General features: G+C 69.7%; 202 protein-coding genes, 6 pseudogenes and 1 riboswitch (1 of these 209 only partly in view). Of the genes and pseudogenes, 93 read left to right on the top strand and 115 right to left on the bottom strand.

The window, feature by feature from the left end:
• Together BLR21_RS11760 and BLR21_RS11765 are read right to left on the bottom strand one after the other, a co-directional pair.
• Positions 1-496, bottom strand: partial view of a hypothetical protein gene (locus BLR21_RS11760; protein ID WP_256334638.1) — the 5' portion only. The gene continues 323 nt to the left of window position 1, outside the view; 496 of the gene's 819 nt are visible here — the first part of the coding sequence; it begins with the start codon at positions 494-496; the stop codon falls past the left edge of the window.
• Positions 497-510: 14 nt separating this feature from the next.
• Positions 511-930, bottom strand: coding sequence for a MarR family winged helix-turn-helix transcriptional regulator (locus tag BLR21_RS11765; protein WP_090005859.1), 420 nt, complete (start codon positions 928-930; stop codon positions 511-513).
• A gap of 77 nt (positions 931-1,007) precedes the next feature.
• On the opposite strand from BLR21_RS11765, the gene BLR21_RS11770 reads away from it, so the two are divergent.
• A complete protein-coding gene (locus BLR21_RS11770) occupies positions 1,008-1,616 on the top strand; it encodes a maleylpyruvate isomerase family mycothiol-dependent enzyme (protein ID WP_090005860.1) in 609 nt (202 codons plus the stop codon).
• Here BLR21_RS11770 and BLR21_RS11775 read toward each other — a convergent pair.
• Positions 1,606-2,199, bottom strand: coding sequence for a GNAT family N-acetyltransferase (locus BLR21_RS11775; RefSeq protein ID WP_218130854.1), 594 nt, complete (start codon positions 2,197-2,199; stop codon positions 1,606-1,608). The two genes, BLR21_RS11770 and BLR21_RS11775, sit on opposite strands and share 11 nt — an antisense overlap.
• Positions 2,200-2,362: 163 nt before the next feature.
• Between BLR21_RS11775 and BLR21_RS11780 the strand changes: the two genes are divergently transcribed.
• From BLR21_RS11780 to BLR21_RS11790, 3 genes and pseudogenes are all read left to right on the top strand, one after another.
• Positions 2,363-2,878 carry a PadR family transcriptional regulator gene (locus BLR21_RS11780; RefSeq protein ID WP_090005862.1) on the top strand — a complete coding sequence of 172 codons (516 nt, stop codon included), beginning with the start codon at positions 2,363-2,365 and terminating at the stop codon, positions 2,876-2,878.
• A gap of 40 nt (positions 2,879-2,918) precedes the next feature.
• Positions 2,919-3,164: pseudogene (locus BLR21_RS44400) on the top strand (ATP-binding cassette domain-containing protein); the annotation flags it as partial.
• On the top strand, positions 3,161-3,793 hold the full coding sequence (locus BLR21_RS11790; protein ID WP_090005863.1) for an alpha/beta fold hydrolase: 633 nt from the start codon (positions 3,161-3,163) through the stop codon (positions 3,791-3,793). The pseudogene BLR21_RS44400 and the gene BLR21_RS11790, both read left to right, overlap by 4 nt.
• A gap of 468 nt (positions 3,794-4,261) precedes the next feature.
• Here BLR21_RS11790 and prcA read toward each other — a convergent pair whose 3' ends face one another.
• The 5 genes from prcA to BLR21_RS11815 form a co-directional block, all read right to left on the bottom strand.
• The gene (gene prcA, locus BLR21_RS11795) at positions 4,262-5,026 is read right to left on the bottom strand and encodes a proteasome subunit alpha (RefSeq protein WP_090005864.1); all 765 of its coding nucleotides are present in this window, start codon (positions 5,024-5,026) and stop codon (positions 4,262-4,264) included.
• Between the two features lie 34 nt (positions 5,027-5,060).
• Positions 5,061-5,909 (bottom strand): proteasome subunit beta, encoded by an 849-nt coding sequence (gene prcB, locus BLR21_RS11800; protein WP_090005865.1) that lies wholly within the window; start codon positions 5,907-5,909, stop codon positions 5,061-5,063.
• Positions 5,910-5,957: 48 nt separating this feature from the next.
• A complete protein-coding gene (locus tag BLR21_RS11805) occupies positions 5,958-6,152 on the bottom strand; it encodes a ubiquitin-like protein Pup (protein WP_030477124.1) in 195 nt (64 codons plus the stop codon).
• Positions 6,153-6,231: 79 nt separating this feature from the next.
• Complete coding sequence (gene dop / locus BLR21_RS11810) at positions 6,232-7,725, bottom strand: depupylase/deamidase Dop (protein ID WP_090006055.1); 1,494 nt, start codon at positions 7,723-7,725, stop codon at positions 6,232-6,234.
• Positions 7,726-7,821: 96 nt separating this feature from the next.
• Positions 7,822-10,212 carry an FtsX-like permease family protein gene (locus BLR21_RS11815; protein WP_090005866.1) on the bottom strand — a complete coding sequence of 797 codons (2,391 nt, stop codon included), beginning with the start codon at positions 10,210-10,212 and terminating at the stop codon, positions 7,822-7,824.
• Between the two features lie 107 nt (positions 10,213-10,319).
• On the opposite strand from BLR21_RS11815, the gene BLR21_RS11820 reads away from it, so the two are divergent.
• On the top strand, positions 10,320-10,817 hold the full coding sequence (locus BLR21_RS11820; protein ID WP_090005867.1) for an NUDIX hydrolase: 498 nt from the start codon (positions 10,320-10,322) through the stop codon (positions 10,815-10,817).
• Here BLR21_RS11820 and BLR21_RS11825 read toward each other — a convergent pair.
• The 5 genes and pseudogenes from BLR21_RS11825 to BLR21_RS11845 all read right to left on the bottom strand — a co-directional run.
• Positions 10,804-11,682 (bottom strand): aldo/keto reductase, encoded by an 879-nt coding sequence (locus BLR21_RS11825; RefSeq protein ID WP_090005868.1) that lies wholly within the window; start codon positions 11,680-11,682, stop codon positions 10,804-10,806. The genes BLR21_RS11820 and BLR21_RS11825 overlap by 14 nt on opposite strands.
• Before the next feature lie 15 nt (positions 11,683-11,697).
• A complete protein-coding gene (locus tag BLR21_RS11830) occupies positions 11,698-12,735 on the bottom strand; it encodes a glycoside hydrolase family 5 protein (RefSeq protein WP_090005869.1) in 1,038 nt (345 codons plus the stop codon).
• Between the two features lie 175 nt (positions 12,736-12,910).
• Positions 12,911-13,966 carry a glycoside hydrolase family 5 protein gene (locus BLR21_RS11835; protein ID WP_090005870.1) on the bottom strand — a complete coding sequence of 352 codons (1,056 nt, stop codon included), beginning with the start codon at positions 13,964-13,966 and terminating at the stop codon, positions 12,911-12,913.
• 96 nt (positions 13,967-14,062) lie between these two features.
• Positions 14,063-14,818, bottom strand: a complete 756-nt coding sequence (locus tag BLR21_RS11840; RefSeq protein WP_090005871.1) for a hypothetical protein — start codon at positions 14,816-14,818, stop codon at positions 14,063-14,065.
• 56 nt (positions 14,819-14,874) lie between these two features.
• Positions 14,875-15,516 (bottom strand): annotated as a pseudogene (locus BLR21_RS11845) (ABC transporter ATP-binding protein); the annotation flags it as partial.
• Between the two features lie 111 nt (positions 15,517-15,627).
• Here BLR21_RS11845 and BLR21_RS11850 point away from each other — a divergent pair.
• A complete protein-coding gene (locus tag BLR21_RS11850; protein WP_256334639.1) occupies positions 15,628-16,695 on the top strand; it encodes a sensor histidine kinase in 1,068 nt (355 codons plus the stop codon).
• Positions 16,692-17,318, top strand: coding sequence for a response regulator (locus BLR21_RS11855; protein ID WP_090005873.1), 627 nt, complete (start codon positions 16,692-16,694; stop codon positions 17,316-17,318). The genes BLR21_RS11850 and BLR21_RS11855 overlap by 4 nt, the downstream gene beginning before the upstream one ends.
• A 57-nt stretch (positions 17,319-17,375) precedes the next feature.
• Here BLR21_RS11855 and arc read toward each other — a convergent pair whose 3' ends face one another.
• Complete coding sequence (gene arc, locus BLR21_RS11860) at positions 17,376-19,175, bottom strand: proteasome ATPase (protein WP_090005874.1); 1,800 nt, start codon at positions 19,173-19,175, stop codon at positions 17,376-17,378.
• A gap of 725 nt (positions 19,176-19,900) precedes the next feature.
• On the opposite strand from arc, the gene BLR21_RS11865 reads away from it, so the two are divergent.
• Together BLR21_RS11865 and BLR21_RS11870 are read left to right on the top strand one after the other, a co-directional pair.
• Positions 19,901-20,737 (top strand): Rv0361 family membrane protein, encoded by an 837-nt coding sequence (locus tag BLR21_RS11865; protein ID WP_090005875.1) that lies wholly within the window; start codon positions 19,901-19,903, stop codon positions 20,735-20,737.
• Positions 20,738-20,780: 43 nt separating this feature from the next.
• Positions 20,781-21,527, top strand: coding sequence for a hypothetical protein (locus BLR21_RS11870; RefSeq protein WP_090005876.1), 747 nt, complete (start codon positions 20,781-20,783; stop codon positions 21,525-21,527).
• Positions 21,528-21,579: 52 nt separating this feature from the next.
• On the opposite strand, the gene BLR21_RS11875 is transcribed toward BLR21_RS11870, so the two are convergent.
• Positions 21,580-22,407 (bottom strand): tRNA (adenine-N1)-methyltransferase, encoded by an 828-nt coding sequence (locus BLR21_RS11875; protein WP_090005877.1) that lies wholly within the window; start codon positions 22,405-22,407, stop codon positions 21,580-21,582.
• 12 nt (positions 22,408-22,419) lie between these two features.
• Complete coding sequence (locus BLR21_RS11880; RefSeq protein WP_090005878.1) at positions 22,420-23,538, bottom strand: site-2 protease family protein; 1,119 nt, start codon at positions 23,536-23,538, stop codon at positions 22,420-22,422.
• Between the two features lie 143 nt (positions 23,539-23,681).
• Here BLR21_RS11880 and BLR21_RS11885 point away from each other — a divergent pair, with 143 nt between their 5' ends.
• Both BLR21_RS11885 and BLR21_RS11890 read left to right on the top strand, forming a co-directional pair.
• Positions 23,682-24,527, top strand: coding sequence for a RecB family exonuclease (locus BLR21_RS11885; RefSeq protein ID WP_090005879.1), 846 nt, complete (start codon positions 23,682-23,684; stop codon positions 24,525-24,527).
• Positions 24,527-25,300, top strand: a complete 774-nt coding sequence (locus tag BLR21_RS11890; protein ID WP_090005880.1) for a thioesterase family protein — start codon at positions 24,527-24,529, stop codon at positions 25,298-25,300. Before BLR21_RS11885 ends, BLR21_RS11890 begins: the two co-directional genes overlap by 1 nt.
• Before the next feature lies 1 nt (position 25,301).
• Here the strand turns inward: BLR21_RS11890 and BLR21_RS11895 are convergent, their stop codons facing one another.
• Both BLR21_RS11895 and BLR21_RS11900 read right to left on the bottom strand, forming a co-directional pair.
• Entirely contained in the window at positions 25,302-26,132 is an 831-nt protein-coding gene (locus BLR21_RS11895; protein WP_090005881.1) for a hypothetical protein, read from the bottom strand.
• Positions 26,129-26,821 carry a hypothetical protein gene (locus BLR21_RS11900; RefSeq protein WP_143027688.1) on the bottom strand — a complete coding sequence of 231 codons (693 nt, stop codon included), beginning with the start codon at positions 26,819-26,821 and terminating at the stop codon, positions 26,129-26,131. Before BLR21_RS11900 ends, BLR21_RS11895 begins: the two co-directional genes overlap by 4 nt.
• A 148-nt stretch (positions 26,822-26,969) precedes the next feature.
• On the opposite strand from BLR21_RS11900, the gene BLR21_RS11905 reads away from it, so the two are divergent.
• Positions 26,970-27,584 carry a phosphoribosyltransferase gene (locus BLR21_RS11905; RefSeq protein ID WP_090005883.1) on the top strand — a complete coding sequence of 205 codons (615 nt, stop codon included), beginning with the start codon at positions 26,970-26,972 and terminating at the stop codon, positions 27,582-27,584.
• On the opposite strand, the gene BLR21_RS11910 is transcribed toward BLR21_RS11905, so the two are convergent.
• Genes BLR21_RS11910 through BLR21_RS11920 form a run of 3 tightly spaced genes read right to left on the bottom strand, consistent with a single transcriptional unit; the run spans position 27,545 to position 28,991 of the window.
• Positions 27,545-27,856 carry an antibiotic biosynthesis monooxygenase family protein gene (locus tag BLR21_RS11910; protein WP_090005884.1) on the bottom strand — a complete coding sequence of 104 codons (312 nt, stop codon included), beginning with the start codon at positions 27,854-27,856 and terminating at the stop codon, positions 27,545-27,547. The genes BLR21_RS11905 and BLR21_RS11910 overlap by 40 nt on opposite strands.
• Entirely contained in the window at positions 27,853-28,713 is an 861-nt protein-coding gene (gene hisG / locus BLR21_RS11915) for an ATP phosphoribosyltransferase (RefSeq protein WP_090005885.1), read from the bottom strand. Before hisG ends, BLR21_RS11910 begins: the two co-directional genes overlap by 4 nt.
• A 14-nt stretch (positions 28,714-28,727) precedes the next feature.
• Positions 28,728-28,991: a phosphoribosyl-ATP diphosphatase gene (locus BLR21_RS11920; RefSeq protein ID WP_090005886.1), complete on the bottom strand. Its 264-nt coding sequence runs from the start codon at positions 28,989-28,991 to the stop codon at positions 28,728-28,730.
• Between the two features lie 108 nt (positions 28,992-29,099).
• Between BLR21_RS11920 and BLR21_RS11925 the strand changes: the two genes are divergently transcribed.
• From BLR21_RS11925 to BLR21_RS11935, 3 genes are all read left to right on the top strand, one after another.
• On the top strand, positions 29,100-29,750 hold the full coding sequence (locus tag BLR21_RS11925; protein WP_090005887.1) for a (2Fe-2S)-binding protein: 651 nt from the start codon (positions 29,100-29,102) through the stop codon (positions 29,748-29,750).
• Positions 29,751-29,798: 48 nt separating this feature from the next.
• Positions 29,799-29,973, top strand: a riboswitch (cobalamin riboswitch).
• 33 nt (positions 29,974-30,006) lie between these two features.
• Positions 30,007-30,195, top strand: a complete 189-nt coding sequence (locus BLR21_RS11930; protein WP_090006057.1) for a CbtB domain-containing protein — start codon at positions 30,007-30,009, stop codon at positions 30,193-30,195.
• A 21-nt stretch (positions 30,196-30,216) separates the two neighbouring features.
• The gene (locus BLR21_RS11935) at positions 30,217-30,957 is read left to right on the top strand and encodes a CbtA family protein (protein ID WP_090005888.1); all 741 of its coding nucleotides are present in this window, start codon (positions 30,217-30,219) and stop codon (positions 30,955-30,957) included.
• A 42-nt stretch (positions 30,958-30,999) separates the two neighbouring features.
• On the opposite strand, the gene BLR21_RS11940 is transcribed toward BLR21_RS11935, so the two are convergent.
• Both BLR21_RS11940 and metH read right to left on the bottom strand, forming a co-directional pair.
• Positions 31,000-31,671 carry an HAD family hydrolase gene (locus BLR21_RS11940; protein WP_176929596.1) on the bottom strand — a complete coding sequence of 224 codons (672 nt, stop codon included), beginning with the start codon at positions 31,669-31,671 and terminating at the stop codon, positions 31,000-31,002.
• Positions 31,664-35,203 (bottom strand): methionine synthase, encoded by a 3,540-nt coding sequence (gene metH, locus BLR21_RS11945; RefSeq protein ID WP_090005889.1) that lies wholly within the window; start codon positions 35,201-35,203, stop codon positions 31,664-31,666. Before metH ends, BLR21_RS11940 begins: the two co-directional genes overlap by 8 nt.
• A gap of 48 nt (positions 35,204-35,251) precedes the next feature.
• Here metH and BLR21_RS11950 point away from each other — a divergent pair, with 48 nt between their 5' ends.
• Together BLR21_RS11950 and BLR21_RS11955 are read left to right on the top strand one after the other, a co-directional pair.
• A complete protein-coding gene (locus tag BLR21_RS11950) occupies positions 35,252-36,151 on the top strand; it encodes a PAC2 family protein (protein ID WP_030477092.1) in 900 nt (299 codons plus the stop codon).
• A gap of 319 nt (positions 36,152-36,470) precedes the next feature.
• The gene (locus BLR21_RS11955; RefSeq protein WP_256334640.1) at positions 36,471-37,631 is read left to right on the top strand and encodes an MFS transporter; all 1,161 of its coding nucleotides are present in this window, start codon (positions 36,471-36,473) and stop codon (positions 37,629-37,631) included.
• Here BLR21_RS11955 and BLR21_RS11960 read toward each other — a convergent pair.
• Entirely contained in the window at positions 37,561-39,144 is a 1,584-nt protein-coding gene (locus tag BLR21_RS11960; protein WP_090005891.1) for an ABC transporter permease, read from the bottom strand. The two genes, BLR21_RS11955 and BLR21_RS11960, sit on opposite strands and share 71 nt — an antisense overlap.
• Entirely contained in the window at positions 39,141-40,028 is an 888-nt protein-coding gene (locus BLR21_RS11965; RefSeq protein ID WP_090005892.1) for an ABC transporter ATP-binding protein, read from the bottom strand. Before BLR21_RS11965 ends, BLR21_RS11960 begins: the two co-directional genes overlap by 4 nt.
• A gap of 82 nt (positions 40,029-40,110) precedes the next feature.
• Between BLR21_RS11965 and BLR21_RS11970 the strand changes: the two genes are divergently transcribed.
• Positions 40,111-40,608: a GbsR/MarR family transcriptional regulator gene (locus tag BLR21_RS11970; RefSeq protein WP_256334641.1), complete on the top strand. Its 498-nt coding sequence runs from the start codon at positions 40,111-40,113 to the stop codon at positions 40,606-40,608.
• Positions 40,609-40,659: 51 nt separating this feature from the next.
• Here the strand turns inward: BLR21_RS11970 and BLR21_RS11975 are convergent, their stop codons facing one another.
• Complete coding sequence (locus BLR21_RS11975; RefSeq protein ID WP_090005894.1) at positions 40,660-41,760, bottom strand: S1 family peptidase; 1,101 nt, start codon at positions 41,758-41,760, stop codon at positions 40,660-40,662.
• 534 nt (positions 41,761-42,294) lie between these two features.
• Between BLR21_RS11975 and BLR21_RS11980 the strand changes: the two genes are divergently transcribed.
• Positions 42,295-43,959: a S8 family serine peptidase gene (locus BLR21_RS11980; RefSeq protein WP_256334642.1), complete on the top strand. Its 1,665-nt coding sequence runs from the start codon at positions 42,295-42,297 to the stop codon at positions 43,957-43,959.
• A gap of 58 nt (positions 43,960-44,017) precedes the next feature.
• Here the strand turns inward: BLR21_RS11980 and BLR21_RS42410 are convergent, their stop codons facing one another.
• Positions 44,018-44,395 (bottom strand): hypothetical protein, encoded by a 378-nt coding sequence (locus BLR21_RS42410; protein WP_090005896.1) that lies wholly within the window; start codon positions 44,393-44,395, stop codon positions 44,018-44,020.
• An 85-nt stretch (positions 44,396-44,480) separates the two neighbouring features.
• Between BLR21_RS42410 and BLR21_RS42415 the strand changes: the two genes are divergently transcribed.
• The 4 genes from BLR21_RS42415 (at position 44,481) to BLR21_RS11995 (ending at position 45,998) form a co-directional block, all read left to right on the top strand.
• Positions 44,481-44,618, top strand: a complete 138-nt coding sequence (locus tag BLR21_RS42415) for an ATP-dependent Clp protease adaptor ClpS (RefSeq protein WP_176929598.1) — start codon at positions 44,481-44,483, stop codon at positions 44,616-44,618.
• 118 nt (positions 44,619-44,736) lie between these two features.
• Positions 44,737-45,240, top strand: a complete 504-nt coding sequence (locus BLR21_RS41625; RefSeq protein ID WP_143027690.1) for a hypothetical protein — start codon at positions 44,737-44,739, stop codon at positions 45,238-45,240.
• 25 nt (positions 45,241-45,265) lie between these two features.
• Positions 45,266-45,508, top strand: coding sequence for an ATP-dependent Clp protease adaptor ClpS (locus BLR21_RS11990; protein ID WP_176929599.1), 243 nt, complete (start codon positions 45,266-45,268; stop codon positions 45,506-45,508).
• A gap of 1 nt (position 45,509) precedes the next feature.
• Positions 45,510-45,998, top strand: coding sequence for a DUF2017 family protein (locus tag BLR21_RS11995; protein ID WP_090005898.1), 489 nt, complete (start codon positions 45,510-45,512; stop codon positions 45,996-45,998).
• Here the strand turns inward: BLR21_RS11995 and mshC are convergent.
• Positions 45,995-47,233 carry a cysteine--1-D-myo-inosityl 2-amino-2-deoxy-alpha-D-glucopyranoside ligase gene (mshC, locus tag BLR21_RS12000; protein WP_090005899.1) on the bottom strand — a complete coding sequence of 413 codons (1,239 nt, stop codon included), beginning with the start codon at positions 47,231-47,233 and terminating at the stop codon, positions 45,995-45,997. The two genes, BLR21_RS11995 and mshC, sit on opposite strands and share 4 nt — an antisense overlap.
• Positions 47,234-47,401: 168 nt before the next feature.
• Here mshC and BLR21_RS12005 point away from each other — a divergent pair, with 168 nt between their 5' ends.
• The 4 genes from BLR21_RS12005 to ctaD all read left to right on the top strand — a co-directional run bounded on the left by BLR21_RS12005 (position 47,402) and on the right by ctaD (position 55,269).
• Positions 47,402-48,181, top strand: a complete 780-nt coding sequence (locus BLR21_RS12005) for a slipin family protein (RefSeq protein ID WP_090005900.1) — start codon at positions 47,402-47,404, stop codon at positions 48,179-48,181.
• Between the two features lie 67 nt (positions 48,182-48,248).
• Entirely contained in the window at positions 48,249-52,145 is a 3,897-nt protein-coding gene (locus BLR21_RS12010) for a caspase family protein (protein ID WP_090005901.1), read from the top strand.
• Entirely contained in the window at positions 52,145-53,470 is a 1,326-nt protein-coding gene (locus tag BLR21_RS12015) for an esterase/lipase family protein (protein ID WP_090005902.1), read from the top strand. Before BLR21_RS12010 ends, BLR21_RS12015 begins: the two co-directional genes overlap by 1 nt.
• Before the next feature lie 38 nt (positions 53,471-53,508).
• Positions 53,509-55,269, top strand: a complete 1,761-nt coding sequence (ctaD, locus tag BLR21_RS12020) for an aa3-type cytochrome oxidase subunit I (RefSeq protein ID WP_090005903.1) — start codon at positions 53,509-53,511, stop codon at positions 55,267-55,269.
• Positions 55,270-55,271: 2 nt separating this feature from the next.
• Here the strand turns inward: ctaD and BLR21_RS12025 are convergent, their stop codons facing one another.
• Positions 55,272-56,084: an SCO6745 family protein gene (locus tag BLR21_RS12025; RefSeq protein ID WP_090005904.1), complete on the bottom strand. Its 813-nt coding sequence runs from the start codon at positions 56,082-56,084 to the stop codon at positions 55,272-55,274.
• Between the two features lie 238 nt (positions 56,085-56,322).
• Between BLR21_RS12025 and BLR21_RS12030 the strand changes: the two genes are divergently transcribed.
• On the top strand, positions 56,323-56,859 hold the full coding sequence (locus BLR21_RS12030; RefSeq protein WP_090005905.1) for a DUF4240 domain-containing protein: 537 nt from the start codon (positions 56,323-56,325) through the stop codon (positions 56,857-56,859).
• Here the strand turns inward: BLR21_RS12030 and BLR21_RS12035 are convergent.
• From BLR21_RS12035 to BLR21_RS12045, 3 genes are read right to left on the bottom strand one after another with little or no spacing between them, the layout of a single operon-like run.
• Positions 56,847-57,194, bottom strand: coding sequence for a hypothetical protein (locus BLR21_RS12035; RefSeq protein WP_090005906.1), 348 nt, complete (start codon positions 57,192-57,194; stop codon positions 56,847-56,849). The genes BLR21_RS12030 and BLR21_RS12035 overlap by 13 nt on opposite strands.
• Positions 57,194-59,122: a vWA domain-containing protein gene (locus BLR21_RS12040; RefSeq protein WP_090005907.1), complete on the bottom strand. Its 1,929-nt coding sequence runs from the start codon at positions 59,120-59,122 to the stop codon at positions 57,194-57,196. Before BLR21_RS12040 ends, BLR21_RS12035 begins: the two co-directional genes overlap by 1 nt.
• A complete protein-coding gene (locus BLR21_RS12045) occupies positions 59,119-60,510 on the bottom strand; it encodes a sigma 54-interacting transcriptional regulator (protein ID WP_256334643.1) in 1,392 nt (463 codons plus the stop codon). The genes BLR21_RS12040 and BLR21_RS12045 overlap by 4 nt, the downstream gene beginning before the upstream one ends.
• Before the next feature lie 284 nt (positions 60,511-60,794).
• Here BLR21_RS12045 and BLR21_RS12050 point away from each other — a divergent pair, with 284 nt between their 5' ends.
• The 4 genes from BLR21_RS12050 (at position 60,795) to BLR21_RS12065 (ending at position 65,330) form a co-directional block, all read left to right on the top strand.
• On the top strand, positions 60,795-61,220 hold the full coding sequence (locus tag BLR21_RS12050; RefSeq protein ID WP_090005909.1) for a protein Asterix: 426 nt from the start codon (positions 60,795-60,797) through the stop codon (positions 61,218-61,220).
• A gap of 58 nt (positions 61,221-61,278) precedes the next feature.
• A complete protein-coding gene (locus tag BLR21_RS12055; protein WP_090005910.1) occupies positions 61,279-62,076 on the top strand; it encodes a hypothetical protein in 798 nt (265 codons plus the stop codon).
• Positions 62,077-62,205: 129 nt separating this feature from the next.
• Positions 62,206-64,008, top strand: coding sequence for a vWA domain-containing protein (locus BLR21_RS12060; protein ID WP_090005911.1), 1,803 nt, complete (start codon positions 62,206-62,208; stop codon positions 64,006-64,008).
• Positions 64,005-65,330 carry an extracellular solute-binding protein gene (locus BLR21_RS12065; protein WP_090005912.1) on the top strand — a complete coding sequence of 442 codons (1,326 nt, stop codon included), beginning with the start codon at positions 64,005-64,007 and terminating at the stop codon, positions 65,328-65,330. The genes BLR21_RS12060 and BLR21_RS12065 overlap by 4 nt, the downstream gene beginning before the upstream one ends.
• Here the strand turns inward: BLR21_RS12065 and BLR21_RS12070 are convergent.
• From BLR21_RS12070 to fabG, 3 genes are read right to left on the bottom strand one after another with little or no spacing between them, the layout of a single operon-like run.
• Entirely contained in the window at positions 65,327-66,352 is a 1,026-nt protein-coding gene (locus BLR21_RS12070; RefSeq protein ID WP_090005913.1) for a ferrochelatase, read from the bottom strand. The two genes, BLR21_RS12065 and BLR21_RS12070, sit on opposite strands and share 4 nt — an antisense overlap.
• Positions 66,353-66,404: 52 nt before the next feature.
• Positions 66,405-67,172 carry an enoyl-ACP reductase FabI gene (gene fabI, locus BLR21_RS12075; RefSeq protein ID WP_030481837.1) on the bottom strand — a complete coding sequence of 256 codons (768 nt, stop codon included), beginning with the start codon at positions 67,170-67,172 and terminating at the stop codon, positions 66,405-66,407.
• Between the two features lie 49 nt (positions 67,173-67,221).
• Entirely contained in the window at positions 67,222-67,926 is a 705-nt protein-coding gene (gene fabG / locus BLR21_RS12080; RefSeq protein WP_090005914.1) for a beta-ketoacyl-ACP reductase, read from the bottom strand.
• A 108-nt stretch (positions 67,927-68,034) separates the two neighbouring features.
• Here fabG and BLR21_RS12085 point away from each other — a divergent pair, with 108 nt between their 5' ends.
• The 6 genes from BLR21_RS12085 to BLR21_RS12110 all read left to right on the top strand — a co-directional run bounded on the left by BLR21_RS12085 (position 68,035) and on the right by BLR21_RS12110 (position 74,583).
• Positions 68,035-70,617: an FAD-binding and (Fe-S)-binding domain-containing protein gene (locus BLR21_RS12085; RefSeq protein WP_090005915.1), complete on the top strand. Its 2,583-nt coding sequence runs from the start codon at positions 68,035-68,037 to the stop codon at positions 70,615-70,617.
• A 28-nt stretch (positions 70,618-70,645) separates the two neighbouring features.
• The gene (locus tag BLR21_RS12090) at positions 70,646-71,077 is read left to right on the top strand and encodes a hypothetical protein (RefSeq protein WP_143027691.1); all 432 of its coding nucleotides are present in this window, start codon (positions 70,646-70,648) and stop codon (positions 71,075-71,077) included.
• A 151-nt stretch (positions 71,078-71,228) separates the two neighbouring features.
• The gene (locus BLR21_RS12095; RefSeq protein ID WP_090005917.1) at positions 71,229-71,888 is read left to right on the top strand and encodes a response regulator transcription factor; all 660 of its coding nucleotides are present in this window, start codon (positions 71,229-71,231) and stop codon (positions 71,886-71,888) included.
• Positions 71,889-73,193 (top strand): sensor histidine kinase, encoded by a 1,305-nt coding sequence (locus tag BLR21_RS12100; RefSeq protein WP_090005918.1) that lies wholly within the window; start codon positions 71,889-71,891, stop codon positions 73,191-73,193.
• Complete coding sequence (locus tag BLR21_RS12105; RefSeq protein WP_090005919.1) at positions 73,190-74,053, top strand: TAXI family TRAP transporter solute-binding subunit; 864 nt, start codon at positions 73,190-73,192, stop codon at positions 74,051-74,053. The genes BLR21_RS12100 and BLR21_RS12105 overlap by 4 nt, the downstream gene beginning before the upstream one ends.
• Positions 74,050-74,583 carry a dihydrofolate reductase family protein gene (locus BLR21_RS12110; RefSeq protein ID WP_090005920.1) on the top strand — a complete coding sequence of 178 codons (534 nt, stop codon included), beginning with the start codon at positions 74,050-74,052 and terminating at the stop codon, positions 74,581-74,583. Before BLR21_RS12105 ends, BLR21_RS12110 begins: the two co-directional genes overlap by 4 nt.
• Here the strand turns inward: BLR21_RS12110 and BLR21_RS12115 are convergent.
• The 5 genes from BLR21_RS12115 to BLR21_RS12135 form a co-directional block, all read right to left on the bottom strand.
• Positions 74,568-75,533 (bottom strand): VWA domain-containing protein, encoded by a 966-nt coding sequence (locus tag BLR21_RS12115; RefSeq protein ID WP_090005921.1) that lies wholly within the window; start codon positions 75,531-75,533, stop codon positions 74,568-74,570. The genes BLR21_RS12110 and BLR21_RS12115 overlap by 16 nt on opposite strands.
• Entirely contained in the window at positions 75,530-76,411 is an 882-nt protein-coding gene (locus tag BLR21_RS12120; RefSeq protein ID WP_090006059.1) for a DUF58 domain-containing protein, read from the bottom strand. Before BLR21_RS12120 ends, BLR21_RS12115 begins: the two co-directional genes overlap by 4 nt.
• A 62-nt stretch (positions 76,412-76,473) precedes the next feature.
• Positions 76,474-77,523 (bottom strand): AAA family ATPase, encoded by a 1,050-nt coding sequence (locus BLR21_RS12125; protein ID WP_030481847.1) that lies wholly within the window; start codon positions 77,521-77,523, stop codon positions 76,474-76,476.
• 61 nt (positions 77,524-77,584) lie between these two features.
• Complete coding sequence (gene mobA / locus BLR21_RS12130; RefSeq protein WP_090005922.1) at positions 77,585-78,115, bottom strand: molybdenum cofactor guanylyltransferase; 531 nt, start codon at positions 78,113-78,115, stop codon at positions 77,585-77,587.
• Complete coding sequence (locus BLR21_RS12135; protein ID WP_090005923.1) at positions 78,112-78,795, bottom strand: TetR/AcrR family transcriptional regulator; 684 nt, start codon at positions 78,793-78,795, stop codon at positions 78,112-78,114. Before BLR21_RS12135 ends, mobA begins: the two co-directional genes overlap by 4 nt.
• Positions 78,796-78,871: 76 nt before the next feature.
• Between BLR21_RS12135 and BLR21_RS12140 the strand changes: the two genes are divergently transcribed.
• Both BLR21_RS12140 and BLR21_RS12145 read left to right on the top strand, forming a co-directional pair.
• The gene (locus tag BLR21_RS12140) at positions 78,872-79,780 is read left to right on the top strand and encodes an ATP-binding cassette domain-containing protein (RefSeq protein WP_090005924.1); all 909 of its coding nucleotides are present in this window, start codon (positions 78,872-78,874) and stop codon (positions 79,778-79,780) included.
• Complete coding sequence (locus BLR21_RS12145; protein ID WP_090005925.1) at positions 79,777-80,520, top strand: ABC transporter permease; 744 nt, start codon at positions 79,777-79,779, stop codon at positions 80,518-80,520. The genes BLR21_RS12140 and BLR21_RS12145 overlap by 4 nt, the downstream gene beginning before the upstream one ends.
• On the opposite strand, the gene BLR21_RS12150 is transcribed toward BLR21_RS12145, so the two are convergent.
• Positions 80,507-81,379, bottom strand: coding sequence for an oxidoreductase (locus BLR21_RS12150; RefSeq protein WP_090005926.1), 873 nt, complete (start codon positions 81,377-81,379; stop codon positions 80,507-80,509). The genes BLR21_RS12145 and BLR21_RS12150 overlap by 14 nt on opposite strands.
• Positions 81,380-81,406: 27 nt before the next feature.
• On the opposite strand from BLR21_RS12150, the gene BLR21_RS12155 reads away from it, so the two are divergent.
• The 4 genes from BLR21_RS12155 (at position 81,407) to BLR21_RS12170 (ending at position 83,878) form a co-directional block, all read left to right on the top strand.
• Entirely contained in the window at positions 81,407-81,748 is a 342-nt protein-coding gene (locus tag BLR21_RS12155) for a DUF2203 domain-containing protein (protein WP_090005927.1), read from the top strand.
• Between the two features lie 83 nt (positions 81,749-81,831).
• Entirely contained in the window at positions 81,832-82,380 is a 549-nt protein-coding gene (locus tag BLR21_RS12160) for a cysteine hydrolase family protein (protein ID WP_090005928.1), read from the top strand.
• Positions 82,377-83,279 (top strand): GlxA family transcriptional regulator, encoded by a 903-nt coding sequence (locus tag BLR21_RS12165; protein WP_090005929.1) that lies wholly within the window; start codon positions 82,377-82,379, stop codon positions 83,277-83,279. The genes BLR21_RS12160 and BLR21_RS12165 overlap by 4 nt, the downstream gene beginning before the upstream one ends.
• Positions 83,280-83,320: 41 nt before the next feature.
• Positions 83,321-83,878 (top strand): isochorismatase family protein, encoded by a 558-nt coding sequence (locus tag BLR21_RS12170; protein WP_090005930.1) that lies wholly within the window; start codon positions 83,321-83,323, stop codon positions 83,876-83,878.
• A gap of 49 nt (positions 83,879-83,927) precedes the next feature.
• On the opposite strand, the gene BLR21_RS12175 is transcribed toward BLR21_RS12170, so the two are convergent.
• On the bottom strand, positions 83,928-84,461 hold the full coding sequence (locus BLR21_RS12175) for a TetR/AcrR family transcriptional regulator (RefSeq protein ID WP_090005931.1): 534 nt from the start codon (positions 84,459-84,461) through the stop codon (positions 83,928-83,930).
• 47 nt (positions 84,462-84,508) lie between these two features.
• Between BLR21_RS12175 and BLR21_RS12180 the strand changes: the two genes are divergently transcribed.
• A complete protein-coding gene (locus tag BLR21_RS12180) occupies positions 84,509-84,985 on the top strand; it encodes a GNAT family N-acetyltransferase (RefSeq protein WP_090006060.1) in 477 nt (158 codons plus the stop codon).
• A gap of 16 nt (positions 84,986-85,001) precedes the next feature.
• Here BLR21_RS12180 and BLR21_RS12185 read toward each other — a convergent pair whose 3' ends face one another.
• The 3 genes from BLR21_RS12185 to BLR21_RS12195 all read right to left on the bottom strand — a co-directional run bounded on the left by BLR21_RS12185 (position 85,002) and on the right by BLR21_RS12195 (position 88,791).
• Positions 85,002-86,312, bottom strand: a complete 1,311-nt coding sequence (locus BLR21_RS12185) for an NlpC/P60 family protein (protein ID WP_256334644.1) — start codon at positions 86,310-86,312, stop codon at positions 85,002-85,004.
• A gap of 144 nt (positions 86,313-86,456) precedes the next feature.
• Positions 86,457-87,971, bottom strand: a complete 1,515-nt coding sequence (locus BLR21_RS12190) for an AMP-binding protein (RefSeq protein WP_090005932.1) — start codon at positions 87,969-87,971, stop codon at positions 86,457-86,459.
• A 10-nt stretch (positions 87,972-87,981) separates the two neighbouring features.
• On the bottom strand, positions 87,982-88,791 hold the full coding sequence (locus tag BLR21_RS12195; RefSeq protein WP_090005933.1) for an SIR2 family NAD-dependent protein deacylase: 810 nt from the start codon (positions 88,789-88,791) through the stop codon (positions 87,982-87,984).
• A 17-nt stretch (positions 88,792-88,808) separates the two neighbouring features.
• Here BLR21_RS12195 and BLR21_RS12200 point away from each other — a divergent pair, with 17 nt between their 5' ends.
• From BLR21_RS12200 to BLR21_RS12210, 3 genes are all read left to right on the top strand, one after another.
• Complete coding sequence (locus tag BLR21_RS12200) at positions 88,809-89,261, top strand: hypothetical protein (RefSeq protein ID WP_143027692.1); 453 nt, start codon at positions 88,809-88,811, stop codon at positions 89,259-89,261.
• Positions 89,258-90,739, top strand: a complete 1,482-nt coding sequence (locus BLR21_RS42420; protein WP_176929600.1) for a flagellar basal body protein FliL — start codon at positions 89,258-89,260, stop codon at positions 90,737-90,739. The genes BLR21_RS12200 and BLR21_RS42420 overlap by 4 nt, the downstream gene beginning before the upstream one ends.
• Positions 90,740-90,823: 84 nt before the next feature.
• Complete coding sequence (locus BLR21_RS12210; RefSeq protein ID WP_090006062.1) at positions 90,824-92,131, top strand: FAD-dependent monooxygenase; 1,308 nt, start codon at positions 90,824-90,826, stop codon at positions 92,129-92,131.
• On the opposite strand, the gene BLR21_RS12215 is transcribed toward BLR21_RS12210, so the two are convergent.
• The 3 genes from BLR21_RS12215 to BLR21_RS12225 are packed head-to-tail and all read right to left on the bottom strand — an operon-like array spanning position 92,051 to position 96,179.
• Complete coding sequence (locus BLR21_RS12215; RefSeq protein WP_090005935.1) at positions 92,051-94,840, bottom strand: AfsR/SARP family transcriptional regulator; 2,790 nt, start codon at positions 94,838-94,840, stop codon at positions 92,051-92,053. The two genes, BLR21_RS12210 and BLR21_RS12215, sit on opposite strands and share 81 nt — an antisense overlap.
• Entirely contained in the window at positions 94,840-95,472 is a 633-nt protein-coding gene (locus BLR21_RS12220; protein ID WP_090005936.1) for a hypothetical protein, read from the bottom strand. Before BLR21_RS12220 ends, BLR21_RS12215 begins: the two co-directional genes overlap by 1 nt.
• On the bottom strand, positions 95,469-96,179 hold the full coding sequence (locus BLR21_RS12225; RefSeq protein ID WP_090006063.1) for an ATP-binding cassette domain-containing protein: 711 nt from the start codon (positions 96,177-96,179) through the stop codon (positions 95,469-95,471). The genes BLR21_RS12220 and BLR21_RS12225 overlap by 4 nt, the downstream gene beginning before the upstream one ends.
• Positions 96,180-96,435: 256 nt before the next feature.
• Here BLR21_RS12225 and BLR21_RS12230 point away from each other — a divergent pair, with 256 nt between their 5' ends.
• Positions 96,436-99,252, top strand: a complete 2,817-nt coding sequence (locus BLR21_RS12230) for an aconitate hydratase (RefSeq protein ID WP_276526489.1) — start codon at positions 96,436-96,438, stop codon at positions 99,250-99,252.
• Positions 99,253-99,376: 124 nt separating this feature from the next.
• The gene (locus BLR21_RS12235; protein ID WP_176929601.1) at positions 99,377-99,802 is read left to right on the top strand and encodes a DUF1761 domain-containing protein; all 426 of its coding nucleotides are present in this window, start codon (positions 99,377-99,379) and stop codon (positions 99,800-99,802) included.
• Here BLR21_RS12235 and BLR21_RS12240 read toward each other — a convergent pair.
• The 13 genes from BLR21_RS12240 to BLR21_RS42425 all read right to left on the bottom strand — a co-directional run bounded on the left by BLR21_RS12240 (position 99,799) and on the right by BLR21_RS42425 (position 110,559).
• Entirely contained in the window at positions 99,799-101,823 is a 2,025-nt protein-coding gene (locus BLR21_RS12240; protein ID WP_143027693.1) for an ATP-binding protein, read from the bottom strand. The genes BLR21_RS12235 and BLR21_RS12240 overlap by 4 nt on opposite strands.
• Before the next feature lie 51 nt (positions 101,824-101,874).
• On the bottom strand, positions 101,875-102,312 hold the full coding sequence (locus BLR21_RS12245; protein WP_090005940.1) for a PH domain-containing protein: 438 nt from the start codon (positions 102,310-102,312) through the stop codon (positions 101,875-101,877).
• The gene (gene ribH / locus BLR21_RS12250) at positions 102,312-102,809 is read right to left on the bottom strand and encodes a 6,7-dimethyl-8-ribityllumazine synthase (protein WP_030481873.1); all 498 of its coding nucleotides are present in this window, start codon (positions 102,807-102,809) and stop codon (positions 102,312-102,314) included. The genes BLR21_RS12245 and ribH overlap by 1 nt, the downstream gene beginning before the upstream one ends.
• A complete protein-coding gene (locus BLR21_RS12255) occupies positions 102,806-104,068 on the bottom strand; it encodes a bifunctional 3,4-dihydroxy-2-butanone-4-phosphate synthase/GTP cyclohydrolase II (RefSeq protein ID WP_090005941.1) in 1,263 nt (420 codons plus the stop codon). The genes ribH and BLR21_RS12255 overlap by 4 nt, the downstream gene beginning before the upstream one ends.
• On the bottom strand, positions 104,065-104,685 hold the full coding sequence (locus BLR21_RS12260; RefSeq protein ID WP_090005942.1) for a riboflavin synthase: 621 nt from the start codon (positions 104,683-104,685) through the stop codon (positions 104,065-104,067). Before BLR21_RS12260 ends, BLR21_RS12255 begins: the two co-directional genes overlap by 4 nt.
• A gap of 8 nt (positions 104,686-104,693) precedes the next feature.
• On the bottom strand, positions 104,694-105,695 hold the full coding sequence (ribD, locus tag BLR21_RS12265; protein ID WP_090005943.1) for a bifunctional diaminohydroxyphosphoribosylaminopyrimidine deaminase/5-amino-6-(5-phosphoribosylamino)uracil reductase RibD: 1,002 nt from the start codon (positions 105,693-105,695) through the stop codon (positions 104,694-104,696).
• A complete protein-coding gene (rpe, locus tag BLR21_RS12270) occupies positions 105,692-106,342 on the bottom strand; it encodes a ribulose-phosphate 3-epimerase (RefSeq protein ID WP_030481877.1) in 651 nt (216 codons plus the stop codon). The genes ribD and rpe overlap by 4 nt, the downstream gene beginning before the upstream one ends.
• Positions 106,343-106,368: 26 nt before the next feature.
• Positions 106,369-106,866, bottom strand: a complete 498-nt coding sequence (locus BLR21_RS12275) for a flavoprotein (RefSeq protein ID WP_090005944.1) — start codon at positions 106,864-106,866, stop codon at positions 106,369-106,371.
• Positions 106,863-107,324, bottom strand: coding sequence for a shikimate kinase (locus BLR21_RS12280; RefSeq protein WP_256334645.1), 462 nt, complete (start codon positions 107,322-107,324; stop codon positions 106,863-106,865). The genes BLR21_RS12275 and BLR21_RS12280 overlap by 4 nt, the downstream gene beginning before the upstream one ends.
• 128 nt (positions 107,325-107,452) lie before the next feature.
• Positions 107,453-108,889 carry an RsmB/NOP family class I SAM-dependent RNA methyltransferase gene (locus tag BLR21_RS12285; protein ID WP_090005945.1) on the bottom strand — a complete coding sequence of 479 codons (1,437 nt, stop codon included), beginning with the start codon at positions 108,887-108,889 and terminating at the stop codon, positions 107,453-107,455.
• Positions 108,886-109,812 carry a methionyl-tRNA formyltransferase gene (gene fmt, locus BLR21_RS12290; protein WP_090005946.1) on the bottom strand — a complete coding sequence of 309 codons (927 nt, stop codon included), beginning with the start codon at positions 109,810-109,812 and terminating at the stop codon, positions 108,886-108,888. The genes BLR21_RS12285 and fmt overlap by 4 nt, the downstream gene beginning before the upstream one ends.
• A 2-nt stretch (positions 109,813-109,814) precedes the next feature.
• Entirely contained in the window at positions 109,815-110,363 is a 549-nt protein-coding gene (def, locus tag BLR21_RS12295; RefSeq protein ID WP_030481882.1) for a peptide deformylase, read from the bottom strand.
• A gap of 46 nt (positions 110,364-110,409) precedes the next feature.
• On the bottom strand, positions 110,410-110,559 hold the full coding sequence (locus BLR21_RS42425; protein WP_176929602.1) for a hypothetical protein: 150 nt from the start codon (positions 110,557-110,559) through the stop codon (positions 110,410-110,412).
• Between the two features lie 142 nt (positions 110,560-110,701).
• Here BLR21_RS42425 and BLR21_RS12300 point away from each other — a divergent pair, with 142 nt between their 5' ends.
• Complete coding sequence (locus tag BLR21_RS12300; RefSeq protein ID WP_090005947.1) at positions 110,702-111,220, top strand: DinB family protein; 519 nt, start codon at positions 110,702-110,704, stop codon at positions 111,218-111,220.
• Between the two features lie 188 nt (positions 111,221-111,408).
• Here the strand turns inward: BLR21_RS12300 and ggt are convergent, their stop codons facing one another.
• The gene (ggt, locus tag BLR21_RS12305) at positions 111,409-113,178 is read right to left on the bottom strand and encodes a gamma-glutamyltransferase (RefSeq protein WP_090005948.1); all 1,770 of its coding nucleotides are present in this window, start codon (positions 113,176-113,178) and stop codon (positions 111,409-111,411) included.
• 65 nt (positions 113,179-113,243) lie between these two features.
• Here ggt and BLR21_RS12310 point away from each other — a divergent pair, with 65 nt between their 5' ends.
• A complete protein-coding gene (locus BLR21_RS12310; RefSeq protein WP_090005949.1) occupies positions 113,244-113,711 on the top strand; it encodes a hypothetical protein in 468 nt (155 codons plus the stop codon).
• Positions 113,712-113,840: 129 nt separating this feature from the next.
• On the opposite strand, the gene BLR21_RS12315 is transcribed toward BLR21_RS12310, so the two are convergent.
• From BLR21_RS12315 to pyrR, 16 genes are all read right to left on the bottom strand, one after another.
• The gene (locus tag BLR21_RS12315; protein ID WP_090005950.1) at positions 113,841-115,901 is read right to left on the bottom strand and encodes a primosomal protein N'; all 2,061 of its coding nucleotides are present in this window, start codon (positions 115,899-115,901) and stop codon (positions 113,841-113,843) included.
• A gap of 30 nt (positions 115,902-115,931) precedes the next feature.
• Positions 115,932-117,137 carry a hypothetical protein gene (locus BLR21_RS12320; protein WP_090005951.1) on the bottom strand — a complete coding sequence of 402 codons (1,206 nt, stop codon included), beginning with the start codon at positions 117,135-117,137 and terminating at the stop codon, positions 115,932-115,934.
• 9 nt (positions 117,138-117,146) lie between these two features.
• Complete coding sequence (locus BLR21_RS12325; RefSeq protein ID WP_090005952.1) at positions 117,147-119,093, bottom strand: phosphocholine-specific phospholipase C; 1,947 nt, start codon at positions 119,091-119,093, stop codon at positions 117,147-117,149.
• A gap of 140 nt (positions 119,094-119,233) precedes the next feature.
• A complete protein-coding gene (locus BLR21_RS12330; protein WP_256334646.1) occupies positions 119,234-120,226 on the bottom strand; it encodes a hypothetical protein in 993 nt (330 codons plus the stop codon).
• A 293-nt stretch (positions 120,227-120,519) separates the two neighbouring features.
• Complete coding sequence (gene metK / locus BLR21_RS12335; RefSeq protein ID WP_176929603.1) at positions 120,520-121,722, bottom strand: methionine adenosyltransferase; 1,203 nt, start codon at positions 121,720-121,722, stop codon at positions 120,520-120,522.
• Between the two features lie 38 nt (positions 121,723-121,760).
• Entirely contained in the window at positions 121,761-123,014 is a 1,254-nt protein-coding gene (coaBC, locus tag BLR21_RS12340) for a bifunctional phosphopantothenoylcysteine decarboxylase/phosphopantothenate--cysteine ligase CoaBC (protein WP_084401951.1), read from the bottom strand.
• Positions 123,015-123,624: 610 nt separating this feature from the next.
• Positions 123,625-123,909: a DNA-directed RNA polymerase subunit omega gene (gene rpoZ, locus BLR21_RS12345; protein WP_051771754.1), complete on the bottom strand. Its 285-nt coding sequence runs from the start codon at positions 123,907-123,909 to the stop codon at positions 123,625-123,627.
• 3 nt (positions 123,910-123,912) lie between these two features.
• Positions 123,913-124,509, bottom strand: a complete 597-nt coding sequence (gene gmk / locus BLR21_RS12350; protein ID WP_420843876.1) for a guanylate kinase — start codon at positions 124,507-124,509, stop codon at positions 123,913-123,915.
• Complete coding sequence (gene mihF, locus BLR21_RS12355) at positions 124,506-124,823, bottom strand: integration host factor, actinobacterial type (RefSeq protein ID WP_030481817.1); 318 nt, start codon at positions 124,821-124,823, stop codon at positions 124,506-124,508. The genes gmk and mihF overlap by 4 nt, the downstream gene beginning before the upstream one ends.
• 297 nt (positions 124,824-125,120) lie before the next feature.
• Positions 125,121-125,933 (bottom strand): orotidine-5'-phosphate decarboxylase, encoded by an 813-nt coding sequence (gene pyrF, locus BLR21_RS12360; protein ID WP_090005953.1) that lies wholly within the window; start codon positions 125,931-125,933, stop codon positions 125,121-125,123.
• Positions 125,930-129,232 carry a carbamoyl-phosphate synthase large subunit gene (carB, locus tag BLR21_RS12365; RefSeq protein ID WP_090005954.1) on the bottom strand — a complete coding sequence of 1,101 codons (3,303 nt, stop codon included), beginning with the start codon at positions 129,230-129,232 and terminating at the stop codon, positions 125,930-125,932. Before carB ends, pyrF begins: the two co-directional genes overlap by 4 nt.
• Positions 129,232-130,374: a glutamine-hydrolyzing carbamoyl-phosphate synthase small subunit gene (gene carA, locus BLR21_RS12370; RefSeq protein ID WP_090005955.1), complete on the bottom strand. Its 1,143-nt coding sequence runs from the start codon at positions 130,372-130,374 to the stop codon at positions 129,232-129,234. The genes carB and carA overlap by 1 nt, the downstream gene beginning before the upstream one ends.
• Positions 130,341-130,829, bottom strand: coding sequence for a PH-like domain-containing protein (locus BLR21_RS12375; RefSeq protein WP_090005956.1), 489 nt, complete (start codon positions 130,827-130,829; stop codon positions 130,341-130,343). The genes carA and BLR21_RS12375 overlap by 34 nt, the downstream gene beginning before the upstream one ends.
• Complete coding sequence (locus BLR21_RS12380) at positions 130,826-132,106, bottom strand: dihydroorotase (protein WP_090005957.1); 1,281 nt, start codon at positions 132,104-132,106, stop codon at positions 130,826-130,828. The genes BLR21_RS12375 and BLR21_RS12380 overlap by 4 nt, the downstream gene beginning before the upstream one ends.
• The gene (locus BLR21_RS12385) at positions 132,103-133,035 is read right to left on the bottom strand and encodes an aspartate carbamoyltransferase catalytic subunit (protein ID WP_090005958.1); all 933 of its coding nucleotides are present in this window, start codon (positions 133,033-133,035) and stop codon (positions 132,103-132,105) included. The genes BLR21_RS12380 and BLR21_RS12385 overlap by 4 nt, the downstream gene beginning before the upstream one ends.
• The gene (gene pyrR, locus BLR21_RS12390; RefSeq protein ID WP_030481810.1) at positions 133,032-133,604 is read right to left on the bottom strand and encodes a bifunctional pyr operon transcriptional regulator/uracil phosphoribosyltransferase PyrR; all 573 of its coding nucleotides are present in this window, start codon (positions 133,602-133,604) and stop codon (positions 133,032-133,034) included. The genes BLR21_RS12385 and pyrR overlap by 4 nt, the downstream gene beginning before the upstream one ends.
• Before the next feature lie 257 nt (positions 133,605-133,861).
• Here pyrR and bldD point away from each other — a divergent pair, with 257 nt between their 5' ends.
• Entirely contained in the window at positions 133,862-134,350 is a 489-nt protein-coding gene (bldD, locus tag BLR21_RS12395) for a transcriptional regulator BldD (protein WP_030471611.1), read from the top strand.
• Positions 134,351-134,465: 115 nt separating this feature from the next.
• Here the strand turns inward: bldD and BLR21_RS12400 are convergent, their stop codons facing one another.
• Positions 134,466-135,275 carry a sigma-70 family RNA polymerase sigma factor gene (locus BLR21_RS12400; RefSeq protein ID WP_276526490.1) on the bottom strand — a complete coding sequence of 270 codons (810 nt, stop codon included), beginning with the start codon at positions 135,273-135,275 and terminating at the stop codon, positions 134,466-134,468.
• Positions 135,276-135,363: 88 nt separating this feature from the next.
• Between BLR21_RS12400 and BLR21_RS12405 the strand changes: the two genes are divergently transcribed.
• The gene (locus BLR21_RS12405; RefSeq protein ID WP_090005960.1) at positions 135,364-136,065 is read left to right on the top strand and encodes an SDR family oxidoreductase; all 702 of its coding nucleotides are present in this window, start codon (positions 135,364-135,366) and stop codon (positions 136,063-136,065) included.
• A 12-nt stretch (positions 136,066-136,077) separates the two neighbouring features.
• Positions 136,078-136,707, top strand: a complete 630-nt coding sequence (locus BLR21_RS12410) for an HD domain-containing protein (protein ID WP_090005961.1) — start codon at positions 136,078-136,080, stop codon at positions 136,705-136,707.
• A 51-nt stretch (positions 136,708-136,758) separates the two neighbouring features.
• On the opposite strand, the gene nusB is transcribed toward BLR21_RS12410, so the two are convergent.
• From nusB to BLR21_RS12425, 3 genes are read right to left on the bottom strand one after another with little or no spacing between them, the layout of a single operon-like run.
• Complete coding sequence (nusB, locus tag BLR21_RS12415) at positions 136,759-137,178, bottom strand: transcription antitermination factor NusB (RefSeq protein WP_090005962.1); 420 nt, start codon at positions 137,176-137,178, stop codon at positions 136,759-136,761.
• Complete coding sequence (gene efp / locus BLR21_RS12420) at positions 137,178-137,747, bottom strand: elongation factor P (RefSeq protein ID WP_030481806.1); 570 nt, start codon at positions 137,745-137,747, stop codon at positions 137,178-137,180. Before efp ends, nusB begins: the two co-directional genes overlap by 1 nt.
• A 31-nt stretch (positions 137,748-137,778) precedes the next feature.
• Positions 137,779-138,855 carry a M24 family metallopeptidase gene (locus BLR21_RS12425; RefSeq protein WP_090005963.1) on the bottom strand — a complete coding sequence of 359 codons (1,077 nt, stop codon included), beginning with the start codon at positions 138,853-138,855 and terminating at the stop codon, positions 137,779-137,781.
• 35 nt (positions 138,856-138,890) lie between these two features.
• Between BLR21_RS12425 and BLR21_RS12430 the strand changes: the two genes are divergently transcribed.
• Positions 138,891-139,301 (top strand): B-4DMT family transporter, encoded by a 411-nt coding sequence (locus tag BLR21_RS12430; protein WP_143027694.1) that lies wholly within the window; start codon positions 138,891-138,893, stop codon positions 139,299-139,301.
• Positions 139,302-139,314: 13 nt separating this feature from the next.
• Here the strand turns inward: BLR21_RS12430 and BLR21_RS12435 are convergent, their stop codons facing one another.
• The 8 genes from BLR21_RS12435 to BLR21_RS12470 all read right to left on the bottom strand — a co-directional run bounded on the left by BLR21_RS12435 (position 139,315) and on the right by BLR21_RS12470 (position 144,404).
• Positions 139,315-139,680 carry a VOC family protein gene (locus BLR21_RS12435; RefSeq protein WP_256334647.1) on the bottom strand — a complete coding sequence of 122 codons (366 nt, stop codon included), beginning with the start codon at positions 139,678-139,680 and terminating at the stop codon, positions 139,315-139,317.
• Between the two features lie 86 nt (positions 139,681-139,766).
• Positions 139,767-140,195 (bottom strand): type II 3-dehydroquinate dehydratase, encoded by a 429-nt coding sequence (gene aroQ, locus BLR21_RS12440; RefSeq protein WP_030481801.1) that lies wholly within the window; start codon positions 140,193-140,195, stop codon positions 139,767-139,769.
• Positions 140,192-141,301: a 3-dehydroquinate synthase gene (gene aroB / locus BLR21_RS12445; RefSeq protein ID WP_090005966.1), complete on the bottom strand. Its 1,110-nt coding sequence runs from the start codon at positions 141,299-141,301 to the stop codon at positions 140,192-140,194. Before aroB ends, aroQ begins: the two co-directional genes overlap by 4 nt.
• Positions 141,298-141,804: a shikimate kinase gene (locus BLR21_RS12450; protein WP_090005967.1), complete on the bottom strand. Its 507-nt coding sequence runs from the start codon at positions 141,802-141,804 to the stop codon at positions 141,298-141,300. The genes aroB and BLR21_RS12450 overlap by 4 nt, the downstream gene beginning before the upstream one ends.
• Positions 141,801-143,000 (bottom strand): chorismate synthase, encoded by a 1,200-nt coding sequence (aroC, locus tag BLR21_RS12455; protein ID WP_090006067.1) that lies wholly within the window; start codon positions 142,998-143,000, stop codon positions 141,801-141,803. Before aroC ends, BLR21_RS12450 begins: the two co-directional genes overlap by 4 nt.
• Positions 143,001-143,013: 13 nt before the next feature.
• Positions 143,014-143,466, bottom strand: a complete 453-nt coding sequence (locus tag BLR21_RS12460) for a prepilin peptidase (RefSeq protein WP_090006068.1) — start codon at positions 143,464-143,466, stop codon at positions 143,014-143,016.
• A gap of 249 nt (positions 143,467-143,715) precedes the next feature.
• Positions 143,716-144,171: a PTS sugar transporter subunit IIA gene (locus BLR21_RS12465; protein ID WP_090005968.1), complete on the bottom strand. Its 456-nt coding sequence runs from the start codon at positions 144,169-144,171 to the stop codon at positions 143,716-143,718.
• Positions 144,168-144,404: a PTS sugar transporter subunit IIB gene (locus BLR21_RS12470; protein ID WP_090005969.1), complete on the bottom strand. Its 237-nt coding sequence runs from the start codon at positions 144,402-144,404 to the stop codon at positions 144,168-144,170. The genes BLR21_RS12465 and BLR21_RS12470 overlap by 4 nt, the downstream gene beginning before the upstream one ends.
• A 111-nt stretch (positions 144,405-144,515) precedes the next feature.
• Between BLR21_RS12470 and BLR21_RS12475 the strand changes: the two genes are divergently transcribed.
• The 3 genes from BLR21_RS12475 to BLR21_RS42430 are packed head-to-tail and all read left to right on the top strand — an operon-like array spanning position 144,516 to position 146,865.
• Positions 144,516-145,271 carry a GntR family transcriptional regulator gene (locus BLR21_RS12475; RefSeq protein ID WP_090005970.1) on the top strand — a complete coding sequence of 252 codons (756 nt, stop codon included), beginning with the start codon at positions 144,516-144,518 and terminating at the stop codon, positions 145,269-145,271.
• Positions 145,268-146,569, top strand: a complete 1,302-nt coding sequence (locus tag BLR21_RS12480; RefSeq protein WP_090005971.1) for a PTS transporter subunit EIIC — start codon at positions 145,268-145,270, stop codon at positions 146,567-146,569. Before BLR21_RS12475 ends, BLR21_RS12480 begins: the two co-directional genes overlap by 4 nt.
• Positions 146,570-146,598: 29 nt before the next feature.
• Positions 146,599-146,865, top strand: coding sequence for an HPr family phosphocarrier protein (locus BLR21_RS42430; protein ID WP_159460507.1), 267 nt, complete (start codon positions 146,599-146,601; stop codon positions 146,863-146,865).
• 195 nt (positions 146,866-147,060) lie between these two features.
• Here BLR21_RS42430 and BLR21_RS43730 read toward each other — a convergent pair.
• Positions 147,061-147,600, bottom strand: a pseudogene (locus BLR21_RS43730) (phosphatase PAP2 family protein); the annotation flags it as partial.
• Between the two features lie 57 nt (positions 147,601-147,657).
• Here BLR21_RS43730 and BLR21_RS12490 point away from each other — a divergent pair.
• Genes BLR21_RS12490 through BLR21_RS12500 form a run of 3 tightly spaced genes read left to right on the top strand, consistent with a single transcriptional unit; the run spans position 147,658 to position 150,067 of the window.
• Positions 147,658-148,332 (top strand): response regulator transcription factor, encoded by a 675-nt coding sequence (locus BLR21_RS12490; protein WP_090006069.1) that lies wholly within the window; start codon positions 147,658-147,660, stop codon positions 148,330-148,332.
• Positions 148,329-149,675 (top strand): sensor histidine kinase, encoded by a 1,347-nt coding sequence (locus BLR21_RS12495; protein ID WP_090005973.1) that lies wholly within the window; start codon positions 148,329-148,331, stop codon positions 149,673-149,675. The genes BLR21_RS12490 and BLR21_RS12495 overlap by 4 nt, the downstream gene beginning before the upstream one ends.
• Positions 149,672-150,067 carry a hypothetical protein gene (locus BLR21_RS12500; RefSeq protein WP_090005974.1) on the top strand — a complete coding sequence of 132 codons (396 nt, stop codon included), beginning with the start codon at positions 149,672-149,674 and terminating at the stop codon, positions 150,065-150,067. Before BLR21_RS12495 ends, BLR21_RS12500 begins: the two co-directional genes overlap by 4 nt.
• 246 nt (positions 150,068-150,313) lie before the next feature.
• On the opposite strand, the gene BLR21_RS12505 is transcribed toward BLR21_RS12500, so the two are convergent.
• The 7 genes from BLR21_RS12505 to BLR21_RS12535 form a co-directional block, all read right to left on the bottom strand.
• Complete coding sequence (locus BLR21_RS12505) at positions 150,314-151,135, bottom strand: shikimate dehydrogenase (RefSeq protein ID WP_256334648.1); 822 nt, start codon at positions 151,133-151,135, stop codon at positions 150,314-150,316.
• The gene (mltG, locus tag BLR21_RS12510; RefSeq protein ID WP_090005975.1) at positions 151,135-152,358 is read right to left on the bottom strand and encodes an endolytic transglycosylase MltG; all 1,224 of its coding nucleotides are present in this window, start codon (positions 152,356-152,358) and stop codon (positions 151,135-151,137) included. The genes BLR21_RS12505 and mltG overlap by 1 nt, the downstream gene beginning before the upstream one ends.
• Positions 152,355-152,843 (bottom strand): Holliday junction resolvase RuvX, encoded by a 489-nt coding sequence (gene ruvX, locus BLR21_RS12515; RefSeq protein ID WP_090005976.1) that lies wholly within the window; start codon positions 152,841-152,843, stop codon positions 152,355-152,357. Before ruvX ends, mltG begins: the two co-directional genes overlap by 4 nt.
• Positions 152,830-155,499 (bottom strand): alanine--tRNA ligase, encoded by a 2,670-nt coding sequence (gene alaS / locus BLR21_RS12520; RefSeq protein WP_090005977.1) that lies wholly within the window; start codon positions 155,497-155,499, stop codon positions 152,830-152,832. Before alaS ends, ruvX begins: the two co-directional genes overlap by 14 nt.
• A gap of 58 nt (positions 155,500-155,557) precedes the next feature.
• Positions 155,558-155,827, bottom strand: coding sequence for a hypothetical protein (locus BLR21_RS12525; RefSeq protein ID WP_090005978.1), 270 nt, complete (start codon positions 155,825-155,827; stop codon positions 155,558-155,560).
• Complete coding sequence (locus BLR21_RS12530) at positions 155,824-156,216, bottom strand: DUF948 domain-containing protein (protein WP_090005979.1); 393 nt, start codon at positions 156,214-156,216, stop codon at positions 155,824-155,826. Before BLR21_RS12530 ends, BLR21_RS12525 begins: the two co-directional genes overlap by 4 nt.
• A 93-nt stretch (positions 156,217-156,309) precedes the next feature.
• Positions 156,310-156,804 carry a DinB family protein gene (locus BLR21_RS12535; protein ID WP_090005980.1) on the bottom strand — a complete coding sequence of 165 codons (495 nt, stop codon included), beginning with the start codon at positions 156,802-156,804 and terminating at the stop codon, positions 156,310-156,312.
• Positions 156,805-156,933: 129 nt separating this feature from the next.
• On the opposite strand from BLR21_RS12535, the gene BLR21_RS12540 reads away from it, so the two are divergent.
• Positions 156,934-157,512 (top strand): GNAT family N-acetyltransferase, encoded by a 579-nt coding sequence (locus BLR21_RS12540; RefSeq protein WP_218130856.1) that lies wholly within the window; start codon positions 156,934-156,936, stop codon positions 157,510-157,512.
• On the opposite strand, the gene BLR21_RS12545 is transcribed toward BLR21_RS12540, so the two are convergent.
• The gene (locus BLR21_RS12545) at positions 157,509-158,144 is read right to left on the bottom strand and encodes a maleylpyruvate isomerase N-terminal domain-containing protein (protein ID WP_090005981.1); all 636 of its coding nucleotides are present in this window, start codon (positions 158,142-158,144) and stop codon (positions 157,509-157,511) included. The genes BLR21_RS12540 and BLR21_RS12545 overlap by 4 nt on opposite strands.
• 22 nt (positions 158,145-158,166) lie before the next feature.
• Positions 158,167-159,516, bottom strand: coding sequence for a replication-associated recombination protein A (locus BLR21_RS12550; RefSeq protein ID WP_090005982.1), 1,350 nt, complete (start codon positions 159,514-159,516; stop codon positions 158,167-158,169).
• A 37-nt stretch (positions 159,517-159,553) separates the two neighbouring features.
• Here BLR21_RS12550 and BLR21_RS12555 point away from each other — a divergent pair, with 37 nt between their 5' ends.
• The 6 genes from BLR21_RS12555 to BLR21_RS12580 all read left to right on the top strand — a co-directional run bounded on the left by BLR21_RS12555 (position 159,554) and on the right by BLR21_RS12580 (position 165,059).
• Positions 159,554-160,132 (top strand): uridine kinase family protein, encoded by a 579-nt coding sequence (locus BLR21_RS12555; protein WP_256334649.1) that lies wholly within the window; start codon positions 159,554-159,556, stop codon positions 160,130-160,132.
• A gap of 70 nt (positions 160,133-160,202) precedes the next feature.
• The gene (locus BLR21_RS12560; protein WP_090005984.1) at positions 160,203-161,195 is read left to right on the top strand and encodes a DUF7847 domain-containing protein; all 993 of its coding nucleotides are present in this window, start codon (positions 160,203-160,205) and stop codon (positions 161,193-161,195) included.
• Complete coding sequence (locus BLR21_RS12565) at positions 161,182-161,781, top strand: DUF4129 domain-containing protein (RefSeq protein WP_090005985.1); 600 nt, start codon at positions 161,182-161,184, stop codon at positions 161,779-161,781. The genes BLR21_RS12560 and BLR21_RS12565 overlap by 14 nt, the downstream gene beginning before the upstream one ends.
• Positions 161,778-162,809 carry a DUF4350 domain-containing protein gene (locus tag BLR21_RS12570; protein WP_090005986.1) on the top strand — a complete coding sequence of 344 codons (1,032 nt, stop codon included), beginning with the start codon at positions 161,778-161,780 and terminating at the stop codon, positions 162,807-162,809. Before BLR21_RS12565 ends, BLR21_RS12570 begins: the two co-directional genes overlap by 4 nt.
• Positions 162,806-163,768, top strand: a complete 963-nt coding sequence (locus BLR21_RS12575; protein WP_090005987.1) for an AAA family ATPase — start codon at positions 162,806-162,808, stop codon at positions 163,766-163,768. The genes BLR21_RS12570 and BLR21_RS12575 overlap by 4 nt, the downstream gene beginning before the upstream one ends.
• Position 163,769: 1 nt before the next feature.
• On the top strand, positions 163,770-165,059 hold the full coding sequence (locus BLR21_RS12580) for a DUF58 domain-containing protein (protein WP_090005988.1): 1,290 nt from the start codon (positions 163,770-163,772) through the stop codon (positions 165,057-165,059).
• Here the strand turns inward: BLR21_RS12580 and BLR21_RS12585 are convergent.
• Positions 165,056-166,063, bottom strand: coding sequence for a stage II sporulation protein M (locus tag BLR21_RS12585; protein WP_090005989.1), 1,008 nt, complete (start codon positions 166,061-166,063; stop codon positions 165,056-165,058). The genes BLR21_RS12580 and BLR21_RS12585 overlap by 4 nt on opposite strands.
• Before the next feature lie 19 nt (positions 166,064-166,082).
• On the opposite strand from BLR21_RS12585, the gene BLR21_RS12590 reads away from it, so the two are divergent.
• Positions 166,083-166,814 (top strand): RDD family protein, encoded by a 732-nt coding sequence (locus BLR21_RS12590; RefSeq protein ID WP_176929604.1) that lies wholly within the window; start codon positions 166,083-166,085, stop codon positions 166,812-166,814.
• A gap of 187 nt (positions 166,815-167,001) precedes the next feature.
• Here the strand turns inward: BLR21_RS12590 and BLR21_RS43185 are convergent, their stop codons facing one another.
• From BLR21_RS43185 to BLR21_RS12605, 4 genes and pseudogenes are all read right to left on the bottom strand, one after another.
• Positions 167,002-167,790, bottom strand: coding sequence for an energy-coupling factor ABC transporter ATP-binding protein (locus BLR21_RS43185; RefSeq protein WP_090006073.1), 789 nt, complete (start codon positions 167,788-167,790; stop codon positions 167,002-167,004).
• Positions 167,779-168,414 (bottom strand): annotated as a pseudogene (cbiQ, locus tag BLR21_RS43190) (cobalt ECF transporter T component CbiQ); the annotation flags it as partial. The pseudogene cbiQ and the gene BLR21_RS43185, both read right to left, overlap by 12 nt.
• Positions 168,414-168,695 carry a PDGLE domain-containing protein gene (locus tag BLR21_RS12600; RefSeq protein ID WP_030481767.1) on the bottom strand — a complete coding sequence of 94 codons (282 nt, stop codon included), beginning with the start codon at positions 168,693-168,695 and terminating at the stop codon, positions 168,414-168,416. The pseudogene cbiQ and the gene BLR21_RS12600, both read right to left, overlap by 1 nt.
• A complete protein-coding gene (locus BLR21_RS12605; protein WP_090005990.1) occupies positions 168,692-169,378 on the bottom strand; it encodes an energy-coupling factor ABC transporter permease in 687 nt (228 codons plus the stop codon). Before BLR21_RS12605 ends, BLR21_RS12600 begins: the two co-directional genes overlap by 4 nt.
• Positions 169,379-169,677: 299 nt before the next feature.
• Here BLR21_RS12605 and BLR21_RS12610 point away from each other — a divergent pair, with 299 nt between their 5' ends.
• Together BLR21_RS12610 and BLR21_RS12615 are read left to right on the top strand one after the other, a co-directional pair.
• Positions 169,678-171,774, top strand: a complete 2,097-nt coding sequence (locus BLR21_RS12610; protein WP_256334650.1) for a glycosyl hydrolase family 95 catalytic domain-containing protein — start codon at positions 169,678-169,680, stop codon at positions 171,772-171,774.
• A 50-nt stretch (positions 171,775-171,824) separates the two neighbouring features.
• A complete protein-coding gene (locus BLR21_RS12615; protein ID WP_090005992.1) occupies positions 171,825-173,174 on the top strand; it encodes a pyridoxal phosphate-dependent decarboxylase family protein in 1,350 nt (449 codons plus the stop codon).
• An 83-nt stretch (positions 173,175-173,257) separates the two neighbouring features.
• Here the strand turns inward: BLR21_RS12615 and BLR21_RS12620 are convergent, their stop codons facing one another.
• The gene (locus BLR21_RS12620) at positions 173,258-173,773 is read right to left on the bottom strand and encodes a MarR family winged helix-turn-helix transcriptional regulator (RefSeq protein ID WP_237047954.1); all 516 of its coding nucleotides are present in this window, start codon (positions 173,771-173,773) and stop codon (positions 173,258-173,260) included.
• A 362-nt stretch (positions 173,774-174,135) separates the two neighbouring features.
• Here BLR21_RS12620 and BLR21_RS12625 point away from each other — a divergent pair, with 362 nt between their 5' ends.
• Both BLR21_RS12625 and BLR21_RS12630 read left to right on the top strand, forming a co-directional pair.
• Positions 174,136-175,485 carry a glutamine synthetase family protein gene (locus BLR21_RS12625; RefSeq protein ID WP_090005993.1) on the top strand — a complete coding sequence of 450 codons (1,350 nt, stop codon included), beginning with the start codon at positions 174,136-174,138 and terminating at the stop codon, positions 175,483-175,485.
• Between the two features lie 10 nt (positions 175,486-175,495).
• A complete protein-coding gene (locus BLR21_RS12630) occupies positions 175,496-177,982 on the top strand; it encodes a DEAD/DEAH box helicase (protein ID WP_090005994.1) in 2,487 nt (828 codons plus the stop codon).
• A gap of 1 nt (position 177,983) precedes the next feature.
• Here the strand turns inward: BLR21_RS12630 and BLR21_RS12635 are convergent.
• A pseudogene (locus BLR21_RS12635) lies at positions 177,984-179,330 on the bottom strand (aspartate aminotransferase family protein); the annotation flags it as partial.
• Between the two features lie 42 nt (positions 179,331-179,372).
• On the opposite strand from BLR21_RS12635, the gene BLR21_RS12640 reads away from it, so the two are divergent.
• On the top strand, positions 179,373-180,791 hold the full coding sequence (locus BLR21_RS12640) for a gamma-aminobutyraldehyde dehydrogenase (RefSeq protein ID WP_090005995.1): 1,419 nt from the start codon (positions 179,373-179,375) through the stop codon (positions 180,789-180,791).
• A gap of 6 nt (positions 180,792-180,797) precedes the next feature.
• On the opposite strand, the gene BLR21_RS12645 is transcribed toward BLR21_RS12640, so the two are convergent.
• On the bottom strand, positions 180,798-181,253 hold the full coding sequence (locus BLR21_RS12645) for an Lrp/AsnC family transcriptional regulator (protein WP_256334652.1): 456 nt from the start codon (positions 181,251-181,253) through the stop codon (positions 180,798-180,800).
• Between the two features lie 10 nt (positions 181,254-181,263).
• Positions 181,264-182,166, bottom strand: a complete 903-nt coding sequence (locus BLR21_RS12650) for a MurR/RpiR family transcriptional regulator (RefSeq protein ID WP_090005996.1) — start codon at positions 182,164-182,166, stop codon at positions 181,264-181,266.
• A 107-nt stretch (positions 182,167-182,273) separates the two neighbouring features.
• On the opposite strand from BLR21_RS12650, the gene BLR21_RS12655 reads away from it, so the two are divergent.
• The 11 genes from BLR21_RS12655 (at position 182,274) to BLR21_RS12705 (ending at position 193,777) form a co-directional block, all read left to right on the top strand.
• Entirely contained in the window at positions 182,274-183,416 is a 1,143-nt protein-coding gene (locus BLR21_RS12655; RefSeq protein WP_090005997.1) for a C45 family autoproteolytic acyltransferase/hydrolase, read from the top strand.
• A gap of 46 nt (positions 183,417-183,462) precedes the next feature.
• Entirely contained in the window at positions 183,463-185,076 is a 1,614-nt protein-coding gene (locus BLR21_RS12660; RefSeq protein ID WP_090005998.1) for an ABC transporter substrate-binding protein, read from the top strand.
• Positions 185,077-185,078: 2 nt separating this feature from the next.
• Positions 185,079-186,032: an ABC transporter permease gene (locus BLR21_RS12665; protein ID WP_090005999.1), complete on the top strand. Its 954-nt coding sequence runs from the start codon at positions 185,079-185,081 to the stop codon at positions 186,030-186,032.
• A complete protein-coding gene (locus BLR21_RS12670) occupies positions 186,029-186,868 on the top strand; it encodes an ABC transporter permease (protein ID WP_090006000.1) in 840 nt (279 codons plus the stop codon). Before BLR21_RS12665 ends, BLR21_RS12670 begins: the two co-directional genes overlap by 4 nt.
• A 1-nt stretch (position 186,869) precedes the next feature.
• Positions 186,870-187,820 (top strand): ABC transporter ATP-binding protein, encoded by a 951-nt coding sequence (locus tag BLR21_RS12675; protein ID WP_090006001.1) that lies wholly within the window; start codon positions 186,870-186,872, stop codon positions 187,818-187,820.
• The gene (locus BLR21_RS12680) at positions 187,820-188,566 is read left to right on the top strand and encodes an ABC transporter ATP-binding protein (RefSeq protein ID WP_090006076.1); all 747 of its coding nucleotides are present in this window, start codon (positions 187,820-187,822) and stop codon (positions 188,564-188,566) included. The genes BLR21_RS12675 and BLR21_RS12680 overlap by 1 nt, the downstream gene beginning before the upstream one ends.
• A gap of 341 nt (positions 188,567-188,907) precedes the next feature.
• Entirely contained in the window at positions 188,908-189,195 is a 288-nt protein-coding gene (locus tag BLR21_RS12685) for a hypothetical protein (RefSeq protein ID WP_090006002.1), read from the top strand.
• A gap of 349 nt (positions 189,196-189,544) precedes the next feature.
• Positions 189,545-190,450: a LytR/AlgR family response regulator transcription factor gene (locus BLR21_RS12690; protein WP_090006003.1), complete on the top strand. Its 906-nt coding sequence runs from the start codon at positions 189,545-189,547 to the stop codon at positions 190,448-190,450.
• On the top strand, positions 190,447-190,848 hold the full coding sequence (locus tag BLR21_RS12695; RefSeq protein ID WP_090006004.1) for a hypothetical protein: 402 nt from the start codon (positions 190,447-190,449) through the stop codon (positions 190,846-190,848). The genes BLR21_RS12690 and BLR21_RS12695 overlap by 4 nt, the downstream gene beginning before the upstream one ends.
• Positions 190,845-192,587: a sodium/solute symporter gene (locus tag BLR21_RS12700; RefSeq protein ID WP_090006005.1), complete on the top strand. Its 1,743-nt coding sequence runs from the start codon at positions 190,845-190,847 to the stop codon at positions 192,585-192,587. Before BLR21_RS12695 ends, BLR21_RS12700 begins: the two co-directional genes overlap by 4 nt.
• A gap of 14 nt (positions 192,588-192,601) precedes the next feature.
• Positions 192,602-193,777, top strand: coding sequence for a sensor histidine kinase (locus BLR21_RS12705; RefSeq protein ID WP_090006006.1), 1,176 nt, complete (start codon positions 192,602-192,604; stop codon positions 193,775-193,777).
• A 449-nt stretch (positions 193,778-194,226) separates the two neighbouring features.
• Here the strand turns inward: BLR21_RS12705 and BLR21_RS43735 are convergent.
• Positions 194,227-194,616: pseudogene (locus BLR21_RS43735) on the bottom strand (transposase); the annotation flags it as partial.
• A 684-nt stretch (positions 194,617-195,300) separates the two neighbouring features.
• On the opposite strand from BLR21_RS43735, the gene BLR21_RS12715 reads away from it, so the two are divergent.
• From BLR21_RS12715 to BLR21_RS12725, 3 genes are all read left to right on the top strand, one after another.
• A complete protein-coding gene (locus BLR21_RS12715) occupies positions 195,301-196,119 on the top strand; it encodes a metallophosphoesterase family protein (RefSeq protein ID WP_090006008.1) in 819 nt (272 codons plus the stop codon).
• Positions 196,120-196,764 (top strand): 4'-phosphopantetheinyl transferase family protein, encoded by a 645-nt coding sequence (locus BLR21_RS12720; RefSeq protein WP_090006009.1) that lies wholly within the window; start codon positions 196,120-196,122, stop codon positions 196,762-196,764.
• An 82-nt stretch (positions 196,765-196,846) separates the two neighbouring features.
• Entirely contained in the window at positions 196,847-198,325 is a 1,479-nt protein-coding gene (locus tag BLR21_RS12725) for a glutamate-cysteine ligase family protein (RefSeq protein ID WP_090006010.1), read from the top strand.
• A gap of 43 nt (positions 198,326-198,368) precedes the next feature.
• Here BLR21_RS12725 and BLR21_RS44405 read toward each other — a convergent pair whose 3' ends face one another.
• Complete coding sequence (locus tag BLR21_RS44405) at positions 198,369-200,054, bottom strand: cellulase family glycosylhydrolase (protein WP_276526491.1); 1,686 nt, start codon at positions 200,052-200,054, stop codon at positions 198,369-198,371.
• Positions 200,055-200,209: 155 nt separating this feature from the next.
• On the opposite strand from BLR21_RS44405, the gene BLR21_RS12735 reads away from it, so the two are divergent.
• From BLR21_RS12735 to BLR21_RS12750, 4 genes are read left to right on the top strand one after another with little or no spacing between them, the layout of a single operon-like run.
• Positions 200,210-201,271, top strand: coding sequence for an ATP-binding protein (locus BLR21_RS12735; protein ID WP_090006011.1), 1,062 nt, complete (start codon positions 200,210-200,212; stop codon positions 201,269-201,271).
• Positions 201,268-202,881: a vWA domain-containing protein gene (locus BLR21_RS12740; RefSeq protein ID WP_090006012.1), complete on the top strand. Its 1,614-nt coding sequence runs from the start codon at positions 201,268-201,270 to the stop codon at positions 202,879-202,881. The genes BLR21_RS12735 and BLR21_RS12740 overlap by 4 nt, the downstream gene beginning before the upstream one ends.
• Positions 202,881-203,549: a DUF3800 domain-containing protein gene (locus BLR21_RS12745; protein ID WP_090006013.1), complete on the top strand. Its 669-nt coding sequence runs from the start codon at positions 202,881-202,883 to the stop codon at positions 203,547-203,549. The genes BLR21_RS12740 and BLR21_RS12745 overlap by 1 nt, the downstream gene beginning before the upstream one ends.
• Entirely contained in the window at positions 203,542-204,240 is a 699-nt protein-coding gene (locus tag BLR21_RS12750) for a class I SAM-dependent DNA methyltransferase (RefSeq protein ID WP_090006014.1), read from the top strand. Before BLR21_RS12745 ends, BLR21_RS12750 begins: the two co-directional genes overlap by 8 nt.
• 343 nt (positions 204,241-204,583) lie before the next feature.
• Here BLR21_RS12750 and BLR21_RS12760 read toward each other — a convergent pair whose 3' ends face one another.
• Genes BLR21_RS12760 through BLR21_RS12775 form a run of 4 tightly spaced genes read right to left on the bottom strand, consistent with a single transcriptional unit; the run spans position 204,584 to position 207,001 of the window.
• A complete protein-coding gene (locus BLR21_RS12760) occupies positions 204,584-205,150 on the bottom strand; it encodes a TIGR03086 family metal-binding protein (protein WP_090006016.1) in 567 nt (188 codons plus the stop codon).
• Entirely contained in the window at positions 205,150-205,560 is a 411-nt protein-coding gene (locus BLR21_RS12765; protein ID WP_090006017.1) for a type III secretion system chaperone family protein, read from the bottom strand. The genes BLR21_RS12760 and BLR21_RS12765 overlap by 1 nt, the downstream gene beginning before the upstream one ends.
• On the bottom strand, positions 205,485-206,294 hold the full coding sequence (locus BLR21_RS12770; protein WP_256334653.1) for a DUF998 domain-containing protein: 810 nt from the start codon (positions 206,292-206,294) through the stop codon (positions 205,485-205,487). The genes BLR21_RS12765 and BLR21_RS12770 overlap by 76 nt, the downstream gene beginning before the upstream one ends.
• The gene (locus tag BLR21_RS12775; RefSeq protein WP_090006079.1) at positions 206,273-207,001 is read right to left on the bottom strand and encodes an SDR family NAD(P)-dependent oxidoreductase; all 729 of its coding nucleotides are present in this window, start codon (positions 206,999-207,001) and stop codon (positions 206,273-206,275) included. Before BLR21_RS12775 ends, BLR21_RS12770 begins: the two co-directional genes overlap by 22 nt.
• Between the last annotated feature and the right edge of the window lie 394 nt (positions 207,002-207,395).

Genomic DNA, 207,395 nt, shown 5'->3' on the forward strand with positions numbered 1-207,395 from the left:
GGCACGCGTCGTTGTGCCCGGTCGCCTGCGGCAGGGCCTCCAGCCGCGCCAGCAGTTCAGGAATCCGGCGGGCGAGCGGCGAGCAGTCCGGCCGCAGGAACGCCTCCCTGACCAGCCTTCCCTCGTACAGCACCCGCAACGCCCTGCCCGGCGCGCCGCCGAACCTGCGCCCCGCCCACCGGCCGAGCGCCAGCGCGGCCCGCCGAAATCTCGGCAGGTCCCACTCCACGTCCGCGCAGCGCACGTCCTCCAGCCACAACGCGATCCGGTCGCCGAGGTCGTCCACCCGCAGCACGCGCGGCCGGCGGAAACCGGGCGGCAAGGCGAAGTCCGACAGCAGGAAGTCCGCCTCGTCGCGCCACGGGAAGTCGCCGACCACGTCGCTCAGCTCCGCCGGGATGTGCGGCCGTCGCAGAACCTTCACGAACGTCGACTCCCCCGCCGACACCACCCGGTAGACCGCCGCCGTCGTCAGTGCGACCGGGTCGAACGCCACCGGCACCACCCGGGTCAGCGGTACGGGTCGGTGATCTCGCCGAGCATCTCCAGCGCCTCGCGCAGCTGTGCCATGCGGCGCTTGCCGATGTGCTGTTCCCACTCCGCCTCCATCCTGGCCATCTCCTCGTTCGCGACGGGTACCGCGAACTTCGCCTTCTCCGTCACGCGCACCAGCCGCGCCCTGCCGTCCGTCGGGTCGGGGACCCGTTCCAGGTAGCCGGCCTGCTCCAGCTGGTCCACCAGGAAACCGGCGGTCTGCTTCGTCACCTGGGCCGCCTCCGCGAGCTCCGTGAGCCGCGTTCCCTCCGGGCCGACGCGCATGAGCACCCGTGCCTGCGCCTGCGTCACCTCGAAGCCCGCGTTGACGACGGCGGCCAGCATGCGGTTCTCCACATAGCGGTTCGGAATGAAGAGCAGCAGACCGATGTTCACTCTCGCGCCCCTTGTTTTAGTCAGATTCTCTGATTAAAGTAGTCAGTCACTCGAACTAAAACAAGAGGAGGACGGCCATGGACGACACCCAGATTTGGCAGACGATCGACTCCGAGCGCGCGGCGACGGCGGACCTGCTCGCCGGACTCACCGACGTCGAGTGGACCTACCCGTCGCTCTGTGAGGGCTGGACGGTGCGCGAGGTCGCCGCCCACCTGTCGCTCGCGCACCGGATCAACGTCGGCAAGGCGTTCAAGGCGTTCGTCCGGGCTCGCGGGAGCTTCAACCGCATGATCGACCAGACCGCGCGCGACGAGGCACGCAGACCGGCCGCCGAACTCGTCGCGGAACTGCGCGGCGCAGTCGGGCACCACCGGCTCGCGCCCGGCCAGACCCTCAAGAACGCGCTGATGGACACCATGGTCCACACCCAGGACATGGCGCTGCCGCTCGGCATCGAACGCCACATGCCCCTCGACGCCGCCGTGGTCGCGGCGGACGACGTGTGGCGGATCGGGTTCCCGTTCCACGCGCGCCGCAGGCTGGCCGGGCACCGGCTCGTCGCCACCGACGCCGACTGGGCCGTCGGCGAGGGTGCCGAGATCAGCGGGCCGATCGAGGCACTCCTGATGCTCCTCGCCGGGCGCACCGCGACGATCCCGCGACTGACCGGCATCAAGGCCTGAGTTCGCGCACCATCCTGCGGCACACATGGACGCGCTCGAACCGTTGGCGCATCTCAGCTTCCCGCTCGATCCGGGCGTGCAGCAACGCCCCGGCCGGCACCAGCCCGTGCCTCGCGGTGAGCACCGTGCCGAGCTCGTCGGCGGACGCGTGCACGTGCAGGTAGCGCTCCGACTCCGTGAAACCGTTGCGCGCGAACCAGTCCAGCGCAGGCCCGTCCTCCCGGGTCCAGGCGTCGAGTGTCCGCACCCCGCACCGCTCCAGCCGCGGCACCGCCTCCGCGAGCAGCGCCGTCGCGATCCCCTCGCCCTGGCGGTCGGGATGCACCACCACCGTGTCGATGGTGGCGCCCGCGCCGGGCACCGACACGTCCAGGATTCCAGCGATCACGTCGCCGTCGAGCGCGACGAGCTCCAGGTCCGTCCGGCGCTTGGCCTGCCAGACATCGTCGAAGTGGTTCGTCGCGAGGAATCCGAGCACCCGGCACCTCAGCCAGGACGCCTCGTCGCCCGGTTCGTAGTTCCTGACCTCCACGGGCCGCCCCGGCGTGCCCCTGGACCTGCCCGACGCCCCCAGCAAGCGCACTTCCCCAGGTCGCCCCGGCGCGGCGTCCACCACTAGTCCCCCAGTCCACTACCCGCCGGACGTCTCCGACACAGTCCAGCGTTCCTGATGCCCGACCCGCACGCACGCCTGTTTCCGCGTCACCGTTTGCCAGGTACATACCCAGTATGCATACTCAGTACGCATGTCGGTCAAACACGGTCTGCTAGCGCTCCTGGAGCGCGCCCCCATGTACGGCTACCAGCTGCGGACGGCGTTCGACTCGGCCACCGGCGGCACCTGGCCGTTGAACATCGGGCAGGTCTACACGACGTTGTCCCGCCTGGAACGCGACGATCTGGTGGCCGCCCTCCCCGAGAACGAGGGCCAGCGGCCCTACAAGATCACCCCGCACGGCCGGAACGAGCTAAAAAAGTGGTTCGCCACACCCGTCCAACGCAGCGACCGCCCCCGTGACGAGGTGGCGATCAAACTCGCCCTAGCCATCACCACACCGGGCGTAGACGTCGCCAAGGTAGTGATGACCCAGCGCACAGCCACCATGCGCACACTGCAGGAGTACACGAGACTCAAGACCCAGCCGGGCGACCTGCCGTGGCTGCTAGTACTAGACGCGATGATCTTCCAGGGCGAGGCCGAACTGCGCTGGCTAGACCACTGCGAGGCAAGCCTGCTGCGCTACGTCCCCGGTACCAGCTAGACAGCGGTCAACACCCACGACGGCCACGCCGACAGATTCCCCAGGGGAAACGTCCGGCGGCCAGCAGCAACGGGCGGGCATCGCCCGCGCCCTGACCGGCGAACACCACCTCGTCCTCGCCGACGAACCGACCTCAACTCCCGCACCGGCGAGACGACGGTGCTCCGCCCGCTCCGCTCCAAGGCGGACGCACCACCGTCCCGTTCACGCACGACGCCCGCCACGCCGCACCTTCTTCCCCGTTCCCGCCTGCAGATCGAGCGCCGCGCCTAGGCTCGACCCATGACCACCTTCGCCATAGCGCACGGAGGGGGCGACGTCGGCTGGTCGTGGCACCTGGTAGCAGAAGCCTTGCAGGCCAAGGGCCACACAGTCGTCGCCCCCGACCTCCCCATCGAAGACGAGTCGAAAGACCTCACAGACTGGGCACGAACGCTGACCGACGCCCTACCGTCCACAGAGGACGTAATAGTGGTGGGCCACTCTTTCGGCGGCTTCGTGGCCCCGCTGGCCGCGGCCACCATCAACGCCAAGGCCCTGATCTACGTAACGGCAATGCTTCCCACCCCAGGCGAAGCGCCAGGCGACTGGTGGGACAACACCGGCCACACCGACTCGGGCCTGGAGGACAAGTTCTTCCACGACGTCCCCGCTGACCTGGCCGCGGAGGCGCAGAAGCGGGAACGCGGCATGTCCGAGAACTCGATGGCCAAGCCCTGGCCGTTGGACAAGATGCCGGACGTACCCACGCACTTCATCCTGTGCACGGAAGACCGGTTCTTCACCCCGGACTTCATGCGCAAGGTGGTGGCCGACCGGCTGGGCATCGAGCCGGTGGAACTGGCCGCAGGCCACTGCGCGTCACTGAGCAAGCCACAAGAACTAGCAGACCTACTAACAACCTACGCGAGATAACAACACAGCAGCCCACAAACCCGCGACGCCGCAGGCGAGCCGTCCTCCCCACGCGAGGCCGCAGGCGAGCCGTCCTCCCCCGCGAGGCCGAAGGCGAGCCGTCCTTACCAAACGGGCCAGGCGGTGGGGTCCCATCACGAGTCGCGCCATAGCTCTTGCTGCATGTGAGAAGGGGTGTCAACTCGACACGCTTTTCGTCGAGTTGACACCCCTTCTCACATGTGGCCCGCTCTTGGCTCGGCTCGTGATGGGACCCCACCGCCAACGCAACTCTCTAAGCACCAGGCAGCCGCCCAAACCAACCGGCGTGCCATCAACCCGCAGGCGGCGCTACCCCCTGATCAGATTGCCGGGGTCTGGGGCAGAGCCCCAGAAAACGCACGCAACCGCAACCCACCAAAGCAACAGGCCCCCAGCACCAGCCAGGGGCCAATCGCGGCAAAAACCTACTTGGACTCGTCGTCCGACCTACTTGGACTCGTCGTCCGACGGCAGCTCAACATCCTCAACAGCCTTGCCACCCTTGGTAGGCGCAGGCATCAACCCATCCAAAGCAGCCCCAGCGATCCGCCGGAACGCCCGCCGAGGCCGAGCCCTCTCCAGCACCGCGACCTCGAGCTTAGCGGCGGGAAGGATCTCAGCGGCCCCGTTCTGAGTGGACGGAGACCCGGCAGACAAGGCCCGAACAGCAACCGGAACGGCCTCAGCCAGCGAAAGCCCGTCGGCGAAGGCTTCCTTCAACGCCGTGTTGGCGGCGTCGACGGTGCCACCCATCACGATGTACTGCGGCTCGTCCACGATGGACCCGTCGTACGTCAGCCGGTACAACGTGTCCGTGGCGGAGGTGTCGCCCACCTCGGCGACGGCGATCTCCACCTCGAAGGGCTTGATCTGCTCGGTGAAGTAGGTGCCGAGCGTGGTGGCGTAGACGTTCGCCAGCGAACGGGAAGTGACGTCGCGCGGGTCGTTCTGGTACCCGCGGACGTCGGCGAACCGGATTCCGGCCTGGCGGAGGTTCTCGAACTCGCTGTAGCGGCCCACCGCGGCGAAGCCGATGCGGTCGTAGATCTCCGAGACCTTGTGCAGCGTGCTGGAGGGATTTTCCGCGACGAAGAGAATGCCGTCGGCGTACTTGAGCACGATGACGCTGCGACCCCTGGCGATGCCCTTGCGGGCGTACTCCGAGCGGTCGCGCATCACCTGCTCCGCCGATGCGTACAGCGGCATCGTCATGGGTGGTGCTCCTGACGTCGAACCTGTGGGGGACTCAGCCTGCGGGGCGGGACCGGCGGCCTTCGACGACCGTGTTGGCGATCGTGGCGACCTGGGGTTCCGGCACCTCGACGGCACCGTCGGCGCCGTTGATGGTGACCACGATCGGGTAGAGACGGCGGACCGGGTCCGGGCCACCTGTCGCCGAGTCGTCGTCCGCCGCGTCGTAGAGGGCTTCGACGACGGAACGGATCGCGGCTTCGACGTCCGCGTCCGGATCGTAGAGCTTCTTGAGCGCCGACTTCGCGAACAGCGAGCCCGAGCCGACGGCCTGGTAGCCCTGCGACTCCTCGTAGCGGCCGCCGGTGACGTCGTAGGACACGATGCGGCCGGCGCGGTCCGAGTCGGTGGCCGAGGTGTCGTACCCGGCGAAGAGGGGCACCACGGCGAGGCCGGCCATGGCCGCGTCGAGGTTGCCCCTGATCATCGCCGAGAGGCGGTTCGCCTTGCCGTCCAGCGACAGCGGCACGCCCTCGATCTTCTCGTAGTGGCGCAGCTCCACCGTGTACAGGCGCACGATCTCGATCGCGATGCCGGCCGTGCCCGCGATGCCGACGGCCGAGTGGTCGTCGGTCACGAAGACCTTCTTCATGTCGCGCTGGGCGATCACGTTGCCCATCGTCGCGCGCCGGTCGCCGGCGATCACGACACCACCCTTGTAGGTGGCCGCGACGATCGTCGTCCCGTGCGGGGCCTGGACGGTCCCCTCCGGGAGCTTCCGGCCACTAGGCAGCATGTCGGGTGCCTGTGCCCGCAGGAAGTCCGTGAACGACGACGAGCCCGGCGTGAGGTACGCCGAGGGCAGCGCCGCGGCCGGGTAACGCCCGGTCGAGCTGTTGTCCATGTGTTGGTTGTTCTCCCGTCCCGAGTTGGTCAACAGGCCCCCGAAGGCCTACTGACCACCCTTTTGCACGTATGCGCGGACGAAGTCCTCCGCGTTCTCCTCGAGCACGTCGTCGATCTCGTCGAGGATCGCGTCCACGTCCTCGCCGAGCTTCTCGCGGCGTTCCTGACCTGCGCCGGCGGCGTCATCCGCGCCGTCGTCGCCGTCGCCACCACCCTGGTGCTGCTTCTGTTCCTGGGACATCTCGGCCTCCCACTGACTCGCCTGACAAGAACACTACCCAGCGGCACCGACAAAAATCCTGAGCCACTCGGGTAGACGATCACCCGCGAGTCAGCGCGTCCACCAGTTGCTCGGCGGTGTCAGAGGCCTCCAGAAGGGCTCCGACGTGCGCTTTCGTCCCGCGCAGCGGTTCCAGCGTCGGAATTCGCACGAGGGATTCTCGACCGAGATCAAAGATCACCGAGTCCCACGACGCGGCCGCGACCGAGGTCGGGTAGCGCTCCAGGCACCGGCCGCGGAAGTACGCACGCGTGTCCTCGGGCGGCGCGGTGATGGCCGCGCGGACCTCTTCCTCGCTCACGAGCCGCTTCATCGAGCCGCGCGCGACCAGGCGGTTGTAGAGGCCCTTGTCGAGGCGGACGTCGGAGTACTGCAGGTCGACCAGGTTGAGCCGGGCCGCGCCCCACTCCAGGCCGTCACGCTGCCGGTAGCCCTCGAGCAACCGCAGCTTCGCGACCCAGTCGAGCCGGTCGGCGCACTCCGCCGGGTCGCGGGCCAGCGCGTCGAGCACCTCGCCCCAGATCCGCAGGACCTCGCGGTCGCCGACGCCCTCCTTGTCGACGAACGCCAGCGCCCGCTCGTGGTAGGCGAACTGCACGTCGAGGCCGGTGAACTTGCGCCCGCCGGTCATCTCGACCTTGGTCTTCAGGGTCGGGTCGTGGCTGATCTGGTGCACCGCGCGCACCGGGTCGACCATGCGCAGGTCGTCGAACCGCTGCCCGGCCTCGATCATGTCGAGCACCAGGGACGCGGTGCCGACCTTGAGGAACGTGGAGTACTCGGCCAGGTTCGCGTCGCCGATGATGACGTGCAGGCGGCGGTACTTGTCCGCGTCCGCGTGCGGCTCGTCGCGGGTGTTGATGATGCCGCGCTTGAGCGTCGTCTCCAGGCCGACCTCGACCTCGATGTAGTCGGAGCGCTGCGAGAGCTGGAAGCCGGGCTCCTCACCGGACTGCCCGATGCCCACGCGGCCGGACCCCGTGATGACCTGGCGTGACACGAAGAACGGCGTGAGGCCCGCGATGACGGCCGTGAACGGCGTCGAGCGCTGCATCAGGTAGTTCTCGTGCGTGCCGTACGACGCGCCCTTGCCGTCGACGTTGTTCTTGTACAGCTGCAGGCGGGGCTGGCCGGGCACGGACGCGGCCTTGATCGCGGCCTCCTCCATGATCCGCTCCCCCGCTTTGTCCCAGATCACCGCGTCACGCGCGTTGGTGACCTCGGGTGCGGAGTACTCGGGGTGCGCGTGGTCGACGTAGAGCCGCGCGCCGTTGGTGAGGATGACGTTCGCCGCGCCCAGGTCCTCGACGTCGGAGTCGGCAGGGTGCCCGCCGGGCGATCCCAGGTCGAACCCGCGCGCGTCGCGCAACGGTGACTCCACCTCGTAGTCCCAGCGCGCCCGCCTGGCGCGCGGTATGTCCGCCGCCGCCGCGTACGCGAGCACCACCTGTGTCGAAGTGAGCACCGGGTTCGCGGTCGCGTCACCCGGCACTGAGATGCCGTACTCGACCTCGGTTCCCATGATCCGCCGCATGCGCAACACCTTATGACCTGACCCCGGCACCAGCGTGGGGGGAGCCTCGCGTTGAAGCTCCCCCCACCCTATTCACCCGGATGCCCGATCCGGGGGTCAGCCGGAGGCGAGTCCGGCGGCCGGACGGATCCGGGACGCGCCGCGGGACGGCCCGAACGCCGCCAGCACCGCGAGCACCACGACCGCCGCCGCACCGATGACCAGCGGCAACACGACCTTCAGGCCGGGCAGCGACATGTCGATGCCGGTCGAGAGGATCGCGATCTCCGCGTAGCCGAACCCGAGCACGCCGCCACCGATCACGCCGACCAGGGCCAGCATGATCGCTTCGGCGATGACTCCGCCCTGCAGTCCGCCCCTAGTGACACCCAGGGCGCGCCTTAGTGCGAGCTCCTTGCGGCGTTCCTGCACGGAGATGGTCAGCGCGGTGCCGATGCCGGTCACCGCGACCGCCACGGACAGTCCGAGCAGGACCATCATCAGCACGGTGCCGAGGTGCATGTACCGGTCCGCCTCGGCGCGTTCGTCCGCGTCGGTCTGCACGATCACGGTCGGGTTGTTCGGCAGCGCGGCCTGCAGTCCCGCCCGGAACCGGGCCGGGTCGACGCCGGGCTTCAACGCGACGAGCACCTTCTCGGCGGGTCCCGAGGTAGGGCCGGCGATGATCGGCGTGTAGCCGGTGATGCTGCCGGGGATCGTGCCCACGACCTGGTACTGCTTGCCGCCCGCCTCGACGAACGGCCGGTCCTCCCAGTGCGGCGGCACGATCGCGGTCCCGGCGGTGAGCTGCTCGGCACCGGACACGTTCTGCGCCTTCAGCCAGGCCTTGAACTCCTCGGGGTCGACGCTCGCGGCGCCGTCCGGGGTCTTGTGCAGCACGACGCTCGCGGCCACGTCCGGCTGCGCGGGGATCGCCGGCAACGGCCGGTCGCCCGCGTCCACGACGGTCGCGTCCGGGCGTTCCTCGTTGGCGTACTGGTACGTCATCTCCTGCGCTCCACCCAGCAGGACCAGGAAGAACGTCACCATCGAACTGGCCAGCAGCAACGGCAGCGCCACGGACGCCGACCGCTGCGGCATCCGGCGCACTTCAGCGCCCGCGAGCTTCCATTGCGTGCCACCGATCTTGCCGAACAGCCGGGCGATGAACGGCACCGTGACGGGGCCCAGGATCCAGAACAGCCCGGTCACGGCGGCGATCGCGGAGAACGTCACGGCGAGAGGAGCCGCGACGGTGCCCTTGGCGGCGATGGCCATCATCGCGAGCAGCGCGGCACCACCGGTGAACAGAACACCGAACACGAGCCGAAGGCGGCGAACGGACCGAGGCGGCATCTCGCTGTCCGCGTCACGCAGTGCGGCCAGCGGCGACACACGCGCGGCGTTGATCGCGGGACGAACGGCCGCCATCACGCTCAGCAGAGCGGCGACGACGACTCCGAGGATCACGTAGCCGAGCGACGGCAGCAGCTCAGGACTGAGCTCCACCGCGCCGAACAGCACCGAGATGCCGGTGGCGTCGAACGTCCGCGCCAGCAGCCACGCCATCGGCCCGCCGAGCAACGCGCCACCGACACCCGCCGCCGCACCCGTCACGAACGCCTCGAACAGGCTCCTGCGCACCAACGGCCCGCGCTGGGCACCGATGCACCGCAGCAACGCCGTCTGCCGCTGCCGTTGCGCGTAGACCGCGCGGAACGTGGCCGCCGCGACGAAGACCGCCGTGGCCAGCGCGAGCACGCTGAACGGCAGCAGGATGTACCTCAGGTCGTTGCCGATGCTGCCGGCGTCCGGCGCCGCGTCCCCCACGACGTACGAGGCACCCGCCGCCGCCTTGACGGCGTCCCGCGCACCGCCGAGCACCCAGATCTCCTTGGTGAACGGCTCCGGGTCGAGAGCGCGCGCCAGGTCCGGACCGGCGACCAGGATCGGCCGCGCGTCCATCCCGCCCTTCTTCATGACCCCGCTGACGGTCACCTCGACCGGCTTGCCGTCCGCGGCGGCGAGCTTGATCCTGTCGCCGGGCTTCAGGCCCCGCTCGTAGGCGGTGATCTTGTCGACGGCGACCTCGCCGTTCGCCGCCGGCGCCTTGCCCTGGGCCAGTGGCCAGCGCACCAGGTCCGGCTGCTGGACGTGCACCTCGGCCCGGTGTTGCCCCGCACGGCCGTTCGCGTCGAGCAGGTCGGCCTGCGCCACCTGCACCGGCACCGCCCTGCCGACGGCGGAGAGCCTGGCCAGCACCGCGTCGTCCAGCTTCGGCCGGTTCGCCTCGGCGGTGCCGTACTCGGCGGGTTTGGTGTCCACCACGTGACTCACCGACGATGGTGTGAGGGGCGCGCCCTCGTCGACCGACCGGGTGAGCGCGTCGCTCAGCACCAGGGCGGCCAGCAGGCAGGCCACGCCGACGACGAGCGCGACGCCGGGCAGCAGCGCGCGGCCCGGCCGGGCGCGGAACTCGGCGACGCCGAGCCGCAGGGAAGTGGACACGAATCCTCCTCGGTGACGTCTGACGTTCACGAAGGTAGGAAGGAAGGCGATCAGCGGGCGTCGGACTGGGGTAGCAAGCTCGCGTACGACCACAGGAGGACACGGGGATGATCAACCTCTACGACGAGGCCGCGAACGTGGTCGGCGAGGTGACCCGCGAGCGGATGCGCGCGGAGAACCTCTGGCACGGCTGCGCCACGATCGTCGTGCTGTCCCTGAACGGCGAGCGCGTCTACGTACACCGCCGCACCGACATCAAGGACATCTTCCCCGGCCTCTACGACTGCACGGCCGGCGGTGTGATCGACGCGGGCGAGACCCCCGGGGAGGCGGCGGTCCGCGAGCTGCGCGAGGAACTGGGCGCCGAGACACCGCTCACGTTCCTCTTCCAGACCACCTACGTCGACGAGCGGACGCGCTACCACGCGTGGATCTACGAGACGCGCTCCGACGGCCCGTTCACCCACCAGCCGGAGGAGGTCGCCTGGGGCGGGTGGATGAGCCTGGACGAGCTACGCGGCAAGATCGAGGATCCTGGCTGGCCGCTCGTCCCGGACGGCCGGGTCGTGGCCCAGGAGTGGTTGCGCCGCACTAGTTCCAGGTAAGTCCGGAACGGATCTTCCAGTACTGCTCGGCGGGCTCGGCCAGGTCCGGCAGGTCCACATCGACGCGCAAAGCATCCACATTGGACCGCAGCTGCTCCGGACTCGCCGCGCCGGACAGCACGACGTCCGCCCACGGCTGCCGCACGATCGCCGCCAGCGCGACCGCGTCCGGTCCGACACCCAGCGCCTTCGCCTGTGCCGCAACCGCTTGCGGCGGCTCCACGACGAGCCGTCCGTTGGCCACGCCCTCCTTGACGATCACCCGCAGCCCGGCGTCGTGCGCCTCCCGCAGCGCCTCCCCGGCCGAGGTCTCCAGCAGGTTCCAGGTGGACTGGACGGAACGGAAGATGCCGAGGTCCACGGCTTTGCGGATGGCGTCGGCCTGCCGCGGCCCGGACGTCGAGAACCCCAGCGGCACACCGATCCCGGCCATCGCCTCCTGCAGCGCGCGGTCGGCGAACAACGGGCTGTCGACCGTCAGCGAGTGCACCTGGTAGAGATCGACTCGGGGCAGCAGGGCCGAGGTCTCCTGCCACTGCCGGGCGAACCGGGCGAGCGAGTGCTCCTTGACCTCGTGCACCTCGGCGTCGGGCCGCCAGTCCGCGGTGTAGGCGTAACCCCACTTGCTGGAGACCGTCACGTCGTCGTGGCCGGGCAGCCACGACGACAGGAAGGCCTCCGACAGTCCGTACGAACGGGCCGCGTCGACCCAGCGGATGCCCAGTTCGTAGGCCGCGTCGAGCACGAGGTGGCACTGCGCGCGCATGGACTCGACATCGCGCACGACCGGCAACGCGCCCTCTCGGCCGAGGTTGATGTACGCGGGACGACCGAGGGACGCGAGACCGAGCGCTAGTTGAGCCATGCCGTCAAAGGTAGGTCACCACTGGTCGGGCGACCGCACGACGTTCCGCATCCAGACGCCGGCCGGCTTGAGCCTGCTCGTGCCGCTGAACGACGTGCCCGAGCAGGTGCCGGCCTTGAACACCGCACCCGAACGCTTGTCGTCCGAGAAGTTCCAGTTCGCCCACGAGATCTTCTTGCGGGCCATCAGGTCGACGTACTTCTTCGACATGGTGAAGTCGTTCGGGCCGTCACCGCTGGCGTCCTGCGTGCCGAACTCCGTCACGAAGACCGGGACCTGGCTGGACACGCGGTCCAGGACCGCGAGGTGCGAGTCCCTGTGCTCGTTCGCGTAGAAGTGGAACGAGTACATGAAGTTCGTCGCCTTGACCCTGTTGTTCAGCACCACGGCCGGATCCTGCTGTTCGGAATGCCCGAACGTCGACCAGCTGTTCGTGCCGGAGATGATCAGGCTGTCCGGGTCCTCCGCGCGGATGACCGGGATCATCTGCTCGGCGTAGGACTTGATCCTCGCCCACGACACGTGGTTCGGTTCGTTCGCGATGTCGTAGATGATGTTCGTCTTGTTCTTGTGCCGCTGCGCGATCTCCTTGAAGAACGTCTTCGCCTTGGCCGTGTAGACGTTCGGGTCGCCGGGGTTGAGCTGGTGCCAGTCGACCAGGACGTAGAGACCGCGCCTGGTCGCTTCCTCGATGTAGCTGTGCATCAGGTCCGTGAACTTGCGCGGGTTGGTCTCGTAGCCGCCCTCGCCTTTCGCGACGTACATCGCGACGCGGACGAAGTCGGCCTTCCAGTCGTTCTGCAGCGCGTCCCACCACTGGGACTTGTTGCAGCCGTTGAACCACTGGATGCCGTGCGTGCTCATGCCGCGCAGCTGGATCTGGTTGCCGTTCTTGTTGCACAGCTTGACGCCACAGACCTTCAGCTGACCGTTGACCGCCGCGGGCGAACCCGGCGGCAGCGCGGCCGCGGCGGTGGTGGCACCCACCGCGAGACCGCTCAACGGGAGCGCGACCGCCGCTGCGAGCGCCAGGACAGACTTCTGCCAAGCCATTCGTGCATCCCCTCTAGACCACTTCGGCGGCGATGCACGAAAACTCCCCCACCCGAGCGTGGATGGTCAACATACGGCGCTTGAAATGCCCCAAAGGGCAAGCGGTACAACGAAGAACGGCGGCCCCGGAGGACCGCCGTCCCACTGGCCCGCCGGGGCCGGTCGATCAGGCAGATCAGAAGTCGTCCGCCGTGCGGATGTGGTTGCGCACCCACTTGCCGGAGTCCTTCAGGCGACCCTCACCGGAGAAGCTGCTCCCGGAGCACGTGCCGCTCTTGAACACCGCGCCCGTGCGGTGGTCGTCGGAGAAGTTCCAGTTGGTCCAGGAGATCTTCGCCTCCTTCATGAACGAGATGAACTTGTTCGCCATGGTGAAGTCGTTGGGACCGTCACCGGAGGCCTCCTGCGAACCGAACTCGGTGACGAAGACCGGCACCTGGCGCGAGACCGTGCGCAACGCGTTGAGGTACGAGTCGCGGTGGTCCTTCGCGTAGAAGTGGAACGTGTACATCAGGTTCGAGGCGTTGACCCTGTTCTGGCTGACCTCGTTGATGTTCCTGCCGTCGGACAGGCCGAACGTCGACCAGCCGTGCGTGCCGACGAGCACGAGGCTGTCCGGGTCCTCCGCGCGGATCGTCGGGATGACGGCCTCCGCGTAGCTCTTGACCCGCGACCACGTCACGCCGTTCGGCTCGTTGGCGATGTCGTAGATGATGTTCGTCTTGTTCTTGTGCCGCTGCGCGATCTCCTTGAAGAAGGTCTTGGCGCGCGCGGTGTTGTGGTTCGGGTCGCCCGGCGAGAGCTGGTGCCAGTCGACGAGCGCGTACAGGCCGCGCTTCGTGGCCTCCTCGATGTAGCCGTGCACCATGTCGGTGAACTTGCGAGGGTTGCTCTCGTAGCCACCTTCCTGGATGTACATCGAGATGCGGAGGACGTCCGCCTTCCAGTCGCCTGCAAGCGCGTCCAGGGACGCGGTCTTCACGCACTGGGAGTACCACTGGATGCCGTGCGTGCTCATGCCGCGCAACTGGATCTGCTTGCCGTTCTTGTTGCACAGCTTGACGCCACAGACCTTGAGCTGACCGTTGACCGCCGCGGGCGAACCCGGCGGCAGCGCGGCAGCGGCGAAGTCGCCCTCGGGAGCGGCGGCGACCGAACTACCCGCCATCACACCGGTCAGCGGGAGCACGACTGCCGCGGCGAGCGCCACCACAGACTTCTGCCAAGACATACAGCGTCTCCTCTCGGACTGCTGGCGGCGGATTAGTTAGGTAAGTTTCCTTACCGTTAAAGGTATAGATGACCATAGGGCCGCCCCCAGAGCGAGTCAAGCGTCTTGTCGCAGAAGAGTCACTGTTCCGGTACCCAGAGTCACCAGTGCGTAAAGTGCCAAAACTGCAACGGCGGCCGATGGACCCAGCGGCGCGTCGTCGATGACGCCCGCGACCTCCCACACCAGGTACGGGACCATCACCGCGGACGCGTCCATGTTCCACGGCTCCGGCAGCATCGGCGTGATCGCGGGCAGACCCCACAGCAGCACGCCCACCACGACGATCGTGACGGCCGTCGACCTCACCGCGAGACCGATCCCGAGGCCGGCCAGACCCGTCACCAGGATCGACAGCACGGCGGCACCGGCCCACGGCAGCACGTCACCCAGGGCGTCCCAGGGCGCGATCGGTGGCGGCCGGTCCCCCATGATCAGCCGGCTGCCGCCCAGGCTGAGGGCGAGCGTGACGACGCCGATCACCACGGACACGGCGGCGACGAGCGCGGTCTTGGCGGTCAGCAGGCGTTTGCGGTCCGGCACCGCGGTCAGCGCGGTCAGCCTCGGATCGGAGGTGGCGACCAGGGCACCGAGCGCGGCGACGAGGAACTGGACGACCGGCGTGATCACCACGCTGTTGTCGGCGGACGCGAACCGCACCTGCTCAGCGGCCGGGGACGTGTCGTAGTCCTGGACGATCAGCCACGACAGCAGCGCGCCGGCGACCACCATCAGGCCGACGGAACCGGCCAGCCCGTACGACGCGCGGACGGTCCGGAGTTTCAGCCACTCCGCGGCGAGCGCGTTCTTCACAGTCCCCTCCCGGAGGTGAGTTCGAGGTAGGCATCCTCCAGTGAACCGTTGCGGGTCAACGCCTCCATCGGCGTCTCCTTGACCAGCTGTCCTCTCGCGACGATCACGACGTGGTCCGCGGTCAGGGCCATCTCGCTCATCAGGTGGCTGGAGACGAAGACCGTGCGGCCCTCCTTCGCGAGCCCGCGCATCAGGTCGCGGATCCACCGCACGCCCTCGGGGTCGAGGCCGTTCACCGGCTCGTCGAACATCAGCACCGCGGGGTCGCCGAGCAGTGCCGCCGCGACGCCCAGCCGTTGCTTCATGCCGAGCGACAACGCCCTGATCCGCTTGTGCCGCACGCCTCCCAGGCCGACCTGTTCCAGCAGCTCGACCGCGCGCTCGCCGCCGATGCCGTTGCTCGCGGCGAGCCAGCGCAGGTGGTCGAGCGCCTTGCGGCCGTGGTGCACGGCGGCGGGGTCGAGCAACGCGCCGACGTGCCGCAACGGCCGGTCCAGGTCCTGGTAACGCCGGCCGGCGATCAGGGCCTCACCGCCCGTGGGCCGGTCCAGGCCGAGGATCATCCGCATCGTCGTGGACTTGCCGGCGCCGTTCGGGCCGAGGAAGCCCGTCACCAGTCCGGGGTGGACGGTGAACGACAGGTCCTCGACCGCCGTCGTGTCCCCGTATCTCTTCGTCAGGTTCCGTACCTCGATCATGTGGAAGAGAGTCGGCCGAATCCTGCGGGAAGAGATCGGCCCGTGCTCCGATCCCGGCAATCGGACCGTGGTCCGAGGCGGTTCGGACGCACGCTCGTTACCGTCGGCGTCGTGATCGCAAGACTGCACCTCTACCTGGTCGACGTCACCGCGGCGGTGGTGATCGGCGTTCTCGTGGGCTACGCGATGCTGGAGCACCAGGAGCAGCCGTGGTGGCTCGTCGTCCCCGGCGCCCTCCTCGTCGCGCTGCCCGTCGCGGTCCGCCGGATCTGGCCCGTGACCGCCCTGGTGGTCACCACGGTCGCCACGGCGGCGGTGGTGATCGCCCGGGTGCTGCCGGCGGAGGCGCTCGGCGCCCCGGTAGGAGCCGTGTGCTTCGCGCTCTACACCGTGGCCGTCGACCGTTCCCGGACCTGGTCGCTCGCCGGACTCACGGGCGCCGTGGTCGCGATCGCCGGCGTCTCCGGCGGCGAACCGGAGAACGTGCTGGTCGTCCTCGCGGCGATGAGCGCGGTCTGGGTCATCGGCTACACGACCCGGATGCGGCGGTCGTTCCTCGCGCGGGAAACCGCGCAACAGGCCGAACAGGCCCTCTCCGACGAACGCCTGCGCATCGCCCGCGAACTGCACGACGTGGTGGCGCACAACCTGTCCCTGATCACCGTGCAGGCCGCGAACGCCGCACACGTGCGGTCAACCGAGCACGCGTACGAGGCGTTGCAGGTGATCTCGGAGACCAGCCGGGCGGCGCTCACCGAGATGCGCGGCCTGCTGGGCGTGCTGCGCTCCGACGCCGACCTGGCACCCTCCCCCGGCCTCGGCGGGCTCGCCGGCCTGGCCGACCGCGCGTCACTCGCGGGCGTGCGCGTCACGCTGGACGTGCGTGGTGATGCCGCTGTGCCGGAAGGCCTCGGGTTGTCGGCGTACCGGATCGTGCAGGAGGCGCTGACGAACGTCGTGAAGCACGCGGCGCCCGCGTCGTGCACGGTGCTGGTAGACGTGACACCGGAAGCCGTCCGCGTCGAGGTGGCGGACGACGGGCCTGGGGTGAAGGAGCTCGGAGTGGGGCACGGGTTGATCGGCATGCGCGAACGCGTGGCCGTCTACGGCGGCACGTTCAGCGCGGGCCCCGGTCCCGCCGGTGGTTTCCGGGTCGTCGCGGAACTCCCGCGACGATGACCCGCGTGCTGATCGCCGACGACCAGGCGTTGCTGCGCGCCAGCTTCCGGATGCTGGTCGACCACGAACCGGACCTCACCGTGGTGGGCGAGGCCGGCACCGGCGCGGAGGCCGTCGCGCTGGCGTCCGAACTGGAACCGGACGTCGTGCTGATGGACATCCGCATGCCCGAGATGGACGGCATCGAGGCCACCCGGCTGCTCGACGGGCCGCGCGTGCTCGTGTTGACGACGTTCGACCTCGACGAGTACGTCTTCGGGGCGCTGCGGGCCGGCGCCTCGGGCTTCCTGCTCAAGGACACGCCACCGGCCGAGCTGCTCGCCGCGATCCGCGTGGTGGCGTCCGGCGAGTCGCTGCTGTCGCCGACGGTCACACGCCGGCTCATCTCGGAGTTCGTCCGGCGGCCCTCCTCGCCGGTGGTGCGCGGACTGGAGCGCCTGACCGAGCGGGAGAAGGAGGTGCTGCTGCTGATCGCCCGCGGGCGGTCCAACGCGGAGATCATGGCCGAGCTGCACGTCAGCACCGGCACCGTGAAGACGCACATCGGGAACCTGCTGGCGAAGCTGCACGCCCGCGACCGCGCCCAGCTCGTGATCGCGGCCTACGAGTCCGGCCTGGTGTGAACGCGGAACCGCCCCGGCCGTGTGCAGCGACCGGGGCGGTTCCTTCGACAGAGCTGGTTACAGATACGTGCCGGTGTTCGTGGCCGTGTCGATCGCGCGGCCGGCGTCCTGGTTCTTCCCGGTGACGAGCGTGCGGATGTAGACGATCCGCTCGCCCTTCTTGCCCGAGATGCGAGCCCAGTCGTCCGGGTTCGTCGTGTTCGGCAGGTCCTCGTTCTCGGCGAACTCGTCGAGGATGGCGCCCTGCAGGTGCCGGACGGAGAGTCCGGGCTGCTTGGTGTCCAGCAACGACTTGATCGCCGCCTTCTTCGCCCTGTCGACGATGTTCTGGATCATGGCGCCGGAGTTGAAGTCCCGGAAGTACAGGACCTCCTTGTCACCGTTGGCGTAGGTGACCTCCAGGAACCGGTTGTCCTCGGACTCCTCGTACATGCGCTCCACGGTGTGCTGCACCATGCCCTCGATGCAGGCCTTCGGGTCCCCGCCGAACTCGGCGAGGTCGTCGGCGTGCAGCGGGAGGTTGGGCGTCAGGTACTTGTTGAAGATGTCCTTCGCGCCCTCGGCGTCCGGTCGCTCGATCTTGATCTTCACGTCGAGCCGGCCGGGGCGGAGGATCGCCGGGTCGATCATGTCCTCGCGGTTGGAGGCGCCGATGACGATGACGTTCTCCAGGCCCTCGACGCCGTCGATCTCGGCGAGGAGCTGGGGCACGATCGTCGTCTCGACGTCGGACGACACACCCGAACCACGGGTGCGGAAGATCGAGTCCATCTCGTCGAAGAACACGATCACGGGGGTGCCGTCGGACGCCTTCTCACGAGCCCGCTGGAAGATCAGGCGGATGTGCCGCTCGGTCTCACCGACGAACTTGTTGAGGAGCTCGGGGCCCTTGATGTTGAGGAAGTAGGACTTGGCCTGCTTGTCGGTCTCGCCGCGGATCTCCCGCACCTTCTTGGCCAGGGAGTTCGCCACCGCCTTGGCGATGAGCGTCTTGCCGCAGCCGGGAGGGCCGTAGAGCAGCACTCCCTTGGGCGGGCGCAGCTCGTACTCGCGGAACAGGTCGGCGTGCAGGAACGGCAGCTCCACGGCGTCGCGGATCTGCTCGATCTGCCTGGAGAGGCCACCGATGTCGCTGTAGTCGATGTCCGGGACCTCCTCGAGCACGAGGTCCTCGACCTCGGCCTTGGGGACCCGTTCGTAGGCGAAACCCGCCTTCGAGTCGACCAGCAGCGAGTCGCCGGGCTTCAGCGGCGAGTCGAGCAGCGGCTGGGCGAGCCAGACCACCCTCTCCTCGTCCGCGTGGCCGACGACCAGCGCGCGGGAAATGGTGTCCAGACCGTCGTCGTCGGTCAGCACCTCCCGCAGAGAGCAGACCTCGCCGGAACGCTCGAACCCGCCGGCCTCGACGACCGTCAGCGCCTCGTTGAGACGCACGGACTGGCCGTAGGCGATCTTCTCCGGCTCGACCGCGGGGGACACGGCTACGCGCATCCTGCGGCCGGACGTGAAGACGTCCACGGTCCCGTCGTCGAAACGTGCCATGAAGACGCCGTACCCGCTGGGCGGTTGCGCCAGCCGGTCGACTTCCTCACGCAGCGCGAGCAGCTGGCTTCGTGCTTCGCGGAGGGTGTCTATGAGCTTCGTGTTTCGCTCGGTCAGCTGGCTGACGCGCTCTGTCGCCTCAGCCAAGCGCTGCTCGAGCAACCGCGTGTGCCGCGGCGACTCGGTCAGCTTGCGACGCAACGACGCGATCTCGTCCTCGAGGAACCTGATCTGCGCAGTCAGCTCAGCAGAATTGTTGCCTTGGTTCAGCTCGCCACCCTCATCGGGTTGGCTGCCGGGATGACCGTGCTGCATGTCGGCACCCTCCTCCCGTGTTCGTACCGATTACGGTACCGGCGATCACCGACAAAATGGGGTACTCACAACATCATCTTCGCTCGTGTGGTGCAACGGTGAGGCCTCCAACAGAGGTCAACTGCTCCATCTCGGTGTCCGATGCGACCGCCTACCCGCTACGGTGCGTCCCAGAAACCACGACCGGCGTTTCGTGTCTCGACACGCCAGACGACCTGCGAGAAGCCCGAGGAGAGGGTCATGGGAGCACCAGGGCGGCAGCCCGGTCCCTACGGTCCGCGACCCCCCTCGGACGACCGTGGACACGCCTGGTACGGCTCACGGCCCGGCGACGGGCGGCGATCCGCCATCGTCCCACCAGGTGGACCAGTGGTTGATCCGTTCGGCGGTCACGCACCGCAACCCACCCCGTTCGTGCCCGTCGGAGGACCCGCGCGAGCGGGACTCCGATGCGACCGGCCGGCGTGCCGCCAACCGGGTGGTCCCACCGACGCGACCGGCGCACCACCCCGACAGCGCAGTGCATCGCACTCGATTCCCGGTGGAGTTGCCACAATCGTTATCAGACACGACCTTCGCGCGACCGGAACGCAACTCCAGCGCCACTTCAGACCGTGTGCATAACCACTCGTGCGGGTCGATAGATCCCATTCGCCCGCGGGTTACCGGGCGAAGCACCACAATGTCCAGCAGAAGATCACCTCATCCACATCGGGGGAGTTTCGATGACCTACCCGCCGCAGCAGCCCGGTCCCTACGGGCAGCAGCCGCAGCCCGGTGGGCCCTACGGGCAGCAGCCGCCGCAGCAGCCGGGTCAGGGCCAGCCGGGTTACGGCCAGCCACAGCAGCCCGGATACGGCCAGCAGCCGCCACCGGGGTACGGGCAGCAGCCCGGCCAGTACGGCCAGCCGCAGCAGGACCCGTTCGGTCAGCAGGGACCGCCGAGCGGCGGGTTCCAGCAGCAGGGCCAGTACGGTCAGCCGGGCCCGTACGGCCAGCAGCCGTACGGCCAGCCCGGCGGGTTCGGCGGCCCTCCGCCCAAGAAGAGCAACACCGGCCTGATCGTCGGCGTCGTCGTCGGCGTGCTGGTGCTGCTCGGCGGCGGCATCACGGCGGCCGTCATGCTCACCGCCAGCAGCTCGAGCAGTTCCAGCAGCTCGTCGCCGGACTCGGGTTCGACCGACAGCGGCAGCAGCGGTGGCGCCGAGGCCGACGTGAAGAAAGCCGTCGAGGAGTACATCTCCGTCGTGAGCTCGAAGAACGAGAGCAAGGCCAAGTCGATGGCCTGCAAGGCCATGCTCGACGAGGCGGCCGAGCTCGAGCGGAAGCTGACGCCCGAGCAGCGGAAGCTGGCCGAGGAGGCCAAGAAGATGCCGGTGCCGAAGATGACGTACAAGAGCGCGACCGTCTCCGGCAACGAGGCGACCGTCAAGCTCACCATCAGCGGTAGTTACGGCGGCACGACCCAGACCATCGACTCCGAGCTGAAGTTCAAGAAGGAGTCGGGCAACTGGAAGGTCTGCACGCTGGCCAAGGACATCAAGATCCCGACGACCAGGTAGTCGTCAGCCGGCCGGTCCGCTTCATCCACCTCGGGGGAACTCCATGACCTACCCGCCGCAGCAGCCTGGCCCCTACGGGCAGCAGCCGCCGCAGCAACCCGGTTACGGCCAGCAGCCGCAGCCGGGGTACGGACAGCAGCCTGGCCAGTACGGCCAGCAGCCGCCACCCGGCTACGGCCAGCAACCCGGCCAGTACGGCCAGCAGCCGTTCGGCCAGCCCTACGGCCAGCCCGGCGGTTTCGGCGGTCCCCCGCCCAAGAAGAGCAACACCGGCCTGATCATCGGTGTCGTCGTCGGCGTGCTGGTGCTCGTCGGCGGCGGCATCACGGCCGCGGTTCTGCTCTCCGGCGACTCGGGCAGCGGCGACAACACCGCGTCGACGAACACGGAGCCGACGGGCGGCAGCTCCTCGAAACCGGCCACGCCGTCGTCGAAGAGCCCGTCGAGCGGCGGTGACAGCGACGCCGAGGATGTCGCGAAGGAGTTCACCGACAGGATCATCAAGGGCGCTCGCGCGGGCAGCAGCACCCCGAACGACGTCAAGGACCTCGTGTGCTCGGCGGAGTTCCCCAAGCTGAAGCCCCAGTCCGCCGCACCGAACCCGAGCGTCAAGGCCACCGTGTCGGAGGTCAGGACGTCGGGCAGCACCGGCACGTTCAGGCAGAGCCTCACCGGGCTCCAGGACCCGAACAACCCGGGCAAGGTCGCGTCGGGCGCCATCATCTACAAGCTGCTCAAAGAGGGTGGCGACTGGAAGGTCTGCGGCATCGACAAGCTCGAAAGCAACTGACCGGCGAGGGCCCCGCACTCCGGTGAAGTGCGGGGCCCTCGGCGTCGCGAGGTCAGCCCTTGCTGGGGCGGCGCTGCGGCCTGGGCGCCGTGACGCCCTCCGCGAGCCGGCGCGTGGTCAGCAGGAACGCGGTGTGCCCGATCATCCGGTGCTCCGGCCGCACGGCGAGTCCGACGACGTGCCACGGGCGGACGAGCGTCTCCCACGCGTGGGGCTCGGTGAAACACGTCATCTCCCGCAGCGCCTCGGTGACCACCGAGAGCTGCGTCGTCGTGGCGACGTAGACGACCAGGACGCCGCCGGGGATGAGGTTCTTCGCGACCGAGGGCAGCACCTCCCACGGCGAGAGCATGTCGAGGATGACCCGGTCGACCTCGCCCTCGTGGTTCTTCACGTCGTCGACGGTGATCGACCAGTTGCCGGGGCGCTCGCCGAAGAACGTCTCCACGTTGCGGATGGCGTGGACCGCGTGGTCCTCGCGCACCTCGTAGGACTGGACGCTGCCCTTCTCCCCCACCGCGCGCAGCAGCGAGCACGACAACGCGCCGGAGCCCGCCCCTGCCTCCAGAACGCGCGCGCCCGGGAAGATGTCGCCGTACATGCAGATCTGCGCGGCGTCCTTCGGGTAGATCACCTGCGCGCCACGCGGCATCGAGAGCACGTAGTCCGGCAGCAGCGGGCGCAGCGCCAGGAAGGTCGTGCCGCCCACCGACTGCACGACGGACCCCTCGGGCTGCCCGAGGAGCAGGTCGTGCGGGATGGCGCCGCGGTGGGTGTGGTACTCCTTGCCGGGCTCCAGAACGACGGTGTAGTGCCGTCCCTTGGGGTCGGTGAGCTGAACCCGGTCACCCGGCTGGAACGGTCCACTTGCGCTAATCACCGCGCAATGGTGTCAAACGCCCTTCTCAATGGCCGCACGCAGGTCCTCCCTGTGCAGCACGCCCGCCGGACGGCCCTCCAGGTCGACGACGAGGAACTGCCACGCGGCGGTGCCCTGGACGCGTTCGACGATCTCCTCGCCGGGCTCGTCGGCGAGCAGCACGGTCTCGGGCAGGATCGGCTCGGCCGCCTGCTCCGCGGGCGCGAAAGGGCTTGCCGCGGCGAGCTTTTCGGCCGCCACGGTGTCGAGCAGGCCGGCCGCGACGCCGTCCGCCCGCACCAGCACCACACCGCGTCCGGCCGAGGTGCTCAGCGCGTCCGCGACGGGACTCTCCGCCGGCAGCTGGAGCACCGGGCGGATCAGGTCGGCGAGGGTCAGACCGGCGGGCCAGGTGCGACGGCGTTCGCTGGCGAGTTCGCTCCTCGCGCCGACGACGACGCCCCACGCCGTCAGCACGCACACGCCGAAGCGCAGCCAACGGTCTTCCGCACCTTCCGCGACGCCGTACAGCGCCCACGCCACCAATGCGATGGCCACGGCGATACCGCCGACCACGGCGACACGCGTGCCCGTCGCCCGTTGCCCGGTCATGGCCCACACGCCGGCCCTGACGATCCGGCCGCCGTCCAGCGGCAGGCCGGGCAGGAGGTTGAAGACGGCGACGGCGGCGTTCGCGGCGGCGAGCTGGAAGACCAGCACCCACACGACACCGTTCTGGTTCATGACCATCGCGCCGATGCCGAACATGATCGCCAGCACGACGGACACGGCCGGACCGGCGCCCGCGACCGCACCCTCGTGGCCGGGTTTGCCGGGTGTGCGCATGATCTCGGTGGACCCGCCCAGCAGGAACAGGTGCAGTCGTCTGACCGGCAGGCCGAGCCGCAGCGCCACGACGCAGTGGCCGAGCTCGTGCGCGAGCACCGACATCCCGAGGAAGAGTGCGAGCAACACCGCCATCAGCAGCCCGACGCCCGGCGCCGTGCCGGGAGCGAGGTCGTCGACGAACGGGGCGTAGAACGCCACCACGATCGCCGAGCCGATCCACCACGACGGCGCGAGCAACACCGGGATGCCCGCCACCCGGAACAGCAGCAGGCCGCCCACTCGATCACTGATCCGCGCGGCCACGGGAGCACTGTAGAGGGGGTGGTGTGATCTCGCGGTTCGGCGCGGATCGCCCGAGGCGGTGCCGCTTCCCGCGCACGTCCTCAGGACCCGGTACCCAGGTGGCGCTCCCGGGATTGTCAGACCCCTGTCCTAGGGTGCGAACCATGAGCACCACGTTGCGCAGGCCCGCGCTCTCGCCTTCCCGGGCAGGGGACTTCAAGCAGTGCCCGCTGCTCTACCGGTTCCGCGCGGTCGACCGGCTGCCGGAGCGGCCGACGAAGGCGCAGGTGCGCGGCACGGTGGTGCACGCGGTGCTGGAAGACCTGTTCGCACTGCCCGCGGCCGACCGGGTGCCCGACCGCGCGCGTTCGATGATCACGCCGGCCTGGGAGCGGGTGAAGGCCGAGCGCCCGGAGTTCGCGACGCTGTTCGAGGTCGAGGGCAGCGAGGAGGAGGCGGAGTGGCTGGCGTCGGCCACGAAGCTGCTCGACGGCTACTTCGGCCTGGAGGACCCGAGGCGCCTGGAGCCGGAGTCGCGCGAGCTGCTGGTGGAGTCCGAGCTGCCGTCCGGTGTGCTGCTGCGCGGCTACATCGACCGGGTCGACGTGGCCCCGACGGGTGAGATCCGCGTCGTGGACTACAAGACCGGCGCCGCGCCCCGCCAGGTGGGCGAGGCGAAGGCGTTGTTCCAGATGAAGTTCTACGCGCTGGTGCTGTGGAAGCTGCGCGGCGTCGTCCCCCGCCAGCTGCGCCTGATGTACCTCGCCGATCGCCAGGCCCTCGCCTACACGCCGGACGAGTCGGAGCTGGCCCGCTTCGAGCGCACGCTCGACGCGATCTGGCAGGCCATCATGCGGGCCGCGCCGACGGGCGACTTCCGCCCCAACCCCAGCCGGCTGTGCGACTACTGCGACCACAAGGCCTTCTGCCCGGCGTTCGACGGCACCCCGCCGCCCTACCCTGGCTGGCCCGAGCCGGACGACACCGAGACCCTCCAGGACCGCGACTGATGCCTGCCTTCTACCTGCCGCTGGGCGGCGACACGTTCCGCTCCACCGAGCACACCGTCGGCCCGTGGGGCCCGGACAGCCAGCACCTCGGCCCGCCCTCGGCGTTGCTGGTGCGGTCGTTGCTGGCGCTGGGCAACCCGTCGTCGGCCCTGGCGCGCGTCACGTTCGAGGTGCTCGGCCCCGTCCCGGTGGCCGACCTGACGGTGTCCACCTCGGTCGAACGCCCCGGCCGCTCGGTCGAGCTGCTGGCGGCGTCGCTGTCCCACGAAGGCCGCACCGTGCTCACGGCGCGAGCGTGGCGCATCGTCACCTCGGACACGGCTGCCGTGGCAGGCGGTGATGTTCCCGCGCTGGCACCGCCGGAGTCCGCCGTGCCGATGGAGATCCCCGACCACTGGGGCGGCGGTTACCTGGCCGCCGTCGAGTGGCTTTCCGTGTCGGGCGGCATCTTCACGCCGGGCGACGCGCAGGTGTGGGCCCGCCCGCGGGTGGCCGTGGTCGAGGGTTCCGAGCCGTCACCGGAGGAACTGCTGTTCGCCGTGGTCGACTCGGCGAGCGGCGTCTCGTCCCGTGTGGACATTCGCAAGTGGTACGCCATCAACACCGACCTGACCGTCCACCTGCACCGCCGCCCCGTCGGCGAGTGGGTCGGGATGGACGCCCGGACGACCATCGGGCCGGACGGCGTCGGGCTCGCGACCAGCGTGGTGCACGACGTGGCCGGGCCGGTGGGCACGACGGCGCAGGCGCTGTTCGTGCGCGAGAGGAGCTGACTCAGCGGGAGAGTTCGAGCCGGGTGCTCGCGTCGTCTCTGAGCACCACGACCACACCGCTGTTCCTGGTCCACCCGTCGGACACCAGGAAGTACTTGCCGCCGGTGTTCTCCAGCAACCTCAGGCCGGAGTACCGGTACCGATACCTCGACCTGTCACCGTCGAGAGGATCCTCGCGCACGCCGGGTGCGGTGATGTGCATCCGTTCCTGACTGTAGATCGTTACCGCGGGCGCTTCGCTCGCCACGAACTCGTCGGCCAGCCGCTGACCGTCCACCTGCGCGTAGTTCAGCGCGGCCCAGAAGAGACTCAGCACCCCGGCGGCGACCGCGAACAGCCGGACCTTCCGCCAGTCCCATGCCGGCCGCCCGCGGAGCTGGATCACGTAGCAGGACAACATGATCCCGCCACCGACCGCCAGCGGGAACACGTAGAAGCTCACCACCGGCCACACGTACCCCAGCCCGACCACCACGAGTGGCAGCGTCAGCCACGACAACGCCAGCACCCTGAGGTTCCTGCTCTTCACGGCCGGCCGCAGGCGTGGCTCCAGCCACAACCACAGCAGCCCGGCCACCACGACCACCGCCAGCAACGTGAACACCGGCCGCATACTGCGCAGCACGTAGTCCGCGGTGGACATGCCGAGGACGTTGCTCTCGATGCCGAGCGCACGGGCGTGCGTCTCGCTGCGCTTCCAGCCGAACGCCACCAGCAGCCCGGTGATCACCGAGACGTTGGCGAGCACCGCGCCGATCATGCGCAGCGCCTCGTTCTGGTCCGTGGCCGGCGTGGGCTTCTGCCTGAGCGGCAGGCGCCGCGGTGTCTTCATGACGAACTGGACGAACTGGACGAGCTGGACGCGGTGGTCGTGGTGGTGGTCGTGGTGGTTGTGCCTTCGACGACGTCCGTGCGCGGATCATCCTTCGCGAACGAGTCCTCAGTCGGCCAGCGCGGCGGCGTGCCCGGCGTGCAGCGCACCGACTCCTGCGCGATCTGGTCGAGCACGCTGCGCACCGCCCGCAGGATCGCGCAGTCGACCGCGGCCGATCCACCGGCCCCCTGGTGCATCTGCAGCCCCAGCGCCGCGGCCTTGCCGTACATCGACCGGGCACCGGACGTCCTGCCACCACACAGGTCGACGGCCGCCTGGTACAGCGGGGCGTTGCGCGGTGACATCAGGCCGCTCCACGTCCGATCGAGCTCCTGCTGCGCCTCGCCGCACGCCTTGCCCAGCAGCCGCCGGTAGATCACGTCCTCGTTGGTGGTCGGCGAAGTCGGGCCCTCGGGCAGGCTCCAGCCGTACTGCCGTTTCGTGGTCGCGGTCGTCTTCTTCTGAGGCGACGTCGTGGTGGTGTGCACGGGCGCTGTCGTCGCCTCGCTCGTGCCCGTGGTGATCGTGGCCGTGGCCGTATCGGCGGTGGTACCGCCGGGGCCGGACAGCGCGCCGCTGCCGCAGCCGGCGATGACGATCACGAGTGCGAACGGGATGATCCTGCGGCAGCCGTCCATCGCGACCACCACCTTTCCTCGGTGACGCAAACTAGGAGGAAAGCGCGCACTCTCCGGATACACCTGGCCGTTCCGCCGAACGGGGGATTGGCGCGTTCCGGATCTCGCCCTGCACAGATCCCGCAGCTCCACCCGAGGGCGTACCGTCAGCGGGACTGTGAAGAGGTTCGCGAACCGGCAGGAAGCGGGCCGCGCCCTCGCCGCGCGACTCGCGGACCTGCCGTGGCACGACCCGCTGGTCCTCGGCCTCCCGAGAGGCGGCGTCCCGGTGGCCAAGGAGATCGCGCAGCACCTCAACGCCGAACTGGACGTCGTCGTGGCGCGCAAGATCGGTGCGCCTGGCCACCCCGAGTACGGCGTCGGCGCCGTCACCGCGGACAGCGAACCCATCTACGACCCGAGAGCGCTCAGGGCCCTGAACCTCACCGAAGAGCAACTGGGCCGCACCTGCGACGAAGAACGCGCCGAAGCCCACCGGCGCACGGTCCTCTACCGCGGCGACAAACCGCTCGTCATCAGGGACCGCGACGTGATCCTCGTGGACGACGGCCTGGCCACCGGCGTCACCGCCAGAGCGGCACTCCACTGGATCGCCAGACGCGAACCGAGGAGCGTCACCCTGGCCGTCCCGGTCGCCGCGAGAGAGTCCCTCAAGGCCTTCACGACGAGAGTGATCGCCGTCCTCACACCGGCGCACTTCCAGGCCGTGAGCCGCTGGTACGAGAGCTTCGATCAGACCACGGACGAAGAGGTGCTCAACGCGCTCTCGTAGTGCGACACCTCGGGGAACGGCGAGTAGAAGCGGTGCAGCAAGGCCGACCACCGCTCATACGCCGGTCCCTGCCGGAAACCCACCGTGTGCGACTCGACCGTGTCCCAGCGCACGAGCAGCAGGTAGCGCGACGGCGTCTCCAGGCATCGCAGCAGTTCGAGGCCGCGGAAGCCCGGCGAGGCGGAGATCAGCTCCCGCGCCTCGCCGAACGCCCACTCGAACTCCTCGGCACTACCCGGCAGCACGTCCAGCAGGGCGTGCTCGGTGATCACAGCCGGCAGAACCTGATGTCCGAGGCCAGCACGGCCTTGGCACCGATCGCGGCCAGCTGGTCCATCACCTTGTTCGCCTCCTTGCGCGACACCATCGCCCGCACGGCCGCCCAGTCCGGGTTGGCCAGCGGCGCGACGGTCGGTGACTCCAGGCCCGGGGTCAGCGCGATCGCGTCCTCGATGATCGAACGCGGGCAGTCGTAGTCGAGCATCAGGTACTGCTGCGCGAACACGACACCCTGGATGCGGGCCGTCAGCTGCTTCTTGGCGGCCGTGAGCTCCGAGCCGTTGCGGTGGATCAGGACCGCCTCCGACTCGCAGATCGGCTCGCCGAACGGCACCAGGTCGTGCTGCTTGAGAGTCCGGCCCGAGCCCACGACGTCGGCGATCAGGTCGGCCACGCCCAGCTGGATCGAGATCTCCACGGCACCGTCGAGACGGATCACCTTCGCGGTGATGCCGCGGGCCCTGAGGTCGCGGCCCACGAGCTTCGGGTACGCGGTGGCGAGGCGCTTGCCTTCGAGGTCGGAGACCTTCCAGTCGGTGCCGCGAGGCCCGGCGTAGCGGAAGGTCGACGAGCCGAAGCCCAGCGCCAGCAACTCCTCGACGGAGGAGCCGTTGTCGTCGGCGCCCGAGTCGGCGGCCAGGTCCCGGCCGGTGATGCCGAGGTCGAGGTCACCGGACGCCACGTAGATAGCGATGTCCTTGGGACGCAGGAAGAAGAACTCGACCTCGTTGTTGTTGTCGAGCACCGTCAGGTCGCGCGGCTCGTGCCGCTGCCGGTAGCCGGCCTCGGTGAGCATGGCGGAGGCGCGTTCAGCGAGCGCGCCCTTGTTCGGGACTGCAACGCGCAGCATGTGGAAGTCTTCCGTCAGAGGTACTTGTAGACGTCTTCGAGGGTGAGGCCACGGCCCAGCATGAGCACCTGGAGGCGGTAGAGCAGCTGCGAGATCTCCTCGGAGAGCTTCTCGTCCGACTCGTACTCGGCGGCGATCCAGACTTCGCCCGCCTCCTCCAGGACCTTCTTTCCCTGCGCATGGACCCCGGCCTCGAGCGCGGCGACGGTGCCGGAATGCTCCGGCCTGGTGGCGGCTCGTTCGGTCAGTTCAGCGAACAGGGAATCGAAGGTCTTCACGGCACGACATCCTCCCATCCCGGCGCCCCCCGTCCACACCGCGGTCGCATCTGTCCCAGGCGGTGGACGTGATCTGTCCTGCACAGACACCCAGTAGCGTGAACTTCTGTGTCTGAGTTCGCCGAGGTCCTCGAAGCACTGCGCCGGGTGCGCGGAATCAACCCCTTCTTCGCGCTCGACGTGGGCCGCCCCGACGATTCCTGGTTGCCCGGAACCGCATTGCTGGAGGGCCCGGCGCTCAAGACCACGATCGACTCCATCGCGAACCGGTACAAAGCCGACGAACCACGCGTGGCGGCGAGCCTGTTCTTCCTCAGCTACACGGCACGGCTGCTCAGTCCGCTCACGGCCGCGAACATCCCGATCGACGTCCGCCCGGAGAACCTGTGGTGGCAGCACCACCCGGCGAACGGCCTGAGCGTCCGCATCGACCAGCCGCGACTGGGCCCGCAGGCCGCGGAAGCGCTCGAACCGGTGGTGGAAGCGATCCAGCGGGTAACCCCGGTGGCCCGCGGACTGCTGTGGGGCAACGCGATGTCGAACATCGCCGGCGCGCTGAAAATGGTTGTGCGCGCACGCATGCTCACCGCCGAGGAAGCGGAAGAACGGGGCGAACGGCTCATGAGCGCACCGCCGTTCGAACAGGCCGGAGAATTCCTGACTTTTCCCGGCGAGGTCACGTTCCTTCGTCGGTCGTGTTGTCTCTACTACCGCGTCGCCGCAGGTGGGAAGTGCGGTGACTGTCCACTCGTGAAGTGAAGAACGCAACAACTCTTATGGCCGGTTGTGCTTATCGGGCCGCTCAACTTACGGTGCATGCGCCGCAGTGACGGGAAGCCGGTGAGAATCCGGCGCGGTCCTCGCCACTGTGACCGGGAAGCGATCCCCGCCGAGCACGTCACTGGTCCCCACCGGGACTGGGAAGACGCGGGGGCAGCGTTGATCCGGGAGTCAGGAGACCGGCTGCGGCGCCGCAAGGAGAGTTGACCTTCCACGAGGTATGGAGGAGCCCGTCATGACGAGCCCCGCAGCAAACCTGTCCGCCGTCCGCGTGCCCAAATGGGCCTTCGCCGTCTCAGTGCTCGGCCTGATCGTCACCTACCTGGTCCTGCAGGAGAACGGCCTCGCGCTCGGCGCGAGTTCCGGGTTGCTGCACGAGTTCTTCCACGACGGCCGCCACGCCCTCGGCGTCCCCTGCCACTGATCAGATCCACCGATCAAGCAGATGACGACGTACAAGTCCCTTGCGCTGCGCGGAGTCGCGGCCGGCGGTATCGCCGGTGTCGCGTCCGCGCTGGTGCAGCTCCTGGTGACCGAGATCCCGATTCGTGCCGCGCTCGCGGTCGAGGAGGCCCGGGCACCCGCCGGTGAGGAAGCCGGCCACTCGCACGGTGGCGAAGAACTCGTCAGCCGCGGCGCCCAGGTCGTGGGCGGCATGCTCGGCGTGGTGATCGTCGGCATCGCGGTGGGCCTGGTGTTCGCCACGGCCTACGCGCTGTCGAAGCGCTGGTTCACCGGCAGCACACCGTTCAGCCGCAGCTTCGCCTTCGGTGCCGCGGTGTTCGGTGCCGTGGCGCTGCTGCCGTGGCTCAAGTACCCCGCCAACCCGCCCGCCGTGGGCGACCCGGAGACGGTGAACTACCGGACCGCGCTCTATCTCGGTGTGGTGGCAGCCGGTCTGGTGATCGTGTGGGCCGCCAGCTGGCTCGCCGAGCGGCTACACGCTCAGTCGCAGCCGGTGCGGGTCACCGCGGTGCTCCTCGCGGTGGCCGCGGCGGTCGCAGTGGTGCTGCTGGCGTTCCCCGCGCCGCCGGACACGATCCCCGCGGACATGCCGGTGAACGTGCTGTGGCAGTTCCGCCTCAGCTCGCTCGCCCAGCTCGCCACGCTCTACGTCGGCATCGGCGTGGTGTTCGGCCTGCTGATCGACCCGGCCACCCGCAAGGCCAAGGTCGCAGTCGCGTGATGGTGTGGGGTGACCGCACGAACGGCCACCCCACACCAACGGCTAAAGAGCCTTCAGCACGTCGACGTCCACGCCCACGAGCGAGTCGCGGAACACCCGCCGCTCCCCCGCCTCCACCTCGACGTCACACGGCACGACCAGCACGGTGCATCCGGCGGCCACGGCAGCGGCCACCCCGGTCGGCGAGTCCTCGACCGCCACGCACCGCGCCGGATCCACGCCCAGCAGCCGCGCCGCCTTCAGGTACGGCTCGGGCAGCGGCTTGTTGAGCCCGTCCACCTCGTCACCGCACACGGTCACGTCGAACAGGTCCCGCCCGATCGTGTCCAGCGCGACCTCGGTCAGCGAGCGCTCGGTCGACGTCACCAACGCCATCGGCACGCCTGACTCGCGCACGGCACGCAGGGCTTCCTGGGCACCCGGACGCCACGGCAGGCCGGCACGGAAGACCTCCTCGGTGCGGCGGGAGATCCACGCGGCGCCGTCGGCCATGTCGGCCTCGGTGGGCTCGATGCCGACGTCGGCGAACAGCAGGCGCATCGTGGTCGGCACGTTGCTGCCGACCATGCGTTCGCGGGTCTCCGGCGACAGGATCCCGCCGAGCTTCTCCGCGTACTCGTAGAGCGGGATGTCCCACAGCTTCTCGGAGTCCAGCAGCGTGCCGTCCATGTCCCACAGCACTGCAAGAGGATCAGACACAGCCAGGTCAGACATTGAAGTACTTCGCCTCCGGATGGTGCGCCACGAAGGCGTCGGTGGACTGTTCCGGGTGTAGCTGGAGTTCCTCGGACAGCGAGACCCCGATGCGCGACGGCTCCAGGAGCTCGACGATGCGCCGGCGGTCTTCCATCTCGGGGCAGGCGCCGTAGCCGAACGAGTAACGCGCACCCCGGTAGCCGAGTTTGAAGTACTCCTCGACGTCGGCCGGGTCCTCGGCGGCGACAGTGCCGCCCGTCGGCCACACGAGTTCCTCGCGGACCCGCTTGTGCCAGTACTCGGCCAGCGCCTCGGTGAGCTGGACCCCCAGTCCGTGGACTTCCAGGTACTCACGATACGCGTTCTTGCCGAACAGTTCGTTCGCGTAGTCGGCGATCGGCTGGCCCATCGTCACGAGGTGGAACGCGATCACGTCGGCCTCGCCGGACTCCTTCGAACGCCAGAAGTCCGACAGGCAGAGCCTGCGATCCCTTTTCTGGCGCGGAAAAGTGAACCTGAAGCGCTCGGCGGCACCCACCGACGGCTCCGTCAGAATCACTAGATCGTCGCCGTCGGAGACGCACGGGAAGTAGCCGTAGACGAGCGCGGCGTGGGCAAGAACACCTTCCGTGGCAAGACGTTCCATCCAGTAGCGCAGGCGCGGGCGGCCTTCGGTCTCGACCAGCTCCTCGTAGGTCGGGCCGCCGCCGCGCGTGCCCTTCAGGCCCCACTGACCCATGAACGTCGCCCGCTCGTCCAGCAACGCCGAGTAGTCCGCGACCGGAATGCCCTTCACGACCCGGCTGCCCCAGAACGGCGGCACCGGGATCGGGTTGTCGGCCGCCACGTCGGAGCGGCCGGTCATGACTTCTTCTTCCCCCGCAGCGGCTTTGCGGGCCGCCGCGATGCGCAGCGACCGTTCGCGGCGGGCCTTGCGTTCCAGAACTTTCGCCTGCGTCTCGGAATCCACCATCGGGGTCTCGCCGCGCTTGGCCGCCATGATCGCGTCCATCAGCCGCAGGCCCTCGAAGGCGTCGCGGGCGTAGCGGACGTCGCCGAAGTACATCTCCGTCAGGTCGTTCTCGACGTACGCGCGGGTCAACGCCGCGCCGCCGAGCAGCACCGGCCACCGTGCGGCGACACCCCGGGAGTTCATCTCCTCGAGGTTCTCCTTCATGATCACGGTCGACTTGACCAGCAGGCCGGACATGCCGATCGCGTCCGCGCGGTGTTCCTCCGCGGCCTCCAGGATCGTGTTGATCGGCTGCTTGATGCCGATGTTCACGACCTCGTAGCCGTTGTTGGACAGGATGATGTCGACGAGGTTCTTGCCGATGTCGTGGACGTCGCCCTTCACGGTGGCGAGCACGATCCGGCCCTTGCCGCCGTCGTCGGACCGTTCCATGTGCGGTTCGAGGTGCGCGACGGCGGTCTTCATGACCTCGGCGGACTGCAGCACGAACGGCAGCTGCATCTGGCCGGAACCGAAGAGTTCACCCACGGTCTTCATGCCGGCGAGCAGCGTGTCGTTGATGATCTGCAACGCCGGGCGCTCGTCCAGTGCGGCGTCCAGGTCGGCTTCCAGGCCGTTGCGCTCGCCGTCGATAATCCGGCGCTGCAGGCGTTCGAACAACGGCAGCGCGGCCAGTTCCTCCACACGGGTAGCGGAGTTCGACTTCGTGGTGACGCCCTCGAACAGCTCCATGAGCTTCTGCAGCGGGTCGTAACCCTCGCGGCGGCGGTCGTAGACCAGGTCGAGGGCCACCGCGCGCTGCTCGTCGGGAATGCGCGCCATCGGCACGATCTTGGACGCGTGCACGATCGCGGTGTCGAGGCCCGCCTGCACGCATTCGTGCAGGAACACGGAGTTCAGCACCTGACGCGCCGCCGGGTTGAGTCCGAAGGAGACGTTCGACAGGCCCAGAGTCGTTTGCACGTCCGGATAACGGCGTTTGAGCTCGCGGATCGCCTCGATCGTCTCGAGGGCGTCGCGGCGCACCTCCTCCTGGCCGGTGGAGATCGGGAACGTCAGGCAGTCGACGATGATGTCGTTGACCCGCATGCCCCAGTTCGTCGTCAGGTCCTCGATCAGGCGGGTGGCGACGCGGATCTTCCACTCGGCCGTGCGAGCCTGGCCCTCCTCGTCGATGCACAGCGCCACGACCGCCGCGCCGTGCTCGGAGACGAGGCGCATGATCTTCTGGAACCGGGAGTCCGGGCCGTCGCCGTCCTCGTAGTTGACCGAGTTGACGGCGCTGCGGCCGCCGAGACACTCCAGACCGGCCTGCAGCACGCCCGGTTCGGTGGAGTCGAGCACGATCGGCAACGTCGACGCGGTGGCCAGCCGCGAGGCCAGCGCACGCATGTCCGCCTCGCCGTCGCGGCCCACGTAGTCGATGCAGAGGTCGATCAGGTGGGCGCCCTCGCGCGTCTGGTCGCGCGCGATCTCGATGCAGTCCTCCCACTTCTCCGCCAGCATCGCCTCGCGGAACGCCTTGGAGCCGTTGGCGTTCGTGCGTTCGCCGATCATCAGCACCGAAGCGTCCTGTTTGAACGGAACGGCCTGGTACAGAGAGGACACACCGGGCTCCGGGCGCGGCCGGCGCGCCGACGGACCGAGGTCGCGCACCGCGTCGGCCACCTGGCGCAGGTGCTCGGACGTCGTGCCGCAGCAGCCGCCGACGAGCCGCGCGCCGAACTCACGAACGAACCCCGCCAGCGCCTGCGCCAGTTCCTCCGGCGACAACGGGTAGACCGCGCCGTGGGGACCCAGTTCGGGGAGTCCGGCGTTCGGCATCACCGACAACGGGATGCGCGCGTGCTTCGACAGCGTCCGCAAGTGCTCGCTCATCTCGGCGGGACCGGTGGCGCAGTTGAGCCCGATCAGGTCGATTCCCAGCGGTTCCAGCGCGGTCAGCGCGGCGCCGATCTCCGAGCCGAGCAGCATCGTGCCGGTCGTCTCGACGGTCACCTGGGCGATGATCGGCACGAACCGCCCCTCGGCCGTCATCGCGCGCTTGGCGCCGATGACGGACGCCTTGGTCTGCAGCAGGTCCTGCGATGTCTCGACGATGATCGCGTCCACCCCGCCGACGAGCAGGCCCTTGCACTGCTCCTGGTAGGCGTCGCGCAACGTCGCATAGGGAGCGTGGCCGAGCGTCGGCAGTTTGGTGCCGGGACCGACGGAGCCGAGCACGAACCGGGGCTGCCCGGACGTGCCGAACTCGTCCGCCACCTCCCTGGCCAGAGCGGCGCCGCGCTCGGACAGGTGGAAGATCTGGTCCGGAATGTCGTACTCGGCGAGGTTCGCGAGGTTCGCACCGAAAGTATTCGTTTCCACGGCATCGCAGCCGACTTCGAGATAGCCGCGATGCACCGCCTTGACGACGTCCGGGCGGGTGACGTTCAGGATCTCGTTGCAGCCCTCAAGACCGTTGAAGTCGTCGAGAGAGAGGTCAACGGCCTGAAGCATCGTGCCCATGGCCCCGTCAGCGACGACAACACGGTTCACCAGCGCTTCCAGCAACGGCGACTCTCCGCGATCACGCATGGGCCAAGCCTACGATGAGTTGACTGGCCGAACCCGTAGTCTGGCGCCGTGAACGATCCGTCCCAGGAATCCCCGACCCCCTCGAACCCGCGCATCCCGCTCACTGCTCCGATCATGGTCTGTGCGTTCGAAGGCTGGAACGACGCCGGCGACGCCGCCAGCACCGCGATCGAGCACCTCCAACTCACCTGGGACGCCACGCCGCTCGCCGAGATCGACCCGGACGACTACTACGACTTCCAGGTGACGCGCCCCAGCGTCCGCATGGTGGACGGCGTCACCCGCAGGGTCGACTGGCCGACGACGCGGCTGTCGGTGTGCAGGCCTCCGGGCTCGGACGTGGACGTCATACTCGTGCACGGCATCGAGCCGAACATGCGGTGGCGCAAGTTCGCCGCCGAACTGCTGGGCCACATCGACGCCCTCGGGGTGACGACGGTGGTGACGCTGGGCGCACTGCTGATGGACACGCCCCACACGCGCCCGGTCCCGGTCACCGGCACGGCCTACGACGCGGACGCCGCCGAGAAGTTCGGCCTGGAGCACTCGAAGTACGAGGGCCCGACCGGCATCGTCGGCGTGTTCCAGGACGCGTGCGTGCAGGCGGGCATCCCGGCGATCTCGTTCTGGGCCGCCGTGCCGCACTACGTCTCGCAGCCGCCCTCCCCCAAGGCCACGCTGGCCCTGCTGCACCGGGTCGAGGAGGTGCTCGACATCGAGGTCCCGCTCGGCGCGCTGCCGGAGCAGGCCGAGGAGTGGGAGCGCACGGTCACCGAGATGGCCGACGAGGACGAGGACGTGCGCAACTACGTCCGTGCCCTGGAAGAGCGCGGCGACGCGGAACTGCAGATCACCGAGGCGTCGGGTGACGACATCGCCGCGGAGTTCGAGCGCTACCTGCGCCGCCGCGGGCGTGGTCCGGGCTGGCCGTCGACCGGTCCGCGCTAGTGGTGTGGCCCGGAAGGTTGCCGGGGGGATTCGCGGTCAGACGGGTGCATCGTGGTGTCGCCCCCACGTCGTCGTACTGGTGGTACGGGGGCGTGGGGGCGGCGCCGCGAGGTGCCCTGCTGAGCGTGGATTACCTCGCCGACGTTCCGGGTCGCGCCACTAACCCTGTTCTGACCGCACGCGGGGACGCTACGAGCGCACGAAAGCTCCCCGCGTGCGCTTGAACAGCGGGGGTGTCAGACCCCCTCGCTAAGCTTGAAATTGGGGGTACCCGGCCCGCGCCGTGTGTGTGGTGTGTACACATAGGCCGGAGGTGTCCGTGGGGCGGTTGGCACGCGCCGGGTTGTACGCGGGCGCTTTGATCGGGCCGTTCGGCGGCGCCGTGACCACCTCGATCCTGCCCGAGATCGGCGCCGGCTTCGGAAGGTCGGCGGGCAGCGCCGCCTCGACGCTCACCTACTACCTCGTGCCGTTCGCGGTGCTGATGCTGGCTTCCGGCACGCTCGCGCAGCGCTGGGGTCCACAACGGACCATCCGGATCGCCTACGTCGCCTACGCGTTGACGTCCGTGCTGGCCGCCTGCTCGTGGACCTTCGAGGTGCTGCTGGCCTCCCGCGCGTTGCAGGGCGCGGCGAACTCGTTCACGACTCCGGTGCTGCTGGCGGTGATCGCCGCCTCGACGCCGAGGGAGAAGCTCGGGCGGGCGCTGGGGTTGTTCGGGTCGATGCAGGCGGCCGGGCAGACGTCCGCGCCGCTCGTCGGCGGGCTCACCGCCGAGGTCGACTGGCGGCTGGCGTTCGTGGTCATCGCGGTGGTCGCCGTCGCGCTGGCGGTCCTGGGCGTGCCGCAGACGGAGGCCGAACCGCAGCGCGACGCGAGTCTGCGCAGCGCGTTCGTGCCGAGCACGCTGCGGCCCGCGCTCATGGCGTTCGTCTGCTGGGGGTGCCTGGGCGGGCTGTCGTTCCTCGTGGCGTTCCGGCTGGACGACGTGTTCGGCCTGGGCGCGGGTGAACGCGGCCTGCTGCTCACCGGCTTCGGCATCGTCGGGTTCCTGACCGCGCGGCAGATCGGCAGGGCCGTCGACAGGTTCGGTGCCGCCACCACGGTCGTCGCCGGCGCGACGCTGGGCGCGGGGCTCGTCGCGGCGGTGGGCACGGTCCCGGTCGCGGCGGTCGCGGTCATCGCGTGGGCGCTGACCGGGGCCGCCGCGCAGGGCGTGCTGGTGAGTCTCAACGCGCTGGTGCTGCAGAGCGGCAGCGCCAACAGGGGCGGCAGCGTCAGTGTCGTGCAGTCACTGCGCTTCATGGGCGCCGCCGCGGCCCCGCTGGCGTTCGTCCCGCTCTACCAGTCGCACCCGCTGGCGGCCTTCCTCGTCCCGGCGGCGCTGCTGGTGACCGTGCCCGCGATCCTCACGTGGACAGGTCGCGCCGGCGGAACCCGGCGAACCCCGCCGCCAGAAGCACCACCGCCACCACTGTGAGCCACGCGAGCGGCCCGAAGGTGATGTCCGGGTACTTCGGGACGTGCGTGAACGGCGAGAGATCGATCATCCACTGGTCGAGCTGCAGCGCGGGGCCGAGCAGCGTGAGCACCAGCGCCACCGACACCACCGCCCAGCTCACGCCCGTGAGCTGGGGGAACAGTCCGAACAGGACCAGCGCCACGCCCGCGATCACCCACGCGGCCGGGAGCTGGACCAGTGCCGCGCCGAGCATCTGCGGCAGGACGGTGCCCAGGTCGTTCGTCTGCACGCCGTAGACGAGGCCCAGGCCGAGGCCGGCCGCCGCCAGCACGACCGCGCCGCCCACCAGGGCGAACACCGCGTGCGAGGCCACCCAGCCCCAGCGCGAGACCGGCGTGGCGAGGATCGGCTCCGCGCGGAAAGACGTCTCCTCCGACCGCAGCCGCAGGACGGCCTGCACGAGGTAGATCGACGAGATCAGCCCGAGCAGCTGGGTGACGGTCGCGAAGAACGCGTCGACCATCGCGTCGGCCCCGCCGATCTTGCTGACGATCTGCCCGAGCGCCGGGTTGTCCTGCACCATCTGCCCGACGGCCTGCGCGACGCTGCCGTAGATCACGCCCACCGCGAACAACGCGATGGACCAGCCGATCAGCGAGCCCTTCTGCAGCCGCCACGCCAGTCCGAACGGGCTGCCGATCGTGCCCTGCGCCGGGCCGAGCCGGGCGGCCAGCAGACCGAGCCCCACGTCGCGGCGGGACACGATGTACGCGGAAATCCCCGTCACCAGGACGAACGTCGCCAGCGGGAGCAGCAGCACCCAGAACCTGTTGTCCGCGAACGACCGCACGTGCTCGGTCCAGCCGATCGGCGAGAACCAGGTCAGCCACTGCGGCCCCGACTCCCCCGCCGCGTCGCCCGCCGCGCGCAGCAGGTAGGTGACGCCGAGGAACCCGCCCGCGATCGCGTTCGACACGCGCGAGTTCTCCGAGAGCTGCGCGGTGAACGCGCTGACGGCGGTGAACACCAGCCCGACGCTCGCCGTGGAGAGACCGAACGCGAACGCGCCCGCCGGGTCCAGGTCCGTGCCGATCAACGCCAGCGCCTGCAGCAGCCCGATCAGCAGGCTCGTGCCGCCCGCGACGATCACCGCGGCGGCGAGCGGCGCGTGCCGTCCGACCACCGTGGCGGCGATGAGCTCGGTACGGCCCGCTTCTTCTTCCGCGCGCGTGTGCCGGGTGACGACCAGCATGGCCATGATCGCGACGAACAGGCCGGAGAAGACACCCCAGCGCCACACCACCAGGCCGCCCAGCGACGACCAGTCGTGCAGCGGGCCGAGCATCGCCAGGAACGCGGAGTTCGCGTTCGCGGTCACGCCGAGCAGGTCCCGGGACTGCTGGGTGTCGTACAGCTCCGCCAGCGCGGTCGTCGTCGAGTAGGTGACGCCGACGAGGAAGAGCACCCAGATCGGCAGCAGGATCCGGTCGCGGCGCAGCGCCAGGCGGACGAGTTGCCAGGTGCCGATCATTTCGCGTCCTCGTAGTGGCGCAGGAACAGTTCCTCCAGCGTGGGCGGCTGGGAGGTCAGGGTGCGCACGCCCGTTGACACGAGCTGCTTGAGGACGGGGTCGAGCTGGTCCGAGTCCACCTCGAACCTGACCCGGTTGCCCTCGGCGACCAGGTCGTGCACGCCGGCCAGGTCCGTGAGGCCGTTGGGCGGGCCCGCGAGCTCGGCGGAGATCGACGTGCGGGTGAGGTGCCGCAGGTCGGCGAGCGTGCCGGTCTCGACGATGTGGCCGCCCCGGATGATGCTCACCCGGTCGCACAGGGCCTCGACCTCGGCGAGGATGTGGCTGGAGAGCAGCACGGTGCGGCCGCGGCCGCGTTCGTCGTTGATGCAGTCCTGGAACACGGCCTCCATCAGCGGGTCGAGGCCGGAGGTCGGCTCGTCGAGGATCAGCAGTTCGACGTCGCTCGACAGGGCGGCGACCAGCGCGACCTTCTGCCGGTTGCCCTTGGAGTAGGTGCGGCCCTTCTTGCGCGGGTCCAGCTCGAAGCGCTCCAGGAGCTCGGCGCGGCGGGCCTTGTTCAGGCCGCCGCGGAGCCGTCCGAGCAGGTCGATGACCTCGCCACCGGTCAGGTTGGGCCAGAGGTTGACGTCGCCGGGGACGTAGGCGAGGCGGCGGTGCAGGGCCGCGGTGTCCTTCCACGGATCGCCGCCGAGCAGCCGCGCGGTGCCGGAGTCGGCACGCAGCAGGCCGAGGAGGACCCGGATCGCCGTCGACTTGCCGGCGCCGTTCGGGCCCAGGAAGCCGTGCACCTCACCGGTCCGGACGTCCAGGTCCAGATCGTCCAGCGCGCGCGTCGGGCCGAAGGTCTTCACCAGGCCCGACACGGATATCGCAGATGTCATGGCGGGTAAGCTACGCTTCTTTCACAAGTTCGTGAAGCATGTAAATTTTGCCCGATCGGCTGACGAAAGGGATGATGCCGCCGTGACGAGTGCTACGGAGCGTGACACGCAGGCGGTGAGCCAGTTCGTCGAACGGTTCGGCGGGATCCTGGCGGACACCGGCGTGCCCCGCATGCCGGCTCGCATCCTCGCGGCCCTGCTGACGACGGACTCCGGACGGCTCACCGCGGCCGAGATCGCCGACCTGCTGCAGATCTCCCCGGCGGCGGTGTCGGGCGCGGTGCGCTACCTGACCACCGTCCAGATCGTCAGCCGCGAACGCGAGCCCGGATCACGCCGCGACGTCTACCGGATGCGCGACAACGTCTGGTACGAGGCGACGTTCCGCAAGGACCAGATGCTCGGCATGATCGACGAGGTGCTCGGCGAGGGCGTCGAGGCGCTCGGCGCGGACTCCGACGCGGGGACGCGGCTGGACGAGACGCGCGAGTTCTTCCGGTTCTGCCACGGCGAGATCGGCTCGATGCTGGACCGCTGGCGGGTGCACCGCGAGAAGTGGCTGGCCAGGCGGCCTTCCTGAACGGCGAAAGGGGGAGCCTCCGCTGGTGGAAGCTCCCCCTCTCCGGTCGCGTCAGCCCGTCGTGAGCGTCAGGTTGTACACCGAGAGGATCTCGTTGAGCGGCTGGTAGTAGGTCGTGCCGCCGCTGGTGCAGTTGCCGGAGCCACCCGAGGTGACGCCCTGCGCCTGCGTGCCGCTGACCCACGAGCCACCCGAGTCACCGGGCTCCGCGCACACGTTCGTGCGGGTGAGGCCGCTGACCGAGCCCTCCTGGTAGTTCACGGTCTGGTTCTTGGCCTGGACCTCGCCGCAGTGCCAGCCCGTGGTCGAGCCGGAACGGCAGATCGAGGCGCCGATCGCGGACTCGGTGTGACCGGAGACGATCACGTCCGCGCCGCCGTAGTGGTTGACCTTGGCCGTGGACGTCCAGGACGAGTTGGTCCTGACGAACGCGTAGTCGTTGCCAGGGAAGGACGACCTGTCGAACGCGCCCATCGCCGTCCTGTCGACGCCGGTCACCGTGTCGCCGGGCGAACCGCAGTGCCCGGCGGTGACGAAGCCGCCCCCGACCGCGAAGCCGACGGAGCAGCGTCCGGCGTTGTTGATGTAGTAGGCGTCGCCACCGCGGATGTCCTTGAACAGCCGCGGCGCCTCGTCGGTCTCGACGACCTTCGCGACCGGGCCCGCCTTCTCCACCAGCGCCTGCGCCGCCTGGGTCTGGCCGCGCCTGACGGTGATCGTGACCGCGTTCGCCTTCGTGTCGACGTACCAGCCGGTGACCTCGGCCGGAGCCGGCGACGCGTCCAGCTTCGCCTTGGCCGCGTCGAGGTCGCTCGCCCTGTGCGCGACCGTGCGGGGCTCCGCGCCGAGCTTGCGGAGTCGTTCGGTCTTGGCCTCGTCGGTCACGCCCACGACGAGCTTGCCGATGGACGCGTCGAACCACGCGCCGCCGTAGCTCTCGCCGGCGAACCCTTCCGCGACCCGCTGCAGGACCGTGGCCGCGCTCTCCTGGCGCAGCCTCTGCGTCGCCTGTGTGGCGTCCAGGCCGAGGTCGCGCTGCATCGCGGCGAGCAGGTCGGCGGATGGTCCCTCGGCGGCGACGGCGGCAGGGGAGACCGTCGTCGCGAGAGCGCCCGCCAACACGGCCACAGCTGCGACAGCCATGCGCTTCATAGGCAATTCTCCTTGGTCTTCGGTTTGTGCAGGGCCGGTGTAACGCCGGACCGGGCAACCGCGATGAGGAGATCAGCTGTGCTGCAACACAGCCCGTACGACACCGGATGAATGGCGTCCCCAGGCGGCGAACTGCCCGATCAGTTCGTTCCTCCGTCTGGGCGACGCTACTTCGGCATGCCTACCGGACGGTAGGGTCGTTCGAGGGGTGGACCTCGCGGCGTTCGGGTTGGTATAGGGAATCCAAATGCGTCCTGTCAGCCTATTTCCGTGACGCAGAGCAACCATTCGCCTTGACACGCAACGTCAAAACTGTCAACAGTTCGCACTCGCTGGCGTATCCCTCTGACCTGCGGTTTAGGGCTAGCGTCAGGGCACCCTGTTCCCTGCACGAGGGAGAACCCTGCCATGCGAAGAGTCTTGGGTGCGGGACTCACAGCCGCCGCCGCCATGTGTTTGGCCGCCGCTGTGGTTCCGGCTGCTTCAGCTCAAGAAAACGTAGGGACGATTCTCGGCGCCGACCGCGCCGGAGTCGTGAAGGACAGCTACATCGTCTCGCTCAAGGCCGGCGCGGCGTCGAGGGCCGCCGCACCGGAACTGGCGGGCCGGTACGGCGGCCAGGTCGGCAAGGTCTGGCAGCACGCGCTCAACGGCTTCTCGGTGAAGATGACGGCCAGGCAGGCCGCCAGGCTCGCCGCGGACCCGAAGGTCGCGTTCGTCGAGCAGGACGCCGCGGTCAACCTCCTCGACGTCCAGCAGAACCCGCCGTCGTGGGGTCTGGACCGCGTCGACCAGCGGGACCTGCCGCTGAGCAGCAGCTATCAGTACGACACGACCGCGTCGAACGTGACGACGTACATCATCGACACCGGTGTGCGCACCACGCACCAGACGTTCGGCGGTCGCGCCACGTGGGGCACCAACACCTCCGGTGACGGCAACAACAGCGACTGCAACGGCCACGGCACGCACGTCGCCGGCACGGTCGCGGGCGCCCAGTACGGCATCGCGAAGGCCGCCAAGGTGGTCGCGGTGAAGGTGCTCAACTGCCAGGGCTCCGGCACCATCCAGGGCGTCGTCGACGGCGTCAACTGGGTGACCCAGAACGCGGTGAAGCCCGCGGTCGCGAACATGTCCCTCGGTGGTGGCGCAGCCGCCGCCCTGGACACCGCCGTCCGCAACTCCATCTCGTCCGGCATCACCTACGCACTCGCGTCCGGCAACTCGAACACCGACGCGTGTGGGTCGTCCCCGGCCCGCGTGGCCGAGGCGATCACGGTGAACTCGTCCACGCGTACCGACGCGCGTTCGTCGTTCTCCAACATCGGCACGTGTACGGACATCTTCGCTCCTGGCTCGGACATCACGTCGGCCTGGATCACCAGCGACACCTCGACCAACACGATCTCCGGTACGTCGATGGCCTCCCCGCACGTCGCGGGTGCCGCGGCGCTGTGGCTCGCCACGCACCCGAGCGACAGCCCGGCCGCGGTCTGGGCGGGCCTGAACGCCGCCTCGACCCCGGGCAAGATCACCAACGCCGGCAGCGGTTCCCCGAACAAGCTGCTCCACACCCTGTTCGGTCCCCCCTCGAACGACCCCTCGGTGACGAACCCCGGCACGCAGAACTCCACCGTCGGCACGCCGGCGTCTCTGCAGCTCTCGGCCTCGGGCGGCACCACGCCGTACACGTGGTCCGTCTCCGGTCTCCCGGCCGGTCTGTCGGCGAACGCCTCCGGCGCGATCTCCGGCACCCCGACCACGGCGGGCACCTCCACGGTGACCGCGACGGTGACCGACGCGGCGAACAAGACCGCCTCGGCCACGTTCTCCTGGGTCGTCAGCACGGTCGGCAACTGTGACGCCCGCACCAACTCCACCCCGGTCCGTATCCCCGACAACACCACCGTGACCAGCACGATCGCCGTCTCCGGCTGCGCGGGCAACGCGTCGGCCACCGCGTCGATCAAGGTCTCGATCACGCACACCTACAAGGGCGACCTCGTGGTCGACCTGATCGCACCGGACGGCACCGTCTACAACCTGCACAACCGGTCCGGCGGCTCGGCCAACGACATCAACACGACCTACACCCGCAACCTGTCGGGTGAGGCCGCCAACGGCACCTGGACGCTGCGCGTGCGTGACGCGGCGTACTTGGACACCGGCACGCTGAACAACTGGACGCTCGACGTCTGAGCCCCTCCTCGCTGAACGGACCGCCCCCGGTGCTTCCGCCTCGGGGGCGGTCCCACGTTCAGGCCCCGAACCACTCGCGCCGGTGCTCGAACCAGTCCTCGAGATCATCCTCGTCGAGGCTCAGGTCCAGCAGCTCCAGCACCTCGTCCCGATCCGGGTGATCACTAGCGCGCACGTGGTCGACGGTGGCCGCCACCCCCGCCGCCAGCAGGTGCTCCACGTCGTAGGCGCAGCCGGTGTCGAAGTTGGCGCGCTTGATCGCGAAGTGCCGCCAGACGTCCTCGGGCCGCCGATGTTCCGCCAGCAGGAACCCCGCCAGCGCCGCCTGCTCCCCCAGGCCCTGGGAGTTCCCGCGGCACAACGCCTCCTGCTCGGCCAGGAACCGCAGCAGCGGCAGGTCTTCTGGCTTGTGGCCGCGGTGCAGCGCCGACAGCACCTCGCCGCGCCGCCTCGTTCGCGTCCTCGCCGTCGGGCCCGCGCTCGTACCGCAGCCGCTGCCAGGACTCCGTCACGAGTCCATTGTGCTGCGTACTCTGCCGGTGAATCCCGGGGAGAGATGGCGGGTCGTCGTGCACAACGACGACCACACCACATTTGCGGTGGCGCACTATCTGCTGCGCAAGATCTGCGGCCACGACTGGGAACCGCGCGCGACCTGACCATGGCGGTTCACGAGACCGGTGGCGCCACCGTCGCCGTCCACGACCGCGAGACCGCGGAAGCCGTCACCGCCGAACTGCTGCGGCACGGGCTGTCAGTGAGCTACCGGAGAGCCGCGTGAAGGAACCGTTCAGCGTCAAGCCGGTCGACGGCGGCGTGCAGGTGGACATGACCAAGTCCCTCGCCTGGGGCTGGGGACGGGCTCTGCGCCGACTGTCGAGGAGCTATGTGCGCGGCAACCCGTTCTACGCGCTGCGCCAGCCGCTCCGGATATGGACGCAGCCTTCACTGCTGCGCCATCTCCATCCTGACGTGGCGGAGTCGTCGCAGGAGTCGAAGGCGTTCCTGCGACGGCACCGGGACGTGCTGGCGGACCGCGAACTCGTCGAGCGAGTGCAAGCCCGCTGGACGGGTCCCAGGCCCGTCGTGCTGACGCACGCCGAGGTCGACGAGTGGATCGCGGTGCTGGGGCAGCTGCGCCTGTTCGAACTGCTCGCGTTCACCCAGACGGCGATCGCGTGGGCGAGCACCCTCCAGAAGCTCCTGGTACTGGCCGTTGCACCGGGCACGTTCGCCGACCCGGAAGACGCTGAGAAGGCGGCCACCGACCAGACCGCTTAGAGGCCCGGTGCCGCATACTCTGCCGGTGATTTCCGGGGCGAGATGGCAGGTCGTCGTACACAACGACGACCACAACGCGTTCGCGGTCGTTCACCACCTCATGCGCAAGGTGTGCGGTGCGAGCGATGCGTGCGCGCGGGAAAAGACCACCGAGGTCCACCGGGACGGGCGTGCGGTGGTCGGCGAGTACGAGAGCCACGACGAGGCCGAGACGATCGCGCTGGACCTGATCAGGTTCGGCCTGCACACGACGTTCGGGAAGGTGTGAGGTGGAGGAGCCCGCCTACGTCGTGGTCTCGATGGGCGACGGCCTGCTCGTTCGCGCGTCGGACGCGTTCGTCGCGTCCACGTTGACCGTGCTGGCCGAACTGCTCGATTTGCTCGAGGACGGCGTGGTGCCGCGTGAGCGCAAGAAGCGGTTCTGGCGTGCTCCGGCCGCCGAAACCCTGATGCGCCAGATGTTCCCCGACGCGTCCAGGTCTGCTGCCGAGGCGGACGCCTTCTGGGCACGTCACCGGGACGTACTGACCGACCCCAAGCCCGCGCGGCGCGTGCGGAAGCGGTGCGCGGAGCCGACTCCGTGGTTGCTCGGGTTCGAAGAGGTCGACGACTGGCTCACCACCTTCGCGCAGTTGCGAGGGTTGCACCTGACGTGGACACGCGCGACCACGACCACTGCCATGGCCTACAGCGGTGTGCAGCAGGCGCTGGTGACGGCCCTCGAACCGAGGACCGCCACCGGATGGCCTGCCGGTTAGAGGTCCACGCCCAGAAGCGCGTCCACCGCGTCACGGATCTGCGACGGCCCGTGCCTGTCCGATCCGCCGAGCGCCAACGCCTCGTCGGCCCAGGCGTCGACAGCGGCCAGCGCACGAGGCGTGTCCAGGTCGTTGCCCAGGTGGTCGCGCAGCCGCGTCACGGTGTCCACTGCGGACGGTCCCGTGTCGAGGTCCGCGGCACGGCGCCACTTGTCCAGCCGGACCAGTGCGTCGTCCAGCAGCGACTGGGTCCACGGGCGGTCGGCGCGGTAGTGGCCCGCGAGCAGCGCGAGGCGGACGGCGTTCGGGTCGACCTTCTGCGACCGCAGCTTCGAGACGAAGACCAGGTTGCCGCGCGACTTCGACATCTTCTCGCCGTCGAGGCCGATCATGCCCGCGTGCACGTAGTGGCGGGCGAACGGGTGCTGGCCGGTCTGCGCCTCGGCGTGGGCCGCGGAGTACTCGTGGTGCGGGAAGATCAGGTCGGAGCCGCCGCCCTGGACGTCGAAGCCGGCGCCGAGGCGGTTGTGGGCGATGGCGCTGCACTCGATGTGCCAGCCGGGGCGGCCCTCGCCCAGTTCGGACGGCCACGCGGGCTCGCCGGGGCGCTGCATGCGCCACAGCAGGGCGTCGAGCGGGTGGCGCTTGCCGGGACGGTCCGGGTCGCCGCCTCGTTCGGCGAACAGCCGGAGCATCTCCTCGGAGGAGTAGTTCGACTCGTAGCCGAAACGGCCCGTGGCGTTGTGCGAGAAGTAGATGTCCGGGTACTCGGAGTCGTCCGCGCGGTAGGCGTGGCCGTCGGCCAGTAGCTTCGCGACCACCTCGACGATCTCGGGGACCGCCTCGACGACGCCGACGTAGTCCTGCGGCGGCAGGACGCGCAACGCCTCCATGTCCTCGCGGAACAGGGCGGTCTCGCGCATCGCGAGCACCTCCCAGTCGTCCTTGTCCCGCAGCGCCCGCTCCAGCAGCGGGTCGTCGACGTCGGTGACGTTCTGGACGTAGTGCACGTTGTGGCCGTTGTCGAGCCACACGCGGTGCACGAGGTCGAACGCCAGATAGGTGGCGGCGTGGCCTAGGTGAGTCGCGTCGTACGGCGTGATCCCGCAGACGTACAACCTGGCGGTGTCTCCTGGAGCCGTCGGACGCACTTCGCCCGTAGCCGTGTCGAACAGCCGCAACGGGCGGGGGTCCCCCGGAACCCGTGGCACAGGAATCGATGACCAGGTCTGCATGTATCCGACACTAACGCGTGCCACCGGGTGGAGCGTGATCTGCGGGTGTCGGGACGACCACGCCGTGGTTCGTTCGGGCAGAAAGGCAGGACGGTCCTGAGCTGAAAATTGTCAGACCCCGGGCGTACCGTTGGAGATCAGGGCATTCGCGGGTGTTGGGCGGGTCTCATGATCTTCGAAATCATCGGCGGGCTGGTCGTGCTCGGCGGCATCGGCCTCGCCATGAGCGCCAGAGTGATCAAACAGTACGAACAGGGGCTGGTGTTCCGGTTCGGCAAGCTCCTGCAGGGCGTGCGGGGGCCGGGGCTGACGATGCTGCTCCCGGGGGTCGACCAGCTCCGGAAGGTCAACCTGCAGATCGTCACCCTGCCCGTGCCGGCGCAGGACGGCATCACGCGCGACAACGTCACCGTGCGCGTGGATGCCGTCGTGTACTTCAAGGTGCAGGACCCGGCGAAGGCGATCATCAACGTCGAGGACTACCGGTTCGCCATGCTGCAGGTGGCGCAGACGTCGTTGCGGTCGATCATCGGCAAGAGCGAGCTCGACGACCTGCTGTCCAACCGCGAGCGCCTCAACCAGGGCCTGGAGCTGATGATCGACACCCCCGCGCTGACGTGGGGCGTCGACATCGACCGCGTCGAGATCAAGGACGTGGCGCTGCCGGAGAGCATGAAGCGCTCGATGTCGCGGCAGGCCGAGGCCGAACGGGAGCGGCGCGCCCGCATCATCACCGCCGACGGCGAGCTGCAGGCGTCCAAGAAGCTCTCCGAGGCTGCCGGGACCATGGAGGCCACGCCCGGCGCGCTCCAGCTGCGGCTGCTGCAGACCATCGTGGAGGTGGCGGCGGAGAAGAACTCGACGCTGGTGCTGCCGTTCCCGGTGGAGCTGCTGAGGTTCCTGGAGAAGAACACGACCATCGAGTTACCCAAGGATTCAACGGAGTAGTCCATGTGAGTTACCCCGGGTAACACCTTCTGCCGCAGAACGACCTCCGGGCAGGGGGTAGTGACGCATGCAGGAGAGGGTCAGAGGCAGGTTCGTCGGCATCGGCGTCGGCTCCTACGAGCTGGTGCAGCCGCTGCAGCACGCCGTGAGCGACGTGCGGGAGCTGCGTGCGCTGCTCAAGGGCTACGAGGGCGACCCGCTCGCGGACCCGACCGAGGCCGAGATCCGCGCGCACATGAAGGCGCTGCGCCAGCAGCCGCAGGACGGCGGCGCGCTGGTGGCGTTGTGGAGCGGGCACGCGATCCCCGTCGCGGGCAACCTCAGGCTCCTGGCCAGGGACAACGACGGCGTGGTCGACGGCGTCATGCTGCACGAGTTCGCGCTGTGGTGCGCCGCGTCGGGCGCCCACCAGGTGCTCATCATCATCGACGCCTGCTACTCCGGCGCCCAGCTCGACGAGGCCGTCCGCACGGTCGCCGCCCTCCAGGAGGAACTGCTGGCGGGCCAGGTGCACTGGGCAGGCGTGCTGGTGTCGTGTTCGAGCGTCGAGACGGCCCGCGACGGCCTGTTCGGCGGGCAGCTCCGCAAGCTGCTGCGTGCCGGTCCCACGGCCGATGAGGACGCACGGCGGTGGAGCGACCGGATCGCGTTGGTCGACGGTGGCGCGGTCGGCACGGCGTTGCTGAACGCGTGGGACAGCGACGTCCAACGGCCGCGCTTCATGCAGTACGGGTCCGCGCAGCCGATGCTGCCGAACCCTCTCTACGCCGCGAACACGGTCGTGAAGCACCTCCTGCTGGCGGCACGCGGTGGCGACTCCACGTCCGGCCGTTCGTGGTTCACCGGCCGCACCGCCCAGGTCGACAAGGTCGTGAGCTGGGTGAAGTCGGAGTCGGCCGGCCTGCGGGTGGTCACCGGGTCGCCGGGCACCGGCAAGTCCGCGATCGTCGGCCGGGTCGTCAGCCTGTCCAATCCGGCCGAACGCGACCTGCTGCTGAGCACCGGGCCGTCGTTCCGGCACGCCGACCCCGGCCCCGGCTCGGTCGACGCGGCCGTGCACGCCCGTGCGATGGACGCCGACCGGGTGGCCGACCTGCTCAGCCGCCAGCTCGTCGCCGCGGGCCTGGTCCCCGCCCCCGACGGCCCACGCCGGGGCGCCGCCGAACTGGTCGGTGTGGTCAGCGCGCTGGCCTCGCCGCCGGTGCTGGTGGTCGACGGTCTGGACGAGGCGCGCGGCGAGTCGTTCGCGATCGCCACCTCGCTGCTGACCAAGCTCGCGAGCTACGCGGTCGTGATCGTCTCGACGCGGCAGGCGCACCGGGTCGCGGGTGGTGCTCCCCTGCTGACCGAGCTGTCGCCGGTCGAGATGCTGGACCTGGACGACGCGGACAGCGAGTCCGACGTCCGCGAGTACGTCGTGGCGCGGCTGGGGCCTGGGGCGGCGCAGTCCACTGTGGATGAGCTGGCGAAGCTGCCGTTCCTGACCGCGTGGATGATCACCGACCAGGTGCTGGCCGACGGCGGCGCCGATCTGAAGCTCTCGTTGCACGCGGCGTTCGACCGTGAGCTCGCGAAGGTGCCCTCGGCTCGTGCGCTGCTGACGGCGCTGACGTGGAGCTACGGCGCGGGATTCCCCGAGGCCGAGTGGAGGGCTGTCGCGCAGGCGTTGTCGGGCGAGGAGTTCACCCGTGACGACATCACCGCCGTGCTCACCGAACTGGGCCGTCACGTCGTGCAGGACGGTGAAGAGGGCACGGCGGTCTTCAAGCTGACGCACCAGACGTTCGCCGACCACCTGCGGCCACCGTTCGCGCCGAGCCGGGACGAGGTGTTCGCGCCGGACGCGGAGAAGGTGGCCTGCGCGCTGATCGAGCTGTACCGGCAACGGATGGACGCCGGGGTCCCGCCGAACGTGCCGGGCTACCTGTGGAAGTACGCCTGGCGGCACTGCGGGCACGCGGGCACGCGGGCGTTGGACGGGTTGCGCGCGCTCGCGGGGATGAACCGGATGTTGTTGCCGGACATCGCACTCGCGGCCACGACGGCGGCGAACGAGCTGATGCACTGGGGTCGCGGCGACGAGGCCATCCCGCCTCTCGAAGAGGCCGCCGAGCACTTCCGCGCGCTGGTGCCGACGCTGCGGATGTACCTGGCGGACTTGGCTTTCGTGCTGAACAAGCTGGGCCGCCGGTTCCGCGAGGCCGGACGGCTGCAGCAGGCCGTGGCGCCCGCTGAAGAGGCTGCCGTGCGGTACCGCGAGCTGGTGGCGTCGACTCCGACGACGGCGGAAAGCCTTACGCACAAACGGCTTGCGCAACGCATCGCGAAGACGACGACGCAGGGCGGCGACGACCCGACGTACGCGGCCCATCTCAGTGGCGCGCTGGTGGACCTGAGCGAGGTCTACGCGATGCTGGGGCGCAGGCAGGAGGCACTGTCCACGGCTCGTGACGCCGTTGCGGCCGTGGAGACCGACGCACCGCTTGCGCGCGCGATCACGTGTCTCGCCGCACGGTGCAGCGACTCCGGTCTGCGCTATGAGGCGATGCAACGGTCGAAGCAGGCCGTCGAGCTGTACTACTCGCTCGCGCAGACGAATCCGGTGTTCCTCGCGGACCTGGTCAGCGCCCTGGTCGAACTGAGCCGCGACTACCTGGCGCTGGGCAGGCTGTCCGACGCCGCCGTCATGACGCAGCAGGCCGCGGACATCAGCGGCACGCTCGGCCGGCACGCCGCGTTCCGTCCCCAGCTCGCCGACGCGGCGCTGAGCCTGAGCGTCGCGTACAGCATGGTCGGCCGCACGGACGCGGCCCTGAACGTCGCCCGGCAGGCCGCCGACCTCGCCGACGGCCTGCGGATCCACGCCCAGGCCCTGCACAACCTGATGCGCCGCCAGCGTGACGCGGACAAGCCCCGCGAGGCCCTGGCCACCGGTCTGCGGACCGTCGAGGTGTGCCTGCTGCCGGAGAACATCGACAGGCTGTCGACGCTGGCGGCGGCGTTGTTCACGCTCGACACGCTCTGCGCGGGCCTGAAGCAGCCCGAGATCGTCGACGAGACCTGGGAACGGGTGACCGCGCGGTTCGCCGGCCCGCACCTCGCCACCCTGCTGATGCTGCGGGCGGCGGCCACGAAGGCCGGTGATCCGGCGGCGGCGAAGTGGCTGTGCCAGGCACTCACGCACGTCGGCCAGTCGCGGCAGGCGATCCACGACGTGCACGACATCGCCCGCCGCCACTACGACTCCGGTCCGTGGCCGTGGGACACCACGCCGGACTGGCTGTCGGTGGACCGGACGCTGCTGCGGACCGCCCGCTCGTGGGTGTTCGCGCGCTCGTACCTGGAGGAGCAGGACATCCTGCTCCGGCACCCCGAGTTGTTGTCCACGGACGCGGACGTCGCCGTCACGGAGGCGTTGTACGGGACGAGCCTGATCGAGGCGCAGGTCATCCAGGCACGCCGGGTGAACGCACAGCAGCAGGGCGTCGTGCTCGCCTATCGGCCGTGGCTGCTCGCGAGTCTCGCGGACGAGTTCGTGGACGCCACGCCCGCACGCCGGCGCGAACTGTTCGATACGCGCCGGGAGGAGTTGCTGGACAAGGAAGTGCTGAAGAACGTCCGCGACAACCGGCCCGTGCACGCGTTGCTGCTGCTGGCGGACGAGGACGCCGATGTGCTCGACCTCGTGCTGGACGCCATGGAAGACCCTGCGCGCGTGACCGGCGTTCTGCGTGGGCTCGCCTCTGGTGCGTCACCTCAAGCGCTCACCCAGGCCGTGACGGCGTTGGAGCCGAACGCGTTGGCAGCGCTGTACAAGGTGGTCGCGCGCGCTCGGGCCGGCGACTCGCGGCTGGCGTTGCCCGCGCCTGGTGAACGGCTGGCGTGGATCCACGAGCTGACCTACCTGGTGCCCGCGAACTTCGCGTTGCTCTCCCTCATCCGCAAGCTCGCCGAGGAGTCCTGATGACCGATCTGGTGGTGGTTCTACCCGGAATTCTCGGTAGCACGCTGCGCAACGAGGACGGCATGGTCTGGGAGGTGTCGGGCAAGGCCGCGTTGCGCGCGGTGCTGACGCTCGGCCGCAGCCTGAAGAAGCTCAAGCTCCCGGACGGCATCGGCGACGAGCACCCCGGTGACGGCGTCGAGCCCGTCGGGCTGATGGCGGACCTGCACGTCATCCCGGGCATCTGGACGCCGTTGAAGGGCTACGACCGGGTGACCAGGCGGATGAACTCGCTCGGCTACACCGTCGAGAAGGGAAACCTGCTGCTCTTCGCCTATGACTGGCGGCTGTCGAACCGCTACAACGGCGCGTTGCTGGCCCGGCGGGTGGACGAGGCGCTGGACCGGATCGGGCCGGACGCCAAGGTGAGCTTCGTGTGCCACTCGATGGGCGGGCTCGTCGCGCGGTGGTGCATCGAGCAGTGCGGGATGGCCGAGCGGACCGCGAAGCTGATCACGATGGGCACGCCCTATCGCGGGGCGGCCGCCGCCCTGGACCAGCTGGTCAACGGCGTGCGCAAGGAACTCGGGCCGCTGGCGATCGACCTGACGGAGTTCGCGCGGTCGATGCCGTCGCTGCACCAGCTGCTGCCCGAGTACGCGTGCATCGAGTCCGCCGGTGGCCTCCTCAAGACCACTGAGGTGTCGTTGCCCGAGCTCGACACGAAGATGGTCACGGACGCGATGGCGTTCCACGGCTCGTTGACCGACTCGTTCGCCGACAAGACGTACGCGATCCTCGGCGGTAAGCAGCCGACTGCCACCACCGCTCGGATCGCCGACGGCAAAGTCACCTGCTATCGGACGTATGAGGGCGACGACCTGTACGGGGACTCGACCGTGCCGATGCTCGGTGCCGCACGCCGTGGCCTGGCATTGGACTCGAACACGCTGCACCGTGTGACGGAGCAGCACACGTCGTTGCAGGACAACGCCGCCGTGCTGGACGCCGTGGAGTCGTTCCTGACCGCGAAACCCATCGTCCCGCGCAACGTGACCTCGACCGAACCGCAGGTCAGCGTGCCGGACCTGGCGCTGACCGGGGAGGAACTGGAGGTCATCGTCGAACTGAAGGACACGCCGGCGCGGGCGCTGAAGGTGGCGTTGCTCGACGAGAACGGCAAACAGGTCGAATCGCGGAGTCCGGCGATCTCCGAGAGGATGTCGATCAAATTCGGTGAATTGGCCCCCGGCGCCTACTACGTGCAGGTCAGCGGCATTTCCGTGGGCGCTCCGGTGGTCCCGGTGACCAGTGCGGTGCTCGTCGTGGATTGCCCCTCGGTCTGACCGGGAGGACGATTTACCTCTGGCACGGAGGAGGCGCGATGACCACGATCAAGCCAACGCCCGTAGTGCCCCATCCGGGGGCGGCACGAGCACGGCCGAAGGGCTCGTACTTCCTCCAGCTGTTCAAGACGACAGATCCCAAGCAGATCGGGATCATGTACCTGACCACGTCGTTCGCGTTCTTCATGATCGGCGGCGTGATGGCGCTGCTGATGCGCGGCGAACTGGCGCGGCCGGGGCTGCAGTTCCTGTCGAACGAGCAGTACAACCAGCTGTTCACCATGCACGGCACGATCATGCTGCTGCTGTACGCGACGCCGATCCTGTTCGGGTTCGCGAACTTCGTCCTGCCGCTGCAGATCGGCTCGCCCGACGTCGCGTTCCCGCGCCTGAACGCCTTCTCGTACTGGCTCTTCCTGTTCGGCGGCACCACCGTGGTCGCGGGCTTCGTGACACCGGGCGGCGCGGCGGACTTCGGCTGGTTCGCCTACACCCCGCTGTCGTCGGCGATGCACTCGCCGGGTGTCGGCGCGGACCTGTGGATCATGGGTCTGGCGGTGTCCGGTCTGGGCACGATCCTCGGCGCGGTCAACATGATCACCACCGTCGTGTGCCTGCGGGCGCCGGGCATGACGATGTTCCGGATGCCGATCTTCACCTGGAACATCCTGGTGACGTCCGTGCTGATCCTGCTGGCGTTCCCGATCCTGACCGCGGCTCTGATGGGTCTGGCGGCGGACCGGCACCTCGGGGCGCACGTGTTCGACCCGGCCAACGGCGGCGTGGTCCTGTGGCAGCACCTGTTCTGGTTCTTCGGCCATCCCGAGGTGTACATCGTCGCGTTGCCGTTCTTCGGGATCGTGACGGAGATCTTCCCCGTGTTCAGCCGCAAACCGTTGTTCGGCTACAAGGGCCTGGTGTTCGCGACTCTCGCGATCGCGATGCTGTCCGTGGCCGTGTGGGCGCACCACATGTACGCCACGGGTGCGGTGCTGCTGCCGTTCTTCGCGCTGATGACGTTCCTGATCGCGGTGCCGACGGGCATCAAGTTCTTCAACTGGATCGGCACGATGTGGAAGGGGCAGCTGACGTTCGAGACGCCGATGCTGTTCTCGATCGGCTTCCTCGTGACGTTCCTCTTCGGTGGCCTGACCGGCATCCTGCTGGCCTCGCCGGCCGTCGACTTCCACGTGTCCGACACGTACTTCGTGGTGGCGCACTTCCACTACGTGCTGTTCGGCACGATCGTGTTCGCCACGTACGCGGGCCTCTACTTCTGGTTCCCGAAGATGACCGGCCGGATGCTGAACGAGCCGCTGGGCAAGCTGCACTTCTGGACGACGTTCTTCGGCTTCCACGGCACGTTCCTCGTGCAGCACTGGCTGGGCAACGAGGGCATGCCGCGCCGCTACGCCGACTACCTGCCCACCGACGGCTTCACGTTCCTCAACACGCTCTCCACGATCGGCGCGTTCCTGCTCGGCGCGTCCGTGCTCCCGTTCGTGTGGAACGTCTTCCGCTCCTACCGCTACGGCGACCCGGCCCCGCAGGACGACCCGTGGGGCTACGGCAACTCGCTGGAATGGGCCACGACCTCACCCCCGCCGCGGCACAACTTCAAGGAGCTGCCGCGGATCCGCTCGGAGCGTCCGGCGTTCGAGCTGCACTACCCGCACATGGTGGAGCGGATGCGCGACGAGGCGCACTTCTCGCTGACCCATCCCGGCAAGCACCGGGTGAGCAAGGACGAGGTCACCGAGAAGACGCTCGCGTCGACCGAACGGGACGGCACCGACTAGGGCTAGCGGCGGCCGGGGACCATTCCGGCTTCGAGGACGGCCTTGCTCAGCGGCGAGGCCAGCTCGACGAACCGCTGCTTCTCCTGGTCGGACAGGACGTCGTAGGCCGGCGCGGCCATGTGGTCCGTGTCATCCTCGATGCCCTGCCGCAGCGCGCGTCCCTCCTCCGTGAGCAGCTGGTCTTCGCCGACGAGCCCGCGCTTGCGCAGGTCCTCCAGCGTCGCCGCCCACTGCTCTTCGGACCACGCACGCGTCTTGCGCAGCGTTTCGGCCGGAATGTCACCCGTCGCGGCGTGCAGGACGAGCGCCTCGATGCCGGTGACGTTGTGCCGGAGCAGGGCCGCGAGGTGCCCGTCGCCGCGGAACTCGCGCAGCAGCGTCTGGGCGTGGAACAGCTGCAGGCGGGGCTCGTCCGGCCACGCCAGGGCGGCGTTCGCGGCGAACAACGTGCGGCCGTGCGGCATCTCCCTGGACCGCTCGGCGGCCCGCCTCGCCAGCTCGTTGATCTCCTTGAGGTCGTCCGGCAGGACCTTGGCCAACGCCTCGTCCGCCGCCTCCCACCGCAGCTCGAGCATGCGCTGCGGCGACACCTTCTCCCAGGCCTGCGGGATGCGCGCCCGCACGATCGCGGGGTTGAAGTTGTAGAACGTCGCGATCACGACCTCGGCCCCGACCGCCCCCAGCGCCGCCGCCCGTGACGCGAAGTACCCGCCGGGCCGGTCGAGCCCGGCGCCCGCGTACCGCGCGTCGGCCTCGGGGGCGAAGTAGATCATCGCGTGCACGGCCTCGAGCGAACGAAACAAAGTCCTGATCATGTCTACAACCTAGTGGTGTGGCCCGGACCGTTGCCGGGGGGATTCGCGGTCAGACGGGTGCATCGTGGTGTCGCCCCCACGTCCTCGTACTGGTGGTACGGGGGCGTGGGGGCGGCGCCGCGAGGTGCCCTGCTGAGCGTGGATTACCTCGCCAACGGTCCGGGTCGCGCCACTCGAACGTCGCGGCTCGTAAGTCAGGCGCCAAAAATTGTCAGACCCCTCTGCCAAGCTCCGAGATGTGGACCCGAACACCTTCTGGAAGCTCATCGCCGACGCCCGCGCGAGCGTCTCCGACCCGTCCGACGGCCATGCCGTCGCGGCTGCGGCCACCACCCTGCTCGCCGACCGGCCGCCCGCCGAGATCGTCGCGGCCCAGCAGGTCCTGTGGGAGCTGCTGACGGCGTCGTACCGGAACCCGCTGTGGGGCGCGGCCTACCTGATCAACGGCGGCTGCTCGGACGACGCCTTCGACTACTTCCGCGGCTGGCTGCTGACCCAGGGCGAGGAGATCTACACGGCCACCCTCGCCGACCCCGACTCGCTGGCTGCCTTACCGGCGGTCGTGGCAGCCGCCGAGTCCGGCGACGAGTTCGAGTGCGAGGACGCCCTCTCGATCGCCTGGAACGCCCACATCAAGGCGACGGGCATGCAGCTGCCGCAGGACGCCTTCCGCATCCGCTACCCGGCCCTCGACCCGGAGTGGGACTTCGACTTCGACGACAGCGCCGAACTGGCCACCCGCCTGCCCCGCCTGGCCGCGCTCTACGACCTCTGACCGACGAGCACGCCGAACGCCACGTGGTCCAGCCACTGCGGAACGCGGGGCAGAGCGCGGATCTGCGCGTTGTGCCGCCCGACGACCTCCAGGTCGAGGGCGGCGATCAGCGACCCGGCCACGGCACCCGCCACGGCACCCCGCACTCGAAGCCGCGTCAGCACGAACATCCAGAACGCCGACACGGCGAGGTGCACCACCACGCCCTCACGCACCCCACCGCCGACCAGCGACCCGGCAGCCCGAGTCGCACGCAGCACGTCGTCGCCCGTCACCAGCGCGTGCACGGTGGACGGCACGCCGCTCAGCACGACCGCGAGGAGGTACCGACGCATCACCGCCGCCGCCGGCGCGACCTCAGATAGTCGCTGACCACGGCCGCCCCGAGGCCTTCCTCGTCCGCCGAGACGACGCGCCCGCCACCCCGCCGGGCCACGATGTCGACGAAGGCGGCCAACCGCGGATCGTCGCCCAGCTTGAACACCGAGATCGTCGCCCCGAGCCTGGCCAGCGCGTCGACCTCGTTCAGGGTCTTGGCCAGCGTCCGGGGCAGCGGCGGGTAGTTGAACTCCGCGTCGCCCTCGGGTTCGAGGTGTGCGGTGGGTTCGCCGTCGGTCACGACCAGCACCACGGGCTGCGCATCGGGATGGCGACGGACATGGCGCCCGGCCAGCAGCAAAGCGTGGTGCAGGTTCGTGCCCTGCTCCCACACGCCCTCCAAAGCCGTCAGCTGTCCGATGTCCACTGCCTCGGCGTAGCGCCCGAACGTCACCAGCTGAAGGGCATCCGTCCGGAAACGGGTGCGCACGAGGTGATGCAGGGCGAGAGCCGTGCGTTTCATCGGCACCCAACGGCCGTCCTGCACCATCGACCAGGAGGTGTCCACACACAACGCGACGGCCGCACGGGTGCGGTGTTCGGTCTCGGACACTTCGAGGTCCACGACGTCCAGGGACATCGTGCCGGAGCGCAGCACGGAGTTGCGGAGGGTTCTTGGTACGTCCCAGGGTTCGGTGTCGCCGAACTGCCACGGGCGGGTCGAGCCGATCAACTCGCCAGCGGCGCCGGCCGAGGTGGTCTCGCGTGAGCCCTGCGACGAGCGCAGCTGGTCCACGACGCCGCGCAGAGCCGTTTCGCCGAGGCGCCGCAACGCTTTCGGCGTCAGCTTCAGCGAACCGTCGGGCGCGCGTTCCACGATGTTCTGCGAGCGCAGTGCCTTTTCCAGCTCGGCGAGGCGGCGGGCGTCCACCGTGGCCGACTCGCCCAGCTGGCGTTCCAGCGCCTCCAGGTCGATGTCCTCCAGGCGTGCGCCCGGATACGACTGGGAGAGCTGCTCGGCCAGGGCGTCGAGCTCGGCGAGGTCCGCCATCGCCTGCGCGCCCTCGCCCAGGCCCAGCGGGTCCTGGCCGCGGAAGCGGGCGGACGACGTCCAGTCCTCGCCCGGTCGCAGGCGTTGCAACAGGGAGTCCAGTGTGGACAGAGAGGAGCCGATGCCGCCGAAGGCCTGCTGGGACAGCGCGGACAGTTCGGCGCGCTGGGCCTCGGTCATCGAGTTCATCATGCGTTGCGCGGCGGCCGAACGGGCGGCCAGGGCGTCGATGAGCTCGTCGACGTCGCGGGGCTTCTCCGGGAAGAACTCGCCGTGCTTGCGCATGAAGTCGTCGAACATGCGCGGCGTGTCCGGCGAGCCCGACGCGTGCGCCTCCAGCAGTGAGTTGAGGTCTCGCAGCATGCGCTGGATCCGGCGCACGTCCTCCGAGTCCACGTTGGACAGTGCTTCCTTGATGCCCTGGAAGCGCTGGTCCAGCAGTTCGCGGCCGAGCAGGTCGCGGATCTGTTCGAACGCCTCGCGCGCCTCGGCGGAACGCCAGTCGTAGGAAGCGAGCTCCTGCACGGCCGCGGCGGTGCCCGGCGGCAGGGCGTCGAGCTGGGCCTCGCGGAAGCGCGCGTCGTCGGACGGGTCCGGGAACAGCGCGCGGCGCTCGGCCTCGACCGCCTTGTCGAGCAGCTGCTTGACCTCGGTCAGCGTGCCGTCCAGGCGGTGCCGGCGCTGGATCGCCGCACGGCGCTGCCACAGGCGCGAGGTCAGGTCGTCGAGGCCACGGGTGCCGTCGACGCCGCGGCGCAGCAGTTCGCGCAGGGCGGACGACGGTGAGGCGCCCTCCATGATCTCGCGGCCGAGTTCGTCCACGGCCGCGCGGAGGTCGACCGGGGGCGCCAGCGGATCGGCGCCGCCGCCCCAGCGACCGTAGCGATATCTCATCCGTACACCGATCGGTCGTCGTCGGAGGAGTTGTCCTTCGACAGGTTGCGCGTCAGGTACAGCGATTCCAGGGCCAGTTCCACGGCAGAGGCGATGCGGCCGACCGGGTCCTTGGGGCCCGCGCCCAGCCGTGCCGCGACCTCGTGCAGGATCGGCAGCTCCGGCAACGCGGCCAGCAGGTCACCGGCGTGCACACGGTCGCCGGTCGCGACGGGGTGGCCGTCCGAGACGACCTCGGCCAGCGCGCGCAGGTTCAGCCCCGCCAGGCGGGCCCGCGCGGTGTCGGCGATGGAGCGGCGCAGCAGGTGGACCAGCACCTCGTCCTCGCGGCCCTCCTCCCCCGCCTCGAACTCGAGCTTGCCGCGCAGCACGTCCGGCACCGACTCCAGGTCTACCGGACGGGCGATCGCCGGCGTCTCGCCGATCAGCGCGGACCGGCGCAGTGCCGACGCCGCGACGGTTTCCGCCGCCGCGACCGCGAACCGGGCCGAGACACCGGAGCGCTGGTCGATCGACGACGACTCGCGCAGGTGCCGGACGAACCGGGCGATGATCTCCAGCAGGTGGTCGCCCACCTCGGCGACCAGGCCGGCCTCCTGGCGGACCAGGTCGACCTCGGCCTCGATCTCCAGCGGGTAGTGCGTGCGCACCTCGGCGCCGAAGCGGTCCTTCAGCGGCGTGATGATGCGGCCGCGGTTCGTGTAGTCCTCGGGGTTCGCGGTCGCCACGAGCAGCACGTCCAGCGGCAGCCGCAGCGTGTAGCCGCGGACCTGGATGTCGCGCTCCTCCATGACGTTGAGCAGCGACACCTGGATGCGTTCGGCCAGGTCAGGAAGCTCGTTGATGGCGATGATGCCGCGGTGGGCCCGCGGCAGCATGCCGTAGTGGATGGTCTCCGGGTCGCCGAGCGACCGGCCTTCGGCCACCTTCACCGGGTCGACGTCGCCGACCAGGTCACCGACGGACGTGTCGGGCGTCGCGAGCTTCTCCGCGTAGCGCTCGTCGCGGTGCCGCCACGCCACCGGCAGGTCGTCGCCGAGTTCGGCGGCGCGTCTCCTCGACTCCGGCGTGATCGGGTCGAGCGGGTGTTCGCCCAGCTCGGAGCCCTCGATGACGGGCGTCCACTCGTCGAGCAACGAGACCAGGCTGCGCAGCAGGCGGGTCTTGCCCTGTCCGCGCTCGCCGAGCAGGACGACGTCGTGGCCGGCGAGCAGCGCGCGTTCGAGCTGCGGGAGCACCGTGCGGTCGAAACCGACGATGCCCGGCCACGGGTTGCGTCCTTCGCGCAGGGCCGCGAGGAGGTTCTCCCTGATCTCGGTCTTGACGCCGCGCGGCAGGTGCCCGGCGGCGCGCAGTTCGCCCGCCGTGCGGGCCAGGTTCTGGGTCACGCGGACGACGCTACGTGCCCGAACCTGACCCGTCGACGTGGAGCGACTCCAGCACGCACGTCTCGGCACCGTGCGCCTGTTCTCCATGAGCGAATTGGCCCAGTTGTCAGGCGCCGTTGGCGCGGCCCTGGTGCTTCAGGACGGTCCGGCGCGCGACGGATCCCTTTTCGTCATCCCCCAGATGCATGCGGTCATCGTGCAGCACAATGCGAGGCGTTATGAGCAACTGTGTCGATTTCAGATGGGCCCCGTCACCCGCGGACTGGCGGGCCAGCCTGCGGGCGATGGTGCCGATGTTCAAGTGGGCGCCGTGGTTCGCGCTCGTGCTCGCGGTGTTCTCCCTGGTACTGCTGCTGGGTTTCGAGGACACGCTGTTCGTGGCGCTCTTCGGTCTGGTGTGCGCGCTGGTCATCGGTTTCATGGAGCCGGTCGCGGTGTGGTGGCGCTTCACGTCCGACGAGATGATCAGCCAGACCGTGACGGGCAGCGCCGACGCGCGGTCGTTCCGGATGGCCGTGGGCAACGCGGTGCGCGAGGAGATCGTCTGGGAGGAACTGCCGGCGTGGACCGAGACGCGGCGGGGCTTCGTGCTGGAGACGCTGGACGAGGGCGCGGCGTCGCTGTCCGTGCCGCACCGGGCCTTCGCGTCCGATGAGGACCTGACGTCGTTCCGGTCGCTGCTCGAGGAGCACATCGGCCCGGCCAAGTAGGTCTCGGATCGGGCACACCGGGTGGGGCTGCCGGGGCCGGGCCACGTAATCTCGTCGGGTGTCCTGTGCAAGTGCCACGCTGGTCGTGTGGACGTCGGGCTGGCTGCACGGTCTAGCCGCCGCCGACGACGTCCTCGACGCCCTGCACACGTGGGCCGAGCAGCACGAGGTGGTGGCCGACGACGACGGCACCGCCACGGCGCTCGACCTCCCCGGTCCCGACGAGGCCCCCGTGGGCCCCGCCCTGCTGCTGGCCGCCCTGCGGCGCGCGGGCGCCACCTCCGCCCGGCTGGTGCTACCGGTACCGGGCGATGTGCGGGGCCTCGGTGGCAAGGGCCCCCTCTCGACGTGCGCGCTGCGTTCCGGTGAGGCTCTTGTGGTGCCGTCCGTGCACATCGGGCTCGTGCCGAAGATCGTGGCCGACGGCGTGATGCGCTGGACGGTGTTCGACCTGCCGTCGTCCAACGGCCTCGAACACATCCCGATCGGCGAGGCCGAGCACGGCCTGGGCGCGGCACTGCGCGAGGCGACGGCGGCCCTGGCGACGCTGGACGTGGCCAAGCATCGCCCGAACGTCCGCAAGGAGATCGCCGACCTCGCGGCCGAGAACTCCACGCTGCCGTGGCCGGACGCGATGCCACCGCGAGCGCTGCGGGTGCTGCAACGGGCCGCCGAGGTGGCCGCGATCGTGTCCGTGGCCAGTTCCGACGCCCCCGGTGGCGCGCTGTCGGCGTCGGCCATGACCGCTCGCACCGAGGCACTGCGCCCGGTCTCCGAAGCCGTGCGCCGCGCACGGTGCGCGGCGGTCGACGAGGCCGTGCGTGTCCTGGCGGACAGCGGCGCGGGCCGGCACTGACATTCGTCCAGGTGTTCGGACGGCCACTGGCCCAAACGAGTGGTTCTCCCTCCGCAACCCCGCCTGAGCGGGCAACTCCCCCGGAAGCGTCGGTGCTCCCGCATATGGTGCCGGTGGGGAGGACGCCGAATGGAGGACGTCGACCAGCGCCGGTCGAGCACAGCGCCCAGGTACGCGGGCGCCCTCATGCTGACCGCGGTCGCCGGGCACCTGCTGTCCGAGACGGCCACGGGAGCGCTCGCGACCTGGCAGTCGTGGGTGCTCTACGGCATCGGCGCCACGCTCCTCGTGCTGTCCGCGTCCGCGATCGACAGGTTGAACCAGCTGGTCAAACGCATCCGGTTGCGCTGGGCGGTGTTCACGGCCGTGCTGGTGGCCGCGGCGGGGCTGGTGGCGGTCGCGGCGCCGCCGGTGGTCGCGTACGGCCGGGTGCTGCTGCTCGGCTGTCCTCAACCGACCGAGGTGCGGGTCCTGACGTCGCAGGACGCGGCGCCCGCGATCAAGGAGGTCGCGCGCAAGTTCGAGCAGCACACGGCGGCGGAGAACCACGGGTGCCGCACAGCGCGGCTCTACGTGTTCTCGGCGCCGGGCAACAGGGGTGCGATCGCGCTGCGGTCCTCGTGGTCGTCGCAGGACCTGCGGGAGATCGGGCCGCATCCGGACGTGTGGTTACCGGACTCGACCACGGAGACGAACGAGGTGGTGCGCCGCACCGGCGGCATCGGCTCGGCGGTGCGCATCACGCCGGGCGACTCGGTCGCGTTCTCGCCCGTCGTGCTCGCGGTGCCCGCACCGATCGCGCAGGACGTCGTGTCCGGCTCTCCGGAGAGGTGGGGCGACCTGCTGACCAAGGTCGGCAGCACCGGGACCGGGATCGGCAGACCGAACCCGCTGACGGCGATCGACGGCAGGCTCGCCACCGCGGCGTTGTACGAGACGCTCGAGCCGGCCGTCGTCGAGCGCCGGGTCACGGAGGCCGACCGGCCGCAGCCGGGTGCCGCGATGATCACGACCGAGCAGGTCCTGTTGCGGCACAACAAGACCAGCTGTGCGCGGAAGCCGTGCCTCACCGCGCTGTACCCGTCGGACACCTACCGCGCCGACTACCCGCTGAACCTCGTCGAGTGGGACGCGCAGGGCGTGTCGAACCTCGCCGCCCGCACGCCGTCGAAGGCGTTCCAGGCCTGGCTCGGCACGCAGGAGGGCATGACGGCGCTCAACGCCGCCGGCCTGCGTCCCGCCCGGCAGGCCGCGGGAGCCGAGTTCCGCGAGGAGTTCGGGGTGCGGGCCGGTCTGGCGCTCGACCGGGCCGAGGCGGCGCCCGGCGAGGAGGCCCAGACCGCGTTCTTCAAGAAGTACGAGCAGGCCAAGAGAGATGGCCGGGTCTGGCTCACGCTCGACGCGTCCGGGTCGATGGCCGAGCCGACGGCCACCGGGGAGAAGCGGTTCGCCGTGGCGGTCGACGGTGTCCGCAAGGCGCTCACGCAGATGGGTGTCCGGGACACGTACGGCCTGTCGGTGTTCAACAACAACGAGGTCCGGCCGCTCATTTCGCTCGGCAGACGTGACAAGGAGGCCACGGCCTCCGCGTTGAACGGGGTGCAGCCCTCCGGTGGCACGCCGCTGTACCAGGCGATCCTCGACAGCCTCGACCGGGTCGGCGCCGACGACGCGGACCACGTGAGCGCGGTGATCGCGTTGACCGACGGCGAGGACACGACGAGCGCGCAGACCCGGCAGGACGTGGTGAACGCGGTGCGGCAGAAGGGGATCAGGGTGTTCGTGGTCGCCGTCGGCGAGGCCAGCTGTGCGGCGCACGCGCTGACCTCGATCACGGACGCGGCCGGCGGTGAGTGCCGCGACTCGACCACGGACACGCTCGGCGACGACCTGGCGGCGCTGTTCCGCCGGGTGTGGGGAGGTGCCGGATGAGGTGGTTGCGGCGCACGTGGGCGGCACTGCCGAGGCTGGGCCCGCCCGGCGTGGTGTGGGCGAACCGGTCGTGGCTCGCGATGGGTTTGGCCGTCGGCATCGTGCTGACGATCCTGTTCACCAGCGGCATCCAGCCGCTTTTCCGCGAGTCCACCGAGTGGGAGAAGGGCAAGCTCGTCGTGCTCAGCGGCCGCGACCAGAGCGACGGCGGCCAGCGGCGCGCGTTGATCAACCAGTGGAACTCCGAGCACCCCGAACAGCCCGCGGAGATCGTCGAGCTGCCGACGGAGGCGGACGGCCAGCGCAGCGAGATGGTCGCGCGGGCCAGGGAGAAGGCCGAGAACGCGGACGTCTACAACCTGGACGTCACCTGGACCGCGGAGTTCGCCCAGTCGGGCTACCTGCGTCCACTGTCCGGTGTGGACACCAGCGGGTTCCTGCGCCGTCCGCTGGAGAGCTGCCGCTACCAGGGCGTGCTGTGGGCGCTGCCGTTCAACACGGACGCGGGTCTGCTCTTCTACCGCAAGGACCTCGTGCGGGACGAACCGCTCGGCCTCGACGACATCGCCGACACCTCCACCCGCGCGCTGCGGGCAGCGCAGGACGCCCGCCTGACCGCCGGCTACGCGGGCCAGTTCCTCGACTACGAGGGCCTCACCGTGAACGCCCTGGAACTGATCTGGGCGGAGAAGGGCGACGTGGTCGACGACACCGGCCAGGTCGTGATCGACTCCGACCGCACCCGCCGCGCCCTGCGCTGGCTCGCCGACGGCCTCAAGGGCGAGCAGCCCGTGGTGCTGCCCGAATCCCGCACGCAGAGCGAGGAGCTCACCACCCAGGCGTTCCGCGACGGCAAGATCGCGTTCATGCGCAACTGGCCCGTGGCCCACCGCACCCTGCAGGGCAACCGGGGCGAGTCCGCGGGCCGTCCCGGCATCGACTTCGAGGTGGCGCAGCTGCCCGGCCCGAGCGTGCTCGGCGGCCAGAACCTCGCCATCTCCGCGAAGTCCACCAAACCACGCGCCGCTCAGGCGCTCATCGAGTTCCTCACCGGCCCCCGCAGCCAGCAGCTCCTCTTCGAACGAGGAGGCCTCGCCGCCACCCGCGGCATCGTCTACCAGGACAGCCGGGTCGCCACCGAGCACCCCTACGCCCGCACGCTGCTCAAGGCGATCGAGGACGCCCGGTTGCGCCCGGTCACGCCGTACTACTCACGCTTCAGCGACGAGTTCCGCACCATCGTCCGTTATGCCCTCGACCACGACGGTGCCCTTCCCGGCAACGCCGAGGAGTCGCTGACAGCAGCCTTACAGGGACGCTAAGCGCGCGCAGGCCTCTTGGCCGGTTCACAGCACAACGGCGCACAAGGCGCACCGTTCACCGTGCATCCCGCCACCACGAACGACGACAACTTCCGCACCGGAGCCCCGGAAGTGTGCTCGGCGACCAGCTCGGTCACGAGCTCGGCGAAACGCGGATCCCCGTTCGGTGTGGCGGCGCGGGCGAACTCCATCCCGAGCTCCAGAGCGCGGTCGCGGGCCTCGGTGTCGAGGTCCCACACCACTTCGAGGTGGTCGGACACGAACCCGATCGGGCACACCACGATCCCGGTGACCCCCTTGGTGTGCAGGGCGTCGATGTGGTCGACGACGTCCGGCTCGAGCCACGGGATCTGCGGCGGGCCGGACCGCGACTGCCACACGACGTCGTACTCGGTGATGCCCAGTTCCGCGGCCACGAGCCGGGAGGCTTCGACGATCTGGCGCGAGTAGCGATAGCCGCCTTCCGCGGGCGGTCCGGCGGCCTTGTCGGCGGACACCGGCACCGAGTGCGCGGTGAACACCAGGCGGTACGGGCCGGACAGGGTCGCGGCCGCGGCGCGCACTCCGTCGGCGAACGCGGAGATGAAGAGCGGGTGGTCGAAGAACTGGCGCAGCTTCACGAGTTCGGGGCCGTCGGGCACGGCCTGCAGCGCGCGCACGATGTCCTCGTCGTACTGCCGGCACGCGGAGTAGCCGCCGTACGCGCTCGTCGGGAACACCAACGCCCTGCGCACGCCGTCGGCCTTCATCTGCGCGACCGCGGCCTCGGCCATCGGGTGCCAGTTGCGGTTGCCGAAGTAGATCGGCAGCTCGAAGCCACGGGCCCGTACGGCGTCGATGGCTTCGAGGTTCAGGCGGTTGATCGGCGAGACGCCGCCGAAGTGCTGGTAGTGGGCCTCGACCTCGTCCAGCCGCTCCGGCGGCACGCCACGTCCGCGAACCACGTTCTCGAGGAAGGGGCGGACGTCCTCAGGACCTTCCGGGCCGCCGAACGACAGCCAGAGCAGCGCATCGAAACTCACCGCTCCATCCAATCAGACGCCCCAGCGCCCCACACGACGAGCCGATGTGACCTCAGAGACCGAGGAAGTGCACGCCGCCGTCGACGAACACCATCGAGCCCGTGGTGGCCGGGAACCAGTCGGAGAGCAGGCCGCAGACGGACTTCGCGACCGGCGTGGGGTCGTCGACGTCCCAGCTCAGCGGAGCCTTCTCGCCCCACATCTTCTCCAGCTCGCCGAAGCCGGGGATGGACTTCGCGGCCATGGTGCGCACCGGGCCGGCGGAGATCAGGTTCACGCGGATACCGTCCGGGCCGAGGTCGCGCGCCATGTAGCGGTTGATCGACTCGAACGCCGCCTTCGCCGCGCCCATCCAGTTGTAGGCGGGCCACGCCTGGCGGGCGTCGAAGTCGAGGCCGACGACCGACGAGCCGTGCGACAGCAACGGGCGGGTGGCCTGCACGAGCGCCTTGTACGAGTACGCGGAGACGTGCATCGCGACGGAGACGTCCTCCCACGGCGCGTCCATGAACGGGGCGCCGAGGCAGCTCTGCGGGGCGAAGCCGATGGCGTGCACGACGCCGTCGAGACCGTCGACGTGCTCACGCACCCGGTCGGCCAGCGTGTCGAGGTGCTCCTGGTTCTGCACGTCGAGCTCGACGACCGGCGCGGGCTTGGGCAGACGCTGCGCGATGCGCGTCACGAGGCTCATCCGGCCGAACCCGGTCAGCACGACCTCGGCGCCCTGCTCCTGGGCGACGCGTGCGACGTGGAAGGCGATCGACGCGTCGGTGATCACACCCGTGATCAGCAGTCGCTTGCCTTCGAGCAGTCCGGTCACTTGATCCAACCCTTTCGCAGTACGGGAAACCAGCCGTGGTTCGAGAAAGTCAGTGGCCCATGCCGAGGCCGCCGTCGACCGGCAGCACGGCACCGTTGATGTAGCCCGACTCGGTCGCCGCGAGGAACGTGACGGCGCGCGCGATCTCGTCGGCCGCACCGTAACGGCCGGCCGGGATCTGCTTGAGCGCTGCCTCGCGGACGGCCTCGGGCAGCTCCGCGGTCATGTCCGTGGTGATGAAGCCGGGGGCGATGACGTTCGCGGTGATGTTGCGCGAGCCGAGCTCCAGCGCGATCGAGCGCGCCATGCCGACCATGCCGGCCTTGGAGGCGGCGTAGTTCACCTGGCCGGCGCCACCGGTCAGGCCCACGACGGACGAGATGAAGACGATGCGGCCGAACTTCTTGCGCAGCATGCCGCGGGAGGCGCGCTGGGCGAAGCGGAACGCGCCGGTCAGGTTCGCGTCGACGACCTGGGTGAACTGCTCCTCGCTCATGCGCAGCAGCAGGGTGTCCTGCGTCATGCCCGCGTTGCAGACGAGCACCTCGACGGGACCGTGCGCGGCTTCGACCTCGGTGAACGCGGCGTCGATCTCCTCCGAGTTCGTCACGTCGCACTTCACGCCGAGCAGACCTTCGGGAGCGCCGGACCCGCGGTGCGTCACCGCGACCTTGTCGCCCTGCGCCGCGAACGCCTGCGCGATCGCGAGGCCGATGCCGCGGTTGCCTCCGGTGACCAGAACGGACCGACTCACTAGCTCTCCCTGCGATCGCTGCTGGTTGACCGGGTGAGGTTATCGGCTACCGGCAGGTAGTCCGGCATCGGCGGAGCCATGTCACATCCATCCGGGCATGATCGGGTGATGCGGGCCTTCCTCGATCAGCTCCGGCGCCAGGTGGACGGTGACGTCCTCGACGACCCGGCGAGCCGGGCCCTGTACTCGGCGGACGCGTCGAACTACCGGCACGTGCCGCGGGTGGTCGTCCGTCCACGCACGACGGACGCCGTGGTGACGGCCGTCGCGATCGCGGCGGAGCACGGCGTGCCGATCACCAGCCGGGGCGCGGGAACGTCCATCGCGGGCAACGCGTGCGGCACCGGCCTGGTGATCGACTTCAGCCGGTACCTGACCGCGTTCGAGATCTCCGGCGACCGGGCGCTGGTCCAGCCGGGAGCGGTGCTTGACAAGATCAACGCTCAGGCCGGCGACTACCTGTTCGGCCCGGATCCGTCGACCCACTCGCGTTGCACGATCGGCGGAATGATCGGCAACAACGCGTGCGGCGCGCACTCGGTGAAGTGGGGCAAGACGAGCGAGAACGTCACGAACCTGAGCGTCCTCACCGCCGATGGCCGCACGTTCGACACCACGAACCCGCCCGAGCTGGCCTTGCCCGCTCCCGACCCGGCGTGGTTTCCGCAGCTCAGCCGTCGCGTCAGCGGGTACGCGCTGGACGCCCCGACGCTGACGCGGCAACTGGTCGGCACCGAGGGCACCTGTGTCGTGCTGCTGGGCGCGGAACTGAAGCTGGAGCGCAGGCCGGAACGCCGCGTCCTGGTCGTGCTCGGGTTCGCGGACACCTACGAAGCCGCCGACCAGGTCACCCAGATCGAGGACGCGCTCGCGATCGAAGGCCTGAACGAGGCGCTGGTGCACAGCGTCCGGACCCGCCCCGACCTGCCGGAAGGCCGCAGCTGGCTGTTCGTCGAGGTCGAGGACCACCCCGAGCGGGTCGCCCGGCTCACCAGGAACTCGATGATCATCCACGACCCGGTGCACCAGCGTGCGCTGTGGCGGATCCGCGAGGACGGCGCCGGGCTCGCCACCCGCATGGCCGACGGCAGCGAGGCGTGGTCGGGCTGGGAGGACGCGGCCGTCCCTCCGGAGCGGCTCGGCACCTACCTGCGCGAGTTCGACCAGCTGCTGACCAGGTACGGGCGGCGCGGCATCACCTACGGCCACTACGGCGAGGGGTGCCTGCACGTCCGCATCGACTTCGACCTGGCCCACGGGTACCGCGAGTTCCTGCAGGACGCGGCCGACCTGGTCGTCAGCCACGGCGGCAGCCTGTCGGGCGAGCACGGCGACGGGCAGGCGCGGTCCGAGCTGCTCGGCCGGATGTACCCGCCCGCAGCGATCAGGGCGTTCGGGGAGTTCAAGCGCGCGTTCGACCCGCGGAACCTGCTCAACCCCGGCCGGATCGTGGAGCCGCTGAAGCTCGACGACGACCTGCGGGTCCTCGTCGCACCACCGAGGATCCCGACCCGTGCGGAGTTCGCGAGCGACACGCGCAGGTGCGTCGGCGTCGGCAAGTGCCTGAACACCAAGGGCGGCGTGATGTGCCCGAGCTACCGCGTCACCAAGGAGGAGAAGCACTCCACGCGGGGCCGCGCGCACCTGCTGTTCGAGATGCTCAACGGCGACGTGATCAAGGACGGCTGGCGCTCGGCCGAGGTCGCCGAGGCGCTGGACCTCTGCCTGGGATGCAAGGGCTGCAAGCGCGACTGCCCGGTCGACGTCGACATGGCGAGCTACAAGGCCGAGTTCCTGCACGAGCACTACAAGGGCCGGATCAGGCCGCGTGCGCACTACGCCATGGGATGGCTGCCGACGTGGCTGAAGTACGGCCTGGTCAACAGGTTCACAGCGCGTCTCGGCCGGTTCGCGGGCATCACGCCCGAACGCGAGCTGCCGCGCCAGACCACTCCGCTGGTCCGGCAACTGCATCCGCTCGGCAAGGGCGATCCGGTGCTGCTGTTCCCCGACACGTTCACGAACTTCTTCGAGCCCGGCATCGGCCTCGACGCCGCGAACGTGCTGGCACATCTGGGAAACCACGTCGAGGTGCCGTCCGCGAACGTCTGTTGTGGACTGACCTGGCACTCGACCGGCCAGCTCGGCAAGGCGCGCCGGGTGGTCGAACGCACCGCGCGGGCGCTGCTGCCGTGGACGAGCCGGGGCGTTCCGGTGATCGGCCTGGAACCGAGCTGCACGGCGTTCCTCCGCGTGGAGGCACCGAAGCTGTCCGACGAACCCGCCGTACAAGCGCTTGCGCGTGCCACCAGGACGTTCGCTGAGCACGTCGCGCCGATGCTGCCCGAGGTGGAGGGCACCCGCGAGGCCGTCGTGCAGACCCACTGCCACCAGTACGCGGAACTCGGCTTCGACTCGGACCGCGAGGCGATGGCCAGGGCGGGTCTTCGGCCGAAGGTCGTCGAGGGCTGCTGCGGCCTGGCCGGCAACTTCGGTTTCGAACAGGGCCACTACGACGTCTCGATCGCGTGCGCCGAGCAGGATCTCCTGCCGGCGTTGCGGGACAACGAGGACGCGCTGGTGATCGCGGACGGCTTCAGCTGCCGCACGCAGATCCGCCACACCACCGAACGCGAACCGGTCCACCTGGCCAGCGCGCTGGCGGCCCGCCTGGGTGTGATTAACCGCTGATTAACCGGTTGGATCCACCGTGGTGCTCATGCTGAAGAGGATTGGCGCCGCTGTGCTGGCGGCCGCCGCCGTCGCCGTGATGTTCACGGGCACGGCGCAGGCCGAGTACAACCCGAAGTGCACCAGTGGTGTGACGCAGATCGGTTCGACGAGCTACATCAAGCTCGGCTCGGCCACCATCGCGTCGGTCAAGCAGTTCAAGGGCTGCAACAAGAACTGGGCCTACACCTACGTCTGGGACTCGTGGCTCTCGTCGCACAAGCGCGACTTCTACGTGTACACGGGAGTGTGGACCAAGGACGGCCAGGCGGCCCGCGACCAGGTCAGCGGCTCGAAGGGCCAGCGCGAGGTGTGGTCGTCCGGCGCGAACACGCTGAGCGTCTGCACGGCCGCCAAGGGCTCGATCCAGTCGGTCGAGAGCGGCTACTGGGAGAACGCCTTCACCGACCTGCGCTGCTAGGACGGAAGGCGGAGGGCGGTCGCCGCACGACCGCCCTCCGCGTGGCTTTCGACGGCACCACAGCCGTCACAACCTGAGCGGAACCTTCTTTACACTCACTTAGGCGCGTCGACACACCCCGGAAACGACCTTCTGGGGCGATACTGCTCAAATGCGGGTGCTGCTGGTCGAAGACGACGACGGTGTCGCGGACGCCCTGGTGGAGGCACTGCGGGCGAACGGGCACCGGCCTTCCCGCGTGCGCAGGGGCTCCGACGCGCTGATCGCCCACCGCGACGCGGACGTCGTGCTGCTCGACCTGGGCCTGCCCGACCAGGACGGCCTGGAGGTGCTGCGCAAGCTCCGCAAGATCGACCCGGTGCCGGTGCTCGTGCTGACGGCGCGCGGTGACGAACGCACGGTGGTGCGCGGGCTGCGGCTCGGCGCGGACGACTACCTGGTGAAGCCCGTGCGGCTGGCCGAGTTGCTGGCGCGCATCGACGCGGTGGCGCGGCGCAGCGCGGCCCAGTCGCGGGAACCGGGCGAGCTCGTGCGGGTGTCCGATGTGGAGATCGACCTGCAGAGCCGTCAGGTCGTGGTCGGCGGGCGTGAGATCTCGTTGACCACCAAGGAGTTCGACGTGCTCGCGGTGCTGGCGCGCCGGCCCGGCACGGCGGTGAGCCGGCAGCAGTTGATGGACGAGGTGTGGGGCAACGCCTTCGTGGCGGTGTCGCGCACGCTCGACGTCCACCTCACGCAGTTGCGCGCCAAGCTCGACCGGCCGGGGCTGCTGCACACGATCCGCGGTTTCGGCTACCGGCTCGGTGAATAGATGCGGCAACGGCTTCTGTTGGTGCTGCTGCTGTTCTCGCTCTCGGCGGTCACGGCGTTCGCCTTCCCGTTGCTGATGAGCACGGCCTCGGAGCGCACCCAGCAGTTCGTGATCAGCCGCACCGCCGACCTGGACCGCTTCGCCACGCTGCCGGTCGACGTTGTGGTGTCCGAGGCGGAGCGTTATGCCGAGGTCTACGGCGAGGAGATCGTGGTCGTCGACGCGTCGGGCACGCCCGTCGTCGAGTCGGGCATGACGGCGCAGGACGTGTCCGCGCAGATCGACGCGGCGCTGCGCAACCAGCCCGCCGCGTCCGTGCCGACCGTGCTGCCGTGGAGCGGCGGGGACGTCCTGTTCGCCCGGCCCGTCGGCATCGGCACGAAGGTCGCGGGCGCCGTGGTGCTGCGGGCCTCGACGCGCGTGGCGGCTCTGGACGTCGCACGGCGGTGGGCCCTGGTGCTGGCCGGGGCGTTGCTGGCGGCGTGCGCGTGCGTGCTGCTGGCGCTCGTCGTGTCCCGCTGGCTGCTGCGGCCTCTCAAAGAACTGGATCGGGGCGTCCGCGCGGTCGCGGACGGGCAACGACGCACCCACGTCGCCGACACCGCGGGCCCGGCCGAGCTGCGGGCGTTGTCGGAGTCGTTCAACCGCATGTCCGACGCCGTCGCCGAGGCCGCCGACCAGCAACGACGGTTGATCGCCGACGCCTCGCACCAGCTGCGCAACCCCATGGCCGCACTGCGGTTGCGCGTCGACATGCTGCCGTCCAACGGCTCGCTGCTGACCGAGGTCGAACGCCTCGAATCGTTGCTGGACGGGCTCCTGGCGCTGGCCTCCGCCGAGAGCACCGCCACCGAACGCGCCGCGGGCGGCATCGAACCCGAACTCGCCGACCTCCAGGTCGTGGCGCACGACCGCGTCGACGCCTGGCGCGCGGCGGCCCAGGCCGACGGCGTCACGATCACCGTCGACGACCGCGCGCCCGGACTCGTGCGGTGCGCGGTGTCCGACCTCGCGCAGGTGCTGGACGTGTTGCTGGACAACGCCATCAAGTACGGCGGAACCGAGGTCACCGTGATCTGCGACCGCGCCACCCTGACCGTCCGGGACAACGGTCCGGGGTTGTCCAAAAAGGACATAGAGCGCGCCACCGAACGGTTCTGGCGCGGCGACGACTCCCGGCGCGGCACCGGCCTGGGCCTGGCCATCGCGGAACGCATCGTCACCGCGCACGACGGAAAGCTGCGGCTGCGCACGGACAAGGGCCTCGTCGTGACGGTGGAACTGCCGAAGGAGCCGCTGCTGTGAGGCGCCGGACGTTCCTGCTCGGGACCCTCGCTCTCACCGCGTGCGGAACGAGCGAACCCGAAGGCACGATCAGGATCGCGGGAGGCGAGCCCGGCGGCTTCTACAACGACTTCGCCGGGCTGTTCTCCCGCCTGGCGCCCAGCCCGCTGACCATCACGCCGATCGAGACCGGCGGCAGCGCCGACAACCTGAAACACCTCCGCGAGGGCGGCGCCGACATCGGCCTCTCCCTGAGCGACAGCGCCCACCTGGAACCCGGCCTGGTCGCCCTCGGCCGCGTGTACGAGAACTACCTGCAGCTAGTCGTTCTGCAGTCCTCGCCGTACAGGACAGCGGCCGACCTGATCGGCAGGCCGGTGTCGCTGGGCGCGGACGGCTCCGGCGCCGCCCTGCAGGGCTCCAGGCTCGCACTGGGCGTGCAGGAGGAGCACTACCCGTTGCGCAACGCCGTCGACGCCCTCAAGGCGGGCGAGATCGCCGCCCTGCTCTGGTCCGGGGGTGTCCCGACCCCGGAACTCGACAAGGCCAGCGGCATCAGACTGCTGCCGCTCGACGGCTTCCTGCCAAGGCTGCGCCAGGACTACGGCAAGGTGTACGAACGCGTGGACGTCCGCATGGGCGTCTACGGCTCCGCCGTCGACATCCCCACGATCGGCACGCCGAACCTGCTGGTGTGCCGCCCCGATCTGCGCACCGAGTACGCGGGCGCCGTCGTGCGGCTGCTCGTGGGCAGGGCGGCCGAGCTCGTGCCGGAGCAGGCACTCGGCACCCAGTACCTCGACGTGCGCAGTCTCATCGACACGGGCAAAGTGCCGCTGCACCCCGGTGCGGCGGCGGAATACCGGAGGCTCCACGGATGATCATCACGATGGCGTCGGTCTCGCTGGACGGGTTCATGGAAGGCCCCGGCCACGACATCAGCTGGCACGTCGTCGACGACGAGCTGCACGAGCACCTCAACACCGGTCTCGCGCGGATGAGCAGGTTCATCGACGGCCGCCGCAACCACGAGACGATGCTCGAAGCGTGGCCGCACACCGACGACCACCCCGAGTGGCCGCGGCCGATGCACGACTTCGGCCTGATCTGGCGGGACATGCCCAAGATCGTCTACTCGCGGACGCTCGACACCACCGAGTGGAACACCACGGTCAAGCGCGAGGTCGTGCCGGCCGAGATCAGGGCGCTGCCCGGCGACAGCATGGTCGGCGGGGCGCAGCTGGTGGGGTCGTTCTTCGAGCACGACCTGATCGACGAGGTCCGGCTCTACCTGAACCCGGTCGCGATCGGCGAGGGCACGCCGTTCTTCAAGAAGCCGATCGCCCTGGCGCTCAAGAGCACCAGGGCGTTCGGGGCAGGTGTGGTCGAACTGATCTACGGGAGGCGCTGACCGAGTAACAAAGCGGCGGCGGCCGCGAACATCGCCGTCATCGTGCCGAGCAACAGCCACGGCTTCGACGCGTCCGCCTGCTTCTTCTCGTAGCCGATCTGCTCGCCGAGCGTGTCGTAGACCCGGCGCAGCTCCTCGGCGGAGGCGGCCTTGAAGAACTCGCCGCCGGAGAGCTTCGCGATCTCCTTCATCGAGTCGTCGTCGACGGGCACGGACTGCTGTCGGCCCTCGATGTCGACCACGCCGTCCTCGGTGCCGAACGAGATCGTGGAGATCGGGACCCCGGCCTTCTTCGCTTCCTCGGCCACGTCGAACGCCTTGCGGGTGCCGACGGTCTCCTTGCCGTCCGTCATCAGCACGATGCGGGCGGGCGGAGGACCTTCGGCGCCTCCGACGATCTTGCCGAACGAGTCGATGGACGCGAGCGCCGCCGCCAGCCCGTCACCGGTCGCGGTCGACTGGGCGAGCTTGAGCCCGTCGATCGACTGCGAGACGGCCGAGCGGTCCGTCGTCGGCGCCACCAGCACGGTGGCCGAGCCGGCGAACGAGATGAGGCCGAGGTTGATGCCCGGCGTGAGGCCATCGGTGAACGACTTGGCGGCCACCTGCGCGGCCTCCAGCCTCGACGGCTTCACGTCGGTGGCCTTCATCGACAGCGACACGTCGACGACGAGCATCACGGTCGCCCGGTTGCGCGGGACCCGTTGCTCGGACGTCGGGCCGGCCAGCGCGACCGTCAGCAACGCCAGTGCGGCCAGCAGGAACGCCGCCGGGACGTGGCGCGACCAGCGTTCCCGCTTGGGCGCGACCTTCTCCAGCAGCTCCAGGTTCGTGAACCGCAGCACCCGCTTGCGGCGGACCCGTTGCGCCACCACGTATCCGGCGGTGAGCAGCGCCACGGCGAGCAGCAGCAGGAACCACCACGGGGCGACGAAGTTCGAGAAGCTCATGCGACACCCCCAGACCAGCGGCGTTTGCGCGCCACCACGAAACGAACCATGTCCGCGATCCAGTCCGAGTCGGTCCGCAGCACCAGGTGCCCGGCGCCCGCGCGCCGCAGCCCTGCCGCCACCTCGCCCCGGTGTTCCGCGGCCGCGGCGTTGAACTCCTTGCGCAGCAACGCGGACGCGGTCACCTCGCGCTGCCGCCCGCTTTCGGGGTCGGACAGCACGACGGTGCCGACCTCGGGCAGGTCGACGTCGCGCGGGTCGACGACCTCGATGGCCACGATGTCGTGGCGCGCGGACAGAGCGCGCAACGGCCGTTGCCACTCCATCTCGCCGAGGAAGTCGGAGATCACCACGATCAGGCCGCGCCGGCGCGGCGGGCGGCGCAGTTGTTCGAGCAACGCGGCCAGGTCTCCGCGGGTGCCTTCGGGTGCCCGGTCGATCTCGGCGATCTTGCGGACCATGCCGCGCGCGTGGGCCAGGCCTCCGCGTGCCGGGATGCGGACGTTGTCCGCGCCCGTCGAGACCGCGGCGCCGATCCGGTTGCCGCCGCCCCGTGTCAGGTGGGCGACCGCGGCCGTCGCGGCGATGGCGAGATCACGCTTCTCGCACGCGGCGGTGCCGAAGTCGAGCGACGGCGACAGGTCGATCGCCAGCCACGTCTCCAGCTCACGGTCGGCGACCGTCTCGCGGATGTGCGGGACCGTCGTGCGGGCCGTGACCGCCCAGTCCATCCGGCGCACGTCGTCGCCGGGCTGGTAGGTGCGGGCCTCGCCCGGTTCGGAGCCCGGCCCCGGCACGAGGCCGAGGTGGTTGCCCTGCAGCAGGCCGTCGAGACGGCGCCGGACTTCGAGCTCCAGCATGCGCAGCGCGGCTTCCATCTTGACGCCGCGCAGGACGGGCGGCGCCCAGGACGGGCGCTCCTCCTCGGCCTTGTCCCTGCTCACGGCCTACCAGCCGGAACCGGCTGCTGCGGACGGGCCGACACCTGCGGCAACGGCACGATCTGCAGCACTCGGGTGATGATGTGGTCGATCGGCACGCCGTCGGCCAGCGCGTCGTACGAGAGCACCAGGCGGTGACGCAGCACGTCCGGAACGACGTCCACGACGTCCTGCGGCAGCACGTAGTCACGGCCGCGCACGAGCGCGAGGCCACGCGCGGCGGCGATGATGCCGAGCGACGCACGCGGCGAGGCACCGTAGGCGACCCAGCCGGCGACGTCGGTGAGGCCGTGCTCGCCGGGCGCGCGGGTCGCGATCACCAGGCGGACCACGTAGTCGACGAGCGCGTGGTGGACGAAGACGCGCGACGCGACGCCCTGCAGGCGCACCAGCTCCTCAGGTGAGAGGACCTGGCTCGGCGTGGGCGCCTCGACGCCCATCCGGTAGACGATCTCGCGCTCTTCCTCGGCGGTCGGGTACTCGACCTGGATCTTGAACAGGAACCTGTCGCGCTGCGCCTCCGGCAGCGGGTACACGCCCTCGTTCTCGATCGGGTTCTGCGTCGCCAGCACCAGGAACGGGTTCGGCATCGGGAACGTCCGGCCACCGATCGACACGTGCCGTTCGGCCATGACCTCGAGCATCGCCGACTGCACCTTGGCGGGCGCGCGGTTGATCTCGTCGGCGAGCACGAAGTTCGCCACGACGGGGCCGAGCTCGACGTCGAACGTCTCGGTGGACTGCCGGTAGATGCGGGTGCCGAGGATGTCGGCGGGCACCAGGTCGGGCGTGAACTGCACGCGGGAGAACGAGCCGCCGACCACGCGGGCGAACGTCTCGACGGCGAGCGTCTTGGCGACGCCCGGCACACCTTCGAGCAGCAGATGGCCCTTGGCCAGCAGCCCCACGAGCATCCGCTCGACGAGCCGGTCCTGGCCGACGATCACCCGCTTCACCTCGAACACGGTGCGTTCGAGCAGCTGGGCGTCACGAGCCGGGGTGACGGGCGCCGATGCGTTCGGCGTTGCCTCGGCGGCGGGCTCGGTCACGTGCGGGCCTCCATGCGGAACAGGGTTTACCGATCGTGGAACAGTCTTACTCCCCGCCTGTTCAACCGCTGTGAAGGGTGTCCAGGTCGGCGGGTGTGTCGACGTCCCTCGCCTCACCGGGCAAAGCGGACACCTCGACGGGGTCGAGCCGCAGCAGAGTCCTGCGCAGCGGCAGGTTCCGTGGATCTTCGGGCAGGGCCGCGCGCAGGTCGGCGGCGTTCCAGTAGCCGATCAGCCACTGCACCCTGTCGTCCTTGAGCACGGCGTTGCGGCCGGGTGCGCGCAGTCTCGCGATGGTGTCCGCGGTGAGGCCGGGCTGGTCCACGGCGAGCACCGCGACCCAGTCCTCGGTGATCTTCGCCAGCCCGGCGGCCAGCCCGGCGAGCGGGCCTCCGCCCGGTGGGTCCTCGCGTGCCCAGATGACACCGGGCAGGTCCTTCTCCGGGCCCACGACGACTTTCTGCGCCGCGTCGTCCACAACGGACAGCACGTGGTCGAGCAGCGTGGCGTCCCGATAGGACAGCGCGGCCTTGTCGACGCCACCGAGCCGCTCGCCCTTGCCGCCGGTGAGGATGATCACCCCGTACGTCATGACCGGCCTCCGATGTGCGTCGCGACGCCTTCCAGGAACAGGTGCAGGCCGAAGTCGAACTCGGCGGCGACGTCGTCGGCGTCGAAGAGGTCGTCCATGTCGAAGACACCGGCCGCGACGATCTTCGCGAGCGCGGGCATCCGGCGCGGGTCGACGATCTCGCGCAGCCTCTGCCCGTACTGACGGCTGAACCGGGCCGGGTCGTCTTCGAAGCCCTTCGTCAGCGCGACGTTCAGCCACGCCTCGCCGTGCACGAACGTCAACAGGCCCATGACCACGCCGACCTTCTCCTCCGCCTCCAGCGGCGTGCCTTCGAGCGCGCCCAGCGCGCTGTCGAACCAGGCGAGGCTCCGGGGGCCGGTCGGTGGGCCGCTCATCGGGATCTGCAGGAACCACGGACGCTTGCGGACGCCTTTGAGCAACTCCTTCGCCCAGACCTCGAGCTTGTCACGCCACTCGCCGTCCGGGAGCGGGGGCGGATCGTCGAACGCGGCGTCGCCCATCAACGTGAGCAGCTCGTCCTTGCTCTTCACGTGCCGATAGAGGGCCATCGTGGCGTTGCCCATCTCCTGCGCGACGCGCGCCATCGACACGGCGGCGAGCCCCTCGGCGTCCGCGATCGCGATGGCGGCCCGCGTGATGTCGGCGGCGTCGATGGTCGGCTTGCGCCCCCTCTTCATGCCCCCTAGTCAAACAGATGCGTATGACATACGCTAATTCAGGTTTTGCGTATGAGGTACGCATAAAGGGGGTTCGATGATCGTCGAGACAGAGGGTCTGACGAAGAGATATGGCTCCGCGACCGTGCTCAGCGGCCTGGACCTGAAGGTCGCGGAAGGGTCCGTGCTCGCGCTGCTCGGGCCGAACGGCGCCGGCAAGACCACCACGATCCGCATCCTGAGCACGCTGACCAGGCCCGATGGCGGCGCGGCACAGGTGTGCGGGTTCGACGTGGTGCGCGAGGCCGCCGCCGTGCGTGGCGTGATCAGCCTGACCGGGCAGTACGCGGCGGTGGACGAGGAGCAGACCGGGCGCGAGAACCTGGTCATGATCGCCCGCCTGCGCGGTTTCGCGAGGCCGGCGGCTCGCGCACGGGCGCTCGAACTGCTGGAGCGGTTCGACCTCGCCGACGCGGCGGACCGGCGCGTGCGCACCTACTCCGGTGGCATGCGCCGGCGCCTGGACCTGGCCATGAGCCTGGTGGCGCGGCCGCGGCTGCTGTTCCTGGACGAGCCGACCACCGGCCTCGACCCGGTCAGCCGCACGACGATGTGGGACGCGATCGGTGACCTGGTGCGCGACGGCGTGACGATCTTCCTCACCACCCAGTACCTGGAGGAGGCCGATCGCCTCGCCGACCGGATCGTGGTGCTGCACAACGGGGGCGTCGTCGCGGACGGCACCGCGGACGCGTTGAAGAACTCGGTCGGCGGCACCCGCCTGGACCTGACCTTCTCGTGCGCCGAGGACGCGCTGCGGGCACAGGCCGTGACCGGCGGGGTGGCCGACGGCGTGACGCTGAGCGTGCCGTCCGACGGCAGCGCGGTCCACCTGCACCGCGTGCTGGACGACCTGCTGACCGCGGGGGTCGGCGTGCTGCGGGTGTCCACGCACCGCCCGACCTTGGACGACGTCTTCACGTCCCTGACGGCGGTGGCCGCATGACCGCCTCGCTGACGATGATCGGCCGCAGCATCCGGCTGAGCCGCCGCAACTTCGACCTCGTGATCATGGCGATCGTGCTGCCGGTGCTGATGATGGCGTTGTTCGTGTACGTGTTCGGCGGCGCGATCAGCTCCACCCAGTCCTATGTGGACTACGTGGTGCCCGGCATCCTCGTGCTGTGCACGGGCTACGGCGCCACGTCCACCGCGATGTCGGTGACCGACGACATGAAGAAGGGTGTGGTCGACCGGTTCCGCTCGATGCCGATCAGCGGGTTCTCCGTGCTGACCGGCCACGTCGTCGCCTCGGTCGCCCGCAACGCCCTCGCGACGTTCGCCGTCGTGCTGGTCGCGCTGCTGATGGGCTTCCGGCCGGCCGCCTCACTGGCCGGATGGGTGCTGGCGATGGGCTTGCTGCTGCTCTACGTGCTGGCGCTGTCGTGGCTCGCGGCCGGCTTCGGCGTGGTCGCGCGGAGCGTTGAATCGGCCAGCCTGCTCGGGTTCTTCATGCTGTTCATCCCGTATCTGAGCAGCGCTTTCGTGCCGGTGGAGACAATGCCGTCCTTTCTGCGCGCCGTCAGCGAACACCAGCCGATCACACCGGTCATCGAGACCGTGCGGGCGTTGCTGAACGATCAGCCCGTGACCTCGGGCTGGCTGGCGCTGGTGTGGTCCGGCGGGCTGCTGGTCGCGGCGTTCGGCTGGGCCACCTGGTTGTTCGGCCGGATCAACCGCCGCTGAGGTGCGCGGCGTCGAGGCGGGTCAGCTCGTCCGCGGTGAGGTCGATCTCGCCCGCCTCGACGTTCTCCCGCAGGTGCGCCGGATCGCCCGTGCCGGGGATGACCAGCACGTGCGGCCCGCGCGCCAGCGTCCACGCCAGCCGGATCTGCGCGGGCGAGGCGCCGCGGGCGTGCGCGATCTCCGTGACGACGTCGTCCTCGGCCGACGTCCCGGCTTCCTGGTTTGCACCGGTGAGCGCGAAGAACGGCACGTACGCGATGCCCCGCTCCCGGCACACGCCGACGAAGTCGTCCTGCTCGGGGTGGTGGCCGAGCCCGTAGGAGTTCTGCACGCACACGACCTCGGCGATGCGCTGCGCCTGGTCGAGGTGGTGCGGCCTGACGTTCGACAGCCCGAGGTGCCGGACCAGCCCGTCCCGCTGCAGCTCCGCGAGCCGCCCGAAGTGCGCGCTGAGGTCGTCCAGGCCGCTGATCCGCAGGTTGACCACGTCGAGGTGGTCACGGCCGAGTTGCCGCAGGTTCTCCTCGACCTGGCCTTTGAGCTGCTCCGGCGTCGCGAGCGGCAGCCACTCCCCCTGCGGCGTGCGACCGGGCCCGATCTTGGTGACGATCACCAGGTCCTCCGGGTACGGCGCGAGCGCGCTGTTGATCAGCTCGTTGGCCGACCGCGTGGCGGAGAAGTAGAAGGCGGCGGTGTCGATGTGGTCGACGCCGAGCTCGACGGCCTTGCGGAGCACCTCGATCGCCTGCCCGCGGTCGCGCGGCTCGGCCCGGCGATCGAACGCCGTCCCCCGCTGCGGCAGTCGCATCGCGCCGAACCCGACCCGGTTCACGGTGAGGTCACCCAGTCGCCACGTCATTCCGCCCACTGTGCCAGCCTTGGCGCCGTGGGACTGTTCACGCTCTCCGATGCCCAGGCCGAGCTCGCCCGGCTGTTGCCCGTGCTCGACGAGATCGTGCGCCTGCGCGCCGACGCCGCCGAGCTGGCCGCAGGGGGTTCCGCGCTGGGCGGGCTGCCGGAGTTCAAGGCCGCGCAGGCCCGGCTGGACGAGCTGATGGAGGCGGTGCAGCAGACCGGGGCGGAGCTGAAGGGCTTCGCGCCGTTGCTCGTGGACTTCCCGTCGGAGATGGACGGTGTGCCGGTGCTGCTGTGCTGGCTCGAGGGTGACCGCGAGCTGGCCTGGTACCACCGGACGGATCTGGGCTTCGCCGGCCGCCGCCCGCTGTGATCTTCACGCGGTGACCGGATCCGTCCGCTCCCCGGCCGGGTCGTGCCTGTCCCCCACTCCTCGAGGCCGCGAGGCTGGGGACCATGAAGCGAGCATTGATCGTCATCGACGTGCAGGAGTCGTTCCGCCGGCGCTCCAACTGGGCCGAGGTGTCCGACCCCGACGTCGTCGGCAAGGTGAACCAGCTGGTCGACATGAGCCGCGACGCCGGTGACCTCGTGGTGTGGGTGCTGCACTCGGAGCCCGGTTCCGGCGACGTGTTCGACCCCGCGCTCGGGCACGTGCGGCTGATCGACGGGCTGAAGCCGCTCGACGACGAGCCGGTGCTCACCAAGACCGCGCACAACGCGTTCACCACGACGAACCTGCAGCAGACGCTGACGATGCGGGGCGTACGCGAGTTGCTGATCAGCGGTATCCGGACCGAGCAGTGCTGCGAGACCACGACGCGCGTCGGGTCGGATCTCGGGTTCGACATGACGTTCGTGACGGACGCGACCGCGACCATGCCGCTGCCGCACTGGCGGACCGGGAAGGTGCTCGGCGTCGAGGAGATCATCGAGCGCACCGAGTACGTGCTGGCCGGCCGGTTCGCACGCATCTCGGATGTCGCTACGCTGACCGGATCGTGACCAGAGTCGTCTTCCTGCTCGTACCTGGAGTGCACCTGCTCGACCTCGCGGGGCCGGCGCAGGTGTTCTCCAGCGCTGCCGATCTCGTGAACGGGTACGCGTTGTCCTACGTGGGCGACATGGACACCGTGCTCAGTCATCAGGGCGTGCCGCTCGGTGCGTCGCGTGAGTTGCCCTCTCTCTCGGTGGACGACCTCGTGTTCGTGCCGGGGTGGCGGTCGCCGAAGATCGTGGGGACCGGTCACTTGAGCGAACGCGCGTTGGCGTGGCTGCGCGCGCACTACGACGGCGGCGGCACGGTTGCGAGTGTGTGTGCCGGCGCGGATGCGTTGGGGCGCGCCGGTTTGCTCGACGGACGGCGTTGCACCACGCATCACGAACTGCAGGAGGAGCTCGCACGGCGCTACCCGGCCGCACACGTCGTGCGTGACGTCTTGTTCGTGGAGGACAACAGGGTCGTGACGTCTGCGGGCATCGCGAGCGGTATCGACCTCGCGTTGCATCTCGTCGCCGTGCGTCATGGGCCCGCCGTGGCCGCCGCGATCGCACGGACGATGGTCATCTACGCGCGCAGGAACGGTGACGACCAGCAAGACAGTGTGCTGATGCGGCATCGGTCGCACATCAACGAGACGGTGCACCGCATTCAGGACGTCATCGAGTCACGGCTCGCCGAGCGCCTTTCTCTCTCGGAGCTAGCGATCCACGCCGGATGCAGCGAACGAACCGTGACGCGCTTGTTCGGCCGTGCCACGGGCATGACGCCGTTGAGGTACCAGCAGGCGTTGCGCGTCGAACGAGCCGAGCACCTGATCGGTCAAGGCGCGACGGTGGAGACCGCAGCGCGCAACGTCGGCTTCGAAGACGCCCGGATGTTGCGCAGACTGCGTTCCCGCTGAACACCCTTGCACGCCACCGGAAGCGGCATAAGCTGAGCCGCGTGACGACTCTGGTGAACCGCCCCAACACCGCGTTGCTCGTGATCGACGTGCAGAACGGCGTGGTGGACCACGCCCACAACCGCGATGAGGTCGTCGCCAACGTGGCCGCCCTAGTCGACAAGGCGCGCACGGCCGGCGTCGACGTCGTGTGGGTGCAGCACAGCAACGCCGAGCACATGCCCAGGGAGTCCGACGGCTGGCAGTTCGTGCCCGAGCTCAAGCTCGCCGAGGGCGAACCGGTGGTGCACAAGACCTACGCCGACTCGTTCGAGGCCACCGACCTGGAGGAAGTGCTGGCGGGCAAGGGAATCGGGAGCCTCGTGGTGTCCGGCGCGCAGACCGACGAGTGCATCCGCTCGACGCTACACGGCGCCATCGTGCGCGGCTACGACGCCCTGCTGGTCAGCGACGCGCACACGACCGAGGACCTGTCGGAGTACGGCGCCCCCACGCCGGACAAGGTCATCGCCCACACCAACCTCTACTGGGAGAACCACACCGCGCCCGGCCGCAGCGCGGGCGTCGTGAAGACCGAGGACGCCTTCAAGCCCGCGTGATCAGGTGCAGCGCACCTCGCCGTCCGCACGGCCCGCGAACATCCCACCGTCACGGCACCAAACCAGTCGCCAGCGCCGCGGTGACCCGCTCACCGTCCCCGGTCGCCAGCAGATCCAGCAACGCACCCCGCAACAACGCGAGCTCACGCGTGCGCAGGGCCAGTCCGGCAGCGGTGTCGCGCACCTCCTCGGGCTGAGAAGTCCTGAGTACCTCCAGCCAGTCCTCCACGGTCGCACGCGCGAAGCCCGCCCACGGCCCGTCAGGTTCCACGAGAGAGCGCGCGTACGCCTCCAGCCACAACGTCAGCAACGGCCGGTGCGCGGGCGCGGACAGCCACACCCACAACCGCCGCACCACCCCCGGCCCCGTGCCGATGTCGGCGAGCAGCGCCAGTTCGTCGGCGCGTGCCCGCGCCAGCAGCGCCTTGACGAGGCCTTCCTTGCTGCCGAAGAGGTAGAGCAACACGCGTGTGCTCGACCCGATGGCCGCCGCCAGCGGCCGCAGTGACACGTCGGCGAGGCCGTGGGTGAGCACGTACCGGTAGGCGGCTTCGAGCAGTTCGGTCTCGCGGGCGGACGGCATGGCGCTAGTCTCGCACTACTGAAACACTCGTGTCAGTGGAGGCGACCATGCTGATCCGCCCGCTCGGCCACCCCGGCGACCTCGGTTGGGTGATCCAGGCGCACGGCGAGCTCTACGCGTCCGAACTCGCCTGGAACACCTCGTTCGAGGCGATGGTCGCCAAGATCGTCGGCGACTACGCCGCGGACCACGACCCCGCGAGAGAGGGCGCGTGGATCGCCGAACTCGACGGCCAACGCGTCGGATGCGTGTTCTGCGTTCGTGAGGACGACACGACCGCGAAGTTGCGTGTGCTCCTCGTGCATCCAGACGCGCGCGGCCACGGCGCGGGCAACGCGCTCGTCAGCACGTGCGTCGAGTTCGCCCAAGGCGCGGGCTACGAACGCATGGTGTTGTGGACGGTCGACGGGCTCACGTCCGCCAGGAAGATCTACGAGGCGCACGGGTTCGTGCTGCGGGAGGAGACCCCGCAGCACAGCTTCGGCCACGACGTGACCGGCCAACTCTGGACGCGCGACCTCTGACCTGAATACGACGCGGTCACAACATGCGAGTGACATACGGCATGATGCCGCCGTACCGCACGGGCGAGATCCGCACCACGGCACCGGAATGCGGCGCTTCCACCATCATTCCGCCGCCCAGGTACAACGCCACGTGCGTGCCGCCGCCCGGTCCCCAGAAGATCATGTCGCCGGGGGCCATCTGCGACAGCGGCACCTTGCGGCCGGAGTTGTACTGGTAGCCGCTGTAGTGCGGCAGGTACACGCCGGCGCCCGCGAAGGCGTACATCATCAGGCCGGAGCAGTCGAAGCCGATCTTGCGGAAGTCGCCGTACGAGTCGGCGACACCGCCGTCACGCACGCCGTACGTCGGGCCGTAGTGGTTGCCGCCGCCCCACGCGTAGATGACACCTCGCTGGGCCAGCGCCCGGTTGATCACGGTCTGCACGCGGTTGCCGGACGGCGCGGGCGCTGCCGCGATCGGGCGGGGTGACTGGGGCTTCGGCGCGGCCTGAGCGGCGGCCGCGGCGGCGGCACGGCGGGCGTTCTCCTCGTCCTCGCGCTTCTTCGCCTCGGTCCACTGGTCGTACTGCTGGCGTTGCGCTTCCAGTCCGTTGGCCGCGCCTCGGGCGGCGGCCAGCTCACGTTCGACGGCGGCCTTGTCGGACTGCAGTTCCTCGGTCGCCGCGGTCTGCGCCGAGTGTGCGTCCACGGCAACCCGCTGGGCCTGCTCGGCGACCTTCTTGGCCTCGTCCGCGGCGGCCTGCTTCGTCTCGGCCGTGGTGAGCGCGGCACGGGCGGCGGAGTCGAGGTTCGCGGCGGTGCCCTGGTCACGGGTGACCTGGTCGAGCCGGTTCAGGCTGGACGCCGACACCGCCTCCAGCATCTGGGCGCGGGCCAGCAGGTCCTCGGGCGACTTGGCGCCGATGTACGCCGAGAACGACCCGACGGTGGTGCCCTGTGCATAGGAGGCCGCCGCGAACTCGTCCAGTTCTCGGCGGCTCTTCTCCACGGCCGCGGAGGCCGCGTCGGCCTCGACCCGGGCGGCGGCGGCCTCGCGACGGGCGGCCTCGGCCTCGGAGATCGCCGTCTCGAGGTCGACCCGGGCCTTGTTGGCGAGCTCGCGCTTGTACGAGACGTCGTCGAGCAGCTCCTGCAGGCGTGACTCGGCCTGCGTGAGCCGTCCGGTCAGCTCGCCCACGCGGGCCGCCTTCGCGTCCGCTTCCGCCCGCGACGCCGAGATCTCCGAGTCGCTCGGGTTCGGCGGCGGTGGCGGCACGGCAGTGGCCGTCCCCGTGAGGACGGCCGTCATCAACACCGCGACGACGGCGGAGAGTCGTGTCAACACTGGACATCACCTCCAACCGCATTAGACCAACCAGACGCATCCGGCGCATCAGGAACTAACGCACCGTCAACCACTCGTGTCACAGTGGAACACGGGCGGTGGTCCTTTTGGGACGATCGGGGTCTGGCGTGTCGCCGGTATGGACTAGTTCACGCCGCGGTCCCGCCCGGTCCAGTACGGCTCGCGGAGCTTGAACTTCTGGATCTTGCCGGTCGCCGTGCGCGGGATTGAGTCGCGGAACTCGATCGACGTCGGCGCCTTGTACCCGGCCAGCCGCTCCTTGCAGTGCTTGATCAGCTCGGCCTCGGTGACCTCGCCGGAGAGCACGACCAGCGCCTTGATCGTTTCACCCCACTTCTCGTGGGGCACGCCGATGACCGCGACCTCGGCGACGGCCGGGTGCGAGAACAGGCAGTCCTCGACCTCGATGGACGAGACGTTCTCGCCGCCGGTGATGATCACGTCCTTCTTGCGGTCCGAGATCGTCAGGTAGCCGTCCTCGTCGAAGAAGCCGCCGTCGCCGGTGTGGAACCAGCCGTCCTCGATCGCGTCCGCGGTGGACTCCGGGTTTTCCCAGTAGCCCTCCATGACGACGTTCGAGCGCGCCAGCACCTCGCCGTTCTCGGAGATCCGCAGCTGTGCGCCCAGCGCCGGCGCGCCCGCCCGTGACTGCTTCTTCGCCTTCTCCTCGCCTTGCGGCCCTGGCTGGGCGCGATTGAACGTGAGCAGCGGCGCCGTCTCGGTCAGGCCGTAGATCTGCAGGAACTCCCAGCCGAGTTCCTCGGTCACGCGCTGGATCGTGCGCGAGGGCGGCGGCGCACCGGCGCACACGATCCGTACGGTGTCACGGCCGGGGATCTCGCCGTCCCACGACGCAGCGGCGTCCAGCACGGCGTTCCACACGGCCGGTGCGCCGCACATGAGCGTGACACCGTGGTCGCGCACACGGCGCAGGATCTCGGCGCCGTCGACCTTGCGCAGCACCACCTGTGGCACACCGAGGCCCGCGAGCCCGAACGGCATTCCCCAGCCGTTGCAGTGGAACATCGGCAGCACGTGCATGTACACGTCGCCCTCCCACGCACGGGTGTGCATGGCGAACGTAACCGCGTTGAGCCAGATGTTGCGGTGCGTCAACTGCACGCCCTTGGGGCGCGCGGTCGTGCCGGACGTGTAGTTGATGGTCGCCGTCGCGTCCTCCGAGGGCGCGCTCCACGGCCGTGGCTCCACATCGAACCGAAGCAACGACTCCGACTCCTCGCCGAGCGTGAACCGGTGGCGCGCCACGACGTCGTCCAGTTCCAGTTCCGGATCGACGAACAACGCCGAGGCGCCGCTGTGCTCGACGATGTACTTCACCTCGTCGGGGCGCAGGCGGAAGTTCACCGGCACGCAGATCCGCCCGCTGCCGGGCAGCGCGTGCAGCAGTTCGAGCATCCGTGCGGAGTTGTGGCTGACGACGGCGACCCGTTCGCCCTCGCCGACGCCCAGTGCGTCGAACCCGGCCTGCCACGCGCGCACGCGGGTCGTCATCTCCGCGTACGTCGTCGTCGCGACCGGCTTCGCGGGCTGGTCCGGTTCGTCGATGGTCGCCGTCGTCGCCGCGAACGCGAACGACGCCCGGTCCAGAAAGTCGGTGGTGATCAGCGGTACGCGCATGCGTCCGACCCTACGACCAGGTGCTCGGATCTCCCCAGGACGAGAATCGGCCTCCCCCGGATGGAGGAACGGAACTCAGGTCCGGCAGCACGTCCCCGACGGGTTCGTGCAGCACAACGGCCGCCACGGCGTCGTACGGCGTAGGTTCGGCGTTGCAGATGATGACCTGCGCACCGGCTTTGGCCGCGAGCGGCACAAGGCCCGCGGCGGGCTGTACCGACAGCGATGTTCCCGCCACCAGCAACACGTCGCAATCCAGGGCGGCGAGCCGGGCACGGCGCAGCACCTCGCCGTCGAGCTCCTGCCCGAACGAGACGGTGGCGGACTTGAGGATTCCCCGGCAGCGCGGGCAGTCCGGCTCCTGCTCGCCCTCGGCCACGCGCTTCAACGCGTCCCGCATCGGGCCCGTGGCACCACATCCCAGGCACACGGTGGCATGCAGCGTGCCGTGCAGCTCCAGCACACGATGGGGATCGGAGCCCGCCTTCTGGTGCAGGCCGTCGATGTTCTGGGTGACCACGGTGCGCAACCGGCCGGACCGTTCCAGTTCCACCAGCGCCTTGTGCGCGGCGTTCGGCCTGGCCGTCCACACGGGACTGTCCAGCTTCGCCCGCCAGGCGAGCCTGCGCAGTTCCGCATCGGCGAGGTAGGCCTGCAGCGACGACCCGCGCCCGGCGTCGGCGTCGCGGGTCCACAGCCCGTCCGGTCCACGGAAGTCCGGGATGCCCGAATCGGTGGAGACGCCCGCCCCCGTCAGCACCGTGATCCGGTGCGCCGACGCGACCAGAGCGCGTGCCTCTGCGCACGCCTGGGAAGGCATCGGTTCACACTAGTCCCGTGCGCAGCGCTGTGGGAGCCGCGATCGCGGCAGTGGGCTTGGTCACCACCATCGTCGGGACTTTCCTGCCGTGGCTGAAATCCGGATCGACCACGAGAGACAGTTACGAAGTGCTTTCGCTGCGTGATCTCGCCGGGTTGGACGGGGTGGCGGGCACCGTCGTGACGTCGGTCTGGGTGGGACTGACGCCGCTGGCGATGGTCACGATCGCGCTGTACGTGGTCCGATTTCCACGGTTTGCCGGGTGCGCCGCCATTCTCTTTGGCACGATCGGGGGAACCGTGGCCCTGGTTGCCACAGTCCAAGGGGACAGCAAGGGTGCGTTGGTCGGAATCAGCACCTCCGGACCAGTCACGACCCTTGCCGGTGCCGTACTGACGATCGTGGGGGCGATCACGGTGCTCACCTCGACCAGGCGCAGCGCAGTGAGAACCTCAGGAGGGAACCCGTGAGCTACCCAGGTGGTGGCGGCGACCAGTGGCAGCCGCAGAACAACCCGTACGGGCAGCAGCCCCAGCAGGGCGGCTACCCGCAGCAGCCCCAGCAGCCGGGTGGCTACCCGCAGCAGGGCGGCGGCTATCCGCAGCAGGGTGGATACCCCCAGACCGGGCCGCAGGGCTTCCCGCAGCAGGGCTACCCGCAGACGGGCCCGCAGGGCTTTCCCCAGCAGCCGTATGGCTACGCGCCGATGGGCGGCGAGCCGCCGAAGAAGAAGCGCACCGGCCTGGTGGTCACGGCCGTCGTCGCCGTGCTGCTGCTGATCGGCGGCGGTGTCACGTTCTTCGCGATGCAGAAGGCGGATCCGGCTGCCAACGCGGGCCAGGACTCCCCCGCCGTCGCGGCGAAGAACCTCGTCGAGCAGCTGGGCAGCGGTGACGTCGTCGGCATCATGGCCTCGCTGGCGCCGGCCGAGGCCGCGTTGTCGAAGGACTACATGGACTCGATGACGAAGGAGATGAAGCGTCTCGAGATCCTCAAGCCCGAAGCCGACCCGAACAAGCTGAGCGGCGTCGAGTTCAAGAGCGAGAACATCAAGTTCGACGAGGCCAAGGCCGAGAAGATCAACGATCACCTCACCATCAACAAGCTGGTCGAGGGCAAGATCACGATCACCTCGGACGCGTCGAAGATCCCGCTCACCGACAAGCTCGTCGACGCGCTCGGTGACGACCTGAACCTCACCTCGTCGAAGTCCGAGACCTTCGACATCACCGCCGAGGTGCAGAAGCGCGGCACGCCGATCGGCATCGCGTCGATCAAGGTCGGCGACAAGTGGTACCCGAGCGCCTTCTACACGATCGCCAACGCGGTCCTGGAGGAGGACAAGAAGAAGTGGCCGGCGCAGGGCATCGCGCCGCAGGGCGCGAGCTCGGCCGAGGACGCCGCGAAGCAGATGGTGAACGCCGCGCTCGACGCCGACCTGACGAAGGTCATCGCGCTGCTGCCGCCCGACGAGGCCGGTGTGCTGCAGGACCTCGGCCCGCTGCTGCTGGCCGAAGCCGGCAAGCAGAAGCCGACCGGCGCCAAGCTGAACGCGCTGGAGACCGACGTCAAGGACGTGACCGGCGGCAAGCAGGTCACGGTCAAGAAGCTGTCGATCACCGCCGAGGGCGAGACGGTGACGATCACCCGCGAGGGTGACTGCTACGCGGCCGACGTGCCCGGCCAGGGCTCGCAGAAGCTGTGCGCGGACGAGATCACGCAACTGCTGCAGCAGCAGGGCGGCAAGAAGATCCCCGCCGAGGCCGTCGAGATCATCGGCCGGGTGGCCGGGTCGGTCATGAAGACCGGCGTCGGCGTCGTCTCCACCGAGGTCGACGGCAAGTGGTACGTCAGCCCGGTCCGCTCCTACTACGAGCTGGCCCTGTCGCTGTTCCGCGGCTTCGAGCCCAAGGACGTCGACGCGCTGATCGCGCTGATCAAGAAGTAGGTTCCCGCAGGTCCGCCACGGCCCTGTCACCCGCAACAGCGCGGTGACAGGGCCGTGGCAGTTCCGGGGCCGAACCTGGTGCCCATGGACACTCAGGTTCTGATCATCGGCGCCGGCCCGACCGGCCTCACCCTGGCCCTCGACCTCTCCCGCCGCGGAGTCCCGTTCCGCATCGTCGACGCGGCGTCCGCGCCCTTCGCCGGCTCCCGCGGCAAGGGCCTCCAGCCGCGCAGCATGGAGGTCTTCCACGACCTGGGCGTGATCGAGCCCGTGCTGGCGTCCGGCCGGTTCGACCTGACCATGCGCGCCTACCGGGGCCGCGAGGTGCTGCGCGAGTGGGACGCGCACGAGGGCCGCCACCCCACGGTCGAACGCCCGTACGCCCGCACCATGCTCATCCCGCAGTTCCGGGTCGAGCAGGTCCTGCGGGAAGCCCTCCCCCAGCCCGTCGAGTACGGGATGCCGCTGACGTCGTTCACCCAGGACGACTCCGGCGTGACGGCCGTTGTCGGCTCAGAGACCGTGCGGGCCAAGTACCTCGTCGGCTGCGACGGCGGCAAGTCGTTCGTGCGCAAGGAACTCGGCGTCCCGTTCGTCGGCGAGACCCACGCCGACCTGCGGATGTTCGTCGGCGACGTCCGGGTCTCCGGTCTCGGCCGCGACCACTGGCACCAGTGGGGCAGCCGCGCCGACCGGTGGCTCGCCCTGTGCCCGCTGCCCGGCACGGACCTCTTCCAGTTCCAGGCCACCGGCGACGGTGAGGACGAACCGTCGTTGGCTCTGTACCAGCGGATCGTCCGCGAGCGCACCGGCCTGGACGACGTGATCCTGCACGACGCGACATGGATGTCGTTGCACCGCACCAACATCCGCATGGTGGACAGGTTCCGGACCGGCCGGGTGTTCCTCGCCGGTGACGCCGCGCACGTGCACTCCCCCGCCGGTGCGCAGGGCATGAACACCGGCATCCAGGACGCCTACAACCTCGGCTGGAAGCTGGGGATGGAGACACTGCTCGACACCTACGAGGCCGAGCGCAAGCCCGTCGCCGAGTGGCTGCTCGGCATGACCACCGCGATCATGATGTCCGGCAACCCGTTCGAGCGCCGCGGTGACGAGACGCTGCAGCTCTCGCTGTCGTACCGGACGACGGAAGGCGAGGGGCTGCAGGCGGGTGACCGCATGCCCGACGGGATCACCGAGCAGGGCCGGATCTTCGACCTGCTGCGCGGCCCCGACTTCGTGACGCTCGACTTCCCCGGCGGCCCCGTGCTGGTGCGCCCGGACGGCTACGTCGCCGCGATCGGCCGGTCAGCGATCGACGCGTACTTCGGCGCGAACCCGGTCACGCAGCTGCACCACCGCCGGGTCGCTGCTCGGTCCGCCGCGTAGCCGTTCGGCCTCGTCCAGGGTGTTCCCCGCGCCGGCGGGATCGCCCTGGGCGAGCAGCCAGTCCGCGTACCACTCCAGCACCATGGCACGGGCCGGGCCGTCAGCGCTCCTGTTGACGGTGTCGAGCGCCCGGCCGTGGTGCTCGCCCGCCTCGGCGAGCTGACCGAGGCGGGTCAGCGCCAGTCCCAGTCCGGCGTGGACGGTGGCGCGGAACTGGTTCGCGGGCGAGTCCTCCGTGGCGTCGAGCGCCTGCCGGTACAGCGTGACGGCCTGCTCGAAGTCACCGCGGAAGTACGCCATCTCACCGTAGGCCTGCGTGACCCGGGCCCGGTCCAGGTCGAGCGGGGATGGCGGCACCAGTTCCAGATCCGCACGGGCGCCGGCGAGGTCGCCGATCCTGATCTTGACGCGCGCCGCCTGCATGAGCACGGACATCGGCACCAGCACCGACTCCGGCTCGCCCAGCTCGGCAGCCATCCGTCTCGCCTCGGAGACCGCCTGCAGGCCCTCGGCGAACGCACCCCGGTTGATCAGCACCATGACCAGGCAGGACAGCCCGAACATCACGGCCCACCGGTCTCCCACCTCCCGGAACCCGCGCAGCGCCTCCCGGTACGCGGCCTCCGCCCGCGGCGCGGAGCCCTCGCTGAACTCACCGGCCACCAGCCCGCGGACCAGCGCCGCGAACGCGCGCATCCACGCGTCCGGCGACCGTTCCAGCCGACCGGCCAGCACCTCAAGTCGTTCGGCCAGTGCGGTCTGACCCCAGACCTGACCGCTCGTCAGCATCAACGCGCACAGCGCCGTCGGGAGGTCCTCCTGCCACAACCGCTCCGCCGCGACGACGGCGGCCGGCGTGCCGAGCGAGGCCAGCACCTCCGAGAGCGGATCGTCCGGCGTGAGCGAAGCCCAGCGGCGGATCTCCTCGAACCGCTTGGTCATCACCAGCCAATGCCACGTGCGCGCGGCCATCATGCGCCGCGCGACGGTCGGGTCGTGCCGGACCGCCCAAGCCTGCGCCGCGTCGAGGTTGGACCGTTCCACGTCGAAGACCTTCAACGCGTCCAGCTGCTCCGGGCCTCGCAGCAACGGTTCGTTCCGCTCGGCCAGCTCCACGTAGTAGGCGGCGTGCTTCGCCGGATCGGTTTGGCCCTGCTCCAACGCGTACTCGCGCACGGTCTCCAGCAGCCGGTAGCGCTCGCCCACGCGCACGACCAGCGACTTCTCCACGAGCGCGGCCAGCAGGTCCTCGGTGTCCCAGAGGTCCTGATCTTGTCGGACCTCCTGAGTACGTTGTGATGCAGGGGTTCCCGGCAAGGGGGTACCCCTGCGCGAGCCTGCCCCGCACACGAAATGCACCGCCGCGGCCGTCGCCCCACCGGCGAACACGGCCAGCCGCGCGAGCAACCCACGCTCGGCCTCGTCGAGCAGCTCCCAGCTCCAGTCGATCACCGCCCGCAACGTCCGGTGCCGCGCCGGCCCGGTCCGCGCGCCGCGGTCGAGCAACCGCAGCCGGCTGTCCACCCGCGACTCCAGCTGCGCCGCCGACAGCGACCGGGCCCGTGCCGCCGCGAGCTCCAAAGCGAGCGGAATCCCGTCCAGGGCAGCACAAACCCGCCGCACGACGTCGGGATCGAACGCCGACCCGACCCGCGCGGAGAACAACCGCACGGCGTGATCGAGGTCGAGCGGCGCCACGGGGCACACGACCTCGCCCGGAATCCCGAGCGGCTCGCGTGACGTCGCCAGGACGCGCGCGTCCGGCGCCTCGGCCAGCAGCCGGACGCACAGCGCCGCGGCCGCGTCCACGACATGTTCGCAGTTGTCGAGCACCACCAGCGACGACCCGAGCCGCGAGAACACCGGCGCCGCCAACGGGTTCGGGCCCAGGGCGGCGTCCAGTGCCGCCAGCGGTTCGGCCGCCGAGTCCAGCTCGACGAACCACGCCTGCGGCACCGACGCGGCGTGCGTCAGCGCGAGGCGTGTCTTGCCCACGCCGCCGAACCCGGTCAGCGTCACCAACCGGTTGTCGCGCAACAACGAGGCCAACGCGGCCAAGTCCGCGCCACGCCCGACGAACGATCCGACCGGCGCGGGCAGGTTCCCGCGCGCGACGCGTTCGCGCAGCACCGTCAGGTGGGCGGCCGCCAGCGCCTCACCGGGATCCACGCCCAGCTCGTCGGCCAGAGCCGTGCGAACGCGCGCGAACACCGCCAGCGCGTCCGACCGCCGTCCGGCGGCGTTCAGCGCCAGCATCAACCGGGCCTGCACGTCCTCGCGCAACGGATGCGCTGCCGCCAGCGCCTCCAGGCCCGCGAGGTCGTCGCGCAGCAACGCCAGCCGCACGGCCTCGTCGACCGCGAACGGTGCCTCCTCGAACGCCGCGCCACGCCACAACGCCGCATCACGCGTCCGCGAGAAGGCCTCGACATCGGTCGCCGCCTCCAGCCGGTACCCCGCCGCGTGCGACGAGATCACGGCGGCACCGAGCACCCGCCGCAGCCTCGACACGAGCGACTGCAACGCCGCGGCACCGTCGACCGGTGGCTCGTCCGGCCACAGGTCGGCGATCAGCCGGTCCGGCGCGACGACGGTGCCAGGTTCCATCGCCAGCCGGATCAGCAGCCACCGCAGCCGCTTCCCGCGCACCTCGACCGGTGCGCCGTCCGCGGCCACGACCTGCAGCGGCCCGAGCACGTTGACCCGCATCAGGCCCGCCGGACCCCGGCCACCACCGCGGCCGCCACGAGCGCGACGCCGACCGCCGCCGTCCCCAGCAGGGACAGCGACACCCTGTTGTGCCCCAGCGCGTCCAGCACCCACCCGAGCGGGGTGATCCGCCCCAGCGGGTACGTCAGCACCACCACCGAGAACACCGCCAGCACAGTGCGCCCGATGGAGTCGAGGACAGGGCGGGCGAACAGCAGGCCCACCCCGACGCCGAGCAACGCACACCCAGTATGCGCGGCGAGTCCGACAAAAAATTCGCCTGCCGTGTACGGGTGGGGGTTCGTCACCACCGGCCACACCGCCGCCAGCACCGCCATGGCCATCGCGAACAACACCGCGACCAGCGCCGCGGCCGTCAGCACCCGCGGCCAGCCTCCGGCGTTCACCACGGTGATCTCGCGTCGCACCACGTCCTCGGACGTCGCCACCACGACGGCCATCCACGCCGCGATCGGGTAGAGCAACGCCGACGAACCCGAATACGCCTCCAGTGGCTGCCCGGCGTCGCTGGAGAACAACATCCCCATCACCCCGAGGAACACCAGCAGCGGCGCCAGATACCGTTGCCCGCGCAGGACATCGGCCGCGAGGTACCGGACGAGGGCGATCACCGCACACTCCGCACCGAGCAGCCGAGGCGCAAGGCCTCCGCCAGCACCTGATCGCTCTGCTCCGGCGCCACGACCACCCGCACCGACGACCCGCGCGCCTGCACCGACCGCACGCCTTCCAGCGCCTCCAGCGCATCGGGCGCCGCGACCCGGCTGAGCTCGATCGTCACGTGCCCGCCGGAGAGGTCCACGCGCGTCGCCGACGCGAGGTGTCCCTCGTGGTCGGACACCAGCGCCGTCCGCCCCTCCAGCAACGCCACCAGTTCGGCGGACGCCGAGGGGTCGAGCCCGGACCACGGCTCGTCGAGCACCAGCACGCCGGAAGCCGCCAAAGCCTGCGCCAGCGCGACCTTCTGCGTGTTGCCCTTGGACAGCTCGGACATCGGCGCGGTCAGCGAACCGGCGAATCCCAGTCGTTCCAGCACATCGCCGGCCTCAGCGCCGCGAACGCGCCCCATGTGCGCGAGGTAGGACGAAGCGGACATCTTGACGTCCGAAGGGAACCGCTCGGGCACGTAGCCGACCGAGGCAGGCCGCTCGACACGGCCGGACGTCGGCTTCAGGACCCCGGCGGCGATCTTGAGCAACGTCGACTTGCCGGTGCCGTTCGCGCCGGTCAGCACGGTCAGGCCGGAGACCTCCAGCGTGAGGTCGCGCAGCACCCAGGGCCCGCGGCCGTACCGCTTCGAAACACGATCCAGGAGCACCACGCCAAGATAACCACCCATGACGTCGCTTCCGCTCGCTTTGGCGTCCATCTGGCTCGGCGGGCCGCGACAGAGGTTCGCCGGACGGTCTCCCGGCGAGTACCGCACCGGGATCGTGACTTAGGGCAACCTGGGTTGAACCGGCTTACAGGACAAGCGTACTGTTTGGGGTCGAGGGGCAGGGGCCGACCCGGTGAGGAAGACTCTCCCCCATCCCGAACTGACCACCGCGCTGTCACCAGTTATGGAGTTGCACGTGACTGCACCAGCTAGCAAGGACAGCTTCGGCGCCCGCGGCACGCTCAACGTCGGCGACGCCTCTTACGAGGTGTTCCGGCTGAGCGCCGTGGAGGGCGCCGAGCGTCTTCCGTTCAGCCTGAAGATCCTGCTGGAGAACCTGCTGCGGACCGAGGACGGCGCGAACATCACCGCCGACCACGTGCGCGCTCTCGCCAACTGGGACCCGGCCGCCGAGCCGAACACCGAGATCCAGTTCACGCCTGCCCGCGTCGTGATGCAGGACTTCACCGGTGTGCCCTGCGTCGTCGACCTCGCCACCATGCGCGAGGCCGTCACCCAGCTCGGCGGCGACGCCGAGAAGGTCAACCCGCTCGCGCCCGCCGAGCTCGTGATCGACCACTCGGTCATCGCCGACATCTTCGGCCGCCCGGACGCGTTCGAGCTGAACGTCGACCTGGAGTACGAGCGCAACCGCGAGCGCTACCAGTTCCTGCGCTGGGGCCAGACCGCGTTCGACGAGTTCAAGGTCGTCCCGCCCGGCACCGGCATCGTGCACCAGGTCAACATCGAGCACCTGGCCCGCGTCGTCATGGTCCGCAACGGCCAGGCATACCCGGACACGCTCGTCGGCACCGACTCGCACACCACGATGGTCAACGGCATCGGCGTGCTGGGCTGGGGCGTCGGCGGCATCGAGGCCGAGGCCGCGATGCTCGGCCAGCCGGTCTCCATGCTGATCCCGCGGGTCGTGGGCTTCAAGCTCTCCGGTGAGCTGCCCCCCGGCGCCACCGCGACCGACCTCGTGCTCACGATCACCGAGATGCTGCGCAAGCAGGGCGTCGTCGGCAAGTTCGTCGAGTTCTACGGCGAGGGCGTCAGCGCCGTGCCGCTCGCGAACCGCGCCACCATCGGCAACATGTCGCCGGAGTTCGGCTCCACGGTCGGCATCTTCCCGATCGACGGCGAGACCATCGACTACCTGCGCCTGACCGGCCGCACCGAGGAGCAGATCGCGCTCGTCGAGGCCTACGCCAAGGAGCAGGGCCTCTGGCACGACGCGTCCCGCGAGCCGGTGTTCTCCGAGACGCTGGAGCTCGACCTGGCGACGGTCGTCCCGTCCATCGCCGGCCCGAAGCGCCCGCAGGACCGCATCGAGCTGACGAACGCCAAGGAGTCGTTCCGCCAGGCCCTGGGTGCCTACGTCGCGCACACCGAGTCCCCGGAGCTGTCCGGCGTGGACGAGGCCGTCGACGAGACGTTCCCGGCCAGCGACCCGATCGCCATCCACGAGGGCCAGAACGGCTCCGGCGCGCCCAAGGTCTTCCAGTCCGCCGCCGAGGGTGCCACCGGCCGGGTCTCGAAGCCCGTCAAGGTCACCCTCGACGGCAACGAGTTCGAGCTGGACCACGGCGCCGTCGCGATCGCCGCGATCACGTCGTGCACCAACACCTCGAACCCGTCCGTGATGCTCGGCGCGGCCCTGCTCGCGAAGAAGGCCGTCGAGCGCGGCCTCGAGCGCAAGCCGTGGGTCAAGACGACCCTGGCGCCGGGCTCGAAGGTCGTCATGGACTACTACGAGCGCGCCGGCCTCATGCCGTACCTGGAGAAGCTCGGCTTCCACCTGGTCGGCTACGGCTGCACCACCTGCATCGGCAACTCGGGCCCGCTGCAGGACGAGATCTCGGCGGGCGTGCAGGAAGGCGACCTCGCGGTCGTCTCGGTGCTGTCCGGCAACCGCAACTTCGAGGGCCGGATCAACCCGGACATCAAGATGAACTACCTCGCGTCGCCGCCGCTGGTCGTGGCGTACGCGCTGGCCGGTTCGATGGACAAGGACATCACCACCGAGCCGCTCGCGTACGACCCCGAGGGCAAGCCGGTGTACCTGTCGGAGATCTGGCCGACCCCGGCCGAGATCGCCGAGGTCATCTCGACCTCGATCTCCGCGGAGGGCTTCACCAAGGGCTACCAGAACGTGTTCTCCGGTGACGAGCGCTGGCAGTCGCTGCCCACGCCGACCGGCAACACGTTCGAGTGGGACTCCGAGTCCACCTACGTGCGCAAGCCCCCGTACTTCGAGGGCATGGAGATGGAGCCGAAGCCGGTCACCGACATCTCGGGTGCCCGCGTGCTGGCGCTGCTGGGCGACTCGGTCACCACGGACCACATCTCCCCCGCCGGTTCGATCAAGGCCGACTCGCCCGCGGGCAAGTACCTGACCGAGCACGGCGTGGAGCGCAAGGACTTCAACTCCTACGGCTCCCGCCGCGGCAACCACGAGGTGATGATCCGCGGCACGTTCGCGAACATCCGCCTGCGCAACCTGCTGCTCGACGACGTCCAGGGCGGCTTCACCCGCGACTTCCTGGCCGACGGCGCCCCGCAGACCACCATCTACGACGCGTCCGTGTCGTACGCGGAGGCCGGCGTGCCGCTGGTCGTGCTGGCGGGCAAGGAGTACGGCTCCGGTTCGTCGCGCGACTGGGCGGCCAAGGGCACCTCGCTGCTCGGCGTCCGCGCCGTCATCGCCGAGTCCTACGAGCGCATCCACCGCTCGAACCTCATCGGCATGGGCGTGCTGCCGCTGCAGTTCCCGGCGGGCGACACCGCGTCGTCGCTGGGCCTCGACGGCACCGAGACGTTCGACTTCAGCGGCGTCACGGAGCTGAACAACGGCACCACGCCGTCGACGGTGCACGTCGCCGCCACCAAGGCCGACGGCTCGAAGGTCGAGTTCGACGCGGTCGTCCGCATCGACACGCCCGGTGAGGCCGACTACTACCGCAACGGCGGCATCATGCAGTACGTGCTGCGCAAGATGGTCCGCAGCTAGTCCCCGTCGTACCGAAAGGGCCGTCCACCACCCGGTGGGCGGCCCTTTCGCCGTCAATGCACCCGTAACGGTGAGCGTGCACCCCGCGATGCCAAGGCACCCTGATCACCGCGGGAGACCCCTCATGAGCCTGACCGTGCTCGGCGACCTCAACTGGTGGGCCGTCGTCGTCGCCACGATCGCGTACTTCGCGCTGAGCTTGGTCTGGTACGCGGACTACGCCTTCGGCAGGGCCTGGCAACGCGCGGCCGGCTGGGACCTGAGCCCGCCCGAGAAGATCGGAGTGGGCGTCTACGCCATCCCGCTGGTCACGTGCTTCGTCATCACCCTCGCCACCGCGATGATCGGCCACGCCTCCCGCACCGACGACATCATGGAAGGCATCCTGCTGGGGCTCGTCGTCGGGCTCGGCATAGCGCTGCCGATCAGGCTCATGACCGGGGCCTACGACATGACGAAGCCCGCCCCGGTCACCTTCGCGGCCATCGGGGCGGGCTATCACATCGTCGGACTCACGCTCGCGGGCGCGATCCTCGGTCTGTGGATCTAGAGCGCGTTCAGCCGAGCCCTGACCTTGGCGGCGATGTCCAGCCGGAACTGCTCCTCGTACATGGCGACCGAACCTTGCCAGGCCGCGCGGGCCTCGTCGCTGTTGCCGAGCGCCGCGTGCGCCTGGCCGATCAGGTCGAGGGTGTTGGGCTCACTCCACGCGTCACCGCCGACGTGACGGTGCCAGGCCAGCGCCTGCTCGTGGTGCTCCAGTGCCTCCCGGTACCGGCCGGTGGCCTGAGCGAGCTGACCAAGACTGTTGTGCGCCACCGCTTCTCCGGCCCTGTTGCCGAGTTCGCGATGCATGGCGAGAGCGCGCAGTGCCATGGGCAGCGCCGCGTCGTGGTGGCCGGCCAGAACATGTAGCCAGCTCGTCATGCCGAGAGCGTCGGCCTCGCAAAGACTGTCTCCCAACTCGGCGAACGACCGCACGGCTCGCTCACCGTGCTCCACCGCCTCGGCGAGACCGCCCTCGATCTCCAGCAACATGGCCAGTGCCATGCAGGCCTGTCCCTGTGCGAACAGGTCGTTCGCCAACTCCAGCGCACGCCGCAGCCGGGCCGTCGCAGCAGGGTAGTCGCCCGTCTGGGTATGTGCGTTCCCGAGCATTCTCAGGGCCTTGGCCTGCGCGTCCACGTCCCCCAGCCGTTCGGCGGCGGCAAGGCCGCGTTCCCACGACGTCACCTGGTCCCGCAGATGCCCACGACGGTAGTGAAACGAGGTCAACAGGTGTGCGAGCTGCCCTACCCGCGAGTACCAGCCCAGAGCGAGGGCGGTTCGCTGCGTTTCCAGCAGGCATCGATGTTCCGCGTCGAGCCATGACAGCGCTGCGACGTCATCAGGAGGACTCAGCGGCGCGCAACCGGGCTCGGGTTCGCCGAGCACCACCTGTCGCCGGTGCGAATAGACGCGGTGGTCGGCGGCATGGGCGGTGTGCAGGTAGAAGTCGGTGAGGCGGCGCAGTCCCCGCTCGTGGTCCACTGCTTGTTCGGCGGCATAGCTGCGTACCAGGTCGTGCATCCGATAGCGGCGCGGCACGTGTTCGTGCACCAGATGCGCGTCTTCCAGCTCTCGCAACACTTCACGCACCTGCGGTGCGGGCAGACCGACAAGACTGACGGCGGCGTCGAAGCCGATGTCCAGGCCGGGTGCGTGGCCGAGCAAACCGAACAAGGTGGACGCACGGTCCGAGAGCAGTCTGCAGGACCAGGACAACACCGAACGCAGCCCGTCCAGCCGGTCCTCGCGGAGCTCCTCCGCGAGGACGGACAACGGGAAGTTCCCGTGCTGCCGCGCCCGTGCGGCCACCGTCGCCAGCGCCAGCGGCAACCCTCCGCACCAGCTCACCAACTCGTCCACCGCGTCGCCGTGGCGTCCGATCCGGTTCTCCCCGAGCCTGCCGGTCAGGACCGCACGGGAGTCCTCTTCGGACAGCACGTCCAGACCCACCGGCTCCGCACTGTGGTTCGCCACCAGTCCGCGCAGAAAACGACGGCTGGTCACCAGCACGGTGCAGGACGGGCTGCCCGGCAGCAGTGGCTCGACCTGTGCCTCCTCGGCCGCGTTGTCGAGCACCACGAGCATGCGCCTGCCCGCCACCAGACTGCGGTACAGGGCGGCCTGGGCAGGCAGGCTCACCGGGATCGCACCGGGTGCGACCCCGAGCGCGTCCAGGAACGACCGGACCGCCACCGCCGGCGGCAACGGTCTGCCGCCGGGCGCGAAACCCTGCAGGTCGACGTGCAGCCTGCCGTCCGGGAACGCGTCCAGCCGCGAGTGCGCCCATCGCAGCGCGAGCCAGGTCTTGCCGACCCCGCCCGCACCGCCGATCACCGCCGCGCCGCCCAGCACCCGGTCCAGCAGCGCCAGTTCGGCGGTCCTGCCGACGAAGTGGCGCGGTGCGGCGGGGAGCTGCTTGGGCACCGGCCGCGACTGTCCGGGCAGATGCACCGACCCGATGGACCCCGCCTGCACGACGGCGCCGATCTTCGCCGCCGTGACCTCGTTGCGCGTCTCGTCCATCGCCACCACCCCACCACTGAGGGTAGCGGCTCGTTCGGCTTCTTACGAACGCTAGGCGCGTGCCGCCTTGTGCAGCTCACGCAACGCGCGCACGGACGAAACGGCGTAATCACGGTCCACGGCCTGCACGGCCATCACCGAGATGTACTCGTCGTCCGGCAGCTCCAGCCGGGCCCACGCGGCACCGTCCGGGAAGCTGACCGACAGCACGTCGTTCCAGTCGTAGTGATGTGACGTCACGACGTTGCGCACGTCGACACCCGACGCATCGGCCGTGACGCGCGGACGGGTCAGCAGCAGCACACCGCCCGCGAGCAGGAAGCCCAGCAGGATCATGGCGATCTGGTCGGAGGTCCGGAAGATCACGCCGGTCGGTGTGTTGCCCAGCAGCAGCCCCACCACCGTGAACACCACGACCAGACCGACCGCGCACGCCCACGCGACGCGGCGGATCTTCTTGGGACGCAGGACGAGCGTTTCCGCCGTCATCATTCGAAACCCCGCTCGGTCCAGGGCTGGCGCAGGCCGCGCAGCACCAGTGCCGTGTCGATCGCGGCGACGGTCGCCTCGTATCCCTTGTCCTCCACCGAGTCCGGCAGGCCGGCCCGGGCCAGCGCCTGCTCCTCGGTGTCGGTCGTCAGCACGCCGTTCCCGACGGGCGTGGACTCGTCGAGCGCGACGCGCGTGAGCCCGTCCGTCACCGAGTCGCACACGTACTCGAAGTGCGGGGTGCCGCCGCGGATGACCACGCCCAGCGCGACCACCGCGTCGTGGTGGCGCGCCAGTTCCTGCACCACGACGGGAAGCTCGATCGCCCCCGCCACGCGCACGACCGTCGTGTCGGCGCAGCCCGCGTCTTCAGCGGCCTTCAACGCACGCTCGACGAGCTGGTCGGTGATCTTGGTGTGCCAGCGCGTCGCCGCGATCGCGACGCTCAGGCCCTTGCCGTCGAGCCTGGTCTGGTCTGGACGGCCCTCGCCGCTCATTCCTGGTCCTCCGTAGCGGAAACAACGGTCTCGTACTGCTCCAGCTGGTGCAGTTCGTGACCCATCCGGTCGCGCTTGGTGCGCAGGTACCGCAGGTTCTCCGGGTTCGGGGAGACCGGCAGCGGCACCCGGTCGAGCACCCGGAGACCGTATCCGGCCTCCAGTCCGACGCGCTTGGCCGGGTTGTTCGTCAGCAGCCGCATGGACTTGATGCCGAGTTCCACGAGGATCTGCGCGCCCGTGCCATAGTCGCGTGCGTCGGCGGGCAGGCCCTGCACCAGGTTCGCGTCCACCGTGTCGGCGCCCTCGTCCTGCAACTGGTACGCCTGCAGCTTGTGCATCAGGCCGATGCCACGGCCCTCGTGACCACGCATGTACAGCACGACGCCACGTCCTTGTGCCGCAACGGCTTCCATCGCCGCGTCGAGCTGCGGGCCGCAGTCGCAGCGCAACGAGCCCAGGACGTCGCCGGTGAGGCACTCGGAGTGCACGCGCACCAGCACGTCCTCGCCGTCGCCGATCTCGCCGTACACCAGGGCGACGTGCTCGATGCCGTCGAGCAGGCTGTCGTAGCCGAACGCCGTGAACACACCGTGCGCGGTCGGGATGCGGGCCTCGGCGGCGCGCACGACCTGGGTCTCGACCCGGCGGCGGTACGCGATGAGGTCGGCGATCGTGATGATCGCGAGGTCGTGGTCCGCGGCGAAGACCTCCAGCTCGTCGCGGCGGGCCATGTCGCCCTCGTCCTTCTGCGACACGATCTCGCAGAGCACGCCCGCGGGCGACAACCCGGCCATCCGCGCCAGGTCGACGGCGGCCTCGGTGTGCCCGGGACGGCGCAGCACGCCACCGGCCTTGGCCCGCAACGGCACGACGTGGCCCGGCCGGTTGAAGTCGCTGGCCTTCGCGGTCGGGTCCGCGAGCAGCCGGATCGTGCGGGCGCGGTCCGCGGCCGAGATGCCGGTGCTGACGCCCTCGCGCGCGTCGACCGTGACGGTGTAGGCGGTGCCGCGGACGTCCTGGTTCGTGTGGAACATCGGCGGCAGGTCGAGGCGGTCGCAGTCGGCCTCGGTCAGCGGCACGCAGATGTAACCGGACGTGTAGCGGACCATGAACGCGAGCAGCTCGGGCGTCGCCTTCTCGGCGGCGAAGATCAGGTCGCCCTCGTTCTCACGGTCCTCGTCGTCCACGACGACCACAGGACGACCGGCGGCGATGTCTCTGATCGCACGCTCGATCTCAGCGAAGTCGGTGCTCACTGGGCCTCCTCGCCCGCGATGGCCCGCAGGTGCGGGATCGCCAGTCGTTCGACGTACTTCGCCAGCACGTCGACCTCCAGGTTCACCGGGTCGCCCGGAATGCGGTGCCCGAGCGTGGTGAGTTCGAGGGTCGTCGGGATCAGGCTCACGGTGAACTGGTCCTCGGAGACGGTCACGACCGTCAGCGAGACCCCGTCGACCGTGATGGAGCCCTTCTCCACGACGTAACGGGAAAGGCTCGGCGGGAGTCCGATGTGGACGATCTCCCAGTGCTCCGCCTTCTCCCGCGCGAGAATCGTGCCCGTGCCGTCGACGTGGCCCTGCACGATGTGGCCACCGAGGCGCTGGCCGACCGCGGCCGCGCGCTCCAGGTTGACCCGGTCGCCCGCGGCGACCTTCGCGAGGCTGCTGCGCCTGAGGGTCTCGCGCATCACGTCCGCGGTGAAGCTGTCGTTCTCGACTTCCACGACGGTGAGGCAGACGCCGTTCACCGCGATGGAGTCGCCGTGCTTCGCGTCGCTGGTCACGATCGGCCCGGCGATGCGGATCCGTGCCGCGTCGGGCAGGTCCTCAATCGCCTCGACGTGGCCGAGTTCCTCGACGATCCCGGTGAACACCGCTCCTCCTAAGTGCGCGGAACCGCGCTGATCCGCAAGTCCGGTCCGCTCATGGTGACGTCTTCCACGGTCAGCCTCACAGCGTCCGTGATGGTTGACACGCCCGCGTCCAGCACCGCCGCGGGACCGGCCCCGAGCAGCGCCGGCGCGATGTAGGCGAGGACCCGGTCGATCCGGCCGGCGCGCCAGAACGCACCGGCGAGCGTCGGGCCGCCCTCCAGCACCACGTCGACCACGCCCCGCTCGGCGAGCACCGCCAGGACGGCGTCCGGATCGTGCGTGCGCAGGTGCAGTGCGGTGTGCTGGAGCTTCGCTCCCTCCGGCAGGTCGCTCGTGCCCACCACCACCGGCAACGGCTGGTGGGGCAACGGCATTCCAGCGGCGTCCCTGGCCGTCAGCGCGGGGTCGTCCAGCCTCACCGTGTTCATGCCGACGACGATCGCGTCGAGCTTGGCACGCATGTCGTGGACCTCCTTGCGGGAGGTCTCCGAGCTGATCCACCGACTGGTGCCGTCCTGGGCCGCGATCCTGCCGTCGAGCGAGGCCGCGTATTTCCACGTGACGTGCGGACGGCCCGTGCGCGCGTAGTGCAGCCACGCCCTGAGGGGGCCTCGGCTGACTTCCTGCTCCAGCAGTCCGCTCTCGACCGTGACGCCGGCTTTTCTCAGGACCTCGACACCACCCGCGGCCTTCGGGTTCGGGTCGCTGGTGGCGTGGATGACGTGCTTGATGCCGGCTTCGATGAGCGTCTCGGTACACGGCGGCGTACGGCCGTAGTGCGAACACGGTTCGAGGGTGACGACCGCGGTGCCACCACGGGCCTTCGAGCCTGCTTCCTTGAGCGCCATCACCTCGGCGTGCGGCCCGCCGACCGGCTGCGTGCCACCGAACCCGACCGCGTTACCGCCCTCGTCGAGGATGACGCAGCCGACCGGCGGGTTGGGGCTGGTGGTGCCCCGGACCCGCTCGCTCTCCGCGATGGCGATCGTCATCGCGTCCTCGGGGGTCATCTCGCACCGGCTGCCTGGGCACGCAGGGCCTCGACTGCCTTGCCGGGGTCCGCGGCGTCGTACACGGCGGAACCCGCGACGAAGCAGTCCACGCCGGCCTGGGCGGCCTGTTCGATCGTGTCGGCGTTGATGCCGCCGTCGATCTCCACCAGCAGCTTGAGGTGCCCGGTGTCGACGAGGTGACGGGCCTGGCGGACCTTGTCCAGCACGTCGGCCATGAAGCTCTGCCCGCCGAAGCCCGGCTCGACCGACATGACCAGCAGCGTGTCGTAGTGCTTGAGCAACTCGACGTACGGCTCCAGCGGGGTGCCGGGCTTGATGCTCAGACCGGCCTTGCTGCCCGCCGCCTTCAGGTTCCTGGCCAGCGCGACCGGGTCGTTCGCCGCTTCGACGTGCACGGTCACGTTGTACGCGCCCGCCTCCGCGTAGCCGATGGCCCAGCGATCCGGGTCCTCGATCATCAGGTGGCAGTCGATCGGGATGTCGGTGACCTGGAGCAGCGACTTCACCACGGGCAGGCCGAGCGTCAGGTTGGGCACGAAGTGGTTGTCCATGACGTCGACGTGGATCCAGTCCGACGTGGGCACCGCGGCTAGCTCGTCGGCGAGGCGCGCGAAGTCGGCGGACAGGATGCTGGGGGCGATCATCGGCGTGTGGACCACAAGGGTGAAGTCTAGGTGTCCAGCAGGTCGAGCAGCCTGCCGGGAGCCACGTCTGAGACCACGACGACACCCGCACCGGTGAGCGTCGTGACGTGCGTCTCCCACATGGGGTGGCGGCGCTTGTCCGCGTTGGCCTGCGGCATGACGACGACCTTGCAGTTCTCGACGCCGATGGCCTCGTTCAGCGCGGTCAGCGCCTGGTTGTCGCCGATGCCCAGGGCCAGCTTGGCCACGGAGTTCGCGCTGGCCGGAGCGAAGACGAACGCGTCCGGCGTCGGATAGGGCTTGGGCTGGCTCGGCATCCTCGGCTCCCAGCGGATCGGGAGGTCCGTCAGCGCCTGCAGCCTGTCCAGTTCACCGGCCTCCTCGAACCACGGGACGACCGTCGGCGTGAACGTGATGGCCAACCGCCACCCCAGTCGCACGGCCGGCTCGGCGAGTTCGGTGCGGAACCAGCCCTCGACACCGCCGCAGCCGCTTGCGACCAGTCCGAGCAGCCCACGTGTCATGTGGACGATCTTAGGTCGGGCGCTTGCGCCAGTGCGGCGAGCTGGTCCAGCGCGGCGTTCAGCGGCTGCCTGGTGTCGATCTCGACGGTGGCCGGCTCGCGCGGCAGCGGCTCGATCTCCCGCGTGTGATCCGGCTCCGCTCTTCCTCGGTCTTGCCGAACGGACTGCCCGTTCTGCTCGCGACGCGTTCCAGGACGGTGCCGATCGGTGCGCTGAGCAGGACGATCTCGTCGAACCTGGCGTAGAACGCCGCCTGGTTCGCGACTGTGCCCCCCGGTGAACAGCGGCCGGCCGGACCGCTCGTGCCCGGCGATCAGCTCATCGATCCGGTCCTCACGCCACAGCGGTTCGCCGGTGCGGTCGATCCAGTCGCCATGGTCGGTGTCGACGGTGCGATATCCGTTCTGCGCCACCAGGTTCAGCAGGGCCGACTTCCCCGTGCCGGACCTGCCGGTCACCAGGACCACCACCACCCCACACGCCCGCTCGTCACCCGGACAGGTGAACTCCGGACCCGTTGTACGGCCTGCGGGCGACGAGGCACGAAAACTTGTCGGACCCCGTCGCTAACGTCGTTCCCGAGCGCTCAAACCGGGCGTCGCAGCACCAAGCAGAACATCGCGTCGGTGCCGTGCAGATGAGGCCAGAGCTGAACGTGCGGTCCTTCCCCGAGGTCCGGAACTCCCGGGAAGAACTCCCGCGTGTCCAGCACTTCGGCCCCCGTCCGCGCCGCGACGTCCGTCACCACCCCTACTGTCTCGGAGAGATGAGGTGAACACACGACATAAGCCACCACGCCGCCAGGGCGCACCAGTCGCAGCGCCTCGGTCAGCAGCTCGCGTTGCAGCTTCGTGAGCGTGCCGACGTCGGCGGGCTGGCGCCTCCACCGCGCCTCCGGGCGCCTGCGCAGGGCACCGAGACCGGTGCAGGGCGCGTCGACCAGCACGCGGTCGAACGCCCCTTCGACGAAGTCGGTCTCGAGGCCGTCGGCCACGTGCACGGTCACCGGCAGGCCTGAGGTGAGCTTGCGCACGAGCTCGGCGCGGTGGGGTGCCTTCTCGACGGCGATCAGCTCGCCGCCTTCGAGGCCGACCAGTGCGGCCAGCAGGGCGGCCTTGCCGCCGGGGCCCGCGCAAAGATCGAGCCAGCGGTCGTCCGTACCTTCGATCGGCGCGCGCGTCAGGGCGAGTGCGCAGAGCTGGCTGCCCTCGTCCTGGACGTGGGCGAGGCGCTCCCGGACGGGCTCGAGATCGCCCGGGTCGCCCGCCCCGGCCTCCAGGTGCACACCGTAGGGCGAGTACGGCGCCACATCACCGCCGGTGATGGCGGCGAGCTCGTCGGCGCTTACCTCGCCTGGGCGGGCCACCAGGTGCACGGCCGGGCGCGCGTCGTCGGCCTCGAGGGCCCGCTTCAGCGGTTCCTCGCGGCTGCCGAGGGCCTCCGCGAACGCCTGCGCGATCCAGCGCGGGTGGGCGTGGGTGAAGGCCAGGTTGCCGACCGGGTCGGTTTCCGGGTCGGGGGCGAGCTCGTCGACCCACGCCGCCTCGTCCTGCGCCGCGACCCGGCGCAGAACGGCGTTGACGAAGCCCGCGATCCCGGAGCCCCGCTCGGCCCGGACGAGGTCGACGGTCGAGGCGACCGCCGCGTGTGACGGAATGCGGGTGCGCAGCAGCTGATACGCACCGAGCCGCAACGCGTCGAGCGCCGAACCGTCCACTTCGGACAACGGCCGGTCGGAGCACGACTCGATGACGGCATCGAGCAGGCCCTGCGCTCGCGACGTGCCGTAGGTGAGTTCGGTGGCAAGCGCCGCGTCACGGCCGGTGATACGGCGTTCGCGCAGCAGCTGCGGCAGCACGAGGTTGGCGTACGCGTCGCGCTGGCGCACTGCGCGCAGCGTCTCCAGTGCGGCGAGGCGGGCCGGGTCCTCCACGGGCGGCCGGGCGGGCCCGGTGCGCCGGCGTGGAGGGTGGGGGCTGCTCGGGCGGGAAGGCTTCGAGGCGCCTCGCGAGTGGTTGGTCATGCGATGCGCTCCCCTGTTTCGATCCGCACGCCGCGTGCCCAGTCGGTGGCGGCCATGCGCTTCTTGCCCTGTGCCTGGACCTCACCGAGGGCCACGGCGGTGGTCGCGGTGCCCACGAGCACGCGCTTGCGCTCGACGAGCACCTCGCCCGGTGGCAGCGACACGTCGGCCACCGGCGTCACCGGGCCGAGCTTGAGCCGTTCACCGCGGAACTCGGCCCACGCGCCGGGCTCCGGCGTCACGGCGCGCGCCAGGCGGTCCACGGCGACGGCGGGCGTGGTGAAGTCGAGGCGTGCGTCCTCGACGGCGATCTTCGCGGCGTAGGTGACGCCGTCGGCGGGCTGGTCTACGGCGACCAGCGTGCCGTCCTCGATGCCGTCCACAGTGGACAGCAGGAGGTCGGCTCCCGAGACGGACAGCCGGGTCAGCAGGTCGCCGGAGGTGTCGCGGTCGCGCACCTTCTCGGTGACCACGCCGAACACCGGGCCCGCGTCGAGTTCCTTCACGATGCGGAACGTCGAGGCGCCCGTGATGTCGTCGCCGTTGCGCACGGAGGCCTGCACCGGCGCGGCGCCGCGCCACGCGGGCAGCACGGAGAAGTGGAGGTTGACCCAGCCGAACCTCGGCACGTCGAGCGTGCGCTGCGGAAGCAGGTTGCCGTAGGCGACGACCGGGCAGAGGTCGGGTTCCAGCGCGCGCAGGCGGTCGAGGAACTCGGGATCTCCCGCCTTGGCCGGCGTGAGGACCTCGATGCCGTGCTCGTCGGCGAGCGCGCCCACCGGGGAGCGCTCGAGCCTGCGGCCACGGCCGGAGGGTGCGTCGGGACGGGTGACCACGGCGACGACGTCGTGGCGGGAGGAGTCGATGAGGGCGCGCAGCGAGGGCAGTGCGACCTCGGGCGTACCGGCGAACACGAGTCGCATGGTCAGCTGGACCTGCCGAAGAGTGGGTGCGGGCTCTGTTTCAAGGTGGGCACCGTACCGTCGAACCACTCGGACTGCCGGATCTCCCGCATGGCCTGCTTGCGGGTGTCGGCGTCGAGGCGGTCGAGGAACAACACGCCGTCGAGGTGGTCCGACTCGTGCTGGATGCAGCGGGCCAGCGTCTCGGTGCCCTCGACCTCGACGGGCTCACCGTGCATGTTCCAGCCCTTGGCCACGACGTGCAGGTGGCGCTTGCAGTCCCACGACATGCCGGGGATGGACAGACAGCCCTCGGAGCCGTCCTGCATCTCCTCACCCACCACGTCCCACGTCGGGTTGACGAGATGGCCGGCGAAACCGTCGCAGTGGTACGTGAACACACGCAGTCCAACACCGAGCTGAGGCGCGGCGAGTCCTGCCCCGCCCGCGTTCTGCATCGTGTCCCACAGGTCTTTGACCAGGGTGCGCAGTTCCTTGTCGAAGTCGGTGACCTCGGTGGCCGCGGTGCGCAGCACGGGGTCGCCGAACAGGCGGATGGGTTGGACGGTCACGCAGTGCTCCTCGTGTGGACTGGAGGCCAGTCTACGAGGAGCGCGGTCAGTGCTCGGACGCGCTGCCGAGGAAGATCACGCCCACCAGCGCCACGACGAAGTGGCCGGTGAACCGCAGAGCCGTCAGCACGGGGCGCAGCAGCGCGTGGATGTCGAGGTGGGCTGCCGGGGCGCTGGAAACCGTAGTCGTCGTCATGCCGTCAACTGTGCCGTTGACGCAGGTCAACCCACATCGGCTCGCGGTATCGAGCCCGCATCAGCCCAGGGTAGGAAGATCACGTGCCGTCCTCGGCCACAAGGTGGAGACCCCGAAGCCACCAGGCTGATGCAATGGGCACATGACCTGGACGGCACCCGAAGTCACCCCGGCCGACGAACCGCTGCTCGGCGCGGAACGCCCGATGCTCGAAGCGTGGCTGGACCGCCACCGCGCCACCTTCCTCGCCAACTGCGCGGGCCTCTCCGGCGAGCAGCTCGCCACGGCGTCCACCCCGCCGTCGAACCTGAGCCTGCTGGGCCTGATCCGCCACCTGACGGACGTGGAGCGCGTCTGGTTCCGCCGCCGCCTGGCGGGCGAGGACGTCCGGGCCCTCTACAGCGTGCCGGGCAACTTGGGCGGCGGCTTCGAGCACCTGGACCCCACCCGTGCCGAGGCGGAGTACGCCGGCCTGCTCGCCGCCATGGCCGAGTCCCGCACGGCCGTGGCGGCTCGGGACCTCGACGACACCTTCGTGCACGAGCGCGTGGGCGAGATCTCGGTGCGCTGGCTCTACATCCACCTGATCGAGGAGTACGCGCAGCACAACGGTCACGCCGACCTCATCCGCGAACGCGTCGACGGACGCACCAACGACTAGCGGCCTTTCCCGGCCGTGTATGCCGGTCATGACGCCGAGCCGGCGACCAGTTCAGCGACCCGCGGACGTACACGGGTGTCCGCCGCACGGCGGATCCTGGCCAGGACCTGTTCCGGGACGAGATGGTGGTGGTGTGACCGGCCGGCTGGAGTGCGGGGCTGCCGCACTCCAGCCGGGCCGGAACGCGCTCAGCCCACCTTCACCACGCGGGCGGCGCCTCCGCCGCGCCGGGTGGGCTCGGCGACGGCACGCCAACGGCCGTCCCCGGCTCGTTCGACGGCCGTGGCGGCGCCGATCTCGGCGTTCTGGCTGAACCTGTGCCCGATGGCCTGCAGGCCCGCCGTGGTCGAGGCCGCGATGAACGCCGCCTCGGCCGGGGTGGTGGCCGCGTTGCGCTGGGAGGCGCGCGGGGCGGCCACCGCGTCGACGAGGGACATCTTGCGGTCCAGGCGGGCGGTCAGGATCTGGGTGACCGTGGTGATGATGGTGGCGCCGCCCGGCGAGCCGACGGCGAGCAGGACCTTGCCGTGGTCGAGAACGATCGTCGGGGCCATGGACGAGCGCGGGCGCTTGCCGGGGCCGGGGAGGTTCGGGTGCGGAACGCCCGGGGTCGGGGCGACGAACTCGAAGTCGGTGAGTTCGTTGTTGAGCAGGAAGCCGCGGTTCGGCACGACGATGCCGCTGCCGCCCTCCGCCTCGATCGTCAGGGTGTAGGCGACGACGTTGCCCCAGCGGTCGGCCGTCGTGAGGTGCGTGGTGCGTTCTGCGTCCTCGCGCAGGGCCGAGGTGCCGGCGGTGGCTTCGCAGGCCTTGGGGTCGCGCGGGTCGGCGGCGGGTTGCGGGGCGGGCAGCACGGCGTCGGGCTTGATCAGGCACGCGCGGCTGTCCGCGAACCTCTGCGAGAGCAGGCCCTCGGTCGGCACGCGGGAGAAGGCCGGGTCGCCGACCCAGCGCAGGCGGTCGGCGAAGGAGAGCTTGGTCGACTCGATGAAGCGGTGCAGGTACTCGACGTCGGAGACCTTCGAGAGGTCGGTCGACTCGAGGATGTTGAGCGCCTCGCCGACGGTGGTGCCGCCGGACGACGGTGCGGCCATGCCGTAGACATCGAGGCCCCGGTAGCGCGTGTGCGTCGGGTCGCGGCGCTCGACCCGGTAGCGGGCCAGGTCGGAGAGCCGCATGTCGCCGGCGCGGACGTTGCGGGTCGAGCCGGGCACGACCGGCGGCTTCCGCACGGCCTGCACCAGGTCGCGGCCGACCGCACCGCCGTACAGCGACGCGAGTTCGGTGCGGGCGAGTTCGCGGTAGGTGTCGGCGAGCTGCGGGTTGCGGAACGTGCTGCCGACCGCGGGTGGCCGGCCGCCGGGCAGGTAGAGGTCGCGGGTCGAGGTGAAGTCGGCGAAGCGGGCGGCGTTGTTCGCGATCTGCGAGTTGAACGTCTGGTCGACCACGAAACCACGCCGGGCCAGCGCTTCCGCGGGCGCCATGGCCTCGCGCAGGTTCAGCGTGCCCCACTTGCGCAGCGCCTGCTGCCACGTCTTGGGCGTGCCGGGGACGCCGACGGACTTGCCGCTGGTCATCGCCTCGGCGAACGGCAGGGGCTTGCCGTCCTCCACGAAGAGCTGGTCGGTGGCGGACCGCGGCGCGGTCTCCCTGCCGTCCAAAGTGGACACACGGCGGGTGCGGGCGTCGTAGTGGACGAAGAACCCGCCGCCACCGATGCCCGCGCTGAACGGGTCGGTCACGCCGAGCGCGGCGGCGGTGGCGACGGCGGCGTCGACGGCGTTGCCACCGCGGCGGAGTACGTCGATGCCGATCTGGGACGCGTCGGGGTCGACGCTCGAGACAGCGCCTCCCCAGCCCACCTGCTCGGGCACGCGTGGCGATGATTCCGCCGCGCCTGCCGGAGCAGGGGCGACCAGTACGACGGAGAGCGTCAGTGCGGCAACCGTTCGCAACATGCGGAAACTTCTACTCCGTTACGACCGGATGGCAACACTCCTTGAGGAAGGCCTAAGGTGCGGGCGTGTCGATCGATCTTGCCCAGTTGCGAACCAGTTTCACGAACACCCCGCTCGACGAGGCAGACCGCGAGGAAGCACTGCACCTCCTGCTGCGCGAACGCCGCGACGGCGACGCCGATCTGCTGCGGCACCTGCTCGCCCAGGAGACCGCCGCCCACCAGGAGGGCTGGGGCGTCAGCGAGGCGCTCGGGCTCGCCGCCCTGCTGCTCGCCGAGTGCGGCCGCGAGGAAGACGTCTGGGCCCTGTGGGAGGCCAAGAACGCCTCCTTCGACACCATGGCGGGCCTCGACGGCTTCCTGCTGTTCCCGGCGGGCATCGCGGGCACGACGGCGCACGTGATCGCGGGCGAGGACCACCCCGAGCGCGGCGACCTCATGACGTACCTGAGCGAGTACCTCGAGTACGAGAAGCTCACCGACGAGGACATCCGCGAGCACCTGGCGGGCCTGCGCTCCCACTACGAGGGCTGAACGCGCGTCAGCCCCGGTGGGTGGTCGCCGAGGACGGCGAACGGCTATTGCGCCGCGGCCCCGTGAGGACGCCCGCCGCACGTGTGAGCTTGTCGCCCAGCGCACACCAGGTCTCCATCGAATTCAGCGCTACAGGACCTCCAGCGGGTCGAGCTTGATCCGAACCAGGTCCTGTTCCTTGCGGGCCGTCCGCACGGCCTGCGCCTCCGCCAGCACGGCGGCCAGCTGGCGGCCTTCCGCCCGGGAGACCCGGACCAGCGCGCGTTCCTTGGTCTCGTCGTCGCCCAGCGGCACCGGGCCGAGGATCTCGCCGGTGGGCGGCAGGCGGAGTTCGTCGAGCATGGCGTTCACCGCGTCCGGGGTGCCGTCGACGGTCGCCATCCGGACGGCCGGCGGGAAACCGAGCTCGGTCCGCGCGGCCAGTTCGGTGGCGGCGTGCCACACCGGGTCCCAGCGGACCAGGGCCTGCACCGGGGTCAGGGACGAGTCGGCGATCACGACCACCCTGCCGGTGCCCGGCCGCACCAGGCCCGCCGCCGTCATCCACCGCCGCAGCGCCTCCTCGGAGGCCCGCAGGTCGGCCCTGCCGAGCAACGCCCATCCGTCGAGCAGCAGCACCGCGCCGTAGCCGCCCTCGGCCACGGGTTCGGCGCCCGGTGTCGCGACGACCAGTGACGGTTTGCCCGGCACCTTGGTCAGCACCTCGTCGGCACCGCTCGTCCGCACCAGGTGGCCGGGGAACGCCCGCCCGAGCTCCTCCGCCGTGCGCCTGGCGCCGATGACCTGGCCGCGCAGCTTGCGTGACCCGCACGTGGGACAGCGGAACCCGGCCTCCGTCGCCGCGCACCACCGGCAGTACGCGGGCTTCGGCAGCCCGTGCTCGGTGCCGCCGGGCAACGCCAGCGGACCGGCGCACCGGCGGCACCGCGCGGGGCCGCGGCACTGGCCGCAGGCGAGCGACGGCACGTAGCCCCGGCGCGGCACCTGGATCAGCACCGGCGAGTCGGCGAGGGCGAACCGGGCCGCGTCGAACGCGATGGACGGCAGCCGGGCCGTACGGGCGGCCGGGTCCTTGACGTCCTGCCACTCGTTGTCGCCCACCGAGATCACCCGCGGCGCGACGGACCTCAGCGTCTCGCGCGACGCCACGATCTCGTGCGCCCAGCCCGTCTCGACCAGCAACTGCGCCTCGGCCGTGCGGGCGAACCCGCCGATGAGCAACGCGGCACCCGTCATGTGCGCGCGCTGCACCAGCACGTCACGCACGTTCGGATACGGCGACCTCTGCTCGACGTGCAGGTCGTCGCCGTCGTCCCAGACCACGAGCAGCCCAGGGTCCCGCACCGGCGCGAACGCCGTCGCACGCGTGCCGACCACCACCCGCGCGACGCCACGGCGCACGGACAGCCAACGCTTGTAGCGCTCCGACGGCCCGAGATCGGCCGACAGCGTCACCACGCCCTCGATCAACGCGCCGCACGCCTCGGCGACACGGGCCAGATCGCGGTGGTCGGGCACCACGATGATCACCCCGCGCCCGGACGACGCGACGGAGGCGGCCGCCTCCGCGAGCCGGGCTGGCCAGTCCTCGGCGGGCAACGCCTGCCAGACGGCGTGGGCGGGACGGCCCTCGTGCAGGGCCTCCAGGTACTTGGGGCCGCGGGGATAGCGCGACCAGGCGTCGGCGGGAACGGGCGGCAGCTGTGACCGTGCGAGGGCTGGTTCCACCGTTGCGGGCTCACCGTCGGACGCGTGGACCCAGGCGGGAAGCCGCGGCAGCGGCGGCGGCTCCCCCGGCGCCGCGGCCTCCGCGCGGGCGTGGCGGGGCGGGACGGCCAGCCGCAGCACGTCGATCATGCCGCCCGCGTACCTGTCCGCGATCGCGCGCGCCAGTGTGGCGATCTCGGGCGCGAGCACCGGTTCGGGTGACACGACCTTCTCGATGAAGGCGAGCTTCTTGCCGTACTCCGAGGTCTCTGCGCGCTCCAGCAAGTAGCCGTCGACCAGCTGGCCCGCGAACCTCACCCTGACCCGGCAGCCGGGCGCCGCGGCAACGTCCAGTTCGGACGGAACCGAGTAGTCGAACGGCCGGTCCAGGTGGGCCAGCGGCACGTCCACCACGATCCGGGCGACCGGCAGCGACTCCGCGGGGACCCGTTCCCCTTTTCTCGCTCCGGTCTGCGCGCTCATACCTCCTGGTGTATCAGACACCCCCGACAGTCACGCGTTGCGCCTCACCAATCCGGTGAAGCCCGCCACGAACAGGGTGGCGAACGCCCAGGCGAGGATCTGCAGCAGCCACGTCGAGGCCAGCACCACCTGGCCCGCGCCCGCGCCCGTGTCGACCGTGCAGCGGGCGGCGTCCACCTTGACCAGCGGCGTCGCCACGTTCAGGGCGTAGCCGACCTGCTCGACCGTCGAGCACCGCACCGCGCCGGAGATCAGCACCACACCGATCGACACGGCGAGTACCCCGGCGAGCCACACGAGCGCGAGGCCCGGCCGGTACCCGTGTCCGACGGTCACACCGCGGATCAGGTGCCAGCGGCGTCCCCATCGCGAGAGCTGACCGCGACGACGCAGATCACGTTGCTGGGCAACGCGGATCCGCCGCACGTCACGTTCGTGGCCGGCGGCCTGGTGCGCCGAGGCGAGCTGGGTCCAGGGCTGGGCCGAGTAACGAAGAGTGCGCTCCGACAACAACGACAGCCATTCGTCCACTGTGGCGTCGCGCGGCAGCCCCTCGTAGGTGAGCCCTTCGAGCTGCACCTGGCCGGCGATGCCGCCGAACGGCATCAGCAGGTCCTTGCCGACGCGCACGTGCCGCAGGTCGAGCGCGACGCCGGACGAGCTGAAGCGCCCCTCCCGGAAGATGATCTGCCCGTCCACGCGAGTCCCGCGCATACGCACGGCCGCGTGCCTGCCACCGCCCGAGACCTCACACCCCGCGTTCAGGAAGATGCCGTCGCCGATCTGCAGGTCCACCAGGGTCAGCCCCGACTCGAAGCACCCGCCACCGAACATCAGCACGCCGCCGACGCGCGACCCGCTCAGTGTCACGGAACCCGCCGCGTGGAACCCGTCGTCCAGGTAGGCGCTGCCGCCGACGCGCAGGTGCGGCGCGTCGACCGACACCCCGGCGCCCAGCCGGGCACCGCTGAGCCGGAGGTGGTGATCGACGGTCAGGCCGCGGGCCTCGACGGCCGGCGCGACCAGCCCACGCAGGTCCAGCAGCGAGAACTGCGCCCGGCTGAGCAGCACCGGCTGCTCCGTCGAACAGTCCCGCAGCACCAAGGGCTTCTTGGCGACGACGTCGGACAGGTCGAGCTGACCCGTGATCGTCGCGCCGACGATCTTCAGACCCCCGGGATCCAGCGCCTCGTGCTCGATCATCCGCTTCCGGATCTCATCCCCCGTGATCTCCACGGGGCCACGTTAGCCGGAGATCGACTCCTGACCGTTCTCGATGTGACCGCACAAACGACGGCGGAACTTCGGCTCTTCCTCCACCGTCACCGTCACGTCGTACCAGCCGGAGTTCATGGCGGTCAGCCGCGGGATGACGTGCAGATGCCCCGGCCTCACGACGTAACGACGCCGCCCCAGCACGAACGTCAACCGCGACGACCCGCTGTTCTCCAACGTCAGCGTCAGCACACGGCTGTATCCGCGCACCGACGACGAGACGCGCGCACGGTCAGAGGATGACCCTGCGAACTCACGGCGGAAACCGTTGGGCCCCAGCAACACGAGGTCGTGCTCACCGGCGACTTCCAGCGAAGCCGACGACGCGACGTCGAAGTGCTGCGGCAACGCGAACTGCCCGGAATACGGGTACAGCGCGAAGTGCACGGACGCCGCCCCGGAGTTAGACATCTCCAGCGAGGACCCACGCAACGACGCGTCAGGCTGGTACGGCAGAGCGCGCGCACGCCGCCGTCCGGCCTCCTGCTCCGGCATCTTCTGCTCGGAAGGGGGAGCCGGACGCCACCGCGGCGTCGCGGGCGGCACCGGGGCGGGCTCGCCGACCTCGGGCCACGTCCGGCGGCGGTCGAAGTCGAACGCCGAGGTCAGGTCACCGGCGACGGTCCGGCGCCACGCGGAGATCTCCTCCGACCGCACCCCGGTCCACTTCTCCAGGAACTGTGTCATCGACGTGTGGTCGAACACCTGCGAGTTCACGTAACCGCCCACGGACCACGGCGAGACGACGGTCATCGGCACGCGCGCACCCAGTCCCAACGGCCGGTCACCCACGTATTCGTCGGTGACGGACAACGGCGGGCGCGGCGGCGGCACGTGGTCGTAGAAGCCGTCGTTCTCGTCGTAGGTGATGAACAGGACCGTGGACTCCCACACCTCCTGGTTGGACGCCAGCGCGTCCAGCACCTGGTAGGTGATCGAGGCGGAGGCGGCGGGCGAGGACGCGCCGGGATGCTCCGAGTCCACAGAGGACGGAACCAGGTACGACACGGCGGGCAACCGGCCAGCGGCGACGTCCGCGCGGAACGTCTCCCCCAGTCCGCCGGGCTGCACGCGGCGCAGTCCCCTGTCGTACAGCGACTTCTCCGCCGCGGAGAGCTTCGAGAGGTCCAGCGAACCGATCAGCGCGGGGTCACCGGTCCCGTACAGCTTGTCCAGCGACTTGAACCCGGCGGGCAGCACCTTGCGCGCGATCTCCTTGAACCGCGCGTAGAACTCCAGGTTGTTGTCCTGGAAGTTGTCCCACTCCTGGTACACCCGCCACGACTTCCCGGCGGCCTCCAGGCGTTCCGGGTACGTCTTCCACGTATATCCCGTGTGCGTGTCCTCGCTGTAGGCCGCGTTGCCAGTCGCACGGCCACCGGAGGGCTCAAAGCCCGTATACCCGGACACCCAGTAGTTGCGGTTCGGCGAGGTCGAGGACGGCACCGAGCAGTGATAGGCGTCGCACAGCGTGAAGGTGTCCGCGAGCTCGTAGTGGAACGGGATGTCCTGGCGCGTGTAGAACGCCATCGTCGCCCCGGACTTCGCGGGCACCCAGTTGTCGTTCCACCCGCCACGCAACGCCGAGTGCCCGCCGTTCCAGCTGTGGTCCAGGTCACCGATGTACTGGACGTCACGCCCGGACGCCGCCTCACGCACCGGGAACGGCAGCACGCCCGACTGGTTGAACACACCCCTCAGCGCGTTGCGGTCGGAGAACCCTCGCACGCCACGGAGCATCCCGAAGTAGTGGTCGAACGAACGGTTCTCCTGCATCAACAGCACAACGTGCTTGATCGCGCGCAGTCCTCCCGCACGGGGCTCACGAGCCAATGCGGCGTACACCGACGGTGGCAGCAGCGTGCCCGCACCAGCAGCAGCGACGGCAGCCATGAACCCACGACGAGAGAGCGACATGAACCGAGTTTGTAGTCTCGGTACATGGCGCGGAACCAACCCTCGTATGAACAAAGGCCTTGGATGTCCAGGGCCCTTGTTCACAGATCACATCAGCAGCGGCGATAGCGGCCACGTGCGGTGTCGCCATGCTCGTCCCCTTACCGAAGCGCGGCCAGAAGACGTTTCGCTTCGTGCCGAGCAGGCTCCAGAAGCGGACTGGGTGTCGGCGTCCCCGAGTTGATCCGGACGACGTTCGAGCAGACCAGAAGCTGGGCGAGCAACCCCGAGCGGCTGTTGAGGTCATCCGCGAAGACCTCCTGTACCCGATCAGCCACCGCTGGCACCCGGAGACTGGCTCCCCACAGCGTTGCGGCGTCCAAACCACGCGGTCCGAGCCCCCAGGCCTCCCAGTCCAGCAGGCAGAACTCCGGCCCGGTGACGTTGCCCCAATGAAGCTCGGCGTGGGCCGTTGCCCACTCGTCCACCTCGGTTTTCACACCCTCGTCGCCGAACACCTGGTTGATGCGGCGCGTCACGTGCTTCTGCGAGATTCCCACCCGTCGAGTCTGGAACTCGGCCAGAGCCGCCAGCGACGCCTTCAAGTCATTCCACCACGTCGGCAAAATGTCCGGCTCGTGGTCAATGACCCCGGTTGACTGCACGGCTGTGGACGAGACGATTTCGGCCTCGTCTGCCCGCCACACCACCGATCGTCGCTGGTCGATCCAGCGGTACGAGCGGTACAACTCGGGCTTTCTCACGCCGACGATCGATGAAGCGGCTTCCCCTCCAAACCATGCCTGGAGGTGCACACCTTCCGGAGTTCTCCACGCCACACGCACCCAGGTGTCCGCTGTCGTGGGAAGGCCGACCGTTGCGCCCTGGGTGCCGTAGGTGGGGCGGGACCGCACCAGTTGCACCCCCAGCGCCCTTTCGACCTCGGCGAACACGTCATCCAGGGGTTCGTTACGCAGCTTGTAGCCGTCGAATTTCATAATTCGATAAGTTGACAGGCGCTTGCGATCCACGTCCAGCGTGGTAGCGCTGATGAGGTCACGCAGATGGGTTGGGTTGCCGGCGCCGACCGCGACGCGTTGGACTGCTGGCAGCGCATAGGCGAGCCGGAACGCGGCCTGGTGCTGGCTGCACAATGGCTGGCCTTCCAGGATCGTCCGTGCGTTGATTTCGTTCCGCGCTGACGAGCATCCCGGCGCGCACCATCACGACGTCGGGGCGCGGCGCCTTCGTCGGCCGCCAATGCTGCCGGCACAGGGGCCGGGTTCCACGAGGAGATGCCCCACTCTCCGCACAGACCCGCGTCGACCGTGAAGGCTCGATCAGTAAGTTGGAACTTCACTGTACTCAGCAGGCCCGACAAGATCGCCGGACGCGGAACGGCCCGCCTCCCCGGAGGGAAGCGGGCCGTTCGGGGGCTTGCGGGTGATCAGGCGCCGGCGGCGTTGCGCAGGGCCTCGGCGCGGTCCGTCGACTCCCAGGGCAGGTCGACGTCGGTGCGGCCGAAGTGGCCGTACGCGGCGGTCGGGGCGTAGATCGGACGGAGCAGGTCGAGGTCGCGGATGATCGCGGCGGGCCTGAGGTCGAAGACCTCGGTGATGGCCTGCTGGATCTTCTGCGGGTCCACGGTCTCGGTGCCGAAGGTCTCGACGAACAGGCCTACCGGGGCGGCCTTGCCGATGGCGTAGGCGACCTGGACCTCGACGCGGGTGGCGAGGCCGGCGGCGACGGTGTTCTTCGCTACCCAGCGCATGGCGTAGGCGGCGGAGCGGTCGACCTTCGACGGGTCCTTGCCGGAGAAGGCGCCGCCGCCGTGGCGAGCCATGCCGCCGTAGGTGTCGACGATGATCTTGCGGCCGGTGAGGCCCGCGTCGCCCATCGGGCCGCCGATGACGAAGCGGCCGGTCGGGTTGGTGAGCAGGCGGACGTCCGCGGTGTCGAGGGTGAGCTCGGCGATCTCGGGGGCCACGACGTGCTCGCGCAGGTCAACGCCGAGGAGCTTCTCCAGGTCGATGCCGTCGGCGTGCTGGGTGGAGATGACGACGGTGTCGAGGCGCACGGGCTGGTCGCCCGCGTACTCGATGGTGACCTGGGTCTTGCCGTCCGGGCGCAGGTACGGGACGGTGCCGTCCTTGCGGACCGCGCTGAGGCGGCGGGACAGGCGGTGGGCCAGCGCGATCGGCAGCGGCATGAGTTCGGGCGTGTCGGTGCACGCGTAGCCGAACATCAGGCCCTGGTCGCCCGCGCCCTGCTTGTCGATCTCGTCGTCGGCGCCTTCGACGCGGTTCTCGAAGGCGGTGTCGACGCCCTGCGCGATGTCCGGAGACTGCGCGCCGATGGCGACGTTCACGCCGCACGAGTGGCCGTCGAAGCCCTTCGCGGACGAGTCGTAGCCGATCTCCAGGATCTTCTCTCGGACGATCGTGGGGATGTCCGCGTACGCCTCGGTGGTGACCTCACCCGCGACGTGGACCTGGCCGGTGGTGACCATCGTCTCCACCGCGACGCGCGAACGCGGGTCCTTGGCCAGCAACGCGTCCAGGATCGAGTCGCTGATCGCGTCGCAGATCTTGTCCGGGTGTCCCTCGGTCACCGACTCACTGGTGAACAGCCTGCTGCTGTGCTGGCTCACGGACACTCCTTAGGTGCAGGGTTGGACTGAAGAAAATTCTACTTAGAGTCAGTCAAGCGAGCGCTAACCGCGTCCCACACCGCGGACGCCACTTGCGTCTTGGGTCCGTGGGGTATAGGAGTCTCGGCGCCATCCGGGGACAGCAGCCAGCCGGCGTTGTCGTCCTGCTCGAACGCCTTGCCGTCGCCGACCGCGTTCAGCACCAGGAGGTCGCACCCCTTGCGCCGCAGCTTCGCCCGTCCGTAGTCGAGCACCGACGTCGTCTCGTCGCCGGTCTCCGCGGCGAAACCGACGATCAGCTGGCCCGTCCTACGTGCGGAAACGAGCTCCACGAGGATGTCGGGGTTCTTCGTCAGCGTGATCGGGTCGGGGTCACCGTCGGTCTTCTTGATCTTGTGCCCGGTGAGCGACGACGGCCGGAAGTCGGCCACCGCGGCGGCCATCACGACCACGTCCGCGTCCGCCGACACCTTGTGCATGGCGTCGCGCAGCTCCACCGCGGAGCCCACGCGGACGAGGTCGACACCCGCGGGCGTGGCCAGGTCCGCAGTGTTGCCCGCGACCAAAGTCACTCGGGCACCGCGTTGCGCCGCCACCCGCGCGAGTGCATAGCCCTGCTTGCCGGACGAGCGGTTGCCGATGAACCGCACCGGATCGAGTGGCTCCCGCGTGCCACCGGCGGAGATCGCGACGTGCACACCTTCGAGTGTCCGCCGCAGGGCGTCGGGCCGCACCAGCAGCAGCCGGGCGAGTTCGACGATCTCGGCGGGGTCGGGCAGGCGGCCCTTGCCGGTGTCCTTGCCCGTCAGCCGGCCGGCAGCCGGTTCGGCGACGATGACGCCACGGCCGCGCAGCAGTTGCACGTTGTGCTGGGTGGCCGGGTGCTCCCACATCTCGGTGTGCATCGCCGGCACCAGCAGGACCGGGCAGCGCGCGGTCAGCAGGGTGTTCGTCAGGAGGTCGTCCGCGAGGCCGTGCGCGGCCTTCGCGATCAGGTTCGCCGTCGCCGGGGCGACCACGACGAGGTCGGCGTTCTGCCCGAGCTTGACGTGCGGCACCTCGTGCACGTCGTCGAACGGGTCGGCGGACACGACCTGGCCGGACAGCGCCTCGAACGTCGCCGCGCCCACGAACTTCAGCGCGCCCTCGGTGGGGACGACCCGCACGGAGTGACCGGACTCGGTCAGCCGCCGCAACACCTCACAGGCCTTGTACGCGGCGATGCCCCCACCAACCCCGAGAACGATCCGGGGCTTGACGGGGGCATCAACGTCAGATGCAGCGGAAGTCAACAGCTCTCCTGTGAAGGAACGACCGCGAGGTCACCCCCGCGACATGCACTCCCGCCGAGTCCAAAGAGAAGACCCGCTGGGTCCGGGGACAAAGTCCCCGACTCTGAAGCCTAGGGGCAAGCCCCAGACTTTGACACCAGGGCTTGCCTCCAGCCCCAAAGCAAGGGACAAGGGGCAAGCCCAGGCTTCGGAACCTAGAAGCCAAGACCCCGACCTCAGTGCCAAGGGCCGAAGCCTCTGGACTTTGGGTAGGGGCCGATGCCTCCAACCTGGGGTCCAGGGGCGAAGCCTCTGGTCCCCAGGTCCGCAGGCGAAGCCTCTGGTCCCGGAGTCCGCGGGCGAAGCCTCTGGTCCCGGAGTCCGGGGGCGAAGCCTCTGGTCCTTGGGGCAGGGGGCGAAGCCTCCAACCTTGGGACCAAGGGGCGAAGCCTCTGGCCCTGGGGGTCGGCGGCGAAGCCTCCGGCCTTGGGGCCTAGGGGCGAAGCCTCTGGCCTTGGGGGTCCGGGGGCGAAGCCCTCCGGCTGGGGTGTGGGGGCTCGGCCCCCACAAGACACTAGAAGGCGGTCCAGGTCTGCGCTTTCCGCAGACAGACCTCTCCCAGAGCAGCCTTCTACGCTTCGCTTCCCTCAGTGTGCTCGAGGAGACCAGCGTGGATCTCCCTGAGCGCGATCGAGAGGGGCTTCTCACGCGGGCCCGGCTCGACGAGCGGGCCGACGTACTCGAGCAGGCCCTCGCCGAGCTGTGCGTAGTAGTCGTTGATCTGGCGGGCACGCTTCGCGGCGTAGATCACCAACGCGTACTTCGAGCTCACCTGCTCAAGCAGGTCGTCGATCGGCGGGTTGGTGATGCCCTCCGGAGAACCGGTCAGGTGACCGAGCTCGGTGTGGGTGATCACTCGTCAATCTCCTGAATTTCGTGGTCCGACCATCAAGGATAGCAAGTCGGACACGGCCGACTGCACGTCGGCGTTCACGACGACCTCGTCGAACTCCTTTTCGGCCGCCAGCTCCTCGCGGGCGATGGCCAACCGGCGTTCGACGACGTCCGGGTGTTCGGTGCCTCTGCCGGTCAACCGGTCTACCAGCTGCTCCCAGGACGGGGGCGCCAGCATGACCAGCCGGGCGTCCGGCATGGCCACGCGGACCTGCCGTGCGCCCTGCAGTTCGATCTCCAGGAGCGCGGGACGGCCCGCGGCCAAAGCTTCTTCGACGGGCCTGCGAGGGGTTCCGTAGTGGTTTCCGGCGAACTCGGCGTGTTCGAGGAACTCGCCCGCCTCGGCCATCTGCTGGAACTTCTCGTGGTCCACGAAGTGGTAGTGCACTCCGTCGACCTCGCCCGGCCTCGGCTTCCTGGTGGTCACCGAGACGGAAAAGTAGACATCGGGTTGCTGCCTGCGCAGCTCCGCCAGCACGCTGGACTTGCCAACGCCGGACGGCCCGGACAAGACGGTGAGGCGGGAACGGGCAACACCCGTTCCCGCCTCGGTGCCAATCACTCTCCGCTGAACTCGGAGAGCAGGGCCTTGCGCTGACGGTCACCAAGACCGCGCAGGCGACGGCTGGGAGCGATCTCGAGGCGCTCCATGATCTGCTGAGCACGCACCTTGCCGACACCCGGCAGGGCCTCAAGCAGCGCGGACACCTTCATCTTGCCAAGGATCTCATCGCTCTCGGCGGACTTCAGCACGTCCGTCAGGGTCGTGCCGCCACGCTTGAGGCGCTCCTTGAGCTCAGCCCGGACGCGACGAGCGGCAGCAGCCTTCTCCAGCGCTGCGGCCCGCTGCTCCTCGGTAAGCTGGGGAAGAGCCACGATTTCCTCCGTGGTGTGGATTCTTTTCGGATCGGTGCCGCGAACATACCGACCGCAATTGCCTGAGTACAACGTGACCCAGTCAGGTAAATCTTCAGCGGCCATGAGTGATGCGGCGGGTGGTAGTAGTACCAAACACCCTCCGGCGGCCTGATCACTGCCCTCCGGCAACTCGTCGCCCACTCTAGGTGTGCTATGAGGCCGGTGACCAGCGGGGCAGCCGGTGTCGTGGACCCTACCAACACATGTTTGCCCAGGTGAGCGCGCCACACCCCAAAAGATGCGGCGCGCCCCTCCTCAGAGGCTCTGCTGGACCCTCTGCACGGCGCTGACCAGCGACGATACGTCGGGGCCATGCTTGAGAACATCTCGTGAAGAAGTCGGAAAGACGTTGCGCATGTCGGGTCCGAAGAGCCGTTTCAGATCAGCCACGGAGCCACCCTGAGCGCCGAAACCGGGGGCCAGGATCGGTCCGTTGAACCGGCTGAGGTCTACATCCGTTTCCCCGATCGTGGCGCCCACGACGAGACCGACATCGCCGCACGGGGAAATGCCTGAATTTCGAGCCGCGGCGAAATCGATGATCGTCTGCGCCACGGTTCGCCCGTCCGGAGCAACCACCCGCTGGACCTGCGCGCCCTCCGGGTTGGACGTGAGGGCGAGCACGAACACGCCCCTGCCCGTCTCCCGCGCCGTGTCGAGGGCGGGCTGCAGCGACCCGAAACCGAGGAACGGTGAGAGCGTGACCGCGTCACCGGCCAGCGGTGAGCCGTCGCCCAGGTACGCCTGGGCGTAGGCGGCCATGGTCGAGCCGATGTCGCCGCGCTTGGCGTCCACGAGCACCAGCGTGCCCGAGTCGCGCAGCTCCGCGATCACCCGCTCCAGCACGGCGACGCCCCGCGACCCGTAGGCCTCGAAGAACGCCGCCTGCGGCTTCACCATCGACACCCTGCCGCCGAACGCCTCCACGGCGGTCAGGGCGAACCGTTCGAGGCCCTCGGCGGTCCTGGAGAGGCCCCAGGCGTCCAGCAGGCTCGGGTGCGGGTCGATCCCGACGCACAGGGGTCCGTGCGCCGCAACGGCTTTCGCGAGCTTCTCGCCGAACGTCACGCGTCACCCCGCAGGGCGGCCTGGAGGGCCTGCAGCGGCTGGACCCCGATGTCACCCTGGATGAGTGCCTCGATGCCGTGCACGGCCGCGGCAGCGCCCTGGATCGTGGTGACACAAGGGATGTCCTTCGCCACGGCGGCGGTGCGGATCTCGTAGCCGTCGATGCGCGGGCCGCTGTTGCCGTAGGGCGTGTTGAAGATCATGTCGATCTCGCCGGCCAGGATCATGTCGACGACGTTGCCCTCGCCCTCGAAGTGCTTGCGCACCTCGGTGCACGCGATCCCGTTGCGCTTCAGCACCTCCGCGGTGCCTGAGGTCGCGAGGATCTGGAAACCGAGGTCCGCGAGGCGCTTGACCGGGAAGATCATCGCGCGCTTGTCGCGGTTCGCGAACGACACGAACACCTTGCCCGACGTCGGCAACGAGCCGTAGGAGGCCGTCTGCGACTTCGCGAACGCCTTGCCGAACGACGAGTCGATGCCCATGACCTCGCCGGTGGACTTCATCTCCGGGCCCAGCAACGAGTCGACGCCGTGGCCCTCGGGCGTGCGGAAGCGGTGGAACTGCATGACCGCCTCCTTCACCGCGACGGGCGCGTGCTCGGGCAGCCGGGCACCGTCACCGGTGGCCGGCAGGAGGCCCTCCACGCGCAGTTCCGCGATCGTGGCGCCGAGCATCACGCGGGACGCGGCCTTGGCCATCGACACCGCCGTCGCTTTGGACACGAACGGCACCGTGCGCGACGCACGCGGGTTTGCCTCCAGGACGTACAGGACGTCGTCCTTGAGCGCGTACTGGACGTTCAGGAGCCCCTTGACGCCGATGCCACGCGCGATGGCCTCGGTGGAGCGGCGGACGTTCTCGATGTCCGACGCGCCGAGCGTGATCGGCGGCAGCGCGCACGACGAGTCGCCGGAGTGGATGCCGGCTTCCTCGATGTGTTCCATCACGCCGCCGATGAACACCTCCTCGCCGTCGCACAGCGCGTCGACGTCGATCTCGATGGCGTCGTCGAGGAACCGGTCGACCAGCACCGGATGCTCGGGCGTCACCTCGGTCGCGCGGGCGATGTAGCCCGACAGCGACTCCTCGTCGTACACGATCTCCATGCCGCGCCCGCCGAGCACATAGGACGGTCGCACGAGGACCGGGTAGCCGATCTCGTCGGCGATCTCCTTCGCCTCGTCGAACGACGTGGCCGTGCCGAACTTGGGCGCGGGCAGGCCGGCCTCGCCCAGCACCTTGCCGAACTGGCCCCGGTCCTCGGCGAGGTGGATCGCCTCGGGCGTCGTGCCCACGACCGGCACACCGGCGTCGGCCAGGCGCTGCGCCAGGCCCAGCGGCGTCTGGCCGCCGAGCTGGACGATCACGCCCGCGACGGTGCCGGAGCGCTGCTCGGAGTGCACGACCTCCAGCACGTCCTCGAACGTCAGCGGCTCGAAGTACAGGCGATCGGAGGTGTCGTAGTCCGTCGACACCGTCTCCGGGTTGCAGTTGACCATCACGGTCTCGTACCCGGCCGCCCGCAACGCCATGGCCGCGTGCACGCACGAGTAGTCGAACTCGATGCCCTGACCGATGCGGTTCGGCCCGGAGCCCAGGATGAGCACCTTGGGCTTCTCCCGCTGCTCCGCGACCTCGGTCTCGGCGTTCGGGTCCAGCTCGTACGCCGAGTAGTGGTACGGCGTCTCGGACTTGAACTCCGCCGCGCACGTGTCGACCGTCTTGTAGACCGGACGCACGCCCAGGCGGTGCCGCAACGTGCGCACGCCGTCCTCACCGGCCAGCTCGGACCGCAACGCGGCGATCTGGCGGTCGGAGAGCCCAGCGCGCTTCGCCTTGCGCAGCAACGGCTCGTCGAGGACGGGAGCGTCCAGCAGCTCCTGCCGCAACGTGCCGAGCCAGGCGATCTGCTCGATGAACCACGGATCGATCTTCGACGCGTTGTACACGTCCTCAATGGACGCACCGAGTCGAAGAGCACGCTCGACCGTGTAGAGGCGCCCGTCGTGGCCGCGCTCCAACTGCTTCAGAGTGGACTCCAGAGTAGCGCCCTCCGGGTCCGGCTGCGTCCAGAAACCGACCGATTTCGTTTCCAGCGAACGCAGCGCCTTACCCAGCGCCTCCACGAAGTTCCGGCCGATCGACATGGCCTCGCCGACCGACTTCATCGTCGTCGTCAGCGTCGGGTCCGCGCCGGGGAACTTCTCGAAGGCGAACCGCGGCGCCTTCACAACCACGTAGTCGAGCGACGGCTCGAACGACGCCGGGGTCTCCCCCGTGATGTCGTTGGTGATCTCGTCGAGCGTGTAGCCGATGGCGAGCTTCGCGGCGATCTTGGCGATCGGGAAGCCCGTCGCCTTGGACGCCAGGGCGGACGACCGCGAGACGCGCGGGTTCATCTCGATGACGACCATGCGGCCGGTGTCCGGGTGGATCGCGAACTGGATGTTGCAACCGCCGGTGTCGACGCCGACCTCGCGGATGACCTGGATGCCGACGTCGCGCATGTGCTGGTACTCGCGGTCGGTCAGCGTCATCGCGGGCGCGACCGTCACCGAGTCACCGGTGTGCACGCCCATCGGGTCGATGTTCTCGATCGAGCAGATGACGACGACGTTGTCGTTGCGGTCGCGCATCAGCTCGAGTTCGTACTCCTTCCACCCGAGCACGCTCTCCTCGATGAGCACCTCGGTGACCGGAGACTCCTCCAGGCCGATCGCCGCGAGGCGCTCCAGCTCCTCCGCCGTGTACGCCATGCCGGAACCCAGGCCACCCATGGTGAACGAGGGCCGGATCACGACCGGCAGGCCGAGGTCGGCGACGGTCTTGCGCACCTCGTCCATCGACTTGCAGACGGCGGAGCGCGGGACCTCGGAACCGATGCCCCGCACCAGGTCCTTGAAGATCTGCCGGTCCTCGCCGCGCTGGATGGCGTCGATGTCCGCGCCGATCAGCTCGACGTTGTACTTCTCCAGCACACCGCGCTCGTGCAGCGCGATGGCCGTGTTCAAAGCGGTCTGGCCGCCCAGCGTCGCCAGGATCGCGTCCGGGCGTTCCTGCGCGATGACCTTCTCCACGAACTCGGCCGTGATCGGCTCGATGTAGGTGGCGTCCGCGAACTCCGGGTCCGTCATGATCGTCGCCGGGTTGGAGTTCACCAGGCTGACCCGGATGCCCTCTTCGCGCAGCACGCGGCACGCCTGGGTACCGGAGTAGTCGAACTCGCACGCCTGACCGATGACGATCGGACCGGAGCCGATCACCAGGATGTGCTTGAGATCAGTCCTCTTCGGCATCAGCGGGCCTCATTCATCAGCGTCACGAACTCGTCGAACAGGGGCGCGGCGTCGTGGGGACCGGCCGCGGCCTCGGGGTGGTACTGCACGGAGAACGCCGGCGCGTCGAGCAGCCGGACGCCCTCGACGGTGCCGTCGTTCGGGCAGTAGTGCGACAGCACGGCGCGGCCGAACTCGGAGGAGAACTCCTCGCCCGGCGTGCCTTCCAGCGCGAACCCGTGGTTCTGCGAGGTGATGGCGACCTTGCCCGTGGCCACGTCGATGACCGGGATGTTGATGCCGCGGTGGCCGTAACGCATCTTGTACGTCCCGCGGCCGACCGCGCGGCCCAGGATCTGGTTGCCGAAGCAGATGCCGAACAGCGGCAGCTTGCGGCCCAGCGCCTCTTTTGTCAGCGCGATGGCGTGGTCCTGCGTGGCCGGGTCGCCCGGGCCGTTCGAGAGGAACAGGCCGTCCGGGCTGACCTTCAGGATGTCCTCGAAGGAGCTCGTGAGCGGCAGCACGTGCACCTCGATGCCGCGCGCCGCCATCATCCGCGGGGTGTTCGACTTGATGCCCAGGTCGAGCGCCGCGACAGTGAACTTCTTCGCACCGATGGCCTCGACGACGTACGGCTTCGAAGTGGTGACGTCGACCGCGAGGTTCGCGCCGACCATCTGCGCGGAGGCCTTGACCTGCTCGACCATCGACGCGTCGTCGGTGAGGCCGGAACCGGAGAACACCCCGGCGCGCATGGCGCCCTGCTCGCGGATGTGGCGGGTCAGGGTGCGGGTGTCGAGGCCCGCGATGCCGACGATGCCCTGGTTCGTCAGCTCCTCGTCCAGGCCGCGCTTGGACCGCCAGTTCGACGGCGTGCGCGCGGGGTCGCGGACCACGTAGCCGGCGACCCAGATCCTGCTCGACTCGTCGTCCTCGTCGTTCCAGCCGGTGTTGCCGATCTGCGGCGCGGTCTGCACCACGATCTGGCGGTGGTAGGAGGGGTCCGTCAGGGTTTCCTGGTACCCGGTCATGGCCGTGGAGAACACGACCTCGCCGAGCGAGACGCCGGTCGCTCCGTACGCCTCACCGCAGAAGACACGTCCGTCTTCCAGCACCAATGCCGCGTTCGTCACGCCTTGCCTCCCACTAGAGCTGCAACCCATTCGTCGTACACGTCTTTGTCGTCACCGCGGAAACCGGTGTCGAAGAGGTGGCCTTCGTGCTCCCACTGGACCACCAGGAGGCCTTCCTCGCTGAACATGACCTTCCCGGCCAGTCCCCGGTCGGTGCGGGCGTCGCGGATGGACCCGGCGGGGATGAAGAGCGGCGAGGCGCCGGTCCGGTCGATCGCGATGCCTTCCGGCACAAGGCTCAGCGTGGCCTCGGCGCGGTGGCCGATGTCACCGACCTGGATGCGGTCCTGCCAGTTGCCCGCGTTCGTCGTTCCGATGTAGACGCCCGTGGTGGCGAGCTTCGGCGTGCCCAGCGCGGCCGGCGTCGAGGGGAACGCCGGCAGGTCGGCCTGCTTGCGCTGGCGTCGCTTCCAGCCGTGCCACATGCCGTAGACGCACAGGGCGAAGAAGACGAAGACCGCCAGGGACAGGAGGATCCGAGTCATTCCGCAATCCTCCCCGCCACCGAGGTCACCCGGCCACGCAAGATGGTGGCCGTCACCGCCGCGGGCAGTTCCATGCCCTCGAACGGGGTGTTGCCCGCGATGCTCGCGAACTGCGCGCCGTGCACCGTCCACGACGCGTCCGGGTCGACCAGCACGAGGTTCGCTGGCTCGCCGACCGCGATCGGACGGCCCTGGTCGGTCAGGCCGGCGATCTCGGCGGGCTTCTCGCTCATCACCCGCGCGACGCCGCGCCAGTCCAGCAGGCCGGTCTTCACCATGGTCTCGACGACGATGCCCAGCGCGGTCTGCAGGCCGAGCATGCCCGGACGGGCCGCCGACCACTCGCAGTCCTTGTCCTGGACCGCGTGCGGGGCGTGGTCCGTGGCGACGCAGTCGATCGTGCCGTCCGCCAGGGCCTGCCGCAGCGCGTCGACGTCGGCCTGCGTGCGCAGCGGCGGGTTGACCTTGTTGACCGGGTCGTAGGTGCTGAGCCGGTCGTCGGTCAGGATCAGGTGGTGCGGGGTGACCTCGGCGCTGACCTTGGTACCGCGCGCCTTGGCCCACTTCAGGACGTCCGCCGTGCCCGTCGTGCTGACGTGGCAGACGTGCAGCCTCGCGTCGACCTGCTTCGCGAGGATGCAGTCACGGGCGACGATGGACTCCTCGGCCGCCGCCGGCCAGCCCTGCAGGCCGAGCCTGGACGCGTTCTCACCCTCGTGCGCCTGGGCACCGACCGTGAGGCGCGGTTCCTCGGCGTGCTGGGCGATGACGGCGCCCAGGGACTTCGAGTACTCCAGCGCGCGACGCATGATCAGCGGGTCGTGCACGCAGTGGCCGTCGTCGGAGAAGACGCGGACGTTCGCCTTGGACTTCGCCATCGTGCCGAGCTCGGCGAGCTTTTCGCCCTTGAGACCGACGGTGACGGCGCCGACCGGGTGGACGTCGACCAGGCCGACCTCCTGGCCGCGACGGGCGACGTGCTCGACGATCACGGCGTTGTCGGCGACCGGGTCGGTGTTGGCCATGGCGAAGACGGCCGTGTAGCCACCGAGAGCGGCGGCACGTGAACCGGTCTCGATGGTCTCGGTGTCTTCGCGGCCGGGTTCCCGCAGGTGGGTGTGCAGGTCGACGAAACCGGGCAGGAGGACCGCCCCGTTGCCTTCGATGATCTCGGCGTTCTCGTCCGTACCTTCCGCGATCACGCCGTCGCGGATCAGCAGGTCGATCGGTTCACCCTCGCCATAGGGCCGTACTCCCTTGAGTAGCAAGGGTTTCACGCGGTTTCCTCCTCGTGGGCAAGCAGGTGGTACAGCACGGCCATGCGCACGTGGACACCGTTGCGGACCTGCTCGGTGATGGCGGCCTGCGGGCTGTCGGCGACGACGGAGGCGATCTCCATGCCGCGCAGCATCGGGCCGGGGTGCAGCACGACGGCGTGCTCTGGCAGCAGCTTCAGGCGGCGCTCGTTGAGGCCGTAGGCGATCGAGTACTCGCGCGAGCTCGGGAAGAACCCGCCGGTCATCCGCTCGGCCTGCACGCGCAGCAACATCACGGCGTCCTGCGAGGCGAGCTCGGAGTCGATCTCGTGCGAGACCGTGACCGGCCACTTCTCGACACCGGTGGGCAGCAGGGTCGGCGGGGCGACCAGCGTGACCTCGGCACCGAGCGTGGTGAGCAGGTGCACGTTCGAGCGGGCGACCCGGCTGTGCAGGACGTCGCCGACGATCGCGACGCGGCGGCCGTCGAGGCTGCCGAGGCGGTCGCGCAGCGTGGCGGCGTCGAGCAACGCCTGCGTGGGGTGCTCGTGCATGCCGTCGCCGGCGTTCACCACGGACGTGTTCGTGTGCTTGAGCCAGCCCGCGAGCCGGTGTGCCGCACCGGATGCGGGATGCCGCACGATCACGCAGTCGGCGCCCGCCGCCTGCAGGGTCAGCGCGGTGTCGCGCAGCGACTCGCCCTTGCTGACGCTGGAACCGGAGCTGCTGACGTTGATCACGTCGGCGGACATCCACTTGCCGGCGATCTCGAAGCTGACTCGGGTGCGGGTGCTGTTCTCGTAGAACATCGTGATCACCGTGCGGCCGCGCAGCGTCGGCAGCTTGCGGACCTCGCGGCCGAGCAGCGCCTGCTTCAGCCTGTCCGCGGTGTCGAGGATCGCGATCGCCTGGTCGCGGTCGAGGCCGTCGGTGGAGAGCAGGTGCTTCACTTCAGCACCACTCCGTCGCGACCGTCGAACTCTTCCAGCATCACGACGACGTCCTCGGTCTTGGACGTCGGCAGGTTCTTGCCCACGTAGTCCGCGCGGATCGGCAGCTCGCGGTGGCCCCGGTCGACCAGCACGGCGAGCTGGACGGCGCGGGGCCGGCCGTGGTCGCGCAGGGCGTCGAGGGCGGAGCGGATGGTGCGGCCGGAGAACAGCACGTCGTCCACGAGCACGACCAGCCTGTCGTCGATGCCGCCCTCGGGCAGCTTCGTCGCCTCCAGAGGCCGCGTGGGGCCTCGGCGCAGGTCGTCGCGGTAGAGGGTGATGTCGAGCGTGCCCTCGTGCACCGTCCGGCCGGAAAATTCGGCGATCTTAGCGGCTAGACGTCGGGCGAGGGGGGCTCCCCGGCTGGGAATACCCATCAAGACGACGTCGGGTGCGCTGGGTGCATCGAGAGCGGTCTTCTCGATGATCTGATGGGCCATTCGGGCGACAGTGCGCGCGACGTCACCGGCCGAAAGAATCTCGCGATCCCCGGCCGGATCCGTCGCGCCACGTTGACGTGACGCCACGGCTGGACCTCCTTCCCCGCCTCACTGGACGGGTCCTTAAAGGACGTCGGACACCTGGTAACAACTAGGCTGACCTGCACGGTATCACCTACGGGCGGTCAACCATCCGGGTGGTAGGCCAGGCGTGGCGCGCGTCTCTCCCCGAGATCAGCTTGACCTGCCGACCACGGCGAGTAATCATTACTCTGCGTATCGATCTAAGCCTCCCCGCGGCACGCGTGTACTGCTGACGGGGCGAATGAACGGAGAACCGCCACATGGGCGACTACGCCAAGGCGTTGGGGGCCAAGCTCCGCGCTATCCGCCAGCAGCAGGGTCTGTCCCTGCACGGCGTCGAGCAGAAGTCCGGCGGTCGCTGGAAGGCCGTGGTCGTCGGCTCCTACGAGCGCGGTGACCGCGCGGTGACCGTGCAGAAGCTGGCCGAGCTGGCCGACTTCTACGGGGTTCCCGTCGCCGAACTGCTGCCCGAGGGCCGCGTGCCCTCCGGTGCCGAGCCCGCCACCAAGATCGTGATCAACCTCGAACGGCTGCAGCAGCTGCCGGTCGAGAAGGTCGGCCCGCTGGCTCGCTACGCCGCGACCATCCAGTCGCAGCGCGGTGACTACAACGGCAAGGTCCTCTCCATCCGCACCGAGGACCTGCGTTCGCTCGCGATCATCTACGACATGACGCCGGGCGAGCTCACCGAGCAGCTGATCGACTGGGGTGTGCTGCCTCCCGAGGCCCGTCCCGCCAAGGAAGACTGAACTCCACTTCCACTTCCGGAGCAGTGGCTCCCTGACGTCCTGCCAGTCGCCCTGAGGACGTCGGGCGAGCCACTGCTGCTTTTCCGGCGGAGGTACTCAGCGTGACCGCCGGGTCTCACGGAACAAGCGCTGCCAGCTGCTCCCGGTCCTGGATCACGTGGATCGCGGCGATCCGCCCGTCGCGCACGGTGAAGGCCATGACCGAGAACGGCACACCGTCCATCCGCGTGACGAAGCCGGCCTCGCCGCCGATGACCACGAACTCGACGGCCGCCATGGCCGCGAACTTGCGGAACAGGCTGGCCCGGCCGGCGACGGTGCGTCCGCCGATGACCTCCAGGGCGCCCGCGCGCAGCACGACGTCCGGGTGCAGCACCGCGACCAGGCCTTCCAGGTCACCCTCGCGGGACGCCCTGAGGAACGCCTGCACCACTTCGCGCTGTTTCGGCAGGTCGACGTTCGGCTGAGGCCGGTCCTGCACGCGCTTGCGGGCGCGGGACGCCAGCTGCCGGGCCGTCGCCGGGGTCTTGTCGATCAGCGGCGCGATGTCGTCGAACGGCACGGCGAACATGTCGTGCAGCACGAACGCCAGCCGCTCGTCGGGCTTGAGCGAGTCGAGCACGATCAGCATCGCGAGCCCGACCTGGTCCTTCGCGACGGCCTGCTGCTCGGGCTGCTCCCCCGTCTCGATCACGGGGTCGGGCATCTCGAACGCATGCTCCCGCCGGTCGCGCAGCATGTTCAGGCACACCCGCCCGACGACGGTCGTGAGCCACGCGGCCGGGTTCTCGACCTCTGCCGGGTCGGCGCGTTCGACGCGCAGCCAGGCGTTCTGCAGCGCGTCGTCGGCCTCGGCGAACGACCCCAGCATGCGGTGGGCGATGGCGCGCAGGCGCGTGCGCTCCTGCTCGAACTGCGCGATCAAAGCTTCCCCCTGTGGCCTGGCACACACCCTGTCACGTTCTGCGGCGCCGCCGGGTCGAGAGGGCGACGACTCATTCGGGAGGGTAATCATGAAGATCCTCGTGACCGGCGGCACCGGCACACTCGGCAGGCACGTGGTTCCGCTGTTGCGCGAAGCCGGAGCGGACGTGGTGGTGCTGAGCAGGCACGGCGACATCGCCTGCGACCTGCTCGGTGACGTCCCGCCGATCGAGGCGGACGTCGTGGTGCACCTCGCCGGCGGGCAGAAGGGTGACGACGTCGCGACCCGCAACCTGCTCGCGGCCTGCCGGGGCGTCCGGCACCTCGTGTACATCTCGGTGATCGGCGCCGACACCGTGCCGCTGGCCTGGTTGCGCACCAAGCACGCGTGCGAGGAGGCGGTCGAGGCATCGGGTATCCCGTTCACAGTCCTGCGCGCGGCCCAGTTCCACGACCTGACGCTGACGATGGTGCGCGGCCTCGCGAAGCTCCCGGTCGTGCCGGTGCCGGGGATGCGGCTGCAGCCGGTGGATGTTCGCGACGTCGCCGCACGGATCGCCGGACTGGCGCTGGGACGGCCCGCAGGCCGGGTTCCAGACCTGGCCGGGCCCGCCGACTTCGATCTCCGGGAACTCGTGCGCGGCTACCTGACCGTCGCGGGCAAGCGCCGGCTCACGGTGCCGGTGCGGCTGCCGGGACAGGCCGGGAAGGCGTACCGGGGCGGGAGGAACCTGACGCTGGACGGCGACCGCGGCACCCGCACGTGGGAGGAGTTCCTGGCCGAGCGGTAGTGTCCTGGCAACGTGACAGGACTTCTCGCTGATCAGAACCCGTTGCCGTCCGGTGTGGACTCCCGGCTGCGTGAGCACCTCACGTTCCTCATCGAGGTCGACCGGCTCAAGACCGTGCTGCGCGCGTCACCTCTCGCGGCGGCGGACAGGCGCGAGAACGACGCCGAGCACTCGTGGCACCTCGCACTGATGGTCATGACGCTTGCGGAGTACGCCGACGAACCCATCGACGTCGGCCACACGATGAAGCTCGTGGTGGTGCACGACCTCGTCGAGATCTACGCGGGTGACACGCCGATCTACGACACCGCGCTGGGCGAGAGCCAGCAGGAACGCGAGGAGGCCGCCGCCGACCGGCTGTTCGGCATCCTGCCCGAGGACGCCGGCCGCGCGATGCGGGCGTTGTGGGACGAGTTCGAGGCGCGGGAGACGCCGGAGGCGCGGTTCGCGAAGGCCATGGACCGGCTGCAGCCGTTGCTGCTCAACTGGATGGCGAAGGGCGGGACCTGGCGGACGCCGGGCGTGACCGCGCAGGACGTGCGCGCTCGCAAGGCCGTGATCGGCGAGGGCTCGACGACGCTGTGGCAGGCGGCGCTGCACCTGATCGACGAGGGCGAGCGGCGCGGCTGGGCCCGGAGCTGACACCGAGGGGGCCACGTTCGCCGTTGAACGTGGCCCCCTTCGGAAGCAGAACTACAGGACGGCGCGCAGCTGGTCCGCGATGACCGCGATCCGGCCGAGCACACCGTTCACGAACCGCGGCGAGTCGTCCGTGGACAGGCCCTTGGCGAGTTCCACGGCCTCGTCGATGGCGACCGCGTCCGGCACGTCGGCCGCCCACAGCAGCTCGTACAGGCCGAGGCGCAGGATCGCGCGGTCGACTGCGGGCATGCGCTGCAGGGTCCAGCCCTCGGCGTGCTCCGAGATGAGGTCGTCGATGCGCGAGCGGTGCGCGGTGACGCCCTCGACCAGCGTGACGGTGTAGTCGTTCACCGGCGGGACGTCAGGGGACCCGACGCGCGAGGCCAGCAGCGTCACTGCGTCGCTGCCCAGCAGGTCGGCCTCGTAGAGGAAGTCGACCGCGCGCTTGCGGGCCTTGCTCCGAGCACCCATCAGGACTTGTCGCTGATGCGGCCGAGGTAGCGGCCGTCGCGGGTGTCGACCTTGATCTTCTCGCCGGTCGTGACGAACAGCGGGACCTGGATCTCGGCGCCGGTCTCGAGGCGGGCGGGCTTGGTACCACCGGTGGAGCGGTCGCCCTGCAGGCCGGGGTCGGTGTGCTCGATGACGAGCTCGACCGACGTCGGGAGCTCGATGAACAGCGGGACGCCCTCGTGCGTGGCGACCATCGCTTCCTGGTTCTCCAGCATGTAGTCCGCGGCGTCACCGACGGTCTCGGCCGGAACCGGGATCTGGTCGTAGGTGTCACCGTCCATGAAGATGAAGTCGGTGCCTTCCTTGTACAGGTAGGTCATGCCGCGCTTGTCCACGGTGGCGGTCTCGACCTTGGTGCCCGCGTTGAAGGTCTTGTCGACGACCTTCCCGGTCAGCACGTGCTTGAGGGTCGTGCGTACGAAGGCGCCACCCTTGCCGGGCTTGACGTGCTGGAACGCGGTGACGGTCCAGAGCTGGCCGTCGAGGTTCAGCACCAGGCCGTTCTTCAGGTCGTTCGTGGTGGCCACGGTGGGATTTCTCCTGTGTAGGACGGGGGTGTCAGACGACCACGAGTTCCTTCGTGGTCAGGGTGAGGAGCTCCGGCCCGCTTTCGCGGACCACGAGGGTGTCCTCGATGCGGACCCCGCCACGCCCCGACAAGTAGACGCCGGGCTCGACGGTGACCGCCATACCGGCCGAAAGTGTACCGGCACCTGCCTTCGACAACGCCGGTGCCTCGTGGATCTCCAGCCCGACCCCGTGACCGAGGCCGTGCAGGAACTCGCTCCCGTGCCCGGCCTTCTCGATCACCTCGCGTGACGCGTGGTCGGCGTCGCTCACCTTCACGCCCGGCTCGAGCGCGTGGCGGCCCGCCGCCTGCGAGCGCGCGACCAGGTCGTACAGGTCGCGCTGCCAGTCCGCGGGCTTGCCGAGCACGAGCGTGCGGGTCATGTCGGAGTGGTAGCCGTCGACCAGCGCGCCGAAGTCGAGCTTGATGAGGTCGCCGGTGTGCAGCGTCGCGTCCGTCGGCGAGTGGTGGGGCACGGCCGAGTTCGCGCCGAACGCCACGATCGAGGAGAACGACGGCCCCTCGGCGCCGTGGTCGAGCATGCGGCTCTCCAGCTCGCGCGCGACCTCGCGTTCGGTGCGGCCGGCTCGCAGACCGCCGTGCCCGATCAACGCCGCGAGCGCGCGGTCCGCCGCCGCGCACGCCATCCGCAGCGCCTCGATCTCGACCTCGTCCTTGACCAGCCGCAGCTTCTCCACCAGGCCACCGGCCTTGTGCAGCTCCGCCTTGGCGGCGGCCGCCGCCAGCTCGTCCAGGCCGTCGACCGTGACGTGGTGGCTCTCGAACCCGAGCCTGCCCTTCGCCCTGCCCGCGAGCGCGGTGTCGCACGGCCGGTCGATCAGCCGTTCCAGGTCCGGCACCTGCTTCGCCGACTGGGTGAGATAACGGCCGTCGGTGCAGAACACCGAGGTGTCGTCGCCGCTCGCGTCGATCAGGACGGCGGCGTTCGATCCGGTGAACCCGGTCAGGTACCGGACGTTCAGCAGGTTCGTCACGAGGAGCGCGTCCAGGTTCGTGGCCTGGAGCGCTTGGCGCAGTGCGTTTCGGCGTGCGGCGTACGACGACATGTCTCGCAGCGTACGGCCAGTCCTAAGCTGTCCGCATGCGTCCTTGGTTCGTCCGTGCGTTGTGGATGGGGCTCCTGCATGGAGCCGTGCAGACCGGCGTGGCGGCTGTGGGCGTGCGCAGCCCCGAGGCCTCGTCGATCCGGCCGATCGCGCTGGGGCTCCTGATCGTCGCCGCGGTCCTCTGGGGCGCCGTCGACGCGCTGCGCGAGCTGGACGGGCGCGGCATGCAGTGGTTCATCGCGTCGCTGATCGCGGGCCCGTTCGCGGGTGCGCTGGGCGTGATCGGGTCGGCGTTGCTGGTCGACCAGACCGGGCAGGAGGCGCTGTGGGTGGCGCTGACCGGTGGAGCGGCGTTCACGGCGTTGCTCGTGCTCGCGCCCGCCGGGCTCGGGATGCTGCTGGGCGGGTTCCTGGCGAAGAAGGACCCGGCCAGTCCGCGGAGCTGACGGTGAGCAACGTTCAGCCGGCTACCAGCTCGATTTCGAAGCCGTCCTCGTTCTCCAGGAACGCCGCGTAGTGGTCCGATCCGCCCGCGTGAGGATGCCTGTCCGCGAACATGAGCCGCCAGCCGTTCGCCTCGGATTCCCGGGTCAGCCGGTCGACGTCCTCCCGGGTTCCGGCGTGCAGCGCGAGGTGGTTCAGGCCCGCTTTCATCCGATCGTGTGGACCGGTCATGGCCGGGGACCGCTCGACCACGACGTAGGTCTCGCCGAGTTTCCAGCTGACCCCGGCGGCCCAGCGCTGGTGTTCGGTCCAGCCGAGTTCGGTGAGGATCCACCCGAACGTGGCCTCGGCGCGGGCGAGGTCCGGGACCCACAGTTCCACGTGGTGGAGCAACGGTTTCCCTTACGTGTCAACGAATGGACCACGGCCTTCAGCAGCGCGACCGCACTCGCCCTGCTGCGGCGGCGCTACTTCTTGAGCGACAGCCAGCGCAGGGCGAGCAGGTAGCCCTCGACGCCCAGGCCGACGATCACGCCGCTCGCGATCGCCGAGATGACGCTGTGGTGCCGGAACTCCTCGCGCTGGTGGATGTTCGAGATGTGCACCTCGACCAGCGGCCCGGTCAGCTGCGAGCACGCGTCACGGACCGCGATCGAGTAGTGCGTCCAGGCGGCGCCGTTGAGGACCACCGGGATGGAGGCGTCGGCGGCCTCGTGCAGCCACTTGACCATCTCGCCCTCGTAGGCGGTCTGGCGGACCTCGACGTCGAAGCCGAGTTCCTTGCCCTCGGCGACGCACATCTCGACGAGGTCGGCGTGCGTGGTGCTGCCGTAGATGAGCGGCTCGCGGGTGCCGAGGCGGTCGAGGTTCGGGCCGTTCAGGACGAGGACCTTCACAGCAGCACCTTCCCGGAACCGGTGGCCGGCTCGGCGGCGACGGCCGAGTACGCGGCGGCGATCAGGGCCGGGTCCGGGCCTTCGAGGCGGCCGGGCTTGGCGAGGCCGTCGAGGACGACGAAGCGGAGCACGCCCGCCTTGTTCTTCTTGTCGACCTTCATGCCCTCCATGAGCTGCGGGAGGGCGTCCGGGTCGTACGTCGTCGGCAGGCCGAGCAACTGCAGGACGCGCTTGTGGCGGTCGGCCGTCTCGTCGTCCAGGCGGCCGGCGAGGCGGGCCAGCTCGGCGGCGAAGACCAGGCCCACGCTGATCGCGGCGCCGTGGCGCCAGCGGTAGCGCTCGCGGCGTTCGATGGCGTGGCCGAGGGTGTGGCCGTAGTTCAGGATCTCGCGCAACGACGACTCGCGCAGATCCGACGTCACGACGTCGGCCTTGATCTGGATCTTGCGGCGGACCAGCTCGGCCAGCACCTCACCCGTCGGGTCGAGGGCCAGGGCGGGGTCGGCCTCGATCAGGTCGAGGATGACCGGGTCGGCGATGAAGCCGCCCTTCACGATCTCGGCCATGCCGGCGATGAGTTCGTTGCGCGGCAGCGTTTCCAGTGTCGCGAGGTCGACGAAGATCGCGTCCGGCTCGTAGAACGTGCCGACGAGGTTCTTGCCCGCGTCGGTGTTGATGCCGGTCTTGCCGCCGACCGCCGCGTCGACCATGCCGAGCAGCGTCGTCGGGATGTTGACCAGCCGCACGCCGCGCATCCAGGTGGACGCGACGAAGCCCGCGAGGTCCGTCACCGCGCCGCCGCCGAGGCCGACGACGACGTCGGAGCGCGACAGGCCGATCTTGCCCAGCACGTCCCAGCAGAAGCCGGCGACCACCAGGTCCTTGCCGTCCTCGGCGTCCGGGACCTCGACGCGGTGCGCGTCGGCGCCCACGGCCTTGAGCTCGTCGACCAGCACCTTGGCCGTCTCGGCCAGGGTCGGCTGGTGCACGATCGCGATCTTGGCCGTGCCGCCCAGGAACTCGACGATGTCGCCGAGCAGGCCCCGGCCGACCACCACGTCGTAGGGCTTCTCCGCGGCGACCCGGATGCGCACGGGCTCGGTCATGCTTCAGCTCCCTTGATCACCGCGTCGGTCACCCGTTCCGGATCGAGCGAGTCCGTCAGGACCTCGATCGTCGCGACCTCGCGGTACAGCGGCAGGCGCGCGTCCAGCAGCGCCTTGAACGTGGCACGCGGGTTGATGCCGGACAGCAGCGGCCGCGAGGACGACAGTCCCGTGCGGCGCACGCCCTCCGCCATGCCCACGTTCAGGAACACGACGGTGTGCTCGCGCAGGCGTTCGCGGGTCGTCGCGGACAGCACCGCTCCCCCGCCCAGGGCCAGCACGCCCTCGTGCTCGACGAGTGCCTTGGCGACCGCTTCCTCTTCCATGGCGCGGAAAGCGGGCTCACCGTCGTCGGTGAAGATGTCCGAGATGGGCTTGCCGGCGAGTTCGACGACGTCCGCGTCGACGTCGCGGAACGGCACACCGAGCCGTGCGGCCAGCAGTTCGCTGACGGTGGTCTTCCCGGCTCCGGGAGGACCGACCACCACGTACCGGGGGCTCACATGCCCTCCCAGCGGGCTTCCAGCGCCTTGAGGTAGGCGTGGGCGTTGCGGCGCGTCTCGGGAAGCGAGTCGCCGCCGAACTTCTCCAGCGCGGCCTCGGCCAGCACCAGCGCCACCACGGACTCCAGCACCACACCGGCACGCGGCACGGCGCAGACGTCCGAGCGCTGGTGGATCGCGACGGCGGGCTCACCGGTGCGCACATCCACAGTGGACAGTGCGCGCGGCACGGTCGAGATGGGCTTCATCGCCACGCGGGCGCGCAGGATCTCGCCGTTGGTGATGCCGCCCTCGAGGCCACCGGCGCGGTTCGAGCGGCGCGTCACGCCGACCGGGCCGCTGCCGCGGTCGATCTCGTCGTGCGCCTGCGAACCCCAGCGCTTCGCCGAGGTGAAGCCGTCGCCGATCTCCACGCCCTTCATCGCCTGCACGCCCATGAGGGCGGCGGCCAGGCGTGCGTCGAGGCGGCGGTCCCAGTGCACGTGCGAGCCCAGGCCCGGCGGCAACCCGTAGGCGAGCACCTCGATGACGCCGCCGACCGTGTCACCGGCCTCCTTGACGGCCTCGACCTCGGCGACCATCGCGTCGGTGCCGCGCTGGTCGAAGCACCGCACCGGGGACTCGTCGATCGCGGCCAGGTCGTCGGGCGTGGGCAGCGCGGCGTCCTGCGGCGTCTCGGCCTGGCCGATGGACACCACGTGACTCACGATCTGCACGCCGAGCAACTGCTGCAGGAACTGCCGGGCGACCGTGCCCAGTGCCGTGCGGGCCGCGGTCTCCCGCGCGGAGGCGCGCTCCAGCACCGGACGGGCCTCGTCGAAGCCGAACTTCTGCATGCCCGGCAGGTCGGCGTGGCCGGGCCGCGGGCGGGTGAGGGCCTCGTTGCGGCCGGTCGTCTTGAGCAGGCTCGGGTCGACCGGGTCCGGCGACATGACCGTCTGCCACTTGGGCCACTCGGAGTTGCCGATCGTGACCGCGACCGGACCGCCCTGGGTCTTGCCGTGGCGGACACCGCCGAGGATCTCGACCTCGTCCTGCTCGAAGCCCATGCGCGGCGAGCGACCGAACCCGAGCCTGCGGCGCCCGAGCTGGGCGACGAGATCCTCGGTGGTCACCTCCACCCCGGCGGGCATGCCCTCCAGGACGGCGACGAGGGCGGGGCCGTGTGACTCTCCAGCGGTGATCCAGCGCAGCACGTTCACAATCCTTTCACAGCGTCGTCAACGCCCAGGTGGCGGCCAGCAGGCCCGGTCCGTGCGGCACCGCGCGCCTGCGCCGGAGCGCGGCGACGGCCAGGGTGACCGCGCTGGACAGGATCGCCGCAGGTAAGAGCGCCGGCAGCGGGAGCGCCGCGCCGAGCCCGAAGGCGAGCTTCACGTCGCCGCCGCCCATCAGCGCGGGCCGCAGCCGCCGGACGGCGAGATGCGCGCCACCGAAGACGAGCGCCGACAGGGCCGCCGCTCCCAGCCCGTGGAACTGCAGGAGCAACAGCACGGCACCCAACGGGAGGGTCAGCGCGTCCGGCAACCGGTGGTGCCGCAGGTCGATCAGCGCGAGCACGATGCCGAACCAGGCCAGCAGGAACGACGAGGGCGGAGCGTCCAGGACGGCGGCGACCGTCCACAACGAACCCAGTGCGAACGCGAGCAGGACCGTGGTCATGACACCACGGTCCTGCCAGGGGCGACCGGTGACAAGTTCCGGCCTGTCGTGAACGGTCCACTCACGCACGGGCTCAACGATGCCCCGGACCGGGCTGGGAGAACGCCCGGCAGCTCTGCGAAGCGCACGCGGGGAGCTTTTCGTACTCTCCTACCGCACGCGGAGAGCTTTCGTACTCTCCCACCGCACACGGCGAGCTTTCGTACTCCTACCGCACGCGAGGGCCCCGCGTGCGGTAGGAGTACGGGCTCAGCGAGACCAGTCGAACAGGGCGTCGCCCGCCACCACGTCCACGTCGAGAGCCAGGTCGCCGAGCACCTCGGCGGACGCGTCCAGCGCGACCACCGGGCAGATCGGCGCGAACCCGGCCGCCTCGACCTCGGCCGGGTCCCACGTCACGATCTTCTGACCGGCCTGGACCTGCTCGCCCTTGACGACGTGGAGCTCGAAGCCCTCGCCCTTGCGCTTCACGGTGTCGATGCCGAGGTGGACCAGGATGGCCGCCCCGTCACCGTTGGCGACCACGAACGCGTGCGGGTGCAGCGTGACGACGGTGCCGTCGAGCGGTGACACCACATCGGCCTTCGATCGAACCGGTTCGACGGCCACGCCGGGCCCGACCATCGCCTCGGCGAAGACCTGGTCCGGAACGGCGGAGAGCGCGACCACCCGCCCGGCCACCGGGCTGCCGACGCGGAGGCTCACAGCAGGTCCTCGATGTCCGACGCGATGGTGTCCGCCTCGGGTCCGACGACGACCTGGACGACGTTGCCGGAACGCATGACTCCGTGCGCTCCCAACGCCTTCAGCGCCTTCTCGTCCACGACGGAACCGTCTTCGAGCTCGCACCGCAGGCGGGTGATGCAGGGCTCGATCTCGATGATGTTGTCCCGGCCGCCCAGCGCCTCGAGGATCTTCTGAGCCTTCTCGTCAGCCACGTTCGTACCTCTCGTTCCCGTAACAGCGGTTGACACCCGCTCGGTGCGCGGAGCATTCTCCCGCACCAACTGGTCTAGACCGGAAAGTACCACTAGCGAGGAGGTGAGCGAGTGAACGAGATCGTGGACGGGCCCAAGCCGAAGCACGCACAGCTCCGCGAGATCCTGCGGCGGCTGGCAGAACAGGAGCTCGCTCCCGGCTCACCGATTCCGTCCGAGCGCGATCTCGCCGAGCGGTACGGAGTCTCTCGCATCACCGTGCGGTCCGCAGTCGGCCAACTGGTCGCCGACGGCCTGCTCACGCGGGCCAAGGGACGTGGGACGTTCACCGCCAAGCGGCGCTACGACCTGCAGCTCTTCCTGGCCTCGTTCACCTCGGACATGAAGGCGCGCGGGGTCGAACCCAGCACCGAGGTGATCAGCTGCGGCCAGGCGGCACCCGGCTCGAAGGCCTCGCTGGGCCTGGAGTCGGACGAGTACGCGTACCGCGTCGTGCGGCTGCGCAAGGCCGACGGGGCACCGTTGGCGCTCGAAGCCGGCTGGTACAGCCCGCACCTGCTTCCCGAGCTCGACCGCTGCGACCTGACCGGATCGATCTACGAGATCATCGCGACCCGGTACGGAATTCAGCTCGACCATGCGCGGCAGACCGTGTGGGCCGAGACCGCCGACGCGGAGACCGCGAAGGCGCTCGACGTCCGCAAGGGCAGCCCGCTTCTCGTGTTCAGGAGGGTCGCCAGCTCCGACGGGCGGCCCTGTGAAGACGTGACCTCCTGGTACCGGGGCGATCTCTACCAGGTAACCATGCAACTGGACCGGACCGTCCCGGGTACCGGACCTGACTCCGCCAAGGGAGGAACCCGATGAGCACGGACGCCGCAACCGGTGGTCGTGAGATCAAGGGTCTCGCCACGTTGCAACGCTTCGGTCGCAGCCTCATGCTGCCGATCGCCGTGCTGCCCGCGGCAGGCCTGATGCTCCGCGCCGGTCAAGACGACATCCTCGGCAAGGACATGCTCGGCTGGAACTCCGTCGCCGCGGTGGTCGGCGCCGCGGGCGACGCGTTGTTCAGCAACCTCGCCCTGCTGTTCGCCGTCGGCATCGCCGTCGGTTTCGCACGACGTGGTGACGGTTCCACAGCGCTCGCCGGCGTCGTCGGCTACGTCGTGCTGACGAGCGTCTTCAAGGCGATGTCGCCGCTGGTCCTCGACCAGCCGACCGACCCGGCCGCCAAGCCCGAGCTGATCAACTACGGGGTCCTCGGCGGTATCGTCGTCGGCCTGTTGACCGCCTTGCTGTGGCAGAGGTACCACCGCATCAAGCTGCCGCCGTACCTGGCGTTCTTCGGTGGCCGCCGGTTCGTCCCGATCATCGTCGCCGGTGTCATGACGATCGTCGGCGTCCTGCTCGGCCTGGTCTACCCGTGGTTCGACGCGGGCCTGACCGCCGTCGGTGAGTGGGTCACGGGCAGCACGGTCATCGGTGCGTTCATCTACGGTGTCGTCAACCGCCTGCTGATCCCGCTGGGTCTGCACCACATCGTCAACAACGTCGTGTGGTTCCAGTTCGGCGAGTTCAACGAGAAGACCGGTGACATCCCGCGCTTCCTGGCGGGCGACCCGACGGCCGGCACGTTCCAGACCGGCTTCTTCCCGATCTTCATGTTCGCGCTGCCCGCCGCCGCCCTGGCGATCGTGCACACCGCGAAGCCGAGCCAGCGCAAGATCATCGGCGGCATCATGGGCTCCGCCGCCCTCACCGCGTTCATCACCGGTGTGACGGAGCCGCTCGAGTTCGCGTTCATGTTCGTGGCGTGGCCGCTGTACCTGATCCACGCGGTGCTGACCGGTACCTCGCTGGCGATCTCGAACGCGCTGGGCGCCCACGACGGGTTCTCGTTCTCCGCCGGTGCGATCGACTTCATCCTGAACTGGAACATCGCGCAGAAGCCTTGGATGCTCATCATCCTCGGCGTGATCTACGCGGCGATCTACTACTTCCTGTTCCGATTCGTGATCACCAAGTGGAACCTGAAGACTCCAGGACGCGAAGATGACGAGTCTCCGGAGGCCGACGAGAGCACCGTCGGCAGCAGTGGCGACACGGCGGTGCGCAGTGGTGACACGGCCGCGCGCGAAAAGCGCCCCAGGAACGACAAGCAGTAACTGAACCAGCTCTACCGGGAGGAACCATCATGGCCGAGCGACGGGTCACCGTGGCCAGCAAGGTCGGACTGCACGCCCGGCCCGCCGCACTGCTGGCGAAGGCCGCCGCCGACCAGCCGGTGACGGTCAGCATCGCCAAGGACGGCGGCGAAGCCGTTGACGCGGCGAGTGTTCTGGGTCTGATGACCCTGGGCGCCATGCACGGTGACGAGGTGGTGCTCAGCGCCGACGGGGACGGAGCGGACGCCGCTCTGGACGCCATCGCCGAGCTGATCGCCACCGATCACGACGAGTGATCCCGGTCGTGAGTGGTCTCGATCGCCCCGACGGCCGAGACCACTCACGGCCCACCCGAAGTGCAGCACGACACCCGCGGTCACGACGCCGGCCAACGTCGACGGCGTGGCCTGCGGGTAGCTCACGATCAGCCAGACGCCTCCCACGGCCAGCGCGGGCGGCACGACCAGCCCCGCGGTCCACCTGCGCAGCAACAGGAACGCGAGCGTCGAGACCAGCAGCGCCGCACCGAGCGTGTCGCTGAACCGGTGCCAGCCGAGCGACACCGTCTCCGCCGCGACCGCCCCCGCGCCGAACGCCCCCGGCACCGCCACGACCAGCGCGAACCGCCTGGGCACCGCCATCGTCACCGCGATCACCGACGCCACCGCGGCCGTCGTGTGTCCACTCGGGAAGCTGTTGTGCACCAGGACGGCGTCGTCGTCGAGCGGCGGCCGCACCAGCACGTAGAGCTTCAGGACCTGCGCTCCCAGCACCGAACCGCCGAGCAGCAGCAACGGCGTGAGCGACTTCCTGCGTGCGAAGAGAACCACGAGGACGGCGGCGACGATGATCACCGTGTCCACGTTGGACGCCCACGAGCGTTGGAGTGACAGCTCGGGCAACGCGGCGTTCTCCGCCTTCTGCCCGAACGACGTCCACACCAGCGCGAAGTACGTGAAGAGAAATCCCAGCATGCTTCCGGCCATGGGTTCGACACTCCGCGAGCCGGTCCATGGGAACGTCCATGCCATGTCATGGTTCCGCTACAGATCCAGCGCCGGTGCCGTGTCCGGCAGATAATGGATCTCGTGGCGATGGTGTTGCTGGTCGAGGACGACCCCTCGGTGCGTGAAGGACTCGGGCTGGCGTTGCGCCGCCAGGGACACGACGTCCGAGCAGCGGAAACGGGTGAGGAAGGCGTCGAGAAGCTGCGCGAGTCCCGTCCCGACATCGTTGTCCTCGACATCATGCTGCCGGGCATCGACGGCTTCGAGACGTGCCGGCGGATGCGCACGCACGCCGAGGTGCCGATCATCATGCTCACGGCGCGCGGCGACGACTTCGACGTGGTCGCGGGCCTGGAGGCCGGCGCGGACGACTACGTGGTCAAGCCCGTGGAACCGCGCGTGCTGGAAGCACGCATCCGCGCCGTGCTGCGGCGGACCGTCGCCGAGCCGTCGTCGATCGAACGGCACGGCTCGCTGGTGATCGATCGGGCAGGCCTGCAGGTGCTCAAGAACGACGTGAAGGTCGCGCTGACGCCGACCGAGCTCAAGCTGCTGCTCGAACTGTCGCGCACCCCCGGCCGCGTGCTGACCCGCCAGCAGATCCTCGAGGCCGTCTGGGAGCACGACTACCTCGGCGACTCCCGGCTGGTCGACGCGTGCGTGCAGCGGTTGCGCGCGAAGATCGAGGACGTGCCCTCCGACCCCGGTCACGTCCACACGGTGCGCGGCTTCGGTTACCGCTTCGGCCCACGATGAGGTCGTTGCTGCGCGGCCTGCGCCCCAGGCTGATGGCCGCGTTCCTGCTGCTGACGGTGCTGGGCGCGGTGGGGGCCGCGGGGGCCTCCTACGCGACCGCCCGCACGTTGCTGCTGGAGGACGCGCAGGACGGCTTCATGAACCCGCTCGTGCAGGACGTCCGCGACTACGCGCCCCGGCTGACCGTGCCACCGGCGCAGGAGGATCTGGACGGCTTCGGCTCGTACCTGCGCGGCTCGGCGGTCGTGGTCTACGAGGGCCTGCGCTCCGCCAGCGGCCCCGACCCGTCGTTCATCCCCGCCGAGATGCGCGAGAGGCTCAGGACGAGCCGGACGACCCTCTGGCAGCGCCGCACGGACCTGACCGAGCCGTACGTCGTCGTGGGCATCCCGCTGGTCCGTGCGGACGGCACGCCCACGGGCGTGGAGGTGTGGTCGCTGCTGTACCTGAGGGGCCCGCAGACCGCCATCGACAGCTTCTCGACGGCCGCCTGGGTGGGCGTCAGCCTCGTGCTCCCCCTGGCCCTGGGCGTCGCACTGTTCACCGCACGGGGTGTTCTGCGCCCCGTCCGCCGTCTCGGCGCCGCCGCCCGCGCGCTGGGGTCCGGCCGCCTGGACGCCCGCGTCGACGTACGCGGCTCCGACGAGCTCGCCGACCTGGCCCGCACGTTCAACCAGGCCGCCGAACAGCTGGAAGCCTCCCAGGCCGCCTCCCGCCGCTTCGTCGCCGACGTGTCGCACGAACTCCGCACACCACTGACGGCGATGAACGCCGTGACCGCCGTGCTGGACGAGGACGCGGACACGTTGCCGCCCGACACGGCCGTCGCGGCCCGCCTGGTCTCCGCCGAGACCCGCAAGCTGACCCGACTGGTCAACGACCTGATGGAGATCTCCCGCTTCGACGAGGGCCGCAACCTCCTCGAACTGGACGACTGGGACATCGGCACGGCGGTCCGCGACACCCTGGCCGCCCGCGGCTGGGCCACGTCCGTCGAGGCGTCGCTGCCCGAGGGCGTGGTGGCGCGGGTCGACCGCCGACGCCTGGACGTCATCGTCGCCAACCTCGTGGGCAACGCGCTCAAGCACGGCGGCGGCCCGGTGCGCGTGACGGTGCGGCCGGGCGTCATCGAGGTGGCCGACCACGGCCCCGGCATCCCCGCAGACGCCCTCCCCCACATCTTCGACCGCTTCTACAAGGCAGACACGGCCCGCTCCCGTTCCGAGGGCAGCGGACTGGGATTGGCGATCGCATGGGAGAACGCACGCCTGCACGGCGGCAGCATCGAAGCGGCCAACGCGCCCTCGGGCGGCGCGGTCTTCACCTTGCGCTTGCCCTCGTGACCCTCACGGCCTGCGGCATCCGCCCGACCCCGATCCTCACCGGGGCCGAGGCGCCGACGGTCTCGTCGCACACGCTCACCATCTACCTCGTCACGGCCGCGCACGACGGCCTGGTGCGCCGCACCCGCGACTACACCGGCGCCGTCGACATCACGACCGCGATGAACCTGCTGCTGGCCGGCCCGAACGACGAGGAGAAGAAACTGGGCCTGGTGACCGAACTGCCCGCGACGTCGTCCAAGGCGGTTCCGGTGCTGGACGTGATCGTGATGCCGGAGGACGTCGCGCCACCGAGGACGAAGTGGGCGGTCTTCCAGGTGCACTGCACGGCCCTGGCGAGCCGCGCGAAGGTGGCCGGCGTGGCACCGGTTTCCGACGAGTACTGCCCCTGATCAGGATCTGTAGAGGCGGGACGCACCGGCGGCCGTGGTGCCGTAACCGGTCGGCCCACGCGCCCAAGCGCAGCCCCCGGCGGACACACCCGTGCGCCCCCACCCGCCGGCCCTCCCAAGGTGAGGAACACCGGCATGCGATGACTCCGGCCGAGTGGCACATCGTCCGCAGCCAAACGAGTCAGGCGTAGGGAACCACACGACCGGCGCACGCCGGTACCGGACAGCCCAAGATCAAGCCGAAAGTTACGACCGCGAGGCGAGTTTCGCGGCCAGGGCGGCGCGCATGGCCTCCTGCGGCGCGGACTTGCCGGTGAACTGCTCGAACTGCCCGAAAGCCTGGTGCAGCAACATGTCCAGCCCGGTGACCAGACGGGCCCCGGAGGCCTCCACGGCCTTCGCCACCGGTGTGGGCCACGGGTGGTAGATCACGTCCAGCACGTACGGCGCCCGCGCCAGCGAGTCGGCCAGCCGGGCGGCGGCCTCGGCGGGCACCGTCGACACGAGCACGTCCGCGGCACCGGCCAGCACGGCGAGGTCCACAGAGGACAGTTCCAGCACCTCGACGGAGACGCCGACCCTCGACGCCGTCTCCACGGCCTCTCCCGCGCGCGCGGGATCGCGCACCACCAGGGACACCGACGAGATCCCGAGCTCGGCGAACCCGGCCAGCGCCGCCGCGGCCGTGCCGCCCGCACCCAGCACGACGCCGTGCGAGCCGCCGGAGAAACCCTTCTCCCGCAACGCTCCCACCACACCGTCCACATCGGTGCAGTCGGCGTGCCACTCGGAACCGTGGCGCACCAGCGTGTTCGCCGCCCCCACCGCGGTCGCCCGCGGGGTCACGACCGAGGCGAACGCCAGCGCGGCGCGTTTCGTCGGCATCGTGCAGGACAGGCCTGCCCACTCCGGTCCCAGCGACGAGACCAGCGCGGGAACGCCGGCCTCCGAGCACTCCAGGCGGGTGTACTCCCAGTCGAGGCCCAGCTCGGCGTACGCGGCGTTGTGCAGCACGGGAGAAAGCGAGTGTTCGATCGGCGAGCCGATCACCGCCGCCTTGCGCACCACTAGTAGACGCCCTCCCGCTGAGCCTTCTGGTCCTTCGCCTGGTGCTCCTCGTACGTCTTCGAGAAGCACGACGTGCCGTCCTTCTGGCACTTCACGAAGTACATGTCGTCGCCGCCCGCGGGCTTGATCGCGGCGGCGATGGCCTGCTGCGACGGCGAGCCGATCGGCGTCGGCGTCAGGCCGGCGACCTTGTAGGTGTTGTAGGGCTGGATCGCGTTGCGGTCCGCGTCGGACGTGCGGATGTGCGGCTGGTTGTTCCGGTAGTTGATGGTCGAGTCGAACTGCAGGGGCATCGGTTCCGCGATGCGGTTGTAGATGACCTGCGAGACCTGGCCGAAGTCCTTCTCGATGGCTTCCTTCTCGATCAACGAGGCGATGACGAGCACCTCGTAGGGACGGAAGCCGGTGTTCATGGTGCCGCCGGGAATGCCCGCGCCCTGCAGCTTCTGGGCCGAGGCCACGATGACGCTGCGGATCAGCTCGACCGCGGTGACACCGGGTTTGACCTGGTAGACGCCGCGCATGATCAGGCCTTCGAGGCGGAACTGGGGATCGGCGCGCTTCACGTCCGCCACCGCCCAGTCCGGCACACCGAGGGCGACCGGGTCGGTCTGTTCGGCGGCGGCCTTGATCTCGTCGGCGGTCAGGCACACCTTCGCGCCGTCCTTCTCCGTGCAGCTCGCGGCGGCGAGCTTGGAGTAGATGCCCGGGACGGCCTTGCCGTCGGCCTGGATGTCGGTGAGCTTCAGGCCGCCGACGATCTGCACGGCCGGCACCCTGGTCTTCGGGTCGATCATGCGGGCCACCGCGTTCTGGCCCGACATCTTCGTCTTCATCAGGTAGAAGCCGGGCTGGATCGACGTCACGCGGGTGTCGGTCTTGCTGGCCTCGGTGAACGCGCGCGCGGAGGCGACGACGCCGTTGTCGTACAGGGTCGACGCGATCTTGCTGACCGGGTCGCCGTCCTGGACCTCGACGATGGCGTCGACCTCGCCGCTGCCCGCGTAGTCCTCGAACGAGCCGATGCCGCGCAGCTCCTGGTAGCCGTAGTAGGCACCGCCCATGCCCACGGCGAGGACCAGCGCGACGACCAGCCACAGGACCGTCTTCTTGCGCTTCTTCGCCTTGACGCGGGCGTTGTCACGCTCGCGATCGCGCTTCCTGACCGGCCTGCGCTCATCCGCTTCGGGGTCGGTGAACAACCCGAGATCGTCGCCGCTCACGCCTCGTCCTTTCGGGCGGGCACCGAACGTGCCCGTGCGTCCAGCCAAGATTGCAGGATCTCGACAGCGGCAGCCTGGTCGACCACGGCTCGCTGCTTCTTGCCCTTCACACCGCGCTGTGCCAGTACCCGGCTGACCACGACCGTCGTCAGGCGTTCGTCGCTGAGCCGCACCGGCACCGGAGCGATGCGCCCGGCCAAGGCCGCAGCGTACGCGGTCGCCGCCTCTGCTGCGGGGCCGTGCCTGCCTGCCAATGTCTTCGGTAAGCCGACCACGACCTCTACGACGTCATGTTCGGCCACGAGACGTACGAGTTCCGTGAGGTCCGAGCCGTTCTTCTGGTCGCGCTGCAGGGTGACCAGCGGAGTCGCCAGGAACGGCGCCGGATCGCTGAGGGAGACCCCCACGCGAACCGACCCGACGTCGACGCCGAGCCTCCGTCCGAGGCCCGGATCGTCGACACCAGGAGAATCAGCGCTGCTCAAGCACCTTGTCCAGTTCGTTGGTCAGGGCCGTGATGGCGTCGGTGACGCCGGCCGGGTTCGTGCCGCCGCCCTGGGCCAGGTCCGGCTTGCCGCCACCGCGGGCGGCGATGGCCGGGCCGAACGCCGGAACGAGCTTGCCGGCGGCCAGCCCCAGGTCACGGGCGGCGGCCGTGGTGGCCACCACGAAGCTGACCTTGTCGCCGTCGACCGAGAACAGGGCCACCACACCGGGCTTGCTGCCCAGGCGGTTGCGGACCTCGCCACCGAGGGTGCGCAGGTCGTTGCCCGAGACGCCCTCCAGGCCGAGGGCCACCAGCGACAGGCCGCGGATGTCGAGGGCCTTGTCGGCGAGGGCGCCGGCGTTGCCCAGCAGCTCGGCGGCGCGGACCTTCTCCAGCTCCTTCTCGGCGGACTTCAGGCGCTCGACCAGCGACTCGATCCGCTCGGGCAGGCCTTCGGAGCCGACCTTGAGCATGTCGGAGAGGTTCTGCACGATGGCGCGTTCTCTGGCCAGGAACCGCATGGCCTCGATGCCGACGTAGGCCTCCAGGCGGCGCACGCCGGAACCGATCGACGACTCGCCCAGCAGGGTGATCGGGCCGATCTGCGACGAGTGCTCGACGTGGGTGCCACCGCACAGCTCGCGCGACCACTCGCCACCGATCTCGATGACGCGCACGGTCTCGTCGTAGGTCTCGCCGAACAGGGCGACGGCGCCCATGTCCTGGGCACCGGCCATGTCGGTGTAGACGATGCTGACCGGCAGGTCCTTGCGCACGGCGAGGTTCGAGACCTCCTCGATCTCGCTGCGGGCCTCGGCGGACAGGCCACCGGTCCAGGCGAAGTCGAGCCGCAGGTAGCCGGGCTTGTTGTACGAACCGCTCTGCAGGGCCGACGGGCCGAGCACGTGCCGCAGGGCGGCGTGCACGACGTGCGTGCCCGAGTGGCCCTGGCGGGCGCCGACGCGCCACTCCGGGTCGACGCGGGCCTCGACGTGCTCGCCCTCGCCGACCTCGCCGCTGACGACGCGCACCTGGTGCACCCACAGCTTGCGGGCGACCTTCTGCACGTCGAGCACCTCGAGCTCGGCGTTGGCCGTGACGATGGCGCCGGCGTCGGACTCCTGGCCACCGGACTCGGCGTAGAGCGGCGTGCGGTCGAGGACGACCTCGACGATGTCGCCCTCGCGAGCCGACTTCACCCGCTGGCCGTTGCGCACGATGCCACGCAGCGTGGCCTCGGAGGCGAGCTCGGTGTAGCCGGTGAACTCGGTCGGGCCCTGCTCCAGCAGCTCGCGGTAGACCGACTGGTCGCCGTGGCCGGTCTTCTTGCCGGCGGCGTCGGCCTTGGCGCGGGCGCGCTGCTCGGCCATCAGCTTGCGGAAGCCGTCCTCGTCCACGGACAGGCCGGCCTCGGAGGCCATCTCCAGCGTGAGGTCGATCGGGAAGCCGTACGTGTCGTGCAGCTGGAAGGCCTTGTCACCGGGCAGCGTGGCGCGGCCGTCGGACTTCACCTCGGCGGCGGCACCCTCGAAGATCCGCGAACCGGCGTCGAGCGTGCGCAGGAACGTGTCCTCCTCGGCCTTGAGCACCTGCTGGATGCGGGCGAACCCGCTGACCAGCTCGGGGTAGGCCTCGCCCATCGAGTCACGGACGACCTCGGCGAACTGCTGCAGCACCGGCTCGTTCACGCCCAGCAGGCGGGAGCTGCGGACGATGCGGCGTAGCAGGCGGCGCAGCACGTAGCCGCGGGCCTCGTTGCCGGGCGTGACGCCGTCGCCGACCAGCAGCACACCGCTGCGGGCGTGGTCGGCGATGACGCGGAAGCGGATGTCGTCGACCTCGTTGGTGCCGTACTTGCGGCCGGAGAGCTCCTCGGCCTTGTTGATCACGGCGCGGACCAGGTCGGTCTCGTAGACGTTGTCGACGCCCTGCAGCAGGTAGGCGACGCGCTCGACGCCCATGCCGGTGTCGATGTTCTTCGACGGCAGCTCACCGAGGACCGGGTAGTCCTTCTTGGCGCCACCCTCGCCGCGGATGTTCTGCATGAAGACGAGGTTCCAGATCTCCAGGTACCTGTCCTCGTCGACTACCGGGCCGCCCTCCTTGCCGTACTCGGGGCCGCGGTCGTAGTAGATCTCCGAGCACGGGCCGCACGGGCCGGGGACGCCCATCGACCAGAAGTTGTCCTCGACGCCGCGGCGCTGGATGCGCTCCAGCGGCATGCCGGCGACCTTCTGCCACAGCTCGATGGCCTCGTCGTCGTCGAGGTAGACCGTCACCCAGATGCGCTCGGGGTCGAAGCCGTAGCCGCCGTTCTCCTGGGAGTTGGTGATCAGCTCCCAGGCCAGCCGGATGGCGTCTTCCTTGAAGTAGTCGCCGAGCGAGAAGTTGCCGGCCATCTGGAAGAACGTGAGGTGGCGCGTGGTCTTGCCGACCTCGTCGATGTCGGGCGTGCGCACGCACTTCTGGATGCTCGTCATCCGCTTGGCGGGCGGCGGGGCCTCGCCGAGGAAGTACGGCTTGAACGGCACCATGCCGGCGTTGACGAACAGCAGGTTCGGGTCGTCGAGCAGCAGCGAGGCACTGGGGATGTACTTGTGCCCGGCCTTCTCGAAGTGCTCGCGGAAACGCTTGATGATCTCGTGGGTCTGCACGGGAAGTTCCTCGGTGTGTTGCTGGGAGAGTCAGGGCATGGTCACGGGGCGAACGGCGCTAGTGCTTCCCGTTCGCCCTGGGCGCTCGGCGCCCCGGCGTGAATCCCGTCTGACGTTCCACGGTGTCCTGCAACTCCTGCTCCCGTTCGGCCATTCCCGCGCGCACCTCGGCCCCGAAGGAACCGATGGCGCCGGCGAGTTCGCGCAGGCCTTCGCCCACGTTAGCGCCGAGGCCGGCGGGAGTCGCCTGCTTTGCGATCTCGGAGGCCTTCTTCGCGGCGAACAGGCCTGCGGCGGCACCCAGTCCGAACCAGAAGAGACGGCTCACTTCGCACCTCGCCTGGGACGGCGCTTGGAGTGCTTGTTCGGCTGTTCGGCGGCCTTGCGGCGAGCCTTGACGGCCTTGCTCACGCCGTAGGACAGCGCGGCGGCCTTGACCAGCGGACCGCCGAGAGTGGCGGTGAACAGGCTGGTGAGCGCCGAGACGTTGCCCGTGACGGCGCGTGCGTTGGCCGTGATGCCGTCGACGCGTTCGAGCTGCGTGTTCACGTGCGTGAGCGTCGTGTTGGCCTCGGTAAACAACGGGTCCGTGTTCTCGTGCGCTTTGCGCATCGCGATCGTGGCCTCGTCGAAGAAGCGCGCGGCCTTGATCGCCACGACCCCGACGATGAGCACGAACAGCACGAAAGCACCGGCGGCAAGCCACCCTGGCGACACGGATCCTCCTGGTGAACAGGCGTTCGGGCTTGATTGCGGGTGAGATTACCGGGTGGGTCCGACACTCGACTGGGCGGCACCATTTGTTGATCTTCAACGACCTGTGGCGCCGTCGATCTGCTCGCGGAGGATGTCGGCGTGGCCCGCGTGCCGGGCGGTTTCGGCGGTCATGTGCGCGAGTACCCACCGCAGCGTCTTCCGCACGCCTTCGACCGGGGTCACCATCAACGCCTCGGGATGGCCGGCGGCCTCGATCGCGCCGTCGCCGCCGGCGATCGCCGCGCGGTAGTCCGCGATCACCGTCGCCGCGTCGCGGTCGGCGGGCACGGTCATGCCGGACTCGTCGTCCTCGGACCACTCGGCGCCCGCGAGGTGGTGGCCGAACCAGTAGCGCTCGGCTTCGGCCAGGTGCTGGACCAGCCCCAGGATCGAGGTGCCGCTCGCGACGAGTGGCCTGCGCAGCTGTTCGTCGGTGAGGCCTTCCGCCTTCTTGAGCACGCAGTGCCGCTGGAACGTCAGGAACGCGTGGGCGACGTCGAGCTCACCCGTGTCGACACGGGGCACCGGCTCGCGCTGGGTCTCCTGCATGGCGAGAACGTACGGGACTCATTGACGCGTGGCCGTCACAGCCTGTGAAATACCCGTCACCCAGGGCTTGACAGCGGCAGCCTTGCCAGTAGAAGTTAGGCAACCCTAACTTGACCCGCAGGAGGCCTCGTGAAGCCGGTGTCGCACCTGGACTCCTATCGGCTCCAGCTCATGGCGGACGCCCCGCCCGTCCCCGACCTGCCGACGCCGTGGGACGCCCGCGTGGCGCGTTCGGACGGCTACGACCTGCACCTCGTGCACCGCTGGAACCAGGCACCGCACGTCGCGGCGTTCCGGAAGCAGGCGTGGACGTTGCCGCAGTGGGAGCGGCGGCTGGCGGAACAGCTGGCGGGGGACGACGTCCGGCCGGTGCTGGTCAGCTGGCACGGCCGCCCGGTGATCTACACCGAGGTCTACCGCGCGGCCAGGCACGCCGTCGCCCGCTGCTACCGGGCGCGGCCGCACGACCTCGGGCTGAACCTCGCCGTCGGCGAGCTGGCGATGACCGACCGCGGACTCGTGCGGTCGCTGCTCCCCAGGCTCACCGACGCGCTGTTCGAGGCCGACCCGCACTGCACGCGGATCGTGCTCGAACCGGACGTGCGCAACACACGGGCGATCAGGTCGTTCGAGGCCGGCGGGTTCATGGCCGCGGACGAGATCATGCTGCCCGGCAAGCTCGCACTGCTGATGGTCTGCAAACGCTAGAACGCGGTGATGTCCTGCGGTGCGCGTTCCTTGCGACTCAAAGCGCGCACCACGTCGATCGCGCGGTGCTTGTTGAGCGCCATCCGGGTCAGCAGGTCGATGACCGTTTCGCTGACGTGGCGAGGGAACTCGGGCGTGTCCAGCCCGACGCTCACCGCGAGGTCGTCGGAGTGCACGACGAACTCCATCAGCCTGCTGACGAGGTACTCGTCCAGCGGCACCGCCCACGGGCCCCAGTGCGGCATGCGAACGCCCCGGTTCTCCTGACCGGGCAACGACTTCGCGAGTTCGTCGAGCGTCTGCTCGAACCGGTCACACAGGGCGTCCCGCCCTTCCACCGCGAGCTTCTCGCCGCCCGCGCGGATGCGGGTGTGGAACTCGGAGTCGACGTCCAGATCGGTCCACTGGGCTCGTTCGTAGTGCTCCATCAGGGAGACGACGGGCTCGTCGCCGGGCGGCGTCCCGATCATGGACGGGAGAGGCAGCGCCTGGTAGGCCAGGTGCCCGGCGAGGCCGCTGACGCCGAACTCCGGCAGGGCGCTCGGCCGGTCCCAGTGCTGTGCGACCTGCTGGTGGCGCAGGAGTTCCAGTGCGATGCGGGCGGTGGTCAGGAAGTCTTCTCTGATCGTCACCTCGTCGAAGTTACGCGCCGGATCACTCGCCCCTGATCACCCGGCGCAGCCGCGGCAGCCGTTCCGCGAGGGCGCGTTCGCCGCCGCGCCCGGTCGGCTCGTAGTAGTCGCGCCCCACCAGGTCGTCCGGCGCGTACTGCTGCGTCAGCACGCCCTCGGGCACGTCGTGCGGGTACCGGTAGCCCTGCGCGTTGCCCAGCTTCGCGGCGCCCGCGTAGTGCCCGTCACGCAGATGTGGGGGCACGGCACCGATGGCGCCCTTGCGCACATCTTCGATGGCGCCGTAGATCGCGGTGGTCACGGCGTTCGACTTCGGTGCGGTGGCGAGGTGGATCGTGGCCTGCGCGAGGTTCAGGGTGCACTCGGGCAGCCCGATGAGCTGCACGGCCTGAGCCGCCGCCACGCACGTCTGCAACGCCGTCGGGTCGGCCATGCCGACGTCCTCGCTGGCGTGGATCACCAGCCGCCGCGCGATGAAGCGCGGGTCCTCCCCCGCCTCGATCATCCGCGCGAGGTAGTGCAGGGCCGCGTCGACGTCCGAGCCGCGGATCGACTTGATGAACGCCGACGTCACGTCGTAGTGCTGGTCGCCGTCGCGGTCGTAGCGCACCGCCGCCCTGTCCACCGTGGACTCCAGCAGCGTCAGCGTGATCACGCCGTCGTTCGACGCCAGCGCCGAGTCCGCGGCGGCCTCCAGCGCCGTGAGCGACCGGCGGGCGTCGCCACCGGCCAGGCGGATCAGGTGGTCCTCCGCCTCGGGCTCCAGCACCACGGACCCGCCCAGGCCACGTTCGTCGGACACCGCCCGCCGGATCACCGCGCGCACGCCGTCGTCGGTCAGCGACCTGAGCTGCAGCACGAGCGAACGCGACAGCAGCGGCGACACGACCGAGAAGAACGGGTTCTCCGTGGTGGCCGCGACCAGCAGCACGATCCGGTCCTCGACCGCGCCCAGCAGAGCGTCCTGCTGGGTCTTGGAGAACCGGTGGACCTCGTCGATGAACAGCACCGTCGACTCGCCGGACCGGACCAGGCGGCGCCGGGCCTCGTCGATGACCGCCCGCACCTCCTTCACGCCGGCCGACAGCGCGGACAACGCGACGAACCGGCGGCCGGTCGCCTTCGACACCAGGGTCGCGAGGGTCGTCTTGCCGGTGCCGGGAGGGCCGTGGAGCATCACGGACGCCGGCGTGGCGCCCTCGACCAGGCGGCGCAGCGGGGCGCCGGGCCCGAGCAGGTGGTCCTGGCCGACGACCTCGTCCAGCGTGGCCGGACGCATCCGCACGGCCAGCGGGGCGTTGGCCGCGATGCGCTGGGCCTTCTCCTCGTCGGTCGCGCCGAAGAGGCCCTCGTCGAACAGACCTTCGCTCATGCGTTCGAGCGTAGGTCATGTGCGAGGATCGCGTTCCGTGCCCATCCCTCGTGCCGTGCTGCTCGCCGGACCCTCCGGCTCAGGCAAGTCGACACTCGCCGCCCACCTCGGCTGGCCGGTCCTGCGACTCGACGACTTCTACCGTGACGGCGACGACCCGCTGCTCCCCCGCGACGAGCACGGCAGGGCCGACTGGGACGCCATCGGCTCGTGGAACGTGGACAAGGCGCTCCAGGCGATCATCGAGCTGTCGGACACGGGCAGAGTCGAGGCGCCGGTCTACTCCATCAGTGAGGACCGCGCGGTCGGCACCCAGACGATCGAGCTCGGCGGCGCGCCCGCGTTCATCGCGGAGGGCCTGTTCGCGGACCTGCTGGTCCGGGGCGCGAAGGAGGCCGGGGTGCTCCGGGACGCGATCGTGCTCGCGCCGAGCCCGCCCGTCACGTTCGTGCGCCGGTTCGCCCGTGACGTGGCCGAGGCCCGCAAGCCGGTGCCGACGCTGGTCAGGCGCGGGTTGCGGCTCATGCGGGAGCAGCCGCAGGTGGTGAGGAGGTGCGTCAGCGCGGGCATGCGGCGCACGACACCGGCCAGGGCTCGGACCGAGCTCGTTTCGTGATCGGGTCGGCGGGTGGCGGTGGCCCTGATCTGGCAGGATGCCGCTCACACCACGACCGGGGGTTGCCGAGATGTCCGAAACGCCCGGCTGGTCGTCACCCGACCAGCCACAGAACCAGCCGCCGCAGCAGCCTGGCCAGCAGCCGCAGTACGGCTACAACGCCCCGCCGCCGCCCGGTGGCCAGCCGACGATCAAGCCCGGCGTGATCCCGCTGCGCCCGCTGGCCGTCGGCGAGATCGTCGACGGCGCCATCACGACGATGCGGCGCTACCCGAAGCTGATCATCGGCGCGGCCGCCGTGGTCGCCGCGGTCACGCAGATCCTCGGCCTGCTGGTGCAGCTGCCGTTCCTCGACGACCTCACCGCCGTCGTGGCGCTCGACCCGAACTCGGTCACGCAGGAACAGGCGATCGACCAGCTCACCGGCGCCGTCAGTGGTTTCCTCACCGGCACGCTGCTCAGCGTCTTCCTGCTGCTGCTCGGCACCGTGTTCCTGTCGGGCTTCATCACCGTCATCGTGGGCCACGCCGTGCTGGGCAAGCCGGTCACGTTCGCGCAGGCGTGGGAGGAGTTCAAGCCCCGGCTGCTCCCGCTGCTCGGCGCGACGCTCCTGTCCGGTCTCGTGATCACCGTCGGCCTGATCCTGTGCATCGTGCCCGGCATCTGGCTGTGGGTGCTGTTCGCCCTGGTCACACCCGCGCTCGTGCTGGAGCGCTGCGGCGTCACCACCGCGTTCGGCCGCTCGAAGAAGCTCGTGGACGGCGCGTGGTGGCGGACGTTCGGCATCCTGCTGCTCACCGTCGTGATCGGCTGGGTGATCAGCTGGATCATCAGCCTCCCGTTCGGTCTGCTGGGCGCGGCGACGACCGGTTTCTCGGCCGACCCCACGGCGTCCCTGAGCGTCGGCTCGCTGATCCTGTCGACCATCGGCGCGATCATCGCCTCGACGATCACGCTGCCGTTCAGCTCCGCGGTGACCGTGCTGCTCTACGTCGACCGGCGGATGCGGTCCGAGGGCATGGACATCGAACTCCAGCGGGCCGCGGGGCATGGCGGCCTCTGACCTACCGGTAGATCTCGGCCGCGACGAGGCGAGGGAGGCGGCCGTCCGGGAGCTCGGCGACCCGGCGTACGTCTCCGACGACCCGAACCCGCTGGAACGCGCCGTCGACTGGGTGCTGACCCGCCTCGGCGAGCTGTTGGCCGGGGCGGGTGGCATGAGTGGCTTCACCGCGTTCACGGTCCTCGTGGCCGTGCTGGTGCTGGTCGTGATCATCATCAGGCTTCGTGTCGGGCGCACGGGCCGTGCGCTGCGGTCGGGCGACAAGGTGTTCGGTTCGACTGTCATGACGGCCGCCGAGCACCGGGCCGCCGCCGAGAAGGCCGCGGCGGCGGGTGATCTGGCCGAGGCCGTGCGCGAACGCTTCCGCGCGGTGGTGCGCGAACTGGAGCAACGCGGCGTGCTCGACGCACGGGCCGGACGCACCGTGGACGAGGTCGCTTTCGAGGCGGGCCAGGCACTTCCGGTGCTCGCCGACGACCTGCGCGGCGCGGCGGTCCAGTTCGACGACGTCTGGTACGGCGGCAGGCCCGCGACGGTGGAGGGGTATCAGCGGTTGGTCTCCGTGGACGGCAGGGTGCGCGCATGACGGCGGTCTCTCCCGACGCCGGCCGGATCTGGACGGCCGCGCGCGGTCCCCTGCTGATCGGCGTGATCATTCTCTTCGCCGCCGTCGTGATCACGTTGCTGCGCGGCAGCGGTGAGGGCGGCGCGCTCGACCCCCGGTCGTTCCGGCCGGAGGGCAGCCACGCGGTCGCCGATCTGCTGGAGCAGAACGGCGTGCGCGTCGAGCTCACCGACAACGCGTCCGCTGTGGACGGTGCGACGCTGTTCGTGACGCAACCGAACCTGATCGACCCGGAACGGCTCGCGGACCTGAGCCGCCGGGCCGCCGCGACGGTGCTCCTCGCGCCCGCCCCAGGACTGGACCGGGTGGAGCCCGGGACCCGTCAGCCCGGCTGCCCGCTGGCGGACAGGGCCGGCGCGGCGACCCTGGGCGGGTTCACCTACGAGGGCGATCAGAGTTGTTACGACTCGACGCTGGTCCGCACCGGCACCGTCACGACGATCGGCTACGGCGGGATCTTCACCAACCGCGACGTCGACGAGGAGGGCAACGCGGCACTCGCGTTGTCGTTGCTGGGCCAGCACGAACGGCTGGTCTGGTACGTGCCGTCGGCAGCGGACAGGTCGCAGCAGAAATCGCTGACCGGCCTGATCCCGGACGGCTGGAAGTACGGCGCCCTGCAGCTCGGCATCGCGGCCGTGCTGATCGCGTTGTGGCGGGCCCGCAGGCTCGGCCGCGTGGTGCCCGAACCGCTCCCGGTCGTGGTGCGCGCCGCCGAGACCGTGGAGGGCAGGGCGCGGCTGTACCGCCGGTCGCACGCCGCCTCGCACGCCGCCTCCGTCCTGCGGCAGGCCACGCGTGACCGGCTGGCACCGCTGCTGGGGGTGCCGCCGGGCGACGATCCGTCCGAGGAGATCGCCCGCAGGACTTCGCGTCCCGTCACCTCGGTGCGGGCGCTGCTCTACGACAAGGAGCCGGTGGACGACCGGGGGTTGGTCGCGCTGGCTGCATCGCTCGATGCTCTGGAGAACGAGGTGCGCAAGGCATGACGGCAGTGGTCACCACCGAGGAAGCCCGTACGGCGCTGGTGGCGTTGCGCGCGGAGATCGGCAAAGCCGTCGTGGGCAACGACGCCGCCGTGACGTCGTTGATCCTCGCGTTGCTGTGCAAGGGACACGTGTTGTTGGAGGGTGTTCCGGGCGTTGCGAAGACGTTGCTCGTGCGTGCTCTTGCGCGCGCGTTGGACCTGTCCACGACGCGTGTGCAGTTCACGCCCGACCTGATGCCCGGCGACCTGACGGGGTCGTTGGTCTACGACTCGCACAACGCGGCGTTCTCGTTCCGCGAGGGCCCGGTCTTCACGAACCTGCTGCTCGCCGACGAGATCAACCGGACGCCGCCGAAGACGCAGTCCGCGCTGCTGGAGGCGATGGAGGAACGGCAGGTCTCCGCCGACGGCAAGACGCGGCCGCTGCCGGCGCCGTTCATCGTCGTGGCCACGCAGAACCCGGTGGAGTACGAGGGCACCTACCCGTTGCCCGAGGCGCAGCTCGACCGGTTCCTGCTCAAGGTGACGATGCCGATCCCTGCGCGGGAGCACGAGATCGACGTGCTGACGCGGCACGCGTCCGGCTTCGACCCGCGTGACCTGTCCTCGTTGAACCCGGTCGCGAGTGCCGCGCACCTGGAGGCGGGAACGGCGGCCGTGCGCGCGTTGACCGTGGCTCCTGAGGTGATCGCGTACGTCGTGGACGTGTGCCGTGCGACCCGTCAGTCTCCGGCCGTGCGTCTGGGCGTTTCTCCCCGTGGCGCAACGGCTCTACTGGCTGCCGCACGCGCGTGGGCGTGGCTCTCGGGCCGTGACTACGTGACGCCGGACGACGTGAAGGCGCTCGCACGGCCTGCGTTGCGGCATCGGCTGGAGCTGCGCCCGGAGGCCGAACTGGAGGGCGTGACGTCGGACGGCGTGCTGGACGGCGTGCTCGGCGCTGTTCAGGTGCCGCGCTGACGTGGCGCTCACGGGCCGCGCGGGACTGCTCGCGCTCATCGGGGTCTTCGTCGTCGGGCTTCTCCTGCCGTCGTGGCAAGGGATTCTCGTCTTGTTCGGCCTTCTGGTGCTGTGCGTGGCCGTCGACTTGTTGTTGGCGGCCGGCGTGCGGCAGTTGACGTTCTCGCGCGCGGGGGCGACGTCGGTGCGCACGGGCGAGCCGTGTGTGGTGCAGCTGACCGTGCACAACCCTGGGCGTCGGCTGCGTGGCGTTCTTCGTGACGCATGGGCGCCTTCTGCCGGTGTGGTCGCCGATCGGGTTGCGGTCGACGTGCCCGCTGGTGGTTCGCGTGTGCTGTCTTTCGAACTACGGCCTATACGCCGTGGCGATCGCGCCGCGGACCGTGTGACCGTGCGTTCCCACGGTCCGTTGGGCATCGCGGCACGGCAGGGCTCACACGTCGTGCCGTGGACGGTGCGCGCGCTGCCGCCGTTCCACAGCCGCCGTCACCTTCCTCCCCTGCTGGAACGCCTGCGCGAACTGGATGGCCGCCGTGCCTCGTTGATCCGTGGCGCCGGCACGGAGTTCGACTCGCTGCGCGCGTACGTCATCGGTGACGACGTGCGCTCGATCGACTGGCGTGCGTCGGCTCGTTCGGCGGACGTGGTGGTGCGCACCTGGCGCCCCGAACGCGACCGGCAGGTGACGATCGTGCTCGACACGGCCCGCACCTCGGCGGGTCGCGTGGACGGCGCCCTGGGCGGCCTGCCGCGCCTGGACACGGCGATGGACGCCGCGTTGTTGTTGTCCGCCTTGGCTTCGCAGGCCCGTGACCAGGTCGACTTCCTGGCGTTCAGCCACCAGGTGCGTGCCTCGGTACCGCGGGCGACGCTGCCCGTCCTGGTGCGGGCCATGGCACCGCTGGAGGCCGAACTGGTCGAGTTCGACGCGCGCGGCGCCGTCGCCGAGGTGCTTCGCCGCGCCGGCCGCCGCTCGCTGGTCGTGCTGCTGACGTCGCTGGAGCCGTCGATCGAGCACGGTCTGCTGCCGCTGCTGCCGGCGCTGGCCACGCGGCACCACCTGCTGATCGCGTCGGTGTCCGACCCGGCCGTGCACGCGATGGCCGCCGGACGTGGCGACCTGGAGGCCGTGTACTCGGCTGCTGCCGCGGAACGCACTCTGGCCGAACGCCGGCGCCTCACCGCGTTGCTCGCACGGCACGGTGTCGACGTCGTGGACGCACTGCCCGATGACCTGCCGCGCGCTCTCGCGGACCGCTATCTCTCGTTGAAGGCCGCAGGCAAGCTCTAAACGGCGACCGGCGCGACGTCCTCACGTTCGCTCGCGTCCATGTCGCCGGTCTCGCCCTGCCGCGCGGCCCGGCGTCCGATCACGAAGACGTACAGCAGGAACAACACCTCGGCCACCACTCCGATGCCGACGCGCGCCCACGTGGGCAGTCCGGAAGGCGTCACGAACCCTTCCAGCACGCCGGACACGAGCAGCACCACGACCAGTCCGAGCGCCACCGCGACGACCGACCGGCCCTCCGTGGCGAGGGCCTGGGCGCGGGTGCGCTTGCCGGGGTCGATCACCTGCCAGCCCAGCCGCATGCCGATGCCCGCCGCCACGAACACGGCCGTGAGCTCCAACAACCCGTGCGGCGCCAACAGTCCGAGGAACAACCCTCCGCGGCCCGCGCCGAACATCAGCCCGATGCCGACGCCGACGTTGAGGGCGTTGGTGAAGAGCAGGTAGACCGGCGGAATCGCGAACAGCACGCCCAGCAACAGGCAGGCAGCGGCGATCCAGGCGTTGTTCGTCCACACCTTCGCCGCGAACGACCCGGCGGGGTCGCTGGAGTAGTACGACTCGTACCCGCCGCCGACCCTCGTCATCTCGCGGATCTCGTCCGGCGCGGCGATGGTCGCCTGCACGTCCGGGTTGGCGGCGATCCACGCCGCGATGATGCCGGTGAGCAGGTAGAACGCGATCCCGGCCGGCACCCACCACCGCCAGCCGAGGTAGATCGCGGCGGGCAGCCGGTGCGTGAAGAAGCGCGTGAACGTCCGCCAGGCGGGTGTATGCGTGCCCGTCAGCACCGACCGCGCCCCGGCGACCAGCGCCGAGAGCCGTTCGACCGTGGCCGGGTCCGGCATCTGGCTGCGCACGACCGACAGGTGCGTCGTCACCCGCTGGTAGAGCTCGATCAGCTCGTCGGCCTCGGCTCCGCTGAGCTTCCCGGACCGCTTGACCAGCTGCTCGAGCCGCCGCCACGACTCGCGGTGGCGATCGATGAAGACGTCCAGATCCACGATGAGTCACACTATCCGTGTGGGGGACCTCGTCACCGGTGAAGCCGTAGTTCTGGACCTGCGCGTCGCACAGCTCGCCAGCAGGGCGGTCGCGTACGCGATCGACGTGGCGGTGCAGTTCGGCCTGCTCGTCATCCTGTTCCTGATCGCGCCGGTCGACATCGACAACGCGCTGCAGGACGCGCTCGCGCTCACGCTGCTGATAGCCGTGATGATCGGCTTCCCGACCGCGATGGAGACCGCGACGCGAGGCCGTTCGCTGGGCAAGCTCGCCATGGGCCTGCGCGTGGTGCGCGACGACGGCGGCGCGATCCGCTTCCGGCACGCCCTGGTGCGCTCGCTCACCGGCTTCGTCGTGGACTTCTGGGTGCTGGGCCTCGGCGGCGCGATCGCGCTGTTCGTCTCCCTCTTCTCGCCGCAGGGCAAGCGGGTCGGCGACTATCTGGCCGGCACGGTGGTGATCCACACCCGCGTGCCGCGCCAGGAGGTGGAGCTCGCCGTGATGCCGCCGCAGCTCGCGCAGTGGGCGTCGGGGCTCGACCTGTCGCAGCTGCCGGAGGAGCTGGTGCTGGCAGCGCGGCAGTACCTGAGCCGCTATCACGAGCTGAACGAGCAGGCGCGGTGGGATCTGGGCTCGCGGCTGTCGGACGACGTCGGCGCGGCGATCCGGTCGCCGCGGGTCGAGTACACGCATCCGCACCCGTACCTGTCGGCGGTGCTGGCGGAGCGCAGGCGTCGCGCGGCAAGCTAGCCGTTCGCCAGCCGGAGCGCAGGCGTCGCGCGGCGAGCTAGGCGTTCGCCAGCCGAAGGCGTTCGGCGCCTTGTTCGCGCACGGCGTCACCTGACGGCGTCGGATCGCCGTGCAGGACCCCACCGTGCGTTGTGCAGGGCGGTCCACATGCTCCCAGCCCCTCGCCGTCCCGCAAGTGCTGAGCCCTTTAGTCGAGCCGGAAGCCGTAGGGCAGTTCGAGGCGGTGGCGGGCCAGCAGCGCGGAGTCCGCGAGGATCTCGCGGGTCGGTCCGTCCGCCACGACCACGCCGTCGTCGATCAGCACGCTGCGGGGGCAGATCTGCAGCGCGAACGGCAGGTCGTGCGTGACCATCAGCATGGTGGGCGCCAACGAGAGCAGCAGCTCGGCGAGTTCGCGGCGGGCCACCGGTTCGAGGTTGGCCGACGGCTCGTCCAGCACCAGGATCTCCGGCGAGCAGGCGAGCACCGAGGCCAGCGCGACGCGGCGCCGCTGACCGCCGGACAGGTGCAGCGGCGAGCGGTCCGCGACCGACTCCATTCCCACTGCACTCAACGCCTTCCGCACGCGGGCGTCCACATCGGACATGCCGAAGTTGCGCGGCCCGAACGCGACGTCCTCCCCGACGGTCGGGCAGAACAGCTGGTCGTCGGGGTCCTGGAAGACGAGCCCGACGCGGCGCCGGATCTCGCGCAGGTTCTGCCTGCGCACCTCCAGTCCGGCGATGGAGATCGACCCCGAGCCGCCACCGAGAACTCCGTTGAGGTGCAACGCGAACGTGGTCTTGCCCGCGCCGTTCGGGCCGAGCACCGCGACGCGTTCGCCGTGCTCGACGCGCAGGTCGACGCCGAACAGCGCCTGGTGCCCGTCCGGGTAGGCGAAGGCGAGCTTCGAGACCTCCAGGGCAGCGGCGGCAGGGGTCTCGGGAACGATCGTCGCCGAGCCTGCCTGCCCGCCCGTCCAGCCGCGCGACACCATCGCGAGGTGCACCCTCTCTCCGCGTTCGTAGGACCGGATGAACAACGTGCCGACCGACCGGGCCGCCGCGCCGGCCTGCCACAGGAAGCGGGGGTCGTCGCCGCGGGAGATGCGTGCGACGCGCATGCGTTTCGCCTCGCCCACGACGACCTCGCCGTACCGCAGCATCAGCGTGGCGATCATGATCAGCGGCGCCGGCACCCGCAACGTCTGCAGGCCGCGCAGCAACTCCCCCGGTGCCGTCGTGGCGGCCAGGGTCAGGCTGACCAGGACGCCCAGCGTGCCCTTGGCGAGGATGTTCCAGCCCGCCAGGGAGCCCTCCACCGACACCGAGAAGCCGAGGAAATCGGTGCGCGGGTCCGTGCCGAAGATCGGCAGCAGGAACGCGAGCACCACGAACGGCACCTCGATCACCGCGCGCTTCACGAACCACAGCACGGGAACCCGCGCCACGAACCACACCGCGACGACCAGCAGCAGGTAGAGGCCGAACAACGGGAACATCGTGCGCGGGGTCGCGACGACGCCCAGCACCGCCCCGAACGCCACGAGGATCTTCACGTGGGGCGCGAGGCGGTGCACCGGCGAGTCGCCGGCGTGGTGCAGGACGTCGTGGGCGCTCATCAGGCGTCGGACTTCTTGCGCAGCATCCAGAACAGGCCGAACGAGATGGCCAGGACCACGACCACACCGAGCACGCCCGCGAGGCCGGTGAACCTGTCGTCACCGCCGAACGCGTAGTCGGCGAACGTGCTGCCGGCGAACGGGTGCTCCTGCGCGTGCTCGGCGATCCCGGTGTCCTCGACGGTCTTGTCCAGGCCGTCCGGGTCGCCGGACGCGAAGTACGACAGCACTCCCGCGATCAGCAGCGACACGAACGCGAACCCGATGAAGAACTTCTTCACGGCCGGACCTCCAGCGGCTTGGTGTTGCCCTTCAGCAGGTAGACGAGGTCAGGGCGGATCGACGCGACCGAGGTGACCGTGACGGCGGTGATCAGGCCCTCGCCGATGCCGATCAGCGCGTGCAGGCCCCACATCAGCAGGGCGACCTTGCCGATCTCCACGCCTCCCGCGCCGCCGATGGCGTACTCGACGATAAAGCCGGTCGCGGCCAGCAGGGTGTTGACGAACGCCGAGATGAACGCGACGGCGGCGAGACCACCCTTGCCCTTAGCGGCGATCTTGCGCAGCGCGACGGCGACGAGGAACCCGGCCACGGTGCCGATCAGCGCCATGTTGGTGACGTTGGCACCCAGTGCGGTGAGGCCGCCGTCCGCGAACAGCAGCGCCTGCACGACGAGCACGATCGTCACGCACAACGCGCCGACGTACGGGCCGACCAGGATCGCCGCGAGCGCACCGCCCAGCAGGTGCCCGGAGGCGCCGGGCAGGATCGGGAAGTTGATCATCTGGACGGCGAAGATGAACGTGGCCACCAGGCCGGCCATCGGCGCCGTGCGGTCGTCGAGGTCCGCACGGGCCTTGACCAACGCGAACCCGACGCCTGCCGCAGCCAGGACGAGGAGGACGACCGACACCGGCGCGTTCAGCAGACCGTCGCTCATGTGCATGGCAACAGGTGACATGAGCGCTAACGCTAATTGCCGGACCTCGGCTATGGCTAGAACGTTGCAACAACGATTTGCAGGCAGGAAGGCGGTGGTGATCACACCGCCCGCTAGTCATCGGATGACTTCTGCGGTTAGATCCGTTCCGCCGCCGCCACGGCACGGAGGGACGAACAGTGACAGAGCTGTCGCGTAGAACCTTTTTGTACGGGACGGGCGCGGCCGTCGGGGCCTCCGCGCTCGGGGCGGGCACTGCGGTCGCAGCCCCCGAAACATCGGGTCACAACGTGCACCGCGACGTCGTCCGGGACGCACGGATGGAGTGGAAAAGACTGCCGCAGAACTGGGGTGACAGCCCGTTCCTGGCCAACGGCTTCCTGGGCGTCCAGGTCTACGCGGGCCGCACCGCGAACGAGCTGAAACTCATGCTCAGCCACTCCGAGGTGCAGGACCAGCGGGAACACTGGGAGGCCGCGGTCGGCCTCTCCCGGCTGCCGATCGGCTACCTGACCCTGCAGTTCGCCGGCGCGATCACCGCCGTCGACTGGACGCTCGACCTGTGGAACGCGGAGCTCACCGGCTCCGTGACGACCACGCAGGGCAGCGCCAGGTTCACGATGCTCGTGCACAACTCGCGAAGCACGTTCCTCGCCTCCGTGAAGGGCGACGTGACCTGGGGTTTCCAGCCGCTGGAGTCGTCGACGACACGTCAGATCCGCAGGCCCGCGGACTACACGGCCAACCCGGCGCCGACGCTGGGCACCGCCAACGGCGTCTCCTACGCCGCCCAGCCGCTGCTCGCGGGCGGTGGCTACACAACGGCCTGGCAGACCCGCAACGGCCGTTTCGCGGCCCACGTGGCGTACACACACCCTGCGGACACACACACGTCCGACGCCATCCGTGAGGTGCGTCAGGCGCTGGCGATCCCGTTCGAGGTGCTGACGATGCAGCATCGCCGCTGGTGGAACGCCTACTTCGCGAAGTCGCTGGTCTCGGTGCCGGACAAGCTCGTGCAGCGTTTCTACTGGTTGCAGCTCTACAAGATGGCGGCGGCGACCCGAGCGGACGCGCCGGTCATCTCCGAGTGGGGCCCGTGGTTCCCCGAGCAGGGCAACAGCTGGACGGCCGTGTGGTGGAACCTCAACGTCCAGATCTCGTATCCGCTGGTCAACGGCTCGAACCACCACGAGCTCGACGCGGTGACGACGACGTTGAAGCGGTTCGAGCACAACCTCGAACTCAACGTGAACCCGGCTTACCGCGACGGCGACTCGTACGCGATCTGCCACCCCGGCGACCGCACGCTGCGCTCCGGGCCGCGCTACTGCGGCGTTCCGGGCGTCGCGCCGAACGACCATACGGGCAATCTTCTGTGGGCCTGCCACAACGTCTGGCTGGGCTATCGGCACACGATGGACAAGAAGATCCTCAAGGACGTCCTCTTCCCGATCCTGACGAAGGCGGTCAACTACTACGCCCGGTTCCTCGTCGAGGGCGCGGACGGGAAGCTGCATCTGCCGGAGACGCGCTCACCGGAGTATGCGAACGCCACGGACACGACGTACGACCTCTCGCTGATCCGCTGGGGTGTGCGCACGCTGCTGTCCATCGAGGAGAACGCGCGCTGGCGTGACATCGCGAACCGGCTCGTGCCGTACGCCCAGGGTCCGGACGGCGTGCTCATCGGCAAGGACGTCTCGCTCAACGACTCGCACCGGCACTTCTCGCACATGCTGTGGTTCTACCCGCTGCGCGAACTCACCTACGACATGCCGGAGCAGCGCGCGCTCATCAACAAGACGTTCGACCACTGGGTCTCGCGGCAGGAGAAGTGGGCCGGGTACAGCTACGGCGCCGCGTCCGCGATGGCGTCGGCGATGGGCCGGCCGGAGGAGGCGCTGGCGTTCCTGCGCTACTTCCTCGACCGCAGGCAGGTCGGCTCGAACGCCGTGCTGACCGAGAACACCTTCTACCGCGAGGGGGGCAACCTCGCGATCGAGTCGCCGTTGATGTCCGGCCAGGCCGTGCTGGAGATGATGGTCCAGTCGCACAACGACGTCGTGCGCGTGTTCCCGTCTGTTTCGTCCACTTGGGCCGATGCGTCCATCTCGTCGTTGCGCACGCAAGGAGCGTTCCTTGTGGACGCTTCCCGCTCCGGCGGACGGACCGACTGGGTGAAGGTCCATTCGGAGGCGGGCTCGCCTTTGTTGCTGGAGCACGGAATCACGGGCGACATCGACGTCCGCGACACGTGGGGCCGGCGTTTGGACTACAAGACTCGTGGCTCCGCCATCGAAATCCCGCTTCGCCGAGGTCAGAGCGCCGTGGTCTCCCGTCGCGGCACACGCCCTGACACCTCGCCACGTGATGTGAATGCCAACGGCTCGTCTTCACGTTGGGGACTGCCGTAACGTCCAAATTCGAACATTCGGATTGTGCGTGGACGAGTGGGGTGTGTGCGGTGGATCTTCAACACTGGCTCAACGAGGCGCTGGCCAACCACGAGAAGTGGACGGCGGAGTACGGCTCCTTCACACCCCACTCGTCGTTGCAGGTGGACCCGGCGCTCTTCGGCTCGGCACTCGCCGAACTGCAGGACCGCCTGCGCGACAACTACCCGTTCTTCCACCCGCGCTACGCGGGCCAGATGCTCAAGCCGCCGCACCCCGCGGCCGTGGTGGGCTACCTGTCCGCGATGCTGATCAACCCGAACAACCACGCCCTGGACGGCGGTCCGGCGACCGCCGCCATGGAACGTGAGGTCGTCTCGGATCTGGCGACGATGTTCGGCTACGGCGAGCAGCACCTCGGCCACCTGACGTCGAGCGGCACGATCGCGAACCTGGAGGCGTTGTTCGTCGCCCGTTCGCTGCATCCGACCCGTGGTGTCGCGTACTCCTCCGAGGCGCACTACACGCACTCACGCATGTGCGGCGTGCTCGGCATCGAGGGTTTCCCTGTCGCCGTGGACGGCCTCGGACGCATGGATCTGGACGCGCTCGAAGAGCTTCTGAAGACCGGCAAGGTCGGAACTGTGGTGGTCACCCCAGGAACTACCGCTTTGGGTGCCATCGAACCGGTGAATCTTGTGCTGGAAGTCGCACGCCGTTACGACGCACGGGTGCACGTCGACGGCGCGTACGGCGGCTTCTTCACACTACTGGCAGGCACCGACCTCGCCCCCGAGCCGTGGGAGGCCATCGGCTCGTGCGACTCCGTGGTGGTCGACCCGCACAAGCACGGTCTGCAGCCCTACGGCTGTGGCGCGGTCCTTTTCCGCGACCCGTCGGTGGGCCGGTTCTACCTGCACGACTCGCCGTACACGTATTTCACGTCCGACGAGATGCACCTCGGCGAAATCAGCCTGGAATGCTCGCGGGCCGGCGCCGCGGCGGCCGGTCTCTGGCTGACGCTGCGCCTGCTCCCCCTGACCCGCGACGGCCTGGGCGAGGTCCTGGCGGCCGGACGGCGGGCAGCCGTGCGGTGGGCGTCGATCATCCGGGAGTCCGAGGCCCTGGAGCTCTACCAGGAGCCCGAGCTCGACATCGTCACGTACTTCCCGCGCACCGACCCGCTGACCCTGTCCGCCGTGGACGCGGCCTCGCACCGCGTGATGCAGACGGGCATGAACGCACCCGTCGACCCGATCTTCCTGAGCGTGGCACGGGCGTCGAAGGGTGCGTTCGCCGCCCGCCACCCCGAGGTCGGGGCCGACGCGGACGGTGCGCGGGTACTGCGCAGCGTGCTGATGAAGCCGGAGTCCGAGGACTACCTCGACACCCTGCACGCGCGGGTGCTCAGCCTGCTTTGACGACCTGGTCAGGGGCTGGCCAGACAGCGGACCAACGCCGAAATGGGCGACTCACCTCAGTGAGTCGCCCACAGCCGCGAGGATCAGCCGTGCTTCGCGCGCCGGCCGGATCGGCGCGGCGGCAGCGGCGTGTCTCCGCGCAGGTCGAGGCGGCGCTGCTCGCCGTTGGCCTCCAGGTGCGTGACCATGCGGCGCAGCATCTCGGCCAGCGACTGGGCCTCGGACGACTCCAGCGGGTCGCTGACGAAGACCTCTTCCTCGTTGAACTTGGGGAAGAGGTCGGCCATCAGTTCTTCACCCTCAGGGGTGAGCCGCAGAACCGCCAGACGCCCGTCGGTCGGGTGGCCCATGCGCTCCAGCAGGCCCCGTGACTGCAGCGTCTTGGCGACGCCCGTCAGGGTTCCCTTGGAGATCCCGGCCTCCTCGGCGACGTACCGCGTCTCCATCTCGCCCCAGATCCACACGACCCAGAGCACGACGAAGCCGGTCCAGGTCAGATCGCTGGTGCGCAGCACCGAGTTCTCGAGGTGCTGGCGGATCGCGGTAGCGGCGCGGTGGATGTTCGACACCGCCGCCATCTGTTCGCGATGCAGCGGCACCGCACCGAGTTTGGCCTGGACGGCTTTCTCGGTCTCGGCAATCGTGTGGTGACCAGACAACTCAAAGTCTCCCGTGCTCGAGCTCAGGTGTTCCCGGCACAATACTTGCGGTTCCGAACTATGTCTGTGATGTGGTGCGAGTCGGTCCGCAACCACTTTGATCACGATCCCACATCGTGCATGATCTCGTGACGGTCGTCACCCGTCCAGTTACGGACTGTTGCCCGGTGGTGGACGATGAGTGTGGAGCACCCGACGGGGACCAATGGCGGTCATTGCTCCACGGACGGGTCGATAGCGTTTGCCCCTCAACGTTATCCCCTCCGCGCCAGCGACACACTGTGCCGGAAAGGTAGTTCGACGTGGTCGGTGAACAGGTGACACGGGAACTCGCGGCAAGACTGGGCGAGGACGGGATCGACGTGGTGCGCGTCGTCTTCCCGGACCTGCTCGGCACCGACCGGGGTCGTGACGTCCTCGTAGAGCACCTACCTGCGGTTACGCAGCGCGGACTGTCCTTCTGCCGGGCCGTGTACAGCACCACCCCCGGCGGCAAGACCACCGAGAACGGGGGTGTGCTCGACGCCGGTCTGCCCGACGTGATCGTGGTCCCCGACCTCGACACGCTGCTCCCGATCCCCTGGGAGCCGGGCGTGGCGTGGTGCATCGGCGACGCGGTGAGCCCGGCCGACGAAAGACCCGTGGACGAATCGCCCCGGCAGGTGCTGCGCAGGGCGCTGGAAATATTCGAGACCACCGGGCTCACGCCGGTCGTGGGACCCGAGCTGGAATATTTTCTCTGCGAACCGGACGAAGATCGCCCGAACGGGTGGCGTCCGTACTGTGACGAACCCGGCAACGTCTACGCGACCGGACGCCGCGGCGATTCCGACGGCCATCTGCTGAGAACTCTTCGCACGCTCAGTTCGGCAGGCCTCCAAACGACCGGAGGCAACCACGAGTACGCCGGCGGGCAGTTCGAAATCAACCTCGTCCATTCGCCCGCCATGGACGCGGCCGACCGCGCGTTCCGCTTCAAGACGAGCGTGAAGGAACTGGCCCGGCGCGAAGGCCGGATGGCGACGTTCATGGCCAAGCCGTTCAACGACGGCGGCGGCAGCGGCTTCCACCTGCACCTGTCGTGCCACGAGAAGGACGGCCGCAACGCGTTCCAGGCGCCCGGCACCACCAGCGGCCTGTCGGACGAGGCGCGCTGGGCCATCGGCGGCATCCTCAAGCACGCCCCGGCGCTGGCCGCGCTGCTCAACCCGACGGTCAACTCCTACAAGCGGTTCGGGCCGGACTCGCTCGCGCCGTGGCTGATCGACTGGGGCCTCGACAACCGCAGCGCGATGCTCCGGGTGCCGGCCGAACGCGGCGACACGACCCGGCTCGAACTGCGGCTCGGCGACGCGAGCGCCAACCCGTACCTCGGCATCGCGGGCCTCATCGCGGCCACCTACCTGGGCATCCGCGACCAGATCGAACCGCCGCGGCCCTCCGCCGGGTACGGCTACGACCCGTCGAAGGCCCCGACGCTGCCCGCCACGCTGCCGGACGCCCTCGCCTACCTGGAGGAGGACCCGGCGATGGTCGACGTGCTGGGCAAGGACTTCGTGCGGTCCTATGTGGACTTCAAGTGGGAGGAGGTGGCCCGCTTCCAGCGGTTCGTGACCGACTGGGAGTTCACCGAATACGCGTACCACCTATAGTTCACCTGCGATGACTGCACTCACGGACCGGCTCACCTCGATCGCCGACGAAGACGAACTGTTCGACGCCTTCTCCCACTGGGCTACCGAGCGCGGCCTCGCGCTGTACCCGGCGCAGGAGGAAGCGGTCATCGAGCTCGTCTCGGGGGCCAACGTCATCCTCAGCACTCCCACGGGCTCGGGCAAGAGCCTGGTCGCCATCGGCGCCCACCTGGTCGCGATGGCGGCGAACCAGCGCAGCTTCTACACCGCGCCGATCAAGGCGCTGGTCTCGGAGAAGTTCTTCGCGCTGTGCGAGGTGTTCGGGCCGGAGAACGTCGGCATGATGACCGGCGACGCCAGCGTCAACGACCAGGCGCCCATCATCTGCTGCACCGCGGAGATCCTCGCGAACATCGCCCTGCGCGACGGCCACACGGCCGACGTCGGCCAGGTCGTGATGGACGAGTTCCACTTCTACAGCGAGCCCGACCGCGGCTGGGCCTGGCAGGTGCCGATCGTCGAGCTGCCGCAGGCCCAGTTCCTGCTGATGTCGGCGACGCTGGGCGACGTCTCGTTCTTCGAGAAGGACCTGGCCCGGCGCACCGGCAGGCCGACGGCGGTCGTCCGCTCGGCGCAGCGCCCGGTGCCGCTGAACTTCCAGTACGTCTCCACGCCGTTGCACGAGACGATCGAAGACCTGCTGCACGGCCGTGAGGCGCCGATCTACGTCGTGCACTTCACCCAGGCCGCCGCGCTGGAGCGCGCGCAGTCACTGATGAGCGTGAACGTCGCCACGAAGCCGGAGAAGGAGCAGATCGCCGCCACGATCGGCAACTTCCGGTTCTCGTCCGGGTTCGGCAAGACGCTGTCACGGCTGGTGCGGCACGGCATCGGCGTGCACCACGCCGGCATGCTGCCGAAGTACCGCCGCCTGGTCGAGCAGCTCGCGCAGGCCGGTCTGCTGAAGGTCATCTGCGGCACGGACACGCTCGGCGTCGGCATCAACGTGCCGATCCGCACCGTGCTGTTCACGGCGTTGTCGAAGTACGACGGCACGCGCACGCGGATCCTGAAGGCCCGCGAGTTCCACCAGATCGCCGGACGGGCGGGCCGCGCGGGCTACGACACGGTCGGCACCGTCGTCGTGCAGGCGCCCGAGCACGAGGTCGAGAACATCAAGGCGCTGGCGAAGGCCGGCGACGACCCGAAGAAGCGCCGCAAGATCGTGCGCAAGAAGGCCCCCGACGGGTTCGTGTCGTGGAGCGACTCGACGTTCGAACGGCTCGTCGGCGCCGAACCGGAACCGCTGACGTCGTCGTTCCAGGTCTCCCACGCGATGCTGCTGAACGTGATCGGCCGTCCCCTGGGCGGCGCGTTCCAGGCCATGCGGCACCTGCTGGAAGACAACCACGAGGACCGTCCGAAGCAGCTCAGGCACATCCGCCGCGCGTTGGCGATGTATCGGGCGCTGGTCGCGGCGGGTGTCGTGGAACGCAACGGCGACGACTTCCGGCTGACGGTCGACCTGCAGTTCAACTTCGCGCTGAACCAGCCGCTGTCGCCGTTCGCGCTGGCCGCGATCGAACTGCTCGACCGCGAGGCACCGGGCTACGAGCTCGACGTGCTGTCGGTGATCGAGTCCATTCTGGACAACCCGCGGCAGATCCTGGGCGCGCAGGAGCACAAGGCACGCGGCGAGGCGATCGGCGCGATGAAGGCCGAGGGCATCGAGTACGACCAGCGGATGGAACTGCTGGACGAGGTCACGTACCCGAAGCCGCTCGCCGACCTGCTCGACGCCGCGTTCTTCACCTATCGCCGCGGCCACCCGTGGGTCGGCGACTACGACCTGTCCCCCAAGTCCGTCGTGCGGGACATGTACGAGCGCGCGATGACGTTCACGGAGTACGTGTCGTTCTACGGCCTGGCGCGCTCCGAGGGCCTCGTCCTGCGGTACCTGGCCGACGCCTACAAGGCGCTGTCGCAGACGGTGCCGGACGAGGCGAAGACCGAGGAGCTCAACGACCTGATCTCGTGGCTGGGCGAGCTCGTCCGCCAGGTCGACTCGTCGTTGATCGACGAGTGGGAGAAGCTCACCAACCCGGACGCCCCGGTCGAGGAGGTCCGCGCCGACCTCCCGCCCGCGGTCACCCGCAACGTCCGCGCGTTCCGCGTCCTGGTCCGCAACGCGCTGTTCCGCCGCGTCGAACTGGCCGCGAAGCGCGACTGGTACTCACTCGGCGAGCTCGACCACGAGTCGGGCTGGACGGCCAAGGAGTGGATGGACGCGCTGGAGCCGTACTTCGAGGAGCACTCGGACATCGGCGCGGGCCCGAACGCGCGCGGCCCGGCGTTCCTGATCATCAACGTCGAGCGCGAGCGCTGGGTGTGCCGGCAGATCTTCGAGGACCCGGCCGGGGACAAGGACTGGGGCTTCAACGCCGAGGTCGACCTGGCGGCGTCGGACGAGCTCGGCGAGGCGGTCGTGACGATCACGGACGTCGGCCGCCTCTGACTCACAGGAGCGCCGCCGCCCGGCCGAGGACGTCGCGCAGGATCTGCTCGATCTCGTCGAAGTGGGACTGGTCGCAGATCAGCGGCGGGCACAGCTGCACGACGGGTTCCGCGCGGTCGTCGGCCCGGCAGTACAGGCCCGCCTCGAACAGCTCCCGCGACACGAACCCGCGCAGCACCCGTTCGGACTCGGCTGGGCTGAACGTCTGCTTGGTGGCCCTGTCCTTGACCAGCTCGATGCCATAGAAGTACCCGGCACCGCGCACGTCGCCCACGATCGGCAGGTCCAGAAGCTTCTCCAAGGTGTTGCGGAACGTCGCCTCGTGCAGCAGGACGTGGTCGTAGAGGCCCTCCCGCTCCATCAGGTCGAGGTTCGCCAGCGCCACCGCGCACGACATCGGGTGCCCGCCGTACGTCGAGCCGTGCAGGAACGTGTTGCCGTCCCGCAGGAACGGCTCCATCAGCCGGTCGGACACGATCATGGCGCCCAGCGGCGCGTAGCCGGAGGTCATGCCCTTCGCGCAGGTGATGATGTCCGGCTGGTACCGGTACCTCTCGGCGCCGAACGCGTAGCCCAGCCGGCCGAACGCGCAGATCACCTCGTCCGAGACGAGCAGGACGTCGTAGCGGTCGCAGATCTCGCGCACGCGGTCGAAGTAGCCAGGCGGCGGCGGGAAGCAGCCGCCCGTGTTCTGCACCGGTTCGAGGAACACCGCCGCGACCGTGTCCGGGCCCTCGAACTCGATCGCCTCGGCGATGCGATCGGCGGCCCAGCGGCCGAACGCCTCCAGGTCGTCATCGTGCTCCGGCGCGCGGTAGAAGTTCGTGTTGGGGACGCGGAACGCGCCCGGCACCAGCGGTTCGAACTCCTGCTTGGCCGCCGGGATGCCGGTGATCGACAGGGCGCCGTGGTGGGTGCCGTGGTAGGCCGAGAACCGGCTGATCACCTTGTGCTTGCGTGGCCTGCCGGTGAGCTTGAAGTACTGCTTCGCGAGCTTCCAGGCGCTCTCGACCGCGTCTCCCCCGCCCGCGGTGAAGAACACCTTGTTGAGGTCACCCGGTGCCGCGTCGGCCAGCCGCCCGGCCAGTTCGACGGCGGGCGGGTGGGCGTAGGACCAGAGCGGGAAGTAGCCCAGCTGCCGCGCCTGGGCGGCGGCCGCGTCGGCCAGCTCGGGCCTGCCGTGCCCGACCTGGACCGCGAACAACCCGGCCAGACCGTCCAGGTAGCGCTTGCCGTTCTGGTCCCAGATGTACGCGCCCTCGCCGCGCACGATCACCGGCGGCTCGGCGCCGGGGGTATGGCGGGTGAAGTGGAGCCACAGGTCGGAAGTCATGATCATCTCCACGCTATCCGTTGATTGCTGCGTTCAATACAACTATTATCGTTGCTCATGAGCCTGTCAACGACTGATTCCGCACACAAGGTGTTCCTCAACGTCATCGCCGGCAAGTCGGTCCCGGCCGCCGACGGCCGCACGCTGGACGTCGAGAACCCCGCCACCTGCGAGGTCTACGGCACTGCGCCGCTTTCCGGCGAGATCGACGTGGAGGCCGCGATGCGGTCGGCCGGCACGGCTTTCGACCACTGGCGGTCCACCACCCCGGCCCAGCGTCAGCTGGCGCTCCTGCGCATCGCCGACGCCGTCGAGCAACACGCGGACGAGCTCGTCGACGCCGAGGTCACCGACACGGGCAAGCCCCGTGCGGTGACCATGACGGAGGAACTGGCAGTCGCGGTCGACCAGCTCCGGTTCTTCGCGGGCGCCGCGCGGATTCTGGAGGGGCGTGCCGCGGGCGAGTACCTGGCTGGGCACACCTCGTACGTGCGGCGTGAGCCGGTCGGCGTGTGCGCGCAGATCACGCCGTGGAACTACCCACTGATGATGGCGGTCTGGAAGATCGCGCCGGCCGTCGCGGCCGGCAACACCGTCGTGCTCAAGCCGTCCGAGACCACGCCCGCCACCACGACGCTGCTCGCCGGGATCTGCGCCGAGCACCTCCCGCCCGGCGTGGTCAACGTCGTCTGCGGCGACCGCGAGACCGGAAAGGCGATGGTGGCGCACCGGGTTCCGGCGATGGTGTCGATCACCGGCTCGGTCCGGGCCGGGCGGCAGGTCGCCGACTCCGCCGCCGCCGACCTCAAGCGCGTCCATCTGGAGCTTGGAGGGAAGGCCCCGGTCGTGGTCTTCGCCGACGCCGATCTCGCGAAGGCCGCGGAGGGGATCGCGGCGGCGGCGTTCTTCAACGCGGGCCAGGACTGCACCGCAGCCAGCCGGGTGCTGGTGCACGAGTCGATCCACGACGACTTCGTCGGCGCCCTGGTCGAGCAGACCCGGCAGATCAGCACCGGCCCGTTGAACAGCGCCGACCAGTTGGCCCGGGTGAGTGGATTCGTGGAGCGGCTGCCACGGCACGCCACCGTCCGATGTGGAGGATCACGCGTCGGCGAACGTGGCTACTTCTACGCTCCCACCGTCGTCAGCGGGGTGCTGCAGGACGACGAGCTGGCACGCGAGGAGGTGTTCGGCCCGGTGGTGAGCGTCGAGACGTTCGGCTGCGAGGCCGAGGCGGTCCGGCTCGCCAACGACACCCGCTATGGCCTCGCGTCCTCGGTGTGGACCCGCGACCACGGCATCGCGCAGCGCATGTCCGCGCGGCTGGACTTCGGTTGTGTCTGGCTCAACACCCACCTCCCGCTCGTCGCGGAGATGCCGCACGGCGGGTTCAAGCATTCCGGCTACGGCAAGGACCTCTCGGTCTACGGCTTCGAGGACTACACGCGGGTCAAGCACGTGATGGCGGCCTGGTGACCAGCCCTACGGCGTACCCCAGCCGTAGGTCTGCTTGCGCAGCTTGAGGTACACGAAGGTCTCGACGCCGGTGACACCCTCGATCCGCCGGATGCGGCTGTTCAGCAGGTCGAGCAGGTGGTCGTCGTCGCGGCAGATCACCTCGGCGAGCACGTCGAACGAGCCCGCCGCGATCACGACGTAGCTGACCTCGTCCATCGCGGCGAGCGCGTCGGCGACCTCGGTGAGGTCGCCGCCGACCTTGATGCCGACCATGGCCTGGCGCAGGAAACCCAGCTGCAGCGGGTCGGTCACCGCGACGATCTGGACGACTCCCGCCTCGACCAGGCGCTGGACCCGCTGCCGCACCGCCGCCTCGGACAACTCGACGGCCGCCGCGATCGCGGAGTACGAGCGACGACCGTCCTCCTGCAACTGTTCGATGATCCGCTTGGAGATGTCGTCGAGCTTTTCCTTCGCCACAACGCGGATGCTAGTGCTCTGTCTGCCGCGGCGAGTGGTTGCGCGGCACGAGTCGTTCACGCAGAACGTTCAGCTGGTGCGAGGCCTCGACCGCGGACGTCTCGTCCAGCGCGCTCAGCGCCACCATCAACGCGTCGGCGACGACCAGCGGGGTCAGCGACTCGTTCGTCATCCCGGTCGGCGTGTGGGGTGCGATCAGCACCGCGTCCACCCGGCCGGCGAACGCGCCGGCGAGCTCGTCGGTGACCAGCACGACGCCGGCCCCGACCGACCTGGCGCGCTCCACGACGACGTTGAGCTCGTGCAGCATCCGGCCCGGCTGGAAGATCACCACGGCGTCGCCCTGCGCCAGCCCCAGCAACGGGTCGGCCAGCGCGAACCCGGTCTCGCCGGTGAACCGGGCGCGCCGGCCCATCCGGCCGAGCGCCAGCGTCAGCTGCCGGGCGGCGAGCTCGCAGGCGGCCACGCCGTAGGACAGCACTTCACCGGCCTGCGCGAGCACCGTGATCGCGCGCTGGAAGTCCTCGGTCGTGGTCAGCCTGCGGCACTGGTCGATCCGCTCCTGCGCCTCGTCGAACACGTCGGTCCAGATCGTCGTGAGATCCCGGCCGACGTGCGCGATGCGTTGCCGTAGCCGGACTTCCGGCGCGATCGACGAGGTGAACTCGGCCGCGAGGTCGCGTTTCAGCGCGGGCAGACCGGCGTAGCCCAGGCGCCTCAGGGCGCGCACGACGGTGGCGCTGCTGGCCCGGCTGGCCGCGCCGAGCTCCTGCGCGCTGGCGAACATGACCTGCTCCGGCGGGGCGCTGACCAGGTACTGCGCCACCATCCGCTCCGAGCTCGACAGCTCCTCCCAGCGGGTGCGCACAGCCGTCCGCAACCGGGTGATGCCGCCGTCTTCTGAACTGCTCATTTCACCTCTTGACTTCTATGAAACCAGCATTACGCTACTGGCTCATCCGTTACAAGTTCACGGAGATCTGAAATAGATGTTACAGCACCCGGTCCCCAGGGAGAGTCATGTCCGCACGTGTCCTGCCCGTCGTCGAGGTGTCGGGTGACGCCCTCACGAGGGGTCGCCAGTACGGCGAGGCCGCCCGTGACCAGGTCGCGGCGGCGCTGGACTACTACGCCGAGGCGTTCGGCCAGTCGAGCGGGCTGACGTGGGCGCAGGTCACCGACCGGGCCGCGCGCTGGCTGGAGCCGGTGCGGGCGTTCGCGCCGGAACTGCTGGACGAGATGCGCGGCGTCGCCGACGGCGCGGGTGTCGCCCTCCTCGACGTGCTCACGCTCAACGCCCGCGGCGAGGTCATCTACGACAGCACGTTCGCCCGCATGAGCGAGGACGAGGAGCCGGCCGATGGCTGCACGTCGTTCGCCGCGGTCGGTGACGCCAGCGGTGACGGGCACGTCTGGGCGGGACAGAACTGGGACTGGCGCGCGGGCGCCGCCGGCACCGTGGTGCTGCTGCGCATCGTCCAGCCACCGCACCCGACGGTGATCATGCAGGTCGAGGCCGGCCAGATCGGCCGCCAGGGCGCCAACTCCGCGGGCATCGCATTGAACGCCAACGGTCTCGGCGGGCGGTTCGACGACGCCGTCGGGCTGCCGCAGACCGTCGTCCGCCGCGCCGTACTGAACCAGGCGACCGTGTCCGACGCGCTGCGCGTGCTGGTCCGCTCCCGCGCGCACATCGCCAGCAACGCACTGCTCACCTGCCGGGAGGGTTTCGCGATCGACCTCGAGACGACCCCGGCCGGGCACAGCTGGATGTACCCCGACGACGGCTTGCTCGTCCACGGCAACCACTACCAGGCGGGCGTCCCCGCCGCCCTCGCCGACACCTACCGGCCGATGTCGGCCGACTCGCTGGTGCGCGTGCCCCGCGCCGAGGCGGGACTGCGGCTGCTGCGCGGCTCCACCGGACCGGACGAGTCCCGCAAGCTGATCCGCTCGGCGCTGTCCGACCACCTCGGACATCCCGACTCGCTGTGTGCGCACGCCGATCCGCGCAGACCGCCGGTCGAGCAGTGGGCGACGCTCGTTTCGTCCTGTGTGGACCTCACAGCCGGCGACTACCACGTGACCGCGGGAAACCCGTGCGAACAGGAGTACCAGCAGCTCCCCTGGAACCTCTACGACGGGCCACACGCACCCGCCTAGTTCTTCCGCTCCCCCACTTCCCGCTCCACCGCCAGGAGTTCCCACCATGAAGCTGATCCCCGCACTCGGAGTGCTGGCTCTCGTGTCCGCTTGCGCGGGCGCCCCGTCCGGCGCCAGAACCACCGACCCGGCCACTCTCACCCTCACCGACCTCACCCCGAAGGCGGCCGCGCCGGTCGAGCGGGTCAACTGGCTGGTCGAGTCCGAACCGGACACCCTCGACCTCGACACCCAGGGCGGCGCGCCCGCCAGCACGGTCGTCAGCAACATCTGCGAACGGCTGTTGCAGGTCCAGCCGGACATGACCATCAAGCCGTGGCTGGCGAGGAGCACGGCGAACCCGGACCCGAAGACGCTCGTGCTCACGTTGCGCGACGACGTGAAGTTCCACGACGGCTCACCGATGACCGCGGACGACGTGCTGTTCAGCCTGAAGCGGCACGCCGACCCGGCCAACGAGCAGTCCGACGAGTTCGGCCGCGTCGCGTCGATCGACCAGACCGGGCCGCTGGAGATCACCGTCCGGTTCACCCAGCCGGACGCGCTGTTCACGCAGGCGCTCGCCGGTGACGCCGGGCTGGTCTACAACCGTGAACAGGTCGAGGCCGCCGGCAAGGACTTCGGCACGCCGGGCTCTGGCGACGCGTGCTCCGGCCCGTTCACGCTGTCCTCGTGGAAGTCCGGCGACTCGATCACCATCAAGCGGCACGACGCCTACCGGGGTGAGAAGCCGCTCGCCGGTGAGGTCGTGTTCCGCTGGGCCAGCGACAGCGCGCTGGTCAACGCACTCGCGACCGGTGCCGCGGACGGGGTGTTCGTCGACTCCCTGGCGACCGCCACCGCGTTCGAGGGCAAGCAGGGCGTCGACCGGTACTTCGGCCCGAGCACCGCCGCACTCGTGCTCATCCCGACCGAACGCGGCGGGCTGAAGGACCCGAAGATCCGCACCGCGCTCTCGCTGGCGCTGGACCGCCAGGGCATCTCCGACGCCGGGTTCGGCGGCCTCGCGCAACCGTGGGCGACACCGGTCGGCTCCGGCGCGTGGGGCTACGCGAAGGAGGCGTTCGCCGCCGCGCAGAAGGACCTCACCGACGCGCCGGCCCGTCCCACGGACGCGGATCTGGTGCGCGCCAAGCAACTCGTGCACGAGGCGACACACAAGCCGTCCGGGCCGATCGTCATCGGCACGGACAGCAAGCAGGGCCGCACGGTCATGGCGAACGCCGCCCGCGACGCGCTCAGGCGCATAGGCCTCGACGCGGAGATCAAGACCGTGCCGACGCCCAAGTACAGCGAGTTCTACGGCGAAGCCGCCGCGCGCAAGGACATCGATCTGCTGGTGGCCGACTGGTACATCTCCAAGAGCGACCCGATCGGCCTGTACGACAACGCGATCTCCGGCAGTTCCAACAACTGGGTCGGCTTCGCGGACCCGCAGTACGACCAGGCCGTCCAGGAGGCGCTGAGCACGCTCGACGACTCCCGGCGCGCGGCGCTCGTCATCGACGTCCAGCGCCGCTACACACAGGCCGCGGTCTGGATCTCCGTCGCGCAGGTGCCCAACACGCTGCTCATCGACCACGAACTGACCGGGCCGCCGGCGTCGATGGCCTACCTCTACTCGCCCTGGGCCGCCGCCCTCGGCAAGAAGGCGAGCTGACCGTGTTCCCGGCAGCGGGCCGCCAGGTCGCCGGGTTGCTGGCGACCCTGGTGGTGGCCTCGTTCGTCATCTTCGGCGCGGTGTACGCCGCGCCGGGCGACCCTGCGGTGTTCCTCGCCGGCGGACGTGACGACCTCACGCCCGAACGGCTCGCGGTCGTGCGCGAGCAGTACCACCTCGACGAGCCGTTCCTCGCCCAGTACCTGCACTGGCTCGGCAACTGCCTGCGGCTCGACCTCGGCCGGTCGTTCCAGTACAACGACGAGGTCGTCGACCTGCTGGCCGCGCGGGTGCCGACCACGCTGGCGCTCGTCGCCTACGCCACGGTGTTGTTCGTGCTGTTCGGTGTGGGTGCGGGTGTGCTGGGCGCGTTGCGGCGCGGCACGTGGGCCGACTCGGTCCTCATCGGCGGCACCACGTTGTCGGCGTCCGTGCCGTCGTTCGTGGCGGGCATCGGGCTCGCCGCGATCTTCGGCGTCCAGCTCGGGTGGTTCCCGGTGACCGGCAGTGGCGAAGGGTTCGCGGGGACGCTGCACCACCTCACGTTGCCCGCGGTGTCGATGGCACTGGGTGCGCTGGCCGTGATCAGCCGCGTCACCCGGCAGACCGTGGTCGAGGCGGCGGGTGCGGACCACGTGCTCGTGGCACGGGCGTCCGGGTTCCCGGAACGGCAGGTCGTGGCGCGGCACGTGCTGCGTAACGCGCTCGCGCCGATCATCACGATGTGCGGCCTCGTCACGGCGGGCATGCTCGCCGGAACCGTGGCGGTGGAGACGGTCTTCGGGCTCAGCGGCGTCGGCTCGTTGCTCGTGGGCGCCATCAACGGGCACGACTTCCCGGTGGCGCAAGCGGTTCTTCTGCTGATGGTGACCGGCTACATCGTGATCACCACCGCCGTCGACCTCGCGCACCCGTTGCTGGACGCACGCGTCAAGACCGCAAGGAGGGTGGCATGACCGCACTGCCGGCGGTACTGCCCGCCGTGTCCCGGCGGCCGGCCGGGGTCGTCGCCGCGGCCGTCGTGCTGGCGGCGATGGCCGTCGCGGCGATCGCCGCCCCACTGCTCGCCCCGTACGAACCCGACGCGATCGACCTGTCCGCGTCGCTGGCCGGCACCAGCGGAACGCACCTGCTCGGGACCGACGCGTCCGGCCAGGACCTGTTGTCCCGCTTGCTCTACGGGGCCCGTACCAGCCTGGTCGCACCGGTCGTGCTGCTCGCCGTCGCCGCGATGATCGGCGTCAGCCTCGGTCTGCTCGCGGCGTGGCACGGCGGCTGGGTCGACACGGTCGTGTCCCGCCTGACCGACGTGATGTACGCGTTCCCTGGCCTGTTGTTCGTGGTGCTGATCATCGCGGTGTTCGGCGGCGGGATGACGACCTCCGTGCTGGCGCTGGGTCTCGCGTTCGCGCCGACGGTCGCGAAGTACACCCGCAGCGTCGCCAGGGCGGAGATCGTGAAGTCCTATGTGGACGCCTACCGGGTGCAGGGCATGGGCGGGTTCCGGATCTGCTGCGGGTACGTCGCGCCGAATCTCGCGCGGTCGGTCGTGGGCTACCTGGTCGTGCTGTTCGGCGAGGCGCTGATGAGCCTCGCGACGCTCAGCTACCTCGGGTTCGGCGCCCAGCCGCCCAGTTCCGACTGGGGACTCATGGTGCAACAGGGTCAGGCGTCGATCGTGCTGGGCGCGCTGCTGCCCGCGCTCGTTCCCGGCGTCGCGATCGCCGTGGTCGTCGTGTCGTTCAACGTGGTCGGCGTCTGGGCCGCCGACCGTCTCGGGACCAGGAGGTGACATGCTCGACATCGAGAACCTCACGGTTCACCTGCCGGGAGCGGCCCGTCCGCTGCTCGCGTCCGTCTCGCTGAGCATCCGGCCCGGTGAGGTCGTCGGGCTCGTCGGCGAGTCCGGTTCGGGGAAGTCCACGACCGCCAAGGCCGTGCTGGGACTGTTGCCCTCCGGGGCCGTCGCGCACGGCCGCGTGCTGCTGGACGGCGCGGACGTGCTCACGATGTCGCCCGCGGATCTGCGTGCGCATCGCAGGCACTCCGTGGCGATGATCCACCAGGATCCGCGGGCCGCGCTCAACCCCGTCCGCCGCGTCGGCGACTTCCTCGTCGAACGCCTGATGCCGGTGCACGACAAGCGTTCCGCCCGCGCACGCGCGGTGGAGCTGCTCGACGCGGTGGGACTGTCCGACCCCGCCCGGCGTCTCCGGCAGTACCCGCACGAGCTGTCCGGCGGCATGCTGCAGCGCGTCGTGATCGCGGGCGCGCTGGCCACCCGGCCGCGGCTGCTGCTGGCCGACGAGGCGACCAGCGCGCTCGACGTGACGACGCAGGCCGAGATCCTCTCGTTGCTCGACCGCCTGCGGACCGAGCACGGCCTCGGGCTGCTCCTGATCACCCACGACCTCCATCTCGCCGCCGCGATGTGCGACCGGGTGCAGGTCATGTACGCGGGCGGCACGGTCGAGCAACAGGAGGCATCAGAGCTCTTCCGCAGTCCCGCGCACCCCTACACGCGCGGCCTGCTGGACTGCTCGCCGTCGCTCGACGCCACCGGCCTGCCACCACACCCGATTCCGGGCCAGCCGCCCTCGCTGGCCGACGAGTTCCCCGGCTGCCCGTTCGCGCCACGATGCCCGCTCGCCTCGGCCGACTGCGAGAGCTGGACACCGGTGCCCGCCGCGCTGCCCGGGGGCGGCACCGCGGCCTGCCTGCAGATCCCCGTGAGGAGTGCGTGATGCTGACCGTCACCGGCCTGTGCAAGTCGTACCGCCTGTCCCGCAAGCAGGAACTCGTCGCCGCCGAGCACATCACGTTCACCGTCCCGCACGGCGGCGCGCTCGCGATCGTCGGCGAGTCGGGCTCCGGCAAGACCACCGTCGCCCGCATGCTCGCCGGTCTGCTGACCCCTGACTCCGGCACGATCGAGGTGGCCGGCTCGGGTGCGGGGCGGCTGGATCGCGCCCGTGCGATCCAGATGGTGTTCCAGGACCCTTACGGCTCACTGGATCCCCGTCTCACCGCACGGCAGTGCCTGCGGGTAGCCCTGCGCCTGCACCACCACCCGGAGTCCCAGGTGGCCGACCTGCTAGACCAGGTCGGCCTCGGCGTGCGGGAGGCCGGCGCGCGCCCGCATGAACTGTCCGGCGGCCAGCGGCAGCGGCTCGCCATCGCCCGCGCGCTCGCCGTCGAGCCGCGGGTCCTCGTGCTGGACGAGGCGGTGGCCGCACTCGACGTGTCCATTCAGGCGCAGATCCTGCGGCTGCTGGACGACATCCGCCGGGAGACAGGGGTCGCGCTGGTGTTCATCAGCCATGACCTGGCCGTGGTCGCGCACTCGTGCGACGACACGCTGGTGATGCGCAACGGCCGTGTGGTGGAGAAGGGACCGACCTCCCAGGTGCTGACAGACCCGTCCGATCCCTACACCCGGCTGTTGCTCGACTCGGTGCCGCGACCGGGCTGGCGTCCGGCGCCCGCCTGACGAGAACTGTTCGCCATTCCCTCATCAATGCGTCCGCCGAGAAGTCCGCTCCACCGGGAAACGTAATGCTGCGATTGAGTCGACCCCCTGACACACACCGTTTCGAGCCAACGCCTCCGGCTCCACCTCGGGAAACCCCGGCAGAACGCAGAAGGCGCGTTCATTTCCGCCTGCCGCCACACGGGTGCGCCAATTGAGACGAGCGCCTGTTGAGACGGAATGCGCGGACAATTGACCGTGCGGCCGGAGCACGGGCAATATCATTGCGCCTGACCACAACGGTCGGGATATGGTGTTGCCCGGTGGGGGAAATTTCTGGCGCAGCACGTCTGGAGGAATCCGTGGACCCGGCACTGGACGCCTTGCGCGACCGGCTGGCGGAGATCGTCGCGTCACCGCCGGACACCACCGAGCAGCTCGTGGACACGCTGAGCGGTCTGGCGAAGCTCTCGAACCAGTGGTCCGAGGCGATCCAGGCGCTGCGCGCGCCCACCCGCAGGCTGATCGGCCCGGCCGCCGCCGCTTCCGTGAGCGTCGCCGCCCGTCGCGCCGAGGAGTCGTTCATCGAGCTGGAGATCACGCTCGGTGACGCGCTGGCGGCCCAGCCCCGCGCGATCCGGCAGCCGTGAGACCTCCTTCCTCTGCACCGGAAAGCCGCTCGGTCGCTGACAAAACCGCGTGGCAGGCCTGACCAGGCAACTGCACACTGCGTGATAGTCCTGCCCGAGACACACCCGATCGGAGGGTTTCCGCACGTCCTCCCACTGGCGGATGATGCGCCCGTTCGGGGTTTCAGGGGTGCGAGGGAGTACTCGTCGTGCACACGCTGTGCAACCGGACCCCCGCGGCGGGCCACCCTCCGTGAGGGGGCATGATCGCGTATCCGACGCCCTCGGCTCACCAGGCGCGCGACGACCGAGCATGGTCTAATCGCCGCCACGTGAGGATCGGCCGTACACAGTTTGGACTCGATCTCGAATGACCTCAGGTCTGCCCTGCCCCATCTGCGAGGGGCCGGATCGACGTGGCAGCCTCGAGCGCTCGCTGCGGGTGCTCGCCGTCGACGACGAGGCACCCGCGCTGGAAGACCTCACGTACCTGTTGCGCTCCGATCCGCGCATCGCGCACGTGGAAGCGGTCACCGACGCCACCAAGGCGCTGCGCGTGCTGCACCGCGCGATGGACGCCGGGCAGCCGTTGGACGCGGTGTTCCTCGACATCCGCATGCCGGGGCTCGACGGTCTCGACCTCGCCCGCGTGCTCTCGCGGTTTGCACAGCCGCCGCCCGTCGTGTTCGTGACGGCGCACCAGCAGCCGGCCGTGGAGGCGTTCGAACTCAAGGCGCTCGACTATCTCCTCAAGCCCGTGCGCCAGGAACGGCTCGCGGAGTCCGTGCACCGCATCGTGCACGAGGTCTGGGACTCGAAGACCGCCACCGAATCGGCCACCTCGGCACCCACGCAGCCCACGAACTCCACGCCGCCGGAGATGGGCGACGAGGTCATCCCCGTCGAGCTCGGTGGCGTCACCCGGTTCATCCGCCTCGCCGACATCCGGTACGTGGAGGCGCACGGCGACTACGCCCGCCTGCACACCGCGACCGGCAGCGGCCTGGTGCGCGCGGCGTTGAACGGCCTGGAGGAGCGCTGGCGCAGCGCGGGGTTCGTCCGCATCCACCGCAGCCACCTGGTGTCGCTCGGCCACATCGACGAAATGCGGCTGGAGGACGGGCACCTGAGCGTCACGATCGGCGGCGCGGTGCTGCCGGTCAGCCGCCGGCACGCCCGCCACCTGCGGCAGCTGCTGGTCCGCCGCGCCCGTCCCACGCCAGGCGCGGGTCAGCCCGCCGGTGTCCTGCAACCGAGGAACGGGCTCGGGTCGTGACGACGCCGCCACCCCGCAGGCCGGTGGAGAAGCCGACCCAGCGTGTGGTGGTGACGAGCCCGCGCACGCGGGCACCTCGCGCGCGCCGTCCGTACTCGGGCACGCGCGAGATCAACGAGCAGAGCGAGCTCGGCGCCGTCTACATGCGCACGCTGATCCGGGCGCAACGGCGGCTGGGCCTGTCGGTGTGCCTGGTGGCGACCGGGGCGCTGGCCGTGCTGCCGCTGCTGTTCGCGATCGACCCGGAGCTCGGCAGGTTCCGGATCCTCGGGCTCGGGCTGCCGTGGTTCCTGCTGTGCGTGGCGACGTGCCCGATGCTGCTGCTGGCCGGCTGGTTCTACGTGCGGCAGGCCGAGCGCAGTGAACGCGAGTTCGCGGAGCTGGTCGAACGTCCATGACGAGTGGTTACGCCATCGTGGCGGTGGTGGTCGTCGCCCTGGGCACGATCCTGGTCGGCACCTACGGACTGCGCGTCTCCCGCACCACGTCCGACTTCTACGTCGCCTCGCGCACCGTCTCGCCGTGGTGGAACGCCTCGGCGATCGGCGGCGAGTACCTCTCCGCCGCGTCGTTCGTCGGCATCGCCGGGCTGATCTTCGCCTACGGGCCGGACATGCTGTGGTTCCCGGTCGGCTACACCGCCGGGTACCTCGTGCTGCTGACGATGGTCGCGGCGCCACTGCGGCGTTCCGGCGCCTACACGCTGCCCGACTTCGCCGAGGCCCGCTTCCGGTCCCGCGGCGTGCGCGCGGTCGCGTCGATCCTGGCGCTGGCGATCGGCTGGCTGTACCTGCTGCCCCAGCTGGAGGGCGCGGGCCTGACGCTGAACACGGTGACGGGCGCGCCGGACTGGGTGGGCGCGCTGATCGTCACGATGGTCGTGACCGCGAACGTGATGTCGGGCGGGATGCGGTCGATCACGTTCGTGCAGGCGTTCCAGTACTGGCTCAAGCTCACCGCGATCACCGTGCCGATCGTGTTCCTGATCGTGGCGTGGCAGATGCACGGTTCCGAGTCGCTGACCAAGCCCGAGTACCCGGTCTTCCGGCAGGACACCGAGGTCACCTTCCAGCGCCCGACCTCGATCCACGCCGACGAGTTCATCTCCATCAGGGGCACCGGCGAGATCGACGGCGCACGCGTGGAGAACACCGTTGTGGTGCTGACCGAGGGCTACCACCGCATCGGGCAGGGCTCGGAGTTCACGTTCCCGAAGGACGCGGCGGTCCCGCATCTGTCCACAATGGAGCACAACACCAACGAGATGTGGTCGCTGCCGATGTCGAGCGGCCAGGACTTCCCGTTGTACGGCGCATATTCGCTCATCATCGCGACCTTCCTCGGCACCATGGGCCTGCCGCACGTGATCGTGCGTTTCTACACGAACCCGAACGGCACCGCCGCGCGCCGCACGACGTTGATCGTGCTGGGCCTGCTGTCCGTCTTCTACCTGATGCCACCGATGTACGGCGCCCTGGGCCGCCTGTACACACCGGAACTGCTGATGACCGGCCAGACCGACGCCGTGGTGCTGGTGCTGCCGACGCGGATGATCGAAGGCATCGGCGGCCAGCTGCTCGGCGCGCTGGTGGCGGGTGGCGCCTTCGCGGCGTTCCTCTCCACGTCGTCGGGCCTGGTGGTGTCGCTGGCGGGCGTGCTCTCGCAGGACGTGCTGCGCCTTGGCGGCGTGCGCGGTTTCCGGATCTCCACGGTGCTCGCGGGCATCGTGCCGCTGGCGATGACGTTCATCTCCACCGGCATGCCCGTCGCGGACATGGTCGGGCTGGCGTTCGCGGTGGCGGCGTCCTCGTTGTGCCCGTTGCTGATGCTGGGCATCTGGTCGAGCCGCATCACCAAGGCCGGCGCCATCGCGGGCATGCTCGCGGGCGGCGTGCCGGCGCTGACCGCGGGTCTCGTCACGATGTTCACCGACACCGGCGACGCCTGGTACGAGATCCTGCTCTCGCGCCCCGCCGCGTGGACGGTCCCGCTCGGTTTCACCGTGATGTACGTCGTCTCGCTGCTCACCCCGCGGTACCTGCCTTCGGGAGTGCAGCGCACGATGGTCAGGCTCCACGCGCCCGAGAACCTCGGGCTGGACGGCTCCGGTTCCTCCTCGGCCGAAGAGCGAAGCTAGAAGGTGACGCGCCCATGCACGACTTCCTCACCGCAGCCGCGATCCTGATCGTCGGCGGAGCGGCCGTCCTCGTCCTGTGGCGGGGCACGCGCAACAAGCAGTCGCTCTCGACCGAGGCCCAGCGCGTCACCTACGAAACCCTCCACACGGCATGGTCCGCCGCACCCCCGCTACGCGCGGGCCTGGTCCCGGACGCGGCGAAGAAGTCGGCCCGGCACCTGCGAACGTTGCTGGACACACCCGCGCTGGCACTGACCGACGAAACGGAGGTCGTCGCGTGGGAAGGCGTCTCCGACCACCACGCGGCCGACGCCATGACCCAGGCCGAGGACGTCTTCCTGACCGGCCGCACCCAGGCGTTCGACATAAGCTGCACCGAACCGAACTGCCCGATCAACTGCGCCGTAGTAGCCCCCCTGACCGTCGAGGGCCGCGTAGTGGGCACCCTGGCCGCCTACTCCCGCGAAGCCTCAGCGGGCCTGGTCCGCGCGACGAACCAGGTAGCCCGCTGGGCGGCGGGCCAACTGGAACTGGCCGAACTGGACCGCTCCCGAACCCGCCTGGTGGAAGCGGAGGTGCGCGCCCTGCGAGCCCAGATCTCCCCGCACTTCATCTACAACTCGCTCTCCGCCATCGCCTCCTACGTCCGCACCAACCCGGAACGAGCCCGAACCCTGCTCCTCGACTTCGCGGACTTCACCCGCTACTCCTTCCGCCGCCACGGCGACTTCACCACCCTCGCCGAAGAACTCCGCTCGATCGACCAGTACCTGGCCCTCGAACGAGCCCGCTTCGGCGAACGCCTGAAGGTGACCCTGCAGGTGGCCCCCGAGGTGCTCCCGGTGACAGTCCCGTTCCTCTGCCTGCAACCCCTCGTCGAAAACGCCGTCCGCCACGGCATGGAGGGCAAGGTAGAGCCGGGCCACATCCAGATCTACGCGAACGACGGCGGCGCCGAGGCCCACATCACGATCGAGGACGACGGCATAGGCATGGACCCGGAGAAGCTCCGCCGCACCCTCGCGGGCCACGTGGACGAGTCCGCCGGAATAGGCCTGGGCAACATCGACGAACGACTCCGCCGCGTCTACGGCGACGAGTACGGCCTGGTCGTCGAAACCGCCTGCGGGCTGGGCACGAAGATCACCGTCCGGGTGCCCAAGTACCACGCAGGCATCAACGGCATGTGACCGCACGCACCACGGACATGCCACACCGGGCCACCCTGCCGCCCACGGCGATGGCGGAGCCGAGGCGTGTGAACCTCTTCGCTCTGGTGAAGCGGTGATGACGCAACCAGCCCGGCGATTGGGGCTTGACCTTGAGTGGGCGGGATGCTCCCCTCATGGGCACGGCCGGGCGCTTTTCAGCCCGGCCTTTTCCGGCCGTCAAGCATCCCGCCAGAGGCTCAAGGTCAAGCCCCAATCGCTATCGACGCGCAGCGGCGATGACCGGCACCGACCCGGTACTGCCCGCCCAGCCACCCAGGCAAGGCGACCGCCCGCACGGCAGGCGACCACCCCGCTGGAACGCGACAAACCAACGCAAGCCGACCCGCACGGCCCACCCCAAAAACAAAACGCCGGAGCCACCCTTCCGCAGGGTGACTCCGGCGAAGCCGAAAACCTCAGCCGGCAGCCTTGGCGGCCCGACGATCCGCAGCGTCCAAAACAGCCCGAACCCAATCCAACTCGTCCGCCCCAAAGGCCCCCTCAGCCGCAGCACGACGAAGCCGAACCCACAACCCCAAATCGGTCCACTCCTGGAACCGCCGATGCACGGTAGGCACCGTAACCCCGAACGAAGCCGGCAAATGCCGCCAAGCACACCCGGACGACAGCACGAACACGATCGCGGTGAACACCGACCGGTTGCACACCCGCCCACGCCCACCCCCCTGCCGGCGCACCTTGGCCGGCGGGATCAGCGGCTCCACCACGGCCCACAGGTTCGCCGACACCAGGCGGGACGACAGCTGCTCGATGACGTCACCACGACCGGGTTCCTGCTCCGAAGGCCACGTGCGCATCCACGGGTCGGGGCGCGGCGTCAGGTCGGCGGGGCGCGGGTCCTGGCGGGCGGACTCTGCGCGCTGGCGGGAGCGGAGCAGGGTGGCCAGGGCCGTGTCCTCGGCCGGGGTGCGGCGCTGGGGGACGGCGTAGGCCTGGTGTTGCTGGGCGTGGCGCGTGATCTCGGCGCCTACCGTGCGGCGGAACGACGGGTTGCGCGGGTCCACCGGCTGGCCGTAGCGGACCGGGGCCTGGCCCACTGCCGCCTGACCCACGGCCGCCTGGCGCGGCGGAACCTGGCGCGGTGGGATTTGGCCCACTGCCGCCGGGCGCGGTGGGACCTGGCGCGGTGGGACGACGGGGCGCCCTGGCACCTGGCGGGGCGGGACCTGCCGCGCGAGCCGCGGGTCCGGGGTGCGAGCGAACTGTGAGTCGGTCATGGTGTGGTCCTCCGCCAGGACTTTTCCGTCAGGTGACAGCGCTCACAGTAGGAAGGCGGCCCGAAAACAGGTAAGTACGTAGGCCATAAAAGGCGATGAGCGGCTGTGCCGTGGCGATGCGCGGCTCGTCCTGTTGAGACGAGTGGTGCACTGTCTGCGACGAACGGATAACCGGTCGTGGTACCGCTCTCACGATCGGGTGGCGCGCAACCCCGCCATCGGGCGCTGTTGATCCCCTCGTTGACGCCCGGATAACGTCGAGGCGTGAAGCTTTTGGCCACCAGCGACCTGCACGTCTCCTACCAGGACAACCGCGACGTCGTGGCGGCGATCGCCCCGCCGGACCCGGCTGACTGGCTGATCATCGCCGGGGACATCGCGGAGAAGTTCGACTCCATCGAATGGACGCTGCGGACGCTCCGCCCGAAGTTCGCGCGGGTGATCTGGTCGCCGGGCAACCACGAGCTCTGGACCACCAAGGACGATGCCAACCAGTCCCGCGGCGAGGTGCGCTACAAGCAGCTCGTGGAGCTGTGCCGCAGCCTCGACGTGATCACGCCCGAGGACCCGTACGTCACGTTCGACGGCCCCCAGGGTCCGGTGACTGTCTGTCCCCTCTTCCTGGGTTACGACTACTCCTTCCGGCCGCAGGGCGCCACGGACGTGGAGTCGGCCCTCGCCATCGCAACCGAGGCGGGCGTCGTGTGCACGGACGAGTACTTCCTGCACCCTGACCCGTACCCGTCCCGCGAGGCGTGGTGCGAGGCGCGCGTGCGGGAGACCGAGGAGCGGCTCGCCCGGATCAGCGGGCCGACCGTGCTGATCAACCACTATCCGCTCGTCCGCGACCCCACGTTCGTGCTGCGCTACCCCGAGTTCGCGCTCTGGTGCGGCACGACGCTGACCGCAGACTGGCACCGCAGGTTCAACGCGGTCGAGATGGTCTACGGCCACCTGCACATCCCCCGCACGACGCACTACGACGGCGTGCGCTTCGACGAGGTCTCGCTCGGCTACCCGCGCGAGTGGAAACCACGCGGCACCACCCAGGTGAAGCTGCACGACGTGCTGCGGGAGTCATAAGTGCTGGAGCAGTTGTTTCCCCCGCCCATCGCGGTGGTGGAGCGGTACGACGACGACGAGCCGGTCGAGCTCTTCCCCGAGGAGGAGGCGCAGCTCGGCAACGCCGTGCCCAAGCGCCGGTTCGAGTTCGGCACGGTCCGCGCCTGCGCCCGCGAGGCCATGCGGGTCCTGGACGTCGCGCCCGCCGCGATCCTGCCGGGCCCGAAGCGCGAGCCGCTGTGGCCGGACGGCGTCGTCGGCAGCCTCACGCACTGCGCGGGCTACCGGGCCGCGGCACTCGCGCGGACGAGCGACTTCGAGACGATCGGCATCGACGCCGAACCGCACCTGCCCGCGCCGGACGGGGTGCTGGGCGCGATCGCGATCCCGGCCGAGCTCGGCCGGATGGCGGGCCTGAAGGCCGGCGACCCGAAGATCTGCTGGGACCGGTTGCTGTTCAGCGCCAAGGAGACCACCTACAAGGCGTGGTTCCCTCTCACCCGGCGCTGGCTCGGCTTCGAGGACGCGGACATCACGCTCGACGCCGGCGGCACATTCCACTCGCGCATCCTGCTGCCCGACTCCCCGATCGCCGGGTTCGACGGCCGCTGGCTCGTGCAGGGCGACCTCCTCGTCACCGCCATAGCCGTGCCCGCGCGCGTTTGACCGGAACAAGACACACGAGTGTCGGATTGATCAACCATGGTGCACAGTGGTGGGGTGAACCCTCGACCGCCGGGAGGCCACCATGGGCGAGGACGTCGCGAAGCACGAGTTCACGCGCGAGGACCGAACGCGGTACCGCACCAAGGTGCGGCGTTGCCTCGACGTGTTCGCCCGGATGCTGCGTGAGGCACGCTTCGACTTCGAGAGGCCGATGACCGGTCTCGAGATCGAGATCAACCTCATCGACGAGAACGCCGACCCGGCGATGAAGAACCACGAGGCGCTGCAGGTCATCGACGACCCGGACTTCGTGACCGAACTGGGCCAGTGGAACATCGAGATCAACGTGGCCCCGCGCCGGCTCGCGGGCGGCGGCATCACCGCGTTCGAGGAGACCGTCCGCCGCAGCCTCAACGATGCCGAGCAGAAGGCGCGTGAGGTCGGCGCGCACATGGTCATCAACGGCATCCTGCCGACCCTGCGCACCAAGGACATCTCGCCGGACCTGCTCTCCAGCAACCCGCGCTACGCGTTGCTCAACGAGCAGGTGCTGGCCGCGCGGGGCGAGGACCTGCAGATTTCCATCGACGGCGTCGAGCGCCTGCACCTCACGGCAAGCTCGATCGTCCCCGAGGCCGCCTGCACGAGCACGCAACTGCACCTGCAGGTCAGCCCGGAGCAGTTCCCCGCCTACTGGAACGCCGCCCAGGCCATCGCGGGCGTGCAGGTCGCGGTCGGCGCGAACTCGCCGTTCTTCCTCGGCAAGGAACTGTGGCGCGAGACCCGCATCGCGTTGTTCCAGCAGGCCACCGACACCCGCGGCGACGAGCTCAAGGCCCAGGGCGTGCGGCCGCGCGTGTGGTTCGGCGAGCGGTGGATCAACTCGATCTTCGACCTGTTCGAGGAGAACGTCCGCTACTTCCCCGCGCTGCTGCCCATCACCGACGACGAGGACCCGCTGGCGGTGCTCGACAAGGGCGACACGCCCACGCTGAGCGAGCTGAAGCTGCACAACGGCACCATCTACCGCTGGAACCGGCCCGTGTACGACGTGGTGCGCGACCGTCCGCACCTGCGCGTCGAGAACCGCGTGCTGCCCGCCGGGCCGACCATCGTGGACACCCTGGCCAACGCGGCGCTGTACTTCGGCCTGGTGCGCGCACTGGCCGAGGACGAACGTCCACTGTGGTCTCAGATGAGCTTCCAGGCGGCCGAGGAGAACTTCAACGCCGCCTCGCGCAACGGCATGGACGCGCAGATGTACTGGCCCGGCGTCGGCACGGTGCCGGTGGTCGAACTGGTGCTGCGCCGGTTGCTGCCGCTCGCGCACGAGGGCCTGATCCGGTGGGGCGTCGAGTCGTCGGAGCGTGATCGTTTACTGGGCGTCATCGAGCAGCGGTGCCTGAGCGGCGTGAACGGCGCCACCTGGCAGGCGCGGGAGTTCCACCGGCACTACGACCACACGCACCTGGACCGGGCGGACGCGCTGCGCACGATGCTGCGGACCTATGTGGACCTGATGCACGCCAACGAACCCGTGCACACCTGGCCGCTGACGTAAGAGAACGGGGGCAGCCGCACAGCGGCCACCCCCGTTCAATTGATCAGGACGTCGGGAAGTTGTCCGGCGTCCTGATGCGCTCACGCACCCAGACACCGGCCGGCTTCAGGACGCTGGTGCCCGCGAACGTGGTACCCGAGCAGGTACCCGTCTTGAACACCGCACCCGTCAGGCCGTCGTCGGAGAAGTTCCAGTTGGCCCACGAGATCTTCTTGCGGGCCATCAGGTCGATGTACTTCTGCGACATGGTGAAGTCGTTCGACCCACCACCGGACGCGGCCTGCGTGCCGAACTCGGTCACGAAGACCGGGACCTGGCTCGACACCTGGTCCAGGACGCTGAGGTACGCGTCCTTGTGGGCCTGGGCGTAGAAGTGGAACGAGTACATGAAGTTGGTCGCGTTGACCCTGTTGTTCAGCACCTCGGACGGCGAGTCGCCGTCGGAGTGGCCGAACGTCGACCAGCCGTTCGTGCCGGAGACGATGAGGCTGTCCGGGTCGATGTTGCGGATGACCGGGATCATCTGCTCGGCGTAGGACTTGACCCGCGACCACGACGTGCCGTTCGGCTCGTTGGCGATGTCGTAGATGATGTTGGTCTTGTCCTTGTGCCGGTTGGCGATCTCCGTGAAGAACGTCTTGGCGCGCGACAGGTTGTAGTTCGGGTCACCGGGCGAGAGCTGGTGCCAGTCCACGAGGACGTAGATGCCACGGCGCGTGGCTTCCTCGATGTACCCGTGCATCATGTCGGTGAACTTGCGGGGGTCGGTCTCGTAACCGTCCTCCTGGATGTACATGGCGACGCGGATGAAGTCCGCCTTCCAGTCGTTCACCAGCGCGTCCCACCACTGGGACTTGGAGCACTGGTGGTACCACTGGATGCCGTGCGTGCTCATGCCCCGCAGCTGGATCGGGTTGCCGTACTGGTTGCAGAGCTGCACACCGCACACGCGCAGCAGGCCGTTGATGTCGTGCGGCCTGGTGCCGCCGGGCGTGCCCGGCTGGGTGCGCACCGAGATGGAGTTCGACGCTCCGGACAGGTTGCCCGCCGCGTCACGCGCCCGCACGGTGAAGGTGTACGCGGTGTCCGGCGTGAGGCCGGAGACCGTGTGCGTGGTGCCGGACGCGGTCTGCCCGTTGGACAGCACGTATCCGGTCACGCCCACGTTGTCGGTGGACGCGTTCCACGCCAGCGACACCGAGGACGCCGTGGTGCCGGTCGAGCGCAGGCTGCCGGGGACCGACGGGGCGACGGTGTCCGGCGTGCCCGTCTGGGCGTCGACGTCGACGCGGTCCAGGTTCGGGCCGCCGTTGTACGTCGTCGCCACGGTTCTGATCTTGTTGGTGCCCGCGTTGAGGTTCACCGTGGTGCTGCGGGTCGTCCAGGACGTCCACGCACCCGTACTCGGGAACGGGAAAGCGCCCACTGCGAGCGAGCCGTTCACCGAGATGTCCATCGGGCGGGTGGCCGTCTGGCCGTTGGCGAACCGGAAGGTGAGCGTCGCCGGGCCGGCACTGGCAGCGGTCACGGTGAACTCGACCGAGCTGCCGACCTCGTTGTCGTAGTTGACGAAGCCCGAACCGGTGAAGCCGGCGTGGTTGGACTCGACGAGACCGTTGGAGATCGAGGCGCTCTCCGCCTGGTACTGGACCGGGGCGGCGACCGCGACGGCCGGGACCACGGCGAGCGTCAACGCTGCCGGGACGACCATGAACAGGGATCTGGCCACAGGTGCCTCCTGTGCAAGGGGAACTACAGGGCGCGGCGGCGCTTTAGTTAAGAAGGTTTCCTAACAGTTGTGGCTGAATCACAGCACTAGACCACTACTCGTGTCAACAAATTCGGGCGACCGAACTGGCCGGGTTTGGCATCCTCGATCACCTGATGCGATCCACAGTCACCGTGACACCAGCACAGCTCCCGGAGGTGCTGCTGCACGTCGCCGTCGTCCGGCCGGTCTTCCTCTGGGGAGCACCGGGTATCGGCAAGTCCTCACTCGTCCGCAAGTTCGCCACCGAGCTGGGCCTCGAGTGCGTCACGCTGCTCGGCACGCAGCTCGCGCCGGAGGACCTCATCGGAGTTCCGGAACTGGTCGGTGGCCGATCCCGGTTCGCCCCGCCGGAGTCCATCGCGCGGCAGGACCCCTACTGCCTGTTCCTCGACGAGCTGAACGCCAGCTCCCCCGAGGTGCAGAAGGCGTTCTACTCGCTGATCCTCGACCGCCGGATCGGCTCCTACGAGCTCCCGAAGGGCTCGATCGTGATCGGCGCCGGTAACCGGGCGGTCGACAACGCCCTGGCGCGCCCGATGGCGTCCGCACTCGTGAACCGCATGATCCACGTGCACCTCACGGCGTCCGCGCGCGATTGGCTGGCATGGGCGCGTGAGAGCAACATCCACCCGTGGGTGCTGGAGTACCTGACGCAGCGCCCGGACCACCTGTGGAGCGCGGCGCCGAAGGTCGAGGAGACGTTCTCCACGCCGCGTGGCTGGCACATGCTCTCCGACGCGCTGCACTCGTTCGGCGACGACATCTCCGAGGACCTGCTCGGGGTGCTGGCGTTCGGCACGGTCACCGCGAACCACGCGTCGATGTTCAAGGCGTACGTGAAGACCGTGCGCAACGCGTTCGGGCTGGAGGCCGTGCTGCGCGGGGACGTCCGCTGGCCGTCGGCGCCCCAGGACCGCGACCTGCTCTACTTCCTGGGAGAGGCGTTCCGCGCGCGGCTGGTGAAGGAGCTGCCGCACGACAAGGCGCACGCGCCGGCGGCGGGCAAGCAGCTCGCGCACCGGGGCAAGGCGTTGCTGCTGGAGCTGGCGGAGCTGTCGCTGGAGATCGCGCAGATGGTGATCGCGGCCGACGACGACGGCAACCCGGTGCTGCCCGCGTGGTTCCTCGTCGAGGTCACCCGCGATCTGCCCCGGCTGGTCGCGGCACGCGCATGAGCAAGCGCAGGAAGGCTTTCGCCGACCAGGCCGCGCTGGACTTCGAGGCCGCACGCGCGCAGATCCGCCTGCATCCGCTGTTCGCACCGTTGAGCAGCTACGAGAGCCGGAACTCCGACCACCCGTGGGCGGACATCTCGCTGGACGGGTCGCTGCGCGCGCATCCGACGCGCAAGGCGAGCGAGGCCGAGTGGGTGTGGGTGTTCGCGCATTGCCTGCTGCATCTGGGGTTCGGTACGGCGTCCTGCGACGACGTGCTGGACTTCCAGCCCGCGATCCGGCTCGGCACCCGCCCGTTCTCGTGGGAGCCGGGCCGCTGCGTGCGGGGTGGACCAGCCGAGGACCCGGAGAAGTGGGCCGCGCGGTTCGCCTCCGGCCTGTCCAACGCCGCCGTGGCCGCGATCGACGTGGCGGGCGGCGCGCGGTCGTCGTTGTCCGACTCGCGGCCGATCAGGACCGAGTGGGACCTCGCGCTGGGCTGGTTCGTGTCGAACTATCCGCTGCTGGGCGCGCTGGCGTCGACGATGAAGGTGGTGGCGGACGCGGAACTGGCGCGGGGCTGGGACATCTCGATCGCGGCGGTGTCCACGGCCTCCGCCGAGATCTACGTGAACCCGTTGGCCGGCTTGACCAGGCAGGAGTGGCGGTTCGTGCTCGCGCACGAGATGCTGCACGCCGCGCTGCGCCACTGCGACCGCGTCGGCGGGCGGGATCCGTACCTGTGGAACATCGCCGCCGACTTCGTGGTGAACGGCTGGCTGGTCGAGATGGGCGTCGGCTCGGCACCGGAGGGCGTGCTGCACGACCCGGAGCTGCGTGGCCTGTCGGCGGAGTCGGTGTACGACCGGATCGCCGTGGACCTGCGGCGGTACCGGAAGCTGCTGACGCTGCGAGGCAATCACCAGGGCGATCTGCTCGGTGAACCGTTGCGCGGGCCCGCCGATGTAACGGATCTGGACGAGTTCTACCGGCGTGCGCTGCTGACCGGCCTGAGCTACCACACGTCGTCGCGCGGACTCCTGCCCGCCGGACTGGTCGAGGAGATCCGGGCGCTGGAGCACCCGCCGTTGTCGTGGGACGCCCAGCTGGCGCGGTGGTTCGAGGAATTCGTTCCAGCCGTGGAGAAACGGCGCACCTACGCGCGTGCGTCGCGGCGGCAAGCGTCCACTCCGGACATTCCGCGGCCGGGCTGGGTGCGGCCGGAGTCGCTGGAGTCGCGGCCGACCTTCGGCGTCGTGCTCGACACGTCCGGCTCGATGGACCCCAAGCTGCTGGGCAAGGCACTGGGCGCGATCGCCTCCTACGCCGCGGCACGTGACGTGCCCGCCGCACGCGTGGTTTTCTGTGACGCGATGGCATATGACGCCGGATATGTGCCCGTCGAGGACATCGCGGGACGGGTGACGGTGCGGGGGCGCGGCGGCACGGTGCTGCAGCCCGGCATCGACCTGCTCGAACGCGCGGACGACTTCCCCTCGGGCGGCCCGGTCCTGGTGATCACCGACGGGTGGTGCGACGTGCTGCGGATCCGGCGCGAGCACGCGTTCCTCATTCCGGCGGGCGCGCATCTGCCGTTCCGCGCGCGTGGCCCCGTGTTCCGGATGTCCTGATGGAGATCGCCTGTGACGAGTCGGGGTCCGAGGGCGAGAAGCTCGTCGGCGGGGTCACGGCGGTCTTCGCGCACGCCGGGGTCTCGTTGTCCGTGGCCGAGGCTGCGGCGTGCGTCGAGTCACTGCGCCAGATGATCAGGTCACCTGCCTTGGAATACAAGGCGAACCACCTGCTGCGGACGAAGAACCGCTGGGTGCTGCTGTGGTTCCTCGGCCAGGACGGTCCGCTGGCCGGTCGCGCCCGTGTGCAACTGCTCGACAAGCGGCGGTACCTGGCCTCGCGGGTGCGGGCGGAGTTCGGCTCGGTGACCGGGCCCCTGGAGCCGTACAACGACCTGCTGCGCGCCCGTGGCCCGCGCGGGGCGCTCGACCCGTTGTTCCCGGCGATCCTGCGGGCCGTGGCGCAGTGGGACGGGCCGGTGTCGATCGTGCATGACCAGCAGCTTTCGCTGACCGACGGGCGGATCCGGCAGCTCAGGGAACTGGCTCCACGGCTGGAAAGCCTGACGCTGGTCGACTCGCAGGACGACGCCCGGGTGCAGGTGGCGGACTTCCTGGCCGGCATCGCGCGACGGGTCGCGGAGGAGGAACTGAACGGAAAGCCGGACCGAGAGGTGATCGAGTTGCTGATGCCGTTCGTCGTCGGGCCTACGATGTGGAATGCCTGACGCCATATTCGCCGACCCACGGTTGGCAAAAATCTACGACGCCTTCGACGGGCCTCGTCTCGACCTGGACTTATATCTCGGGATCGCGGCCGAGGTCGAGGCGAGGAGCGTGCTCGACGTCGGGTGCGGAACGGGAAGTCTGGCTGTGTTGCTCGCCTCATCCGGCCGGACGGTCATCGGGGTGGATCCGGCGCTGGCCTCACTGGAGATCGCTCGCGCCAAGGACTCCAGGGTCACCTGGATCCACGGCGACGCCACCACGTTGCCCCAGCTGTCGGTGGACCTCGCGACGATGACCGGGAACGTCGCACAGGTGTTCCTGGGCGACGACTGGGAGGCCACGCTGCGGGGTGTGCACGGCGCGCTGCGGCCCGGCGGGCACTTCGCGTTCGAGACGCGGCGGCCGGAGGAACGGGCCTGGGAGGACTGGGCGCGGGTGAAGCCACGGGTGCTGGTCGGCGTGCGCGAGCAGTTCGACCTGCTCGACGTGAGCCTGCCGTTCGTGTCGTTCCGCCACACCTACGGTTTCCCGGACGGCTCCGTGATCACCTCGGACTCGACGCTGCGGTTCCGGTCCCGCGCCGAGGTCACGCACAGCCTGGTGCGCTGCGGGTTCGAGGTCGTCGACGTGCGGGACGCGCCGGACCGGCCGGGCCGGGAGCACGTGTTCCTGGCGCGCAAGGTCAGCTGACCAGCACCGGCTGCTTCCAGGCCCGCACCAGCCACGGCAGGATCCTGGGCAATCGGTCGGCCACGATGTCGTGCAGCACCAGCACGATCCGGCCGGTGCTGCACGGGCCCGGCGTCGAGCCACACGAGGTGCATCAGGACGCCGGTCCCCAGGTCGAGCCCCGCCTCCGCCTCCGCGAGGGCCGCGGGGGTGGCGGCGGCGGGATCCGCGACCTCGTGGTGCGCGAAGCCGGAACGACACAGCTCAGGATGCAGTTCCACCAGGGACTCCATGGCGGCGGCCAGACGTCCCACGCCCAGCCCTGCCCGAACCTGCACCGTAATGGCTCTCACGTTAGGAGAGCCTAACCTAGGCTCCACCCAGGATCGCGCCCACTGAGTCCCAGGACACGGTCGAGCAGAGGCGCGTTCGAGCCGACCTCCACCGCGGCTCCGAAGAGCGAGCCGTCCCGATCGTCCGGACCGATCTCCGAGACGAAGCCGTGGACGACCTGGAGCAGGTCCTCGTCGACCTCGAACGGCTGCCCGGTCGCCTTCGCGAGATCCCAGCCGTGCAGCACGATCTCGTCCAGCGCCACGGCTGCCGCGACCTCGCCGGGCAGGTCGACGCCACCCGCGCGGGTCATGCCCTCCCAGGCCTCCGGCGCACGCCAGGCCGTCGCGAGCTCGGCCAGCCGTCGCGGGATCGACTCGCGGAAGTCGAGCGGCAGCCGGGACGCGTCGCCGGAGGCCGCGCCCTCCAGCGGGGTCTTCAGCGCCGCCATCGTGAACGCGACCGACAGGCCGCCGACGTGGTCGAGCAGGTCGCCGACCGTGTAGCTCGGGCACGGGGTCGGCGCCAACAGGTCGCCGTCCGTCACGTTGCGCACCAGACCCGCGAGCCGGTCCGCCGCAGGAGTCAGATCGAACATCAGTAGCCGTCGCCTCCCCAGAACTGCTCTTCCAACGTGTCCGCGGTACCGGCGAGCAACTGGAGCGGGTCGGTGAACTCGTGGATGTCGAGGTCCTTGAGCGGCAGCGAGTGCCGCACCACGACGTGATCCCCCATGATCGCGAGGCCGCACGCGACGGTCGAGTTGCCGACCTCCGTCAGCACCGCCTGAAGGTCCACGTCCTTGACCAACCCGCACGGGGACGCGATCTGCACCCACTCGTGCATCTTGTCGAGCACTTCCCGGACGATGATCACGACCTGCGTGCGGTCGTCCTCGTCCTCCTCCACGTCCCCGAAGGTGAAGAGGATCCTCAGCTCCTCACCCTCGTCGTGGATGACGTCGTACTCGGCGCGGACGTAATCCGCGAGGTCTCCCCAACTCGCCATGGCGCAACCCTACTTGCCGCGACAGCCCACAGCCCTACGACGAGCACAGCGCCCACCTCGGCGATGAGCAAGATCCTTTCTATGTAGCCCAACGGGAACACGCGCCACCACCGGACGTCGGAAACCATGCCCAGCACAATGGCGTACAAGATCGGCATGAATGCGACAACGCTCAACAAACCGGACGCCATCGTCCACCTCGCGTGCTTACCCCACACGTGGTCCCTGAGCCACGGGCGCGCGAGCAGGATGACGGCGATCGGCAGGCTGACGAACGCCAGCATGCTGCCGAACCGGTGAATGCTGCCGCTGAGCTCGTTGGTGCCCATCGCCCAGTTCGTCTTCGGGAACACCACCACGAGGAACAGGCCGGCCGACCACAGCGCGAGCGCGATCGAGCCGCCGGACCACCACCGCGTCAGCCCCTTGTGCGCCAGCACGCCGAGGATCGCGAGCGACCCGGCGGCCAGCAGCAGCACGGAGACGTCGAACACCGGGCGGTAGTCGCCCAGCGCGTACTCGCTGATGGTGCGGTGCAGCGGACCCACGGTCAGGTCCAGCAGACCGACCATGGCGATCGTCGCGACGACAGCGAACGAACCGCCGATGGCGGCCAGACGAGGTATGAGCACATAACGGACAACGTCCCGGCGAACGCGCGGGGTTCCTGGGTTCAGGAACCCGACAGGTTGCACCCAGGAACTCGACAGGATCAGCCGAAGACGCTCCCGCACGTGATGTTGACCTGCGCTCCCGTGATCGTGCGACCCCAGTCCGAGGCCGCGAACACCGCCGCCCGCCCCACGTCCTCGAGCGTCGCCGCCCGCCCGAGCAGCGTGTCGCCGACGATGTCCTCCTCGATCGGTGCCCGATGCTCCGGCGGAACCGACTCGGGGATGCCGCCGGTCTGCAGGGTCACCACCCGGACGCCGTGCGGCCCAAGCTCGGCCGCGAGCTGGCGCCGCATCGACTCCACCGCGTCGAACGCCGCGAGCAGACCGCCCAGCTGCCACTTCCGGTGCGCCGACGCCTCACCGGTGCCGCCGAAGAACAGGATGACGCCGGAGCGCTGCCTGATCATGTGCCGGGCGGCTGCACTCGCCGTGAGGAACTTGGACCGGACCGCCGACACGACGGGACTGAGGTAGTCCTCGACGCTCATCTCGACCATCGGCGTGCCCTGCACGTCGTTGTCGGTGGTGACGTTGACGGAGATGTCGATCCGCTCGAACGCGGCGGCGTGCCGGTCCACCGCCTGCTCGTCCAGCGCGTCGACCACGGCGTACTCGGCGCCGAGCTCGGCGGCCCTGGCCTTGAGCGTCGCCTCCGTGCGGCCGGCCAGATGCACACTGGCGCCCGCCTCGGTGAACGCGGCGGCGATCGCGCCGCCCACGCTGCCCGCACCGCCGTAGATGACTGCGGTCTTCCCGTTGAGGTTCATCGGCTCGCCGGTCATGGCGTCGAGGCTAGTGGTGTGGCCCGGAACGTTGCCGGGGGAATTCGGGGTCAGACGGGTGCATCGTGGTGTCGCCCCCACGTCGTCGTACTGGTTGTACGGGGGCGTGGGGGCGGCGGCGCGAGGTGCCCTGCTGAGCGTGGATTACCTCGCCGACGTTCCGGGTCGCGCCACTAGTGTCCTGCGCCTGAAATCCGCCAGATAAGTCTAGTCTGGGTTGATGGCGCGGATTGGACGTCCTCCTGCTGAGGTGACGTTGACCGAGCAGGAGCGGGAGACGCTGCAGCGGTGGGCGCGGCGGGCGAAGTCGTCGCAGGTGCTGGCGCAGCGGTGCAGGATCGTGCTGGCGTGCGCGGATGGTGTGCCGGGTAAGCAGATC

The sequence above is a fragment of the Lentzea albidocapillata subsp. violacea genome (assembly GCF_900100275.1).
GTDB lineage: Bacteria > Actinomycetota > Actinomycetes > Mycobacteriales > Pseudonocardiaceae > Lentzea > Lentzea violacea.

Bases quoted from the DNA above. Each gene is read 5' to 3' on its own strand.
- BLR21_RS12300 (WP_090005947.1), top strand. From the start codon at position 110,702: ATGACCTGGACGGCACCCGAAGTCACCCCGGCCGACGAACCGCTGCTC.
- BLR21_RS11890 (WP_090005880.1), top strand. From the start codon at position 24,527: ATGCCTGCCTTCTACCTGCCGCTGGGCGGCGACACGTTCCGCTCCACC.
- BLR21_RS12245 (WP_090005940.1), bottom strand. From the start codon at position 102,312: ATGACGGCGGAAACGCTCGTCCTGCGTCCCAAGAAGATCCGCCGCGTC.
- mobA (WP_090005922.1), bottom strand. From the start codon at position 78,115: ATGACGTACGGGGTGATCATCCTCACCGGCGGCAAGGGCGAGCGGCTC.
- BLR21_RS12610 (WP_256334650.1), top strand. From the start codon at position 169,678: ATGGAGTGGAAAAGACTGCCGCAGAACTGGGGTGACAGCCCGTTCCTG.
- BLR21_RS12060 (WP_090005911.1), top strand. From the start codon at position 62,206: ATGGAGGACGTCGACCAGCGCCGGTCGAGCACAGCGCCCAGGTACGCG.
- BLR21_RS11780 (WP_090005862.1), top strand. From the start codon at position 2,363: ATGTCGGTCAAACACGGTCTGCTAGCGCTCCTGGAGCGCGCCCCCATG.
- BLR21_RS12570 (WP_090005986.1), top strand. From the start codon at position 161,778: ATGACGGCGGTCTCTCCCGACGCCGGCCGGATCTGGACGGCCGCGCGC.
- BLR21_RS12040 (WP_090005907.1), bottom strand. From the start codon at position 59,122: ATGAGATATCGCTACGGTCGCTGGGGCGGCGGCGCCGATCCGCTGGCG.
- BLR21_RS12660 (WP_090005998.1), top strand. From the start codon at position 183,463: ATGAAGCTGATCCCCGCACTCGGAGTGCTGGCTCTCGTGTCCGCTTGC.
- BLR21_RS12050 (WP_090005909.1), top strand. From the start codon at position 60,795: ATGGTGCCGATGTTCAAGTGGGCGCCGTGGTTCGCGCTCGTGCTCGCG.
- arc (WP_090005874.1), bottom strand. From the start codon at position 19,175: ATGCAGCACGGTCATCCCGGCAGCCAACCCGATGAGGGTGGCGAGCTG.
- BLR21_RS11965 (WP_090005892.1), bottom strand. From the start codon at position 40,028: ATGACATCTGCGATATCCGTGTCGGGCCTGGTGAAGACCTTCGGCCCG.
- BLR21_RS12630 (WP_090005994.1), top strand. From the start codon at position 175,496: ATGACTGCACTCACGGACCGGCTCACCTCGATCGCCGACGAAGACGAA.
- BLR21_RS12575 (WP_090005987.1), top strand. From the start codon at position 162,806: ATGACGGCAGTGGTCACCACCGAGGAAGCCCGTACGGCGCTGGTGGCG.
- carB (WP_090005954.1), bottom strand. From the start codon at position 129,232: ATGCCGAAGAGGACTGATCTCAAGCACATCCTGGTGATCGGCTCCGGT.
- BLR21_RS12120 (WP_090006059.1), bottom strand. From the start codon at position 76,411: ATGGAAGCCGCGCTGCGCATGCTGGAGCTCGAAGTCCGGCGCCGTCTC.
- BLR21_RS11770 (WP_090005860.1), top strand. From the start codon at position 1,008: ATGGACGACACCCAGATTTGGCAGACGATCGACTCCGAGCGCGCGGCG.
- BLR21_RS12375 (WP_090005956.1), bottom strand. From the start codon at position 130,829: ATGACTCGGATCCTCCTGTCCCTGGCGGTCTTCGTCTTCTTCGCCCTG.
- BLR21_RS12065 (WP_090005912.1), top strand. From the start codon at position 64,005: ATGAGGTGGTTGCGGCGCACGTGGGCGGCACTGCCGAGGCTGGGCCCG.
- BLR21_RS12150 (WP_090005926.1), bottom strand. From the start codon at position 81,379: ATGACGTGGCGACTGGGTGACCTCACCGTGAACCGGGTCGGGTTCGGC.
- BLR21_RS12035 (WP_090005906.1), bottom strand. From the start codon at position 57,194: ATGCGTCGGTACCTCCTCGCGGTCGTGCTGAGCGGCGTGCCGTCCACC.
- BLR21_RS12605 (WP_090005990.1), bottom strand. From the start codon at position 169,378: ATGTCACCTGTTGCCATGCACATGAGCGACGGTCTGCTGAACGCGCCG.
- BLR21_RS11820 (WP_090005867.1), top strand. From the start codon at position 10,320: ATGATCAACCTCTACGACGAGGCCGCGAACGTGGTCGGCGAGGTGACC.
- BLR21_RS12235 (WP_176929601.1), top strand. From the start codon at position 99,377: ATGAGCCTGACCGTGCTCGGCGACCTCAACTGGTGGGCCGTCGTCGTC.
- BLR21_RS12560 (WP_090005984.1), top strand. From the start codon at position 160,203: ATGTCCGAAACGCCCGGCTGGTCGTCACCCGACCAGCCACAGAACCAG.
- BLR21_RS12100 (WP_090005918.1), top strand. From the start codon at position 71,889: ATGCGGCAACGGCTTCTGTTGGTGCTGCTGCTGTTCTCGCTCTCGGCG.
- BLR21_RS11790 (WP_090005863.1), top strand. From the start codon at position 3,161: ATGACCACCTTCGCCATAGCGCACGGAGGGGGCGACGTCGGCTGGTCG.
- BLR21_RS12430 (WP_143027694.1), top strand. From the start codon at position 138,891: ATGCGTCCTTGGTTCGTCCGTGCGTTGTGGATGGGGCTCCTGCATGGA.
- rpe (WP_030481877.1), bottom strand. From the start codon at position 106,342: ATGATCGCCCCCAGCATCCTGTCCGCCGACTTCGCGCGCCTCGCCGAC.
- BLR21_RS12095 (WP_090005917.1), top strand. From the start codon at position 71,229: ATGCGGGTGCTGCTGGTCGAAGACGACGACGGTGTCGCGGACGCCCTG.
- BLR21_RS12285 (WP_090005945.1), bottom strand. From the start codon at position 108,889: ATGACCAACCACTCGCGAGGCGCCTCGAAGCCTTCCCGCCCGAGCAGC.
- BLR21_RS12745 (WP_090006013.1), top strand. From the start codon at position 202,881: ATGGAGATCGCCTGTGACGAGTCGGGGTCCGAGGGCGAGAAGCTCGTC.
- BLR21_RS12195 (WP_090005933.1), bottom strand. From the start codon at position 88,791: ATGCCTTCCCAGGCGTGCGCAGAGGCACGCGCTCTGGTCGCGTCGGCG.
- dop (WP_090006055.1), bottom strand. From the start codon at position 7,725: ATGCGGCGGATCATGGGAACCGAGGTCGAGTACGGCATCTCAGTGCCG.
- BLR21_RS12210 (WP_090006062.1), top strand. From the start codon at position 90,824: ATGGACACTCAGGTTCTGATCATCGGCGCCGGCCCGACCGGCCTCACC.
- carA (WP_090005955.1), bottom strand. From the start codon at position 130,374: ATGGGTTGCAGCTCTAGTGGGAGGCAAGGCGTGACGAACGCGGCATTG.
- BLR21_RS12190 (WP_090005932.1), bottom strand. From the start codon at position 87,971: ATGCGCGTACCGCTGATCACCACCGACTTTCTGGACCGGGCGTCGTTC.
- hisG (WP_090005885.1), bottom strand. From the start codon at position 28,713: ATGCTGCGCGTTGCAGTCCCGAACAAGGGCGCGCTCGCTGAACGCGCC.
- BLR21_RS12005 (WP_090005900.1), top strand. From the start codon at position 47,402: ATGATCTTCGAAATCATCGGCGGGCTGGTCGTGCTCGGCGGCATCGGC.
- BLR21_RS12215 (WP_090005935.1), bottom strand. From the start codon at position 94,840: ATGCGGGTCAACGTGCTCGGGCCGCTGCAGGTCGTGGCCGCGGACGGC.
- BLR21_RS12090 (WP_143027691.1), top strand. From the start codon at position 70,646: ATGCTGAAGAGGATTGGCGCCGCTGTGCTGGCGGCCGCCGCCGTCGCC.
- BLR21_RS12650 (WP_090005996.1), bottom strand. From the start codon at position 182,166: ATGAGCAGTTCAGAAGACGGCGGCATCACCCGGTTGCGGACGGCTGTG.
- BLR21_RS12705 (WP_090006006.1), top strand. From the start codon at position 192,602: ATGCACGACTTCCTCACCGCAGCCGCGATCCTGATCGTCGGCGGAGCG.
- BLR21_RS11865 (WP_090005875.1), top strand. From the start codon at position 19,901: ATGACCTACCCGCCGCAGCAGCCCGGTCCCTACGGGCAGCAGCCGCAG.
- BLR21_RS12480 (WP_090005971.1), top strand. From the start codon at position 145,268: ATGAGCACGGACGCCGCAACCGGTGGTCGTGAGATCAAGGGTCTCGCC.
- prcA (WP_090005864.1), bottom strand. From the start codon at position 5,026: ATGACGATGCCGCTGTACGCATCGGCGGAGCAGGTGATGCGCGACCGC.
- BLR21_RS12680 (WP_090006076.1), top strand. From the start codon at position 187,820: ATGCTGACCGTCACCGGCCTGTGCAAGTCGTACCGCCTGTCCCGCAAG.
- BLR21_RS42430 (WP_159460507.1), top strand. From the start codon at position 146,599: ATGGCCGAGCGACGGGTCACCGTGGCCAGCAAGGTCGGACTGCACGCC.
- ctaD (WP_090005903.1), top strand. From the start codon at position 53,509: ATGACCACGATCAAGCCAACGCCCGTAGTGCCCCATCCGGGGGCGGCA.
- BLR21_RS12640 (WP_090005995.1), top strand. From the start codon at position 179,373: ATGAGCCTGTCAACGACTGATTCCGCACACAAGGTGTTCCTCAACGTC.
- BLR21_RS43185 (WP_090006073.1), bottom strand. From the start codon at position 167,790: ATGGTGTCGCGCGGCTGGACGGGCGGGCAGGCAGGCTCGGCGACGATC.
- BLR21_RS11825 (WP_090005868.1), bottom strand. From the start codon at position 11,682: ATGGCTCAACTAGCGCTCGGTCTCGCGTCCCTCGGTCGTCCCGCGTAC.
- BLR21_RS12725 (WP_090006010.1), top strand. From the start codon at position 196,847: ATGGGCGAGGACGTCGCGAAGCACGAGTTCACGCGCGAGGACCGAACG.
- BLR21_RS12425 (WP_090005963.1), bottom strand. From the start codon at position 138,855: ATGTCGTCGTACGCCGCACGCCGAAACGCACTGCGCCAAGCGCTCCAG.
- BLR21_RS12740 (WP_090006012.1), top strand. From the start codon at position 201,268: ATGAGCAAGCGCAGGAAGGCTTTCGCCGACCAGGCCGCGCTGGACTTC.
- metH (WP_090005889.1), bottom strand. From the start codon at position 35,203: ATGCGTGATCGCGGAGAGTCGCCGTTGCTGGAAGCGCTGGTGAACCGT.
- BLR21_RS12565 (WP_090005985.1), top strand. From the start codon at position 161,182: ATGGCGGCCTCTGACCTACCGGTAGATCTCGGCCGCGACGAGGCGAGG.
- BLR21_RS12110 (WP_090005920.1), top strand. From the start codon at position 74,050: ATGATCATCACGATGGCGTCGGTCTCGCTGGACGGGTTCATGGAAGGC.
- BLR21_RS12145 (WP_090005925.1), top strand. From the start codon at position 79,777: ATGACCGCCTCGCTGACGATGATCGGCCGCAGCATCCGGCTGAGCCGC.
- BLR21_RS12765 (WP_090006017.1), bottom strand. From the start codon at position 205,560: ATGGCGAGTTGGGGAGACCTCGCGGATTACGTCCGCGCCGAGTACGAC.
- BLR21_RS12140 (WP_090005924.1), top strand. From the start codon at position 78,872: ATGATCGTCGAGACAGAGGGTCTGACGAAGAGATATGGCTCCGCGACC.
- BLR21_RS12550 (WP_090005982.1), bottom strand. From the start codon at position 159,516: ATGAGCGAAGGTCTGTTCGACGAGGGCCTCTTCGGCGCGACCGACGAG.
- BLR21_RS12135 (WP_090005923.1), bottom strand. From the start codon at position 78,795: ATGAAGAGGGGGCGCAAGCCGACCATCGACGCCGCCGACATCACGCGG.
- mshC (WP_090005899.1), bottom strand. From the start codon at position 47,233: ATGCAGACCTGGTCATCGATTCCTGTGCCACGGGTTCCGGGGGACCCC.
- ggt (WP_090005948.1), bottom strand. From the start codon at position 113,178: ATGTTGCGAACGGTTGCCGCACTGACGCTCTCCGTCGTACTGGTCGCC.
- BLR21_RS11940 (WP_176929596.1), bottom strand. From the start codon at position 31,671: ATGTCTGACCTGGCTGTGTCTGATCCTCTTGCAGTGCTGTGGGACATG.
- BLR21_RS12085 (WP_090005915.1), top strand. From the start codon at position 68,035: ATGCGGGCCTTCCTCGATCAGCTCCGGCGCCAGGTGGACGGTGACGTC.
- BLR21_RS12010 (WP_090005901.1), top strand. From the start codon at position 48,249: ATGCAGGAGAGGGTCAGAGGCAGGTTCGTCGGCATCGGCGTCGGCTCC.
- BLR21_RS12325 (WP_090005952.1), bottom strand. From the start codon at position 119,093: ATGTCGCTCTCTCGTCGTGGGTTCATGGCTGCCGTCGCTGCTGCTGGT.
- BLR21_RS11855 (WP_090005873.1), top strand. From the start codon at position 16,692: ATGACCCGCGTGCTGATCGCCGACGACCAGGCGTTGCTGCGCGCCAGC.
- BLR21_RS12275 (WP_090005944.1), bottom strand. From the start codon at position 106,866: ATGACACGTGGGCTGCTCGGACTGGTCGCAAGCGGCTGCGGCGGTGTC.
- ribD (WP_090005943.1), bottom strand. From the start codon at position 105,695: ATGACCCCCGAGGACGCGATGACGATCGCCATCGCGGAGAGCGAGCGG.
- BLR21_RS11885 (WP_090005879.1), top strand. From the start codon at position 23,682: ATGAGCACCACGTTGCGCAGGCCCGCGCTCTCGCCTTCCCGGGCAGGG.
- BLR21_RS12175 (WP_090005931.1), bottom strand. From the start codon at position 84,461: ATGCCGTCCGCCCGCGAGACCGAACTGCTCGAAGCCGCCTACCGGTAC.
- BLR21_RS12670 (WP_090006000.1), top strand. From the start codon at position 186,029: ATGACCGCACTGCCGGCGGTACTGCCCGCCGTGTCCCGGCGGCCGGCC.
- BLR21_RS12405 (WP_090005960.1), top strand. From the start codon at position 135,364: ATGAAGATCCTCGTGACCGGCGGCACCGGCACACTCGGCAGGCACGTG.
- BLR21_RS12775 (WP_090006079.1), bottom strand. From the start codon at position 207,001: ATGAACCTCAACGGGAAGACCGCAGTCATCTACGGCGGTGCGGGCAGC.
- BLR21_RS12675 (WP_090006001.1), top strand. From the start codon at position 186,870: ATGCTCGACATCGAGAACCTCACGGTTCACCTGCCGGGAGCGGCCCGT.
- BLR21_RS11835 (WP_090005870.1), bottom strand. From the start codon at position 13,966: ATGTCTTGGCAGAAGTCTGTGGTGGCGCTCGCCGCGGCAGTCGTGCTC.
- BLR21_RS12700 (WP_090006005.1), top strand. From the start codon at position 190,845: ATGACGAGTGGTTACGCCATCGTGGCGGTGGTGGTCGTCGCCCTGGGC.
- nusB (WP_090005962.1), bottom strand. From the start codon at position 137,178: ATGGGTGCTCGGAGCAAGGCCCGCAAGCGCGCGGTCGACTTCCTCTAC.
- BLR21_RS12690 (WP_090006003.1), top strand. From the start codon at position 189,545: ATGACCTCAGGTCTGCCCTGCCCCATCTGCGAGGGGCCGGATCGACGT.
- BLR21_RS12115 (WP_090005921.1), bottom strand. From the start codon at position 75,533: ATGAGCTTCTCGAACTTCGTCGCCCCGTGGTGGTTCCTGCTGCTGCTC.
- BLR21_RS12160 (WP_090005928.1), top strand. From the start codon at position 81,832: ATGAAGCGAGCATTGATCGTCATCGACGTGCAGGAGTCGTTCCGCCGG.
- BLR21_RS11960 (WP_090005891.1), bottom strand. From the start codon at position 39,144: ATGATCGGCACCTGGCAACTCGTCCGCCTGGCGCTGCGCCGCGACCGG.
- BLR21_RS12180 (WP_090006060.1), top strand. From the start codon at position 84,509: ATGCTGATCCGCCCGCTCGGCCACCCCGGCGACCTCGGTTGGGTGATC.
- BLR21_RS12535 (WP_090005980.1), bottom strand. From the start codon at position 156,804: ATGCAGGAGACCCAGCGCGAGCCGGTGCCCCGTGTCGACACGGGTGAG.
- BLR21_RS11935 (WP_090005888.1), top strand. From the start codon at position 30,217: ATGACGACGTACAAGTCCCTTGCGCTGCGCGGAGTCGCGGCCGGCGGT.
- BLR21_RS12760 (WP_090006016.1), bottom strand. From the start codon at position 205,150: ATGTTCGATCTGACTCCTGCGGCGGACCGGCTCGCGGGTCTGGTGCGC.
- BLR21_RS42425 (WP_176929602.1), bottom strand. From the start codon at position 110,559: ATGACGACGACTACGGTTTCCAGCGCCCCGGCAGCCCACCTCGACATC.
- BLR21_RS12240 (WP_143027693.1), bottom strand. From the start codon at position 101,823: ATGGACGAGACGCGCAACGAGGTCACGGCGGCGAAGATCGGCGCCGTC.
- aroB (WP_090005966.1), bottom strand. From the start codon at position 141,301: ATGACCGAGCCCGTGCGCATCCGGGTCGCCGCGGAGAAGCCCTACGAC.
- ribH (WP_030481873.1), bottom strand. From the start codon at position 102,809: ATGAGCGGCGAGGGCCGTCCAGACCAGACCAGGCTCGACGGCAAGGGC.
- BLR21_RS11870 (WP_090005876.1), top strand. From the start codon at position 20,781: ATGACCTACCCGCCGCAGCAGCCTGGCCCCTACGGGCAGCAGCCGCCG.
- BLR21_RS11830 (WP_090005869.1), bottom strand. From the start codon at position 12,735: ATGGCTTGGCAGAAGTCTGTCCTGGCGCTCGCAGCGGCGGTCGCGCTC.
- bldD (WP_030471611.1), top strand. From the start codon at position 133,862: ATGGGCGACTACGCCAAGGCGTTGGGGGCCAAGCTCCGCGCTATCCGC.
- BLR21_RS11975 (WP_090005894.1), bottom strand. From the start codon at position 41,760: ATGAAGCGCATGGCTGTCGCAGCTGTGGCCGTGTTGGCGGGCGCTCTC.
- fmt (WP_090005946.1), bottom strand. From the start codon at position 109,812: ATGCGACTCGTGTTCGCCGGTACGCCCGAGGTCGCACTGCCCTCGCTG.
- BLR21_RS12495 (WP_090005973.1), top strand. From the start codon at position 148,329: ATGAGGTCGTTGCTGCGCGGCCTGCGCCCCAGGCTGATGGCCGCGTTC.
- BLR21_RS12735 (WP_090006011.1), top strand. From the start codon at position 200,210: ATGCGATCCACAGTCACCGTGACACCAGCACAGCTCCCGGAGGTGCTG.
- BLR21_RS11805 (WP_030477124.1), bottom strand. From the start codon at position 6,152: ATGTCCCAGGAACAGAAGCAGCACCAGGGTGGTGGCGACGGCGACGAC.
- BLR21_RS12655 (WP_090005997.1), top strand. From the start codon at position 182,274: ATGTCCGCACGTGTCCTGCCCGTCGTCGAGGTGTCGGGTGACGCCCTC.
- BLR21_RS12750 (WP_090006014.1), top strand. From the start codon at position 203,542: ATGCCTGACGCCATATTCGCCGACCCACGGTTGGCAAAAATCTACGAC.
- prcB (WP_090005865.1), bottom strand. From the start codon at position 5,909: ATGGACAACAGCTCGACCGGGCGTTACCCGGCCGCGGCGCTGCCCTCG.
- BLR21_RS12460 (WP_090006068.1), bottom strand. From the start codon at position 143,466: ATGACCACGGTCCTGCTCGCGTTCGCACTGGGTTCGTTGTGGACGGTC.
- BLR21_RS11930 (WP_090006057.1), top strand. From the start codon at position 30,007: ATGACGAGCCCCGCAGCAAACCTGTCCGCCGTCCGCGTGCCCAAATGG.
- BLR21_RS12315 (WP_090005950.1), bottom strand. From the start codon at position 115,901: ATGAGCGCGCAGACCGGAGCGAGAAAAGGGGAACGGGTCCCCGCGGAG.
- BLR21_RS12015 (WP_090005902.1), top strand. From the start codon at position 52,145: ATGACCGATCTGGTGGTGGTTCTACCCGGAATTCTCGGTAGCACGCTG.
- BLR21_RS11895 (WP_090005881.1), bottom strand. From the start codon at position 26,132: ATGAAGACACCGCGGCGCCTGCCGCTCAGGCAGAAGCCCACGCCGGCC.
- BLR21_RS12025 (WP_090005904.1), bottom strand. From the start codon at position 56,084: ATGATCAGGACTTTGTTTCGTTCGCTCGAGGCCGTGCACGCGATGATC.